This window comes from Desulfosporosinus fructosivorans (assembly GCF_004766045.1).
In the GTDB taxonomy this organism is placed as follows: Bacteria; Bacillota; Desulfitobacteriia; order Desulfitobacteriales; family Desulfitobacteriaceae; genus Desulfosporosinus; species Desulfosporosinus fructosivorans.
The window spans coordinates 576,714-807,399 of record NZ_SPQQ01000002.1 but is presented as its reverse complement, the minus strand read 5'-3'; the positions used below and the strand labels follow the sequence as shown (position 1 = coordinate 807,399).

Annotated in this window: 213 protein-coding genes and 9 pseudogenes (2 of these 222 only partly in view); 189 read left to right on the top strand and 33 right to left on the bottom strand. The window is 42.9% G+C overall.

The annotated features are described in order from the left end of the window. Positions 1 to 145: the 5' portion of a hypothetical protein gene (locus E4K67_RS30575; protein WP_243454366.1), read on the bottom strand. 65 nt of this gene lie to the left of the window's left edge; 145 of the gene's 210 nt are visible here — the first part of the coding sequence; it begins with the start codon at positions 143 to 145; its stop codon lies beyond the left edge, outside the window. A 411-nt stretch (positions 146 to 556) separates the two neighbouring features. Here E4K67_RS30575 and E4K67_RS07945 point away from each other — a divergent pair, with 411 nt between their 5' ends. From E4K67_RS07945 to trxB, 3 genes are all read left to right on the top strand, one after another. Then, positions 557 to 2,440 carry an aryl-sulfate sulfotransferase gene (locus tag E4K67_RS07945; RefSeq protein WP_135545849.1) on the top strand — a complete coding sequence of 628 codons (1,884 nt, stop codon included), beginning with the start codon at positions 557 to 559 and terminating at the stop codon, positions 2,438 to 2,440. A gap of 205 nt (positions 2,441 to 2,645) precedes the next feature. Further along, a complete protein-coding gene (locus E4K67_RS07940; RefSeq protein ID WP_135545848.1) occupies positions 2,646 to 2,972 on the top strand; it encodes a thioredoxin family protein in 327 nt (108 codons plus the stop codon). Positions 2,973 to 2,992: 20 nt separating this feature from the next. Further along, complete coding sequence (trxB, locus tag E4K67_RS07935) at positions 2,993 to 4,216, top strand: thioredoxin-disulfide reductase (RefSeq protein ID WP_135545847.1); 1,224 nt, start codon at positions 2,993 to 2,995, stop codon at positions 4,214 to 4,216. Between the two features lie 910 nt (positions 4,217 to 5,126). On the opposite strand, the gene E4K67_RS07930 is transcribed toward trxB, so the two are convergent. Beyond that, entirely contained in the window at positions 5,127 to 5,486 is a 360-nt protein-coding gene (locus tag E4K67_RS07930; RefSeq protein WP_135545846.1) for a putative quinol monooxygenase, read from the bottom strand. A 55-nt stretch (positions 5,487 to 5,541) separates the two neighbouring features. After that, entirely contained in the window at positions 5,542 to 7,467 is a 1,926-nt protein-coding gene (locus tag E4K67_RS07925) for an oxidoreductase (protein WP_135545845.1), read from the bottom strand. Positions 7,468 to 7,822: 355 nt separating this feature from the next. Between E4K67_RS07925 and E4K67_RS07920 the strand changes: the two genes are divergently transcribed. Next, positions 7,823 to 8,410 (top strand): TetR/AcrR family transcriptional regulator, encoded by a 588-nt coding sequence (locus tag E4K67_RS07920; protein WP_135545844.1) that lies wholly within the window; start codon positions 7,823 to 7,825, stop codon positions 8,408 to 8,410. A gap of 560 nt (positions 8,411 to 8,970) precedes the next feature. On the opposite strand, the gene E4K67_RS07915 is transcribed toward E4K67_RS07920, so the two are convergent. Both E4K67_RS07915 and E4K67_RS07910 read right to left on the bottom strand, forming a co-directional pair. Beyond that, complete coding sequence (locus E4K67_RS07915) at positions 8,971 to 9,090, bottom strand: winged helix-turn-helix transcriptional regulator (RefSeq protein ID WP_338031847.1); 120 nt, start codon at positions 9,088 to 9,090, stop codon at positions 8,971 to 8,973. Positions 9,091 to 9,247: 157 nt separating this feature from the next. Next, entirely contained in the window at positions 9,248 to 9,964 is a 717-nt protein-coding gene (locus E4K67_RS07910; RefSeq protein ID WP_158408437.1) for a FadR/GntR family transcriptional regulator, read from the bottom strand. A 352-nt stretch (positions 9,965 to 10,316) separates the two neighbouring features. On the opposite strand from E4K67_RS07910, the gene E4K67_RS07905 reads away from it, so the two are divergent. Together E4K67_RS07905 and E4K67_RS07900 are read left to right on the top strand one after the other, a co-directional pair. Continuing rightward, complete coding sequence (locus tag E4K67_RS07905) at positions 10,317 to 11,519, top strand: mandelate racemase/muconate lactonizing enzyme family protein (protein WP_135545842.1); 1,203 nt, start codon at positions 10,317 to 10,319, stop codon at positions 11,517 to 11,519. Positions 11,520 to 11,597: 78 nt separating this feature from the next. Next, entirely contained in the window at positions 11,598 to 12,899 is a 1,302-nt protein-coding gene (locus tag E4K67_RS07900; RefSeq protein ID WP_135545841.1) for an MFS transporter, read from the top strand. A 369-nt stretch (positions 12,900 to 13,268) separates the two neighbouring features. On the opposite strand, the gene E4K67_RS07895 is transcribed toward E4K67_RS07900, so the two are convergent. Further along, entirely contained in the window at positions 13,269 to 13,595 is a 327-nt protein-coding gene (locus tag E4K67_RS07895) for a winged helix-turn-helix transcriptional regulator (RefSeq protein ID WP_135545840.1), read from the bottom strand. A 96-nt stretch (positions 13,596 to 13,691) separates the two neighbouring features. On the opposite strand from E4K67_RS07895, the gene E4K67_RS07890 reads away from it, so the two are divergent. From E4K67_RS07890 to E4K67_RS07865, 6 genes are all read left to right on the top strand, one after another. After that, on the top strand, positions 13,692 to 14,627 hold the full coding sequence (locus tag E4K67_RS07890) for a PucR family transcriptional regulator (protein WP_135545839.1): 936 nt from the start codon (positions 13,692 to 13,694) through the stop codon (positions 14,625 to 14,627). Positions 14,628 to 14,851: 224 nt separating this feature from the next. Next, a complete protein-coding gene (locus tag E4K67_RS07885) occupies positions 14,852 to 15,127 on the top strand; it encodes a hypothetical protein (RefSeq protein WP_135545838.1) in 276 nt (91 codons plus the stop codon). 280 nt (positions 15,128 to 15,407) lie between these two features. Continuing rightward, positions 15,408 to 16,166, top strand: coding sequence for a TorD/DmsD family molecular chaperone (locus E4K67_RS07880; RefSeq protein WP_135545837.1), 759 nt, complete (start codon positions 15,408 to 15,410; stop codon positions 16,164 to 16,166). A gap of 24 nt (positions 16,167 to 16,190) precedes the next feature. Next, positions 16,191 to 18,734: a molybdopterin-dependent oxidoreductase gene (locus tag E4K67_RS07875; protein WP_135545836.1), complete on the top strand. Its 2,544-nt coding sequence runs from the start codon at positions 16,191 to 16,193 to the stop codon at positions 18,732 to 18,734. A gap of 15 nt (positions 18,735 to 18,749) precedes the next feature. Further along, on the top strand, positions 18,750 to 19,301 hold the full coding sequence (locus E4K67_RS07870) for a DMSO/selenate family reductase complex B subunit (protein ID WP_135545835.1): 552 nt from the start codon (positions 18,750 to 18,752) through the stop codon (positions 19,299 to 19,301). Between the two features lie 34 nt (positions 19,302 to 19,335). After that, positions 19,336 to 20,214 (top strand): dimethyl sulfoxide reductase anchor subunit family protein, encoded by an 879-nt coding sequence (locus E4K67_RS07865; protein ID WP_135545834.1) that lies wholly within the window; start codon positions 19,336 to 19,338, stop codon positions 20,212 to 20,214. A gap of 172 nt (positions 20,215 to 20,386) precedes the next feature. Here E4K67_RS07865 and E4K67_RS07860 read toward each other — a convergent pair whose 3' ends face one another. After that, on the bottom strand, positions 20,387 to 20,803 hold the full coding sequence (locus E4K67_RS07860; protein ID WP_243454365.1) for a hypothetical protein: 417 nt from the start codon (positions 20,801 to 20,803) through the stop codon (positions 20,387 to 20,389). Positions 20,804 to 20,832: 29 nt separating this feature from the next. Between E4K67_RS07860 and E4K67_RS30570 the strand changes: the two genes are divergently transcribed. From E4K67_RS30570 to E4K67_RS07850, 3 genes and pseudogenes are all read left to right on the top strand, one after another. After that, entirely contained in the window at positions 20,833 to 21,018 is a 186-nt protein-coding gene (locus tag E4K67_RS30570; protein WP_243454364.1) for a hypothetical protein, read from the top strand. Positions 21,019 to 21,161: 143 nt separating this feature from the next. Continuing rightward, positions 21,162 to 21,305 (top strand): annotated as a pseudogene (locus E4K67_RS31480) (nucleotidyltransferase substrate binding protein); the annotation flags it as partial. Further along, the gene (locus E4K67_RS07850) at positions 21,302 to 21,616 is read left to right on the top strand and encodes a nucleotidyltransferase family protein (RefSeq protein WP_135545832.1); all 315 of its coding nucleotides are present in this window, start codon (positions 21,302 to 21,304) and stop codon (positions 21,614 to 21,616) included. The pseudogene E4K67_RS31480 and the gene E4K67_RS07850, both read left to right, overlap by 4 nt. 402 nt (positions 21,617 to 22,018) lie before the next feature. Here the strand turns inward: E4K67_RS07850 and E4K67_RS07845 are convergent, their stop codons facing one another. After that, the gene (locus E4K67_RS07845; protein WP_135545831.1) at positions 22,019 to 23,215 is read right to left on the bottom strand and encodes a PucR family transcriptional regulator; all 1,197 of its coding nucleotides are present in this window, start codon (positions 23,213 to 23,215) and stop codon (positions 22,019 to 22,021) included. Between the two features lie 340 nt (positions 23,216 to 23,555). On the opposite strand from E4K67_RS07845, the gene E4K67_RS07840 reads away from it, so the two are divergent. From E4K67_RS07840 to E4K67_RS07810, 7 genes are all read left to right on the top strand, one after another. Then, positions 23,556 to 25,529, top strand: a complete 1,974-nt coding sequence (locus tag E4K67_RS07840; RefSeq protein ID WP_135545830.1) for a sigma-54-dependent Fis family transcriptional regulator — start codon at positions 23,556 to 23,558, stop codon at positions 25,527 to 25,529. Between the two features lie 204 nt (positions 25,530 to 25,733). Further along, positions 25,734 to 26,492, top strand: coding sequence for an SDR family NAD(P)-dependent oxidoreductase (locus E4K67_RS07835; protein ID WP_135545829.1), 759 nt, complete (start codon positions 25,734 to 25,736; stop codon positions 26,490 to 26,492). A gap of 25 nt (positions 26,493 to 26,517) precedes the next feature. Then, the gene (locus E4K67_RS07830; RefSeq protein ID WP_135545828.1) at positions 26,518 to 27,249 is read left to right on the top strand and encodes an electron transfer flavoprotein subunit beta/FixA family protein; all 732 of its coding nucleotides are present in this window, start codon (positions 26,518 to 26,520) and stop codon (positions 27,247 to 27,249) included. A gap of 52 nt (positions 27,250 to 27,301) precedes the next feature. Next, the gene (locus E4K67_RS07825; protein WP_135545827.1) at positions 27,302 to 28,234 is read left to right on the top strand and encodes an electron transfer flavoprotein subunit alpha/FixB family protein; all 933 of its coding nucleotides are present in this window, start codon (positions 27,302 to 27,304) and stop codon (positions 28,232 to 28,234) included. 47 nt (positions 28,235 to 28,281) lie between these two features. Beyond that, positions 28,282 to 29,760, top strand: coding sequence for an FAD-dependent oxidoreductase (locus tag E4K67_RS07820; protein ID WP_135545826.1), 1,479 nt, complete (start codon positions 28,282 to 28,284; stop codon positions 29,758 to 29,760). A gap of 118 nt (positions 29,761 to 29,878) precedes the next feature. Further along, positions 29,879 to 31,186: an FAD-dependent oxidoreductase gene (locus E4K67_RS07815; RefSeq protein WP_135545825.1), complete on the top strand. Its 1,308-nt coding sequence runs from the start codon at positions 29,879 to 29,881 to the stop codon at positions 31,184 to 31,186. Beyond that, positions 31,183 to 31,485 carry a ferredoxin family protein gene (locus tag E4K67_RS07810; protein ID WP_243454363.1) on the top strand — a complete coding sequence of 101 codons (303 nt, stop codon included), beginning with the start codon at positions 31,183 to 31,185 and terminating at the stop codon, positions 31,483 to 31,485. Before E4K67_RS07815 ends, E4K67_RS07810 begins: the two co-directional genes overlap by 4 nt. Positions 31,486 to 31,828: 343 nt before the next feature. Here E4K67_RS07810 and panB (E4K67_RS07805) read toward each other — a convergent pair whose 3' ends face one another. Together panB (E4K67_RS07805) and E4K67_RS07800 are read right to left on the bottom strand one after the other, a co-directional pair. Next, entirely contained in the window at positions 31,829 to 32,665 is an 837-nt protein-coding gene (gene panB, locus E4K67_RS07805) for a 3-methyl-2-oxobutanoate hydroxymethyltransferase (RefSeq protein WP_135545824.1), read from the bottom strand. Between the two features lie 393 nt (positions 32,666 to 33,058). Then, positions 33,059 to 34,960 carry a XylR N-terminal domain-containing protein gene (locus E4K67_RS07800; protein WP_135545823.1) on the bottom strand — a complete coding sequence of 634 codons (1,902 nt, stop codon included), beginning with the start codon at positions 34,958 to 34,960 and terminating at the stop codon, positions 33,059 to 33,061. A 526-nt stretch (positions 34,961 to 35,486) separates the two neighbouring features. On the opposite strand from E4K67_RS07800, the gene E4K67_RS07795 reads away from it, so the two are divergent. From E4K67_RS07795 to E4K67_RS30565, 13 genes and pseudogenes are all read left to right on the top strand, one after another. Then, positions 35,487 to 36,089, top strand: coding sequence for an acetate uptake transporter family protein (locus tag E4K67_RS07795; protein ID WP_135545822.1), 603 nt, complete (start codon positions 35,487 to 35,489; stop codon positions 36,087 to 36,089). 157 nt (positions 36,090 to 36,246) lie between these two features. Next, a complete protein-coding gene (locus E4K67_RS07790; RefSeq protein WP_135545821.1) occupies positions 36,247 to 37,338 on the top strand; it encodes an NAD(P)-dependent alcohol dehydrogenase in 1,092 nt (363 codons plus the stop codon). Positions 37,339 to 37,439: 101 nt separating this feature from the next. Further along, positions 37,440 to 40,265, top strand: coding sequence for a molybdopterin-dependent oxidoreductase (locus E4K67_RS07785; RefSeq protein WP_135545820.1), 2,826 nt, complete (start codon positions 37,440 to 37,442; stop codon positions 40,263 to 40,265). Positions 40,266 to 40,346: 81 nt separating this feature from the next. Next, a complete protein-coding gene (locus E4K67_RS07780; protein ID WP_206752183.1) occupies positions 40,347 to 42,593 on the top strand; it encodes a pyridine nucleotide-disulfide oxidoreductase/dicluster-binding protein in 2,247 nt (748 codons plus the stop codon). Positions 42,594 to 42,595: 2 nt separating this feature from the next. Next, complete coding sequence (locus E4K67_RS07775) at positions 42,596 to 42,787, top strand: DVU_1557 family redox protein (protein WP_135545818.1); 192 nt, start codon at positions 42,596 to 42,598, stop codon at positions 42,785 to 42,787. 36 nt (positions 42,788 to 42,823) lie between these two features. Then, positions 42,824 to 43,270 (top strand): DVU_1555 family C-GCAxxG-C-C protein, encoded by a 447-nt coding sequence (locus E4K67_RS07770; RefSeq protein ID WP_135545817.1) that lies wholly within the window; start codon positions 42,824 to 42,826, stop codon positions 43,268 to 43,270. A 6-nt stretch (positions 43,271 to 43,276) separates the two neighbouring features. After that, complete coding sequence (trsM, locus tag E4K67_RS07765; protein WP_135545816.1) at positions 43,277 to 44,002, top strand: DVU_1556 family methyltransferase; 726 nt, start codon at positions 43,277 to 43,279, stop codon at positions 44,000 to 44,002. A 78-nt stretch (positions 44,003 to 44,080) separates the two neighbouring features. Next, entirely contained in the window at positions 44,081 to 45,403 is a 1,323-nt protein-coding gene (gene trsS / locus E4K67_RS07760; RefSeq protein ID WP_135545815.1) for a radical SAM (seleno)protein TrsS, read from the top strand. Between the two features lie 48 nt (positions 45,404 to 45,451). Continuing rightward, positions 45,452 to 46,609: a DVU_1551 family NTP transferase gene (locus tag E4K67_RS07755; RefSeq protein WP_135545814.1), complete on the top strand. Its 1,158-nt coding sequence runs from the start codon at positions 45,452 to 45,454 to the stop codon at positions 46,607 to 46,609. Continuing rightward, on the top strand, positions 46,602 to 47,732 hold the full coding sequence (locus E4K67_RS07750) for an XdhC family protein (protein ID WP_135545813.1): 1,131 nt from the start codon (positions 46,602 to 46,604) through the stop codon (positions 47,730 to 47,732). Before E4K67_RS07755 ends, E4K67_RS07750 begins: the two co-directional genes overlap by 8 nt. After that, entirely contained in the window at positions 47,729 to 48,355 is a 627-nt protein-coding gene (gene cobC / locus E4K67_RS07745; RefSeq protein ID WP_135545812.1) for an alpha-ribazole phosphatase, read from the top strand. The genes E4K67_RS07750 and cobC overlap by 4 nt, the downstream gene beginning before the upstream one ends. Position 48,356: 1 nt before the next feature. Beyond that, positions 48,357 to 49,379 carry a molybdopterin-binding protein gene (locus E4K67_RS07740; protein ID WP_135545811.1) on the top strand — a complete coding sequence of 341 codons (1,023 nt, stop codon included), beginning with the start codon at positions 48,357 to 48,359 and terminating at the stop codon, positions 49,377 to 49,379. Positions 49,380 to 49,384: 5 nt separating this feature from the next. Further along, a pseudogene (locus E4K67_RS30565) lies at positions 49,385 to 49,534 on the top strand (DVU_1553 family AMP-dependent CoA ligase); the annotation flags it as partial. Here the strand turns inward: E4K67_RS30565 and E4K67_RS07730 are convergent. After that, the gene (locus E4K67_RS07730) at positions 49,478 to 49,906 is read right to left on the bottom strand and encodes a Druantia anti-phage system protein DruA (protein WP_243454386.1); all 429 of its coding nucleotides are present in this window, start codon (positions 49,904 to 49,906) and stop codon (positions 49,478 to 49,480) included. The pseudogene E4K67_RS30565 and the gene E4K67_RS07730 sit on opposite strands and share 57 nt — an antisense overlap. Positions 49,907 to 50,282: 376 nt before the next feature. Between E4K67_RS07730 and E4K67_RS07725 the strand changes: the two genes are divergently transcribed. The 4 genes from E4K67_RS07725 (at position 50,283) to dpsA (ending at position 55,106) form a co-directional block, all read left to right on the top strand. Continuing rightward, positions 50,283 to 52,334, top strand: coding sequence for a methyl-accepting chemotaxis protein (locus E4K67_RS07725; RefSeq protein ID WP_135545809.1), 2,052 nt, complete (start codon positions 50,283 to 50,285; stop codon positions 52,332 to 52,334). Positions 52,335 to 52,422: 88 nt separating this feature from the next. After that, positions 52,423 to 52,821, top strand: coding sequence for a NifB/NifX family molybdenum-iron cluster-binding protein (locus tag E4K67_RS07720; protein ID WP_135545808.1), 399 nt, complete (start codon positions 52,423 to 52,425; stop codon positions 52,819 to 52,821). Between the two features lie 21 nt (positions 52,822 to 52,842). Then, positions 52,843 to 54,174 (top strand): DVU_1553 family AMP-dependent CoA ligase, encoded by a 1,332-nt coding sequence (locus tag E4K67_RS07715; RefSeq protein ID WP_135545807.1) that lies wholly within the window; start codon positions 52,843 to 52,845, stop codon positions 54,172 to 54,174. Between the two features lie 26 nt (positions 54,175 to 54,200). Next, positions 54,201 to 55,106 (top strand): dipicolinate synthase subunit DpsA, encoded by a 906-nt coding sequence (dpsA, locus tag E4K67_RS07710; protein ID WP_135545806.1) that lies wholly within the window; start codon positions 54,201 to 54,203, stop codon positions 55,104 to 55,106. 230 nt (positions 55,107 to 55,336) lie between these two features. Here the strand turns inward: dpsA and E4K67_RS07705 are convergent. Continuing rightward, a pseudogene (locus E4K67_RS07705) lies at positions 55,337 to 55,591 on the bottom strand (3-methyl-2-oxobutanoate hydroxymethyltransferase); the annotation flags it as partial. Positions 55,592 to 55,669: 78 nt separating this feature from the next. On the opposite strand from E4K67_RS07705, the gene E4K67_RS29680 reads away from it, so the two are divergent. The 26 genes and pseudogenes from E4K67_RS29680 (at position 55,670) to E4K67_RS07570 (ending at position 87,244) form a co-directional block, all read left to right on the top strand. After that, a complete protein-coding gene (locus E4K67_RS29680; RefSeq protein WP_158408434.1) occupies positions 55,670 to 55,819 on the top strand; it encodes a hypothetical protein in 150 nt (49 codons plus the stop codon). A gap of 516 nt (positions 55,820 to 56,335) precedes the next feature. Continuing rightward, positions 56,336 to 58,315, top strand: a complete 1,980-nt coding sequence (locus E4K67_RS07700) for a sigma-54-dependent Fis family transcriptional regulator (protein ID WP_206752182.1) — start codon at positions 56,336 to 56,338, stop codon at positions 58,313 to 58,315. A 132-nt stretch (positions 58,316 to 58,447) separates the two neighbouring features. Then, positions 58,448 to 59,482 carry an electron transfer flavoprotein subunit alpha/FixB family protein gene (locus E4K67_RS07695; RefSeq protein ID WP_135545804.1) on the top strand — a complete coding sequence of 345 codons (1,035 nt, stop codon included), beginning with the start codon at positions 58,448 to 58,450 and terminating at the stop codon, positions 59,480 to 59,482. After that, the gene (locus E4K67_RS07690; protein ID WP_135545803.1) at positions 59,466 to 61,427 is read left to right on the top strand and encodes a heterodisulfide reductase-related iron-sulfur binding cluster; all 1,962 of its coding nucleotides are present in this window, start codon (positions 59,466 to 59,468) and stop codon (positions 61,425 to 61,427) included. Before E4K67_RS07695 ends, E4K67_RS07690 begins: the two co-directional genes overlap by 17 nt. Positions 61,428 to 61,441: 14 nt before the next feature. Continuing rightward, the gene (locus E4K67_RS07685) at positions 61,442 to 62,311 is read left to right on the top strand and encodes an electron transfer flavoprotein subunit beta/FixA family protein (protein WP_158408433.1); all 870 of its coding nucleotides are present in this window, start codon (positions 61,442 to 61,444) and stop codon (positions 62,309 to 62,311) included. A gap of 375 nt (positions 62,312 to 62,686) precedes the next feature. Continuing rightward, a complete protein-coding gene (locus E4K67_RS07680) occupies positions 62,687 to 63,832 on the top strand; it encodes a hypothetical protein (RefSeq protein ID WP_243454362.1) in 1,146 nt (381 codons plus the stop codon). Between the two features lie 240 nt (positions 63,833 to 64,072). After that, positions 64,073 to 66,028, top strand: coding sequence for an oxidoreductase (locus tag E4K67_RS07675; RefSeq protein ID WP_135545801.1), 1,956 nt, complete (start codon positions 64,073 to 64,075; stop codon positions 66,026 to 66,028). Between the two features lie 241 nt (positions 66,029 to 66,269). Continuing rightward, positions 66,270 to 67,307, top strand: coding sequence for a zinc-dependent alcohol dehydrogenase (locus tag E4K67_RS07670; RefSeq protein ID WP_158408432.1), 1,038 nt, complete (start codon positions 66,270 to 66,272; stop codon positions 67,305 to 67,307). Between the two features lie 339 nt (positions 67,308 to 67,646). Next, positions 67,647 to 68,429, top strand: coding sequence for a glucose 1-dehydrogenase (locus tag E4K67_RS07665; protein WP_135545799.1), 783 nt, complete (start codon positions 67,647 to 67,649; stop codon positions 68,427 to 68,429). A gap of 102 nt (positions 68,430 to 68,531) precedes the next feature. Further along, entirely contained in the window at positions 68,532 to 69,587 is a 1,056-nt protein-coding gene (locus E4K67_RS07660; RefSeq protein ID WP_135545798.1) for a 2,3-butanediol dehydrogenase, read from the top strand. Between the two features lie 135 nt (positions 69,588 to 69,722). Further along, entirely contained in the window at positions 69,723 to 70,166 is a 444-nt protein-coding gene (locus tag E4K67_RS07655) for a VOC family protein (RefSeq protein ID WP_135545797.1), read from the top strand. 706 nt (positions 70,167 to 70,872) lie between these two features. Continuing rightward, entirely contained in the window at positions 70,873 to 72,558 is a 1,686-nt protein-coding gene (locus tag E4K67_RS07645) for a thiamine pyrophosphate-binding protein (RefSeq protein WP_135545795.1), read from the top strand. Between the two features lie 358 nt (positions 72,559 to 72,916). Continuing rightward, positions 72,917 to 74,104 carry a CaiB/BaiF CoA transferase family protein gene (locus E4K67_RS07640; protein ID WP_135545794.1) on the top strand — a complete coding sequence of 396 codons (1,188 nt, stop codon included), beginning with the start codon at positions 72,917 to 72,919 and terminating at the stop codon, positions 74,102 to 74,104. 30 nt (positions 74,105 to 74,134) lie between these two features. After that, positions 74,135 to 75,289 carry an acyl-CoA dehydrogenase family protein gene (locus E4K67_RS07635; protein ID WP_135545793.1) on the top strand — a complete coding sequence of 385 codons (1,155 nt, stop codon included), beginning with the start codon at positions 74,135 to 74,137 and terminating at the stop codon, positions 75,287 to 75,289. 35 nt (positions 75,290 to 75,324) lie between these two features. Then, complete coding sequence (locus E4K67_RS07630; protein WP_199242495.1) at positions 75,325 to 76,176, top strand: 3-hydroxyacyl-CoA dehydrogenase; 852 nt, start codon at positions 75,325 to 75,327, stop codon at positions 76,174 to 76,176. 12 nt (positions 76,177 to 76,188) lie between these two features. Beyond that, positions 76,189 to 76,965 carry an enoyl-CoA hydratase/isomerase family protein gene (locus tag E4K67_RS07625; RefSeq protein WP_135545791.1) on the top strand — a complete coding sequence of 259 codons (777 nt, stop codon included), beginning with the start codon at positions 76,189 to 76,191 and terminating at the stop codon, positions 76,963 to 76,965. Between the two features lie 69 nt (positions 76,966 to 77,034). After that, a complete protein-coding gene (locus tag E4K67_RS07620; RefSeq protein WP_135545790.1) occupies positions 77,035 to 78,225 on the top strand; it encodes a thiolase family protein in 1,191 nt (396 codons plus the stop codon). A 242-nt stretch (positions 78,226 to 78,467) separates the two neighbouring features. Then, a complete protein-coding gene (locus E4K67_RS31475; protein WP_135545789.1) occupies positions 78,468 to 78,764 on the top strand; it encodes an IclR family transcriptional regulator domain-containing protein in 297 nt (98 codons plus the stop codon). A gap of 58 nt (positions 78,765 to 78,822) precedes the next feature. After that, positions 78,823 to 79,236, top strand: a complete 414-nt coding sequence (locus E4K67_RS07610) for a nuclear transport factor 2 family protein (RefSeq protein WP_135545788.1) — start codon at positions 78,823 to 78,825, stop codon at positions 79,234 to 79,236. A gap of 3 nt (positions 79,237 to 79,239) precedes the next feature. Continuing rightward, a pseudogene (locus E4K67_RS07605) lies at positions 79,240 to 79,389 on the top strand (carboxyl transferase domain-containing protein); the annotation flags it as partial. 11 nt (positions 79,390 to 79,400) lie between these two features. Continuing rightward, positions 79,401 to 79,631: pseudogene (locus E4K67_RS07600) on the top strand (fumarate hydratase C-terminal domain-containing protein); the annotation flags it as partial. Positions 79,632 to 79,799: 168 nt separating this feature from the next. Beyond that, a complete protein-coding gene (locus tag E4K67_RS07590; RefSeq protein ID WP_135545787.1) occupies positions 79,800 to 82,634 on the top strand; it encodes a molybdopterin-dependent aldehyde oxidoreductase in 2,835 nt (944 codons plus the stop codon). 20 nt (positions 82,635 to 82,654) lie between these two features. Then, complete coding sequence (locus E4K67_RS07585) at positions 82,655 to 84,958, top strand: pyridine nucleotide-disulfide oxidoreductase/dicluster-binding protein (protein ID WP_206752181.1); 2,304 nt, start codon at positions 82,655 to 82,657, stop codon at positions 84,956 to 84,958. 2 nt (positions 84,959 to 84,960) lie between these two features. Further along, positions 84,961 to 85,161: a DVU_1557 family redox protein gene (locus tag E4K67_RS07580; RefSeq protein ID WP_135545785.1), complete on the top strand. Its 201-nt coding sequence runs from the start codon at positions 84,961 to 84,963 to the stop codon at positions 85,159 to 85,161. A gap of 170 nt (positions 85,162 to 85,331) precedes the next feature. Then, positions 85,332 to 85,925, top strand: a complete 594-nt coding sequence (locus E4K67_RS07575) for a hypothetical protein (protein ID WP_135545784.1) — start codon at positions 85,332 to 85,334, stop codon at positions 85,923 to 85,925. Next, positions 85,922 to 87,244: a DVU_1553 family AMP-dependent CoA ligase gene (locus tag E4K67_RS07570; RefSeq protein ID WP_135545783.1), complete on the top strand. Its 1,323-nt coding sequence runs from the start codon at positions 85,922 to 85,924 to the stop codon at positions 87,242 to 87,244. Before E4K67_RS07575 ends, E4K67_RS07570 begins: the two co-directional genes overlap by 4 nt. A gap of 766 nt (positions 87,245 to 88,010) precedes the next feature. Here E4K67_RS07570 and E4K67_RS07565 read toward each other — a convergent pair. Continuing rightward, a complete protein-coding gene (locus E4K67_RS07565) occupies positions 88,011 to 88,760 on the bottom strand; it encodes a GntR family transcriptional regulator (protein ID WP_158408429.1) in 750 nt (249 codons plus the stop codon). A gap of 345 nt (positions 88,761 to 89,105) precedes the next feature. On the opposite strand from E4K67_RS07565, the gene E4K67_RS07560 reads away from it, so the two are divergent. The 22 genes from E4K67_RS07560 (at position 89,106) to E4K67_RS07455 (ending at position 115,032) form a co-directional block, all read left to right on the top strand. After that, entirely contained in the window at positions 89,106 to 90,848 is a 1,743-nt protein-coding gene (locus E4K67_RS07560) for a sigma-54 interaction domain-containing protein (RefSeq protein WP_158408428.1), read from the top strand. Positions 90,849 to 91,337: 489 nt separating this feature from the next. After that, on the top strand, positions 91,338 to 92,144 hold the full coding sequence (locus tag E4K67_RS07555; protein WP_158408427.1) for an SDR family NAD(P)-dependent oxidoreductase: 807 nt from the start codon (positions 91,338 to 91,340) through the stop codon (positions 92,142 to 92,144). Positions 92,145 to 92,284: 140 nt separating this feature from the next. Continuing rightward, positions 92,285 to 93,367, top strand: coding sequence for a zinc-dependent alcohol dehydrogenase (locus E4K67_RS07550; RefSeq protein ID WP_135545779.1), 1,083 nt, complete (start codon positions 92,285 to 92,287; stop codon positions 93,365 to 93,367). Between the two features lie 166 nt (positions 93,368 to 93,533). Continuing rightward, the gene (locus E4K67_RS07545) at positions 93,534 to 94,325 is read left to right on the top strand and encodes an acyl-CoA dehydratase activase (protein ID WP_135545778.1); all 792 of its coding nucleotides are present in this window, start codon (positions 93,534 to 93,536) and stop codon (positions 94,323 to 94,325) included. 59 nt (positions 94,326 to 94,384) lie between these two features. Continuing rightward, positions 94,385 to 95,629, top strand: a complete 1,245-nt coding sequence (locus E4K67_RS07540) for a 2-hydroxyacyl-CoA dehydratase subunit D (RefSeq protein WP_158408426.1) — start codon at positions 94,385 to 94,387, stop codon at positions 95,627 to 95,629. Next, complete coding sequence (locus tag E4K67_RS07535; protein WP_135545776.1) at positions 95,616 to 96,743, top strand: 2-hydroxyacyl-CoA dehydratase subunit D; 1,128 nt, start codon at positions 95,616 to 95,618, stop codon at positions 96,741 to 96,743. The genes E4K67_RS07540 and E4K67_RS07535 overlap by 14 nt, the downstream gene beginning before the upstream one ends. Positions 96,744 to 96,857: 114 nt before the next feature. Further along, positions 96,858 to 97,856: a ketol-acid reductoisomerase gene (gene ilvC / locus E4K67_RS07530; protein ID WP_135545775.1), complete on the top strand. Its 999-nt coding sequence runs from the start codon at positions 96,858 to 96,860 to the stop codon at positions 97,854 to 97,856. 112 nt (positions 97,857 to 97,968) lie between these two features. Further along, complete coding sequence (locus E4K67_RS07525; RefSeq protein WP_135545774.1) at positions 97,969 to 98,592, top strand: flavodoxin family protein; 624 nt, start codon at positions 97,969 to 97,971, stop codon at positions 98,590 to 98,592. 43 nt (positions 98,593 to 98,635) lie between these two features. Beyond that, positions 98,636 to 99,598, top strand: coding sequence for an AEC family transporter (locus tag E4K67_RS07520; RefSeq protein WP_135545773.1), 963 nt, complete (start codon positions 98,636 to 98,638; stop codon positions 99,596 to 99,598). Positions 99,599 to 99,652: 54 nt separating this feature from the next. Beyond that, positions 99,653 to 99,997, top strand: a complete 345-nt coding sequence (locus tag E4K67_RS07515; protein WP_135545772.1) for a cupin domain-containing protein — start codon at positions 99,653 to 99,655, stop codon at positions 99,995 to 99,997. A 386-nt stretch (positions 99,998 to 100,383) separates the two neighbouring features. Beyond that, the gene (locus E4K67_RS07510; protein ID WP_135545771.1) at positions 100,384 to 101,520 is read left to right on the top strand and encodes an acyl-CoA dehydrogenase family protein; all 1,137 of its coding nucleotides are present in this window, start codon (positions 100,384 to 100,386) and stop codon (positions 101,518 to 101,520) included. 71 nt (positions 101,521 to 101,591) lie between these two features. Continuing rightward, complete coding sequence (locus E4K67_RS07505; RefSeq protein WP_135545770.1) at positions 101,592 to 102,875, top strand: FAD-dependent oxidoreductase; 1,284 nt, start codon at positions 101,592 to 101,594, stop codon at positions 102,873 to 102,875. Further along, entirely contained in the window at positions 102,872 to 103,174 is a 303-nt protein-coding gene (locus tag E4K67_RS07500) for a ferredoxin family protein (RefSeq protein ID WP_135545769.1), read from the top strand. Before E4K67_RS07505 ends, E4K67_RS07500 begins: the two co-directional genes overlap by 4 nt. Positions 103,175 to 103,303: 129 nt before the next feature. Continuing rightward, positions 103,304 to 104,860, top strand: a complete 1,557-nt coding sequence (locus E4K67_RS07495) for an acyl CoA:acetate/3-ketoacid CoA transferase (protein WP_135545768.1) — start codon at positions 103,304 to 103,306, stop codon at positions 104,858 to 104,860. A 249-nt stretch (positions 104,861 to 105,109) separates the two neighbouring features. Next, positions 105,110 to 107,149: an NAD(P)/FAD-dependent oxidoreductase gene (locus E4K67_RS07490; RefSeq protein WP_135545767.1), complete on the top strand. Its 2,040-nt coding sequence runs from the start codon at positions 105,110 to 105,112 to the stop codon at positions 107,147 to 107,149. A 24-nt stretch (positions 107,150 to 107,173) separates the two neighbouring features. Next, on the top strand, positions 107,174 to 108,304 hold the full coding sequence (locus tag E4K67_RS07485) for an acyl-CoA dehydrogenase family protein (protein ID WP_135545766.1): 1,131 nt from the start codon (positions 107,174 to 107,176) through the stop codon (positions 108,302 to 108,304). A 30-nt stretch (positions 108,305 to 108,334) separates the two neighbouring features. Beyond that, positions 108,335 to 109,123 (top strand): electron transfer flavoprotein subunit beta/FixA family protein, encoded by a 789-nt coding sequence (locus E4K67_RS07480; RefSeq protein WP_135545765.1) that lies wholly within the window; start codon positions 108,335 to 108,337, stop codon positions 109,121 to 109,123. 22 nt (positions 109,124 to 109,145) lie between these two features. Beyond that, the gene (locus E4K67_RS07475) at positions 109,146 to 110,144 is read left to right on the top strand and encodes an electron transfer flavoprotein subunit alpha/FixB family protein (RefSeq protein WP_135545764.1); all 999 of its coding nucleotides are present in this window, start codon (positions 109,146 to 109,148) and stop codon (positions 110,142 to 110,144) included. 91 nt (positions 110,145 to 110,235) lie between these two features. After that, positions 110,236 to 110,463: an enoyl-CoA hydratase/isomerase family protein gene (locus E4K67_RS07470; protein WP_338031846.1), complete on the top strand. Its 228-nt coding sequence runs from the start codon at positions 110,236 to 110,238 to the stop codon at positions 110,461 to 110,463. A gap of 138 nt (positions 110,464 to 110,601) precedes the next feature. Beyond that, the gene (fadK, locus tag E4K67_RS07465; RefSeq protein ID WP_135545763.1) at positions 110,602 to 112,245 is read left to right on the top strand and encodes a medium-chain fatty-acid--CoA ligase; all 1,644 of its coding nucleotides are present in this window, start codon (positions 110,602 to 110,604) and stop codon (positions 112,243 to 112,245) included. Between the two features lie 413 nt (positions 112,246 to 112,658). Continuing rightward, positions 112,659 to 113,435 carry an enoyl-CoA hydratase/isomerase family protein gene (locus tag E4K67_RS07460; protein WP_158408425.1) on the top strand — a complete coding sequence of 259 codons (777 nt, stop codon included), beginning with the start codon at positions 112,659 to 112,661 and terminating at the stop codon, positions 113,433 to 113,435. A 280-nt stretch (positions 113,436 to 113,715) separates the two neighbouring features. Beyond that, the gene (locus E4K67_RS07455; RefSeq protein WP_135545761.1) at positions 113,716 to 115,032 is read left to right on the top strand and encodes an MFS transporter; all 1,317 of its coding nucleotides are present in this window, start codon (positions 113,716 to 113,718) and stop codon (positions 115,030 to 115,032) included. Between the two features lie 143 nt (positions 115,033 to 115,175). On the opposite strand, the pseudogene E4K67_RS07450 reads toward E4K67_RS07455, so the two are convergent. Continuing rightward, positions 115,176 to 115,349, bottom strand: a pseudogene (locus E4K67_RS07450) (IS4 family transposase); the annotation flags it as partial. Positions 115,350 to 115,490: 141 nt separating this feature from the next. Here E4K67_RS07450 and E4K67_RS30560 point away from each other — a divergent pair. Beyond that, positions 115,491 to 115,676 (top strand): annotated as a pseudogene (locus tag E4K67_RS30560) (IS66 family transposase); the annotation flags it as partial. Positions 115,677 to 115,776: 100 nt separating this feature from the next. On the opposite strand, the gene E4K67_RS07440 reads toward E4K67_RS30560, so the two are convergent. From E4K67_RS07440 to istA, 3 genes are read right to left on the bottom strand one after another with little or no spacing between them, the layout of a single operon-like run. After that, the gene (locus tag E4K67_RS07440; protein WP_135545759.1) at positions 115,777 to 116,223 is read right to left on the bottom strand and encodes a site-specific integrase; all 447 of its coding nucleotides are present in this window, start codon (positions 116,221 to 116,223) and stop codon (positions 115,777 to 115,779) included. After that, positions 116,123 to 116,773, bottom strand: a complete 651-nt coding sequence (locus tag E4K67_RS31470; RefSeq protein ID WP_420841528.1) for a Mu transposase domain-containing protein — start codon at positions 116,771 to 116,773, stop codon at positions 116,123 to 116,125. Before E4K67_RS31470 ends, E4K67_RS07440 begins: the two co-directional genes overlap by 101 nt. A gap of 15 nt (positions 116,774 to 116,788) precedes the next feature. Continuing rightward, entirely contained in the window at positions 116,789 to 117,742 is a 954-nt protein-coding gene (gene istA / locus E4K67_RS07435; protein ID WP_158408422.1) for an IS21 family transposase, read from the bottom strand. Positions 117,743 to 117,835: 93 nt separating this feature from the next. Between istA and E4K67_RS07430 the strand changes: the two genes are divergently transcribed. Beyond that, the gene (locus tag E4K67_RS07430; protein WP_135545757.1) at positions 117,836 to 118,621 is read left to right on the top strand and encodes a transposase; all 786 of its coding nucleotides are present in this window, start codon (positions 117,836 to 117,838) and stop codon (positions 118,619 to 118,621) included. A 178-nt stretch (positions 118,622 to 118,799) separates the two neighbouring features. Here the strand turns inward: E4K67_RS07430 and E4K67_RS29665 are convergent, their stop codons facing one another. Then, positions 118,800 to 118,967, bottom strand: coding sequence for a hypothetical protein (locus tag E4K67_RS29665; protein WP_158408421.1), 168 nt, complete (start codon positions 118,965 to 118,967; stop codon positions 118,800 to 118,802). A gap of 123 nt (positions 118,968 to 119,090) precedes the next feature. Here E4K67_RS29665 and E4K67_RS07425 point away from each other — a divergent pair, with 123 nt between their 5' ends. The 25 genes and pseudogenes from E4K67_RS07425 (at position 119,091) to E4K67_RS07305 (ending at position 136,322) form a co-directional block, all read left to right on the top strand. Then, the gene (locus tag E4K67_RS07425; protein ID WP_199242485.1) at positions 119,091 to 119,339 is read left to right on the top strand and encodes a site-specific integrase; all 249 of its coding nucleotides are present in this window, start codon (positions 119,091 to 119,093) and stop codon (positions 119,337 to 119,339) included. A gap of 1,192 nt (positions 119,340 to 120,531) precedes the next feature. Continuing rightward, complete coding sequence (locus E4K67_RS07420; protein WP_158408420.1) at positions 120,532 to 121,563, top strand: TRAP transporter substrate-binding protein; 1,032 nt, start codon at positions 120,532 to 120,534, stop codon at positions 121,561 to 121,563. Between the two features lie 109 nt (positions 121,564 to 121,672). Then, on the top strand, positions 121,673 to 122,158 hold the full coding sequence (locus tag E4K67_RS07415) for a TRAP transporter small permease (protein ID WP_135545755.1): 486 nt from the start codon (positions 121,673 to 121,675) through the stop codon (positions 122,156 to 122,158). Next, complete coding sequence (locus tag E4K67_RS07410) at positions 122,155 to 123,426, top strand: TRAP transporter large permease (protein ID WP_135545754.1); 1,272 nt, start codon at positions 122,155 to 122,157, stop codon at positions 123,424 to 123,426. Before E4K67_RS07415 ends, E4K67_RS07410 begins: the two co-directional genes overlap by 4 nt. A 269-nt stretch (positions 123,427 to 123,695) precedes the next feature. Beyond that, a pseudogene (locus E4K67_RS30555) lies at positions 123,696 to 124,478 on the top strand (SDR family NAD(P)-dependent oxidoreductase). 74 nt (positions 124,479 to 124,552) lie between these two features. Then, complete coding sequence (locus E4K67_RS31055) at positions 124,553 to 125,695, top strand: methyl-accepting chemotaxis protein (RefSeq protein WP_135545753.1); 1,143 nt, start codon at positions 124,553 to 124,555, stop codon at positions 125,693 to 125,695. Positions 125,696 to 125,935: 240 nt separating this feature from the next. Beyond that, positions 125,936 to 126,508 (top strand): class I SAM-dependent methyltransferase, encoded by a 573-nt coding sequence (locus E4K67_RS07390; RefSeq protein WP_135545752.1) that lies wholly within the window; start codon positions 125,936 to 125,938, stop codon positions 126,506 to 126,508. A gap of 178 nt (positions 126,509 to 126,686) precedes the next feature. Then, on the top strand, positions 126,687 to 126,974 hold the full coding sequence (locus E4K67_RS07385) for a putative quinol monooxygenase (protein ID WP_135545751.1): 288 nt from the start codon (positions 126,687 to 126,689) through the stop codon (positions 126,972 to 126,974). Between the two features lie 222 nt (positions 126,975 to 127,196). Continuing rightward, entirely contained in the window at positions 127,197 to 127,319 is a 123-nt protein-coding gene (locus E4K67_RS31465) for a nitroreductase family protein (protein WP_135545931.1), read from the top strand. Between the two features lie 282 nt (positions 127,320 to 127,601). Further along, positions 127,602 to 128,282 (top strand): annotated as a pseudogene (locus E4K67_RS07375) (DUF3102 domain-containing protein); the annotation flags it as partial. Between the two features lie 266 nt (positions 128,283 to 128,548). After that, positions 128,549 to 128,803, top strand: coding sequence for a nucleotidyltransferase domain-containing protein (locus E4K67_RS31460; protein WP_135545930.1), 255 nt, complete (start codon positions 128,549 to 128,551; stop codon positions 128,801 to 128,803). Then, positions 128,800 to 128,964: a hypothetical protein gene (locus E4K67_RS29660; protein WP_158408418.1), complete on the top strand. Its 165-nt coding sequence runs from the start codon at positions 128,800 to 128,802 to the stop codon at positions 128,962 to 128,964. Before E4K67_RS31460 ends, E4K67_RS29660 begins: the two co-directional genes overlap by 4 nt. Before the next feature lie 169 nt (positions 128,965 to 129,133). Continuing rightward, entirely contained in the window at positions 129,134 to 129,367 is a 234-nt protein-coding gene (locus E4K67_RS07365) for a hypothetical protein (protein WP_243454360.1), read from the top strand. Between the two features lie 12 nt (positions 129,368 to 129,379). Next, positions 129,380 to 129,538 (top strand): hypothetical protein, encoded by a 159-nt coding sequence (locus E4K67_RS31300; RefSeq protein ID WP_338031844.1) that lies wholly within the window; start codon positions 129,380 to 129,382, stop codon positions 129,536 to 129,538. 53 nt (positions 129,539 to 129,591) lie between these two features. After that, positions 129,592 to 130,002 carry a hypothetical protein gene (locus E4K67_RS07360; RefSeq protein WP_135545750.1) on the top strand — a complete coding sequence of 137 codons (411 nt, stop codon included), beginning with the start codon at positions 129,592 to 129,594 and terminating at the stop codon, positions 130,000 to 130,002. Between the two features lie 198 nt (positions 130,003 to 130,200). Further along, positions 130,201 to 130,467, top strand: a complete 267-nt coding sequence (locus E4K67_RS07350; RefSeq protein ID WP_243454383.1) for a hypothetical protein — start codon at positions 130,201 to 130,203, stop codon at positions 130,465 to 130,467. A 28-nt stretch (positions 130,468 to 130,495) separates the two neighbouring features. Further along, the gene (locus E4K67_RS07345) at positions 130,496 to 130,885 is read left to right on the top strand and encodes a nuclear transport factor 2 family protein (RefSeq protein WP_135545928.1); all 390 of its coding nucleotides are present in this window, start codon (positions 130,496 to 130,498) and stop codon (positions 130,883 to 130,885) included. 6 nt (positions 130,886 to 130,891) lie between these two features. Continuing rightward, a complete protein-coding gene (locus E4K67_RS07340) occupies positions 130,892 to 131,584 on the top strand; it encodes a DNA alkylation repair protein (protein WP_135545748.1) in 693 nt (230 codons plus the stop codon). A gap of 96 nt (positions 131,585 to 131,680) precedes the next feature. Further along, positions 131,681 to 133,186 carry a hypothetical protein gene (locus tag E4K67_RS07335; RefSeq protein WP_135545927.1) on the top strand — a complete coding sequence of 502 codons (1,506 nt, stop codon included), beginning with the start codon at positions 131,681 to 131,683 and terminating at the stop codon, positions 133,184 to 133,186. Positions 133,187 to 133,428: 242 nt separating this feature from the next. After that, positions 133,429 to 133,626 (top strand): hypothetical protein, encoded by a 198-nt coding sequence (locus tag E4K67_RS30540; protein WP_243454359.1) that lies wholly within the window; start codon positions 133,429 to 133,431, stop codon positions 133,624 to 133,626. Then, complete coding sequence (locus E4K67_RS30535) at positions 133,580 to 133,687, top strand: hypothetical protein (protein WP_338031850.1); 108 nt, start codon at positions 133,580 to 133,582, stop codon at positions 133,685 to 133,687. Before E4K67_RS30540 ends, E4K67_RS30535 begins: the two co-directional genes overlap by 47 nt. Positions 133,688 to 133,830: 143 nt before the next feature. After that, positions 133,831 to 134,361, top strand: coding sequence for a MarR family winged helix-turn-helix transcriptional regulator (locus E4K67_RS07320; RefSeq protein WP_135545747.1), 531 nt, complete (start codon positions 133,831 to 133,833; stop codon positions 134,359 to 134,361). Between the two features lie 3 nt (positions 134,362 to 134,364). After that, positions 134,365 to 135,003, top strand: coding sequence for a nitroreductase family protein (locus E4K67_RS07315; protein WP_135545746.1), 639 nt, complete (start codon positions 134,365 to 134,367; stop codon positions 135,001 to 135,003). Between the two features lie 497 nt (positions 135,004 to 135,500). After that, positions 135,501 to 135,752 (top strand): adenylate cyclase, encoded by a 252-nt coding sequence (locus E4K67_RS07310; protein WP_135545745.1) that lies wholly within the window; start codon positions 135,501 to 135,503, stop codon positions 135,750 to 135,752. Positions 135,753 to 135,773: 21 nt separating this feature from the next. After that, positions 135,774 to 136,322: a hydrolase gene (locus tag E4K67_RS07305; protein ID WP_135545744.1), complete on the top strand. Its 549-nt coding sequence runs from the start codon at positions 135,774 to 135,776 to the stop codon at positions 136,320 to 136,322. Positions 136,323 to 136,545: 223 nt separating this feature from the next. Here the strand turns inward: E4K67_RS07305 and E4K67_RS07300 are convergent, their stop codons facing one another. After that, the gene (locus E4K67_RS07300) at positions 136,546 to 137,718 is read right to left on the bottom strand and encodes a TraB/GumN family protein (protein WP_135545743.1); all 1,173 of its coding nucleotides are present in this window, start codon (positions 137,716 to 137,718) and stop codon (positions 136,546 to 136,548) included. Positions 137,719 to 138,095: 377 nt separating this feature from the next. On the opposite strand from E4K67_RS07300, the gene E4K67_RS07295 reads away from it, so the two are divergent. From E4K67_RS07295 to E4K67_RS07220, 14 genes are all read left to right on the top strand, one after another. Further along, complete coding sequence (locus tag E4K67_RS07295) at positions 138,096 to 139,202, top strand: iron-containing alcohol dehydrogenase family protein (protein ID WP_135545742.1); 1,107 nt, start codon at positions 138,096 to 138,098, stop codon at positions 139,200 to 139,202. After that, complete coding sequence (gene hisC / locus E4K67_RS07290; protein ID WP_135545741.1) at positions 139,199 to 140,311, top strand: histidinol-phosphate transaminase; 1,113 nt, start codon at positions 139,199 to 139,201, stop codon at positions 140,309 to 140,311. Before E4K67_RS07295 ends, hisC begins: the two co-directional genes overlap by 4 nt. 61 nt (positions 140,312 to 140,372) lie before the next feature. Beyond that, on the top strand, positions 140,373 to 141,383 hold the full coding sequence (locus tag E4K67_RS07285) for an ABC transporter substrate-binding protein (protein ID WP_135545740.1): 1,011 nt from the start codon (positions 140,373 to 140,375) through the stop codon (positions 141,381 to 141,383). Between the two features lie 115 nt (positions 141,384 to 141,498). Then, a complete protein-coding gene (locus tag E4K67_RS07280) occupies positions 141,499 to 142,296 on the top strand; it encodes an ABC transporter permease (RefSeq protein WP_135545739.1) in 798 nt (265 codons plus the stop codon). Beyond that, a complete protein-coding gene (locus E4K67_RS07275; protein WP_135545738.1) occupies positions 142,297 to 143,073 on the top strand; it encodes an ABC transporter ATP-binding protein in 777 nt (258 codons plus the stop codon). It begins immediately after the preceding gene. 524 nt (positions 143,074 to 143,597) lie between these two features. Next, the gene (locus E4K67_RS07270) at positions 143,598 to 144,617 is read left to right on the top strand and encodes a LacI family DNA-binding transcriptional regulator (protein ID WP_135545737.1); all 1,020 of its coding nucleotides are present in this window, start codon (positions 143,598 to 143,600) and stop codon (positions 144,615 to 144,617) included. A 19-nt stretch (positions 144,618 to 144,636) separates the two neighbouring features. Continuing rightward, positions 144,637 to 145,035, top strand: a complete 399-nt coding sequence (rbsD, locus tag E4K67_RS07265) for a D-ribose pyranase (RefSeq protein ID WP_135545736.1) — start codon at positions 144,637 to 144,639, stop codon at positions 145,033 to 145,035. A 26-nt stretch (positions 145,036 to 145,061) separates the two neighbouring features. After that, positions 145,062 to 146,561: a sugar ABC transporter ATP-binding protein gene (locus E4K67_RS07260; RefSeq protein ID WP_135545735.1), complete on the top strand. Its 1,500-nt coding sequence runs from the start codon at positions 145,062 to 145,064 to the stop codon at positions 146,559 to 146,561. A gap of 80 nt (positions 146,562 to 146,641) precedes the next feature. Then, complete coding sequence (locus E4K67_RS07255; RefSeq protein ID WP_135545926.1) at positions 146,642 to 147,532, top strand: ABC transporter permease; 891 nt, start codon at positions 146,642 to 146,644, stop codon at positions 147,530 to 147,532. A 13-nt stretch (positions 147,533 to 147,545) separates the two neighbouring features. Next, entirely contained in the window at positions 147,546 to 148,496 is a 951-nt protein-coding gene (locus tag E4K67_RS07250; protein ID WP_135545734.1) for a substrate-binding domain-containing protein, read from the top strand. Positions 148,497 to 148,508: 12 nt separating this feature from the next. Then, positions 148,509 to 149,441 carry a ribokinase gene (gene rbsK / locus E4K67_RS07245; RefSeq protein ID WP_135545733.1) on the top strand — a complete coding sequence of 311 codons (933 nt, stop codon included), beginning with the start codon at positions 148,509 to 148,511 and terminating at the stop codon, positions 149,439 to 149,441. 35 nt (positions 149,442 to 149,476) lie between these two features. Further along, a complete protein-coding gene (deoC, locus tag E4K67_RS07240) occupies positions 149,477 to 150,145 on the top strand; it encodes a deoxyribose-phosphate aldolase (RefSeq protein WP_199242482.1) in 669 nt (222 codons plus the stop codon). 751 nt (positions 150,146 to 150,896) lie between these two features. Continuing rightward, entirely contained in the window at positions 150,897 to 151,802 is a 906-nt protein-coding gene (locus tag E4K67_RS07225; protein ID WP_135545731.1) for a helix-turn-helix domain-containing protein, read from the top strand. Between the two features lie 682 nt (positions 151,803 to 152,484). Beyond that, on the top strand, positions 152,485 to 153,357 hold the full coding sequence (locus E4K67_RS07220) for a radical SAM protein (protein WP_135545730.1): 873 nt from the start codon (positions 152,485 to 152,487) through the stop codon (positions 153,355 to 153,357). A 136-nt stretch (positions 153,358 to 153,493) separates the two neighbouring features. Here the strand turns inward: E4K67_RS07220 and E4K67_RS07215 are convergent, their stop codons facing one another. Further along, positions 153,494 to 154,057, bottom strand: coding sequence for a DoxX family protein (locus E4K67_RS07215; protein WP_135545729.1), 564 nt, complete (start codon positions 154,055 to 154,057; stop codon positions 153,494 to 153,496). An 880-nt stretch (positions 154,058 to 154,937) separates the two neighbouring features. Here E4K67_RS07215 and E4K67_RS07205 point away from each other — a divergent pair. From E4K67_RS07205 to E4K67_RS07160, 10 genes are all read left to right on the top strand, one after another. Continuing rightward, positions 154,938 to 156,323, top strand: a complete 1,386-nt coding sequence (locus tag E4K67_RS07205; RefSeq protein WP_135545728.1) for an amidohydrolase family protein — start codon at positions 154,938 to 154,940, stop codon at positions 156,321 to 156,323. Positions 156,324 to 156,455: 132 nt separating this feature from the next. Further along, complete coding sequence (locus E4K67_RS07200) at positions 156,456 to 157,358, top strand: BMP family protein (RefSeq protein ID WP_243454358.1); 903 nt, start codon at positions 156,456 to 156,458, stop codon at positions 157,356 to 157,358. A 129-nt stretch (positions 157,359 to 157,487) separates the two neighbouring features. After that, positions 157,488 to 159,017 (top strand): ABC transporter ATP-binding protein, encoded by a 1,530-nt coding sequence (locus tag E4K67_RS07195; RefSeq protein WP_135545726.1) that lies wholly within the window; start codon positions 157,488 to 157,490, stop codon positions 159,015 to 159,017. Next, the gene (locus E4K67_RS07190; protein WP_135545725.1) at positions 159,014 to 160,036 is read left to right on the top strand and encodes an ABC transporter permease; all 1,023 of its coding nucleotides are present in this window, start codon (positions 159,014 to 159,016) and stop codon (positions 160,034 to 160,036) included. The genes E4K67_RS07195 and E4K67_RS07190 overlap by 4 nt, the downstream gene beginning before the upstream one ends. Positions 160,037 to 160,048: 12 nt before the next feature. Next, a complete protein-coding gene (locus E4K67_RS07185; RefSeq protein ID WP_135545724.1) occupies positions 160,049 to 160,987 on the top strand; it encodes an ABC transporter permease in 939 nt (312 codons plus the stop codon). A 187-nt stretch (positions 160,988 to 161,174) separates the two neighbouring features. Beyond that, on the top strand, positions 161,175 to 162,011 hold the full coding sequence (locus E4K67_RS07180) for a MerR family transcriptional regulator (protein WP_243454357.1): 837 nt from the start codon (positions 161,175 to 161,177) through the stop codon (positions 162,009 to 162,011). Positions 162,012 to 162,287: 276 nt separating this feature from the next. Continuing rightward, positions 162,288 to 163,202, top strand: a complete 915-nt coding sequence (locus tag E4K67_RS07175) for an Rpn family recombination-promoting nuclease/putative transposase (RefSeq protein ID WP_199242481.1) — start codon at positions 162,288 to 162,290, stop codon at positions 163,200 to 163,202. A gap of 270 nt (positions 163,203 to 163,472) precedes the next feature. After that, positions 163,473 to 166,055 carry a RyR domain-containing protein gene (locus E4K67_RS07170; RefSeq protein WP_135545722.1) on the top strand — a complete coding sequence of 861 codons (2,583 nt, stop codon included), beginning with the start codon at positions 163,473 to 163,475 and terminating at the stop codon, positions 166,053 to 166,055. 235 nt (positions 166,056 to 166,290) lie between these two features. Then, entirely contained in the window at positions 166,291 to 167,820 is a 1,530-nt protein-coding gene (locus E4K67_RS07165; RefSeq protein WP_135545721.1) for a polysaccharide deacetylase family protein, read from the top strand. Positions 167,821 to 167,899: 79 nt separating this feature from the next. Then, complete coding sequence (locus tag E4K67_RS07160) at positions 167,900 to 168,358, top strand: GNAT family N-acetyltransferase (protein ID WP_135545720.1); 459 nt, start codon at positions 167,900 to 167,902, stop codon at positions 168,356 to 168,358. Positions 168,359 to 168,580: 222 nt separating this feature from the next. Here E4K67_RS07160 and E4K67_RS07155 read toward each other — a convergent pair whose 3' ends face one another. Continuing rightward, positions 168,581 to 168,991, bottom strand: a complete 411-nt coding sequence (locus E4K67_RS07155) for a peptide deformylase (RefSeq protein ID WP_135545719.1) — start codon at positions 168,989 to 168,991, stop codon at positions 168,581 to 168,583. 591 nt (positions 168,992 to 169,582) lie between these two features. Between E4K67_RS07155 and E4K67_RS30530 the strand changes: the two genes are divergently transcribed. The 6 genes from E4K67_RS30530 (at position 169,583) to E4K67_RS07120 (ending at position 173,954) form a co-directional block, all read left to right on the top strand. Next, complete coding sequence (locus tag E4K67_RS30530) at positions 169,583 to 169,678, top strand: hypothetical protein (RefSeq protein ID WP_243454356.1); 96 nt, start codon at positions 169,583 to 169,585, stop codon at positions 169,676 to 169,678. Positions 169,679 to 169,981: 303 nt separating this feature from the next. Beyond that, complete coding sequence (locus E4K67_RS07145; protein WP_135545718.1) at positions 169,982 to 170,494, top strand: flavodoxin; 513 nt, start codon at positions 169,982 to 169,984, stop codon at positions 170,492 to 170,494. A 50-nt stretch (positions 170,495 to 170,544) separates the two neighbouring features. Next, positions 170,545 to 171,534, top strand: a complete 990-nt coding sequence (locus E4K67_RS07140; protein ID WP_135545717.1) for an aldo/keto reductase — start codon at positions 170,545 to 170,547, stop codon at positions 171,532 to 171,534. A gap of 24 nt (positions 171,535 to 171,558) precedes the next feature. Further along, the gene (locus tag E4K67_RS07135; protein WP_135545716.1) at positions 171,559 to 172,194 is read left to right on the top strand and encodes a flavodoxin family protein; all 636 of its coding nucleotides are present in this window, start codon (positions 171,559 to 171,561) and stop codon (positions 172,192 to 172,194) included. Between the two features lie 68 nt (positions 172,195 to 172,262). Beyond that, positions 172,263 to 172,667: a cupin domain-containing protein gene (locus E4K67_RS07130; RefSeq protein ID WP_135545715.1), complete on the top strand. Its 405-nt coding sequence runs from the start codon at positions 172,263 to 172,265 to the stop codon at positions 172,665 to 172,667. 402 nt (positions 172,668 to 173,069) lie between these two features. After that, positions 173,070 to 173,954: a DUF362 domain-containing protein gene (locus E4K67_RS07120; RefSeq protein WP_338031843.1), complete on the top strand. Its 885-nt coding sequence runs from the start codon at positions 173,070 to 173,072 to the stop codon at positions 173,952 to 173,954. A 160-nt stretch (positions 173,955 to 174,114) separates the two neighbouring features. Here E4K67_RS07120 and E4K67_RS07115 read toward each other — a convergent pair whose 3' ends face one another. Further along, entirely contained in the window at positions 174,115 to 175,797 is a 1,683-nt protein-coding gene (locus E4K67_RS07115; protein ID WP_135545714.1) for a sensor histidine kinase, read from the bottom strand. A gap of 113 nt (positions 175,798 to 175,910) precedes the next feature. Here E4K67_RS07115 and E4K67_RS07110 point away from each other — a divergent pair, with 113 nt between their 5' ends. The 20 genes from E4K67_RS07110 to E4K67_RS07020 all read left to right on the top strand — a co-directional run bounded on the left by E4K67_RS07110 (position 175,911) and on the right by E4K67_RS07020 (position 196,905). Continuing rightward, positions 175,911 to 176,993 (top strand): helix-turn-helix domain-containing protein, encoded by a 1,083-nt coding sequence (locus E4K67_RS07110; protein ID WP_135545713.1) that lies wholly within the window; start codon positions 175,911 to 175,913, stop codon positions 176,991 to 176,993. A 730-nt stretch (positions 176,994 to 177,723) separates the two neighbouring features. Then, complete coding sequence (locus tag E4K67_RS07105) at positions 177,724 to 178,572, top strand: DUF362 domain-containing protein (protein WP_338031849.1); 849 nt, start codon at positions 177,724 to 177,726, stop codon at positions 178,570 to 178,572. Beyond that, positions 178,572 to 179,486 (top strand): permease, encoded by a 915-nt coding sequence (locus E4K67_RS07100; RefSeq protein WP_338031848.1) that lies wholly within the window; start codon positions 178,572 to 178,574, stop codon positions 179,484 to 179,486. Before E4K67_RS07105 ends, E4K67_RS07100 begins: the two co-directional genes overlap by 1 nt. Further along, on the top strand, positions 179,473 to 179,601 hold the full coding sequence (locus E4K67_RS31050) for a hypothetical protein (protein ID WP_274594837.1): 129 nt from the start codon (positions 179,473 to 179,475) through the stop codon (positions 179,599 to 179,601). Before E4K67_RS07100 ends, E4K67_RS31050 begins: the two co-directional genes overlap by 14 nt. A gap of 154 nt (positions 179,602 to 179,755) precedes the next feature. Next, entirely contained in the window at positions 179,756 to 180,424 is a 669-nt protein-coding gene (locus tag E4K67_RS07095) for a flavodoxin (RefSeq protein WP_135545712.1), read from the top strand. Next, complete coding sequence (locus E4K67_RS07090) at positions 180,424 to 181,113, top strand: DUF4405 domain-containing protein (RefSeq protein WP_135545711.1); 690 nt, start codon at positions 180,424 to 180,426, stop codon at positions 181,111 to 181,113. Before E4K67_RS07095 ends, E4K67_RS07090 begins: the two co-directional genes overlap by 1 nt. 502 nt (positions 181,114 to 181,615) lie before the next feature. Next, positions 181,616 to 183,061, top strand: a complete 1,446-nt coding sequence (locus tag E4K67_RS07085; RefSeq protein ID WP_135545710.1) for a sigma-54 interaction domain-containing protein — start codon at positions 181,616 to 181,618, stop codon at positions 183,059 to 183,061. A gap of 519 nt (positions 183,062 to 183,580) precedes the next feature. Continuing rightward, positions 183,581 to 184,444, top strand: a complete 864-nt coding sequence (gene panB / locus E4K67_RS07080; protein ID WP_199242480.1) for a 3-methyl-2-oxobutanoate hydroxymethyltransferase — start codon at positions 183,581 to 183,583, stop codon at positions 184,442 to 184,444. Between the two features lie 96 nt (positions 184,445 to 184,540). Further along, complete coding sequence (locus tag E4K67_RS07075) at positions 184,541 to 185,767, top strand: NAD/NADP octopine/nopaline dehydrogenase family protein (RefSeq protein WP_135545709.1); 1,227 nt, start codon at positions 184,541 to 184,543, stop codon at positions 185,765 to 185,767. Positions 185,768 to 185,864: 97 nt separating this feature from the next. After that, complete coding sequence (locus E4K67_RS07070; RefSeq protein WP_158408414.1) at positions 185,865 to 186,767, top strand: branched-chain amino acid ABC transporter permease; 903 nt, start codon at positions 185,865 to 185,867, stop codon at positions 186,765 to 186,767. Between the two features lie 29 nt (positions 186,768 to 186,796). Further along, positions 186,797 to 187,822, top strand: coding sequence for a branched-chain amino acid ABC transporter permease (locus E4K67_RS07065; protein ID WP_158408413.1), 1,026 nt, complete (start codon positions 186,797 to 186,799; stop codon positions 187,820 to 187,822). Positions 187,823 to 187,878: 56 nt separating this feature from the next. Beyond that, the gene (locus E4K67_RS31045) at positions 187,879 to 188,475 is read left to right on the top strand and encodes an ABC transporter substrate-binding protein (protein WP_135545706.1); all 597 of its coding nucleotides are present in this window, start codon (positions 187,879 to 187,881) and stop codon (positions 188,473 to 188,475) included. Then, complete coding sequence (locus tag E4K67_RS31040; RefSeq protein ID WP_135545705.1) at positions 188,471 to 189,199, top strand: ABC transporter substrate-binding protein; 729 nt, start codon at positions 188,471 to 188,473, stop codon at positions 189,197 to 189,199. Before E4K67_RS31045 ends, E4K67_RS31040 begins: the two co-directional genes overlap by 5 nt. 99 nt (positions 189,200 to 189,298) lie before the next feature. Beyond that, complete coding sequence (locus tag E4K67_RS07050; RefSeq protein WP_135545704.1) at positions 189,299 to 190,021, top strand: ABC transporter ATP-binding protein; 723 nt, start codon at positions 189,299 to 189,301, stop codon at positions 190,019 to 190,021. A gap of 45 nt (positions 190,022 to 190,066) precedes the next feature. Next, positions 190,067 to 190,774, top strand: a complete 708-nt coding sequence (locus E4K67_RS07045; protein ID WP_135545703.1) for an ABC transporter ATP-binding protein — start codon at positions 190,067 to 190,069, stop codon at positions 190,772 to 190,774. Between the two features lie 82 nt (positions 190,775 to 190,856). Beyond that, a complete protein-coding gene (locus tag E4K67_RS07040; RefSeq protein WP_135545702.1) occupies positions 190,857 to 191,648 on the top strand; it encodes an aspartate/glutamate racemase family protein in 792 nt (263 codons plus the stop codon). Positions 191,649 to 191,697: 49 nt separating this feature from the next. Then, positions 191,698 to 193,140, top strand: coding sequence for a trimethylamine methyltransferase family protein (locus E4K67_RS07035; protein WP_135545701.1), 1,443 nt, complete (start codon positions 191,698 to 191,700; stop codon positions 193,138 to 193,140). Positions 193,141 to 193,177: 37 nt separating this feature from the next. Beyond that, entirely contained in the window at positions 193,178 to 193,813 is a 636-nt protein-coding gene (locus E4K67_RS07030; RefSeq protein WP_135545700.1) for a cobalamin B12-binding domain-containing protein, read from the top strand. A gap of 98 nt (positions 193,814 to 193,911) precedes the next feature. Further along, positions 193,912 to 195,330 carry a trimethylamine methyltransferase family protein gene (locus E4K67_RS07025; protein ID WP_135545699.1) on the top strand — a complete coding sequence of 473 codons (1,419 nt, stop codon included), beginning with the start codon at positions 193,912 to 193,914 and terminating at the stop codon, positions 195,328 to 195,330. A gap of 90 nt (positions 195,331 to 195,420) precedes the next feature. After that, on the top strand, positions 195,421 to 196,905 hold the full coding sequence (locus tag E4K67_RS07020; protein ID WP_135545698.1) for a trimethylamine methyltransferase family protein: 1,485 nt from the start codon (positions 195,421 to 195,423) through the stop codon (positions 196,903 to 196,905). A gap of 109 nt (positions 196,906 to 197,014) precedes the next feature. Here E4K67_RS07020 and E4K67_RS07015 read toward each other — a convergent pair whose 3' ends face one another. After that, positions 197,015 to 197,470 carry an AraC family transcriptional regulator gene (locus tag E4K67_RS07015; protein ID WP_135545697.1) on the bottom strand — a complete coding sequence of 152 codons (456 nt, stop codon included), beginning with the start codon at positions 197,468 to 197,470 and terminating at the stop codon, positions 197,015 to 197,017. A 139-nt stretch (positions 197,471 to 197,609) separates the two neighbouring features. Between E4K67_RS07015 and E4K67_RS29650 the strand changes: the two genes are divergently transcribed. After that, a complete protein-coding gene (locus E4K67_RS29650) occupies positions 197,610 to 197,765 on the top strand; it encodes a hypothetical protein (RefSeq protein WP_158408412.1) in 156 nt (51 codons plus the stop codon). Here E4K67_RS29650 and E4K67_RS07010 read toward each other — a convergent pair. Then, the gene (locus E4K67_RS07010) at positions 197,762 to 199,186 is read right to left on the bottom strand and encodes a sensor histidine kinase (protein ID WP_135545696.1); all 1,425 of its coding nucleotides are present in this window, start codon (positions 199,184 to 199,186) and stop codon (positions 197,762 to 197,764) included. The two genes, E4K67_RS29650 and E4K67_RS07010, sit on opposite strands and share 4 nt — an antisense overlap. Positions 199,187 to 199,189: 3 nt before the next feature. Then, the gene (locus tag E4K67_RS07005) at positions 199,190 to 199,882 is read right to left on the bottom strand and encodes a response regulator transcription factor (protein ID WP_135545695.1); all 693 of its coding nucleotides are present in this window, start codon (positions 199,880 to 199,882) and stop codon (positions 199,190 to 199,192) included. 128 nt (positions 199,883 to 200,010) lie between these two features. On the opposite strand from E4K67_RS07005, the gene E4K67_RS07000 reads away from it, so the two are divergent. The 5 genes from E4K67_RS07000 (at position 200,011) to E4K67_RS06980 (ending at position 205,580) form a co-directional block, all read left to right on the top strand. After that, positions 200,011 to 200,319, top strand: a complete 309-nt coding sequence (locus E4K67_RS07000) for a hypothetical protein (protein ID WP_135545694.1) — start codon at positions 200,011 to 200,013, stop codon at positions 200,317 to 200,319. Between the two features lie 21 nt (positions 200,320 to 200,340). Further along, positions 200,341 to 200,931, top strand: coding sequence for a hypothetical protein (locus E4K67_RS06995; protein WP_135545693.1), 591 nt, complete (start codon positions 200,341 to 200,343; stop codon positions 200,929 to 200,931). Positions 200,932 to 201,334: 403 nt separating this feature from the next. Further along, positions 201,335 to 201,535, top strand: a complete 201-nt coding sequence (locus E4K67_RS06990) for a hypothetical protein (RefSeq protein ID WP_135545692.1) — start codon at positions 201,335 to 201,337, stop codon at positions 201,533 to 201,535. A gap of 283 nt (positions 201,536 to 201,818) precedes the next feature. Continuing rightward, on the top strand, positions 201,819 to 204,260 hold the full coding sequence (gene ligD, locus E4K67_RS06985; protein WP_135545691.1) for a DNA ligase D: 2,442 nt from the start codon (positions 201,819 to 201,821) through the stop codon (positions 204,258 to 204,260). Between the two features lie 468 nt (positions 204,261 to 204,728). After that, the gene (locus E4K67_RS06980; RefSeq protein WP_135545690.1) at positions 204,729 to 205,580 is read left to right on the top strand and encodes an AraC family transcriptional regulator; all 852 of its coding nucleotides are present in this window, start codon (positions 204,729 to 204,731) and stop codon (positions 205,578 to 205,580) included. A 277-nt stretch (positions 205,581 to 205,857) separates the two neighbouring features. Here E4K67_RS06980 and E4K67_RS06975 read toward each other — a convergent pair whose 3' ends face one another. After that, positions 205,858 to 206,250 (bottom strand): pyridoxamine 5'-phosphate oxidase family protein, encoded by a 393-nt coding sequence (locus E4K67_RS06975; RefSeq protein WP_135545689.1) that lies wholly within the window; start codon positions 206,248 to 206,250, stop codon positions 205,858 to 205,860. A gap of 113 nt (positions 206,251 to 206,363) precedes the next feature. On the opposite strand from E4K67_RS06975, the gene E4K67_RS06970 reads away from it, so the two are divergent. Beyond that, complete coding sequence (locus tag E4K67_RS06970; protein WP_135545688.1) at positions 206,364 to 206,705, top strand: winged helix-turn-helix transcriptional regulator; 342 nt, start codon at positions 206,364 to 206,366, stop codon at positions 206,703 to 206,705. A 52-nt stretch (positions 206,706 to 206,757) separates the two neighbouring features. Here E4K67_RS06970 and E4K67_RS06965 read toward each other — a convergent pair whose 3' ends face one another. From E4K67_RS06965 to E4K67_RS06945, 5 genes are all read right to left on the bottom strand, one after another. Continuing rightward, a complete protein-coding gene (locus E4K67_RS06965) occupies positions 206,758 to 207,234 on the bottom strand; it encodes a hypothetical protein (RefSeq protein ID WP_135545687.1) in 477 nt (158 codons plus the stop codon). Between the two features lie 414 nt (positions 207,235 to 207,648). Next, positions 207,649 to 208,590: a hypothetical protein gene (locus E4K67_RS06960; protein ID WP_135545686.1), complete on the bottom strand. Its 942-nt coding sequence runs from the start codon at positions 208,588 to 208,590 to the stop codon at positions 207,649 to 207,651. Between the two features lie 144 nt (positions 208,591 to 208,734). Then, on the bottom strand, positions 208,735 to 209,157 hold the full coding sequence (locus tag E4K67_RS06955; RefSeq protein ID WP_135545685.1) for a hypothetical protein: 423 nt from the start codon (positions 209,155 to 209,157) through the stop codon (positions 208,735 to 208,737). A gap of 11 nt (positions 209,158 to 209,168) precedes the next feature. After that, positions 209,169 to 210,083, bottom strand: a complete 915-nt coding sequence (locus tag E4K67_RS06950; protein ID WP_135545684.1) for a M56 family metallopeptidase — start codon at positions 210,081 to 210,083, stop codon at positions 209,169 to 209,171. A gap of 3 nt (positions 210,084 to 210,086) precedes the next feature. Next, positions 210,087 to 210,443 carry a BlaI/MecI/CopY family transcriptional regulator gene (locus E4K67_RS06945; RefSeq protein ID WP_135545683.1) on the bottom strand — a complete coding sequence of 119 codons (357 nt, stop codon included), beginning with the start codon at positions 210,441 to 210,443 and terminating at the stop codon, positions 210,087 to 210,089. Positions 210,444 to 210,644: 201 nt separating this feature from the next. On the opposite strand from E4K67_RS06945, the gene E4K67_RS06940 reads away from it, so the two are divergent. The 3 genes from E4K67_RS06940 to E4K67_RS06930 all read left to right on the top strand — a co-directional run bounded on the left by E4K67_RS06940 (position 210,645) and on the right by E4K67_RS06930 (position 212,991). After that, complete coding sequence (locus tag E4K67_RS06940; protein WP_135545682.1) at positions 210,645 to 211,235, top strand: Uma2 family endonuclease; 591 nt, start codon at positions 210,645 to 210,647, stop codon at positions 211,233 to 211,235. A gap of 225 nt (positions 211,236 to 211,460) precedes the next feature. Continuing rightward, the gene (locus tag E4K67_RS06935; RefSeq protein WP_135545681.1) at positions 211,461 to 212,366 is read left to right on the top strand and encodes a DMT family transporter; all 906 of its coding nucleotides are present in this window, start codon (positions 211,461 to 211,463) and stop codon (positions 212,364 to 212,366) included. Positions 212,367 to 212,505: 139 nt separating this feature from the next. Next, the gene (locus E4K67_RS06930) at positions 212,506 to 212,991 is read left to right on the top strand and encodes a GNAT family N-acetyltransferase (RefSeq protein WP_158408411.1); all 486 of its coding nucleotides are present in this window, start codon (positions 212,506 to 212,508) and stop codon (positions 212,989 to 212,991) included. A gap of 184 nt (positions 212,992 to 213,175) precedes the next feature. On the opposite strand, the gene ltaE is transcribed toward E4K67_RS06930, so the two are convergent. Then, the gene (gene ltaE / locus E4K67_RS06925; protein ID WP_135545679.1) at positions 213,176 to 214,216 is read right to left on the bottom strand and encodes a low-specificity L-threonine aldolase; all 1,041 of its coding nucleotides are present in this window, start codon (positions 214,214 to 214,216) and stop codon (positions 213,176 to 213,178) included. A 202-nt stretch (positions 214,217 to 214,418) separates the two neighbouring features. Between ltaE and E4K67_RS06920 the strand changes: the two genes are divergently transcribed. From E4K67_RS06920 to E4K67_RS06865, 12 genes are all read left to right on the top strand, one after another. Next, entirely contained in the window at positions 214,419 to 214,670 is a 252-nt protein-coding gene (locus E4K67_RS06920) for a TIGR03905 family TSCPD domain-containing protein (protein ID WP_135545678.1), read from the top strand. Between the two features lie 169 nt (positions 214,671 to 214,839). Next, positions 214,840 to 215,367 (top strand): YehS family protein, encoded by a 528-nt coding sequence (locus E4K67_RS06915; RefSeq protein ID WP_135545677.1) that lies wholly within the window; start codon positions 214,840 to 214,842, stop codon positions 215,365 to 215,367. A 461-nt stretch (positions 215,368 to 215,828) separates the two neighbouring features. Beyond that, positions 215,829 to 216,548, top strand: a complete 720-nt coding sequence (locus E4K67_RS06910) for a GntR family transcriptional regulator (RefSeq protein ID WP_135545676.1) — start codon at positions 215,829 to 215,831, stop codon at positions 216,546 to 216,548. A gap of 280 nt (positions 216,549 to 216,828) precedes the next feature. Further along, positions 216,829 to 218,565, top strand: a complete 1,737-nt coding sequence (xsc, locus tag E4K67_RS06905) for a sulfoacetaldehyde acetyltransferase (RefSeq protein ID WP_135545675.1) — start codon at positions 216,829 to 216,831, stop codon at positions 218,563 to 218,565. A gap of 239 nt (positions 218,566 to 218,804) precedes the next feature. Then, complete coding sequence (gene sauS / locus E4K67_RS06900) at positions 218,805 to 220,229, top strand: acylating sulfoacetaldehyde dehydrogenase (protein ID WP_135545674.1); 1,425 nt, start codon at positions 218,805 to 218,807, stop codon at positions 220,227 to 220,229. Positions 220,230 to 220,247: 18 nt separating this feature from the next. Continuing rightward, positions 220,248 to 221,366, top strand: coding sequence for a succinate--CoA ligase subunit beta (locus tag E4K67_RS06895; protein ID WP_135545673.1), 1,119 nt, complete (start codon positions 220,248 to 220,250; stop codon positions 221,364 to 221,366). After that, positions 221,363 to 222,247: a succinate--CoA ligase subunit alpha gene (sucD, locus tag E4K67_RS06890; RefSeq protein ID WP_135545672.1), complete on the top strand. Its 885-nt coding sequence runs from the start codon at positions 221,363 to 221,365 to the stop codon at positions 222,245 to 222,247. Before E4K67_RS06895 ends, sucD begins: the two co-directional genes overlap by 4 nt. 73 nt (positions 222,248 to 222,320) lie before the next feature. After that, complete coding sequence (locus E4K67_RS06885; RefSeq protein ID WP_135545671.1) at positions 222,321 to 222,830, top strand: type 1 glutamine amidotransferase domain-containing protein; 510 nt, start codon at positions 222,321 to 222,323, stop codon at positions 222,828 to 222,830. A gap of 161 nt (positions 222,831 to 222,991) precedes the next feature. Then, on the top strand, positions 222,992 to 224,011 hold the full coding sequence (locus E4K67_RS06880; protein ID WP_135545670.1) for a tripartite tricarboxylate transporter substrate binding protein: 1,020 nt from the start codon (positions 222,992 to 222,994) through the stop codon (positions 224,009 to 224,011). Positions 224,012 to 224,118: 107 nt separating this feature from the next. Beyond that, entirely contained in the window at positions 224,119 to 224,667 is a 549-nt protein-coding gene (locus tag E4K67_RS06875) for a tripartite tricarboxylate transporter TctB family protein (protein WP_158408410.1), read from the top strand. Between the two features lie 82 nt (positions 224,668 to 224,749). Continuing rightward, entirely contained in the window at positions 224,750 to 226,291 is a 1,542-nt protein-coding gene (locus tag E4K67_RS06870; protein WP_243454354.1) for a tripartite tricarboxylate transporter permease, read from the top strand. Positions 226,292 to 226,601: 310 nt separating this feature from the next. Continuing rightward, positions 226,602 to 227,210 (top strand): 3'-5' exonuclease, encoded by a 609-nt coding sequence (locus E4K67_RS06865; protein WP_135545667.1) that lies wholly within the window; start codon positions 226,602 to 226,604, stop codon positions 227,208 to 227,210. Positions 227,211 to 227,266: 56 nt separating this feature from the next. Here E4K67_RS06865 and E4K67_RS06860 read toward each other — a convergent pair whose 3' ends face one another. Next, positions 227,267 to 227,584 carry an MGMT family protein gene (locus tag E4K67_RS06860; protein ID WP_135545666.1) on the bottom strand — a complete coding sequence of 106 codons (318 nt, stop codon included), beginning with the start codon at positions 227,582 to 227,584 and terminating at the stop codon, positions 227,267 to 227,269. Between the two features lie 473 nt (positions 227,585 to 228,057). On the opposite strand from E4K67_RS06860, the gene E4K67_RS06855 reads away from it, so the two are divergent. The 3 genes from E4K67_RS06855 to E4K67_RS06845 form a co-directional block, all read left to right on the top strand. Then, entirely contained in the window at positions 228,058 to 228,978 is a 921-nt protein-coding gene (locus E4K67_RS06855) for a decaprenyl-phosphate phosphoribosyltransferase (RefSeq protein WP_135545665.1), read from the top strand. Between the two features lie 240 nt (positions 228,979 to 229,218). Next, a complete protein-coding gene (locus E4K67_RS06850) occupies positions 229,219 to 229,935 on the top strand; it encodes a response regulator transcription factor (protein WP_135545664.1) in 717 nt (238 codons plus the stop codon). Positions 229,936 to 229,957: 22 nt separating this feature from the next. Next, positions 229,958 to 230,686: the 5' portion of a sensor histidine kinase gene (locus tag E4K67_RS06845; RefSeq protein WP_243454353.1), read on the top strand. Its footprint extends 648 nt past the window's final position; 729 of the gene's 1,377 nt are visible here — the first part of the coding sequence; it begins with the start codon at positions 229,958 to 229,960; its stop codon lies off the right edge, out of view.

Sequence of the window (230,686 nt, the reverse complement as noted above, 5' to 3'; positions counted from 1 at the left end):
GGCCAAGCAGCTCTAACTCAGTCTTTAAATCATTATACTTTTCACTAATCCCCTTTGCTGTGAGAACGGTCTTTTGGCCAGCCTCAGTTAGGGTCGTTCCCTGTCGACTCCGATGAAATAAAATAACATCAAGCTCTTGCTCCAATCCGTAATCATTTGGCTCAGACCTTGTTGGGAAATATGCATTTTCTCAGCCGTTAGTGTAATCGACTTTGAATGAGACAATTCTATTAAAAATTTTAAGTCGCTGACACGCATATTTATTTCACTCCCTATTAAATTCTGACTTATGTAGTAAGATCCAACTTTTTACTAGTCTTTGCAATTAAAAAGACAGCACTTAAACCTGTCGCTGCCTAAAGATTACTGTTTTTGTTAGTATACCTCTAGAGGGTCTGTATACAACAGATTCTTTTCGACTATGCGTTCTAGTTCACAACAAAGCGTTGTGAACTAGAACAATGAAGTTGTGTTTTATGTCGTATTTTGTGAAATGTATAATGTACTTAAATGAACAAGGACAAACGGCTTAATATATGATAAGGAGTGAACCTTTTTGAGCAATTATTTAGAAACAGAACAACATTTGATTACACTACAATCCGAGTCCGAAGAAAAGTTTTTGGCTGAGCTTAGGTCAGGAAATTATACTCTAGAAAACCTACTTGTTGTCGAAAATCCATATTTGATTAATCCACTTGCTGCAGTCATTTGTTTTATCACAGACGAAGAAACTACAGCACAAATAACTGTAAAAGGTAAAGCAGTAGAAGGTGATCTAACACATACCTTTGCTAGTGCAAAAGAGCATGTATTACCGATTTATGGATTATATGATAATTATGAAAACATTGTGCTTATAACCCTTGGCAATGGTAAAACGTCACAAGTTATAATTAAAATTGAAGAATTAGATGTCAATAAAGCTCTATATTGCCATACCACATCAGAGTATTTTGGGAAAGACCTAATGATGATCTCAACGACTACTCCTTTAATTGAATCTAGCAAAACGGTCGGATTTGATTATGCTGGTGATTTGCGATGGGTTATCACAAATAAGCAAAGCTGGGATATTAAACGATTAGAAAACGGAAGGCTTTTGGTAACGTCTTACCGGACAATCCAAAAACCCTACTACACGGTTGGACTAATGGAAATGGACTTAAGCGGCAAAATCTATACAGAATATCGGTTGCCGGGTGGGTTTCACCATGATGCAATAGAGCTAGAAAATGGCAACATTTTAGCAGCTTCGGATAATGACTTCAATGAATCTGTTGAGGACTATGTTGTTGAAATTGATAGAAAAACCGGGGAAGTCGTTAAATCATGGGATCTTCTTAATATGTTACTAAGAGAAAGCGGGGACGCGGGAGATTGGAACCACCATGATTGGTTCCACAACAACTCGGTTTGGTATGACAAACCGACTAATTCTATTACAATGTCCGGCAGACACAAAGATGCGATTATTAACATCGATTATGATACTGCAAAATTAAACTGGATTATTGGAGACCCAGAAGGTTGGGGAGAAGATTGGCAAAAATATTTCTTTAAAAACGTAACTAAAGGTGATTTTGACTGGCAGTACGAGCAACATGCCGCAAGAATTCTACCCAATGGAGATGTATTCGTCTTTGACAACGGAACCTATCGGTCTAAAAACGAAGCTACAAGAGTTTCACCCGACGACAACTTCTCCAGAGGGGTTATCTATAGAATTGACACCGCCAAAATGGAAATCGAACAAGTTTGGCAGTATGGTAAAGAAAGAGGAGCAGAATTTTATTCCCCTTATATTTGTAACGTCGATTACTATAGTGAAGGACACTATTTGATTCACTCTGGTGGTATTGCCACCTATAGAGGGAAACATACCGATGGTTTAGGCGCAATGCTCCTGAATAAATATAAAGACGAGCATATCCATTTAACGTTAAAATCCATCACTGTTGAAGTACAAAATGATGAAGTCAAATACGAATTGAAAGTTCAAGGCGGTAATTATTATCGAGCAAGAAGACTTCCGTTATATGACGAAACGACTAACTTTGCGCTTGGTAAAGGTAAATTCTTAGGTGGATTTAGAGTAACTCCAGAGATTGGATTCAAAGTTAAATTTAAAGACGTTGAGGGAGAAGTTCCGGCAAAACACAACTTTTCGTTAATACTAGAAGAAGATAGATTGGCTCTTCGAGCAACATTTAAGGAAGGATCCGAAGTCTTTCTTGAATTAAAAGGTGAAAACGGTTCGAAGTTCTACTTAGTGCCGACAGTAGTTCATGATGTTACCGCAGCGTGTGTTTCTTTTGAGGAGCAAAACGATAATGATTTCCAATTCTATGTTAGTAGGGAACGATTAGCGGGTGACTATAATATTTATTTAAATATAGATAATAAACGATACGATACTCAATTCTCAGCAAAACTTTAAGAGCGTATGCATACTTAGTTCCTTCGAACACTATATATGCAATTCGACGTGGTGATTAGTCTCTCAGATATTTGTATGCTCCCTTAAAAGTAGACAGATAATAGATAATAACAAATCTGTTACTGTAGGGGAGTATTTCTCCTGTCCAAAGATGTTAAAATCCAATCGGTTAGAAAAATCACGATTTTAAAGGAGTGAAGAAAAAATGTCGTTAGAAAAATTGAATTCGGGCCGCTTTGAAGAAGTGATTTACGATAAAGGAGAACCCTGTTTAGTTATCTTTTCAAGAAAAAGCTGTCATGTCTGCCAGGGTGTTGTGCCCGTTTTAGAAGATTTACAGCCGCAATTCGAAGGTAAGTTTAGCTTTTATTATGTCGATGTTGAGGAAGACAAGGCCTTATACCAAAGATTCTCCTTAAAAGGCGTTCCTCAAATTCTTTTTTTTAAAGATGGCGAATACCAAGGAAAATTAGCAAGTAAGGTTGAGGAAGAAGACGTCAAGGAAAAAATTACAGACGTGCTGAATTCATAATCATGAGGTGAAATGAGAAAATGGCTAATACGTATGATTTAATAATTATTGGCGGGGGACCCGCTGGATTATCCGCTGCTATCTATGGGGGTAGGGCTAAGCTTAAAACTCTGATCATCAACAAAGGAACCGTCGGCGGATTAGTGAATACGACACGTGAAATTGTTAATTACCCTGGTTACGGACAAATTAGTGGCTCTGATCTCATGCTTGACTTTAAGAAACATGCTGAGAGCTTTGGCGTGGAGTTTTTAAGAGATGTAGTCGTGAGTACCGATTTTTCCCAAGAAGATAAAGTGATCAAAACCAAAAAGGTGAAGGAATTTACAGCTAAGGCTGTGATCATTGCCTGCGGCAGTGAGCCAAGGCTCCTGAATATCCCTGGTGAGAAACGGCTCCAAGGTAGTGGAGTAGCGTATTGCGCCACCTGTGATGCTGAATTCTTCAAAGGAGAAGACGTCGTTGTCATTGGAAGCGGCGACCAAGCCATCGAGGAAGGTATGTATATTACCAAGTTTGCGAAAAAAGTTACAGTTATTGTACTCCACGATAAAGGAATCCTGGATTGCAATAAAGTCAGTGCTGAACGCGCGTTTAGTAAAGAAAAGATGGAGTTTATCTGGAACTCCACGGTGGAAGAAGTATTGGGCGAAGAAAGTGTTAAAGGGGTTAAAATAAAGAACTTAAAAACAGGCGGTTCTTCAGAATTAGAATGCCAGGGTGTATTTTTCTTTGTTGGAATGGTTCCCTCTACGCAATATCTTAAAGAGAGTGGCGTCGAGATGGACAAGAGGGGATATATCCCTGTCAATGACCTGATGGAAACGAATCTGAATGGCGTTTATGCGGTTGGGGATAATCGAGTTAAATATTTAAGACAAGTTGTTTCGGCGGCGGGAGATGGGGCTACGGCAGCTGTAGCTGCTGAGCGCTACATTGAAGAACTCAATGCCTTCAAGACCGATATCGCTAATAGCTATAAAAAGGTTTTACTGGTGTTCTTCAATGCCTCGAACACAGAAAGTCTGGAGTTTTCATCCCTAATGGAGGAGCTTCAGCGAGAGCATAATGAAGACTATAAAATTGTTAAAGTGGACTTAGCTACCAAGAAAAACCTTGCGGAAAAGTATGAGATAAAAGCTGTCCCTGCCGTCATTGTTTTAGATAAAGGGAAGAAGGTTAAAGAACTAGGATGTACTATGGATAAAGCTAAACTCAAGGCACAAATCATACAATTATTATAAAATTCTTTAATACTTAACTGTAGACAATTAAAAATCTATGATGTTAGAAGCCATCCCTTTAATTTAGGAGACGGGCCATTCCTATCCATCAACATCGATTCAAAGCCGCCGGCTGTTTGGAGACGGGTTTATTGCTGGCGTTTGCACTGGTCTACAAACGCAGTGCCATAGTAGGGTGTCTTAGGTGAGGTGAGGATACGAAGATAGGCTCAGCAGGTTTTTTCTGCTGAGCCTATCTTTTTGTATGCGCGTCTAGCTGTGTCTGGATCACTGTATTGTTTTTTCCCATTCCTGCCGGCCACGTTCTAACATTTGGTCCATTGCAAATTTTTCCATAGTATGTCTTAAGTCATCGATTTACCTCCTTACCGTACCTCGCCGACAGCTCGGTGGGGGCCTCTATACGTGCTCAAGTGGTATCTGGTTAAGATACAGAGAGTTAATCTATATGTTGAGGTGAGGGAGATATGAATGGCTACGGTATGTGGAGTGACCTAATCAAACCAACAATAATCGTATACGTTATTGCGTGTGGAATTCCAGGAGGAGTCGCTGGTTTATTCAATTTAGTCAGTAGTTATTTATAAATCAGGAGTATCAATCAGTCTCGCGAGCGCCTGCTTCATGCCATTCTTGACGGCGGGATTGATAATCTGTCCGTTAATCGAACCAATAAGGTAAAATGATCAAAGTAAATAACACAGCTAGTGGGATGGCAATGATTGTATACTTTACATAATCATTCCACTAGGATACCTTTACTTTGTGCCGTCTCAGGATACCCATCTAAATTAAAGAAGCCAGAGTCCCCCTCGGCAAGGTAAAGTTAATAAAGTGATTGATAAGAACCATATGATTTAGAAGGTAGTTGAAGTAATCAAACTACCTTCTAATCGATGATCGTTCAGGTTTAGCGCGTAAACCCTCCAATCGGTGACATATACGTACCGCCAAAAGCTTCCAGTGCGGCCTTAAGTTCATTGGATGGATTGCCATATACGACAAATCCTGTCGCGTCGCCGATAGCCATCAATCTTTCTGCAAAATTTTCATTAAATGGAGTCAAGTGCATTAACGCAGAATTAGAATCTGAATATCTTTCATGAATGTGACAGATATTATTATCTTCATTTAGGGCCCATTCATATGCCAAAGTACCGGGTTCATTATTTTTTGTTGATTCGACTAGTTCAACCATCAATTTTTTCAGATCATTAGGATTGCCTTTAGTTAAAGTTAATTCGAAGATCCAAGATACATTTTTGTTCATTTTTTAAACTCCTTTAATACATTTTTTGTGATTTTTGTAAAATTTGAAAGCAAAGCTAAACAGTTTTTCCAGCAAGATATCCTTCTGTTGTTGCGGCAAGAACATTACGTACTTGCTTGGCATCACCGATAACTTGAACATTAACGTTAGCCGCAGCAAGTTCTTCTGCTAATGGATTAAAAGCACGGTAACCTGCGGCTACGATGATGGTATCGGCAGGGAGTTCTGTTTCAATACCATGACTATCTTTGACAATAACAGCATTTTCATTAACGCGTACAACGCTTGTGCCTGTTAACATTATAACATTACGTTCTTTAAGAGCTCTCGTCAAATGCCACTGAATTGCAAGCGGTGCATCACTAGCAATCGTATCTTTCATCTCAACCACTGTAACGCCTTTTAACATCTGTGATAGGAAATGAGCTGTTTCTGCACCGACTTGCCCACCACCGATGATTACGCAGTGTGATCCCGGTTTTACCTTTCCGTCAAGAATATCCTTAGCAAAGGTGGTCTTGGAATTTTCTTTAAGACCAGAGATAGGCGGAAGTATTGGCTCCGAACCAGAGGCAAGAATAATAGAATCCGGATTTGTTTTCTTAATTAATTCCAATGTAGCTTCGGTATTATATTTTATGTCGACGCCTAGTTTTTTACACTGTGCCAGTTGCCATACAATAAAGTCGGTGATTTCGCCTTTTGTTGGTGGGATTGCGGCAATATAGAATTGACCGCCAGCGTGTTCGCCCTTCTCATAAACTGTAACTTGATGACCGGCCTTAGCAGCGGTTATTGCAGCGTATAGACCTGCAGGTCCGGAACCGACTACGGTAATATTTTTCTTTACTTCAGCGAGTTGAATACCACCTTCGTACTCAAGGCCAAGCTCCGGATTCAAAACACATCGAATTGGTTCATCGTTAAATAATGTGCCAATACAGCCATCGTTACAGCCAATACAACGACGAATATCTTCAAAACGGCCTTCTTGAGCTTTAATGGGCATTTCAGGGTCTGCGAGCGAAGCTCTACCCATGGCAATGAAGTCTGCTTTATTGGATGCTAAGATACTATCCGCTAAAAAGGGATCATTAATTCTCGACACAGTAATCACTGGAATACTGACAACGTCTTTTATTGCTTTTGCCCAGTCAGTAAACCAACCATGGCTTGAGTGTGAACTTGCTACATTTAGATCAACAGAAAGGTAGTTTCCAACAGAAACGTGAATGATATCAAGACCTTCTGCTTCCATCATTCGCGCGATTGCCTTATTATCTTCAATCGTAAGCCCACCTTCAACAAATTCATCAGCCGAAATACGCATTCCAATGATGAAATCTTCACCGCACTTTTCGCGAATATCTTTGATGATTTCTCGTGCAAATCTTGTACGGTTCCAGAAGTTGCCGCCGTATTCATCAATTCGTTTGTTAGAATATAGCGAAAGGAATTGCGTAATCAAGTAACCATGAGCACCGTGGATTTCAACACCATCAAAACCACATTTTTTAGCCCTAAGTGCGGTATCGCCATACTTGCAAACCATTTCTTTAACTTCTTCAGTTGTTAAGGGGACTGGTATTTCATCGCCGAATGGACACATAATCGCAGATGAAGATCGTGGAAGACCATCAATGGCGCCTGAATTTGTTTGGCGACCACAGTGATAAATCTGTGCCAGTATCGTCGCACCATATTTATGAACACGTTTTGGTAATTCGCTGTGACTTTCGATCTGGTCATCATTCCAAAGACCAGCAGTTGCTTTAAAGCCGTGACCGAGAGGGTCCACGTTATAGTCTTCGGTTATAATTAGCCCCCAGCCACCTTTTGCTTTTTCTTCATGATATGCGATGTAACGCTCAGTTGCAGTACCGTCTTCGTTGCAGAAATCTGTTACCATCGCCGGGACTGTACAGCGGTTCTTGATGGTTTTGCCTCGAATGCTAAATGGACTAAAAAGTTGATCAAACATTATGCATTTCCTCCTTGACCCTTAATAATTTGATTATAAATTGACAATACCACACATTAACCGTATGGTCAATGACCGTAAGGTTAATGTGTGGTAAGCTTGACAAATGACAGAGATGCATGCTAGAATGCTCCAAAATGTAACGGGACTATAAATGGGACTAACTATAAATGTATCCTTGTTCCATATAAAACGTCATGCGTAATCTAACTAATTAACAAACTGCTGTGAGAGCTTCACAACGAAATAGTTTAAGCTATAGGTGAAAAAACTAATCCTCAGCGTCTGTGTGTATTATCATAGAAGTGTTAAGAAAGGTAAAATATAATGCAATTGCATTATATAAGGTGAATCAATGTCTATAAGTGAAAAGAAAAAAATAGAACTTGAAAAACAGCGTCGTCAGCAAATTTCATCTGTTGCACTTGGTCTATTTTATAAGAACGGTTACAAGAACACTTCTATGGTCGATATAGCAAAAGCTGCGAATATCAGTAAGGGACTAATCTATCATTACTTTAAGAATAAAGCTGAATTGTTATTCTCTTATCAAGATAAATTAGATGAATGTCTTAATGAAATCAATGAATTCGGAAGTGCAAAAGAAGCGATTTATGAGTTTGGAAGACGCTTCCTATTGAGGGAAGTAGACGAAACCGGTTATATACCGCCACTTCAAGTTTATGTTATTGTGTTTGTTAAGGGTGAAATGGACGATCCTGATTATATGGATAGGAATCCGTTGTATCAAGATTTTGGACAAAACTATTTCGGACCATTGTTTGAAAAGGGGATAGAGGCTGGTGAGTTTAAACAAGGTGATCCAAAACTGTACGGTGATATTTATTGGCATTATTTGCTTGGCAATGTTTTAGAAACGCTAGATGCTCGTAGATCCTCCAAAAAAACACAGGATCTCAAAAAAGTCATATCAATGTTTTGAAGAATAATGATAACCATTGTGGCTTTCTTGTAGAAACATACGAAAAAAAGTACTATTTAATGCGTTGGTTGATAAGAAATTTCTCACACCAACGCATTTTGTTTTTGAATTGAAGAGCGAGATGAGGGTGGAGCAAATCAAGGGCTAAAGCACCCTTTTGACACGGGGAAAAAGGAGCCCAAACAGGTAATGCTGAGGGGTTACTTACCTATCGGATTAAAAGGGTGACTACCCTCCACCGAACCGGAAAGCTGGAGTATGGAGGATGCACCGTACCTTTTTGAAGTGACAGTGTGTTCGGGGAACTATATTTGTATTGCTAGGGTGTATTTTAAAAGCTCTTGCATTTTTGACTATCTTTTGAGGAATTCTGAGGATAGGTGAATAATGAAATAAGCATAAAATAATCCCAACTTTGAGCACAAGGTTGGGATTATTTTATGCTTATTTTTTAGATCAAATTGTTTACCAATTTAGTCTCTTCAAATATAAAACTCGTTCCAGGTTTCACATCTGAAACAGTAGGCAGTGACTTCTCGAAAATGGTTTGATGATTTCAACTAGTCAGCTTCCATTGATCGAAGATTGTCAGTCAAAACGTTCTGACTGATATAGTGAATGGTCTTGCGAAGCTCTCCAAGAAGGTTGGGTCCGGCCAGAAGGTTTCTTAAAATAAGCAATTTCCATTTGCTCCGATCAAGCCAACCGTTGTCGTAACGGGGCAAGCCAGTAATTTATCTCTTCACTTAGGTTTATGCGCAACTCTAAAAATTTAATAGCTACTCCAATCTGTTAAGTAACGCATGATTGAATATCTAAACCGTTCGAATAGTCTCCTTAATAGTTTAAGTTTACCTTTTTGTAATCTTGGCCGAATTCTAAATGGTTTTTTACAGCAGTTTCCGCACAGTCTGGGTCTCTTGATTTAATTGCTTCGATAATTTCGTTATGGCTTTTGTACCAATCCGGAGTATCTCCAATAAAATCTATGGAAGAATAATACTTCTCCATATAAGCCTCTAGAATAATGAACATTATTCTGTCTAAAACATCATTTTTGGCCGAAGCGCAAATTGACATATGAAATGCAATCTCATTGTCTACATATCTTATAGAAGCTTCCTTTCTAGTAAGTTTCCCTTCCATATAATCATTTGCAATAAATTTAAATTTATTAAAAGATTTCTCAATTTCAGCAATATCTTCATCGTTCGCACATTTAGCAGCTAGCTTTGCAATCTGAGGCTCCATTATAAATCTAACTTGATAAATCTTTTCTGGTAAGTCCTCATTTCGTAAATAGTCTAAACCAAGAGGATCATTAGAGAGACCAGGATTATTGCAAACGAATGTCCCTATTCCTCGTCGAATTTCCAGTGCACCCTCTGAGCAAAGATGCTTTACAGCTTCACGGATGGTAATCCGGCTAACTTCTAAAGTTTCAGACAGTTCGGTCTCTGTTGGAAGTTTGTCGCCTTCATTAAGCTGCCTTGATATAATTAAACCCCTTAAATTATTAGCAATTTGGACTGATAGTAATTTATTATTTCTCACTATAGCACCTATTTTCTGATTTTGATTGTCCAGTATCAATTATACATCATATTAATGATTGGCTGCAACAGTTGTTATGGTTGATTATACAGTGGCTCCAATAATGCTTTGAGATTAGGATTAGTGCGCTGATTAAAATCTATTTAGAAGAATAGCAAATCTATAAAGAGCTAATCTTCAAGCTCAGAGGTAATATTGAGACAAGTCTTAGATAAGAGATTATCCAAGTTGTCAATTAATAAAAAAATATTTTTTTGAATTGCAGGAATTTCAAAAAGTATATAGAATACTCCACTATGGACATATGATGTATAACGTCATATGTCAAATAAAAATTTGGAGGGTACTAAAAATGAAGATTTCAAGTGTTGATGTAATTCAATGTAACTGCCTTGAGAATCCAGCTTTCAGACCAATTATCTGTAGAATTAATACTGATGAGGGTATTTATGGATATGGCGAAGCGGCAGTTGCCTATGGCACAGGTGCACCTGCTGCTTTTGGAATGATTAAAGATTTTGCTACTTTAATTATAGGCAAAGATCCAATGAATATTGAGGCAATTTGGGATACTTTGATGAAGACAACATTTTGGGGGCAAGGTGGAGGAACTATCATTTTTGCAGGGATTAGTGCAATTGATATGGCACTTTGGGATATTAAAGGCAAAGTATTTGGTGTTCCAATTTACAAATTACTTGGTGGTAAAACAAATTCCAAGTTAAGAACATATGCTAGTCAACTGCAGCTTGGTTGGGATAAGAATTTAAAAATTGGTTGGGGGCAAGCTTGTGAGCCGGGAAGTGCTCCGGAAAGATATGCTGAAACAGCTAAAATTGCAATTAGCCAAGGCTATGATTGTATAAAAATCGACTTCTTGAATTACAACAGACAAGGTTTTGCTCATACACATAAACAATTAACTAAGCCTTTGACCTATGAAGTTATGCATCTTGCAGAGGAAAGATTGACTGCTGTTAGAGAGGCAGTGGGTAACGAAGTAGATATTATCATTGAGAATCATTGTGGTACTGATGCAGTTTCAGCAGTTCAGTTTGGCAGATTAGCAGAAAAATTTAATATTTTCTACTATGAAGAGCCAGTAACTCCATTGAATCCTGAAATGACAAAATATGTTGCAGAAAGAGTAAAAATTCCGATTGCACAGGGTGAACGTATTTATGGACGTTGGGCTTATATTCCATTCCTAAAAGATCATTCGGTCCAAGTAATTCAGCCTGACATTGGAAACTGTGGCGGTATCACTGAAGCAAAGAAAATATGTGATATGGCTCATGCATACGATGTAAGTGTGCAAACACATGTTTGTGGAAGCCCAATTGCAAAGGCAGCCGCATTACAGCTAGAGACAACTTTGCCAAATTTCTTAATTCACGAGCATCATGTTATCAATATGGCTCCTTATATTACTGAATTAGGAGTTTATGATTATCAGCCAGTTAATGGTTATTACACAGTTCCTGAGGTGCCAGGAATTGGTCAGGAATTATCGCAAAAAGCTCTTGATAATGCAGATATTGTTACTGTTAAATGATATTAGTTGCAGAGTAAATTTAGAGCATAGATTTACAATCAATAGGTTGTTTTTTCAAATATAAGGAGGGTCCGAGATATGGAATCTAGTATTGATCGAAATCGTTTATATGCCAAAGTTAAGTGGGCCATCATTCCCTATGTCTTTGCACTTTACTTTTTTAATGGTATGGATCGAACAAATATTAGTTTTGCAGCACTTACCATGAACAAGGAATTGAGTATTTCAGCCCTTGCTTTCGGGACTATTACATCTACCTTTTTTATCTCGTATCTTATCTTTCAGATACCAAGCAGCATGCTTCTGAAAAAATTTGGTGCAAGTAAACTCATTCCGAGCATTGCATGCTTGTGGGGACTTGCAACGGCTGGTACGTTCTTTGCACAAGATGCAGCGCAAGTTACAGCTTTTAGATTCGTGCTTGGTATTTTTGAAGCAGGATTCTTCCCAGGAGTAATGTATTGGTTCACTCTATGGTTCCCCAGTAGGGAACGCGCAAGTGTTACGGCAATATTTATGTTATCAGGTACTTGTGCAAATATAATTGGAGCCCCATTGGCTGGTTACATGGTACAGTACGCAAATTGGTTTGGTTTTTCCGGATGGAGATGGCTATTTTTAATTGAAGGTATTCTCCCGGCTATCATCGCATTATTTGGCTTTTATATTATGAAAGATGGGCCAGAAAAAGCTAAATGGTTGAATGAAAAAGAAAAGGCTCTTATACGTTCAGATCTGGATGCAGAAAAGGCAGTCACCACGGTTCATACGAAGAAAATAGGTTTTGCAAAAATCATTACAAATGGCACACTGTGGAAATTGGCGATGATCTACATGTTTATCCAAATTGCACAGCAGGTGGGCGCAATGTGGATGCCTGTGCTTATTAAGGGCATGACGGTAGGCCTTTCAGCATCCGCTATTGGCTACATCATGATGATTCCTGCAATCGCTGGTGCTATTGCTATGGTACTTGTAGGCAATCATTCAGATAAGACTGGAGAAAGAAAATGGCATGCAATTACTCCAATGTTGATTCTGTCAGCTTCATTTCTGCTAATACTTCTTCCTGTCGGCGGCTTGCTATTTAAAATCGCTATGCTTTCAATTTATGGAGCGACAGTTGTAAGCTGGTACGGCCCATATTGGACTATGCCTCCGGCTTTCCTATCCCCCGAGATAATTGCTGTTTCCCTTGCATTTATCAATTCGTGGTCGGCAGCAGGTGGATTTATAGGAAATAAGTTCAGTGGTATTATTGCAACTAATTTTGGAAATACAGGGGTGTTTGTATTCCTTGCGGCTGTTGCCCTAGTTTCAGTGGTTCTGGTTCTTACTTTGGATTTTAAGAAGATGGCGATTGATCATATACATGGATGAACAAGCTAAATCAGTATCCTACAGAATGGTAAAATGTTAAACAATAAAAAGCGTAATTATAAAATTTATGGAAAGAGTTTATGGGACATCCAGTGGGTGAAGAGCCGTATCTAGTATTATATTTTAATGGCGGTCTTGATCTCTTTGCACGAGATAAAAAATACGTGATCGTGTCTAAAAAATGGCGCTAGGTGATGTAAACCTACCGCCATTTTTATCTCAACATGTAGGTATCCCTTGTCTGTATTGTTTTATTTGAAAAGCATTTTCGATAATTGTTATGTAATTCGGGAGTTTTTTTAACTAACTCCAGATACCCTAACCCAATGTTTCATAGCAGTAATGATAGGGCACATGGTCTCGTCCAATTTACTTAACCTGCATTCGACTCGTGGTGGACTGAATAAACTCATCAAAAGTATTTTGAACAAATTCTTTGTAATTATTTCCCCAGTCAGTTAAAACGTCAAAGATAGGTTTCAAAGTTTCACCAAGCTTGCTCAAGCTGTATTCGACTTTGACAGGGATTTCTTCAGCATAAGTTTTTCTACTTACAATGTCGTCCTCCTCTAGAGATCGAAGATTTTCGGTTAGTACTTTTTTACTGATCCCGTCTACATCATTTAATAAATCAGTAAATCTCTGTGGGCCTGTCAGAAGGTTCCTTAATATCAATAACTTACACTTATTGCCAATAAGAACAACCGCAGAATAATATTATGACTATTGATCGAATGATATGGTTAGACAATAAAATGGACGATAGTTGGCCAGCGTGGTCTAATAAGGTGTATGGGCCCCAAAAAAGGCTCCTGGGCTGTTTGTTCATACTTGGAAGCCGAGGTTGATATAAGAATTCAAACAATAATGAAGCATGCTGCGTGTCTTTGCGCCTTGGAATTTACGAAGAACAACCAAGTTCTCAATGCACAACGCGAATATAAAGACGCCTTCATTTACGACCTGCTTTATAGTAATATCGATGAGGTAAAAGATATTGTCAACAGGGGGGAAATATGGGGTTGGAATCTTAATCGCCCACATTGTGTGCTGGTATTTGAGCTTGAAGAGTACGAAGTCTATACAACAGATCAACATTTGTTAGATACGTTACTTGATTTGGTAGAATCAGTTATGCAGCAAGACGCCGATCATCCAATTATAATGCAGAAAAAAGGCCAAATCATCGCCATTTTACCAATCGACATACAACCGAACAATAGTAAGGTTTGTATCATGCGCTTGGGTGAACAGGTACTTTCTAGGGCAAAACTTCGCTTGGCAAGACGACGATTAAACGTCGGGGTAGGGCGAGTTTATGCTAGCCCAGATGATATATTTAAAAGCTATCAAGAAGCTAAAGTAGCTCTCGAGTTAGGTAAACTGATGGGTATCGACTCGACGATTCCGTTCTTCAGTGATTTAGGGCTAGATCGAATTCTCTATCACCATGACCTACAGGAATTAAAAGAATTTTACAAGGAAACGCTAGGGGTACTTGAAAGCTACGATGAAGAGCAAGGCAATAAATTGATGGGTAGTCTAGAACAGTATTTACTTAATCAGTGTAACTTAAAAGCAACCGCAATTAGTCTCTATCTTCACCCTAACACCCTCCGTTATCGGCTAAAAAAAATTGAGGAAATTCTTCAGACTCATTTAGACGACTTTGATACCAAACTTAATTTGATGACGGCTTTTAAAATAAAGTATCTTAAGAGGGTCTAACACCAAAAAAGGGGGGGATTAAGTGAGTTCAGAGGCTCAGATCTTTCGCAGTATTTGCCCCGAAATTGTTATGGTACTTGCGGTATGCTTTCTACGGTGTACGATGGAAGACTATAAAAGTAAGTGGCGACTTTCGGCACGGCTATACGAAAGGCAAACTCTGTGCCAAGGGATATTGCCTATCCCGACTATGTGTATCATCCTCAGAGGCTTCGATATCCATTATGGCAAAATCCGAGGGGTTCGGGACACTGGCAGAGAATAAGTTGGACAAGGCGTATGAATTAATCACGGGGAAACTACTGGAACTCAATCAGCGCTATAGCTCGAACCTGTCCCGTGGACACGGTGCAAAGCTAGTTGTGATTGATCCGCTATTTACCCCAACTGCTAGGATCTCGGATCGCAACTTACAAATTCGCCCTAGCACCGACGGTCTACTTGCCTTAGCCATCATTCAAGCCCGTCCATCCATTCGCTTTTATCCAGAAAAGGTTTAAAAAGCGTTACTGGTTAAAGAATTAGGAAACTATGAAAGTTGGAAATTAGCATTAATATACTGCCGACTAGGATATCAGTTATTAGTGTAGATAGTGGCTTTCTGAAAGTGACTATCTACACTGAATTTTTCACAAATGTAAATAGAAGTGCTTAAAAAGCAATTTAAGAGAGACTATGTTCCTCATACAAAAAAAGCGACCAATTGTTGTACCCTTGTACAAAGGTAAATGTGAACATAATCACGAATAAAGGGTTATCAACTTAATCAGGAGGAGTGTCATGTTAACAAATGATCGAATAGAGACCGTTGAGCATCCCAATCTAAGTCATGAGACTCAATTAAGAGGCTTGGCAAAGATTAGGCCTCTGCTCGAAGCGAGGATTTTTGCGTACGATATACTCAGACGGTCGTTTCTGGAAGAACCTAGCCACGAGTTCCTTAAGCTTTTGTCTAAGGACAATCTTATCGGTTCCTTTCCTTTTTCTGAGGAAGAAGGGGAGATTCAGGAGGGGATTCGTCAGGTTCATAGCGATTTAATGCAATATGAATCAGTCGGAGAAACAATCTATAATCGCTTGCACTGGGACTATACTCGACTGTTTATTGGACCCTACGAATTACAGGCTCCTGCTTGGGAGTCAGCCTATCTCAATAAGGAACGCTTGCTTTTTCAGGAGGAGACCCTGAAAGTCAGACTTGCTTATCTGAAGTATGCATTCTTGCCTAAGCATTTTCAACATGAAGCCGATGATCACTTAGGTCTTGAACTGGACTTTATGTATAAACTGTCCGTGATGGTTTTAGAGAAATACGAGAAGAATGAACACGAGCTACTAGACATCTTGGAAAATCAGAAAAGGTTTCTGCAGGAACATCTACTGCGTTGGGTACCCGAGTTTCAGCAAAATGTCTGCCAGCATTCAGACACTGAATTCTATCGCGGAATGTCAAGGATCCTGCATGGATTCTTAAGGTTAGATCTCGAAGCCCTTGCTGAGCTTTTAGATATAGAAGGCATAGGATTAAAGACAAATTAAAAATTATTGGGAGGTGTACCGTTAATGGCCAATCTCATCGAGAAAGCCAAAAACTACGCTGTCAGTCGTCGCTCCTTTCTGGGCATGACGGCTACGCTAGCCGCCGCGGCAACTTTGCCCGGTTGTGGACTTGTTTCAGTGGATGCTAAAAAGGCAAGTGAGTTAGCGAATAAGGAAGGGGAATGGATCACTGCCGCGTGTTGGCACAATTGCGGGGGTCGTTGCCTAAATAAGGCCTATGTGGTAGAAGGGGTTGTCATTCGCCAGAAAACGGACGATACCCACCCGGATAGCCCAGACTTTCCACAGCAAAGAGGATGTGCTCGGGGACGTTCCCACCGGAAAATGGTTCTAGGAGCCGATCGACTCAAATACCCGATGAAGCGGAAAAACTGGGAGCCTGGGGGCGGCAAAAAGGAACTCCGAGGTAAGGACGAGTGGGTTCGTATTTCGTGGGATGAAGCGCTGGATATCATGGCGAGTGAGCTTAAGCGAATCAAGGAAAAGTATGGAAATGCGAGTTTCTTTGCACCTGCTGGTGGTTCTGGCGGCGGAATGGAGCCTCAACGCGTCCTAAATGCCTATGGTGGATGTACAGAGCGTTGGGGGAATGTCTCCTGGGGATCATGGCCTGATGTTTATAGTACCGTCACAGGACTTCCAAATAGCGGAGCATCCTCGGGAAATGACAGGTTTAGACTACGTGATTCAAAGCTCATTATCCTCTGGGGGGCAAACCCTGCTCAGTCTAGCCAAGGCCTTCCAACCTATAACTATTTACAAGCGAAAAAGGCTGGAGTGAAGTTTATTGTTATAGACCCACTATATACTGAGTCCGCCAGAACCTTGGGAGACGAATGGATTCCGATTCGTCCGGCAACCGACACAACTTTGATCTTAGGAATGGCTCATCATATCCTCACAAACAATTTACTCGATCAGAAATTCTTAAATAATTGCACAATCGGATTTGACGCTGACCATATGCCAGAGGGTGCAGATCCTAAAGAGAACTTTAAGGATTATGTTCTTGGAACGTATGACGGGACACCGAAAACTCCAGAATGGGCTTCAAAAATCTGTGGTGTTAGCGCCGAAATTATTCGTAAGTTTGCACAAGAATATGCGACGACTAAACCAGCCGCCATCATTTCAGGGGGGGCGCCGGCACGCATCAATAATGGGGAACACTTGCCTCATGCCATGATGACGCTTGCTTATATGACAGGAAATATCGGAATACCAGGCGCTGGAGTGAGTCCCAATATGCATAACTCGGCCACCAATGCAGGGCCAGCATTGGTACAGCCAGGAGGTGACGGCATCCCTAAAGTGATCAACCCTATTGCGAAAAGTCGCATTAATAGCGGTGAGATGTGGGATGCGGTTCTTAAGGGACAATATACAGAAAGCAAAGGGAAGAAGGTAAATGTCGATATTCAGATGATATGGAACTGGTTTGGTCATACTCTGAATCAAAGAGCTGGCACAACCCAAGGGATAAAAGCCCATAGAAAAGTCGAGTTTGCAGTGGCTCAGAATCTGTTTCTAACCACAGATGCCAGGTATTCGGATCTAGTCTTGCCAGTTACATCCCAGTGGGAGAGGCTTGGAGGGCTACTCACGGGAAATCGTGAAATTCTCATTTATCATACGCAAGTGATTAAGCCACTTTTTGAGGCGAAAAGTGATATGTGGATTGTCACGGAAATTGCTAAACGCTTAGGCGTTGATACCAAAATAGTTAACCCGGTTTCAGAGGAACAACAATTGTATAATCTGCTTGCAGGTGCATCGGTCATGAAAGCCGACGGATCTGGTTATGAAAAATTGGTAACCTTGACTGGTGAAGATATTCAAGGGCTTGGGGCCAAGGGAACACCACAGACCGGTCGCATCTCCTATCAAGAATTTAAGGAAAAGGGAATTTATCAAGTCCCGAGATCTCGTGGTGATAAATTGGAATTTACGAGTTTTGAGGATTTCTTGGCAGATCCAGTTGGAAAGAAATTAGCAACTCCCAGCGGTAAATTCGAAATTTACTGCGATACGCTTGCGAAGAAGATCGAAAAAATTGGCTTCACTACAAAATCCCCGATCCCTAAGTACGACCCCCCGTTGGAAGGGTATGAGGATGGATTAAAGGATGGCTTTAATTACCAAATTATTACCATCCATTATAATAGACGTTCCCATTCGACATTAGACAATGTGCCTTGGCTAAGGGAAGCTTTCCCACAAGAATTTTGGATGAATGCCAGCGATGCTGCGAAATTAGGAATTAAAACCAATGATATCGTCAAAGTAACCAGCCGACATGGATCCGTGATCCGTCCCACCTATGTCACGGAGCGCATTATGCCAGGCGTTGTGGCGTTGGGAGAAGGGGCCTGGGTTGAAATGGACGAGCAAGCGGGGGTAGATAAGGCTGGAAACACCGGGATTCTTAATGGACCTATCGCAACTGGGCAAGGGCATAGTGGTTATAATTCATGCAATGTCAAGGTAGAGAAGTATGATAAGCCCCTTGATCCAGATGTTAAATGGCCGCAACGAATCATTTTCTAAGAGAGGTGAAGAAAAATGGCACAACTAGGATTTTATTATGACATGACAGTTTGTACGAGCTGCAAAGTCTGTCAAATTGCCTGTAATGATAAGAATAATTTGGAGGTGGGGACTCTTTTTCGAAAGGTCTATAATTTCGAAGGAGGAACGTTTCCGAAACCTTGGGCGTACAATCTCTCCATAGCCTGTAATCATTGTGCAGAACCTAAATGTACGAAGAACTGTCCGACAGGTGCACTGTATAAAAGGGAGAAAGACGGGATCGTCATGTTTGACGAGGAGAAGTGCATCGGCTGTAAGTTGTGTACTTGGTCTTGCCCTTATGGAGCACCCAAATATATTGAATCTAAAGGAAAGTCCGGAAAGTGTAATTTCTGCGTGGATATTATTGATGCAGGGGGACAACCTGCTTGTGTAGAAGCTTGCCAAATGAGAGCTCTTGAATTCGGAGAGATAGAAGAACTGCGTAAAAAACATGGCAATATTGCCGATATCAAGGGCTTACCTGATTCGGGAATGACCCACCCATCTCTGACAATGAAACCCAACAAGGAAGCCCTGAAGTAGATTCTACTCAAGTGATAAAAAGGAGGCCTGATGGATGTTTGCTGAAGAATGGCCATTAATGATGTTTACTTTAATTTGTCAGCTAGCAGTCGGAAGTTATATTCTTCTCGTGCTCGTTCGCTCCATATTAGCCCAAAAGGATGCTCCATCAGCTAAACGTCTGACAAGCTTCGGTTTTCTAGCCGTAGGGCCACTCATGGCGCTAGCCCTTATATTCTCGCTCTTTCACCTGGGAACCCCGACGGGTGCCTATCGATCCATCCTGAACCTTGGTTCATCATGGCTAAGTCGTGAAATTCTGACAGCTGGGGGATTCTTCGTGCTGTGGTTTGTAAGCTATAAGGCTTATCAGAAAGAGACTGTAGGTAACGGCTTAGGATGGCTAACCTCTCTGGTCGGACTACTCGTCATTTTTAGCATGGTGAATATCTATGGTACCTCTGTCCGTCCAGCTTGGGATAACGCAAATACGTACATCGCTTTCTTTGGGACGACATTTGCTCTAGGTAGTCTGGGGGCGGCAAGCTTCATCGCTTATGGAGCAAAGGGAAGTGCACTCTCACCGGAAATCCTCACGATTCTTAAAAAAGTCAGTCTAATTGGTATAGTCGCAGTAATCATTCAACTTATCTATCTTCCAGTCTTCATCTCAGGACTCGGAAGCGGAGTGGCCGCATCTATAGCGTCAGCGCAACTACTATCTGGAAGCTACTTGTTTCCCCTGGTAGTATACGGGGTTCTCTCTCTTGTCGGTGTAGGTCTTCTCTACTATGGATTAGGGAAAGCGACTAATACAAAGTCCATACCTGTTAATGTGGTTTACCTCGCTCTCATCATGGTTGTCGTAGGTGAGTTCATAGGTCGGTATGTCTTCTATGCTTCTGCAGTTTCGGTAATGATTGGGCAGTCTTAGTCTAAGAAACCCATACAGAATAACTGTGCATGCAACGTATAACGACAAAAAGTCCTTTCCTCTTGCTGGGGAAAGGACTTTTTGTGTTGAAGGTTTATATATCTGACTCCAAGTCGAACTCCTTCGGCGTGGTCACATCAAGCCTTAATTCTCGCAGGTAACTCCCGTCATCTCATTTTTCCATCACATTATACGAGATCCCTACTTCAATATCCAACTTGATGAGTGCTTTAACCTTTTTAACGTGGAATTCGAGAAATTGGTAGTCGTCATTGACTAAATAGTTTGTGTAACGCTGCTTTTTAAAGACACCCAGCGCTTTAGGAATGTCCGCGCCGAACACTTTAGCTGATTTATAGAAATAGTCTTTCGGTGAAAAGTACTGTGTCTTAGCCACTTGTTTACCGTAATTTTGTTGGTAGATTTGAGCAGTATGCTTGTTTTCTAAGGAACAATATTGGACGCCTAGCTTGAGCTTATGATCGATAATAAATTCAAGCAGTTGAAGACAGTCAAGTTCGCTATGTGAGACGGGAAGCCCTCCGGCATACCAGTAGTCATAGAGAACCTGGTAGGGGGAAATGTACAAGCGAGTATAAACGTGTGGAAATTTAGCCCGTGCATGGCGGAAAAAATCGACGGTTTCAGGTTTGTGGAGTTAAAGGCTCACCGCCCGTGAGTGCTGAATATATTGTTGTGCTTGGTACATTGTCCGAGCCGGTTACCGTAAAAGAACTCGTATCGTTGGTGCGGAATTCTGAGATTGAAGTAGGAGATTTGTCGATATTCAAAAAGCAACCATGAAATGCTAGCGATTCCAATTGATTAAGCACTAAGATGATCAAAACGCTGCCTCAAATTTGCATAAGGTACACAAGGAAACCAGCTGTGGTAGAATAATCTAACGCAGCTGGTTTTATCTCTCCAGAGGGACCTCAGATGGGCATGTATGGATTGATGCACTTGAAAAAAGAAATCTTATGGCCCATACTTATGATGAAAATTTAACAAATGAAGCTGAAAAGCTTATTCGTACAACTTATTATGGAATGTTGCAAGAACTATTTTCTGCTTTGGAGGGCATGGCATGAATTTCGGACTTCGAGACGGGGATTTGGACAATATTATCACAACTATGCAGCAATTTTCTGAGATCGAAAAGGCGGCAATTTTTGGATCTCGTGCTAAGGGGAACTATAAGCCCGGCTCCGATTTGGATATAGCAATTTGGGGAGATGATATTTCCTTTTCAACTTTATCAAGGCTTCATGCCATTTTAGAGGAAGAAAGCCCTATGCCATATTTCTTTGATATTGTGGATTATTCACATTTGAACCATGAAGAATTGAAAAGTCATATAGATAGAGCGGGAATAGTATTTTTCACTAGAGAGTTAGCGTAGTCATCATTGTTTTCCAAGGCATCGGTTTAACAAGCTGGTGCCTTTATGTAGTGCGCCCGGCATGGGCGCATTCTAACGGGTGCAACTCCCAAGTGCGGGGATAGTGCCAAGCACATAGCCAAGGGTAAGGGTGTCCATCGCGAGGTGGAATCTGAATTTTTGTATTAAAGAAGGGTCTTTGAAGTGCCAGAGATACTTGAATAAACATTAAAATAGTACAATCTTTAGAGGAACAAATGGAGATGCCTTCCGTTTTTGTTGTATCAAGTTCACTTAGAATTCCGAAAATTGGTCTCGCCTAATTTACTTAACCTGCATTCGACTCGTGATGGCCTGAATAAACTCCTTTTCTTCAAATAGAGTCATTCGAGCTGCGTGGTCAGAAACACCATTTGCGCCTTCCTACTTCTTAAGTGAATTCTGTCGCAATCCTGGAGACCAATCCCAAAGCCCGCTCATGTGAAGCAAAGCCCAGGACTTGAATACTGTAAAAAGATTGACGCGCGTACTCATTAGAGACAGATCCACCCTGAGAAGCTGCTCAATCCTATTGATGCGATAATAGAGCGTATTGACGTGTATGAACAAATTCTTAGCCGTTTCTTTCAGGTTGAAATTTGAATTTACCAGTTCTGTGAGCGTCGGTAGCAAGCTGCTTTCATTCTTCGTATCATAGCTGAGGAGTGGTTCCAGCGTATTCCGGCAGAACATTTTTACGATCTCCAGTTCCTGAGAGAAAAGAGGGGTAAAAATCCCGAGATCTGAGAAATATTGGCTTTCGGCCTTGGTTCCCATAACATGGGGATAGTTGAGGGCGATGCGTGCTTCATCGCAGCTTCTTCGCAGGTTGTAAAGCGGATGAGGCTGGCCTCGGCCGAAGGATGCGGCGACTTGGTAATTTTTTTCTAAAGCGTTTTTGTAAGGCTCAATTCCCACCGCTTTCGGCCCGGCCGGCAAGATATACACCGCGAGCCGCGGCCCGCTGACCATGAAAGCTTCTGGAGCAACCCGCTTTAGAAATTCACGGGAATAGGACACGATCGCGGTCCACTGCTCACTGCTTTTCACATCACGTACCGCCATGACATCGACGTAATAAACGCGATCCGAAGCTAAACGGTAGTTGCCAAGCGTTAGGATATCGGCTACGTTGGCTATGCTTTGGCCAAAGAGATATTCGTACATTTCCCGTTCGAAGATGACCGTATCTTTCTTCGTTTGATCCATTTGGGAAAAATAACATTTAACAGCTAGTTTAGCTTGTTTCAGAGTTGTGAGGGTCAGTGGGACCTGGGAGGCGGGAAGGTCCCTGACAAGGATATACGCGCTGGAATCGCTACATAGGATACGATAATACAAGCATTTCTCCGTTTCAGAATAAAGATAGTCGTTCTTAGTAAGGCTGGGGAGCGTGACAAAGGAATCGTCGATATGTTTTTTGATACTGAGCGAAATGTACGGATAGTGAATGAACCCACTACAATCAGTGACTATGATCTGCCGGCCAATTATCTTTTCCAGGTGAGAGCCCACATAAGGTAATCCTCTATCGAGCGTACCGTCGACTAATTGATAGATATCCTCATAAGCAACCGACATGGCGCCATCCCCTTTCTGCCAACACACATCAATCTTTATTTCACTTAATACTTGATTCTTTTATTTAGTTGCAAAAGTCATGCCAATTTATAAAAAGGCTCTAAATGGCATTAAAACAGGCTAGCTTTAGAATATTTTTTATTCTAGTCTCGATCTTCTCAAAGCAATCTCAAATTCTGCCGGAAAACAAATACCATTCTCATATTAAGTAGTATTTCTTATTTTGTTTGATACAATTTGTATTGAAGGATCCCCTTTTCATGCTATATAATAACTTTAACACTGTCTCATTCCACGAGGAAACGTTTCACGTATAACAAGGCTCACCAGGAGGAGTTGTATGAATAACACGGATTTAATGCTCAGTTCGATCATCCGCAACAGCGAAAAATCTGTCTTCGACCAGACCATTCGAACCGAAGATAAGATCTACATCGAACGGGTCAAACAATTAAAACTGGAGATACTCAAAGGGGTTGCCAACCCGTCAGAAGTCGACCTTGTCCAGCCGGAAATTATAGACTCCTGGATTCGTTCCCGCAATTATGGACTCGAGGTCAATCAATCCCCGCGAACGAGCCCGGTCATTCCCAAAGCGGATATGGAAAATCTGCTCGTCGAAAACCGTAGTCTTATTAACGCCACTCTTTCCAGTTTGCGCCAATTTGAGCCTTTGTTGCATGTCAACTACGACGTTCTTCTTTCCGACCCCAACGGCGTCTTTCTGCTCACTATGCTTGGGGAGAACAACAAAATTGCCTACGAGAGTTTCAATTTAGTGCCGGGCACGGTTTGGAACGAGCAAACGATTGGCACTTCCGCCATGTCCCTAGTCCCAGTACTGAAACGGCCTATTCAAGTCTGCGGACCGGAAATTTACCTTGACGATTTTCACACCGTCGCCAGTTCTTCCGCCCCTATTTTCGATATCAAAGACAACTTAGCCGGAATTCTGAGCATCGCTACTGTCAATTATCAATGTGTGAATTCTTTGAATTTAAGCCTCGCCGCTTCGATCGCCGCGCTTATTCAGAAAGAATTTCAGCTTACCATGTATAAGGAAATGGATAAAGCCACTAATGAGGTTTCGGATGAAGCGCTGATCACAATCGACGGCCAGGGATTCATAATCTATGTGAACCAAGCTGCGGTCTCTTTGTTCCGGCATATGGGCAGCAGCTTGATTGGCCGGCCACTCGACAGCCTCTTTGGCGACCAGTCCAAGATAAAGAAAGCGCTGAAATCCGGCCAGCCCTTGTCCAATACTGAGATAGTCATACCCAAGCTTGGTACACGCCAATGCTCGGTCCGTCCTATCAAAGATCAACAAGGCAGCCGATTCGGCTGCCTCATCGTCATGAAACGCGCCAAGACGACCCATGCCACCACAAACGGCGATGCCTTCGCGGCTATCATTGGCTCTTCCGCACCGATCCGAGAAACCGTCTCCTTGACCAGACGTTTTGCTGGGTGCGAATCCAATATCTTGCTTCAAGGGGAAAGTGGAACCGGCAAAGAGCTTTTCGCGCGGGCTATCCATAGTATTAGCCGCCCTAACTGCCCGTTCGTCGCCGTAAACTGCGGAGCCATCCCTAAAACCTTAGCCGAAAGCGAATTGTTCGGTTATGAGGGCGGTTCGTTCACCGGGGCGGAACGTCAAGGACGCCAAGGTAAAATCGAGTACGCAGGTAACGGCACCTTGTTTCTGGATGAAATTGGCGACCTACCCTTGGAACTCCAGCCGATCCTGTTGCGCGTCTTGGAAGAGAAACAAATTGTACGGGTCGGCGGCACACGCTCCATCCAGGCGGACTTTCAGCTTATCGCCGCATCCAACAGAAATTTGTTTGACCTCATGAAAAAGGGCCTGTTTCGGGAAGATTTGTATTATCGGCTGGCCATTTTCAAAATCGTCATTCCACCCTTACGGGAACGCGGGCAAGATATTCTACTTCTGAGCGACCATTTCCTGTCCGCTCTCGCTCAAAAGCGCGAAATCCCTTCCCCAACCTTGAACCGAGCAGCCAAAACCATCCTGCTGCAGTATTCCTGGCCCGGAAATGTACGGCAATTACTAAATTGTCTGACTTATGCCGCCAGCCTCGCCTGCGACGGCGTCATCCGGCTAGAAAACCTGCCCGAAGAAATCCGGCTCACCCCAGCACCGAGCGAAAAAGAACCAGCTCCTCATCCGGAGATGGAAAGTATCCGGCAAGCTTTGCAGAAGTCCGGCCATAATGTTTCCGATGCCGCTCGGTCTCTAGGCTTAAGCCGGGCGACCCTTTATCGCAAAATCAGACACTATGGCCTTTAATATTACCTCAATCAATTCAGTAATATGGATATAGCACCCTCTAAAGAGGCAGACCATTTTTGGTCTCTTCCGCTGGAGGGTGTTTTCTTATTGTATACAGCATCTAAAAAAGTTTGGAGGTTTCTCCAATGACAAACCAATTCTCACTCAATATAATTTAACTTGTCCATGTGAATAAAATAACTTAACTTAGGAGGGAAATACATGAAACAATTATTCGACTTTACTGGGAAAGTGGTTCTCATCACCGGTGCTCGATCGGGTATCGGACAAGCGGCGGCCGTGGCTTTTGCGGAGCAGGGCGCTAAGGTGGTCTTAGCCGGACGCAGCAACTGTGATGAAACTCTGGCCCGCATTAAGGATGCCGGCGGCGAAGGCATCTTCATACAAGGAGATGTCAGCGTTGCCGCCGATGTACAGAACATCGTCAATACAACCGTGAAAACCTACGGACGCCTCGACGTGGCCTTTAACAACTCCGGACTTTTGCCGGTGACGGCCAATATTGTGGATCAGACCGAAGAAGATTTTGACAAAATCATAGATGTCGACCTCAAGGGAGTATTCCTGTGCATGAAATATGAAATTCCCGAAATGCTGAAGCAGGGCGGTGGCTCGATCATCAACAATGGTTCGGTGGTTAGCCTTGTGGCAGACCCTGGAATGGCCCCCTATGTGGCGGCCAAGCATGGCGCGGCAGGACTTTCCAAGGCTGCGGCCCTTGAATATGCCAAGGATAACGTTCGCATTAATGTAATCGCCCCTGGTTTTACGGCAACCGAAATGACTGCCCCTTGGATGGTTGATCCTGCCGTGGAAGAAGTGATCAAGTCGTTCAACGCGGCCAACCGCATCGCTACTCCGGAAGAGATTGTGGGCATCGTCCTCTTCCTGGCCTCTCCAATGGCCTCCTTCATGACGGGCGCTGTCTATTCAGTGGATGCGGGACAAACTGCTCATTGATCATTAAGGTAAAAGGAGGAGCCCCATGAAAATCATCGTTGTATTTAAATGGTCAAGAAACCCACAGGACGCTCGAGTGGGAGTGGACGGAACCGTTAACTGGCAGGGCGTGAAAATGGCGGCAAACGATGATGACCCTACAGCTATGGAAATTGCTTGTTCTATAGCTGATGGGGGAGAGGTTATCGGTCTGACCGTGAACGACGGTGACGCTGCGTGGGCTGCGGCCAGAGGTGCAGCGCGCACCGTGATGATCTCTGACGCCCAGACGGATGTGAACAGCTCAGTAACGGGCTCGGTTCTTGCCGCTGCAATTCGGCGAGTTGAGGGCGTTGATGCGGTGCTCATAGGTGATTCAGCTTGGGACTACGGCGTGGTTTCCGCATTAGCGGGGCAGCTTGGTTGGCCGGCCGTGGCCGGTGTTGTTTCGGCAATGAAGGGGCAGGACTGTCTGCGCGTGACGCGCAAGATGGGCAGCGCATCACAGGTGCTTGAAGTTAAGGGACCTGTGGTGCTTGCGGTGTCGGCAAGTCGGGCCGAGCAAAACGTGCCAGGCATGAAGGAAGTTCTCGCGGCGCGAAAAAAACCTGTGGAAAAGCTTATATTGGCTGACCTGGGTCTTACGCCCGAGACCACTGTCAATTCCAAGGGAACCAGGTTCCCCGATACGCCTCCTGCGCGAATCATAGACGGGAGCGACCCCATGACCGCGTGCGAACAGCTAGTGGCTGCTCTGCGTGCGGATGGCGTGCTGTGAATATGTTCAGTCTCGTAGTCCTGTAAATTAAAGGAGAATCAGGAGAATTGATATGAATATGAATATGAATAGCTGGATCATTATTATAGACGAACGTCGTGCGGGCGGCATGCTTGACGCCGCCCAAAAGCTTGGCGGCGAAGTTGTGGCGGCTGTGGTGGGTCCGCGCGCTCTGGCGGATACCATAGCTGGATTGGGCTTTGATCGGGTACTCTGCTTTGAGACGGCGGAAGGCGTTCCTGCGGAAGCGTATGCTGCTCAAGTAGCCGAAGCGGCAGAAGCCGCGGCGCCCAGATTGGTGCTGGCGTCTGACGCACCGGTCGGCCGCATGCTAATCGGCGCTGTCGCCGCGAAACTGAATGCCGCCCTAATCGGCGCCGTTCGTGCTCTTGCCGCTGACGGCGAGCGCATTGTCGTAAGCCGGTCCACGGCAGAAGGCAAGGTCTTGGAAGATGTTGAGGTTCAGAGCGCTCTGGCCGTGATTTATGATGGGGAGGACATGGAAGTATCCTCCACACAACCTACCCCAGTGGAACTAATACCTGTTGTGGATCCCGGCTTAACGCTGAGGTTGATAGAAACCATCGAGGCCGGAGAAGACAGCGCTGGATTGCTGACTGCCGCCAGAGTTGTGGGTGTGGGTTTGGGAATTGGGTCAAAAGACAATCTGAAGCTTATTGAAGAACTGGCAGAAGCTATGCACGCCGAAACAGCTTGTACGTTACCTGTTTGCGACGATATGCGCTGGTTCACCTCGCACAGCGTCGTAGGTTCGTCGCACAACCAGATCGCACCTGATCTCTATATTGCCTTGGGCATTTCCGGGCAACCGCAGCATATGTCCGGCATTCGCGATGCCAAGGTCGTAGTTGCCGTCAACAATGACCCGGAAGCAAGAATATTCAAAAACTGCGACTATGGTATCCTTGGCGATCTGAACAAAATCGTCCCCGCGTTGGCCAGGGCATTCAAAACTATTGGCTGACCCGAGGCCTAGAAGCAACAACAAAAATTAAAGGGAGGAAAATTAACATGGCTGATCAAAACATCTCATTTGACGTGGAATATGATCTTGTCGTCATCGGCGGAGGCGGTTCCGGCAAGTCGGCGGCCCTTACCGCCGCTCAGGGAGGATTGCATGTTGGGTTGCTGGAAAAGATGGCAGAGACAGGCGGAACGTCAATTTATGCCGAAGGCACGGCGGCCTTTGAATCCAGTGAACAAAAAGCGCGCAAAGTGCCTGAGCATGAGGGAAAACATTTTCCTACAAAAGAGGAAGGCTTCCGCCGCTATACGGATTACAGCCATCACCGCGCCAATCCGGATGTTGTCCGGATGCAGGTGGAAAATACCGCGGAGACCATTGATATTATGAAGTCGATGGGCATCGTTTATACCGATGTGACCATTTACGCTTACGACCAGCCCCTTGAACTTTACACCTTCCACCGGCCAGATGGTTTAGGCGCGCACGTCCAGGAAGTGTTGCTGCGTAACTGCATCAATGCAGGGGTAGATATTTTCACGTCAACACCGGCTAAGAAGATATTGATGAGTGATGGGGCCATTGTGGGTGTTCAAGCGCTGGATTCGGATGGAAACACCATGAACATCGGCTGTAAGGCGGTTATTCTGGCCTCCGGTGGCTTTGGTAACAACCCCGACATGGTTGAGAAGTATTCGTGGCTTCATCGGTCCGCTCACTACACTTATCAAAGTGTGCCCACTGCGAATACGGGCGACGGACTTAACATGGCGCTTGAAGTCGGCGCCGACACGGAAAGTTTGGGCGCGATAATGATCATTCCCTGCGCGCGCTCCAAAACGCTTACCTCTCATGCAAGTGGAGCCGGTTCCCAACCCGTGCTGTGGGTCAACAAGACCGGTCGCCGTTTCGCCAGCGAGGAAGTGGCTATGAGCTTCGCCGATGCGGGCAGCACTATTGCCAAGCAGCCCGAGGGAGTGGTATACGCCATCATTGACACCGACACCGTGAACCATCTCATGGAGAATGGTTCGGACATCGGCCTTGGCGACTTCATTGAGTTTCATCAGAAGCTTACCCTTCTTCAGGCGGAACTGGATCAGGACGTGGCCGAAGGCATTGCCTGGAAGGGCGACACCATTGAGGCTCTGGGCAAGGACCTCGGATTTGATCCCACCATGTTTGCTACGATGGTGGCTGAGTACAACGATGCCTGCGATAAGGGCCATGATCCGCTATTCTACAAGCCCGCCAAGTTTCTCCGTTCTGTGCGCAAGGGACCGTTCTATGCCATCAACATGGCGCCAAGCGTGCTTGTGTCTGACGGTGGCATCCGCGTGAACGGCGATCTGCAAGTCACAAACAAGGACTACCAGCCCATTCCTGGTCTTTATGCCGTGGGCAACGAAGCCAGTGGACTTTACGGTGATACCTACAACCTGGATGTTCCCGGCACGGCCAACGGGTTTGCCCATGCCTCGGGACGTGTGGCCGCGCGCCATGTGATCAAGACTCTCAAGGGCTAATAAATGAATGTCGGGCGGCATGAAGTTCTCTCATGCCGCCCGCTTATGAGGATATGCCCCTCAACATTGTCGCTTCCCTAACGGTAGGGGACGGCAGAAAAGGAGGTTACGGAAAAAGGTGGATGATGTTGTAACTACGGATGTTGACTTTGACGTCATCGTTGTCGGAGCTGGCGTAGCAGGTTGCGTCACAGCGCACCAACTGGCGACCAAGGGGCATTCTGTGCTGTTGGTGGAACGCGGGCAGAACGCTGGCAGTAAAAACCTGTCGGGTGGAGTGTTTTATTGCCGAATTATGGAAGAAATTATGCCCGGGTTTCTTGACGAAGCTCCTGTAGAACGGCGTATTACCCGCAATTGCCTGAGTTTTCTTTCGGAAACATCCTTTGTGAACGTGGATTACGGCGACGCGCGGTTGGGACAATCCGTAACTGCTGTGTCTGTGCTGCGAGCCAAACTGGACGAATGGCTGGCCACCAAATGCGAAGAGGCAGGCGTTATGCTCATGTCGGGCGTCAAGGTGGAAACGCTGGTTATGGAAAATGAACGCATCGTGGGCATTCGCGCCGGAGACGACGAATTGCGGGCTCATGTGGTGGTTGCCGCTGACGGGGTGAATTCGTTTATCTGCCGTGATGCGGGGATCCGAGCAAAGGAACCGACGAAGCATTTGGCTGTGGGCGTAAAGTCAGTCATTGGCCTGCCCCGCAAGGTCATTGAGGAGCGCTTCAACTTGACGGGCGACGAAGGCGCTGCCTATGCCGTCGTTGGCGACTGTACCAACGGCATCGGTGGAGGCGGATTTCTATATACGAATCTTGAATCTCTGTCCGTCGGCGTGGTGCTCAGGCTTGATGACCTGGTCAGTAGAGGCGACACGTCGTCGGAACTGCACGACAGATTTTTGTCCCATCCCGCCATTGAACCATTTCTCAGGGGAGGAGAATTGTTGGAGTACGGGTGCCATATGGTTGCCGAAGGCGGTCAGGCCATGGTCCATGATCTGACAAGGCCCGGCCTGGTTGTGGTCGGCGAAGCCGCCGGTTTTGCGCTGAACACCGGATTCACCGTGCGTGGCATGGATTTGGCTGCAGGTTCCGGCCTGGCCGCCGCTAGGGCTATAGACGCCGCGCTGTTGAAGGGCGATTTTTCGAAGTCCTCTCTGGATGCGTACAGTGTGGAGCTAGACAATATTTTTGTGGGCAAGGATATGCGCACTTATGCGAGAGCGCCACAGTTTCTTGAAAATCCACGCATGTATGGAGCTTACGGACAGTTATTGAGCGACGTTATGTATAGCGTGTACAACCTTGACACTACTCCGCGACAGCACCTGCTTCCTGGCGCCATGGCGGCGTTCAAAAAAAGCCCCATGAATCTTATTCAATTGGTCAAGGACATGTATGCAGGGGTGAGGGCGTTATGAGTATGAAAAAGATTCAATTTGGAACGGTTCCCGAGCGTCTCGACAGGAATCGTTATGAAACGGATGTGGAACAGTCCCATATTCAGATTGATCAGCAGGCCGCAGCGGCCACAGGTGCGGGACTTCTGCTAGTGCGGGTTTGTCCCGCGCATGTTTACTCGCAACAGTCGGATGGGACTATTGGCGTCTTGTATGCGGCCTGCCTTGAATGTGGCAGCTGTTTGGCGGTCGCGCCCCCCGGAGTGCTCTCCTGGCACTATCCGCGTGGCGGCAGGGGAGTGATCTTCCGCGAAGGGTAACAGTACGACTCCGAGGTCATTTTGGCTCTATTAATAACCAAACTCTTCGCTAACCCTAAATTTTGCTTTCCTTGGCGAGGAGGGTACAGCTCAGCTGGGAAGCACCCGGAGCGCCTCGCATTTTTCAGGCGCCCAATTAACATTACGTTAACCTGAAGTTATCCATATGATGTGACGCATTGGTAGAAAATACGTAGCAAATCAGAACGGCTGATTCCCCATTCTTGTTAAGGGGAATCAGCCGTTTACCTCTTTGTCAAACAATATCTAAGTAATTGTTTTTAGCTACATACTTGTATTATTATATTAGCTCTATTTTGTCCTTGGTATTAGAATGATATGGTCATTCCCTACTTCCGTAAAGAGTCATTAATTCCTCTTCTTTCATTGTGAAACTGTGCTGGTCATCAGGAAAAAGCCCGCTTCTTACTTCGTCTACATATGCCAATAAGCCCTCAGTAATTTGTTTATTTACATTTGCATAGGGTTTAACAAATTTCGAGACACGTTCTACTCCGTAAGTGAGAATATCATGGTATACAAGCACTTGTCCATCTGTATGAACACCAGCTCCAATCCCTATTGTAGGAATCGAAACTAACGATGTAATTTCTTCGGCAAGCTGTTTTGGAACACATTCAAGGGTAATTGCAAAGGCCCCCACTTCCTGACACCGTTTTGCATCCTCGACTATTTTCCTGGCAGCTTGGGCATCCTTACCCTGAACTTTATATCCGCCAAGGACTCCCACTGATTGTGGAGTAAGCCCTAGATGAGATACAACCGGGATACCTGCTTTTACAAGTGCTTCGATATGTGAGAGCACTCCATCAGCCCCTTCCACTTTTACAGCATGAGCACCTGTTTCCTGAATAATCCTTGCTCCGTTTAAAAGTGTATCCCTGATCGAAAGATGACAACTCATAAATGGCATATCCACTACTATAAACGTGTTGCAAGCCCCACGTTTAACAGCCTTAGCGTGATGAATCATATCTTCCATCGTTACATAGATGGTTGAATCATAGCCAAGTACAACATTACCAAGAGAATCACCAACAAGAATCATGTCTACATCAGCTTGCTCTGCTTGTTTAGCTGATGGATAATCGTAGGCCGTAAGCATAACAATCTTTTTTCGTTGATTTTTCATTTCCAAGAAGTCTTTTGTTGATTTCATAATTTTTCCTCCTTTTTCAGGAGAGGTGATAAAACAATATAAAAAAGTTCCATCTGCCAGAAGGAAGGTTTTTAACAACTGTCTTATCCCTCTGTCCCGGTCCATAATGGATACAGGCAGTATAAATAACTGGATTCCACAATAAGGTGCAGTTCTAATGATACTGCCCAAGTTGAGTATATCAGATAAAATCTTACTCGGCTACAAAATTGGAATTTAGGACTTTTCAGCCTTTTAATTGAAGACGAATAATTCTATCAGCAACCTTTTTTATACCAGTCAGAAAGTATAAGTTTCGGGTGGCATAAGTGCAACTAAGGCGGCCGCCGGCGCCTGACGGCTTGGCGCCAGCCAAGTTCTTTTTACGTTACAAAAATGGATTTGGTTCTCAATTTACTTGACGATGTTATAGATCCTAACAGCCAATTGTAACTCAAAAAGTTCATCCGGAGAATTTAAATTATAACCAAAATCTTTTAGTTTGTTTAATCTATATTTTAAGCCACTTAAGGATAAGTTTGTCACGGATGCAGCTTTATGAATGTTTTCCGTCGATAAATACTGTTCAAAAGTTGTTAATAAATCGGAGTTATTTTTAGTATCATAATCTAAAATGGGTTTTAGTTTTTGGTTCATAAATTCGACAAGGCTTGTTGTAACTTCTACATCGAGCAATAATGACATCGATCCTAAATCATCATAAAACAAGATTCGATCTTTCTTGTTAAACGATTTTATGACTTTTAAGGCTTTACACGCTTGGACATAAGATTGATAGTAATCTTCTACTTTGGTGACCATACTACCAATACCAAAGGAAATGTTGCATCTCAAATAAGAAAGCCTCTCGCTCATTTTCTGAGCAATATTTCTGATATAATCCTTTGAAGTTAAGGCAGGAATTAATATTACAATTTTCTCTTTAACCTCAACACATATGACTGATGAATACTGTTCAGATAACCATTTATTTGTGACTTCAATAATTTCTTTTCTTTTTAGTAGTTTTCTTTCGGAACTGACTATATTAGTCTGATCGAAATCGATTTCCATTGCTATAACATAATGGGGAGCCAATATATTATGTCCTAAACGTTCTCCCCAAGCGACCACGGATTCGATATTAGAATATTTCTGACTGAAAAGTGAATCTATAAAATCAGCTCTAAATCGATGCTCGATATCAAACCTTTGGTTTTGTCGCATCATCTCCACTGCATAGATATCAGCAGCCCGTTGAAGTAAAATACGTGATTCTTGCAGGATTTCAGAGCTTCCTTTATAGAGAGCGGAAACAAACCCTAGAATATGATCGCCGGCTATAATCGGCAAGACAAAACAGTTGAACTTTAACTCATTGACATAAACAGGAATTTCAAGGGGCAGAAGGTGATTGACGGATTTAATATCTGGCTTAATATGTGGGGATAAAATATGAGCAAAATGTTGTTTAAGAACATATTTTACTTCTTCTGTAGCTGTGATATTAAGACCAGAGGTATGTGCTAATAACTTAAGATTGGTATCAAAAAGTAAGATATCTCCATTTGAGATTCGAGAAATGGTTTCGGTAATACCGGATAAACATTCTCCACGCAAAACCAATTGATAAAGCTCCTCGTGAATGGTAAGTGACCTCTCCAACCTTTTGTTTTGTTCCTGGATTCGTTTGTAGGCATCATCTAACTCCTCTTTGATGCTCGAATCTTCGTAAAAAGGAAGTTCTGGAACAATCCTCTCTCCCCAATCGGACAAGGTTCTTCCTTCAAATTCACAGACAGAATCACCTTTGCCTTCGCATTTCGTTTCAAGAAAATAAACTTTTTCCCCTAAAAACGCTGACCCATAACCACTGGCATAACCGCTGAGCATCCAACACACGGGATGATCGCTCACTCCAAAAATTCGGAGGTGTTGCTCAGCCTCAAAAGAGTTAACAAATCTTCCTTTTTTAAGGAAGATTTTCTTATCTCGGTCTACAGTCACAACATCATTTTCAGCCTTAGCAAACCCCTTATAAGTAAATAAAACAGACCCTGCAATAAGGGATTCTTCTTCACTGTCCCAGTTGAAATTATCTTTGAGGCTTTCTCCATCATTATAACCCAACTGCCATCCATAACGTAATAAAAACCCTTTGGCTCGTTCGTAGCCCAGGTTGTGTATAAGATCTTTACGCAAGGTTCCTATAGCATCCGCATTGAAAATCAGAGAGCGAGCTCCTTTAAGAAAGAATTTTCCTTCCTGTGGTCTAAATTCCAGCAACTCATCGATCTTAAGATCTATTGCTTTCATGAAGTTTTAACCCCCTCAGTTTACTAATATTTTAGCGTGAATAAATTTTGACTATCCCAAATGGTTAGATTGAGTATGCTAAAACAAGCTATATTTGACTGTTCAAAAAGATCACATTAGTGATACTATTATGAACTCTTTCAATCATTTAAGGTTTGTTTAAATATTGTTATAATTCATTATAGCAAATTTTCAAAAAATATATAGAGGAAATGTGAGTATTTAAATGAGGCGGTTTATGAAAGGAGGTAAGCTACGGTAATTCATGATAAGGGGGGTTATTGGTTAAGCAAAAGTTACAGTAATCAATAAAAAAGGAGTGGGGTAAAACGTAAAGCTACGGTGATCTAAAATCTATGAGAAACGTATGTAATCGAAAAGGTTGTTTCTGGCATGTTAACGTTATTATTCAAATACGCATAATCCACGATGTTATAAGAAGAAGTAAAGAAAGATAATTTAAGATGGTTCTCGAAGGATTAAGAGTCGCTATGACTATTAATATTGATGAAAGGGCGGTTTTTTGATGAATAAGTATGCAGATGCTTCTCCGTGTGGGAATATGGTACTTGCGTTTTTTTTAATAGTCTTTTTTGCTGTTCTTACAGGTCTTGTTCCTCCGGCGATGGGAACGTTCTTAATTCCTTTAGGGTTTGCTTCTTCTATCGGTCTTACGATTTCGGGCATTATACAGTTAAAAAACGGCGATCCGCTCGGTGGTAATCTGAATATAGCATTTAGTGTTTTTACATGGGTAGCTTGCGTTGAAACTTTGTTGAAGGTTCTAAAATTAATGCCAGCAGATTCTTCAGGAGCACTTGCTTGGCTTACTCTTGCTATGGCATTAGTAGTACTTGGGGTTACACCATTTTTACTCAAAGCAAATTTAGCAGCAGGGATGTTTATAATCGGTGCAGATATATTTTTCGCGCTCACTTCTTATGCAAGTTTCGTAGGTTCGCCAACGGTTGCCTATATTGCAGCTTGGGGTCTTCCTTTGTGTGTCTTTTCATGTTTATGGCAAGGAATATCGGTTCCCTTAAATGCTATAAATGGACGTACGGTATTTGGTCATGGACCAGCCTTGATTAGAAGCAAGCCGACAATAAAGGGGTCTACTAATAGTTAGTTTGTTTTTTAATTGTTAACATGCCTTTCTAATTCCTTAATAAAATCGATTGTAAAAGAATCAGGTTCATGATGTAAAGCCCTTACCTTTGTCAAAAAACAAAATATTTTAAATAGTATTTTGTTTTTTAGTAAACAATAATTAAGGAGTGGTAAAAATGTTGAGTAAAGCTGCGGTGATCTATAATCCGGGAGAAAAGTATGTAATCGAAAACATTGAAGTTGCGTCTCCTAAAGCTAATGAGGTTATGGTGAAAATTGTAGGATGCGGGTTGTGCCACACGGATGAGCTTGCCCAGACTGGAATAATTCCAATTACAATGCCAGTAGTTCTCGGACATGAAGGAGCAGGAGTAGTCGTTGAAATCGGTCCGGGCGTAGAAGGGATCAACGTGGGAGATCATGTTGTACTGTCCTACAGTTCCTGTGGCCATTGTGAAATGTGTCTGACTGGAAATGCAAATATCTGTGTCAACAATATGAGATTAAATTTTGGCGGAGCAATGAGCGACGGCACTAGCAGACTGAGCTTAAACGGCAAAGATGTCTCTAACTTCTTTGGACATTCTTCGTTTGGTAATTATGCTGTTGCTAATCAAAGGAACGTCGTAGTCGTGGATAAGGATGTTGATTTGACCATTTTGGGACCTTTAGGTTGTGGCATACAAACTGGAGCCGGTACTGTTTTAAACGGCTTGAGATGTAAGTTCGGCACATCCATAGTTGTTTTTGGAGCTGGAGCAGTTGGCTGCGCTGCTATTATGGCGGCCAAAATAGCTAATTGCCAAAATATTATTGCTATTGATATAGTTCCTGAAAAACTGCAATTAGCTAAAGAACTTGGTGCCACTCATGTTATAAACGGTAAAGAAGTAGAGGATGTTGTTAAGGAAATTCAGGAAATTACTAAGGGCGGCGCTCATTATTCGGTTGAGACAACGGGTGTACCGGCTTTAGTCAATCAATCTCTGTATTCTTTAAGAACTGGGGGACATTGTGCGGTTGTTGGAGTATCTGGCGATGTTACAATCAACGTATTTGGTGCGATTATGTTGGAAGGAAGAACCATGCAAGGGTTTATCCAAGGAAATGCAATACCGCAACTCTTCATTCCTAAATTGGTAGAATACTTCAAAGCAGGGCTGTTCCCCTTAGATAAGTTGATCAAAGTTTATGATTTAGAGCAGATTAATGAAGCTTATGATGATGTTCATAAAGGGAAGGCATTAAAAGCTGTTGTTAAAATGTAGGGCCGAGGTTCATCTGTCTAATGAAGACAAAACCATTCATTTTTAAATCATTGATTTAGAAATAACATTTTTTATAGGGCAGAGAGAGAGGAATATTGTAGATGAGCTTACGAAAAACCACGGTTTTCCTGAACGGTGTAAAGCGAAATATTATCTGTGATCCCGAAAAAGATACTCTGGCAACTGCGATCAGGAGAATGGGACTTACGGGAACAAAAGTAGGATGTGGGGTAGGACAGTGTGGTTCTTGCTCGATTATCCTCAATGGAGAGATTGTACGGTCGTGCACCCGCAGAATGAAAAATATTGCCGAGAACAGCCAAATCGAAACGATCGAAGGAATTGGTACAGCTAGTAATCTACATCCGCTTCAACAAGCTTTTATGACATATGGTAGTGTTCAATGCGGATTCTGTTCTCCCGGGTTTATCATGTCGGCAAAAGCCTTGTTGGATCAAAACGTAAATCCCACGAGAGAAGAAGTTCGCGCATGGTTCCAAAAACACCGCAATGTATGTCGCTGTACGGGCTATAAGCCTATTGTTGATGCTGTTATGGCAGCGGCAAAAGTTCTTCGCGGCGAAGCCATAATGGAGGACATTGCCTTTAAAATGGAAGGCAACCAAGTCTATGGAACAGCGCTTCCCAGACCCACCGCCCTTGCTAAAGTTACTGGACTTTGTGATTATGGAGATGATCTCAAATACAAAATGCCGGAAGATACCCTGCATTTAGCCATAGTTCAGCCTAGAGTATCGTCACATGCTAAGATTCTTAATATCGATACCGCTCAGGCTGAGGCGATGACGGGCGTTGTCAAGGTGGTAACTGCCAAAGATATTAAAGGACTTAATAGAGTCATCGTACCGCTGGATCACCCCCGTTCAATCATGAAAGGGCTGGAACGGCCACTTCTTGCTGATAAAAAAATCTTCAGATATGGTGATGTCGTAGCAGTAGTTGTTGCCGAGACTGAGGAACAAGCTCGAGAAGCCGCTAAAATGGTCAAGGTTGAGATTGAGCCGCTTCCAGAATACATGAACGTATTGGATGCGGTTGCCCCGGATGCCATCCGCATTCACGAGGAGACCCCAAATACTTACCTCAAGCAGCCGGTTCTCAAGGGAGCATTGGCAAGCGATGTTATTGATGAATCCTTCTGTGCTGTGGAGGGGAGCTTTTACTCCTCCAGAGAAGCTCATCTATCCGTAGAAGGCGATACGATGCAGGGCTATTGGGATGAAGATGGCAATTTAGTCATCCAATGCAAATCCCAGGCAATTGGCTTTAACAGGTTAGGAATTGCTTATGGAATCGGTATAGATCCCGAAAAATTAAGAATTATTGAAAATCCAACCGGCGCCAGTTTCGGATGGGCAGCATCTCCGGGAAGCTTTGCCCTGATGGGTGCCTGCTTGATGGAAATTAAAGACAGGCCTCTCACCCTGACGATGTCCTATGAAGAACACATGCACTTCAGCGGAAAACGGGCACCTGCCTATAGTAATGCAAGATTGGCCTGCGATGAAAAGGGAAAACTAACTGCGTTGGAATTTGATGTAGCTATGGATCGCGGTCCATATACGGAGTATTCCGGTCACATTATGGAGAAGGTTATGCGATTCATGGGTTGGCCCTACAATATTCCAAATGTAACGGGATTGGGAAGAATTGCATTCACAAATCATTGCTTTGCAACTGCTTATAGGGGTTTTGGATGTCTGCAAGCGTATACAACCTCTGAGGCAATAATGGATATGCTGGCAGAAAAAATGGGAATGGATCCTTTTGAATTCAGATATCAAAATATCGCCCGTGATGGTCAGACCAATATTAACGGATATCCTTTTAAAGAATACCCTATGGAAGAAATCATGGATACCCTGCGTCCCATCTATCAAGGTGCACTTGCCAAAGCAAAAGCCGAAAGCACTGACACAGTTAAGCGTGGTGTGGGAATTGCCATGGGTGGTTTTAACGTAACCCTGGGGCCTGGCGACCATGCAGAAGTTGCCTTGGAACTTAATCCTGACGGCACGATAACTCACTATAATACCTGGGAAGATCAAGGACAAGGCGGAGATATCGGGACATTGTCCGTTACTCATGAAGCTCTCAAACCATTGGGTCTCACTGCTGACCAAATTCGACTGTGTATGAATGACAGCCATCGTTGTCCTGACACAGGGATTGCAGCGGGTAGCCGTTCCCACTTTATGGCTGGATATGCAACCATTGATGCGGCTAATAAACTGATGAATGCTATGCGTAAACCGGAAGGAACCTTTAGGACCTATTCTGAAATGGCGGCTGAAGATATTCCCACTAAATACTTGGGGGTGTATGACACAACCGGGACAGGTACTCCTTTAGATCCAAATACCGGTGTGGGTGATCCTACCCAGGCCTATATGTATGGTGCTTTTTTAGCTGAAGTAGAAGTGAATGTAGAGACTGGCAAAGCAATGTGTGTAGGAATGACCTCAGTCGGTGATGTAGGAAAGATCGGAAATATTTTAGCGGTTGAAGGGCAGGCTTACGGTGGACTTTCCCACAGTATTTCCTTTGCACTAAAGACCAATTACGACGATTTGAAAAAAGGTTCCACAATGGCAGGTGCAGGTATTCCTTATTGTCAGGAGATTCCGGATAAATTTGATAATATATTCTTAGAAAATCCCAGAAAAGTTGGGCCTTTTGGATCCTCCGGATGTTCAGAACTCTATCAGTCCAGCGGACATGTGGCCGTAATCAATGCGATCTATAATGCAGTTGGGGTAAGAATTTATGAGTTGCCCGCAACTCCTGAGAAGATCAAGGCTGGCCTGGAAGCTAAGGCAAGAGGAGAAGATCTGAAACCTAAAAAATATTTCTTAGGTTCTGATCTTTATGATGAAATCGAAGAGATTAATACCAATCCTGTCTAAGAAGCTTAATAATACGAATTATAGACGCATTGAAAAATGCGTCTGTATCAACTATTGTGGGAAATAATCGAGGTGCATTTAATGGGAATTGAAGATTTTCAAAACTATACCGATCATTGTTTTAATGGTACTGAGGCACCTTGTATGTCGGCCTGTCCCCTCAAGGTTGACGTGCGGGCTGTTATCGAAAAAGTTCAAAAGGGTAATTTCACTGCAGCCTATCGATTATATCGAAATCAAGTCCTATTTCCACGGATTGTAAGTACAATATGCGAGCAACCCTGTAACGATGTGTGTCTTCAAGAAACAGTTGATACAGCGATTAACCTACGATACATTGAACAAGCTTGTGTAGGATTAACCAAGACTAGAGAACCAATTGGTTATAACGTTCCTCCGAAAAAATTTCATATTGCCATTATTGGAGCAGGGCTTAGCGGTATGGCGTGTGCTCTGAAACTTGCCAGCAGAAATTATTCTGTAACTGTTTATGAAAAGAACGATATTCCTGGAGGAAAACTCGCTGAAATATTGCCGAGGGATCTCTATCTGTCTGAATTTCAAAATGAATTTCAAAATGTTTCTTATAATTTAGTGACATCGAAAGAAATTACCAAACTCGAAGAAATTGAGGCAGATGCTGTTTATGTAGCCACCGGTACAGGTGGACGGACCTTCGGTTTGCAGGAAGAAATGGATTATAATTCTCTTGGAACAAAAAAGCCGGGTTTCTTTCTTGGCGGAAGAGTGATCGGCTCAAATTCAATCGAAGCGATTGAACATGGGATCCGTACATCACAATCGATCGAAAAGTATCTAAAAGTTGGACTTATGGATGGAGTTCCTGAGACCTACGCAAAACGGTCAATTATTCAAAATTACTATAAACTCCCAGTTGCCGCCGGAGTTTATACCCAAAATTTACAGGAAATAATCGCCGAACAAGCCATTACTGAAGCAAAACGGTGCTCGAAGTGCGATTGCAGCTTATGTGTAGATTCATGCGATTTAATGCAGAAGTTCAATAAAGGTCCTAAGCGAATTGGATCGGATGTCACGACCACTCTTCGCCCTATTGAAAAGTTCTCCAAAAGAATAGCAAGTAGACTTATTAACTCCTGTAATATGTGCGGTCTTTGTGAAACAGTATGCCCTGAAAAGATTGATATGGAGGATTATTTGCTGCAGGCAAGACATTTCTTGTTTAAGGATGGAGCGATCCCCTCGGCATACCATGATTTCTGGTTGCGGGATATGGAGTTCGCCCATTCCGATCAAGCTTATGTCCTTATTTCTCCGGAAAGCGGTGAGAAAAGCCGGTATATGTTTTTCCCTGGCTGTCAACTCGGGGCCTCAGAGGAAAATTATGTTTTGAGAGCTTACGGATTCCTTAAAGAACTTTATAATGATACATCGCTTTTGGTGGGGTGTTGCGGTGTGCCAGCCGATTGGGCAGGGGATGAAGGGATACGGGATACAGTTCAAAACAATATCCTTCAGGAATGGAGCAAAATGGGTGAACCAACGGTCATTCTAGCCTGTCCGACCTGCATGAAAACATTTACCCGTTATTTACCCCAAATTAAAATTGTATCTTTCTATAAGATCATGGTTGAACACCCACGATTTGAATGGAAAGCAAAGGGAAAGGGAAAAACCATATCGGTATTTGATCCTTGCGCCAGCCGCTATGATCGTGCCATGCAGGCGGATATCCGTAAACTGATCACTGAAGCCGGTTTTCAGATTGAAGAATTGAGCCATAACGGGACAGAGGCACGATGCTGCAGTTTTGGGGGGCATATTCACGCTGCAAATCCTGAACTGGTCAAGAAGATCACGACAGACCGAATTGGGGAAAATAATAACCCCTATGTCACCTACTGCTCAAACTGCCGAGACACCTTTGCTTCAGAGGGAAAAGCATGCAGTCACATCTTAGATATTCTTTTTGATATAGGTTCCCCGGAGCGTTTAGCTCCGAATTTGTCTCAACGAAGACGGAACAGAGTTGCTTTTGCTAATAAACTGAAAGGTAATGGAATAGTAGAGGGAGGAACGGATCATAAATTGGAGCGTGCTAACTTAGAAATACCCTCTGAGCTGATGAAAACGATGAATGATTATCTAATTTTAGAAGAGGATGTCCTTGCAGTCATTGAGCATTGTGAAGCAACAGGAAATGTACTCCAAAACAAATCCACAGGGGAATTTACGGGACATTTATCCCAGGGAGTCATCACGTATTGGGTCACCTATGAAAAAACAGACTCGGGCTATAAACTAAAAAAAGTATACTCCCATCGTATGAAAATTGAGGAGAACTAACGATGAACGAAGACGAAGTCTATTGTGTGAAATGCAATGTGCGATTAGTAGCTTTAAAAACTACATTCACCTATTTGAAACATGAATTTTATGTTGATTTGCCCAGATGCCCGAGCTGCGGTCAGGTGTATGTATCCGAAGAACTTGCCAAAGGCAAAATGACTGAAGTTGAAATGTCCTTAGAAGACAAATAAATAGAGGATTACTGGGATAGGAAAGGGGGGAGCAATATGACGGTTGATTCTTTTCGTATGTTTCAGATGGCCTCTCAGGGATTTTGTTGCAGTCAAATACTTTTAACTCTGGCCTTAGAGACACAAGGGAAAGAAAATCCGGAATTAATAAGGGCGATGCATGGCCTATGCGGTGGCATGGGTAGGTCAGGGAGTACCTGTGGGGTATTGACCGGAGGAGCGTGTTTAATTGGGCTAACTGCTGGAAAAGGAGCCACGGATGAACAATCTCATCCACACATTCACAGGATGGTGCAGGAATTGCTGGAATGGTTTGAGGAGACCTATAATTCTATTGAATGTGAAGGAATTCTTCATTATAAGCTTGAGGAAGGTTCAGCGTACCCCATTCAATGTGGAAATATCATATCTGATACCTATGACAAAGTTCAGGAGATCCTTGCTGCTCATACGGAGCCTACATTGCAGGAAGAGGAAGATTAAGCCAGTATGGAAACAGGTAACAGCTATGAAAATGGAGTGCTGCGGCAGACGACCGGCGATACATTAAGACCCGGAGGCTTCTTTTTAACCGATCTAGCCATTGAGAAATGTGTTTTTCTTCCTGGGGACCACGTTCTTGATGTCGGTTGCGGTTATGGGGCTACAGTAGATAGATTGGTATCACTATACCAATTAAAGGCTTTTGGTATCGATCCTTCAGAAACTTTACTGAATATTGGCCTAAATAAATATCCGGATTTGTCTCTGAGTAAGGGAAAAGGAGAGGATCTGCCTTTTTCAAATAACTCGATGGACGGAATTTCATGCGAATGCAGTTTGTCATTAATGACAGATGTGAACCAAGCCTTTCAAGAAATTAATCGAGTACTCAAACCTACCGGTCGATTGATTGTCCATGATGTTTATGCCCGCAATTCAGTCGGCTTGAATGAGCTTCATGAGCTTAATCTTAATTCCTGCCTGAGAAACACAATAACTGAGGAACAGATCCGTAAGGGACTTAGCAGTAACGGTTTACAAATTGTACATTGGCAGGATCATTCACAGCTTTTGGTTCAACTCATGGTGGATCTAATCATGACTCATGGTTCGGTAAACGAATTTTGGATAAAATCAGGAGGGTGTACATCCGATCCTTCAGCCGTTCAGGTAGTACTAAAGAAGGCAAAGGTCGGTTACTTTCAATTGATTGCGGAAAAAATCTCGCGTTAACAAGTCAATAGAAAAAAGATAAATGCTTAGGTTTACGGAGTTTTGTATTAGGTTAGTTAGAGAGAAAGGAGCAAGGCCTTGAACGAAAGGTTTATTTCGGAAACCCGTAGTGTATGTCCTGAGTGCCTTCAGCGGATTCCTGCGCAAAGAGTTGCTCTTGGAAATAAGGTATATATGATAAAGCAATGTCCCGAACACGGAGAATTCCGCACCGTATTGTGGCGCGGGAGCCCTACTTGGGAATCCTGGATTAGACCGACCACCCCCAGTAAGCCTAGAGTTGTTTTCACAGAGGTTGAAAGGGGATGCCCCTATGATTGTGGTTTGTGTGCCGACCATTGGAAGCCGACTTGCACTGCTCTCTTGGAAGTAACCCAACGTTGCAATCTGAATTGCCGTTTTTGCTTTGCCGATGCGGGAGTTAGCATTCCTGACCCCTCCCTGGACGTTATCGCTGAATGGTACGATAAAGTGATGCAAGCCAGTGGTCCGGCCACTATTCAGTTATCTGGCGGTGAACCAACGATAAGGGATGATTTGCCCAAAATAGTGGCTTTAGGAAAATCGATCGGTTTCAATTTCATTCAGATCAATACCAATGGTTTGAGGTTGGCAACCGATATGTCATTTTTGCAGCAGTTACAGGAGGCAGGACTTAACTCCGTGTTTTTACAGTTCGACGGTACGGAAGAGCATGTATATGAAGTGTTAAGAGGTCGCAAATTGCTTAAAGAAAAAATTAAGGCCATCGAAAATTGCTCAAAGCATGGGATTGGAGTTGTTCTGGTTCCCACCTTAGTGCCTGGAATCAATACTCAACAAATCGGAGCCATTATTCAGTTTGCACTGGAGTACCATCCTGGTGTAAGAGGCGTCCATTTTCAGCCGGTCAGTTATTTCGGAAGAATTCCTCAGGAACCCCGGGAACAGGACAGGATAACCCTGCCTGAAGTTGTTCAGGCGATTGAAGATCAAACCCACGGATTAATTAAGGCCTCAGAAATACAGCCAAACAATGGACGCTGCTCTTTCAGCAGCAATTTCATGCGACAACCTAACGGTTCATTGAAGGTATTAGAGAGTAAGAGTTGCTGTGGACCAGAACTTGCCGAGGACTTGGTCCAAAAAACCCGAACGTATGTCGCCAGGCAATGGGATGGTATCGGTCAAACGGGCGACTCGTGTTGTTGTGGTGATCCCTGGGAGGACGTGCTCAGACAGATCAAAAGAGACGGTTTTTCAATTACCGGGATGGCATTTCAAGATGCTTGGAATTTGGACTTAGAACGTTTACAAAACTGTTGCATTCATGTCGTGAGTCCAGAAGGTAAACTGATTCCGTTCTGTGCGTATAATCTTACGGACCGCAACGGGAACTCAATCTACAGGAAGGGGAGGTAGTGCAAGTTCTGTTGATACCGATCCGACTTCTGGAGGTGTTATATAACAATGGCAGATAGAGAGAAGGATTTGGAGAGACCTTATGTAGCAGCTGTCATTTTGGCCGCAGGCTATTCGTTTCGGATGAAAAGTTTCAAACCCCTATTGCCGCTTGGTTCAGTTCGCGTTGTAGAAAAAGCGGTTCACGCCTTCCAAGAAGCCGCTATCCAAGATATACGAGTTGTGCTTGGGCATAGGGCAAACGAACTGCTTCCGGTACTGGAGGGACTAAAGGTTCAGAGTGTAATTAATGACAATTACGCGGAAGGAATGTTTTCTTCGGTGAAGGCAGGTGTCAAGAGTTTAAGCCAAGATATCGATGGGTTCTTTCTTTTGCCAGTCGATAATCCGATTATTCAGCAAAATACGCTATCTGAACTCTATCAGACCTTTAGCACTGGCAAATTCGGGATTGTCTATCCAGCTTTTCACGGGAAAAGAGGGCATCCCCCACTTATTTCTTGCCGTTATGCAAATGAAATTTTAGATTGGAACGGAAAGGGCGGGCTTAAAAATCTACTGGAATATTACGAGGTTGACGCTGTAAATGTCGAGTTAGAGGACCGGGGTGTTTTGATGGATATGGATACCCCGGAGGATTACCGAAAGATGCTGACATATATGGCTAGCGTTCCGCTTCCGACAGAAGAAGAATGTTATAAATTGTTAAAAATGAATAATACCCCTGTCAAGGTTATCGAGCACTGTAAACAGGTTGCAGGGTTAAGTTGCTGGTTGGGCAAGCAATTATGCGAAGCCGGTTACGTTCTGAACCTGGAATTGTTAAACACCTCGGCCATATTGCATGATATCGCAAAAGGAAAAGAAGATCATGCTCGTGCAGGCGCTGAAATTATGGCCAATTATCCGGAGATAGCAGAGATCATTGCCTCTCATATGGATATATTTTTAGACGCTACCCAAGCCATCACTGAGAAAGAAATTGTGTATTTGGCAGATAAACTGGTAAAAAACAATCGGATTATCTTGCTTCAAGACCGGTTTAAGGCGGTTCTGAAGCGATTTGAGGGTGAATCACAAGCTCAGGAGAATATTCGGCAACGCTTTAAGAACGCACAAATGATTCAGACTCAAATTGAATATATGTTACAAAAATCACTACAAAATCTTAGTAACCTCGAACTTAGGAGAGATGCCAATGGATAAGGACATCAAAGAAGGTCTGCGAATTGTCTTGGAAGAAAAATGTGAGGCAGCATTAGTCACCATCACGAAAGTATTAGGCTCAGTTCCTCGTAAACCGGGAGCACAAATGTTAATTTTTGCCGATGGAAGGACAGTCGGGTCTATCGGTGGTGGATGCGGTGAGGCGGAAGCCAAGCGGAAAGCTCTTATGGTAATGAACACTCATACAGTGGATAAATATCATTTAAACATGACAGCGGATATTGCCGAAGATGAAGGTATGGTTTGCGGGGGCATCATGGAATTATTTATAGAATATATAGGTCTTGAAAGTACCCCGGAACAGTTAGTTCAATTGGAGAATTACCTGGATTCATTGGATCGCGGCGATTGTCCTATAATGGTTACGGTGACGGAGTCACTCCAGAATCACATTGGCAGAAAGATGATCATTCAAAAAGACGGAAAATTCTTTGGTGATCTGGGTTCTTCGGATTTAAACCGGGCTGCCCATAATTATATTCAAGCGAATGGTAACAACGGTCGTTTTGCGATGATTAATCTGGACGCTTCGTTTATTCCTTGCGAAAAAGCCGAAGAAAAGATCGCTTTTCAACTGTTAGTGGAACCTCAAATTTCTGAAATTCAACTATTGATTTTGGGTGGAGGACATATTGCGCTGCCTTTAGTCAGTATAGCTAAAATTCTTGGTTATGATGTAATCGTTGTGGATGACCGGCCATCTTTTGCCAATCACGGACGGTTCGGAACTGCTGACAGAGTTATTTGTAATAATTTTGAACAAGCTCTCGATGAGATTGAAATAGGACCGCAGACCTACGTTGTAATCGTTACAAGAGGGCATCGTTATGATAAAGAATGCCTGAAAAAAGTAATCTATCGCCCTGCAGGGTATATCGGGATGATTGGCAGTCGTCGCCGAGTGAAAGCACTCTTGGCTGAATTGCTTGAGGAAGGATTTCCCTCTGAGCGATTGCAAAGCATCTATTCACCCATCGGCCTAAAAATCGGAGCTGAAACACCAGAAGAAATTGCTCTTTGCATTTTGGGAGAGATTATTCAAGTTCAAAAAGATTTAAATAAATTACCTAAAAATAGATGTTCCTCAATGAAAATGAAATGAAACAGATCTATCTTGTTAGGCATGGCGATATTGGGCTGGGACACGAAAAGCGATATATTGGAGTAACGGATCTTGCACTAAGTGAAGCGGGCCGGGAGCAAGCTCATTTTCTCAAGGAATATTTGAGCTCGATCTCTTTCGAGCGTAGCTATTGTAGTCCTCTAATGAGATCGCGTGAAACGGCTGATATTATTACTACAGTCCAGCCTATTAGTCCGATCGTTCAGTCTTATTTAAAGGAAGTCAACATGGGAGACTGGGAGGGAAAGCTGTTCACCGATATCCGAAATGAGTATCCCCTAGAATACAAACAGCGTGGTGAAGATATCGCGAATTATCGTCCGCCTTGTGGAGAAAGCTTTTCCGATTGCTATCAGCGAGTCATTCCGCCATTTGAGAGTATGATTCTGTCCAACACAAAGAATATTCTCGTGGTTGGTCATGCGGGGATTAACCGAGTCATCTTGTGTTATGCTCTCGGCTTACCATTGAACCATCTTTTCAAGTTAAAGCAAAGTTACGGTTGTCTTAACATATTGCTATATGACAAGAAGAGATTCCAGTTAAAAACCTACTTTGAGAATCCGGTACATGATCAGGACAAGAAAGTGGAGGAGTTATAGGATGCAGAAAATTCGTGTTGAAGACGCTCTGGATTCAGTATTGATACATGATATGACCCAAATTATTCCGGGTAAAGTAAAAGATGCTCGTTTTCGTAAAGGGCATATTATCAAGAAAGAAGATATACCGGTTCTACTCAGTATGGGGAAAGAACATCTTTTTGTTTGGGATCAGGTTTCGGGGCTGATTCATGAAGATGAGGCAGCTATACGATTGGGCAAGTCTGTAGCCGGCCCAGGGATTAGCCTAAGCGAACCTAAAGAAGGCAAAGTCAATCTTATCACTGTAGAAGACGGCCTGCTTTATGCTTCAGAAGACGGAATCCTCGCTTTGAATTCACTAGAACATATTGTCCTTGCAACCCTGCACAACCATACCCCTGTAAAAAAGGGACAAAAAATTGCAGGCGCACGCGTCGTTCCGCTTATGATAAATGAACTGATTATTTTAAGTGCGGAGGACGTAGCGAGTGATTTTACGGAACCTATTTTACAAGTTCGTCCCCTGCAACCCAAAAAGGTTGGAATCGTGATTACCGGAAGTGAGGTCTATAACGGTCGAATCCAAGATAAATTTGGACCGGTTCTGCATTCGAAGGTTACGGAATGGGGTTCCGTCGTCATCGGTCAGAGTTATGCTAATGATAATATAGAAATGATCAAAGCCCAGATCAACGAACATATTGCTAACGGTGCGGAGATGATTCTCGTTACCGGTGGGATGTCTGTTGACCCCGACGATGTTACTCCTACAGCCATTAAAGAAAGTGGGGCGGAAATCGTTACGTATGGAGCGCCGGTATTGCCGGGGGCAATGTTCTTGCTCGCGTACCTGGGGGACATACCGATCATGGGTTTGCCAGGATGTGTTATGTATGCGCGAACAACGGTATTTGACCTTGTTGTAACACGAATACTTGCCGGGGAACGTTTAATGCGGAAGGATATTGTGAAATATGGGCATGGCGGACTATGCCTGGAATGTAAAACGTGTGTCTATCCAAACTGTTCTTTCGGGAAGTAATTTGATTTATTACCAAAGAGGATCAGGAATTAACCATTGATTATTTTGACTATGGGATGCGCAATCTTGTTGGGTCCATGGACAGAGTTTTAATCCTTTTACCCTGGGAGATTCCGGGAAGTGTCGGGGATCTGCTTCGCATGAGTCTGGAAAGGATGCAGGTGATCCTGACGCATTTTAGAGTCCCAACCAATCTCATGATCACGACCAGCCACCTTCCAAGCGGCTGAACCAAAGAGTAAACAGGCCAGTGGGCGACGGTCGCAATCGTAGACAATATATTTTATATTTTCACCGACCGTACTACAGAATCCGAGGTAATGGTACTTTGCCAGTAAATGATTGAATAACCTCAACGTTTCTGAACTCTGAACGACCTCAATGGTAAGTGGAGTTAGATCCTGCAGTACACATTCAATGATAGTGGTGGAATGCCCGATGGGTATGTGGCCAATAAATGCATTGTTTCGTCCGGCAGTTCTGCGTTCTGGAAGTTGCAGGTAACCACGACGTTCTAGCTTGAGCATCATCGTGCGACAAGCCATATCCTTGAATTGGCCATTAGCAACTACCCAGTTCCAGACGATACAAATTTCCTGAGATAATCGGGTCCGATGCCAATCTGGGTTACTATCCATCAGTTCTCGGATTCATTCGATATGTTTTTCAGTGAGTAGTCGCCCCTGAATCATTACTTCCATCATAATTCCATTCTAAATGAAAAGCCGCCCAGATTACAGTTTTAAATTACTGAGCTCTTAGGCGACCTGCATAGTTACTAATTATTTAAAATAGTGCCTCATATTTAAAAATTATGGTTGGTTTTAAGGCATGCAATTGCAAAAATTGTAAAGGAGACAAAGTTTTTCACCACGGAAAACTAAGAGGAGGCATGGAATTATAATGTCTAAATTTAAAGGTATTACTAACAGCCTATTTGGGAAAATTTTGCTGGTATCCTTGTTATGTATGGCAGTACCAATGATTGCGGTTGTGGCTTACTCAAGCTACTATTCAACAATCACTCTGGAAAATGAAGTAAGGAATTCGATGAACTCCATAACTCAGGAAAAAATTAACCAGGTTGAATCTTCCTTTGACCAACTGACGCGGACAGCAAAAGCAGAAGCGGATCAACCATGGGTTATCGATTATTTTAACGAACTGGCAATGGGTAATCAAAACAACGCCACTTACGAACTATTAACCAAGTTTACAGATGACAAGTTCAAGGAATCAAACGGTCTCTATGAGAATTATTTCTTCGTTTATAATGGGACAGTCGTTATTGATGGGTCAAGTAAAGCGTCTATAGGCTATGTATTAGACGAGCATAATAGGCGCTGGTACGATGAGGTGATGAAGAATAAAATTGTTGTGGGAAATCCTGAAATATCACCTGTAAACAAAAAACCTATTGTAATGCTTTCAGTGCCTGTAGTAAACCGGGACGGAAAAGTCCTTGCAGCCTTTTGTTCCCCGATATTACTGGATAAATTGACTGAACTTGTCGTTTACGGAAATGGGCAACAAAATTTGTCAACAATAGTGATTGATTCAAAAGGTCTTGTTATTGCTGCAAAAGACAAAGATTTAGTTTTAAAACTTAATCTATCTGCTGAAACAGGCGATGTGAGTGATTTTTACAATCAAATGAAGAGCAAAGATGCAGGTACGGGATATTTCACTATTTCAGGAATCAAAAATATTGCATCCTATGCCAAATGTAAAAATCAGGATATGTACGTCATAACCACTATGCCTGAAAATGAATACCTATCAAAAATCAATAATCTTAGAACTGGTATCATATTCGTTACTGTAATCGGTTTAATAATAGCTGCTTTTGTTCTTCTATTCTTGGCCAAAAGGATTTCAAAGCCGGTAAAAATCGCAGCAGAGCAGTTGAACATAATTGCCGGAGGAGATCTTTCAAAGGATATTTCCCACAAATTTTTGAATCTTAAAGACGAGACCGGCGATTTGATGAGGTCTGTAAGTGAACTGCAAAAATCCTTCCGAGGCATAGTCCAAACAATCACAAATGAAGCAAATAATCTGGAGGATTCCGTTTATACTGTAAATGCAAGCATGAAAGATCTGAATATAGAAATAGAAGATGTCTCGGCAACCACTCAAGAAATTTCAGCCGCTATGGAAGAATCAGCAGCTTCCGCACAAGAAATGAGTGCACAAGCTTCTGAATTGGAAAAGTCAGTAGATGCCATTGCTAAGCAGGCACAAAAGGGCGCTTTAGCTTCAAATGAAATCAATAAACGGGCGCAGAACCTGAAGGAAAGTGCTGTATATTCGCAAAAGGTGGCAAGTGATGTCAGTCATAATGTGAATATCAACATGAAAGCGGCGATTGAGCAAGCAAAAGCAGTAGAACAAATCAACATGTTGACAGACTCCATTTTACAGATTACATCGCAAACTAATCTTCTGGCACTAAATGCGGCAATTGAGGCAGCGAGAGCCGGAGAAGCAGGAAGAGGCTTTGCTGTAGTAGCGGATGAGATAAGGAAACTTGCCGAGGACTCAAAAAATGCTGTCAATGAAATTCAAAATGTGACTAAACTTGTTGTGGCATCCGTAGAGAACCTAACAGAGAACTCGGAAAAAGTTCTGGAGTTTCTTGATACAACGGTGATAAAGGATTACAATTTTATGGTTGAAACGGGTGAGCAGTATCATAAGGATGCTGATTATGTGGAGGGTTTGGTAACCGATTTTAGCACCACAGCGAATCAGTTGGATTTATCAATACAAGAATTGGTGCAAGCAATAAATGAAATAACAATGGCAACCAGCGAATCGGCGCAAGGGACTGATAATATTGCCATGAAAGTGTCTTCTGTTACGCAAAAGTCTACTGAAGTGGTAAACATTGGAATTGGAACAAATGAAATATCAGAAAGGCTGAAAAATATCGTCTTGAAATTTACAGTGTAAAAAGTTTTTTGATATTTGGGAGAGATAATTCAAGTCCAAAGGATTTAAATAATCTACATAAAATAGATGTTAGGGAGGGTGCAGTATCATGAAAATAGCTATTGCTACAAATGGGGATTCTTTAAAAAGTCTGGTCGCTGAAGAATATGAGAACAGCTCATTTTTATTGGTTGTAGAAACGGATGACTTGAGTTTTGAGGTTTACAAGAATGCGGGTTGTAGAGAAGGTTCGGAGCTTAAGATAACCCGGAAAATCATCGAAAGGGGTTGTGAGGCACTTATCTGCGGCAGCATTGAGCAAGCTGATTTTGAACCAATAACTCAAGCACAGGTTACACGATATTATGGAGCTCATTATAGTGTAAAGGATGCTCTCAACCTCATGGAAAATTATCAGCTGGATATAATTCGCGAATACAAAGGAGGAGAAGGGCTGGCACACCAACATGATCATCTCACTTGCAACTGTGATGATCATGAGGAGTAACCGTATTACGGAGGGAATTTCGTGATCAAGACACCTTTAGATGACTGGATAAGCAGAAAAACCGGCGTGCAATCGGGAACCTTAAGAAGAGATGCCATTGAGCATTATCAGTTAATTCAACTACGAAATACCATAACTTTGGCTAAAGAAAAAAGTAATTATTACCTAAAAAGCTTAGCAGCGGTTGATCCTAATAAAATTGTTAGTTTTGATGAGTTTTCCAAATTGCCTTATACATTTCCGCAAGACATTAAAGAAAATCCTCTTAATTTTGTTTGTATATCGCCAAATCACATTGAACGAATTGTCAGCCTGCAATCCTCAGGAACAACGGGTGTGCCTAAACGGATTTTTTTTACAAAAGAGGATCAAGAATTAACCATCGATTTTTTTGACTATGGTATGCGCAATCTGGTGGGCCCGACGGACCGAGTGTTAATTCTTTTACCTTGGGAATCACCAGGAAGTGTAGGGGATTTGCTTCGAATTGCTCTGGAAAGAATGAATGCTTATCCGATTCCGTATGGCCCTGTTTCCAATACAAATGAAGCGATACAAGCTGCAGTCACGTATCAAGCCAATTCTATCGTTGGTATTCCGACCCAGGTATTAAGTATGGCTCGTCATAAAAATGGTGACTTACTACAAGGGAAAATAAAAAGCGTGTTACTATCAACAGATCACGTACCAAATTCAATTTCCCGAGCGATAGAAGAAAAATGGGACTGTAAGGTCTTTAATCATTATGGTATGACGGAAATGGGGCTTGGCGGCGGTGTGCAATGCAGTGCTCGCTTAGGCTATCATTTAAGGGAAGTGGATTTGTACTTCGAAATTATTAATCCAGAAACAGGGGAGGTACTTCCGGAGGGTGAGCTGGGAGAGGTTGTATTTACGACACTTACCCGGAGCGGAATGCCGCTAATACGATACCGTACCGGAGATGTAAGTCGTTTTATTTCCGGAACTTGCCCATGTGGGTCAGTATTACGGAGTATGGAGGTTGTAAAAGGAAGAGTATCGGGAAAGAAGAGATTAGGAAAATTCGATATTTCAGTTGCTGAATTAGATGAAGTCCTATTTTCTATAGAGAATGTCTTGAATTATCAATGTGAAATCGATGAAAGAAACGGAAAAGATTATCTATACGTAAACATAATGAAAGCAGACTTCAATAATATAGATGAGGATGTTGTTCACCACGCATTGCAAAAAATACTGGCCGTGAGGAATGAAGTAGTAAAAGATAGATTGAAAGTCGTTGTAAATATAGACAATCAACAATTCGAGGGTTCCAATGGAACAGCCAAACGACAGATCATCGATAACCGAAAGGTTAAGGTTCACATATAAAATTTGCAAGGAGGGGAAAAAGATACATGACTACAGTTCTAAATGGCATTCGGCTCGGTGTAGTAGGTGGGGATGACCGGGAACTTTATCTTATTTCTGAGCTACAAAAACAAGGAGCATCCATAGTCGGAGTTGGCTTCGAAAAAGCACCTCCAATCCCCGGAATGGTACGTAAATCAAACATTCAGGATATTGTCGCTGAAGTGGATGCCTTGCTTTTTCCGATGTTTGGCACCGACGATAGAGGGGGGGTGAAGGCCAAGTATTCAGATTCGTCCATCACCTTAAATAAGGAGGTACTTCAGGTCATTCCTCAGCATGTACCCATATTTATCGGTTGGGCACGACCGGCCTTGAAGTCTGCGGCGAAAAAAATGGGTATCCGCCTTATCGAAACAGCGAAACTGGATGAGATAGCCATTCTAAACTCAATCCCTTCAGCGGAAGGTGCCATTCATATGGCAATAAAGGAAACTCCTATTACAATCCATCAAAGTGAAAGCTTTGTACTGGGGTTAGGTCGAACGGGTTGGAGTATTGCCCGAATGCTGAAGGGCATGGGAGCATCTGTCACTGGGGTAGCACGAAGACCCGATGTTTTGGCTCGTGCAGTGGAAATGGGTCTTAGGGCAGTTCATTTTGAGGATTTAGAGGAGGAAATTAGACGAGCCGAAATTATTTTCAATACGGTTCCGACGCTAATCCTGGATCGGCCGATTCTTGATCGAGTTTCACGAGATGCGGTGATTATTGATTTGGCATCGATCCCAGGAGGAACAGACTTTGAATATGCGGATATGCTTGGGATTAAAGCTTTGCTTGCTCCTGGACTTCCAGGTCTTGTCGCTCCCAAAACCGCGGGTAAAATTTTGGCTGAAGTCTATAAGAAACTTATTCTTCTTAATTTAATGAGCTATGAACACCGCATTTAAAATTTTTTCTATTTGAGACTGACTAATAGCTTATCGCAATCTTCTTATACTTCATCACCTTGGTAATATCATGGAATGAAAATAAAAAAGCCGATTTCATCATAGAGAATCAGCCTTTTACCTTTGTTGGACAATATTGGATTTTGGCCCTATTTTGCTCGTATATTCTACTAGCTTTTTTTCATGTTGGTTATATGAAGTGTGGGTTATTCCCTACCTCCGTAAAGAGTTTTTAATCTAAACGCAAATGCTCCAGCCTCTTGACAACGTTTGGCATCCTCGACTAACTTCTTAGCCTCTTCAGCATCTTTTCCCTGAACTTTATATCCGCCAAGGACTCCCACTGATTGCGGAGTCAGCCCTAGATGGGATACAACAGGGATACCGGCTTTTACAAGTGCCACGATGTGGAAGAGCACTTCATCAGCCCCATCCACTTTTACAGCATGAGCACCAGTTTCCTGAATAAGCATGCCTGCATTTAAACACTACCGGCTTGTTTGTCCTGTGCATCAATGCCGCAGAAAGAATAATAGACTTGCGGGACAAAAAGGAGGAGCACCATGGCGCTGTTTAACCGCGTGGAGTCGAGTTCGGTTAAGGAAATTGAAAACGGCCTCTTCGAGGCCAGGGATACGTTTATCGACAGAAAGGCACAACAAACTAAGGCCAGGGTGTTTGGCCTTAGGAAATTAAGGAGTTCAAAAGCTTAACACTAGGCTTAAAAAGAATACCCCCTACGCCGGGTTTAAAAAATGACTTGGAATACCGGCTTTTTTCCTATTGCTTTTTTGGGGAAAGGGAAGCTTCTCCTTTTGCTTATCTTAGCTATGTGAAGTTGTCAAAGAACATTAAATGGATGGTTCCACCATAATACCCAGGTGCAATAACAACCTATTCTATGGTACCGAAATGATCTAGGCGCAAACCAATATGTCAAAATGTGGATAAGGACTACCCCTTATGTGGTGGTCAGGTTTCACAAGCCGGAGAAAGCTTATTGGATGTATACACAAAATGAGGAACCATGAACCATAGGATAAACATATAGCCAAGACCTCTCGACAGGGGCGAATTAATTTAATGCAAGGATATGTTACTAAGCCACAAAAAGGGTACATAGCAAAAGAAAAGCATATATTGTCAAACTATTGATTATTGTGAATTTTAAGAATAAAATGATAATTAAAAATTATGCAATACTTTCTGACGGAGGTGCTAGATTTTTAATGCAATATTTTAGTCTGAGTTCGGCCAACGAATATCAAGAATTATTTAAAGCTTGGCAGGAGTACTTCGAACAAGGCATTACACCCAAGAGTATCCGGCCAGTGATACTCGAATCATGGAAAAAGGCAAGGGAGCTAAATGCCGACCCTTTTTCCAGCATTACAGAGGGCTCCGTTTTAGAAGGAGATGAGCTTAGACTCAAGCTAGAGGAAAAGAAGGAACTGATAGCTTGTGCAAGACCGTTTATGCAGATCCTTTTTGATGTGGTAAAAGGGTCGGGATTTGTAGTGTTGTTGACTGATGAGAATGCCACAATGCTACATGTCATCGGTGATGCGGAAATTATGGATCAAGGGAAGTTTATTAATGTCGTCCCAGGGGGGGACTGGAGCAATCGCGCCTATGGTAACAGCGCACTCACTATCTGCTTGGAATCAGGAGAGCCCATTCAGGTGGTAGCTGCTGAACATGTTAAAAAGGACCTTCATGACTGGACTTGTTCCACTGCCCCTATCCATAATTCAGAAGGGATGCCTATTGGTGCCCTGAGTATGTCCGGTAATTTCCGTTATACCAACCGCCATACATTAGGGATGGTAGTTGCAGCTACCTTGGCTATTGAGAAGAATCTAGCTGAAAGATTGACTTCCAACAAGCTGGCCTCCAGTAATAAGTATTTAAACACGATCCTTGACTCCATGTCAGAGGGTCTGATATGCATTGATACCGTTGGAAACGTAACCATGGCCAATGAAATCGCCAAGGAGTTGTTAGGTTTCAAAGGAGATAGAACCGCTGACAACATAGTGCCGCAGAATTGCCTTGAAATCTTGACAAAGGTCATTATAACTGGCAAGGCGGTAGAAGATGAAGAAGTTTATTACGAAGCTAATCACGGGAGGTTTTATTACACGCTAACAGCCAAACCGATTTATGGGCCAGACTCAATGGTAATCGGAGTTGTCGGGATATTAAGGGCGATAAAAAGCGTGAAAAAGTTAGTAAACAGGATGGCTGGAGCCACGGCATCTTTTATATTTAGTGATTTGATAGGAAGTTCCTTAGAATTTAACAATGCAATTTCGTTAGCTAAAACAGCAGCCAGGACTTCGTCGAGTGTGGTATTACAGGGGGAGAGCGGGGTAGGGAAAGAACTTTTTGCCCAATCAATTCACAATGCCAGTATGAGAAAAGAAGGTCCATTTGTTGCTATAAACTGCGCGGCTATTCCACGCGAACTAATGGCTAGTGAATTGTTTGGCTATTCTAAGGGAGCTTTTACGGGTGCTAGAAGCGATGGTAAACCCGGAAAGTTTGAAATGGCGGATGAGGGAACTTTATTTTTAGACGAAATTGGTGATATGCCAATAGATTTGCAAGTTAGCTTGTTAAGGATTTTGGAAAACAAACAGTTAACCCGTTTAGGTGATAACAAGGTAATTTCGGTGGATGTTCGGATTATTGCAGCAACTAATAAGAATCTAAAACTAGAAATAACCAAGAATAATTTCAGGGCAGATCTCTATTACAGATTAAAAGTTTTCCAAATACAAATTCCAGCATTACGTGAAAGAAAAGATGATCTGGATCTCTTAGTCAAACACTTTATAGATAAGATTAATTGTACGGCAGGAACAAAAATAATGGGAATAGACGAAAAAGCCCTCAGGGTAATTTCCGACTACCACTGGCCTGGAAACATTCGTGAACTGCAAAACATTCTGGAACAAGCTATTTATATGGCAAAGGCAGGTATATTACAACCCAAGCATCTGCCTGAAGATATCAAAAAGTTCCCGGCAAATATCTCTATAAATAAGAACCTAAGCCTTAAGACTAACGAGGTTGTAACGATTTGTAATGCGCTGCAGGAGGCAGGTGGAGAAATATCAAGAGCAGCAAAAATCTTGGGTATTGGACGGAATACTCTGTATCGAAAACTGGATAAATACCAAATTCGTTCTTTAACGAGTTCTTAAGTAAAAGCTGGGTGATAACATTCACCCCCTTTTTTTTGGGGCTCTGCTATTAAGAGAGATTTGGCATCGTAATTGCATAGAATTAGAAGTTTAGGGAAGATCCCTAATTGACAATAAGGAGTTGAACAAGCCATGGCTGAAGTATGGGTTTATGTTGAAACAACAAATTTGGGTGAGATTGAGTTTGTTTCGATGGAACTTTTAGAGGAAGGTGTGAAAATTGCCAATACCTTAGGTTCAAAGATGTATGCAGTAGTATTCGGACACAAAATCAACGATAACGTTGTTGGGAAAATCAGTCAGTATGGCGCGGACGGAGCGCTTTTGCTTGACTTGCCTGAGCTTGAACAATATACTACTGACGCCTATGGCCAGGCTATGGTGGAACTGGTTCAAAGTCGGCAGCCCTCGATTATTTTGCTTGGTGCAACACCAGATGGAAGCGATTTGGCCGCAAGAGTAGCTGCATTTTTAAGAGTGGGGCTGGTTTGTGACTGTACAGATTTTAAGTTGGACGCACAGGGTAGGCTGAAGATGATCAAACAAATTTATGGTGGACGTGCTCAGGCAACTTTTGTTACCAAGGGTAACCCCCAAATTATTACAGTAAGGGAGAATTCAATTGGACTGGGCAGACCCGGTCAGATCAAACAAATAAGTGTTGAACACCCAAAAGTGATGATTAATCTGTCCCAGGTGCGAACCAAGGTTGTTCGATACCTAAAAGGGGATCCGCGGACCATAGACCTGGAAGAAGCAGAAATAATCTTAGCCGGAGGTCATGGAGTCAGTGGCTCGGACCAGTGGCAGCAGATGCAGAAGTTAGCAGATGCTTTAGGCGCAACCTTGGGGGGGAGCCGTATGGCCATGGATGCCGGCAACATACCCCGTGAACGTCTTGTGGGGCAAACGGGAAAGACTGTACGGCCTAAATTGTATATGTCCATAGGAATATCCGGAGCCAGTCAACATGTCGGCGGGATGAAAGAATCGGGAAAAATCATTGCTGTTAATAAGGACCCTTTCGCTCCTATGATGAAATTGGCAGACTTACAAATAGAGGCTGATAGTGCTGATTTATTGCCTGTTTTGGCTGCCGAGTTGGAGCTGAGAAAAAGAAAAAAGGAGATCAGTGAAGGGAGTGTTCTCAGTGCAAGTGGCATATGAAGAATTTTGGCACATACCTCTATGGGCACACCAGATTTTTTACCTAGGGGCTGCAGTTTCCATTATATCTCTCGTTATAGGAATATTTCGCCAAATTCTAAAGTGGCAAAGGTGTAGGGGGAGCTCAGTTTGGCAGTGGTCTCGATTATTCGCAAAGTTCTTGGTCTACATCATGGGTCACCAAAAGATAAGACGCAAAAAGCCGGAGGGAATTATCCATTTCTTAATTTTTCTTGGGTTTAGTGGGTTGTTGATAGCAACCACCATTGCTGCGGCTGACATCTATATAACGCATAAGCTGTTGGATAATTGGAGGTATCTGATATTCGCGTTTTACGCAGATGTTGTTGGTATCATATTTTTGGCAGGTACTTGCATGGCTTTATATAGACGGGTGAGGTACGGTTCGGAAGAGGATGAGACTAAACTTGAATCTGTTAGGGTACTGTCTTTATTGATTGGTGTAGGCTTGACAGGTTTTCTAGCGGAAGGTCTCCGCATTGCCGCAATGGGATTACCGTGGCAGGAAAGCTGGTCTGTTATGGGGTACTTAATTGCCGTGGCAATACGGGCTGCGCATGTTGGTCCCGGGCAATTGCTAGATGCACACTTAGTTATTTGGGGCATCCATGTGATTCTTGCTTTAGGCATGATCGCAATTATCCCCTATACCAAACTGTTTCATATGTTGGCTTCGCCAGCCAATATATTGCTAAGCCCTGAAACGGAACAAACATTAGCTCCCTTCCCACCCGTGAGAAATTTGGAAAATCGGCAAGATATAGGCGCGTATCACCCAAAAGATCTCGGCTGGAGAGACGCGTTGGAAGCCAATGCCTGTACCAACTGCCGCAGATGTGAAGAAAATTGCCCAGCATTTCTTACGGGGAAGGCCCTGTCTCCGAGAACTATACTGCAGGGACTGAAAACCGCAGTTAAATCAGGAAATAATTTGCTTGAGGATGGAAATGGAGTGATTGCCAGTGAGGCTGTTTGGAGTTGTACTGCCTGCGGCAGTTGTGTTGAGCATTGTCCGGTCAGCAACAGTCCGCTTAACCAGATCATAAACTTGCGTATTGCCTTGACAAGCAGGGGATTTGTTCCAGCGCTAGCCGCCAAGGCATTAGAGGGCATTCAGTCTCTGGGGAATCCTTGGGAATATGAACCCGCGAAACGTTATGAATGGCTGGATAAATTCAAACTTTCAGACGTTGACGATGAACAAACTGAGGTAATTTATTGGTTGGGCTGTGGTGTAGGTTATGACAATAGAATTCAGGAAATTGCAGAAGCAACAATGAGAATCCTAACCAAAGCTGGAGTAAAATACAAAACCTTGGCCGACTCAGAAATCTGCTGTGGTGATCCCGTACGGCGAATGGGGGAAGAAGCTTTATTTCAAGATTTGGCCATACAGAACCATCAAACTTTAGCCAAGTTCTCGAACAAGACTATCCTTACGCATTGCCCTCATTGCTATCACGTCTTCAAGAACGAATATGCGCAATTGGGTCTGGAAATCAATGTGGTTCATCACAGTCAATTCATCATGAAATTAATCGAGGATAAGAGGCTGAGTTTGAAAGAACCCTGGGAACAATCAGTAATCTATCACGATCCGTGTTATCTGGGAAGGCACAACAAGGAATTCTCTAATCCTCGGCAACTAATTGAGTCCGCTCCCAACCTTAAACTTACCCTAATGGAATTTGAGGAAAACCGTGACCAGGCTTTTTGTTGTGGCGGCGGGGGTGGCCAATTGTGGCTGGAGTCTGAAATGGGTGAAAGGATTAACTATCGCCGATTTGCTCAGGCCGAAGAGAAGCAGCCGGACGTTATCGCAACCGCTTGTCCCTATTGCAAAATTATGTTGGACACTGCCTGCTCATTTCGTGGCAGCAAAATTAAGGTTAAGGATATCAGTGAATTGTTGGAAATAAGCTGAAAGTAGGGTTTATAGTGAGAATATTTGTCTGTGTTAAATGTGTTAAACTACTGGAAGCGAAGGCGGTTCCAGGAATAACAAATATTGCAGTCGTCAAGGGCGGAGGCGGGCAGTTAAAGACCATAAACCGCCCTGACCGGTGCGCGCTGGAACAGGCGCTAGTGCTAAAACGACAGTTAGACAATGTTGAGGTAATCGTCATATCTTTTGGGCCTTCCTATGTTCGGGAGATCTTGGAGATCTGTCTAAAAATGGGGGCGGATAAGGCCTTTCACCTCGAAAGTGAAGATATCCAGTTAGATGCATATGCAGTTGCGAACGAACTCAGTAAAAAGATAAAAAGAGAAACTTTTGATTTAGTGTTATGCGGTAATACTAGTGTTGATTGGAACGGTTTTCAAATGGCTGCAATCCTTGCTCATTTACTAGACGTGCCTCAAATCACAGGCGTAATTGAACTGGAGGTGCTTCAGTCAAACAATATCGTACAGGCAAGCAGGAAGCTAAAAAGAGGGGCTAGGCAGGTGGTGGAATGTAACCTGCCGGCAGTGCTGGCGGTAGAGAGAGAGATCCACACACCCCGGTATATTTCCGTTCACACGCGAGTCAAACGGTTTTTGGACGAATCGCTGCTTGAGAAAGTGGGTGTAGATTGTCAAGCAATCAGCTCGGAAAGCCTAGTTGAATTAGTCGATGTTGGTCCTAAACGGCCGCGGACAAAGAAGACTATAGTTCCCGAACAGAACTTGTCCTTTCAGGACAAGATGAAATTTATGAAGTCAGGGGGAGTGAGTTCGAAAAAGAATAATGTACTAAAAGGGAATGTAAAAGAGATTTCTCGTAGTGTATTAGACTTCTTAGAACGAGAAAATCTCTTGAAGTAGAATATACCGGTAGGAATCCTGGCGTGCTCTTAAATGGAACGTGTTCCACTTTAGAACACGCCAGATTTTTTCTTTCTGAATGGTCAGAATATTCAGCTAAACGGCCAAAAAATCCTGTTTATTTGTAGTGGGGAAAAAGCGCTGTTCCGGTTTGGAACATTGTTGGGATGAGACAAGTTGTGGTGAAAGCAAAGTTGGGAACTGGAAACAAGGGGAAAAGCCAAATAATGATATTGGCACGAAAATTGCAATTCATTAAATACAGCCTGTTCTGTTAACGGAATGGTTGAATCCAGCCGGAATGGAGACGAGTGTAGAGATATGTTTGGCTAACCATTAATGTGAACTGGGAGAGACAGGTAATTTGTACCGGAGGTGTTGGATTTGGACGCTTCAACCAGTAAGACTAGGGGCAAGGAGGTTATTAACAACAATAAACCATTTGGCTTATCCCTCAGGTCGGTCTCCTTTGCACTCGCACATTTGGCAATTATTTTTTTAGTAAGCTTCATTGTTTGGAATTTGTTTGCGGATCCAAAGCAAGGGGTATGGAAACTATACCCACAACCCTTTGGTGCCGTCCTGTTCTGGTTTATTATGGAGGTTGTGTTCTTAGTATTCATGTTGGAGTTTTGGCCTTTTAACCGGTTTAGACAACCTCTGATGGGGCTAGTTACATTTTTAGTCAGTACAGTTTTGGCTTTTTTAACAGTGGGTATACTCGTGTTGGGTGTCGGGGCATTTGAGCCTGCCTTTAATCCGAGCGGAGCAGGTTGGACTGCTACAGGCATGATTGTTCTCTTAGGTTTCTACTGTTTCGGAATCTTACCCACAAGCATGGGCCACTGGCCTTGGGTAGATTTGGGCCTCAAGCAACCGATGGTCGGGATCATTGAGTTTTTCGTGGGATTTTTCCTGACGTTTATCGGTTATCTGGTGTTAATATATCCGAACGTAGCCAGTTGGTCCGCGAGTGGAAAAGTTATTTTACCGCTAGTTACAGCGGTTGGTTGGTTCTATTCCGTTATTCTCTCATGGCTCACGATAGCCAATGCTTTGGATAACTGGCCGTGGAACCAGATGGGTTCAAGAGGAAAAACCGCGCTTGTGTCCTTGTTTGGAAACTTTATTATCGGCACGGGCATATATTTCCTGTTCTTAGCCTTGCTGAAAGGTTTTCTGATTCCTGTTGAGGCTCAGAAAACAATTGGAGCCGGGATTACCATGTGGCCTGCGCAATTAGGAGTTTGTATCGTTTTTTGGATACTAATCTGGTCAATAGTGTTTGACAATCAACCCATAGACACCATTGGTCGCAAGGTATCCAGAATAGTGATTACCTATGGCTTAGGACTGGTTTCGTTTTACGTCTATACCCGGTGGTTTGCGGTTAACGTGCTGCACGAAGCCGAAATTATTAAAGGCTTCGGAGGGGATCCGTTGACTTGGGTTGATTTGATGGTTTTAGTCATGTTAATATATGCAGTTTACTTCGGTTCTTACGGCTTAACCAAAAGATAAAATAGCCGATGGGAAATAGAATTAGTTCAAGGGAGTTGATTGATGACAAAATGAGGAAACAAGCACAATCTTAAAATTCAGAAAATATTGAAAAATTTGATTACAAACTTCCTTGGCATTTTTCATATGCCCGGGGGGACGGACATTTGGGATGGTCTTATCGTGCCGCCAGCTACTGGTTTTTAGTTCCTGCGCTGGTAAACAGAATTTGAAAAAGAAAAAGAAGGAGATGGCTGATCAATGTCTGATTATCAATATTTATTTTCACCAATCAAATTGGGTAAAGTCGAATTGCGTAACAGGGTTGTATTTTTACCCCATCTTACCATGTATGGCACTAGAGCGGGTCTTGAATCGGAATATTCGCACAATTATTATGCCGAAAGGGCCAAGGGCGGCGCTGGTTTGATAATTCATGGATGCAATTGTTCCCATCCGATGGGACATTTGATAAATGTAGAAGTCAGTGCCTATGACGAGGAAAACATTCCTCTTTATCGCAAGACTGTGGACATGGTGCATGAACACGGCGCTAAGATATTCGGACAGTTAACCTTTGGAGGAGCACAAGTCGTACAATGGCACCCTTTACTGTTGTGGGCTCCATCAAATATTCCCGATCATATTACTAAGGTGGGAATGGTTCCGAAGGCAATGGAAATCGAAGATATTCGTTCCGTCCAAAAAGGGTTCGTTCAATCGGCGCTAAATATGCTGAAGGCTGGTTTTGACGGAGTAGAGCTAAAAATGGCCCATGACGGTTTGATCCGCCAATTCTTGTCGGGCTACTATAATAAGAGAACAGATGAATATGGCGGCAGTTTTGAAAACAGGACTCGATTTGCCCTTGAGACTATAGAGGCTGTTCGCGCAGCCATTGGAAATGATATACCGTTGGGTATCCGTTTGGTTTTAGACGAGTTTTTAGCTGATGGTTTTGGCTTGGATTATTTTATCGATGTTGCAAAAGTCTTAGCTGCAACTGGCAAGATTGATTATATTAGCCCAAGTAATGCCAGCTATTTGAGTTATAACCTTTGTGCTCCTACTATGTTTCATCCTCAGGGTTTTGCTGTAGGGATGATTGCTCAAATGAAGGCTGCAGTGGACATACCGGTATTTGCCTTTGGACGCATAAATGACCCGGTGATGGCTGAGAAAATCCTGGCAGATGGTCAGGCGGATCTAATCGCTATGGCGCGCCCAATGCTTTGTGAGCCTGAATGGGTTAATAAAGCTAAGGCCGGTAAAGAAGATGAAATTCGCAAATGTGTAGCCTGTAATCAGGGGTGTATAACTAGGTGCTTCGAGGGGCTGCCCATAAGATGCATCCAGAATCCAGCCGGCGGCAGAGAAGGAAAGTTAGGAATAGGCACGGTTACCGTCCCTGATAAGAAAAAACGCGTTATGGTGGTTGGTGGTGGTCCCGCCGGACTGAAAGTGGCTGAGGTTGCTGCAAAAAGGGGACATAAAGTTACTCTCTATGAAAAAGGAACTCAGCTTGGCGGACAGGTTAACCTTGCTATGATACCCCCCAGCAGAAACGAATTCGGGGAAATTGTACGCCATTTGTCGATTGTTAGCCAAAAGTATGGTGTGGACGTTAAGCTGCAGACGGAAGTTACTGCTGACATGGTCCTTGCAGAAAAACCCGATGCTGTTGTAATTGCTACGGGTTCCACACCGACCGCTGCACCCTTTGCCTTTGATAATCAAACAAAAGTATATAATGTCCAAGAGCTTCTGTCCCAAAAACCCAATCTAGGGTCTAAGGTAGTAATTTTCGATGATGATCTCCATTGGCAGTCGGCCGGCGCAGCCTTATATGTTCTGGAGCAGGGATGCGAGCTTGAGGTCATCACCACAGGATTCTTCTTTGGCAAAGATTTGGACTTTGTGGACTTATTGAATGCGTACCCGGTCTTTGGTGAAAACAAGGTCAAAATCACTCCGGCATCAGGAATTAAAGAAGTGTCTGGTCGTAGGGTTACTGTGGCAGGTGGTTTTACGCCACATGAAACTATTATTGAAAATGTAGACACCGTTATTTATGCTACCCGGAATATGCCTAATGAGGATCTGTACTTCGCCCTGAAAGGTAAAGTTGCTGAACTTCATAGAATCGGTGACTGTGTAGCAACACGCAAAGTAGAACATGCCATTAGGGAAGGCGAGCTTTTAGGCAGAGAACTGTAAGAGCAAGGTTGGGCGGAGGACTCTGTTGGAAGATCATACTCACTGGGTCCTCCGTTGACTCTTACTTAACTGTTCAAAAGTAAGGTAGACATACCCCATTTTAGCGGAACGATGTTGTCCTGCTTCCAACTTGTAGTTGTTTGTTCACGCTTGTTCGAACGCTCAATGGATGAGCGGCGTTTGTAATTCAAGTTCCATTGGTCTGAACCACGCAGAGTACAACTATAAAGGAGGATCAAAAATGAAAGCTGCTATTTATCATGGTATTGAAAATGTGACCGTAGAAGATATTCCAATGCCGGAATATGGTCCAAAAGATGTAATTCTAAAAACAGTAAGAGCCGGAATTTGCGGCACTGATATTGGGGCATTTTTTCATGGTGGTGAAGAAGCTGGCATTTTCCCCGAAAACCAGTTTGGACATGAAATGGCAAGCATTGTATATAAAGTCGGCGAAGAAGTACCATCAAACGTTAAAGAAGGCATGCGGGTCTTTTTGAATCCAATCCTTTCAAAACGCCTGGATTGCGGCTTGTCTCTTTTTGAAATCTGCGATGAATGCGGAGCGTTTTCGCAATATGTGCAAGTGCAAGATGCACAGATCGATTACAATATCTTTCCGCTTCCTGAAAATGTGTCGTTTGACACTGCGGCACTTATTGAGCCTTTTTCGGTAGGCATGCACGCCGCAAATGCAGGTAGCGCGAAGCCCGGCGATAAAGTTGTGATATTCGGCGCCGGAACGATAGGGCTGTCTACCATGTGCGCTTGCATAGGTAAAGGGGTAAAAGATATCGTCGTTGTAGATATTGACGATTGGCGTTTGGAAAAAGTCAAAAAAATGGGTGCGGTTCCTTTTAATTCTGCAAAGGGCGATTTATTGACATTCCTGCAAGGGTTATACGGTAGCCTGATTAATGCAGCAAATGCGCCAGCGGCAAATATCGATCTTTATTTCGATACTGCGGGAGTTAATAGCATTATACCTAGCGTATTAGGAATGGCCAAGCAGTCGGCACGGTTAGTAATTATCGCGCTCTACCATAACAATGTTGAAATCAATCCATTTCAGCTTCTTGCAAGTGAAATGAATGTTATAGGTTCATTCGCTTATCAGAATCCGGATATTAGAGAGGTTATATCTGTTTTGGAAGCTGAGAGCACTCCGATTGATCAGATCGTCACACATCATTTCCCGCTGGACAAAATCAACGAAGCCTTTGGAGTGGCTAAGGCAGGAAAAAATGTAATTAAAATTCTTATTGACCATGAAGCATAAAAAGATCTGATGCGCAGGAAAATTTTTCTGCTATGCTGATTGTCCTTTAATTATATAAAGATCATTAATGATTCCGGTGCTGAAAGCACCGATAATTCCTCGTATACTCATCCCACTTGGTAAATCCCGGGATTTGAGACTTACTGGTCGTTATTAGCGTTCAATCACTAAATTTATGCCTTCGTTGTATGATTTCATAATGCTTCCCTCGTCACACGATCACCACTCCTACAAAGTTTTAATCTTATTATAGCAAGTGGTGGTCTTGTTGGTCAGCATTATATAAATTTCAATGCTGAGTAGTAACAAAATAATATGGTTAAAAAAGGAGAGATTTAAATGAAGTTACAAGGTAAAGTAGTATTGATAACTGGAGCGGGTCGTGGAATTGGCAGGGGAATCGCATTGCGGTTAGCCGCAGATGGTGCCGATGTAGTCATAAATGATGTTAATATGGAAAACGCAAATAAAGTGGCGAAAGAAATCCAAGCTTTAGGGCGGAAGTCTTTTGCGGTTGTGGCTGATGTCACTAACAGTTCTCAAGTGAATGCTATGTTTGATAAGGTTGCAGCAGAATTTGGGAAACTCGATGTTATGATCAATAATGCAGGGATAGCTCATGTCAAAGCTGTTGTTGAGATGGCTGAGGAAGATTGGGATAGAGTTATGACAGTTAATACCAAAGGAATGTTTCTTTGCGCTCAAGCGGCTGCCAAGCAAATGATTAAGCAAATGAGTGGGAAGATAATCAACTGTGCTAGTATAGCCGGACATATTGGCTTTGGCTTGCTAGCGCATTATACTGCATCGAAATATGCCGTAGTTGGTTTCACTCAGGCTCTGGCCAAAGAACTGGGGTCTTTCGGAATAACGGTTAATGCTTATTGTCCGGGCATCGTAGGAACGGACATGTGGGAGTTAGTCGATGTGGAAATGGGTAAGTATCTAGGCTTACCTAAGGGTGAGACTGTGAAAAAGTTCTGCAACGATCTGATAGTACTTGGAGGTAAGATCGAAACTCCTGAAGATGTGGCGTGTCTGGTATCCTACCTTGCATCAAGTGATGCTGACTATATGACTGGTCAGTCCATCAATATTTGTGGCGGAATCGTCATGTCCTAATAAAATTAAGAACTAAGGTGGGAATACCTTAATCAGAGCAGGCGTGAAGGGAAGTTTCCCTTAATTTCTATTTATTATTAAAAGGAATGGAGATGTCAATATATGAAAGCTGCTGTGTGGTTCGGTAGAAAAGACGTTAGGGTAATGGATGTGCCGGAGCCTTCAGCTCCTAGAGCCGGTGAGGTAAAGATTAAAGTTCAATGGTGCGGAATATGTGGCACTGACCTGCATGAATATCTGGCAGGACCCATATTTATAAACACTGAACCCCATCCTTTGACCGGACACAAAGCTCCAGTCATTTTAGGACACGAATTCGCCGGAGACATTGTAGAGGTTGGACCAGGTGTTGACAGTTTAAAAGTTGGAGACAGGGTTACTGCCGATGCCTGTCAGCACTGTGGGAAGTGTTATTTTTGCCAGCGTAACATGACTCAGCTGTGTCAACAGGTAGCCTTTACCGGTTTAAACGCGAATGGGGCATTCGCGGAATATGTTAATGTTCCAGTCAACACTTTGTACAAGCTTTCTGACAATATTTCTTACGAGGCTGGAGCATTGATTGAGCCTCTTGCAGTAGGATTTCATGCGGTTCGCCAGGCTCCGTTACTTGCTGGAGAAAGCGTTGTAATTTTGGGTGCAGGTACTATTGGACTTTCAACGCTTCAGGCTGCTCGGGCTGCCGGTGCCAGCAAAATCTTTGTAATTGAGGTGGCCCGCGCCAGAAAAGAGTATGCACTAAAACTCGGCGCTACCGCAGTATTTGATCCAACTGAAGTGGATGTGGTTCAGAAGGTACGGGAAGCAACTGGTGGTCTGGGTGCAGATGTATCGCTAGAATGTATCGGGCATGAAAAGACCGTTCCTTTAGCTATCGATTTAGCTAGATCGGCCGGAAAGGTGGTCTTGGTAGGAATACCTGAAAGGGAAAGCAGTATGAACTTCTTCGGTGTTGTTGCAACCGAAAAGAAGATTACTGGTTGTTTGTGCTACAATGGGGAGTTTGCTCCAGTTATTGACTTGTTAGGCGACGGTAGACTTCAGGCGGAACCTTTAATTACCGGTAAAATTAAAATTGACGACATTGTGAACAAAGGATTTGAAGAGCTGGTAAACAACAAGGAGCAAAACATTAAGATTATTGTGACACCATGGTAAGATATTCCTCTTTTGGTGTTCGACCCCGAACAGGTATCCCGAAATAGGACCCTCCTTCCCACATATTGGACGGAGCCTGGTTGAGATTTTTATGGCAATTGATTGAAAATTTTAAGGTGAAGGAGGTTCATTAATATGGCAGGACTGAATGAAGCACTAGGTGGGGGCGGTATTCATCATGTCGGGCTTCGTGTAATGAATTTTGAGACCAGCATAAAGTTTTACACAGAGGTGTTAGGGTTGAAAATTTTGATAGATTGTCCGCATCCCTGGGAACCCGATATTGTAGATCACATATGCTTCCTTGATACGGGTGATGGAAACTGTATTGAAATTTTTACCGGAGGAAAACAGGATTCGGTGGAGTTTGACCAGTACCGTGCCGGCACATATTTTCATTTAGCCCTAAGGTCAAACAAGGTCGATGCTGTAGTTGAACGTGCTCGAAAAGCCGGTACTACTATATTAGTAGAGCCTTTGGACGTAAGACTCGTGGCTTACAATGGTGATGTCAAATTGGCAAGAGTAGCTTTTATACTCGGTCCAGATGGTGAACAAGTTGAGCTTTTTCAGGAGTAGTAATACTTTAATCGGAGCGGAAATAAAGGGAAGTCGCCCTGAATTTTCCGAATGTTATCAAAAGGAATGGACTCGTGGGGAAGAACTCAAATTTATAAGATAGGGGAACATCTTTATGACAAAAAACAACAGGAAACTGTTGGAGCCCTTTAAGCTTGGTCATACCACATTAAAGAACAGAATGGTAAAGGCCCCTATGGAAACACGGTTATTGACCTTATCGTAACTAAAATGGGCTGCATCACCAAGTAATTAGTGGTTAGTAGAACAGTGTTGGAGCGTGCTCCAACATGGAACACGCTCCATATCAGAACACGGAGTGGTGTTATTGACTTAAAATGCGGTATTTCCAGGTAAGTGGTCGAAAAGCCCTGTTGAGTTGCGAGTGAAAATATGCATTGTTCCATATTGGACCATGTGTCCTCTGATTAGAATGGCCATGATTAGAAGTAAGGCCTTGGAAACAGGCTATAGGCAAATTGGCATGAAACTTGCTATTGCTATATACCATATAGGACGTTATTAATACATGTTAAAACTTAACCCCCAAAAAGGAGGTGGGCATTAAGGGGCTTATATAACCACAATTGTTGATTGGGAGGAAAGTGATTTTTTAGCCGATGGGAAATTAGTTAAGGTGAGTTAATTGATGATACCAGTATAAGAAACTAATTATTTATTATGAAAAAGGAGATGTCGGTTGTTTATGAGTGAAAAAATGACGGGTGGCCAAGCAGTTGTAAAAACTCTGGAGGCTGCTGGAACTGAACTTGCAATAGGTTATATTGGGCACACTGATCATGAAATTGCGGATGCCTTGTTGGAGTCTACTAGTATCCGGTCTATTCTTTGCCGGACAGAGTTAACCGGTTCCTTTATGATTGACGGTTACAATAGGATAAAACGTGCACCTAAAGCTGTTGGTATTTTTCATGGTCCTGGAACACCTCAGATACTAGGGGGACTTGCGGGAACCATGGGTGATTCAATACCTAATCCTATGATTATCGGATCAGTTCATCAAAACCACCGTGACAAGGGAGCGCTGCAAGATACCCCTGTTGCAGATTTGTGTAAGCCCTTTGCCAAGTCATCGGTCCGGGTCGACGATGGAACACGGATTCCCGAGGCAATTCAAAAGGCGTTCAAACTTTCTACTACCGGACGTCCTGGTCCTACTGTGGTGGAAATCCCTTATAATTTAGCCGTTGATTCGCATGAGGTAGTAATTCCTAATGCCGGGAGCTTTTATGAACCTGTAGGAAGGATAGCTGGCGATCCTGATCAGGTACAAAGAGCAGTAAACATGTTAATAAATGCAAAAAGACCTGCTTTGCTAGCCGGAGGTGGCGTTATTATCTCGGATGCATGCGCTGAGTTAAAGCAATTGGCAGAGTATTTGCAAATCCCGGTGGCAGTGTCCGGTATGGGTAAAGGTGCATTTTCATCCAGACATGAACTTTCGGTTGGCAATGTCGGTGTAGTTGGATGGAAATGTGCTCAGGAAGTCTGTGATGAAGCTGATGTATTAGTGACTATTGGGTTCAGATTTGCCGAGTTTGGCTATGCTCAGATGTATACGCTTAAAGCGGATTGGAAACTTATTCATATTGATATTGATCCAGCTGAGATCGGTAGGGCATATCCGGCTGAAATAGGAATTGTCGGAGATGCGAAATTAGTCTTAGGGCAAATTATTGAAGGCGTAAAGGCTGAAAACGCCAAGGATAAGTTTGCGGGTACAGCTTGGTTGCAGCGTTGCAGCGAGTTAAAGCAACAATGGCTGAAAGAACTTGATGAGAAATGTCAAAACAATAGCCCTCTAATTAACCCTTATCGCCTAGTACGCGAACTACGCAATGGATTGACGGATGATTCCTTGATGTTTGTAGACGTTGGTAATAACGAATGTTGGGGGGTTCACGTATTCGATACCCACTTGCCAAACACTTTCCATATGGGCGGGGGGTACGGACATTTAGGATGGTCCTTTCCTGCCGCCATGGGGGCCAAGCTTGCGGCGCCAGATAAGACAGTTGTCTCTATCATCGGGGACGGTGGGTTCCATTTCGCGTTCCATGAGCTTGGTACCGCTGTCAAAGAGGATATTCCGGTAATTGTGGTTGTGTTTAATGATGGGTGGTTGAACTGCAATAGACAAATTCAGGATTTCTGCTATGAGTCACGCTATAGCTTTACTCAAATTAACAACCCGGATTTTGTCAAACTTGCCGATAGTTTTGGCGTAGCTGGTTTACACGTAAATAAGCCGGAAGAAATTCAACCCGCCTTACAACAGGCGCTAGCAGCTAAGGCGCCTTTTGTGCTGGATGTAAAAATTGATGATAAAATATTTTTCCCGGCTACTGGTTTTTGGAAACCGCGCTGGTAAGCTGAAATTGAAAAAGCATAACAAGCCCTTATGGAAGGCGAGCTTTTAGTCAGAAAACTGTAAGAACAGGGCTGGGAGGGAGGACCCTGCAGGGATAATTATACCTACTAGGTCCTCCCCTTGACTTTTAACAAGGAATGTTACCATTAAAATACTACTCTGGTCATAAGTTTAATTATTATTCTAACCTGAAGCGTGATCATCAAAGAATAACCCTCGGCATATGGGGTGTTGAATTAATATCCCGCCTGCGTTCAGGAATACTTTTTGTCCATAGTGTACCAACTGTGGTACAAGGTTACTCAGGTGAGTTGACTTAGATATAGCTGTCTCTAAGTACTTGAAAGGAGGAAAGGGTATGGAAGGTCCGTTAGCGGGAATTAAGGTATTAGAGTTAGCTAGAACATTAGCAGGTCCGTATTGCAGTATGCTCTTGGCAGATATGGGGGCAGACGTACTAAAGGTAGAGCAACCAGGGATAGGGGATGAGACTCGGGGCTATACACCACCGGCAATGGCTGGGGAAAGTTGTTACTACTTAAGTCTTAACAAAAACAAACAAGGCATGACTTTAAACCTCAAAACCGAAGAGGGTAAGAAAATAGTAAAAGAACTGGTTAAAGACGCAGATGTGCTAATAGAGAACTTCCGTACCGGCACCATGGAAAAAATGGGCTTAGGATACGATGTGCTTAAAGAGATTAACCCCCGGTTAGTTTATTGTGCGGTTAGTGGATTTGGCAGGACCGGTCCTATGAAAGATGAACCGGCCTATGACCTGGTAATGCAGGCTTTTGGTGGCCTTATGAGTGTTACAGGGGAAGCGGACCGGCCTCCGGTAAAAGTCGGCTTTTCTATAGTCGATCTTACCACAGGCATGTATGCATGCATTGGAACCCTACTTGCACTTTGGTCCAGAGAAAAAATCGGCAGAGGGCAGGTTGTAGAGGCATCTCTTTTAGAATCCATTGTTTCTTTGCAAACCTACCTGGCCCAGGGTGTTATGGCTACCGGTAAGATTCCCGGGCGCTTGGGTTCCGGACACCCCAACCTCGTTCCCTATCAAGTGTTTGAAACAAAAGACAGTTACGTCATAATAGCTGTTCCCAATGAGTGGTTGTGGCGCAAAATGTGTGATGCTTTGGGTCTGGATGATTTGAAAGACCATCCCAAGTTTGCAGTTAATGCCAATAGGGTAAAGTACAGAACCGAGTTCATTGAATTGATGACTGAATTTACCCGGAGCAAAACAACCGAGGAAATCACAGAGAAACTCAAAGAGGCCGGCGTTCCGGGAGGAGCAATTAACAACATTGCTGAAGTTTTGGCTGATCCGCAGGTTATACATAGGGGAATGATTCAAGAAGTCGAGCACCCGACCATCGGCAACCTAAAACTGCTTGGAATTCCGGTTAAATTATCTGAAACTCCAGGGTCGGTAAGAATGGCCCCGCCGACTTTGGGTCAAAACAACATTGAAGTGCTTAGCCGCCTGGGATATTCCCCGGAAGATATAACTGTTCTTAAGGATAAAGGTGTTATTTAGCCTGATATCCAGGAAGGAGAGAATACACACATGGACTTTAATATTGATGACGATCTTAAGTTAATTGTTAAAACCATCAAAGATTTCGTCGACAACGAAGTAGACCTCCAGGGGCAAGCCATCGATGAAGAAGATAAAATTCCCGAAGAGATAATCGAGACAGCCAAGGAAATGGGTTTGTTTGGTTTAAGCATTCCCGAAGAGTATGGGGGAACCGGGTTAGACATGTTGGGCAAGTGCCTTATTTTCGAGCAGTTAGGCCGGACTGCCAATGGGTTTACGACTTTTATCGGGGCCCACAATGGAATAGGTACAGTGGGAATCGTTGAATTGGGCAATGATCAACAAAAGAAGAAATACCTTCCGGATTTGGCAGCGGGAAACCGCTTCGGAGCTTTTGCCTTGACCGAACCGGGCGCCGGCTCCGATGCATCAAATCTAAAAACCGTTGCGGTCCGCAAGGGAGACAAATATATAATTAACGGTACCAAACACTTCATCACTAATGCCACTGAAGCCAGTGTTTTTACGGTAATGGCAGTAACGGACAAGTCAAAGGGCGGCAAAGGGATTACCTCTTTCATAGTCGAGAAGGACTTTCCAGGGTTCTCGATTGGTACTGTAGAAAGAAAAATGGGATTACGCGGTTCCCATACCGCAGAAGTAATATTTGAAGATTGTGAGGTCCCTGCTGAAAATGTCTTGGGACAGGAGGGCCAGGGCTATGTAAATGCATTAAAGATCTTGGCAAACGGACGAGCGGGTCTGGCAGCCCGGAACCTTGGTTCGATGCAAAAATTGCTCGAGCTTTCTGTCCAGTACGCTCAGCAAAGGGTCCAGTTCAATAAACCCATTTCCTCTTTTCAAGCTGTTCAGCATATGCTGGCAGACATGGAAACTGACATTCAAGCAACCAGGGCCTTTACCTACCGCGTTGCCTGGATGGTGGATCAAGGAATGAAAGTAATCAAAGACGCCTCGGCGGTTAAATATTTTGCTTCGGAAGCTTATTGCAGGGTTGCAGATAAAGCTTTACAGATTTTCGCCGGAATGGGATACATGAAGGATTTTCCAATCGAACGCTACTATCGTGATGCGAGAATTACCAGGATTTACGAAGGCACGTCGGAAATCCAGAAAAACATTGTTGCTGCTCAGTTGTTGAAGGAATACGAGTTAGTTTAATACTCTTAAAAAAAGGAGAGGAAATAACCTTGGGTATTCAAAAAGTTGCCGTAATTGGTGCAGGTACCATGGGACGGGGGATAGTTCATGTGTGTGCCCTGAGTGGGTTTGAAGTCAACATGCAGGATGTAAGCTCTGAACTTCTGGAAAAATCCGTAAATATCCTAGGTGCCAACTTGCAGAAAGGCGTGGAGCGGGGGAAAGTAACATCCGAAGCTAAAGATGCCGCATTGGCTCGGATCAGCTGTATTACCGATTTAGAGGAAGCAGTCAAGGACGTAGATTTGGTAATTGAGGCGGTTCCTGAAATTATGGAACTTAAGCTTGAGATATTCTCTAAGTTGGATCGGTACTGTCTGCCAGATGCGATTTTGGCCAGCAATACCTCCACTATGAGTATCACCGAGATTGCTTCGGCAACCAATCGGCCTAATAAAGTGATTGGGCTTCACTTCTTTAATCCTGTACACATGATGAAGTTGGTCGAGATCATCAATGCATTGGAAACCTCGGAGGAGACTTATGATGTCTCAGCAGCCTTTTGTAAAAAAATTGGCAAGGAAACGGTAAAAATCAACGAGTTTCCGGGCTTTGTTACATCCCGCATCAATTGCTTGATTGGGAACGAGGCCTTCGTGATGCTGCAAGAGGGTGTAGGAACGCCCGAGGACATCGACAAGGCCCTCAAATTTGGGTTGAACCACCCTATGGGTCCATTTGAACTCGTAGATTTAGTTGGTCTGGACGTAAGGTTAAGAAACCAACAGTATTTGCACGAAACTTTAGGGGAGAAATACAAACCGGCTCCTCTTCTGGTAAAATACGTAAAAGCAGGCAGATTGGGACGTAAGGTTGGCAAGGGCGTTTACGATTATACCGATAAATAAGGAGGTTGGCACATGGGTTATAAGAACCTACTGTTAGAATTTGATGGTGAAATATGTGTCGTTTCCATCAATCGTCCAGAAGTCAGAAATGCTTTGAACCGGGAAACCTGGTCCGAAATTGCCCAGGCAACAGACCAATTGGAAAAGGATGATAACGTCAAGGTAATCATCATTACGGGTACTGGGGACAAAGCATTTGCAGCTGGGGCCGATGTAGCGGCATTGAAGGAAAGAACTCTAATTGAGACTTTCTTTAATGAAAACCAGGCTACTTTAAGTCGGCTGGCAGCTGTGGATAAGGTAACGATTGCTGCTATTAACGGTTTCGCTTTAGGTGGCGGCTGCGAACTGGCTATGGCTTGCGATCTCAGAGTAGCCTCTGAGAATGCCAAGCTGGGTCAGCCCGAGTTAAACTTGGGAATTTTGCCTGGAGCAGGCGGTACGCAACGTTTAACAAGGTTAGTTGGTATCGGCAAGGCTAAGGAACTCATTCTTACCGGCGAAATTATTGATGCTGCCGAGGCTCGCCAGATCGGGCTTGTTAACAAAGTAGTTCCGGTAGGAGAGGCTGTTCAAGCGGCAAAGGAAATGGCCAAAAAAATCCTCGCCAAAGGGCCTTTCGCGGTACGGGTTGCCAAGTCCGTGTTGGATTGGGGAAGCAATACAAGTCTTGACCAGGGATTGATAATGGAGAGGCTTGCTCAGACAATCTTATTTGCAACAGAGGACCGTACAGAAGGGCTGACTGCATTCTTGGAAAAAAGGGTGCCTGTTTTTAACGGTAGGTAAATTGTAAGTTAAGGCTTTCGGGATTTTTGGGCGGTGTTTTCCAGATCCAGGACAAAGGAGGAAAAATTAATGCAAGAAGCAGTAATTTTGGCCGGTGTACGTACAGCCATCGGTAGGGTTGGGGGTAGTTTGCGTGATGTAGAGGTTGATTTCCTTGCAGCACGGGTAATCCGGGAAGTGCTTGAGCGCAGCGGAGTTCCAGATCAAGCTGTGGATGAAGTCATTCTTGGCCAGACAAAACAAAGCAGCGACAGTCCCAACCTGGCACGCTTGGCGCTGCTGCGGGCCAACATGCCTGAGGTCGTTCCAGCTTATACTGTACACCGGCAGTGCGGTTCCGCCCTAACTGCAGTCAATAACGCTGTTCAAGCTATCTGGTCGGGTTATTCCCAAGTGGTGATTGCCGGCGGAGCAGAGAGTATGAGTACTGCTCCCTACTACTTGAGAAGTGCGCGTTACGGCTACCGGATGGGTAATGCTGAGATTCTCGATCCCAATACAGAGAGCCAGCCGCGCTGTCAGCCTGAGGACCGTTACGGACGATTAACAATGGGACTTACAGCGGAAAACTTAGCGGAAAAGTACAACATTAGCCGCTTGGAACAGGATGACTTTGCTTACCTGAGCCAGGAGCGGGCTATTCGGGCCATTCGGGAAGGAGTATTCAAAGATGAAATAGTTCCTTACGAAGTAAGGCAGAAAAAAGGTGCACTCATTTTTGACACGGATGAACACCCGAGGGAAACGAGTATGGCCCAATTGGCCAAATTGAATCCGGTGTTCAAAGATGGTGGAACGGTTACAGCAGGGAACTCCAGCGGTCGAAACGATGCGGCAGCCGTTTTAATCATTGCTACCCCCGAAAAGGCAAAGGAATTTGGAATGAAACCTATCGCGCGTGTAATCGGCATGGGGGCGAAAGGTGTGCCGCCACAGATAATGGGGATAGGGCCGGTGCCTGCTTCGCAGGCTGCTTTGAAAATGGCTGGTCTCAGCCTCGAGCAGATTGACCTAATAGAGCTTAATGAGGCCTTTGCAGCCCAGTCTCTGGCCGTGGTAAAAGAGTTGGGCCTGGACCTCGCAAAAACCAATGTTAACGGTGGGGCCATTGCCCTTGGACATCCTCTAGGGGCCACAGGGGCAATTATTTTGATCAAATTGCTTAATGAATTACGGCGTACAGGGAAGAAATACGGCTTGGCTACCATGTGTATTGGCGGCGGGCAGGGTATTTCGACTATCGTAGAAAACCTTTTGTAGAGAGAATAACTACCATGGCTTATGTTTCCGTAGGCGATGTGCAAATACATTATTAAGACGCTGGCAGGGCCGCCATTATCCAAGGAAAGGCATATCCTATCCGCAAGACGAAGTTAAGCCGCGGCTTTTTCTTTGTTGGCAGAGCAATAGAGAATAGGTATTTGGTAGGCGAGAAGACCAAGTGGGGTGCGAATGGGTAAAACTACAAGCACTCGTCGGTATAGGGTAGCGGTCACTGTTGTATGCTGGGGTTTTTAAAAGTTCTTTTGTGTGCACGGGAGATGCAAGGTGAAAATAATAAATTATTGAGAAGACAGGGCTTGCCGCAATTACTAATGGTACCATTACAAGATCATAACAAATTGATAGAGGAGCTCGCAAAGATTCGGACACAAGTTTATGCTGGTAGGTTTGGTGAACGGCTCAAAGGAGTTGTTTCTGTCAGTATGCCCGTGCGAACCTACTACGGTGAAGTTTTGGGCAGTCTCTCAATATTATGGTATAAACAATCTAACGTAAAAAAGAAGTATGTAATATAGAATGACTGTTGCCTTATCGAAGACTGTTAAAAAAGCAGTAAAGAAAGGGTGTGGAGAAATGAGTGAAGACCGTTGGCTAATAATGGAGACCTTAAGCAAGTATGCTTGGGGATACGATGAGAATGATATAAAAATGATGGGTGCCAGTTTTACTGAAGATGGAATTCTGAATATGAAAATTACTAGCGGAACAGTTTACGATCCGATGGTCGGACGGGACGCGATTGTAAAAATCATGGGCGATATCAGGAATACCCAAACTGATCAAAGACGGCACATCATTTCAAATCCCATTTTCATAAAACTCGAGAAAAATTCGGCAGAAGTTATTACATTCCTGGCGCTTACTACTGCCGAAAATAATACAGTAAAACTGGTCACTACAGGCACCTACCGTGATCTAATGGTAAAAGGAAGCGATGGAGTTTGGCGCAGCAAGCAAAAGGATCTTGTAATGGATTGCCCATTCTAAAGCTTTGGTAAGACCTTGGCATCCGGGATCATTCGTCAAATCTCGGTGATCATGGGACCCTGTGCGGGCGGAGCTGTATATTTACCTGCTATCAACGATTTTACCTTTATGGTAGAAAAGACCAGTCAGATGATTATCACTGGCCCGCAAGTACACCCTCATTGAAACATGGTACCGTCTATTTAGGAGCGATCGGTGGAGCTGGTGCCCTTATTGCCAAACAAATTGTTTCGGCCGAAGTGATTGCTTATCCTAAACTGGGACCGGAAGCGGTACGTCGCCTGGTCGTAAAGGATTTCCCAGTGATTGTGATTATAGACCATGAAGGAAATAATCTCGATGAAATTGGGAAAGCGCAGTACAGCAGGGTAGAAAAACCAGGTGTAAGACGTTGAAACAGGTAAGAATATTAGGCTTTTTGTAGCTAATCGTGGTGATGCCGAAGCCGCTTCTGGAATGTTGCTGGCAGTATGTTGGCGGGGATTGCTTTTCTTGGGCTAGGTTAGGAGATTGTCATGTTCATTTTTGTGCCTTGAGCGCAGCGAAAGGAATGGATACTTATTATGACAATTAGTAAAATGTTTCTTAACATCAACGGGGCAGTTCGAATGGTAGTGTACGAGCCAGATGATAATCTGGCGAACGTCTTGCGACAAATGGGATTAACAGGAACAAAAGTCGGTTGTGATGCTGGGCAGTGCGGGGCTTGCTCGATTTTGCTGGACGGTAAGGTAACTAGGGTTTGCACTCGAAAAATGAAATCCATAAAAGAATTTTCTAAAATTATTACGATAGAGGGAATCGGAACTCCTACTAACTTGCACCCGATTCAAATGGCCTGGATCGCATATGGCGGAGTACAATGCGGATTCTGCTCACCCGGATTTATCGTATCAACCAAGGGTCTATTAGATACAAATAGTAATCCTACGCGCCAGGAAGTTCGCAGATGGTTTCAAAGACATAGAAATATTTGTCGCTGCACAGGTTATAAGCCGCTTGTAGATGCAGTAATGGCGGCTGCACAAGTGATGCGTGGCGAAATGATAATAGATGAACTTGTCTTCAAAATTCCGGAGAGTGGCAGGATTTATAACACTTACTATCCTAGACCAGCGGCAGTTGCTAAAGTAACCGGCACCAGTGATTTTGGGGCTGACATGAATCTGAAAATGCCTGCCGGTGCGCTTCAACTGGCCTTGGTTCATCCTAAAGTATCCCATGCTAAAATTTTATCAATTGATACTTCAGAAGCAGAGAAGATGCCCGGTGTATTTAAAATTATCACTCATAAGGATGTTAAAGGCAAAAATCGTATTTTCAGTCCGGTAACTGGACCGTATAATAAATGCAATTCTTGGGACCGTCCTATTCTCAATGATGTAAAAGTGCATATGTATGGCGATACTTTGGCTATAGTTGCCGCTGACACGCGTAAGAACGCCTTGGCTGCTGCGGAAAAAGTCAAAGCGGAATTGGAGCTGCTGCCAGAATATATGGATGCATTGGATGTACTTGCCGACGATGCGGTTGAAATCCATCCAGGAACGCCGAACATCTATGTAGAAGCACCTTGTATCAAAGGGGAAGAAACAGAAAGTATATTTGCGTCTGCGCCTTATATAGTAGAAGGAAGTTTCTACACGCAGCGTCAGCCCCATGGTGTCCTTGAACCTGAATGCGGCATGGCGTATATGGATGAAGAAGGTCGTGTAACAGTACATTGTAAAACTCTGGCACTCCAGGCGGTAATTTTTTGGGCAGCTGCTGGTGTCGGACTTCCGCCGGAAAAGATAAGGGTCGTTGAAAACCCAACAGGAGCGAGCTTTGGTTCTGCATTGACCCCGCAAGCAGCTGCGTTAATGATTGTAGCGGCAATGGCTACTGGGAAACCAGTATGTTTAGAATTGCAATATGACGAACATACGCATTTTACCGGAAAACGTGCGCCAAGTTACAGCAATGTAAAACTGGCCGCAGATAAAGACGGAAAGCTAATAGGTCTGGAATTCGACGCAGTATTAGACCATGGCGCCTATTCGGAAAAAGCCGAACTTGTGGCTACTAAAACCAGCCGCTATATGGGTGCGGGCTATCATATTCCCAACATTCTTGGCTTGACAAAAGTCGTATTTACCAACCATTCTTTTGGGACAGCTTTCCGGGCCTTTGGTTCACCTCAGGCGTATGCGGCTTCAGAGCAAGTAATGGATATGTTAGCTGAAAAAATTGGTATGGATCCTCTGGAATTTCGCTACATTAATGTTTACCGCCCAGGTTCGACGACTCCAAATGGCACCGAGCTTTCAGTACATCCTTTGCCGCAGTTGTTGGATATGCTGCGTCCAAAGTATAAACAAACATTAGAACGGACAAAACAGGAGTCTACTCCTGAAAAACCCAGAGGTGTCGGGATTGCCGTTGGTGTTTACAATGTATGCGGTGGTGAAAATGATACTAGCAATATTGATCTTGAATTAAATGCAGATGGTAGTGTGACAAGCTGGAATGGCTGGGAGGATCAGGGGCAAGGAGCAGATGTCGGCGCATTAGTTTTAACTCATGAAGCATTAAAGCCGTTAGGACTCGATCCGAAGCAGATTATTCTCAATATGAATGATACTGCCCTGGCGCCAACCGCGGGTCCGGCAGCTGGCAGCCGCTCACATTTTATGAATGGTAATGCCACGATTGATGCTGCTAATAAATTGATGAACGCCATGCGTAAACCTGACGGGACTTACCGTACTCATGCTGAGATGGTCGCCGAGGGTATCCCTACCCGGTATACCGGCACATATACCACCATTGGTTTAACGTCGGCACTAAATCCTTTTACCGGTCAAGGAGATCCTAATCTTGAATACATGTATGGGGTCTTCATGGCGGAAGTAGAGGTTGATACTAAGACTGGCAAAACGAAGGTCCTAAAATCCACCATGCATGCCGATGTGGGTGTCATTGGCAATAAGCTGGCGGTTGATGGACAGATGTACGGTGGTTTGGCTCAAGGAGTTGGATTGGCTCTTTCTGAAGATTACCAAGATCTTAAAAAGAGTAATATCATCGGATTAGGGATTCCGGCTATTGAAGATATCCCCGACGAACTGGATGTTGAATATTTAGAAACATATAGAGCCCCCGGACCATTTGGATCTATCGGTTGCGGTGAATTACCGCTTACTTCGCCCCACGCCGCAATATTAAATGCCATTTATAATGCTTGCGGTGTTAGGATTCATGAATTGCCGGCTTACCCGGAAAAAGTAATTGCAGGACTAAAAGCTATCGAATCTGGTAAAGTCACTGAGCAGGCTAAGTACGATTTAGGACCGGATTTCCGCGAAAGACTTGCGGAAATGAAGCTGAAGTATATTGCTTCTACCCAAAAGACATGAATGCTTACGAAATAGGAGAAATGGAAGCACAGTGCATTCAGGAAGAAACGGCATATTGTACAGCCGAATGTCCTGTACATGTAAATGTTCGTGCGCTGATGTCTTATGTTAATAAAGGTAGTTTTGAGAAGGCATTCAAAAGTTATGCTAAACAAGTCAAGTTTCCCATGATTATCAGCCGCATTTGTGATGAACCTTGTAGAGCAGTCTGCATCCGTAAAACGTTAGATGATCCCCTTGCAGTCAGGCTTATAGAAAAGGCATGTGTTGACTATACAGTCGTAAAGCGGCGCAATTGGTCGGGAAAGGTGAAAAAGAGTGAACGAATCGCCGTGATCGGTGGCGGTTTGAGTGGTTTGAGTTGTTCTGTAGAATTAGTGAGCAAGGGATACGACGTGACTCTGTATGAAAAAGCCGAACGTCTTGGTGGCAGGCTATGGAATTTTGACCGGCTACTGCTGCCAGCCGAAATCATTACTGAGGAGCTTTCTGGGCTGGAAAGTGCGGGAGTTAGAGTTTGTCTGAATTCCTCTGTTGTCAGTTTGTCTGAACTGGATTTTGAGGCGGTATATGTTGGTACAGGTATAAATGGAAATGGTTTTGCCCTTACGCAGGCGGCAGGAAAATCAAAAGGCGTGGATCCGGTGGATCCGGTTTCTTTGGCTACTTCAAGAGAAGGAACTTTTATGGGTGGCAGTATGCTGGGCTCGGAACAGCATTATTCGCCAATTCACTCTGTATCTCAGGGGGTACGCGCAGGTAAATCTATTGACAGATATCTTAGAAATCTTTCTTTGAGCGGCGAACGGGAAAAAGAAGGAAGCTATCAGACTAGGCTTTATACTGATATTAGCGATAAAGAAATAAAGTTTATGGTTCCTCTTAATGACTCTGCTCAGGGTTATAGCGAAGCAGGAGCAAGAGAAGAAGCGGCTCGATGTCTTCAATGTGATTGCAAAATATGCGTAAAAACATGTTGCTTTCTTGAATCATATTCTGAATATCCTAAAAGTTATGTAAAGAATATTAGTAAGAGTTTAACAGTAATTCCTACTATGGGCACGCGTTTTGCTTCCCGGTTAGTTAACTCCTGTAGTGTTTGTGGGCTCTGCAAAGAGGTTTGTGTAACAAAATTTGATATGGGTGTAGCATGCTTAGAGGCCAGAAAGATTATGGTAGATCAGGGAGATATGCCGGCTGCTTTTCATGATTTCTTCCTGCGGGATATGATGTTTGCCAACAGTGAGCCAAGTTTTTTGGTTAGGCAGCAGCCAGGTGCACAAGCCAGCTCTTATCTCTTTTTTCCTGGATGCCAGTTAAGCGCGTCTTCTCCCGGTAATGTAGAAAAGGCTTACAAGTATCTTATGAGATTACTTCCAGGCGGGGTAGGACTGATGCTTGGCTGTTGTGGCGCACCAGCCCAATGGTCAGGGAGAACCGAGGTTTACAAGGAACAATTACAGCAATTTCAAGGTCATTGGGATAGCTTGGGTAGACCCAAGGTTATTTTGTCTTGTCCGACATGTATAAAAATGTTTAAGGAATACTTGCCTGGAGTTCCTGTGCGGTCGTTATGGGGGTTAATAGCGCATGTGGGGTTCTCATGTAAAGACAATAGTGCCAAAGGTCTGTCAATTGCAGTTTATGATCCCTGTTCAAGCAGGTATGATCCTGAAAGTCAAGGAAGTGTGCGGACAATACTAAAGGAGCTGGGTTGTAACATTACTGAATTGCCATTACATGGGAAATATGCGCAATGCTGTAGTTATGGCGGGCTGATACAAGCTGTTAATCCTGATCTCGCCAATCAAATTACAAACCAAAGAATTTCCGCAAGTCATCTTCCTTACGTAACTTACTGCATTAACTGTCGGAATGATTTTGCTGCAAAAGGAAAACCTGTCTGGCACTTGCTGGATCTACTATTTGGGGAAGCCAGTGAAGCTGAAGCAAACCAGCAAGTACCTGGTTATTCCGAACGCAGGAACAACCGGATCAGTTTAACGACGCACCTTTTAGAAAGTATATGGGGTGAAACAGTGGAAATAGCCCAGCAAACGCATGAAAAAATAAAGTTGATCTATTCAGCTTCAATCCAAGATAAAATGGAAAGAGAGCTTATCTTGCTTAACGAGGTTAAAGAAGTCATTTATTATGCTGAGCAGACTGGTAATAAGATAATTGATACTGCCAGCAATCACTTTGTTGCGCATTTGCAGTTGGGGATTATTACTTATTGGGCAGAGTATCTGCCCAATGGTAATGCTTATGAAGTCTTCAACGTGTATAGTCACAGAATGCAGATTGAGGAGAAAGGATTATAGCCATGCAGGACGGAGATCAGAAACTGGTTGTTTGTTATAAATGCAATGTCGCTTTAGAGCTTAGGAAATCAGAAGTGAGCTACCAGGGATATAAATTTGTCGCCGATCTGCATCGATGTCCAAGCTGTGGGCAGGCATATATATCCGAGGAATTAGTAAAAGGTAAGATGAAACAGGTAGAGAAGGAGCTTGAAGAAAAATAAAAGTAGCACTATATGTATAAAAAAGGAGACGTAATGAACACGTTCGGGACACCCGTTTATCCATCTTACAGGTGGTGAGCCTACGTTGAGGGATGATTTACCTGACATTATACGGGTACCAACTCTTGTACCTGGGATCAATACCAATAATATAGGAGATATAATACGTTTTGGTTTGTCTCACAGTTAGAGGGGTACATTTTCAACCTGTTAGTTATTTCGGCGCATATCCCAAAACTCCCACCGACTGCCAACGTATTACCTTGCCTGAAGTAATTCGGGAGATACAAGAGCAAACAGGCAGGCTTTTAACAATTGACCAATTTGCACCTTCTGGCTGCGACCATGCTCGTTGTGGCTTTCATGGCGATTTTGTAGTTATGCCTGATGCTAAATTACAGTCCTTGCCCCCAAAGAATACAGCATGCTGCAGCAACAAACAAGAATCAAACGGTATTGCCATGCAAAAGAACCGTAATTTTGAGGCAAGACGCTGGGAAATAAGACCGAAACAAACGATACAACACCAAACGGTTGCCGGAGAAGGAATGGGCGAATGGGAAAATTTCATTGATCGGGTCAGAACACATGGATTCAGCGTTACCGGGATGGCCTTCCAGGATTGTTGGACAATTGATTTAGAACGGCTGCGCGAATGCAGTTTGCATGTGCTAAGTCCGGCAGGAAAAGTAATCCCGTTTTGTGCCTATTATTTAAGCGACATAACGGGTAATTCTATCTATAAACAGAGGGGGCATGTATGATCAAAAGGAGTCCGTTGGAAGCATGGATACATCAGAAGATCTCTGGGGTTGCTAGAGGATCGTTGACCACTGCCCAACTAGAGCGGTATCAAGTGAGGCAGTTAAATGCAGTGATTGCCAAGGTCAGAGAACAGAGCCGATTCTATAGAGAACACCTGAAGGACGTAGGGGCCGGGGGGATTTCTCGTATTGAAGATATAGGGCGATTGCCTTTCACTACTTCAAAAGACTTATTTCGGGATCCAACCGCTTTTTCTTGTGTTTCCCAGCAACAGATATCTCGCGTTATGACAATATCGACTTCTGGAACGACAGGCGAACCCAAAAGGATATTTTATACTGCAGAGGATCAGGAAGCTACTATTGATTACTTTCAACACGGAATGGCTAATCTGGCATGCGCAGGTGACAGAGTACTAATTCTTCTTCCTAGTGAATTGCCGGGAAGTGTGGGAGACCTATTACAGAAGGCTTTGGATAGATTGGGAGCTACTGGTATCAAGCATGGTGTTGTGGTCGACCCCGAAAAGGTTTTAATGGTTATGGAGAAAGAACAAGCGAATGTACTAGTAGGCATTCCTGTACAAATTCTTATCTTAGCAAGATATCAGAATAGCCTAAAAACCTTTTCTACACAACTGAAAAGCATTCTTCTGTCCACAGATTATGTTCCTGGGGCTATTGTGAGTGTACTGGAAGAAACATGGAATTGTCGGGTATTTAATCATTATGGAGCCTCAGAAATGGGTTTGGGCGGTGCTGTTCAATGTGAAGCTTTGGGTGGATATCATTTACGGGAAAGTGATCTTTTTTTTGAAATAGTGGATAGTAATACTGGCCAATCAGTCCCTGATGGTGAGTATGGAGAAATTATTTTCACTAGTCTTACGGCGCAGGGAATGCCGTTAATTCGTTATCGTACCGGAGATATTAGTCGGTTTATCCCCCAACCTTGCCAATGCGGTACCGTTTTGAAGACGATGGACCTGGTAATCGGCAGACTGGCGGATGAGATAAGCTTAAAAAGCGGTATCATTCTACGGCAAGGAGATTTTGATGAGGCATTGTTTCCTCTAGCGGGGGTATTGGACTTTCGAGTGAGCGTAACTAGCGAGAGAAGAAAAGACTTAATTGATATTGAGGTTAATCTGGCAAAGACCGCAAACGTTGTTTCCTTGCAAGACATCTACAATGTACTGGAAAATTTACCTGGTATTAAATCTGCAATAGACAGGAATGAACTGACTATCCAGATCAAGGTTGAAACTGAACGGTTTAACCGTGGTGCAGCAAAGCGGGTTATGCAGCACGTTACTTAAAAAGAAAATGTCCTTAAAACAATATTGATATCATAAGGAGGGGCTGCTGGTATGGGTCAGCCAAATAAGCTAGTAGTTGTTGGACTAATGGGGATAGGGAAGTTGCTATCCGTATAGCATTCATGTAGGGGGCAGAAGATCTGCGGGGATCTCTTATCATGGCCCTTGAAAGCCGAAGGACAACTTGTAACGGAATATGTTGAGCTAAGTCTTCTGTCTCCAAGCAGCGAGTGATTCAGTGAAACTGGAATGGAGCATTTTTGGTAACTATTCTTAAATATTTTGTAAAGTATCGGTTTCGCCAACTTGATATATTATAAAATAGGAACTTTTGGAGCGAAGTTTAACGAAAAAGGAAGGTAAGATATCGTTCATCGGCCTCTTCCTCATCTGCTTCCAGTAAGTCCAAGGCAGTTTGGATCTCTGCTAGATAATATTCAAAAGGTTTAAAGGCCAGGAGTGTTAATGCATAAGACGCCGCTAGCTACAGCGTCTTTTAAGCAACATATAAGTAGTGATCCATCTAAGCCTTGGACAAAAGGAGTGAAGGAGCCCATGTTGACGTATCGACATGATTTTTTACATTTCCTGCATTTCCTGCATTCTTTCCTGGTCATTCATTGAATATCCATCTCTTTTAACATCACTCATATTTAGTGAATCATCTTTCATTACAATATTCTTTAGCTTTTTAACTGTCAAACTCCAGCTTAACCCTGATGTCTCAGAACAAGCAAAAATGTTCTGAGACATCAGGGTTAAAAGTTTAATCCAAATTGATTTCAATTGTATACTTAACTTTATCACCTCTATATTTGAGAATTTCATACCAGATTGGTTCGTTTTTCGCTGTAAACCCTATATTTGCACAAAGGTTAACAAGTCCACCCTTATCCATATTCATTAATTTAACTTCACTTGGATTTGCATAACAGGTTTCTATAGTTCTTTCTATCCTTTTAATTTTTGTTGAATCATTTTGGCCAAGCACTTGATACAAAGGGCAGGTATTCAATTTTTCTTCAGTGACAAAATCACATAGCGGAGATTTTAAATAACTTTGAATATGGGCCATTATTTGAGTATCGGCATATTGGTATCTTAGAATGCTCAATACTCTGGCCGTTTCCGTGTTTTCAATTTGTAATTTCTGTGCTATATTGCGATCAGGAGATATAAACTCCATATTAATAACTTTTAAGGCTGGGGTCATATTCAAGCCTTGAATTTCAATGTTATAACCGCTATATAAATCGATCAGGTCTGATTTAATTTTAGGACGGGCGACAAAAGTTCCTTTGCTTTTAATCCTATAAAGATATCCTTCATTTACAAGTTCTAAAATAGCCTGGCGAACGGTGGAGCGGCTGATGCCAAACATATTGCAAAAGACTTCTTCAGGGGGAAGCGCATCATCCGGTTGTGAACTGTTTAATTCTTTCAAAATAATATTCTTAAACTGATAGTATAAAGGTACAGGAGTATTTTTGTTTACTTGGTAGTTTTGATAATTCAAGGATTTATCTCTCCTTATACATCTGATCATTATAATGATTAACATTATTATATACTATTAATTAAGCAATTTAAAAATCCACAAAAGAAAAGCTTTATGTTATAATGTCATTACATTATAACATAGAACTTGGAAGGATATGCAATCTGCCAGAGAAAAAGAGCGGCAGTAATTAGATGAATTGGAGGTGGAGGTGACAGAGCCGATATACAGTAGTAGAACGGTGAGAGTTCATTTTTCATACTATTTGTGCTTAGCGGAAAATTATAAAAATGTTTTTAATAATACGATCAAGGACTTCCATGTAGATACAAAAATCCTTTTCCAGAACAAGGAGGTATGTTCATGAGAAACCAGTATTTACGAGAGATAAAAGAACAAAATTCTTGGGCTTATATCGCAGTAGATCATAACAATAAAATTATTGATTATAATAACAAAGCAGCAAGTTACTTTCCTAATATTAAATATGAGGAACTTTTATTCGATATTCTTCCTCAGTTTCAATTAAAATGGTTAAGCGATAAAGTTAATAAGCGGATCATCAGGACTCATAGCGAAGACCGGTTAATGCTTGAGTTTATTTCCAAAGATACCCAATGTAAAAAAATGTTGTTTAATGATATATTCGAATTTAAAAATGTAAGCAATCTCTGGTGTGAAATAGGCCAGACGCCAATTAACCTTCAACCATTTATTGAGTGCTATGATGATGCGGTTTTAATTACCAACGGTAAAGGTATAATCAGAGCATTTAATAATAAATTTATTCAACTATCAGGATTGAATGAAGATATTATTAATAAATCCATATATTCTTTGGAGGAAGAAGGGGCTATTCCGCATTGTGCAATTGTGGATGTTATTGAATCCAGAGAATCTCATAATTCATTGATAAAGTTTTCCAATGGCATTGAAGCTATTATTACCTCTACCCCTCTGTATGATAAAAATAAAAACTTGATCAGAATCACATCAACAATCAGAAATGTAACAAAAATAAATGGACTGTATCAGCGGCTTTCTTCCGAGAAATGTCAAAATAAGAGAGAATTCTTCAGCAAAGTTAAATTACGTGAAGCTATTGATAAACTCAATCTTGGGACCTATAAAAGTGAAAGAATGCGCGAAGTTTTCAATGTAATTGAGAATATCTTGGGATACAATTTGCCTCTATTAATAACGGGTGAATCAGGAACCGGAAAAACTACAATGGCCAAATGCATCTATTTCGGCAGGCTTAAAAGTGAAGGTGAATTTATTCACGTGAATTGCAGTGCAATTCCCGAATCATTGATGGAATCCGAGCTTTTTGGCTATGAGAAAGGATCATTTACAGGTGCAGAAAAGCTTAAAAAAGGCTTATTTGAGGCGGCCGAGAATGGTGTCATCTTACTGGATGAGATCGGGGAAATGCAGCTAGGATTGCAAGCCAAAATCTTAAATGTAATTCAGGAAAAGAAATTCTACCGGGTAGGGGGGACTAAACCGGTTGAAATAAATGCCCAGGTTATTGCAGCGACTAATCAAGATTTAAAGAAACTTGTTGAAAAGGGCCTTTTCAGAAAGGATTTGTATTTTAGACTCAACGTCATTCCTTTAAATATCCCTCCGCTCAGAGACAGAAAAGAAGATATTCCCCTCTTGATAGAACAGGTGCTTAAAGAAATGAATGCAAAATATAACACCCGAAAGTCCATAGATACTAAAGCAATGGGAATTTTAGTGGCTTATGATTGGCCAGGGAATATCCGAGAAGTAAGAAATTTAGTCGAGAGAATGATACTTTTATCGAAATATGATTTGATTACTGTCAATGATTTGCAAGCTGATATAACCCACCATGTTAAAATCAATAGCATCGATGAGATTAAACAAGAATATGCGGGTGATGAAAATAGTATTCTCCAATTGGAAGATGGTAAAACCCTAAAGAATATGATTACAGAGCTGGAAAATAAAATAATAGATCGGGCCATTGAAAAGTACGGATCGGTTAAAAAGGCCTCAATGGCCTTGGGGATAGATGAATCTACAATTACGCGAAAAAGGAGAAAAAATGAAATTTTAAAAAGGGAATATAGCTGACCTACCATAAGCTGAATTATAAAATACACCTGCATAATCGCAATGCAAAACTGCAATAACATGCAAATATGGAGTATGAATTTATCGCTGTAAAATGGTGCCCTTGCCGAATAAACCCGCATTTTTTTAAAAAAATGCGGGTTTATTCGGTGTTTTATGGCAACTCCAGTTTATTTTATTTTTTTTATAAACTTTGGCACGAAAAATGCAAATATAGTTTGTCAGGTCCGTATTTGAATAAGAAAGTGATTAGGCGGAAGGTGGGAAAAGCGATGTACAAGTTCGAACGGTTCAAGACAAAACTCTTGGAATAGCAAGCCGGATTTCCTCAAATACACGATCTCAATGCGATTTTTAAGAATCAATGCAACTAATTGTGAAACTTATTATTTTCACTTATAAATTTACCGCGGTTAAACGTACCGTTCCCAAATTTGAACTTGAAATATGAGGCGGAATGTCCTCGCAAGGCGGGGACACTTTTGGACAATGAAGAAAAGGTTAGCGAATTGCAGGACAAATTTAAGGGTTGGGGGTAATAAAATGTTTTCATTGAAAGATAAAGTAGCCATCATTACTGGGGCCGGTCAGGGCATAGGGCGAGCGATTGCATTGGCCCTCGCTTCTCAGGGGGCACATATTGTTATAGCAGACATCAATGCCAAGAGTGCTGGCTCGGTCATCGACGAGATTCGCGCCCTCGGTAATCAGGCAATAGTGGTTGAGGGCAACGTGACCAATGAAGCCGATGTCCAGAAGATGGTTGCCGATACTATCGCACAATTCGGAAAGATTGACATTCTAGTCAACAACGCCGGCACCGTCCTCACCGGGCCTCTGACTGAGATCGCCCTAGGGGATTGGGACAAAGTAATGGCGATAAATGTCAAGGGAGTCTTCTTAACTTGCAAATCTGTAATCCCATATATGATAGAGCGCCGTTATGGCAAGATCGTCAATATAGCGTCTGTGGCCGGAAAGATCGGCGGCGGCCTTATGGGCAACTCATGCTACGCTACATCTAAAGGTTCGGTTATCGCTTTAACTAAAGCTATCGCCAAGGAAATGGGGCCTTATAACATAAACTGTAACGCCATTTGCCCAGCGTTTACAGACACTCCTATGACCGTTAATTTCCCCAAGGATAAGCGGGAGGCTATTATCCGCGCCATCCCGCTTGGTCGTGCTGGCAAACCGGATGACATTGCTTCTGCAGCTTGTTTCTTGGCTTCGGATGGTGCGGCCTTCATCACTGGCGAGATCATGGATGTCAATGGTGGTCTGGTACTAGATTGATTACTGTAGAATCTAAATATGCTAAGTTTATGACTGGTGGCAGGTATGCGATGCGCTAATTTAGACCATTGACGATAGGTCCTTATCAAACTAATCACCTGTTAGGCGGGTGAAAATAATAGTTTAGGAGCGTGAGTTTTATGACAAAAACTAAATCTTGGGTACTGACTGAGCCGGCTAAAATGGCACTTCAGGAATTCGACATTCCTGAAGTGGGTTCAACGGATATTTTGGTGAAAGTCAAGGTGACATGTATCTGTGGCAGTGATCCTCATTGGTACCATAACGATGATAATTGTGCAAAATATCCTCTTATCCTGGGACATGAGTTCGCCGGTATTGTTGAAAAGATTGGTGACGAAGCGGCTTCTCGTTATGGTGTGAAAGTGGGAGACAAAATTACTGTAGAGCCTTATCTTGCGTGCGGTCATTGTGAATATTGCGCGACAGGCCATTACCAGCTTTGTACTGCTAAGATGTGCTACGGTATTAGTATCACTTGCGATAGCGCGCCTTATATTAATGGCGCTTATGGAGAATATATTCTTGTTCGTTCTGGATCAAAAGTCTTCAAAGTTGATGATGATGTGTCATTTGAAGAGGCCGCTATGTCCTCGGTTATAGGAAATGGTTATCGTCTAGTTGTTGATAAAGCGCAGTTAAAGCCGAATCAATCGGCTTTGGTTCTCGGCCCTGGAGCACTCGGCCTATGTACGGTCATCGCTGCAAAGGAAGCTGGAGTCTACCCGCTTATTGTCGTCGGTGTGGGTGACGCAGATGACAATCGATTGGCACTTGCCAAGGAGTTTGGCGCTGATTACACCATTCGTCTCGACAAGGAAGACATTGTTGCCCGTGTCAGTGAAATTACAAAGGGTAAGATGTGCGATGCGGTTCTAGAGTGTTCGGGAGCTGTACCGGCTTATAAAACAGCCTTCTCCTGCATCAAGACGCTTGGCACTATCGTGTTGCTTGGTATTACCGGCGGCAGGGATGTTCCGATTCTTATCGACCAAATCGTCAAGAAGGAGCTTCAGATTAAGGGGAGTATTGGTCAGCCTAATGATGTTGATTATGCCATGAAGACGATTAATAAGAAAAAATATCCAATTGCTAAGATGATTACAACTAAGTTCCCCATGAGCAAAGCGGATGAAGCGATTGAGTTCTTTATGAGCAAGAAAGATCCAAGTTGTATACGAGTTGCTCTTTATAACGACTGAGCATAGTAAATGAGTAAAGGGTAAGCGTCAAATACAAGCCGTATTAAATGAAGAAAAAATTACGTCATCAGGCGCTGGACAATAATAGGGGCTTTTGCCTCAGATCATACCACCCGATAAGCGGGTGGTGTGATTTAGCGCATTCAATTTGTGGAGGCAGAAGCATATGTACACACTGGGAATTGATATCGGTTCCACGGCTACTAAAGGGGTAATACTCCGAGATGGAAACGAAATTATTACAATGGCAAAAGTGAATGTAGGGGCGGGCACCAGCGGATCACAGCGTGTGCTAGATGGGGTCTTGAGTCAGAGCGGTCTCGGTGTAAGCGACATTAAATATATAGTTGCTACAGGCTACGGTCGTAATCGGTTTGAGTTGGCTTATCAGCAGATCAGCGAGTTGAGCTGCCACACCAAGGGAGTAAGTTATCTTGTCCCTGGTGTGAGTACGATCATCGATATCGGAGGCCAAGATGCTAAGACGATCAAAGTGAACAATAAGGGCAAGATGGAGAGCTTCGCGATGAACGAAAAATGCGCGGCGGGAACCGGGCGGTTCCTGGATGTAATGGCAGGAGTTTTAGAGACCACCGTGGATCAACTAGGAGCATTATCAGCCCAAGCCAATCTGGATATGGATATCAGCTCCACTTGTACAGTTTTTGCGGAATCCGAAGTCATTTCTCTGTTGAGCAACGGTGTTGGTATTCCAAATATCGTGTTAGCTATTCATAAATCGGTGGCTAAACGTGTCTGCGGTCTGGCGCGGCGAGCGGGTGTTTCGCCTCTTGTGGTCATGACTGGGGGCGTAGCCCAAAACAGCGGTGTAGTTCGAGCTATAGAAAAAGAATTGGACTTACCTGTAACCATTCCCTCTAATCCCCAAATGACTGGTGCGTTGGGAGCAGCGTTGCTCGCATATGAAGCTCTTTTGGAAAATAAATCCACGGTTTGAAACTGGTGTCCGAGTATAACTATTGGCATAATAAAAAATTATGGTGAGGAGTGATGATTGTGAGCGAAACCGAAATAAAGTTGCCAGCTAAAAAAATGTGTAAGGAAGCCCTTTCCACCCACTATGAAGATATCCGGGAGGCCAAAAGGAGAGGCGAACCTATCGGTTACTGCACAGCCCAATTTGCCAAGGAACTCTTTGAGTCGATGGATCTAAAGGTTATGTATCCTGAGAACCACTCAGCAGCCATTGCCGCCAAGGACAGACCTCTTGCTAATGGATATCTGGAGTACGCTGAGAATATGGGTTACTCTACTGATCTGTGCTCCTATTCTAGAATCAATATAGGATACTGTATCTCTGGTAAGGAGTGCGGTATGGATCTGGACGTGCCGATGCCAGACTACGTTATCGTCGGTACTAACATCTGTAACATGTCAGTTCGCTGGTATGAGAACCTGGCTTGGTACTATAAGATTCCGTATATTATGATCGACATGCCGTTTAACTGCGCAGCAACTGTTCCCGAGCATAAGACAGAGTATATGGTGCAGCAATTCGAGTATGCGATTAAGCAGTTAGAGGAGATCAGCGGTAAAAAGTTTGATTACGATAAATTCCGTGAGACCCAAGAGATTGCTAACCATAATGGTGATCTGTATCAACAAGGGCTGGACTTGATCGGGCATGATCCCTCACCTGCCAACGGTCATGACTCCCTTAATTATATGGCGTTAATGGTTACGATGAAAGGTAGCCTCAAGACGACGGCGGTCTTGGAACAGTGGATTGCGGAACTGAAAGAAAGCGTTGCAGAGGGTAAAACCACCTTCAAGGGTGAAGCAAAGCATCGAATTATGTTCGAAGGTATTGCCTGCTGGCCACATCTGAAATACTGCAGCGATTGTATGTCGAGCATGGGGTGTAACTGGACCGGTAGTCCTTATACCAATCTGTTCCACCAGGTGTATACAGATATGCGGGAGATGGTCAACTGCTACGCCACTATTGTGAGTAATTCCAGTCAGGTTATGTGGCAGGAGAGAAGAGATCGCATCGTCAAAGAGTATAAAATTGACGGCATTTTGTGTGATATCACCCGTAGTTGCAAACCTATGATCGGTAAGCTCATGGAGAGCAACCGTATGCTAGAAAAAAAATACGGTATTCCGGCCGCATTATTCGACGGCGATCAGTCGGATCCGCGTGCTTTGTCCAAGGCCCAGTTTGAGACTCGCCTTCAGGGTCTTGTAGAGATTATGGAGGAAAATAAGAAGGGGGGGAATAAAAATGAAATTGCATGAGTTGTTGAAGCGTTGCGAGGACGTTGCCAATAATCCTAATAAGTATGTGATCGAATGGAAAGCGAAGACTGGCCGAAAAGCCATCGGCGGCGTAGCACCGTTTCCACCTGATGAGATCATTTATGCAGCTGGAGCATTGCCGGTAACCATGTTTGGTGGAGCTGTAGCTCCCACAGATGCCTATAAATATTTTCCGCAGTTCTATTGTTCCGTTGTTACGACGAGCCTGCAATTGGGGATTCAGGGATCGTATCGCGAACTCTCCGCTGTAGTGGCGGGTTGCTGCTGTGACGGACTGAAGGACTTTGTGGAAAACTGGAAGTCCGCTGTTGAGATTCCAATCATCGATTGCATTTACCCTGCAAACCGTAAGCTAGAGGCCGCGCGAGTCTATTTCACCAAGGAGTTGCGTCAGGCATCGGAAAGGATTCAGGCAATCACTGGACACAAGACCACTGATTTGGATCTCCAGCACGCCATTACTCTTCACAACGAGCATAGAGCTGTCATGCGGGAATTCGCGGAAGTGGCGGTCGACCATCTGGACATATTTACACCGACAGTTCGCCATAATGTGTTTAAGAGTGCCCTCTTTATGGATAAAGCGGAGCACCTGGAACTGGTTCGTTCGCTTATTGATGAGCTGAAAGCTCGCCCAGTTTATGATTTCAAGGGTGTCCGGGTCATTTCCACCGGAATTATCATCGATGTTCCCGATATCTTGAAAATGTTGGAGGAGAATAATATCGCCATCGTGGGTGACGATGTGGTTCAGGAGTCCAAACGATATGAGACGGATACTCCAAACGGCATCGACCTGTACTATCAGATAGCGACGCGTTGGTCTAATATGGAGGGAAGTAGTCTCTTATTTGATGTTGAGAAGAAGCGCGGTACCATGTTGTTAGATATGCTCAAAAATCGCAAAGCAGACGGAATCTTGTATGTATTGCTGAAGTTCTGTGAGATTGATGAATTTGACTATCCAATCATGAAGCAAATCTTTCGCGAAGCCCAAGTACCGGAGCTTTTCCTGGAGACGGAGAACGTATACTCCAATGACCAGCAGGCTGCAACTCGTATTCAGGCATTCAAAGAGATGGTTGGTAAGTAAGCCGTTCATTTGTAAAAAGATTTTTGTTTTGCCCCGTCATGTACTGAATTTACGTGACGTGGCCAGTGAATTCTGACCAGATAGATAAAAATAAAAGACAAAGGGAGAACGATTATTATGAAAATGTACTATGACTCCGACGCAGATTTAGAGTTGCTTCAAGGAAAAGTAATTGCTGTGCTGGGGTATGGCAGCCAAGGTCATGCCCAAGCTCAAAACTTAAAAGATTCCGGGTTAGAAGTTATCGTAGGGCTTCGTGAAGGCTCCCAACGTTGGCAACAAGCAGAAACTGCTGGATTGGAGGTTATGACCGTCGCCAAGGCTGCAGAGAAGGCCGATATCATCCAAATTCTTTTACCCGATGAGCGACAAGCAGAAGTCTACGAAAACGAAATTAAATCCTATCTGACAGAAGGTAAAGCAATTGTCTTCTCTCATGGCTTCAATATTCATTTCGGTCAAATTGTCCCCCCGGCTAACGTCGATGTCTTTATGGTTGCACCGAAAAGTCCCGGGCATTTAGTTCGGAGAACGTATCAAGAAGGGGCTGGAGTTCCTGGACTTATCGCGGTACATCAAGATGCAAGTGGTCATGCACATGATTTAGGATTAGCTTATGCTAAGGGAATTGGTTGCACCCGCGCGGGAGTGCTCGAAACAACCTTTAGAGAAGAGACAGAGACTGACCTTTTTGGAGAACAAGCGGTTCTTTGCGGCGGCGTCACTGAACTGATTAAAGCAGGTTTTGACACCTTAGTTGAAGCAGGTTACGAAGCTGAAAGCGCTTATTTCGAATGTTTACATGAAATGAAATTAATCGTTGACCTGATTTATGAAGGCGGCTTAAGCTGGATGCGTTATTCCATTTCGGATACAGCCCAATTTGGCGACATGATGGTTGGTAAGCGGATTATTACTCAAGAGACTCGCCGAGAAATGAAAAAAGTTCTGACCGAAATTCAAGATGGAACGTTTGCGAAACAATGGCTTTTGGAAAATCGCGTGAATCGTCCAACATTTAATGCAATTGCCCGTAAAGAAGAAGCGCATCCGATTGAAATAGTGGGCGAACAAGTTCGTGGGATGATGCCTTGGTTGAAGAAGCACGAGTAATCCTGTGACGCGTCGTTTGGTTTTCTTGGCCCCGTCATGCAATAAATTGGCATAACGGGGCCAGTGAATACAGAATCAATTGTGTTCCAATAAAATAGGAGTGGTTATAACTATGAAAATACTTGCGATCAACGGAAGTCACCGCAAGGGGAGGAATACAACAACTCTTCTTAGAATGGTGTTGGATGAAGCTGCTGTGCAGGGCGCTGCTACTGAGCTATTGGAACTGTCTGACTTAAATATCAAGTTTTGCACTTCCTGTAACAAATGTCTCAATAGATCCCAATGTTCTATTCCTGATGATGATATGGCTATTGTGGAAAAGAAATTATTGGCAGCGGATGGAATTCTGTTGGGGTCTCCGGTATATTGGGTAAACGTTACTACTTTGATGAAAAACTTTATGGATCGCAGCCGTTATTTGCATATATATAAGAATTTGCTGGACGGTAAGGTAGGAGCAGCTGTAACCACTGCCGGATTGCTTTATGGCGGACAAGAAGCGACGTTGAAAGTTATGGAATATTATTTGCAGCTTCAGGGACTGCATGTCGTCGATTCCCGCGATCCCAATGAAGTGATTAAGACCGTTATCGCAGCAGGTTCACTTATGGAAGGCGTCAAGGATGACAAAATGATCTTTCGCCGTACTGCCATTGAGGATGAATTGCTTGTTGCGTCCAGTAAACAATTGGCCCGAAATATGGTAAAGCTGATCCGCCAACTGAAAAAATAACAATCCTTCTTTGCTTTGCCAATTGAAATCAAGGAGAAGCAGCATGGCTATTTTTCTGTATATCCTGAGCAATAATATTGTACCTGTTTTTATCATTATCGGATTAGGTTTCATCCTTGGCAAAAAGTTGGACTTAAATTTGTCAACACTTAGTAAATTGAATTTTTACTTATTCGTCCCAGGGTTTGTATTTTTTTATCTTTACTCCACATCCTTGTCCTGGGCTACTCTGAAGATTCTGGGATTTGCGTTGGTGTATATGGTAATCAACGATCTTTTGGCAAGAATTATGGCAAAAATTCGCCACTATGACTTGGGCATGACAAATGCTTTTAAAAATTCAATTATGTTTAATAATTCCGGGAATATAGGCGTATCGCTGATTACCCTTGTGTTCAGCAGTGCAACATATGCTGTGGGCGGCCAAACCCCATATTTGAATCAGGCGATTGCGGTTCAGGTCATCATTTTTATGTGTATCAGTATCACGATGAATACGATTGGTTTCTATAATGCTGGAAGAGCTAGAAAAAATATCAGGGATTCCCTTAGTTTAATTTTTACTATGCCATCGATTTACGTGGTCTTAATTGCATTGTTGCTTAAATATTTTACCCTTGATATTACGGACACCCCTTTATGGCCGGCGGTTGGCTATATAAAAGACGGTCTTGTTCCCGTTGCATTATTGTCCTTAGGGGTTCAGCTCTCCAAAACAGAATTTGATTTTAAAAACGTTGATGTAAATATCGCAGTAATAACAAGGCTTATCGTTGGTCCGGCCCTTGCTTATATAGGCATATACCTATTTGGCTTTACCGGCGTTGTCGCTCAAACCATATTCATTGCGTATTCGACGCCGACAGCTGTAAACGCAGCCCTGATTGCCGTTGAATACGACAACTACCAGAACTTTGCAGCCCAGGAAGTTATGATGTCCACGATTTACAGCGCTATTACGCTTACCTTGGTCATCTACTTAGCCAGGATTTTGTTTCCTATTTAGATAGTTAGAATAGGGAAAGGTCTTTCAAAATTAAAGATCTCATGGAGGTGCACAATGGTTAATGATAAAGTGCGGGAAATAATAAGCAAAGATCATGTCCACGGAGGCAACGGATCCGTCCTGCTGGAAAATTTAATGGCTCCTGAATTATTAGGGGAGCATTGCAAGTTATTTGCCAAAGTCCGCCTGAAACCAGGTTGTGAAATTGGATATCACGAACATCATGGCGAAAGCGAAGCGTATTATTTGTTATCCGGAGCTGGTATCTATCAGGACAATAAAAATATGATTCCCGTTAAGGCAGGCGATATTACCTATTGTGAAGCAGGAACTGGTCATGGTATCAAAAATACAGGGACCAATGATCTGGAATTAATCGCCCTGATCCTGAGTAAATAACCTCCTGAGCTGGACAACGGGTTGTGAATCATAAACCGCACCTGCAATATCGCAATGCAAAACTGCACTGATATGCAAATATGGACTGGAAAAATGTTTGGAATGATTGGTGCCGCTGCTAAATGCCCCGATATTTTCACGAAAATACGGATTTATTCAATATTTTACATTGTTTTGCTTTTAAATTAAACTTGGCATGAAAAATGCATTATAGCTTGTTAAGCCCTATATGGCAAAGAAAGCGATCAGGCGGAGGTGGGCAGAGCAATGGATAAGTATGAACTGATCGACATAAAACTTCTGGAATAACCAGAAGTTATCGGGTGACCACAGATCAGGTTGTTTTTTGCTTAACAAATACAAAATATAAACATTGGAGGATATTTATGGCTATTATTCTTACATCGGACCAGCAGGCTCTTACGGAATTAGTGAAAAATTTTATGGAAAATGAGGTGAAGCCTCATATCAAGGAGTATGACAGAACGGGTGAGTTTCCACTTGAACTTTACAAGAAAGGATTCGAGCTCGGATTTCATTTGCTCAATATTCCGGAAGAACATGGCGGCTTAGGTTTAGATCTTAGAACGATGAGTATTGTTTTGGAAGAAATGGCCAAAGTTGAACCAGCGTTTGCAATTACAAATTTTACGAGCATCGAAACCTTTGAGTGTATTTTATTATCAGGGACCAAAGAACAGATTGCGAGATATTCTGCAAAGCTTCTTCCGGGAGCCTTGGGGGCATTTAGTTTAACAGAGCCTAATGCTGGATCGGATTCAGCGTCTCTCAGAATGACAGCGGTTAGGGACGGCGATGATTACATTCTAAATGGAAGAAAAACATTTATTACCAATGGAGGATATTCTGATATTTATATTATCTTCGCCACGGTAGACAGAAGTTTAGGGGCAAAGGGAATCACTGCTTTCATCGTTGAAAAGGGCATTCCAGGTTTTACTGTGGGTAAACATGAAGATAAAATGGGAATGAGACTATCTAACACCACTGACCTGGTCTTTGATAATGTCAGAGTTTCTGCAGCAGATCGTTTAGGAGAAGAAGGGGAAGGCTTTAAGATTGCTATGATGGGCTTAGATGCAGGGAAAATATGCCATGCCGCCGTTGCTGTGGGTATTGCCCAGGGAGCAATCGATGAAGCCGTTAAATATGCCAAAGAAAGAGTACAGTTTGGCAAGCCTATCATCAAAAATCAGGCGATTCAGTTTATGCTGGCTGACATGGATATGCAGACGGAAGCAGCGCGCCAATTGACGTATAATGGAGGTTTACTGCTGGATTCGAAAGAGAAGGCTATAAAAGAAGCTGCTATGGCAAAATGCTTCGCTAGTGATACTGCAGTCAAGGTAACGCAAGATGCTGTTCAGATTTTTGGCGGTTATGGTTATAGTAGAGAATACCCTGTTGAGAAAATGTACAGGGATGCAAAGATTACCCAAATCTGGGAAGGTACGAATCAGATTCAAAGAATCGTTATTTCACGTGAGCTAATAGGGAAATAAAAATATACCAAACGCTATAGAGTTTAAATCTGATCTGGAAAAAGGTATTAACGAAAGGAGTGGGATTGTTTTTGGCTGAAGAGAAGTTCCAGGTAATCATAATCGGTGCAGGATTAGCAGGATTAGCAGCCGCTTATCGCCTGGCCAAGGCAGGGCGGGAGGTACTGGTTGTCGAAAAAGCTCTAACTCCTGGAACCAAAAACATGACCGGGGGCCGTATTTATACCTATGCTCTCGAAGCGTTAATGCCTGGAGAATGGGCTGATGCTCCGCTCGAAAGAGAAGTAACCCGTGAGATTCTCATGATGATGACGGCAGATGATTGTTTTGCGATCGATTCATCGTTTGGTTCCATCAAGCAGCAATCCTATTCGGTGTTAAGAGCAAAATTGGATGCTTGGTTAGCTGAAAAGGCTGAAGCGGAGGGGGCTATGATCATATACGGCAGTACGGTTACCGATCTTTTGGTCAAAGACGGTAAAGTAGCCGGGGTGATAATCGGTGATGAGGAAATGGAAGCCGACGTGGTTATAAGTGCTGAAGGCGTCAATGCTCTTGCCTCAGAACGAGCCGGGCTGATTAAAACAAAGGCCCCAAAAGACATGGCGGTAGGGCTTAAGTATGTTTATAAACTCTCTGAGGAGATAATCAACCAAAGGTTCAATTCAGCAAGTGGTAAAGGGGTAGCCTTGCTTTGTGCAGGAGAATGCAACAGAGGCATCAGTGGAGGAGCATTTATCTATACCAATAAAGACAGCATTTCTATCGGGCTTGTAGTTGACACAGAGGGCTGGAAAGCTTCCGGATTGCCTTTAGCCCAGGTGGCAGAAGAGTTCAAGCAACATCCCGCTTTACTCCGCTACATTGAAGGCGGTGAGTTGATTGAATACTCGGCTCACCTAATTCCTGAAGGCGGATTTAAATCCTTACCTCAGCTTTATGCTGACGGATTCCTGGTTACTGGCGATGCTGCGGGATTGGTGATCAATAGAGGCATCACGGTCCGGGGGATGGATTATGCAATTATGTCAGGAATTGCTGCAGCGGAAACGGTTAACGAAGCCATTGAAGCTGGGGATTATTCGAAAAACCGCCTGAAAAGCTATGCAGACAGACTGAGGCCTTTCGTTTTGAAAGATCTGGAGACACTGAAGGATAGTCATGATTATATAGCTCACACCAAGCATATGTTCACCACCTATCCGGCCCTAATAACCGGGATGATGAAAAATCTCTACAGTGTGGACGGCACGCCCACCAAGGGAGCTGTCGGCTTGGTGAAACAGGCAATCAAAGGCAAAGTACCCTACTTCGATGTATTCAAAGACGCTCTCAAGGGGGGCAGATCCCTATGAAAATTTTATCCATGGATGATCGCTTAGCCAAGAACCGGTTTGATAGTGATGATCATAATCCCCATATTATTATTGACAAAGAAGCTTGCAAAACATGTGATCACAAAGCCTGCACCTTTTGCTGTCCCGCTGAAAGATATAAGTGGGATGCCCAAAAAGACAAGTTCAGCTTTGATCATGTAGGGTGTCTGGAATGCGGGAATTGCCGCTATGTTTGTGAGCGGCTGTATCGAAGTATGACCGGTTATTCCTGGAATTATCCTAGTCAAGGGAAAGGGATAATTTTCAGGGAAGGTTAACCTGGTAATAGACTTCTAACTTCTGTCATGATCATATTTTCTCTTATGTGGAAAGTGAAAGTGTTCTCAAAGTCTATTGGCTTTAAAGCTTTATTTTAAAGAGTTTAATAAAAAGGAGGAATTAATATTATGGAAGTAGTTTCTGCTGAGTATGCCGCATCGTTAATTCAAGATGGCATGTCTCTTGGCCTTGGAGGTTTTGTTGGGAATGTAGTGCCAGAGGAAATTTATCTTGCGATACAGGAGAGATATCTGAAGACGCAGAGCCCAAAAGACCTGACATGTTTCTTGACCTCGTGTCCTGGAGATGGTGTTTCCGCTGGTTTTGACCATTTCGCCGAAGAAGGATTGCTCAAACGAATTGTAGGTATTCATTATGGCACTTGTCCCAGGATTCTTAAACTGATCGAGGATAATAAAGTCATTGCCTATATGCTGCCTCAGGGTGCAGCGGCTCAAATGTTAGCGGCAGCCGGCGGAAAGAAACCCGGAGTTATTACCCAGATCGGTATAGGAACCTATATTGATCCCAGACAAGAGGGCGGCAAAGCTAATCAACTGACGGTAGATTCAGAAGAAGAACTAGTTTCGCTGATCAAGATTGAGGAAAAAGAGTACTTGTTTTATAAAGCTGTACCTTTGGATATCAGTTTTATTAAAGGCACATATGCCGATGAAGCGGGAAATATCTCCTTTGACGAGGAATGCATAATTACTGATCCGCGGGCCCTGGCTATAGCGGCCCATAATAACGGCGGGAAGGTAGTCGTGCAGGTTAAGCAAATCGTAAAAAAGGGCTCCATTAACCCTATCAATGTTGTTCTTCCTGGTTTTATCGTTGATTATGTCGTAGTCGCCAAACCGGAAAATCACTATCAAACGAATGAGCGTGGGCCTTGGAAAGCTGAATATACAGGTGCGATAAATATTCCTTTGGAAAATATAGAACCTTTGCCATTGAATGAAAGAAAGATTTGCGCCAGAAGAGGCACTATGGAAATCAAAAAGGGGAATCTGGTTAACCTTGGTTTCGGAGTTTCTGAAGGAGTAGGTGTGGTAGCAGGCGAAGAAGGCATTTCAGATAAATTTACATTCTCAGTGGAATCAGGGCCTTTAGGCGGAATTATTATGGGCGGTAAGGCCTGGGGTGCCGCAACGAATATGGAAGCCCGATTCAACCAAGCTGAAACATTTGATCTTTATGACGGAGGAGGACTGGACATAACCTGCCTGGGTGCTGCGGAAATCGATGAAGAGGGTAATGTCAATGTATCTAAATTTAAAGGCAGAGCGGTAGGTCCGGGAGGATTTATTGATATTTCCCAAGGCGCTAAGAAAGTCATCTATATGGGAACATTTACCGCCGGAGGACTGAAAGAAGCAATTGTCGACGGAAAATTGAAAATTGTCAAAGAAGGAAAAGTCATGAAATTTGTTAAGAAGGTAGAGCAGATTACTTTCTCGGGTAAGCGTGCCATCAAGGACGGGCAACAAGTGCTTTACATTACCGAACGATGCGTTTTTGAACTTACTCCCGAGGGTCTTACTTTAACAGAAATCGCTTCAGGGATTGATCTGGAGAAAGATATTCTTGCTCATATGGAGTTCAAGCCTGTTATTGCCAAAGATCTTAAATTGATGGATGAGAGATTGTTCAAAGAAGAAAAAATGGGACTTACCCTTTAGAGAAGGCTTGAACTTCCGAGGACTTAATCTGTGAACTCGAACAGCTGACTCGAAGTAGGCTGGCCGTTGACCCAGAATTTTAAGGGAATGATTATGAACTGGAAACAATCGCCTGGTAAAATAATACCGGTATTATTAGATTCATTGAAACCCACGGACGCGCTATTAATCTGTTTACAGACTGAGAGTTTGTGCGGTAAATGGATTGGGCCCAATGGATCTAATCGTATTATTAAGGAGTTAATGGTAATGTCAAACACGATGAAGCTTTTTGAGCCGATTAAAATCGGAAATGTGGAGATTAAGAACCGGACTGCCTTACTACCTATGTCTACAGAGCTTACGAATGATCACTATGTAACTGACCGGATGGTGGATTTCTATGCCCAAAGGGCTAAAGGGGACGTTGGCCTGTTAACTGTTGGTACGGTATATGTAAGCGATTTCCGGGGAACTCATCCGTTATATCCACCCCATAGGGGTGCGGCGGGGATATGGAGCGATGAATTCATACCCGGGTGGAAGAAATTGACCTCAGCAGTTAGGGAAAATGGCGGAAAGTCTTGTGCACAATTGAATTTGTACTACGAATGGCGTCGAAGTAACACTTTACCGCTGGAGCCGGTAGGTCCATCAGAAGGACCAAGCGGACCGTTTGTATCCAATGTGAGGGAGGCGACGGTTGAAGAGATCCAGATTATGATCAGCGAGTTCGGTGATGGAGCGAGGCGAGCACGAGAAGCAGGCTTTGATGTCATTGAATTGCACGCGGGAATCGGCTATGGGATCAATCGTTGGCTTTCTCCTTACTCTAATAAGCGAACCGATGCATGGGGGGGAAGTCTGGAGAACAGGATGCGCTTCCTGCTCGAAATCATCAAGGATTGTCAGGCGAAGGCAGGAACAGACATCCCACTTATGGTGCGGTTATCGGCTGATGAATATATGCCGGGAGGCCATACGATAGAAGATACGAAGAAGATTATACCTATCCTTGAAAAAGCCGGTATTGTGGCGTTTAGTATTCAGGCTGGTTTCCATGAATCTGAACGCCCGTTGGTAAACCAATTTGTACCGGATGGATGTATAGTCGACCTGGCGACGGAGTGCAAGAAAGTTACCAAGCTACCGGTAATGGCCGGCTATAGGATCGATTCACCGGAAATGGCGAATGAGATTGTAACGCAAGGGCGAGCTGATATGGTAGGGTTTGCCAGAGCGCTCGTTGCAGATCCTGATTTAGTCAAAAAATACAGAGAGGGGCGACCGGAGACCATCCGGCGGTGCATCGTCTGTAGTCGCTGTCTAGATAACATTTTTGTCGGAAAACACTTAGACTGTTCAGTGAACGCGGAAGTCGCTTCACCTTTGGGAAAACCCACTCCTAGCAGTAAGCGCAAGAAAGTAGCTGTTATCGGGGCTGGTCCCGCTGGGATGGAGGCAGCCAGGATCGCTGCAATGAGGGGTCATACGGTAACGCTTTTTGAAAAAGGAAGCCGGCTGGGTGGAAGTTGGAACTTGGCAAGTATACTCAACTACAGACTGGAAAGACCACTTGCCTGGTACAAGCAGGAATTGGCAAAACTCCCGATCGATATCCGACTGAATACCGAAGTGACAGAAACAATCTTGGATCAGTTGAAACCCGATGAGATTATTGTAGCTCCTGGAGGCGACCCAATTATACCCGATGTGCCGGGGGTAAATGGAAAAAATGTACTTGGGGGTCACGATATAAAGAAACTAATGGATGGAATCCCTCCTAAGAAAGGTCTGTTGTGGCGTTTTGCTGCTATAGGAGCTAAGACGTTTAGCGGATACCATAAATTGATGAGGTTTGCGTTGGGCATTCACTGGCCTCTAAAGAGGCGTTTGGTGGTCATCGGCGGTGGGTTTGCAGGGTGTGAAGTAGCTTTTGAGTTAAATAAGGGCAGAGAAGTTACCATCATCGAGGAATCAAAAAAGATTGGCTACGACATTGGTCCTATCGACAGAAAAACGGAACTGAATATCTTAAAACAAAATGGGGTTAGAATGGAAGCCCTTACCAAGGTAAAAGAGTTTACTCGTAATGGAGTAAAGATAATCAAACAAGACGGGACAGAAGGTTTGATAGAGGCTGATTCGGTAATGTTATCTCTGGGTATTAAAGAAAACAAGAAACTGTATGATAGGCTGTCGAAAAAGTTTAAAAATGTTTATCTGATCGGGGATGGCGTTGGGAATGGCGAAATAAGGAGAACAAGAGAAGCCATTCGAGATGGTTACGATATCGGGATGCGTATCTGAGAGAGCAAAGGAGAAAACACTTATATGGCAATTATCCTTACATCTGAACAACAAGATCTTAAAGAATTAGTGAAAAATTTCATGGAAAATGAGATCAAACCACATGTTAAAAAATATGACGAATCGGGCGAATTTCCTCTCGAACTTTATCAAAAAGGCTTTGAACTTGGCTTTCACCTTTTGGAAATACCTGAAGAATTCGGAGGGTCAGGCTTAGATCATCAAACCATGTGTGTTGTTCTGGAAGAAATGGCCAAAGTTGAGCCTGCTTATGGGATTACCATGCTTTGTAATTCTTTGGCACTGGAATGTGTCTTAATATCGGGTACTAAAGACCAAATTAAACGTTTCTCAGATAAGATTATTCCGGGAGGATTTGGTTCTTTCTGTTTAACGGAACCGAATGCGGGGTCAGATGCGGCCTCTCTCAGAACAACAGCAGTAAAAGATGGTAACGATTACATTTTAAATGGCAGAAAATGCTTTGTTACAAATGGTCAATTTTCCGATTTTTTTGTCGTCTTTGCCACAGTCGACAAAAGTTTAAGGGCTAAAGGGGTAACTGGTTTTATTGTTGAAAAAGGTACTCCTGGATTAACAATCGGCAAACATGAAGACAAAATGGGGCTTAGATTATCAAATACCACGGATCTTGCTCTGGATAATGTTAGGGTGCCGGCTGAAAATCTTTTGGGGCAAATTGGTGATGGGTTTAAAATTGCAATGCGGGGATTAGATCAAGGCCGAATTAACAATGCTGCATTATCTACGGGTCTTAGTCAGGGTGCGATCAATGAAGCGGTAAAGTATGCTAAGGAAAGAGTTCAATTTGGTAAACCTATTATAAAGAATCAAGCGATTCAGTTCATGTTGGCTGACATGGATATGCAGACAGAAGCTGGGCGTCAATTGACCTATAATGCAGCAAAGCTGCTTGATTCAGGGATTAAAGCCAGCCGAGAGGCTTCCATGGCCAAATGCTTCTGTGGAGATAATTCAGTGAAAGTAACATGCGATACTGTACAGATTTTTGGCGGTTATGGCTATAGCAGAGAATATCCAGTAGAAAAGATGTACAGAGACTCTAAGATATTCCAAATATTTGAAGGAACAAGCCAAATTCAAAGAATGGTTATAGCTAATCAATTATTATAACAAATGATGCAACAGAAGGGAGAGTCCTTAATGGAAATATTAGTTTGTGTAAAACAAGTACCAGATACTGCAGAAATAAAAGTGGATTCCGAGGTAAATAAAGTAGATATAAGCGGGGCACCTAAAATTCTAAACCCCTTCGATGCCAATGCTGTCGAGGCAGCCATTCAGTTGAAAGAAGTCCATGGCGGCACAGTGACGGCTCTGACCATGGGAACAGAACAAGCTAAAGCAGTATTAAAGGAAGCGATCTCAGTGGGAGCAGACAGGGCAGTATTGCTTGATGATCCATTGTTTCAAGACTCGGATACTTTTGCAACCAGTAGTATCTTAGCCTCAGCAATCAAGAAATTAGGAAATTTTGATCTGATTATTTGCGGCAAACAGGCTATTGATGGTGATTCCGGTCAAGTAGGCTCTCAAATCGCTGAACATCTGGGGATTGCCCAAATTACTCTCGTTTCCAAAATTGAAGTCAAAGATAAGGTGATTGTCGTGAACCGTCAGCATGATGACGGGCATGAAGTTATTCAAGCGGACCTGCCGGTAGTCTGCACTGTAGTTAATACCATCAATACGCCCAGATATGCAACGGTCAGAAGCAAATTAGCAGCAAACAGAGCGCCTATTGAAGTCTTAAAGGCAGCAGATCTGCCGGATTTAAATCTGGGTATAATCGGTTCTGAGGGTTCGCCGCTCAAGACCATTGAAATATATGCACCGCCTAAGAAAGCACCAGGGGTCCGAATTAAAGAAGAAACTGCGGCTGAATCCGGAGTTAAACTGGCAAAAATGCTCATAGCCAATAAAGTGATATAGAAGTAAGGAGGTTAGTTCAGATATGAATGAATATAAGAATGTTTGGGTATTTGTGGAGTATGCCAATGGCAAAATGAAAAATTTCAGCTTGGAAGTTCTTAACAAAGGCAATAGCTTAGCCAAGGAGATGAATGGAAAATCAGTTGCGATTATTATCGGCAATGGTGTTGAGAATATTGCTCAACAAGCTGCAGCTTGTGGTGCGGATGAAGTTATCTTAGTGGAAGGGGAAGAATATCAAGTATACAATACGGACGGCTATACGAATGCCATGGCAACGTTAATTGGTAAATATAATCCTTCAGTCATCTTGTTTGGATCCACTAATGATGCCAAAGATTTGGCTGCCAGAGTAGCATGCAGAGTAAAAACCGGTTTGGTTGCAGATTGTTCTGCTATAGAATTAAATACCGCTGATAAACAACTGATTTGGACCAGACCAGTATTAAGTGGACGGGCCCTAAGTAAAGTTGTATGCAGAACAAAACCGGAAATGGCAACCGTAAGACAGGGCGTATATGACAGAGCTCAAGCAGACAATAGTAAATCTGCCGATATAGTCCGTGAAGAAATCAAAACTTCTGCGGATCAGATCAGAACCAAGCTGGTCGATTTTGTGGATGCCGGAGTTACCGGGATCAAACTGGAAGACGCTGACGTTGTGGTTTCCGGAGGCGGCGGCTTGGGAAAAGCTGAAAATGTGAAACTTATCCAGGACCTGGCAGATTTATTGGGCGGCGCTGTAGGCGGGTCGCGAGCCAGTGTCGATTCAGAGTGGCTGCCGCCGAGTGCTCAGATTGGTCAATCCGGGAAGACCGTTTCTGCCAAATTATACTTTGGCTGTGGAATTGCAGGAGCAATCCAACACTTGGCCGGAATGTCATCATCGAAATGCATTGTTGGAATCAATAGAGACCCGGATGCCCCGTTCTTTGATATAGCAGATTATTGTGTCGTAGGAGATCTGGTTGAAGTTTTACCGGCATTCATTGAACAAGTCAGACAGCACAAAGCTAACTAATTTAATCAATGGCATGAAGAAGATAATTGTATGAGTTAATGTCTTGACAGCATAGCTATTTGCCAGAACCGGTACTATGATTTTGGAAAAAATGGAGAGATTTTCAGTACCGGTTATCGCAGCCATTAATGGATATTGTCTGGGGGGAGGCGGGGAGTTTGCTCTGGCTTGTGACATTAGGATAGCAGCGGAAAACGCAGTGTTCGGTTTTCGGGAAGTTAATCTTGGTGTATATCCTGGTTGGGGAGGAACTCAGAGACTGCCGAGAGTTGTAGGGATGTCCAAAGCGAAAGAGATCACTTTCACAGCTGATAAATAGGGTGCGGAAGAGTGTCTAAGAATAGGTCTTGTTGATAAGGTAGTCAAGGCAGAGGAGTTGATGGCTGAAGCTGTGAAACTGGCTGCCGCAGGAATTCAAGGGGCAATAAGTAATCCAGACTAAAAGAGGTAATAAAAAGTGCAAGCACACAAAACAAGAATTAATGAGCAAAGAAAAAAAGAATACCGGGAAAAGGGCTATTGGGGAGATGCCACATTATTAGATTATTGGAAAATGTCCGTATTAAGTGCTCCTGCTAAAATAGCAGTCATTGATTTTCAAGGGAAAAGTTATACGTATGCTGAACTTGATCTTGCGGCAGGAAAAGTTGCTTCTTACCTAAAAGAAGCCGGAGTTGTTCCAGGTGATTTTGTCTCGCTGCAATTGCCTGGGTGGTCTGAATTCACAGTGGTTTATATTGCTTGTTTGAAAGTGGGAGCTGTTGTTAATCCCCTAATGCCGAGTTTTCGTAGGGGAGAATTGACCCATAAATTAAACAAATGCCGCTCTAAAGTATTGTTTATTCCGGGAACATTCAGGAATTTTAATCACATTGCTTTAGCTCAGGAACTCCTTGATAAAATTGCAACTTTGCAAAGGGTCGTTGTTGTAGCCAAAGAGAATAAAGACATCCAGTCGGAGTTTGATACGTTGGAGAACATTATCGCGAGCTATCCGCCGTTGGAAAAGTGTGCCACTGTATCTGCTGACGACGTGGCTGTGGTGTTATTTACATCAGGTACGGAGAGTTATGCCAAAGGAGTTATGCTAACTCACAATAATTTGGCAGCAAACAAAAAAGGATTCATAAACAGGTTAAAATTTAGCAGTATAGATGTAATGATGATGCCTGTTCCGCTGGCCCATGCGACCGGGTTAATGTACGGCGTTACCATACCGCTTTTGCTGGGTGCGAAAAGTGTATTACTGGACAAATTCAGTGCAGAAAACTGTTTAACGTTGATTGAACGTGAAAAATGTACATGTGGGATGGGGCCTACTACTATTGTGCATGATATCTTGTCCCTATTGAAAAAACAAAGTTATGATATCTCTTCCTTACGGTATTTATTGTGTGGCGGTGCTCCAATACCGCGTAAGATCAGCGAAGATGCCATGCATTTAGGAATTAAACTGCTAAGCGTTTATGGAGCCACGGAAAGTGCACCGCACTGTATCGTACCTGAAGATGCTCCCCTGGAAAAAGTGATTACTACAGATGGAACGCCTATTCCAGGTGTTGAAATACGGGTTGTTGATAAATTACACCGGCCTGTTCCTCTTGGAGTTGAGGGGGAGGAATCGTCCAGGGGTCCCAATGTGTTTGTAGGATATCTGGGCGAGCCGGAATTAACTGAATCCGCCCTTGATGAGGATGGTTGGTATTACAGCGGTGATTTAGGTGTAATGGACAATGATGGCTATCTAAGAATTACCGGAAGAAAAAAAGACATCATTATTCGCGGCGGCGAAAACATCAGTAGTGTGGAAGTCGAAAATATCCTTGCGCGCTATCCCAATATCAGAGAAGCAGGGGTGGTGGGTATGTCAGATGAGCGTTTGGGAGAAAGAATATGCGCCTATGTCGTGCCCGAAAACTTTGCAGAAAAAATAGGTTTACAAGATATTCAAGGTCTTTTTGTTCAGATGGGAGTATCCAAGTGCAAATGTCCGGAGCGCATCGAAATACTAGATAAACTGCCCAAAACTGAATCGGGAAAAATTAAAAAATATTTATTACGCAAAGAGATTGAAGAAAAATTGAAGGTGTTTTCCTGTTGAACAAAGTCCCTATAAGATAATTGTATCAATATATTGGGATTTTCTACGGCAATGCTGGAAATTGTTCAGAGCATGTTGAATGGGTTATTTTTATCGCGTTGTATTTAGAGGTGGCTGTCCCAGGAACTGATCGTTGCCAAAGCTTAAAATATTAAGTTCCTGTGCGCATAACAGATAGGGTAACCGTTGTGATAGAAAATATAGAATTAATCCCGGGAAAATCGATTTTCTTGGGTAAGGCAACGGTCACTTATGAAAGGGGGATTGTGAATCGCAACAGAAGAGCCGGATCATGGAGTTATATTTGGCGGTGTTTATATTTAAATTAGGAAGGAACTAGAATCATAACAGATGGTTCTTGGATTAAAGTCGGTTTGAAGTAAATGAACGAATATACAGGAAGGGGATATTTTATGGATTTCGGAAAAGTGAAGTGTCTGATCGGAGAGGGGATTGCGTCGGTTATTTTGGACTTTCCCAGCAATCTGAATGCCTTCGATGAAACCCTGACAGCCGATTTAATTGCAGCTTTGGATTATGCCGAAAAGAATGAAGCAGTTAATGCGATTGTCTTAACCAGTTCGGGCAGGGCATTCAGTGCCGGCGGCGATATAGGTTTCATGTACGATGGAATCAAAAATAATAAAATTAATATTAGGAGACTTGTTCGCTTAGTAAGTGATCTTTCAATTAAGATTAAAAAGCTGCCGAAACCGGTCATCGCTTCCATAAGAGGCGCTGCTGCAGGAGCAGGTTTCAATACGGCATTGCTTTGCGATTTTATTATTGCCGCTGACAACGCCAAGTTTATCCAAGCATTTGTCAATATCGGATTGGTACCGGATACAGCTGGTGCTTATCTTCTGGCTAAATCGGTCGGTGTGCATAAAGCGACTGATCTGATCATGACAGGACGGGTTGTAACCGCGAAGGAAGCAAAAGATTTGGGTATTGTATACCAAGTTACAACTGAAGAAGAATTGGAGCAGGAAACAATGAAGTTTGCCAGAAAAATGGCAAATGGTCCAACTGTTGCTTATGGCTTAATGAAGGATTTGTTGTATAAAACTGATTTTAAAGACTTTGAAGACTATCTGAATTGGGAAGTCGAATATCAGGTTGCATGCAGTCATACGGACCATCATATCAAATGCGTTTTGGATTTTATGGAGAAACGAAAAACCAATTGATTAGATAGAAATTATTGAGCTAGCCTTACTAAAGTCACCATTGATGGCAGAATACTACAGTAACGTGAAAAATCTCCTGGATAAAATGCATAGACAATCAAGTTGCAAATTTGTAGGTGTTAGCTCTGTAGTTGCTCGAATCACGGGCGGCTAACAAGTGCGAAGTTTACAAAGAGGTAATATAGAGATTAAGAGATAGGCGGTAAATGCATTCAGGGTTCTAATTATTTAATCAGGTAAAGTAACTGAATTGTTGAAAGACAAATGGGAGGATTTTTTCATGAGTGCAAATCTTAAAACTCAAGCACCACAAAAAAAGGTCGTTGGTGTCGATCTTGTTCAAAAGCCAACACGACAAAGAGTGCTCCTCGGATTCGTTCTGCTGGTTACACTTCTAGTTGCTTATGTTGATAGGGTAAACGTATCAGTATTGTTAGCGGATCCTATATTTTTGGAAGAAATGGGCATTACTGGAAAAACCGTTAAAATGGGGCTAATAATGACTGTATTTCTATTAACCTATGGTCTGAGCAATTTTATGTTCGGCCCTGTATGCGACGCCATTGGGCCTCGTAAAGCGATGATGATTGCCATTATGCTATGGGCAATTTCAATGCTTATAGGGGGATTAGTTGGGACTTTCACTTTAATGCTGGCTGCACGATTAATCCTTGGACTTGGGGAAGGCCTGCACTATCCGAATCAGGGAATATTTGTTAAGAATTGGTTTCCCCCAAAGGAACGAGGTAAAGCCAATGCTGCTTGGCAATCGGGAGTATTGATCGGACCCATCTTCGCTATGCCTCTTTTCGCTTGGATTATTACGATCTGGGGCTGGCGTGAGACCTTTTATATACTAGCTGTCCTTGGCCTCATCCCACTTTTATTGCTTTGGCGGTTAGTCACGGATACTCCTCGCGAAAATAAGAGGATAAATAAAGCTGAACTTGATTATATCGAAAATGCCCTCAAAATTGAGTCCGAAGGGCAAGTATATGTGAAAGCTGAGAGCTTAGGTCAACGACTCAAATCTTTCGTTAAGAATTATCGATACTGGGTGGTTGTCTGTCATTATACGTGTTTTTGCTGCATTTGGTGGGGCATGATGACTTGGTTGCCTTCATATCTTAAGCTGGCGCGAGGTTTTAGTTGGAGTGATATGGGAATGTTATCTGCGCTTCCTTATATTCTCTCCCTAATCACTCTCTGGGGTTGCGGTCAATTATCTGACAAGATTGGGCGTCGCGCACCATTTATGGCTGTAGGATTTTTGATAGCGGGAGTTAGTATTTATTTTGGCGCTTATGTCAACGATAATATGACATCTGCAATACTCATTTCAGTAGGTATAGCTGGAATCGCAATTACACTTTCTGGAGCACATTCTATTTTGCAATCTATTGTCTCTGGAAATACAATAGGAACTGCAACAGGCGTGATGAACGGAATATCTAACTTTATTTCTGCTCTTTCACCACTAGTGATGGGTTATATCATTGCACTTACCGGAGGCTATGCGGGTGGATTGATGTTCCTAGTCGTAGCGGCAGTTATCGGAAGTATCTGTATGATAATTCTTACCGTACAAAAGTACTAAAGAGTAAACCCTAAGTACCGGAGATTAAAAAAGTACAGTCAAGTTAACAGTTCAATATATCGGTAAAGGCGTGTGCTTTTACCGATATTTATTAGGCTGTAGCAAGTTCCTTTATAAAGGTCACGAATACAAATGTTTCTAACTCAACTTTCGCACCGCAGTTGTGCGAATAAAGCCTTGATATAACTGGGCAATTCACTGATCCAGTTGTGTAGTTGACTAATCGATTCTTTGTTCTTGGGTTTATTCGGTAGTAGATCGAGTACAAATGCCATCAATTGGCGCAAGGCTGTTTTTAAGTCTAAATCCATTACTTTTAACCTTAGCCGAACTCATCAACGTGAAATCTATGGGTGCGAAGCTGTAGCCATCAGACCAACCCAACGTGAGTAAGCTATAGCCACGGATAAAACGACCAGAACCACTCATAACTCTACATAATATATCGCTCGACATAAGATGAGACTGTGATCCAGGTGCTTAAAAAGGAGGGAAAGAAACCGTCCTCGGAGTCGCGGATGCAGGTTTACTGTTCAGGTAATACTGGAATTGCACTGGTGGTGTTATTTGAATATCAACCCACGCGGTTGGGAGAGCATGCGAGACGGTTTCTGGGAGGTTTTCACGGTTGGCTGCAAACCGATTATGCCGATAAATTAATTATTCCGATGTTTACGGCTAGTATTAGAATGGTTAAAAATTCTACCATTCTAATACTAGCCATATTAAAATCCCTGCATTTTATTAGAATAATCCATAAAGCTTTTTAATAGTTTCCTCGTCATCCTGATAATTAAATATCTCGTTTGTAAATACTATGTTCTTCGAATTATTACTTTGTTTACGGCCCGCACGTTTCATTTCTGTATCTGCATAAGCAAAGATTAAAGTTGTTTCCAGTGTGGCAAGATACTCATCCACAGCATGAACGCCCACATGTCCCAGTGCCGCAGCGATTGTCATTACAGGATGGCCAGTTGCCAGAAGATTTGAAGCAAATGTTTTTCTGGTCACCTGGAAACCATGGATCGCTTCACACTCACACTGAGCTGTTACCGCCGCGTTCAGTAATCTTCCAAAGGTAGCATTTTCAAATGCAATAGGGAGCTCTGTGATGAACAAAGACATGGTAGGAATTGATTTGGGGTCTACCAACACATAGGTAACGGTACAGGCTGTTGCCCACATCAACGGGTACTAGTAATTTAAATGCACACCTGTTTTCTGCTGAATAAGAAAAATTGAACTCTCTTTCCATGAGAGTGATTATGGTCGTGTAGGAGCAGGAGTTCATGGCGATGGCTTTAGCACAAGCAACTTCCAGTCGTTCATTACCATACCTCTTAGAGCTTTGTAATATCCCCATGCAAGAGCGGTAAGCCTGTTCTTCGGCGATTTGAGCAGAAAGGAGAAGGTCAATAGCGACATAAGTTTGTACACCAATGTTTTTAGCCCACATACGGTATTTGGCACCATCAAACTGATTAGACTCATGTTGATGGCGATGATTGGACGGCATGTGGCTAAGATTGGTGATATATCTTGAGCCTATCTGACGTCTTTGATGGAGTGCCACACGCTCTCTATTGTCATTTAGAATCTCGATCGTTGTTGCAGTGGCTCTAATGGTCACCAACTGTTTGTACAAACCATGAGGCACCGAATAATGGAATCCATCATATTCGACATGGTAATTTGCTGGCGTTCTGCGCACAACGTAATCTGCGTACTCAAACTGAATGTAGGGTAATGGTCGTCAAGCAGGCTTATCTAATGTCTCAAAAACACTTTTTCGGCTACCTTTGCGTTTTTGAAAAGGTCGTTTAACCAGTTCTTTAACACGGTCTTGTATTTCAATATTTAGGGCCTCAAACCCAAAGAAACGTTTGCCGCGTAGCCACTCTAAAAGCCAGGTTTCCAACCAACCTACGCTGCTTTCGACCGGTGCTTTGTCTTGTGGCTCCCGAACTCGTGCCGGCAATATTGCCACTTCGTAGTGTTTAGCAAATTCCCAGTAAGATCGATTGATGACCGGATCATAGTAACTGGGTTTGGTAGTGGCAGTTTTGCAATTATCCGGTACAATGACTCGCGGTATACCACCCAGATATCTGAGTTCATTAACATGGGCTAGAAGCCATTTGTCTAATTTCTCATCCGGAAAGGCCTCAACGTAAGGGTAGGAACTGTCTCCAAGGGTTGCCACGAAGAAATGGGCGGTATGGGTGTCCCCACTGGAACTGTCAAAAACACAATTCAAGGTATCGCCTATCCAATCGACAAATAATTCTCTGCCTGGTTCACGATTTTGAACCATAATAACATTTTTACCAGACTCATTCTTCCAGCCAAGGTAGCGGTGACAAAAGCGACTATAGCTTAAGCCACTGGTGTTTCCTTCTTTGTATTCTTCCCAGAGATATTGCAAATTGAGACGCTTATTCGCTCGCAATCGTTCATGAATACTGGGCCAATCAGGATCCTCTTTAGTTGAATGCCCATAACTATCTGGATAGAGTAAGATTTTGAGTTCATCATTGGTCATTTCTTCTGCCACATCGTAGTGGAGTTTACAATTTCGACAGCGCTTCTGGATTTCCCCCACCGTGGATTTACCACATTTGACACTTTGAGCAATTTCTCTTTGAGAATAGCCCTGTTCTGTCAGTCTTAAGATTTCTAGGACTTTCACTGGCTCTTCACACCTCATTCTCTTCCTCCCGTACACGTATTGACTACATTGTACAGGATTCATTTTTGAGGTACCGGCTTATTGGCCGGATACTGCAAGAACAGTGGCCGAATGTCACAGGATTGCTGGCCGGATGCCGCAAGAATACTCAATAAATCACCTGGTAATATCAAAAAAGGATACAAGGACCATATTATTGTAGATGAAGACAGTGAGATTATCCTCTCTTCTATTCAGACTCCTTTTAATGTTGGAGATGAAAAAGTGTTGTGTGGGCTAGTGGATAAGGTAAATGTGAATTTAGGGTTAAAGCCTGAAGAAATATCTGCTGATAAGGTTTATGGAACCATCGATAATAGAGTGTTCTTAAAGGACAACGATATGACAGCAAACATTCCATTTTACAATGAGTCTAATAGAAAACTAGCTGTTTTTGGAATAAAAGACTTTAATATATCTGAAGATTTAAAGACTGTAACTTGTCCAAACAGAATTACTACAAATAAATATTCAGTATTAAAAAACAAATCCAATGACAAAGAGGATTACCATTTTAGATTTGATAAAAAAGTTTGCTTGAAGTGTCCGCATGTTGAACAATGCCTTAGAAAAAATAAAAATGGTAAATATCTTGTAAGAAAAGTAGAAATATCCAGTAGATACGATGTTGTACTAGACGGTTTAAAAAGGAACCAGACAGTGGCATTTCGAGAAGCTTCAAATAAAAGATACAAGGTAGAGCGACGTTTTGCGACCATGGTAAGAAATCATGGTTTAAGAAGATGTAGATTCCTAAAACTTGCTGGCGCAAAAATTCATATTACCTTAGCAAATATGGCATGCAATAATGTCAGGATGGTAAACTTGCTCACACCATCTAGCTTCGCTATGTCATAAATTTGAAGAGAGCTCCAATAACATGAGCTCAATTAGATGATTCAGTACTAATATAGTACTGAAATTATTGAATACTAATCTAAAATCGAATAAATTCTTGAAAAACTCGTTCTGTTTAATGAATATTTATACAGATGATGATGAGGTCGTCATTTTTATGCTACTTTTTCGGAGGTTTCTATTCCAGATAGACATCTCTGTAGCATGACCACTCCTTTGAATCCACAGTTGACAGGATTTTTTCAATCTCTCTTCTGATCCTGTCAACGTATATTTTTGAGTAACCGCTGGTTTTCATGTGGGAAATAAGCTTAGGATAATTATCCCCGAGGTTTTGTACATTCATTTGTATACCCTCCGGTTTATTTGATAAGAGGAGCATATGGCAAAAGAATAAAATCCAAACCTTTTTTCATCAAAGCCCTTAAATATTAGGCATCTTAAAAGAAGGTTTGGATTTTATTCAGGTTTGGATAACGAATCCAAACGTTTGGATTTACTTCGGCACACCTATGTGGTGACTAAAATGAAAGACTGGTTGAACGAAGGCAAGGGGTTCGAAGCCATGATGCCGTATTTGAGCCGGTATCTTAGACATACTTCAATCGATGGAACACATTATTATTATCATCAGGTTGTATCCGCATTTGAGATCGTCAGAAAGCACGACCGTGTGACTGACAGGGTTATCCCTGAGGTGGTCCCCTATGAAGAATAGCAACAGCAATCTGTTTTACTGCAGAAATACTATTCATTGACATAGTATGACTCCAACACCACCCCGGTACAATGCAAAAGTTGTACCGGGGCTTATCAATGCGCCTGTTCATTAAGCGCTTACTCTTGTTCAACCTCCGAGTCCTCATTACCAATTTATCATATTTTTTTAAATCACGCTGTAGTGATAAAGTCTTTTTGAATTTCTTTAGTGATTAAATCGTGAACACTACTACCACAGTAAATCATGAAGGATGAAAGTATAGCAAGGCCTTTTCCACAAATATTCTGTGGTAGATTTGTTATTAGTTAGGTGTGATCCCGCTGGCTATAATTATACGTGCATAATTGCAATGCAAAACTGCAATAACATGCAAATGTGAATAAAACCTCATTGTAGCCATTGGTTTATGAAAGGCTAATTTCCCAGGGATTATGTCATTAATCTACTATAGATAGACTTGGCATACAAAATGCAATGAGTGTTTTAAGAGTACTAATGGTACCATTTAAGACGAAAACAATGCAATGGTATTTATGCCATGCAACATAAGGGGGTGCAAAAGTTAGTTGCATTGTTCACAATGAGTGTCGAGAATTCATGCGGATTAGTTGAGTTGAAGGTATTTCCAGAATATTGAATGAAAGGAGATTTATAAGATTTAATCTAATGCAAAGAGAAAGAATTCACTATCACAAGAATCTTGTCGATGATCGTAGTTCAGAGGATAGACTTTGAAGACTATCTGAATTGGGAAGTCGAATATCACCATGCAGTCATACTGACCATCATATCAAAAGCGTTTTGGATTTTATGGAAAAACGAAAAGCTTAAGATGAACTGAACAACAAGTCTATTCCGATGGATATTTCATTCTTTGATGGTGATGCCCGTTAGAAGCAGAGGGGTCTAGTTTCATGTTTAGGAGGTGATGAAAAGGAATTAGAGCGTCGGCTCAACCTGAAAAAAGTCGTTGAATTTAGAAATGAATGGGAGGAGTACAAATCATTCGTGTTGCACAAAACTTATTCAAAAGTACAAATAAGCAGTTCTGTATTGGATTAATCGTGGTAGGCAAATGAATCCCCTTATCAAAAGATAAAGCAAAAAAGAATGGAACAAGCAAAGCCTTGTGCCGTTCGCCTCGGCGAATGCCGAGAGCAAAGATAGAATGTTAAGGAGGAATAGAACTATGAAAAAGTGTAGATTCATTTCCCTTCTTCTCGCCGTAGCCCTCATGCTCTCAGTGACTGCATGCGGCAATCCCTCCGGAACAACACCCGCCAGCACTGATAAATCGGACGAAAAAACCTACGTGATCAAAGTTGCCAATCAGTGGGCCGACACCAGCGTCCATACCAAGTTCATTACCGAAAAGTTTATTCCCAGGGTGGAAGAACTAACAAACAAGCGCGTAAAAGTAGAGTTCTATGGAAACAATTCCCTCGGTAACGAATTCAACCAGGTCGAGCAGACCCAGATGGGGAAGTTGAACATGTGCGTTATCAGCGAACAATCCGCGTCTCTCAACCCGGCAATGTTAAACGCCATGATGCTGCCGTACCTCTTCGAAGATGAAGCGCACTGGGATAAAGTAGTGAATGGCGAAATCGGCAAGAAATTCGGCGCCAGTCTGCCTGCAAAAGGACTTCGTGTTCTCGGATTTACGGAAAATGGTTTGCGTGTCATCACGAATAGCAAACGCCCTATCAATTCTGTCGCTGATCTGAAGGGACTGAAAATTCGCGTCTCCAGTTCCGAAATGTCGATTGCGCTGTTTGAAGCACTGGAAACCAATACTGTGGCCACGACGATCGGCGAAGTGTTCTCCGCCCTGCAGACCAACACGTTTGACGGTCAGGAGAATCCCTACAATACCATCCGGTCTTTCAGGTTCAACGAGGTTCAGAAGTATTTAGCAGAAACCAACCACGTGTTGAACACCATGTATTTTGTTGCCAGCGAACAATGGCTGACTTCTCTGCCGGAGGACATCCGCGGGGCGGTTGAGCAGGCGGCGAAAGAGGCCTGCCAGTACCAAGTCAAGATGCTCCGCGAGGCGGCTGCTGCTGACAAGAAGTTCCTGCTTGAAAATGGTATGACAGCCACGACTCCGGATGTTGCGGAGTTCAAAAAAGCAGCCGAGGCAGTCTATGAAAAATATTATCAAAAATATCCGGACGGCAAGGACCTTGTAGAGGAAATCAAGGCGGCCGCGAAGTAAGACACAATCGTTAATCGCATTAGTCTGTGAAGTTGAGAGAAAGTGGCCAACCTTCACAACAGTTACAGGCTGGCTGCTTTCTGCACTATATTAAGAAAGGGGCATATTAATGAAGCTATTAAGTTCGCTGGAAAAATGGTTCAATAAAACGCTGTCGGCACTCATGGCAATTATGTTTCTTGTTATGATCTTGCTGGTCACCGCTCAGGTGTTCAGTAGGTTCTTTCTGGATACCTCTATGGCCTGGAGCGAAGAAATCTCCAGATACCTGCTGGTTTGGACGGTCTTTTTTGGCACGACAATGGTCTACCAAGAACATGGCCACGTATGGGTCGCCAACGTGGTTGACGCAGTGCCGCCAACCGCCCGCAAAATCATTCTGTTCATTTCATATCTTATCCAATTCGTTTTCTTTGCCGCCGTGCTTTGGGGCACCTATATATACTACCCTACGGCGGCGATGCGGACGTCTCCTGTGAATTTGCTCCCTTTACCCCTGGTTTATCTGTGTGTTCCAATCGCAGCATTTTGCATGGAAATGTTTTGCATCAGAGATATTGTCAAACTGTTCACGGGGAGGCATGAGGAACTATGAGTAGCTTATTGATTTTCATCGGATTGCTTTTGGTTTTACTTGTTCTGAGGGTTCCCATTTTTATCTCCCTGGCCATGAGCGCCATGGGCCTGGGGGTTATAAAGTTTGACGATCCTTATTTAGCGTTTGTTGTGCAAAAGATGTTTTCCGGCGCGGACAACCTTACCCTGATGGCGATTCCGCTCTTTATGCTGACCGGGGATTTAATGAATAACGGAGGCATGTCCAAGCGCCTGATCGATTTTTCCAACTGTTGCGTAGGCTGGATTCGCGGCGGGCTTGGTTTCGTTACTGTTATGACCTGCTGCTTCCTAGCTGCGATTTTGGGTTCTTCCTCCGCCTGTGCCGCGATTGTTGCTGCCATTCTCATCCCGGCCATGGTGAAACGGGGGTACGATTTAGAATTTGCCGGCGCGCTGACGGCTGCTTCCGGCGGAATCGGTCCGATCATTCCGCCCAGCGCCACTGCGCTGATTTACGCTGTTGCGGCGTCCCAATCCGTTAAGGAGTTGTTTATCGCCGGTTATGTACCCGGCGTTATGATTGCGGCCGGATTTATGTTGTATACGTATTACGTTGCCCGGAAAAAAGGATATCCGGCGGAGCCGAAACCGACGGTAAAATCTTTCTTTACCGCCCTGAAGTCGGCCATCATCCCGCTTATGCTGCCTATCATTATTATGGGAGGGATTGTCAGCGGCATATTTACGGCCACGGAATCCGCTGTGGTTGCCGTGCTGTATTGCGTATTTGTAAGCGTTTTTCTCTATAAAGAGATCAAAGTGAAAGACCTTCCGAAATCACTGATGAACTCGGCAAAAATGTCCTGCATTGTGCTTGCCGTTATGACGACAGCCAATTTCCTCGGTTATATCATGACCCTGTCCCAGATCCCGCAGGCTACTACTGCTGCGATTACGTCGTTCACGGAAAGCCCGATCGTCTTCCTGCTCATGATCAATGTCATTCTTATCTTTGCCGGCATGTTCCTGGATGCTGCCTGCGCCATCGTTATTCTGGTTCCCGTGCTGCTGCCGGCCGCACTTGCTTTGGGCGTTGATCCCGTATTCTTTGGCGTGATGATGACGGTTAACCTGATGATTGGCGTGCTCACCCCGCCGGTCGGTCTGAATCTTTACGTTGTGTCAAGTATCTCCGACATAAACATCCTGCGGTTGAGCAAGGCGGTACTGCCGTTTATCTTTATCATGATTGTCGTCCTCCTCATTATGGTCTTCTTCCCACAAACTGTAACTTTCCTGTTATAGGGCGTAGGTCCATTCTTCAAAGTCCTTTTATAATCGAGAGGGGACTGCTCATTAATTGAGCAGCCAACGACTTCACTCGCTATTGTTCGTAACGTTTGGTAAGAGCGATTCTTTAGTTACATTGCCATCTTTGCGATGAAATTTATGGACAAAGGCATTATATGGACTTTTTTATTGGACTATTATCATTATAGTTTTCAAACTTATTTGCTCTTCCGAAGTTCAGCTTCTTCCTATGCCGTTTAAGTAACGGTATAGGAAGAAGTAAAATGCGCTTAGACGGCGTTCATATGCTCGTTACCGGAGTCGGAAAGGGTATCGGTAAGGCAATCGGTAAGGCAATCGGTAAGGCAATCGGTAAGGCAATCGCGATAATGGCGGCCTCTTATCGTGCGGATATTTCTATCGCAGGCCGGACATCTGGACTATTATTGGAAACCGCTGAAAAAATCAAGAGACTTGGGCGTAAATGCGAAATCATTATTGCTGATGTTTCTGATTATCAAGCTGTAGTACAAATGGTTGAACAAGCCGAGAAAACGTTAGGGCCGATAAACGTTTTGGTTAATAATGTAGGCTGGGATAATGCGGAGCCATTCTGGAAGAATTCACCGGAACATTGGGACAAAGTCATTGATACGAATTATAAATCTGTAATCTACTGCTCAAGAGCTGTCTGAGACAGCATGATGAAAAACAATTGCGGAAAAATTATCAATATAGCGAGTGATTCCGGCAGAGTCGGTAGCAGCGGGGAAACGGTGTATGCCGGTTCTAAAGGAGCGGTCATTGTTTTTACCAAATCACTCGCCCGGGAAGTTGCCGGATTTAATATCAACGTTAACTGTGTTTCCTCGGGACCTACGGATACGCCTTTATATCAGGACCAACCGGAAAAGATCAGAATGGCTTTAGAAAAAATAATTCCGCTCAAAAGGGTCGCTTTGCCTGAGGATATTGCCGGCGCGGTTGTCTTTTTTGCTTCAAGTCTGTCTGATTATATCATAGGGCAGACCTTGAGTGTAAGCGGCGGTTTGACAATGCAAGGTTAAATAGGTGAAGTTAAAAACATTTGGCATAAACAAGTTAATTTTTCAAGGGAAAAATTTGAAGGGAGGAATGTACCATAATTTCTTTAAGTGGAGTAGATCATATTAAAAGCATGTGCGAAACTCAGGCTGATATGATCCCTGGTGGGGTTATATATTTAATAACTGATAGAGAGACTATTATTTGGAGAAAGGCATCATCTGAAGTTGGTTTAGATATCTATCAAGTGGGCGAAAAGTTGAATGACCAAAGCGCTGCAGATAGGGCTATGAGGGAAGGGAAAACCCTTACGCTCAAATCACGTACTTCAACTGGAATAAGAGTTAAGACTATCGCAGAACCGATCGTCGATCATGAGAGACAAGTTGTGGGGGCTTTCTCTACTGTTTTTCCGTTATATCACCCAGTAGTCAAAGCATTTAAAGATTTTGCACCTATTTTATCAGAAATGTTTTCAGATGGTGCGGTAATGTTTATAACAACCTTAGAAAAATTTTATTATATTCAGCATTCAGAAAGATTTAAGTTACCTCAATTAAAGATTGATGATCATTTTAAGGAAGATACGACACCTGCAATCGTTATCAAAACAAAAAAACCGTTTTCAATGGAATATGATGAATTAGTGTATGGGAAGCCGTGTTTTGCAGTTTGCTACCCTTTATTCAGTGAAGAAGGAGAATTGACAGCTAGTTTTGGCATGGTCATTCCCAAGGTTGTCGCAAAGAATTTGCGGGAAATGGCTCAAACTCTTGATGATGGGCTCTCTCAAATCAGTGCTGCAATTGAGGAATTATCGGCATCAGCAAATAATATTCATGCTAATGAGCAGGAGCTTAACAAAACAATCAGTGAGATCACAACTTTATCGCTCGAAATCGATAAAGTTTCTTCGTTTATCAAAGAGATTGCCGCTGAAACAAACATGCTTGGCTTGAACGCTGCAATCGAAGCAGCAAGAGCAGGTGAGGCGGGAAGAGGCTTTGGCGTTGTAGCTGAAGAGATTAGAAAGCTATCCGAACAATCTAAGAGTACTGTTCCCAGAATTCAAAAGTTGACGAATGAAATTATCGGCAAAGTAAGTGAATCCAATCAGAAAAGCAAAAATTCTCTTTTATCAAGTCAGGAACAAGCTGCTGCTACACAGGAGATAACTGCAAGCATAGAAGAAATTACTTCAATGGCACAAATACTTAATGAAATTGCTCTTAAATTATAGTCATACGATAAAAGCCCTATGCCATATTTCTTTGATGTTGTGGATTATTCACATTTGAACCATGAAGAATTGAAAAGTCATATAGATAGAATGTTCTTTCTTTTGGGCCAAAGCCTCCGCCTAACATTTTGTCGTTGCCTTTGCATTAAAAATCAATATGCGATCTGGATTGGCTTGCACAATGAAGGCGAGCGATTTAAGATATAGGAGAATTCCCGATAGGGTATGGAGGTGGCTTCTGTGTCAGTACATAAATTTGATCCCGAAAAACGTAAAATACTTAATAGCAAACAAAGACAGGAAATTTTGCCCCCGGCTCAGGTTTTAAGTGATATTGGGCTTGGAGCTCATACTGTATGGGCTGATATTGGTTGTGGCACAGGCTTTTTTACGATACCGCTAGCTAAGGAAGTTAAGGAAGTATTCGCGCTCGATATACGTGCTGAGATGCTTAGTGATCTCAGCGAAAGTCTTACTCAACTACAAATCCACAATGTAAAGGTGCTTCAATCCGAAGAAAGTCGTCTTCCCTTACCAGATCGACGGGTGGATAGAATACTAACGTCGCTTGTTCTACATGAAGTAGAACAACCCATTGAATTTTTTCGTGAATTGAATAGGGTTCTTCAAACGGGTGGCAGATTGGTGGTAATCGAGTGGGCCAAAGCTTCTACGGAAATGGGACCACCGCTTGAACACCGATTGTCCATCCAACAGTTGGATGAGTGGGCATTAAGCACGGGTTTCGTAAAAGTGAAAGCCTGGCAATGGTCTGATAATTATATCGGAATTGAGTATTGCAAAAAGCTCTAAGCAGGGGTTAGCTTGCCAGAAAAAGAGCCAGAAGTGTAATAATCTTCCGCTTCAATCGCTTGAAGGATAAATTGCCTGTGCGTTGAATATTTATTAAAGATTTAACCATAATAAAGGCTTTGACCGAAGGAGAACACACAGCGTTCACGAGTTGGAAAAACAAAGGAGTTGTTTGGAATTGTTTACTTTACTGGCAACCTTAAAAGTAAAACCTGGCAAAGAGGTCGAAGTGACCGAAATTTGTACTCAATTGGCCAAGGAAGTTCTTGCTAAGGAAAAGGATTGTTTGATGTATATACCCCATGTGGTAAAGAATGACCCAACTGAAATAGTCTTCTTTGAAAAGTACAAGGATAAGGAGGCCTTCAAAGCCCATGGGAGTTCAGCCTATTTTCAGGAAGCAGCTCAAAAGTTTGAAGACCTACTAGAGGGTAAGATCCAGGTCAAATTTCTTGAAGAAGTTTAATAGGCTGTAGCGAGTGATTGACGCCAGAAATAAAAGTATGAGTAATAGGAGGCTTTCGCGTGTTGATGCGAAAGCCTCCATTACTTTACGGTTGGCCTTCTCCGGTCAGTCTAACATTCATGTCAAAGGCCTTCTGACTATCAATTGGGTAAATATAATCAGTCAAAGAAAAAACTTTGGACAGGGTAAGTTGATCTGATCTATATCGAGGTCGATTAATTAATAAATGATGTATTAAAAACGATAGAAAGCCGAAGAGGTGTTCGGAGTTTCAGTGATAGTCAGATTAAGGACAACGAACTACAGGCGGTTATGGAAGCCGCGCAGTACGCGCCGAAGAGGTGATTTATTCCCGCAATCCAGACTTCCAGCCATCTAAAAATGGGGGAACAGCTTGAAGCAATTATTTCTTTTGTGAAGTAATATTTGTCACGTGTGCCCATCTGTGACCAGATAGCAATGGGCAGCAACATAACGGTTCTTGTTCCTAATTCTTTGGTTACTGCCTCAAGTCCATGATCGCGGTGAAACTGCATAGTTGCAAAAAACTACCTATTTTGGGAGGGGGGAAGTCATAGTTAAGCATGGTGTCAATAGCTTCTTTGGCGTCAGCGACAATGGGTATATGTCTTTAGAGAGTACGGGAGCAAACTGCTTGATGCCTCCGACAGCAACTCAGATTACGCACCAGTGCGCAATCTGACATACTCCCAGGCAGTGATCCTCTTAGGAGTCCCGGAAGAAGGACGAGAACAATTCATCGTCGATATGGATGTCGAAGGCATGACTAATCAGGAACTCAGGAAAGCGGTCAATGAACGGACGCAGGCCCGGCAAGAAAAAGACCAGGCCTTACAGGAAAAAGACCTAGCCCTGCAGGAGAACGCGGATCTCCAGAAAACAGTAGAAGACCGAAGCGGTATCATCACCGGGTTGACTGCGGAGCTCGCCAATCTGAAGACTCAATTGGAGAACGTCAAGACATCCAAAGCGGAACTTGATAAAACGGCCAGGCAGCTGAAGGATTCGCTGGAGTCGCTCCAACAAAGTTCATCCGCCAAGGGCTATGAGAGGATGAAAACGAACTTCATTAATACCTCGCTCAAGGTCAGGGCCAACCATATCGCCTTCCTCTGTGAAAACCTGGATAAAACCATTAAGGAAGTAAAGCATGAGCTGCTCCAAATCGCCCCCAATGACAAGGAGACGTATATCACTTATAAGAATAAAGTTTACGATCTTTTGAATGTGTGGCTTAAGGATGAGACCTGGAGCAGGCAAGCTCGTCCTGGCGAAGATACGCCGTAAGGAAGCGAGAGGTGGCCCATGCCCTTTCTGCCATGCTCCGTCTCGTTTTGAATGTGGATATAACAAAAAAGACCCCGTGAAGGAGGTCTATCAATCATTATATATTCGTTCGATTTCACTCACTAAATAATTGAAGTCTAGTTCGGACATGCGCCCAATGAAATCATCTTCGTTAATTAAATCGCGCAACTGGGTTCGTGTTAGATGAATCAATTTTATGCTTTGGACCCAAGAAGGTTTCAATAACCCAACTTCAATGCTTATAGCTGAATGAAGTTCGGCTATTTGGTTCGAGGGCGCGAGGGGAAGCTAGCACTGATTCAGACCTTGATCTATATCTGGAAACCGGGCCAATATCACGAGAGCAAAGGCGTATAATCAGCGATTTGGTCTGGGAAATTGGTTTCGGGAATGACATAGTAATTTCACCTTTGGTTATTCCACAGAGTGAGGCAAAAAATGGTGCATTTTCCGTTTCTATGCTTTGTAAAGCAATTAAAACTGAGGGGATTTCAATATGACGGAAAACCCGATATTGTTTACTTTGATCCAATACAGGCTGGACTTGTCAAAGGAAGCTCTTGTGGATGCGAAAAAACTCTTGAAAGCTCAAGGTAGTCCTAGGAGTATTGTTAACTGTTCTTACTATGCGATGTTCTACGCGGTATTGGCTGTTTTATAGGCGCCCTTAGGAGCAATATATCGTAAACTTATGAGCACACTTCGGACAAGTCACCTGGAGTGTTCTTTTTTTGTTTCTTTTCTATAGGAACAGTAGTTACTAACACAGAAAAAGTATTTTTCGATTTGATGAAGCAAGTAGGGACACCTCTGTACAATGCCCGTGAACAATGCAAAAACAGTCCTTGGTAACCATCCCGCTCAAGGTCGGCGATCCAATCTTTAACTGGTTGCCTGTGGAGACTTTAATCCGCGAACGCCAACAGGAGTATTACACCATATTGGCTGTTGCCGACAAAGCGGCGGAATCGACAGCTTTCGTTGAATTTATGCTCCGCGTGATCCAAGATGCTTTAAATGATCTTATTCAAACCAAACAAGTTCGCGAACAAGTTACCGATTAAGTCGAGCGCCTGATGTCCGCCTTAGGCAGCGAAACGCTGTCCACAAAAGAGCTTTTGGAGCGGCTTGGACTTAAGCACCGTCCGACGTTCAGCAGCAAGCAGCAGTATCGGGCTGTAAAACGAAATAGTCAAGTTATGTCTATTATTTTAATAAGAAATATGAAAGAATAGGGCATCTGTTTCATGACAGGTTTAAAAGCCAAGCTGTTGAAACAGATGCCTATTTGCTTGAAGCCATAAGATATATACACAATAACCCAGTTAAAGCTGAAATTGCTAGGGTGCCAAATGATTATAAATGGAGGAGTCACCCTCATTACATAAAAGACCTGAACAATACTATTCTGAATATTGATAAAGTCGCAATTCTAAAACTATTTTCGCATGACCTCATTCTAGCACAAAAGTGCTTTGTTGAGTTTTCAAAGGAAGCAAAGGTTATTGAATTTATGGATATTGAGGAATTTGAAACGAAAAAAGAGAGCCTAATAAGAGGCGAAATTGCAGCTAAACAGTATACTGAAGAAATTCTGAATCATAACGGCATAAAGCAGTTTACTGGAAGAAGCTACAGCAAGTTGCTCCCGTTACGATTGTGCTTGCAGATCGGGCTAAGAACATTGTGCAACGGATAGAGTTTTTTGATCAATATTCAAATCCATTAGCGAAAATGGAACTTGCGGAGTCAGAAAAAACACATTATTTGCGTGAGATTAGCTTGGATCTTAAGTATTTTGGCCGTTTCTACTCTAAAGCAAATTATCGCATAAAGGTAGCTGGACAGGCGTTGATGAGGTTGTACGAGATATTAGGATGACCTTAAAGCTTTGAGTATGGCGCGAAGAAAGGAACACTGCATGGCTAGTAATCTAAAAAAGGACGCCGAGTGGGCTGAAGCAAAAAAGAAATGCAGACTGAACGACGAAACCCTGAAAATGGCTAGAGAGATGGGATTAAACCCCAGAAGTCTGATCAAAAATATCCCCAGCCCAAGCCAACAATGGAAGGCACCTGTGAGTATTTGGATTCGAGAGATGTATCAAGAACGCCTGGAAAAGGCACGACGTAAAAAGGAGCGGAAAGAGATTTCGGCGGAGTGATATTCTTGATGGAGGTGAATATTTGAAAATGGTATCATCACTCTATGAACAAATATATGATCTAGAAGATAGACTGTTACAACCTGAGATTCGTGGCTCAAGAGAGGAAATTTCAATGCTTCTAGCTGATGATTTTGTTGAATCTGGAGTTTCCGGGCGCACATTCGATAAATTACAAGTTGTCGAGGAATTACCTCATTCTCCTGCAGTGCCAGTGATTATTAAGGATTTTCAAGTGAAAGTCTTATCGCCAGATGTGGTACTAGCTACCTATCGGGCAGTTAAGACCAATGAATTCAGAGAAGAAATGAGGAATTCATTGCGCAGTTCAATTTGGAAGTTCCTCGATGGAAGGTGGCAAATGGTCTTTCATCAAGGAACCAGAACAATTAACAACATTCGGGTAGATGAGAGCTAAAACGATATGAGCGATATAGAAAAAGAGATCCGGCGCCGGCTATTCGAGCTGCAGGATCTGAAATACAAAGAGTTTTCGTGCAAACTCATGCCGACGGTGAATCCGGAAACCGTGATCGGCGTTCGCACGCCGGAGCTGCGGAAGCTCGCCCGGGAGTTTTTCAAAAGACCGGAGGGTTCGGAGTTCCTTAAAATCCTGCCCCACGGGTATTATGAAGAAAACAACCTGCACGGCTTCCTGATTGAAACGCTCAGGGATTATGATGCCGCCGTTGCCTCTATTGACGAGTTTCTGCCGTACATAGACAACTGGGCAACCTGTGACCTGATTTCACCGAAGATATTTAAAAAGCATCTGCCCGAACTCTACGAAAAAATCAAAGTCTGGCTGATATCCGGCCAGACTTATACGGTGCGCTTCGGGATCGGAATGCTGATGAGCTTCTATCTCGATGACGCTTTCCGGCCTGAGATGCTTGAGCTTGTAGCGGGTATCCGGTCGGAGGAATACTATGTCAACATGATGATCGCCTGGTATTTCGCAACAGCCTTGGCTAAGCAGTACGAAACGGCTGTGCCGTATATTCAGGAACAGCGTTTGGAGAAGTGGATGCACAACAAAGCTATCCAGAAAGCGGTTGAGAGTTATAGGATCGGCGACGAAGCAAAGGCGTATCTGCGGACTCTGAAAGTAAAATAAAGCACTGAAATACAGATATTTAGTAATCTAATCCATATAATCCAACATTGCGATAAATCCCGACTAGTCAGCGAATACATAGAATGCGAGGTCATGATGGCAACCACTTATGAAAGATATCTAAAACTGAATCTTGACGGCTCCCGCGTTGGATTGGAGCGTGGCGAGAGCGAAAGCAACTACTTCTGCACGCCCAAGGGTGCAAAGGTGATCGGCTGGGCCCGTGTGGATGGTATTCACTATTGCTTCGTGCGTGGCTTTGGCGAGATGGTGTTTGCCGTCAGCCCGATGAATACACCGGGAAACTATGTGCATCCGGTGGCAAGAGATTTTAGGGACTTCCTGCGGCTCCTGCTGGCTTGCGGCGATGCTGCGGCACTGGAGCAGGTATACTGTTGGGATCAGGCGCAGTTTGACGCCTTCCTGCAGGACAATCCTCTCACCGATGAACAGCAGGCTGTGCTGGATGCCATTCGGGAGAAGCTGTTGCTCGCGCCTATGGAGCAGCCCTTTGCTTATATCAAAGAGCTGCAGGCCGAGTTTGATTACAGTCGCCTTAAATATACGGAAGATTACTATGAGTGGGTTCCTGTCGAGCCGAAGGTACCTGAATGGAAGGTTTACTTTGACGGCAATTTTTGGGGGCATCATGGACGTGAAAGAGCCGGCAAGGAAATTTCTCTCGATAAGCAGTTTGTCTGGGACGATGAAGTCTGGCATATCCCAGCGATTTACACCTGCAGTAAAGGCTTGGTCGTGGACTTTTGCCTACAGGTTCCAGTTGAGCGCATCCGTTCCTTTATGGACAAGTGGAATCTCTCTATTGAGAACGTTAGAACCGACTTTACCGATGAGCAGCGGATGCAGATCGACGCAGAAAATCCGCTAGCCATCAATATAAATCCGAAAGTTGTGTTGAACGGAACTGTTCTTTCAGGCTCTCATGGCTGCGGCTTGTCATGGAATCCCTGCTTCCCAGAGGGCAACGGCCTTGAGGCCAAGAGAGTGACCCAGCATTATGCCCTTGATCCTGCCTATGGCTGGGCAATTTGGCGCTCTGCTTTTCCTTGGCCGAAGAAACGCAAACCGCAGATCACGACGCTCAGCGTAACACTGATGCAGGAGCCTGTCGCTATGTCGGGACCGCACTTCCATGTACCAGCGCCCGGTGAGCGCATCGAGTTTATACACCCGACCACCGGCGCACAGCATACGCTGACCGTGCAGGAATATGAGCAGCACGAAATGTCCCGTGAGCATTTTGACAGCCAAAATCAGGAGTTCCCGACGCACTATACTGTGATAAGCTATACGCTCTCGCCGGATCTGCCTGATGGTGCATTTACCGTCACTGATTGCATTCGTTCCGACCAACCTCGGCAGAAGCGCACCAATCCCAATGAGCCACAGGCATTCAACAGCATTTGCTTTGGCTTCATTGGTGGCGCAGATGGTCCGACTGCCATCATTTTCGGCGGCAGCGACCAAGGCAAGCTCCATGTAGCCTGCTCCGCACTGCACTTTGAGCCGGTGGACGATGTGGAGTGGCGCATGGAGTTTCATGAAAAAAGACGCGAAGATGTTACGGTGGAGCTGATGTGAACCTGATCTAAGAGATTACGCCTTAGAAGATGCCATTGACTGTGGCAATGTTCTATTATCAGCCTTATCTGCCGGGGGAAGTGACCACAATAAAAGAGCTCGCGGCTCTTGTGGGAATGAGGCTTGGTAAATTATACACAGGAGGATATAACCCGTGCAGTATTGTGAAGCGAACATGTAAAAAGGCTTAGAATCTCGTCTAATAGATATATGATTAAGTTCTTAGACTTAGGAGGGGAAAAATGCAAATATGCTGTACAAAAAAACTAAATGACGAGATGGGGATAGTGCCTGGGAAAGGAACTGAAGAAAACGATTTATTTTGTTGGAGCGTGCAAGGCGGAATTATTAATAAGTGCCGGATATGGCCTCGGCGAAACGGTTGTCAGCGGTCTGATAACGCCGGATACCTATATTCTGACCAAGGAAGGGCGGCTTAAGGAAAAGGTCCTCGGTTCAAAAGACCATAAACTAATCTTACCCAGGACGAGGCTAACCTAAGAAAGAAGATTCTAACAAAATGCCAAGCGATAATTTAACGCTAAACATCGCCATTTGCTTTCCTCAGAAAGCTATAAAGTTGTTATAAATAGATCTTGACAAAACAAGTAAGGAGCCTTACTATATAAATTAGGAGGTTAACTATGGAAGGCTTTAAATTTAGTCTTAGAGATTTACCACAACGTGAAATTCTGAATAAATATTCTAAGCAATTTTCTGGTCTAAATATCAATGCTGTTGAAAGTTGCATAGCGCTACTTAGAACAGCCTCTGAGATATCAGAAGTATATGACAAGCATTTTGCTACTTACGGTATTTCTGAAGGAAAATTTACGATTTTAATGCTTTTATATAGACAGAGCGACTATCAATTGTCACCAGTATCACTGAGCATTAAAGCGGAAGTAACAAAAGCAACTATGACAGGATTAATAAGCGGCCTTGAAAATCAAGGTTTTATCGAAAAAGCCCCCAACCCTAATGACCGGAGAGGATATTTAGTTCGGTTAAGTCCGAAAGGATTAGACCTATTGGAAAGGATTTTGCCTGTTCACTATTCAATGACCGCTAAGCTAATGTCCAGCCTTGATGAAACTCAATTGAAAGAATTAACCTCTTTACTAAATATTTTGACAAAAAATTTTCCTATAACAAATGAACCCAAGGAGGAATAGTAAATGCCTATCAATCAAAATTTGGATGAAGTCTTCAAATCCCGTCGCTCAATTCGTATGTTTACTGCTGAAACACCTGCCAAAGAGGATATCGAAGCAATTATTCAAGCTGGTGTATTAGCACCTTTTGCTGCTTTAGCTAACACAGGAAAGGATGGACGCAAATTTGTTGTAATTTCTCGTAATAATCCGCTCCTTACTCAACTAGCGTACGTTGTTAGAAAGAAGGCTGCTGCCTTTGCAGAACAATTTAAGTCGCAGATGAATACCAATCCATTTCTACAAACTCAAGGTCAAGGATTTTTAAAACGTTTAGAAATGACTGCGCAACAAGGCCCTTTAGGTATCGGTAGCGCACCATATTATATTGTTGTTGCTGAAAAGAAAGGTATTCCGGATGTACAGCACCAGTCCATCTCTTACTGTATGGAAAATATGTGGTTAAAGGCTACATCGCTCGGACTTGGCTTCCATCTGGTATCAATAACGAGTCAAATGGAGCAGGACAGCGAGTTTTGCAGTTTGTTAAATCTCCCTATGGGTGAGTGTAGATTGGATGGTTGTGCAATAGGATATCCTGCTCAAAATCCACCTCAACCAGCAATTGCTTCAGTTGATGAAGTAACTACTTGGTTTATTTGAATATAATTAATTATAAAAGGGTCATTTACATAGAAAATTGTAAGTGGCCTTACGTTTTATTTTGACAAAAGTAATCGATATAAAGGGTTCTACCAGCCCAAAATAAAATTAGCCACAATTTGGCAACGCCAAATCTGTGGCTAATTTTTTGCTGAAAACTTGCGATTTTGTATGCTAATAAAGTGCTGAAAATCTGCGATTTTACGTGTTAAATTTATTTTTCAACTCCAAAATGGAACCCCTTATTACTTTACGGTTGCCTTCCTCGGCCAGCATGTGGAATGGCGAATATTTTAAGATCTTAAGAAGTCAATCCTAATGATCTCTTGTTTTGAGATTAGCAAAGAATTGAAGATCGTTGCTAGTCAGGGATTTAGTCGTCGCAAAAGTTTTTTTTGTGTCGTTAAATATGGCTAAAAAATTATGTCCTGTCATGAAACTGCAGTAGAATAAGGGTATAATAGTTTGATTTAATACTTGAAGTGGAGGTTTCTTGAATGTCTTTTACAATTAGAACTCAGGGTGATGTATTAAAATTTGCACTTCCTCTGTATGATTATCTCAGCCAGAATGGGCATGCCGAAGAGGCTAATGCTCTAGTCAAAGTGGTGGACTCCTGTTACCCCCAGGACACCCAAGCTTTGGATGCGCATCGAAGGGCCTTTAAACAAATCCGGGAAACGGTTCATGACTTGCCATCACGATACCTGCTCGCGCTCGATGATGCTTTAAGAATTTTGTCCGAATAATATTGGAAAGGAGTGTTAACCTTGAACAAATATGATCTAGTAGAGGCCGAAGTAGTGCTATTGGTAATCGATATCCAAGACAGATTAGTTCCTGCGATGAAATACGGAGAACAAGTTATTCAAAACACCAATACACTCATTTCCGTTGCCAAGAAATTAGGTGTTCCTATCATCGTCACAGAACAATACCCCAAAGGTCTAGGGAAGACTGTTTCAGAGGTAAGTAACAATCTCGAAGGAGCGTTAACCTATGAAAAGACTTCCTTTTCAGGGTGTACAAGTGAGGTAACTTCGGCACTAAAGGGGCTAGGACGAAAGAAGATCATTATTACCGGAATGGAAACCCATGTTTGTGTTTTTCAAACGGTAAGGGATTTACTTGCCAATGGTTACCAGGTTTTCGTAGTGGGTGATGCGGTGTGTTCAAGAACCAAGGGGAATTACCTAAATGGGTTATCCCTTATGTCATCTATGGGAGCAGTAGTTACTAACACAGAAACAGTATTTTTCGATTTGATGAAGCAAGCAGGTACACCTCTGTTCAGGGAACTCTCCAAACTGATAAAATAGAGTACAACACAGGGTGGCTATTTCTAATATTGATGAAATGTGGGTTCGATTGCATGAATCAATGCAGACACATCTTAAATATGAACCCTTGACCCAAGGAACGGGTCGCCGGAATAGCCCCAATAAGCTAGAATAGCCCCAATAGCCCCGCTTTAAGGACGCCATTGACGGCTATTAAAGGCTATTAAAGGCTATTAAAGGCTATTAAAGGCTATTAAAGGCTCTATAAATTTTCCAGGAATAAACGGACGACATCGGCTCCACCAATGATAGTTCCTATTGAGCCACCTAAGTTGGATAAAGTAACTATCAGGAGAATCCGAGTCACCTTATTATTCCAGAAACCTTTAAGGCTAAAGACGTCCTCAGAAAGATTTTCAAAGTCGCCTACACTGGGTCGACGGAGATAGGCTTGTACAATGCCCGTGAACAATCCAACGGCAATAAGGGGATGTAAGGTGGTTATTGGGGCTGCAACAAAAGCAGTAATAATGGTAAGCGGATGTCCAAAAGCAAGGGCAGTTCCGAGCGCTGCAAAAGATCCGGTCCATAGCACCCAGCTTATGGTTTGCTGGACTCCCGCTGTAGGATTGGCAATGAAGGTATAGACAATAACCGCAAGAATAAGGAGCGGGATTGACCAACCGATGATACTGAGAGCCTTAGATTTAGCAGGAATTTCAGATAAACGAGCTAAATCATGCTCTTTTTTTATTTCTTCTTTAATACCCGGAATGTGTGCAGCTCCTAAGACCGCAACAACCTTAGGCCCTGGAGCCTGTTTGATTTTTTCGGATAAATACTGATCTCGCTCATCAATTAGAGGAATCTTTAATTTAGGAAAGTTGATCGTGAAGTCATTAAGTATGGAATTTAGCATATCTTGAGATTTCATTTTTTCCAGTTCCTCTTCTGAAATGTCCTCATCATCGAAAATACTAATGAAAATCGCCGTAATAAGCTTGGCTTTTCCCCATAACCCAACCCCATTCCAAATGCGAGAAAAGGTTATTTGGATATTTCGATCAGCTAGTACTAAGGCTGCACCGATCTCATTAGCTGATTCAGCCCCCTGAATCATTTCTTGTCCAGCATTAATACCAAATTGTTTGGCCATACGTTTTTGAAAGGAGGAGATGACAAGGTTGATTAAAAGTAAAGTGGCTTTCTTTTCTTTGATAATCTTAAAAATATCTGTCTCTTTCCACTTATTGCCGTCAATAATCGTTTGATATCTTGGTTCATCTAATTCTATACAAACAGAGTCTGGTTTCTCGGATTCAATGACTTTCTTCACTAGTTCTGCGCTGTGTTTTGATACATGCGCAGTTCCAATAAGGATAAATTCCTTACCATCTAAATTTATTCTAGTAATGTGTTCATTCTCTTCAAACATAAATTACCTTCCTTAATATTAGTCTTAATTTTAATTCGCGTACTCATTTTTCCCTCACAAAGTTTATTGTACCCTAACTTATCATTGATACCAAATCGGTTGTGGCGGAAGGGTTATAGTCAGTTTGCTCTTTAACCAACCAATATCCGCTCTGGTGAATGTTTTCATCAATGGGTCTTTTAAACACAAAAACTACTACAGGTAATAACGGCTGGATATAGCCAGCCTGTCTGTTTGTTTTGGGCAGCTGAGGATTGGATTCTGACTGATTGGAGAAAAAAATGGTTGACATATAACAGGAATATTCGTAGAATAAAAAATGGTTGTATAAAGTTACATGTAAATGTATAAATTTACTCACCAGTTGGGGGCGCGCTATGAAAACAGTTTCAGGACATGGCAACTATATTCGAGGTATTGGGTTGATCGGTCAAATCGGAGAATATGTTGCTGCTTATGGCAAGAGAGCCTGCCTTTTTGGTGGAAAGACAGCACTAAGTCTTGTATCAGATCCAATCATCAAATCCCTTCAACAACACGGTATTGAGGTACTTCCCCCCATTTGGTATGGGGGAGAATGTAGTGAGAGTAATATATACACCTTAAAAGATCGCGTCGTGGAGTTTCATCCCGATGTTCTTTTGGTCGCTGGCGGCGGAAAAGCAATCGATACTGTTAAAGCGTTGGGATTCTTACTGAACCTCCCAGTGATCGCGATTCCCACGATTGCCTCAACTTGTGCGGCAGCGACTTGCATATCCATTCTTTACGACGATCAGGGAGAGTATCTTGAGATCAGTCGTAAATCCAAAAGCCCAGATCTTATCGTTGTCGACACGCAGGTTATTCTCGAAGCGCCCGTTCGCTATTTGACGTCTGGGATCGGTGATACGATAGCAAAATGGTTTGAATCCAAGGCTGCAAATCAAAAAGCAGCACCGAATGCTTTTAACTGCGGCGCCGTTGCCTTAGCTCGATTTGTTTATGAACTCTTATTGAAAGAAGGAAAAAGTGCCGCGGAGTCGATCGATAAGAGGGTCATTTCAAGTGAACTCGAAGACGTTATCGACGCTATTATCGTAGTAAGTGGTAGTATCAGCAACTACGGTGGAGATGATTGCCGGACCGCCGCAGCGCATGCCGTCTATTCAGGACTCACTATTTTTCCAGAAGTTCATGAGGTATACCACGGAGAAATTGTTGCGTTTGGAATATTGACCCAATTGGCGCTCGAAGGTCGTCCAGATGAAGAAATTCTCGAAGTGATTTCTTATTATAAACAAGTTAATTTACCCAGTACCTTAGGCGAGATGGGGATTGATACCTCTCTTATTACGGAAGAGCAATGGAAAACACTTGGCAGTGTTACCGTTGAAATTGAGGATATGGCTAATATGCCCTTTGCAGTGACTCCTCAAATGGTAACCGATGGAATACATCGTGCGGATCAATTGGGGCGCTCGGAGAAGGAGAGAAGCCTATGAACGTAAACAACATCGTCCGCAAAGTTTATCCTAAGTTAACCCCTTATAAGTGCGGGCTAGCGGATTTACCAGTTGAAGAAATTAAAGCGGTACTAGGGAAGGAAACCGTTTACAAGTTATCCTTCAATGAAAGTCCCTTAGGTCCATCACCTAAAGTAATCCAAGCGATGACGGATTCACTCTACAATCTGAACCTTTATCCCAGCTCAGCAGGGGATTCGATTATGAAGAAAATCGCTGAGGTCGAGGGAGTCAGCCCAGAGCAGGTTATTCTTTCCAATGGTGCCGATGAGATGATCATTCTTATCGCCCAAACCTTTTTGGAGCCAGAGGATGAGGTCATCATCCCAAAACTGAGTTTCATTCAATACCTTGCAGCGGCGAATCTAATGGGAGCTACACCGATCTTTTCGGTAATGAAAGACGACCTCTCCTATAACTTAGATGATATCCTCAGTAAAATAACCTCCAAAACCAAGGCCATCTTTTTGTGTAATCCCAACAATCCAACAGGTACAATAATTCCGAAAACCGAGCTTATGAACTTTTTAAGTCAAATACCGGATCCTATTCTGGTCATAATTGACGAGGCCTACCAAGAATATGCGGTTTCACCCAAATTTGAATCCGGTGTTCGTTATTTGAACGAGCATAAATTCCTGTTCGTGGTCCGTACTTTTTCAAAGGCTCATTCTTTGGCTGGCGCACGACTTGGATACGGTATTGGGACGATGGAAGTGATCGAGGCTATCAATCATGTTCGCCCACCGTTTAATGTCAATGCAGTCGTACAGGCGGGAGCCTTAGCCAGCTTAGATGATGTTGAACATCTTCAGAAAGCGAAGGCGCTCAATCATCAGGGTAAAGAAATGATGTATGAAGTCTTCGAATTGCTGGGATTACCCTATTTGAAAAGCAATGCCAATTTTGTTTACTTCGATACCAAACTTGATAGTGACTTGATATTCCAAAAGTTAGCCGAGCACGGCGTGATCGTGAGAACTTTGAAGGGTTACGGGTTGGATACAGCCATTCGGGTATCTGTAGGGAAGCACGAGGAAGTACTGGCCTTTGTTAACTCCTTAAAAGATATAATGACCCAAGTGTAAAAGTTCACTTTCAAATTTATTAAGCATTCAATGAGTCCCCAAAAGGAAAGGAGAAAAGACCATGAAAAAAATTGCAGCCCTCATTTTATCACTGGTTCTGATTCTAAGTTTAGCAGGTTGTGGTGCAACAAATGCTGCCAAAGAGCAATCCAAAGATACGCAAGGAACCGCTCAAAAAACCCCATTGAAAGTTACTTTACCAACCTGGACTGGTTATGGCCCATTATTCCTGGCCCAAGAGAAAGGGTTATTTAAAAAACATGGGGTTGATGTCGAGTTAACGATCGTTGAAGGGTTAGCAGAGCGTAAGCAAGCTTTAGCTGGCGGTAAAATTGATGGTATGGCGACAGCCCAAGACGTTCAGGTTACCCTAGCAGCCTCGGGAGTTCCTGTTCAAGTTGTCTGGCTTTTAGATGATTCCTACGGTGGGGACGGAATCCTGGTCAAGAAAGAAATTCAATCTGCTGCTGACTTAAAAGGGAAGAAGGTAGCCTTTGAGGTTGGTTCTACAAGTCATTTGTTGATGCTAACAGTCTTAAAGCAAGCTGGTTTAACAGAGAAGGATGTTGAAGTGGTACCCATGTCAGCTGGGGATGCCGGAGCCGCTTTTGTTGCTGGGAAAATTGATGCAGCGGTCACTTGGGAGCCTTGGCTGTCCAAAGGGGCAAGTGCCAATGGTAAAGTGTTAGTTTCCACGAAGGATCTTCCAGGGATTATCCTAGATAGCATTAGCTTTAGAACAGAAGTGATTGAAAAACGTCCGGATGATGTCAAAGCCTTTGTAGCTGCAATGGCAGAAGCCATGGACTATTGGAAAGCTAATAAGGACGAATCAGATCAGATTATGGCTAAAGGCTTAAAAATCGACTTAAAAGAGTTCACAGCTACGGTTCCAGGTCTTAAGTTCCTTAATAAAGAGGACAATCAAAAAATGTTTGGAACAAGTGCCAAGCAAGGTTCTATCTATCAAGCAACAAAGAGTGACATTGACTTCTACTTAGAGCAAAAACTAATCGATAAAGCCATTACTCCGGAAAGTGTTATCAATTCCAAGTTTGTTGAAGGACTTTAGGAATGAAATAAGGAGTGCCCGGAAGGGCCTCCTTATTTAACGTCTATGGTCATAGCGGCGTCTTGGAAACCGGGTACTTAAAACACCTTAAAACACCTGGAAAGGGGGAGTAGCGATGTGGAAAAATATTTTTGCTCCGAAAAAGGAAATTTCAAAAGGTTTATATACTTCCGCAGGCCTCTTGGCCTTCCTATTATTTATTCTGGTGTGGTCAATTCTTAGTTATACTGGAATAGTGAATCCGCTATTTCTTCCGAGTCCCGGTAAGGTCATTGACACGGCTATCAATCTATTTTCTCAAGGGGATATCTTAACGGATATTAGGATTAGTTTTACAAGGGTGAGCTTAGGCTTTTTGCTTGCTGCCCTGATCGGTGTCCCCTTAGGGACTCTGATGGGGACACTCCGAATCATGGAAGGGTTTTTTGAGCCTTTACTGGGTTTTATTCGCTATATGCCTGCTACAGCATTTATTCCCCTGTTTATTTTGTGGATTGGTCTAGGTGAAGGGGAAAAAATGAGCGTAATTTTCTTTGGGACGTTTTTTCAGTTAACCCTGATGGTTATGGATGTGACCAAGAATGTCCAAAATGAGTTAGTCGAGGTATCGTATACTTTGGGAGCAAGTAAAGCGCAGATCTTTAGCAAAGTGATCCTGCCTGCATCTCTTCCGGGTATTGTGGATACTTTGAGAATCACATTTGGCTGGGCTTGGACGTATTTGGTTGTAGCCGAAATCGTCGGAGCGTCGAGTGGCTTAGGTTATATGATTATGCAGTCCTCTAGATTCTTAAGGCCGGATAAGATTTTTGTGGGAATCATAATTATTGGCTTGATGGGTCTGATTACTGACATTCTCTTCAAGGTCATCTATCGTACTTCATTCTCTTGGCTGAGAAAGGAGGGAGTGTAAATGGAGCATAAACTTGTCATTGACCAGGTGGGCAAAGTCTTTAATTCCAAGGGTGGCGAAATGGTCGCCCTCGATCGCACGTCTTTTAAGGTAAAAGAAGGAGAGTTTATCACGATCCTCGGACCTTCAGGGTGTGGAAAGTCCACCATATTAAGAATCGTGGCAGGACTTGAGGAACCAAGCTCAGGAACTGTGTATCTTGATGGACATGAGGTGAAAGGCCCTGGCCCGGATCGAGGTATGGTATTTCAATCTTATACTCTTTATCCTTGGCTAAACGTGGAAGATAATATTGCTTTTGGATTGAAACTAAAGGGAATCTCTCAAAAACAATGTACAGAGGTGGCCCAACATTATCTTGAACTTATCGGCTTAAACGGTTTTGAGAAACACTATCCGATCCAATTATCTGGGGGAATGAAACAGCGGGTGGCGATTGCCCGTGCGTTGGCCAATGACCCTGAAATACTCTTAATGGATGAACCGTTTGGCGCCTTAGATGCTCAAACTCGGAGTATTATGCAGGAAATCCTGCTCAAGGCGTGGGATGAATCAAAGAAGACGATTCTCTTTATCACGCATGATGTGGAGGAGTCCATCTTTTTGGCAGATTCGGTCTATGTCATGACAGCTAGACCCGGACGTTTAAAAGAAAACATCCCAGTGAATTTGCCTAGACCTCGCGATTATTGCATTAAGACCAGCTCAGAATTCTTAAGTCTTAAGACACGGTTGCTTGAGCTTATCCGTGAAGAGACTTTGAAAGCCATTAAGTAATAGATTAAATTGAACACCTAAAAACACCAAGATCATCATGATTTTGGTGTTTTTTTAAGGTGCAGATGTTCCTCTCAACGGGTCATAGTGATTGCTTAGTGGAGCAGTGGATACCTTCGTTGGCTAGAAGTTTGTTTTTGATCTGCCCATCCGGGAGTTAAACGACCTTGGCTGCTCACAAGCCGATCCAGGGCGGATGAGGAGATCTGAGGCCTGAGGCAGTGCTTGCCCAACCATGGGCTATTTTTGCTATGTCTTAATATGTCTTAAATTGAATCCAAAAAGTAAACGTTTTCATAATATAGGTTATACTGTAGTAAGTTTTTGAATCAATTTGGAAATCAGAGGTTCGTACAAGACTTATTTCTGAGTTATCATCTGCTTTAGAGGCATAAATTAAAAATTACCCTTAAGAATACTGTAGAAACTTGGCTATAAACTAACTATTGCAAAAATGTAAGCGAAGGAGTAGAATGAAAAATGTAAACGTTTAGATTTTTAAACAAGTCAGGTGGGATCATGAAATGCGCAAACCGACCATTAAAGATGTAGCAATTCTCGCTAATGTGTCTACCGCCACAGTATCTCGGGTTGTCAATAGACAAGGCGGTATTAAATCGAAAACCGAAGAACGCGTTCAGAAGGCCATAGAGCAGTTAAGCTACATACCTAACGCATTGGCCCGGAGTATGGTCAGGAAGCAGACGAATACGATCGGGGTAATTATTCCGGACATCAATAACCCCTTTTTTCCGTTGTTAGTATCGGGCATCGAACAACAGGCCAGGAAAAAAGGTTACTTTACAATCCTGTGTAATTCCAATGAATCCCCGGAGATTGAATCAGAACTAATTCAGGTTCTCTTGGAGCGCAGTGTCGATGGATTGATTATTACTACCGCAGATGAAGGCGGTTATCAGCTTCAACCTGTTATTGAGCGCATGATTCCTGTTGTTGCAGTCGACCGGCAAATCAAGAATTTCGAGGTAGACACGGTACTAGTTGGCAATGTGGACGGTGCTTATCAAGCGACTAGGCATCTGATTCTCCAAGGGCATACCAAAATAGCGATCATACGCGGTCCCCAAAAGACCACACCAGGGTATGAAAGATTTGTCGGCTTTCAACGTGCCTTAGCAGAATATAACCTTGAGCTGGATGAGAGATATGTCATGGAGGGCGACTTTAGAGAACAAAGTGGGTATGAGTGCACTAAAAAACTTTTCAAGCTAAATGAACCCCCAACGGCCATTTTTACCTCTAACAATTTAATGACTCTGGGATGTCTAAAAGCGCTTACGGAAATCGGCTGGATTTTAGGGGAACAAGTAGGGTTAATAGGATTTGACGATTTAGATTTCGCCGAATTTGTTAATCCCCCGTTAACCGTAGTTTCTCGGCCTATGCGCCAATTAGGAGAAGCGGCTTTTGACTTATTGTATGCCCAAATGACGAGTCAAGAGGATCGGCCCAAACGTCATTATGTTTTATCTCCAGAAATTAAAATTCGTCAATCTTGCTCTCTTAAATCACCAAAGCAATAAAAATAGAGGAGGAGACACTGTGAAAAAAGGTGGTATTCTAAATCCCGCACTCGCCAAATTGTTAGCGGAAACCGGGCATACCGATTATCTTGTGGTGACCGACGCTGGTCTGCCGCTCCCGGAAAACGTCAACACTAGGATTGATTTTGCCCTGAAACCTAATGTGCCTCGTTTTCTAGAGCTACTGGATACTGTTTTAGAGGAACTAGTTGTAGAAGAAATCATTTTGGCAGAAGAGATTAAAGCAGTTAGCCCAGAAATGCATGCTGAAATTCTAAAACGTTTTCCCAAGATTTCTATTAAATATATGTCGCATGTCCAATTCAAAGAGACGACAAAGCAGGCTCGTGGCTTCATTAGGAGCGGCGAATTTACGCCCTTTGCCAATATAATACTCGTGGCTGGTTGTGCCTATTAATGAATCGTTGCAAGGGGGAATAACCCATGAGCACTGCTAGGTTGAAGATGGTCGGCATTGGCAAGTCTTTTCCTGGAGTTAAGGCTTTGGCCGGGGTGGATATTGAAGTTGGTCAGGGCGAAATTCTCGCTTTGCTTGGTGAAAATGGCGCAGGTAAGTCTACACTTATGAAGGTTTTGGTGGGGGTTCACCAACCAGACTGTGGTGAAATCTATATCGACGGACAGCTTGTAATTATTCAAAATCCCCGCCAAGCCCAGGAATTGGGGATCAGCATTATCTATCAAGAGTTTAACTTGATTCCGTTTTTGAGCGTGGCAGAGAATATTTTCTTGGGCAGGGAGCCTCGAGTTATTAAAGGGGTTGTAAACTGGAAAAAACTCTACGCCCAGACCAAGGAATTGTTGGAGCGAGTGGGGCTCAGACATATATCACCTAAGAGTTTGGTCAATGAACTATCAATTGCGGAACAACAACTGGTTGAGGTTGCCAAGGCCCTATCCTACGCCTCGAAGATCATTGTTATGGATGAACCCACGGCGGCCCTGAATGAAGAAGATACGCGTCGTTTAATTAACATCATGGTCGGTCTCAAGGAACAAGGGATGGCGATTATTTTCATTACCCACCGACTAGAGGAAGTGGGTAGGGTTGCCGATCGAGTCACGGTGCTCCGAGATGGACGCTTCATCGGAAGTTCTGCCGCCCAGGAATTGTCCAAAGACGATATTGTACGGATGATGGTTGGTCGTGATATCAACGACTTATACCCAGAGCGTAACGATAAATTAGGAGAGACAGTTCTGGAGGCCGCAGGTTTAAACTTCTACGATCACTTGAAGGATGTTAGTTTCTCCTTAGCTAAGGGAGAAGTTTTAGGTATCGGTGGACTGATGGGTTCGGGCAGCGAGCATTTGGCGAAGGCACTTTTTGGAGTTTATCCCAAGATCCAAGGCACAGTCATTGTGGAAGGCGGCAAACCTATCAGTTCAATCAGGGAAGCTATCGATGCCGGGGTGGCTTTGGTAACGGATGACCGCAAAGGCTTAGGCTTGGTTTTAAATATGTCGGTAGGGAAAAATATCTTGATGCCTACTTATCGCCACCTAGCAAAACTTGGCGTATTGGTGAACCGGACCAAACACACAGATATTATTCAGAAGTGGATTGAAAAATTAAAGATCAAGGTTCATAGTCCCTCCGTTGAGGTCGTCACTTTAAGCGGCGGGAATCAGCAAAAAGTGGTTTTGGCAAAATGGCTGGAGATGAACCCCAAGGTGCTAATTTTGCAAGAACCCACGCGCGGAATTGACGTTGGTGCCAAAGGCGAGATCTATCAAATGATGAAAAATCTTACGGACGAAGGCAAGAGCATTATTTTAATTTCCTCGGAAATGCCCGAGTTGTTGGGCATGAGCCATCGGATTCTCGTGATGCATGCTGGACGTATTACTGGCGAACTTCTTAATGAAGAGGCAACCCAAGAGAAAATATTCATGTATGCGACAGGAGGGGAGGTTGGTTGAGCGTGGTAAAACAAGACGGCAACAAATTTTCAAGTATCGGTCTGATTAACAAGTATCGAGTATTTCTAATCTTTATTGTGATGTGTATCCTTGCTAGCTTCCTGTCCGATGCCTTTTTCACGGTTTCTAACCTCTTTAATGTTGCACGGCAGGTTTCAATCACGGCAATTATCGCAGCTGGAATGACTTTGGTCATTCTTATCGCCGGGATTGATTTGTCGGTTGGTTCAATATTAGCCTTTTCTGGGGCAACGGTAGCAGGGCTGTTATCTTCCAATGTACCCTTGCCCTTCGCCATAGTGCTGGCCTTGCTGGTCGGGACTCTTTTTGGCCTGACTAATGGATTTCTTGTCACGAAATTCGGAGTACCATCGTTTATCGTAACGCTGGCACTTATGACTATTGGCCGAGGAATGACTCTAGTTTATACCAAAGGATATCCCTTAGTCGTTTCTAACAGTTCCTTCCGTACTATTGGCGGGGGAAAAATTTTAGGTGTACCTTTGCCAATCGTTATCATGCTTGTGGTTTATGCGGTTATGTACTGGGTGCTTCATTACACAAGTTTTGGCCGCTACGTTTACGCCGTTGGAGGAAACGAAGAGGCGTCTCGCTTGTCCGGTATTCGAGTCAACTACGTTAAAATTGCGGTTTATGGTATTTCAGGTTTCCTTGCCTCGTTGTCCGCTCTGATTTATACCTCGCGCCTCATGTCGGCACAACCGACAGCCGGCATGGGTGTGGAACTGGATGCGATAGCCGCTGTAATCATAGGAGGCACAAGTTTATCAGGTGGAAAGGGAGGGATCATAGGCACATTAATAGGGGCCTTAATCATGGGTGTACTTGATAACGTGTTGAACTTAACGAACGTTTCGCCATTCTATCAAAGTATAGCTAAAGGCTTGGTTATCTTGGTTGCCGTTATTATTGATGGCAAGTTCTCACAACTTAGAAACTATAAAAAGTAGGGGGAAAATAAGAATGAAACGAAAATTAGCAGCTCTTCTTGTTACTGTACTTACCTTGAGTTTGGTCCTAGTTGGTTGTGGTGCCAAAACAGATAATGCTACCCCGCCCACGAAAAAGATCAAAATAGGTCTTTCCATGAATACGTTGAATAACCCGTTTTTTGTTGCTGTTAAAGAGGGTGCTGAAGCAGAGGCTAAAGCTGCAGGGATCGAGCTTATCGTCACAGACGCGCAGAATAATCCTGCCCAACAAATAGCGGATGTGGAAAACCTCATTCAACAAAAACCTGATATCTTAATTATTGATCCTGCCGATAGTGATGCTATTGCCGAAGGTGTGAAAAAAATTAACACCGCCAAAATACCTGTATTCACGATTGACCGTCAAACGAACGGGGGAGAAGTTCTCACCCACATTGGCTTTGACGCCATCAAATCCGGAACAATCGCAGGGGAAGCCCTGGCTAAAGCCCTGAACGGCAAAGGGAACGTTGTTGAAATTCAAGGAATTATGGGTACTAACGTTGCTCGGGATCGCAGTAAAGGTTTCAACCTAGCTATGGCCAAATATCCAGATATCAAAATTATTGCTAAGCAGACTGCTAACTTTGACCGCGGTCAAGCGCTCAACGTTATGGAAAATATCCTCCAAGCCAATCCGGTCATCGACGGCGTCTATGCTGCTAACGATGAAATGGCAATGGGTGCTCTTGCTGCCATGGATGCGTCTGGACGGACTGCTAAGATCAAATTAATCGGGTGCGACGCTATTGATCCGGCTCTCGCTGCTATTAAAGCGGGCAAAATGGCTGCTACCATTGCTGAGCCTCCCTTTTTCTTAGGGAAAGAAGCCATCAAAACTGCAATGAAAATTTCTAAAGGCGAAGCAATTGAGAAGTCCGTTATTCTTGGTTCCACGTTAGTTACTAAAGACAACGTTGAGACGGTCAAAACACGCGATTAGGAAGTGCTAATTATGAGTCAAGGAATAGTTACCGTCGTCGGCAGCTATGTGACTGATTTAATGAGCAGGACCCCCCATATGCCTAAAGTTGGTGAAACTGTCCTCGGTGGCCCATTCAAAATGGGTCCCGGGGGCAAAGGCGGGAACCAGGCAGTGGCGGCGGCCCGGCAAGGATCAGCGGTTTATATGGTCACAAAAGTTGGAGACGATGAATTTGGGGCTTATGCCCGAGCAAACTTTACTAAAGAAACTATCAACACGCAATACGTCTTTGTGGACCCGGTCGAAGCAACTGGAGCAGCGCTCATAGCGGTGGATGACAACGGAGATAACTTGATTGTGGTGGCCCTTGGTGCTTGCGGCACACTTACTACAGAAGAAGTGACTCAAGCAAGTCAGGTCATCGCAAAATCCGATATAGTACTGGTGCAGTTGGAGACGAGTAATGAAGCAGTCATCGCAACCGTTGCTCTGGCCAAAGGCCATGGAGTGCCGGTGATTCTGAATCCAGCACCTTACCATGAGTTCCCTCGGGAAATTCTCCAAGATATTACCTACATTACCCCTAATGAGACTGAAGCTTGTAGTCTAACTGGGTTAAAGGTGGATACTGAAGCGGACGCGCTTCAAGCTGCCAAAGCAATCTATGTCATGGGCGTGCCTAATGTCTTAATAACTTTGGGTAAAAAGGGTTGCTATTACTATCACGGTGGAGAGTCCGGCAAGCTCTACCCCGGCTTTGAGGTGCAAGCCCTGGACACAACGGGCGCCGGGGATGCCTTCAATGGCGGTTTGGCCTATGCCTTAGCTTCCGGACAAGCGCTTGGTGAGGCCATTATCCACGCCAATGCTGTTGCAGCGTTGTCTGTCACTAAGGTGGGGACCTCACCAGCGATGCCAACCATTGACGAAGTACTGGCTTTTAAAGCAGTCGATAAACTATAATTTAGTTTAAATATCTAACAGAGAAGAGTTGTCGAATGAAGAAAGTGAATTTCGCCAAACTGATTGATCATACTATCCTCAAACCTAATGTTCTAGATCAAGAGGTGGAGGCTTTATGCTCGGAGGCCAAAAAATTTGGGTTTGCCTCTGTTTGCCTTAACCCGTCCTATGTTGCTCTAGCAAAAAGTCGCTTAGCGGGTTCCGATGTAAAAGTTTGTACGGTGATTGGATTCCCGTTGGGACAAAATACGACTAGAACTAAGATTTTCGAGGCCGAAGATGCGATAGAATTAGGTGCGGTTGAACTGGACTATGTTGTCAATGTCAGCGATGTGCTTAACGAGCGCTACGCTGTGGTTAAAGCTGAAATGGAACAGTTTGCTGGACTTAAGCAAAAACATAGCGGCATCCTGATAAAAATCATTCTCGAAACTTGCTACCTGAGCTTGGCACAAATTTCTAAGCTTTGTCAACTCGCGAAAGAAGCTAACTTGGATTTCGTAAAGACTTCCACTGGCTTCGGCAGTGGTGGCGCTACTGTTGAACAGGTTGAGTTGATGCGCAAGACGGTTGGGCCAACAATGGGTGTGAAAGCTTCAGGTGGAATTCGTTCCTACGAAGACGCCTTTAAAATGGTTGAAGCTGGGGCATCTCGGATTGGAGCAAGTGCGGGCGTTAGGATTGTTTCAGAAGCAATTTCTTAGTTATAGAGCCTATGACAGATGTATCTTGGAGATTATTGGGCGGCCTGCTTGCGGGCTGTCTGTTTGTTTGTAATGATTTTAAGCTTGAAATTGCCATGTTGCATTCGCCTACCTTTGGTTGCTTACCGCTAGCCTGGTTTAGTTTCAGAAAACAATCCAATAATATAATCGAGGTGGAAGAAAGCCATGATATAATGGCTTGATAAGCTCCGTCGACCGACTGGCTTTGCCAGGATCGATTTGAAAACTGGAGAGATCACGAACTGGTCGTTTCAGTAGCGCTGGATTTATCACTTCTCCAGCGGCACCTGTAAGGCTGAGGATTTTAACGTCCTAATGGATCAGCTTAGGTGAAATGAGGGTATCAGCAAACTTACTCAAAAAATTATGAGTATAATTTTAAGCTGCGAGATTTATATGGTTCAATTCATAGTCTCCGATCTCCTGCATGCGCCTGCTTGTCGTTTCATGCCCAATGATCTTGGTGCCCTCAAAGCGCAATTGCCCCAGATGTGATCCCAATCAGAATGAGAATTAAAGACCAAGAGTTCTTTCGGGACTATTTGAGTCAAGAGATATACCTTTATGACATCCATGGAGAGTGGACCTAAGTGCGTATCACATAAAACATTGTGATGATTTCCTTTGATACACTGAAAACAAAGCTTTGAGGCTCTGTGATTGAACTCAGCAATCCAGGTCAAGAATTATTGCTTCTTTTGACTTATGCTGTACACGAGGAGGTGAGAAAATGAATCAGGTTGAAACAGTAATGGCAGTGCAAAAAATGCAGGATTATATTGATGCCCATATATATGAAGAGATCACACTTAAGCAACTCTCAAATGTAGCTGGATATTCTTCATGGTACTCGGCGAGAATTTTTAAAGATATAACTGGAAGAACACCCTTTGATTATATTCGTGCCTTAAGATTAACCAGAGCAGCACTTGTTCTTCGTGATGAGGAACGAAAAATAATAGATGTTGCCTTGGATTTTGTATTTGACTCTCACGAAGGCTTCACTCGTGCTTTTTCAAAAGAGTTTGGCTTACCCCCAAAAAGATACAGTCAAAACACTCCGCCTATACAACTTTTTATGCCTGCAAGAGTTTTCGATACCTACCGAGCATTTCATAAAGGAGCAATAAATATGAGTGAGAAAAAAGCAACCAAAACAGTATTCGTGCAAATTATTGAACGTCCTGCCCGAAAGGTACTTCTAAAGCGAGGAATCAAAGCAACAGACTATTTTGCATACTGCGAAGAAGTCGGCTGTGATGTGTGGTCTATGCTTTCTAGTGTTAAAGAAGCAATTTATGAACCAATTGGAATGTGGCTACCAAAACACCTAATTAAAGTTGGTACTTCCCAATATGTGCAGGGTGTGGAGCTACCGCTTGACTACAACAATTCGGTTCCTGATGGATATGATCTGATTGATTTGCCACCCTGCAAGATGATGGTTTTTCAAGGAGAACCTTTTAACGACGATGATTTCATGGATGCTATCGGCGAAATTTGGAAGCACATCGAAAAATTCAACCCCAATATTTACGGATATAACTGGGCACCTGAAGCAGCACCGAGATTTCAACTTGCCCCGATGGGTTATAGAGGGTATATTGAGGCGCGACCAGTTGTTACAGTGAATTAACGTCAAAAGCTGAGCATTTAATTTTATATGCAAGCAAACTATTCCGACCATCGGCTCTATAAGGGGAAGCGCTTAATAGACCAGTGAATTGACAAATAAAACCCCAGCTTTAGCCGGGGTTTTACTTCAAAGACAGGGTCTGCATAGAACCTTATCGCAATTAGAGGAAGAGGCTAGCACCTGCTAACTCTTTCCTCTAGTTCAAATTGAGTTTCCCTTGGGAAGAGTGCCAAAGGGATCATTTGTCTACATTCTTAGAGGTCTGAGCTTGCTCCTAAATATTATCAGCGACTTCCCCCCCGGCGGATGAGGTGGCAAGCTTCTAATTTCTGAACAAAAGGGCATGTAAAGGAAAAGGATTTAAGATTGTGTAAATTTGGCTCGTAGTATAGGATATAGTATTGCTGAAAGACCAGAAATTGGTAGAAGTATCGCTGTTCTTCTTGAAAAGGGGACTAAAATTATAAACTAAAAAGCAACTAATCTCGCACGAAGATAAGTTGCTTTTTAGTTTCTCTATGTTTAATCCTAGAACAATGCTATAATTAATGTGGTAAAATTTAACTATCATATTGCAACTAAATATAACGCGATGGTAGATGTCACGCCAGGCCTAACCCCGTCCCTGCGACAACTCCATCGACAACTGTTAGCAAATAGACTTTGCGAGGGGAGTGATTTCATGCGTTACGAAGGAACCGTCTATCGTCCACCCAGTGAAGCTGAAAGTTTGCTGATTCAAGCGACTATCGGCTGTCCCCATAATAATTGTACATTTTGTGGTATGTATCGGAACACCAAGTTTCGGATCCGATCGGTGGCAGATATAAAAGAGGACCTACTGATGGCCCGAGATTATCATGGCGACAAAGTAAGAACGATCTTTTTCCCCGACGGGAACACGATTTTAATGAAAACAGACCAGCTTATAGACATTCTTTACTATGCCCGGGAAATGTTTCCCGATTTGAAACGTATGACTGTCTATGGCTCTGCGAAATTCCTTAAGTTAAAAAAACTCAATGAGTTCCGCCTTCTGAGAGAGGCAGGTTTAACCCGTATACATTCGGGAATGGAGAGTGGGGATGACGAAGTTCTTCGTAGCATTAATAAAGGCTTCACAGCCTCTGAAATGATTGAAGAAGGTCTCAAGGTGAGAGAGGCCGGTATTGAACTGAGCGAATATATCCTCATTGGGATTGGTGGACGTGAACGTACCCAAGAACATGCCTTAGAAAGTGCCCGGGTACTCAATGCCTTTACCCCAGATTTCGTACGGTTACGTACTTATGTTCCTTGGAAAGGGACGCCCCTTTACGAAGACCACCAACAAGGACGCTTTCTCCTGCTTAGTCCCTACGAAGCATTAAGGGAAACCCGTCTTCTGATTGCTAACTTAGAAGGGCCTTTCGAGCTACTCAGTGATCATGTCTCGAATTTTGCTCCGATTAATGGGAACCTGCCTAACGATAAGCTAGAGATGATTGAAACCATAGATAGACTCTTAGCGGTACCAGAAAACAACTTTAGACAAGTGGATTCTCGTTACCTTTAGGTGGGTTGAACGAGAAGTTGAGATGCTCTTAGCATGGTAATAAAACCTCGGGGACAATAAAGAACAAGGTGCTTCGCATTTAACGCGGAGCACCTTGTTTTAGGCAGCTGGGGAGTGTGAGACCTATAATTTCTAATTACTTTCCTGTAGCAGCTGATAGTTCCCGCTTACCTTTTCCTAATAATTCCTTATTTCGTTTATATTTCAGGAATCCATCGACTCCAAGAAGCTCAGCATATTGAGCAAATTTGAGAAAGGCTAAGTTAGTCCAAATATAGCCGAAGTTATTAAATGATCCACCAGCTAGGAACTGAACATTCATGAACATTGCAATAAGAGCGAACCAGAATATTCGAAATCCTAGTAGCATAGATAAGCCCACTAAAAGTTCAAAAGTTACTACTAAGGTATCAGTCACTCCTGGCATACCTAAAAAGATATTTTGAGCAACCCAAGCAAAGGCTTTGTTAATGTAAAGCGGATCGAAACTAGTAACTTTTGGGCCTGCTATGTTGGTAATGAGACTTTCAATTTTCCCAGCCGAATTAAGTTTACCATCTGAAAACCATACTAATTTGTGTGATGCAGATTGAACCCATGCCCAGCCATAGATTAGTCTTACAACTGTGAAAATAATGACTAGAAAAGCCACTTTTCGGTTCGTAAATTGTGTTTTTACTTCATTAAGATATGATGTCATAAAGAAATCCTCCTTTAATATTTTTTCTTAACCATGGCAAGGTGAAACATTGAGATAGATAATAGCAAGTTTATATGTATACAGTGTTAACTAATTAACACTGTTAAACTTTCTTGATAACTCTGTTAACACATAAATTTACTCGGGATTCGACAGTGAAATGCTCAGGCTCGGCATTTACGTGAGTGAAGTGAAGTGAAAATGGAAAAATTATACGTTTGTAATAATTATTATAAACTAGAATATTTTATAAGTAAAGAGGTAATTTAAATAATATATTTATTGTTTTTGCTTAATTCATAGCAATAGCAATAGCCTGTTCTGATGAAAATTGCGGACAGATGGAACAAATTTATTGCTTTGAAAAACGAGATGGATAACTGGGGAACAGGAGGGAAAGTACTTAGCAAAGTATTGGCAGGAAGATAGAAGTTACACTGGTCCACAGAGGAAAGTAGCTAAATAAACTATACAAATCTTATCCGGTAAAAATGTAATAAAGCTGCCGAGGAGTTTCCACAGACGCAATGTTATGTTAATAGCTTTGGTTGCTACCTTGCATGCAGGTAGGGTATCATTCGCATATCTTTGTGAAATAAGTAGAAAATGTGCACTTAACGGGAGGTTACAATCAGTGAAGAGGTAGGGGACAGGTAGTTGTTTTAATCAGAAACAACGCACCCTGTCCCCTTGTTTTTCATGGACTCGTCCAAGAGGTCTTTGCAGAGCAACCGTAACAGCTACAATGTGAAACAAGTTACTTGACCCTATAGTTACTATAGGGTGTAGGATAAGTAATATGAAGCAATTATTAAAAGCAAACGGCTGCCAGAAACATTGGAAGAATTAAAACGATCAATAGAAAGGCTATGAGATAACGATGGGAAAAAGAATTCTAATTAAAAATGCGCGGGCCATTGTGACATGTGATGTTGCAGACCAAGTGTTTTATGATACCGATATGCTTATCGAGGGACCACAGATTATACAGATGGGCAAGAATTTACCGTCGCAGGACGCTGAAGTAATCGACGGGCGTGATAAATTCATTTATCCCGGCCTAATCAACACGCATCACCACTTTTTTCAAACCTTTGTCCGTAACCTGATGACGATCGATTATCCCAATATGCTGGTGGTCGAATGGTTGGACAAAATCTATCGTATTTTTCAAAAGATTGATTCCGATGTCATCTATTATTCTTCACTGACCGCCATGGGAGACTTGCTCAAGCATGGATGCACCTGCGCTTTCGACCACCAGTATTGTTATACACGCACGTCGGGCAAGTTGTTGGTCGACCGGCAGATGGAAGCGGCTGTACAACTTGGCATCAGGTATCACGCAGGTAGAGGCACCAATACACTCCCTCGTAGCAAAGGAAGCACAATCCCCGACAATATGCTGGAAACGACTGACGAATTCATTTCTGACTGCGAGCGTCTGATTGATTTGTATCATGATCCGGCACCGTTTTCAATGCATCAAATCGTAGTGGCGCCTTGCCAACCGATTAACAGCTACATTGAGACATTCAAGGAATCGGTCGCTTTGGCCAGAACCAAGGGTGTTCGCCTGCATACCCATCTTGGTGAGGGCGAAAACAACATTATGCAGGAGCGCTGGGGTAAGCGAACGCTTGAATGGTGCGAGGAAATCGGCTTTATCGGCCCGGACGTCTGGATTGCTCATGGCTGGGAGCTGCAACCCGACGAATACAAGGTGATGGGACAAAACGGCACTGGCGTTTCCCATTGTCCGGCGCCAGCGGTGCTGGGCGGTTTTCCGATACTTGATATGAAGGCCTTACAGAAAGAGAATGTGATCATTAGCCTGGGATGCGACGGTTCCGCAACCAATGACAGTTCTAGTCTGCTCGATTCGCTCAGGATGGCTTATCTGATGCAGGCCTACCATAGTAAAGCGCGCGGAGGGTGCCTTTCACCCTACGAATTGCTGAAAGTTGCCACGGTTAACGGCGCAAAAACGCTGGGACGCGAGAAATTGGGGTCGCTGGAGGTTGGAAATGCTGCTGACCTGTTTATGATCAACACTGGGGTGCTGGAACTGACGGGTACCCTGCATGACCCGAAAAATATTCTGGCGCGGGCCGGTGTCACGGGCCCAGTTTGGCTGACGATGGTTAATGGCAAGGTTGTGTTCAGGGACGGTCAACTGTTGGGTGTTGACGAACAAGCACTGTCCGAACAGGGCGAAAAGGTTTGCACGCGGGTGCTTCGTAATGAATGTGAAGCGTTCCGCTAAAAATAAGAACTATAAAGAAATGAGGGGGAATTTCACATGAAAATTTTTAAAGGTTTTGCACTTCTTATGTGTATGTTGATCCTGTTAACGGGTTGCAGCAGCGCGCAGCCAGCATCAAGTGAGCAGAAAAAAATGAAAGTTGCGCTACTCCTTTCCGGTCCGGCGAACGATCAGGGCTGGAATGCCACAGCTTTAGAGGGACTTAAGGCCGCTGAATCTAAATTCGGGTTGGAGACTACCTATACGGAAAATGTAGGGGTCGCTGACGCTGAATCAGCGTATAATGATTATGCGTCACGGGGATATGATTTGATCATCGGGCACGGCTTCCAGTTTGGAGATCCAGCAGTCAGTGTGGCTAAAAAATTCCCTAATCTCCATTTCATGGCAACTGAGGCCAATTCACAGGCTTCAAATATGGCTTCCTATGTGATGAGCTGTGAGCAGGGGGGATATCTGATGGGTATTCTGTCCAGTTCGATGTCCAAAACCGGCAAAATCGGTGTCATCGGCGGTATGGAGCAACCGTCCATTGTCAAGGAGCTTGAGGCGTTTAAGCTGGGAGCGAAAAAGGTAAACCCCAATATAGTGGTCTATGAAATCTACTTAAATTCGTTCACCGATGTTTCCGCTGGCAAAGATGCGGCCCTGTCCATGATCGGTAAGGATGCGGATGTCCTGTACCATGTCGCAAACCAGGCGGGCACCGGTGCCATCAAGGCGGCGGAGGAAAAAGGTATATTGGCTTGTGGTAATTCATACGACCAGAATTCAATTGCGAGTAACACTGTCATGTGTTCGACGGTGTATAATATGCCGACCGTCATTCTAACCGCAGTTGAAGCAGTAAAAAACGGTACGTATAAAGGTGGCGTGACTCACTTGGGCATGAAGGAGAAAGTCGTCGATATTTCCTCGTATCATTCGTTCGAGAGCAAAATTCCTGAAGCTACTAAAAAACTGATCGAAGATACCAAGAAACAGATAATCGATGGGAGTCTTATCATCCCAGTTATCGAGAAATCCACAAAATAGGAAACTATATAATGGGGAAGATGTCTCGGTGGACTAGGGTTGCGAACTGAAAGAAACGGCACGGATTTTGCCGGTATCAGGCGCAAACTGTCCAGTGAAACATCTTCTTCTTATTTAGGAGGTGAATCTATGGCTTTGCTTTCCATGAAGAACATCACCAAATCTTTTTTCGGGAAAATGGCCAATAATCAGGTATGTTTCGATCTGGAGCCTGGAGAGATCCATGCGCTCTTAGGGGAAAACGGTGCCGGGAAAACCACTCTGATGAACATTTTGTACGGTATCTACACAAGGGATTCCGGCGATATTCTATGGAAAGGGCAACCGGTCTCCTTTGCGTCACCCAGGGATGCTATTGCTTGCCATATAGGTATGGTGCATCAGCATTTCATGCTGGTACCTACCCTAACCGTGTCGCAGAACATCACGCTTGGGCTCAGGAGAAAAGGGCATCCGTTTCCTGACCGTAAGGCGCTTAATGCGGCCATTACGGAGGTTTCGAAAAAATACGGATTGCAGATTGATGTCGACGCATACATCTCCACGCTGTCCGTGGGCGAACAGCAAAGAGTTGAAATTATTAAACTTCTCTACCGTGATGCAAAACTGCTTATCTTGGACGAGCCCACGGCAATGCTTACCCCGCAAGAGACAGAATACTTTTTTGCGGTACTGCGTAAACTGCGCGCGGACGGCCGTTCGGTGATCATCATTACCCACCGCATCCCCGAGATCATGAGCATCACGGACCGCGTCACGGTTCTACGCGATGGGAACAATATAGTGACGGCGAAAACCCGCGATTTTACCGAGCGGGAGCTGTCGCAGTATATGATCGGCCGTCAGCTTCACAGTATCCAGCGGGAGCCCATCGTGCCCGACGCTGGCAGCGAGGGGCTGGTGCTCGAGGACGTATCCTTGACAGAAAACGGTAGGGAGCGACTCGATTCGCTGTCCTTGCGGATTGCACCAGGGGAGATCGTCGGCGTCGCTGGGGTTGATGGCAATGGGCAAAAGGAGCTTGTCGAGGTGATTCTGGGCATCCGTAAACATAGCAGTGGCAAGATCAGACTGGGCGGCGTGGATATAAGTTCGATGAGCGTACTTGAACACAAGAAGCTGGGAATGGGCTATATTTCAGACGACCGTCAGCAGGACGGCCTGGTGATGGACATGAACCTCACGGACAATATACTCTTAAAAACACACACTGACCCCCGCTTCATTGAGCACGGACTGATCAATGCCCGCCTAGTGCGGGAAGACACCCAAAAGGTAGTGGAAGACTATGCAATCAAAACGCCGGGCTTGAATACTCCTCTGCGATACCTGTCTGGCGGAAACCAGCAAAAGCTGATCCTAGCGCGTGAAATGGCAGGTGACCCGAAAGCGATCGTGGCCCTTCAGCCGACACGCGGGCTGGATATTGGTGCGACGGAGTTCGTCCAACAGCAACTTCTCGAGCGGCGGGCGAAAGGGTGCAGTATTCTCCTCATCTCAGCTGACTTGGAGGAAGTCCTCTTGCTGAGTGACAGGATCGTCGTGATTTACAAAGGGCGCTTTATGGGGATCTTCCCTAACACGAAAGAACTGGATCTCTCCCATATCGGTCTTATGATGGCCGGGAGAACGTCTGAAGCAGGGGAGGAATCACTATGAAACGGTTTGGAACACTTCTGTCGTTTCTCGGCATTGCTGTCCTGACGTTGTTAATCACCATGTTGCTAATCCTTATGGTTGGCAGCAACGTGGACCAGGCGTTCTCCGGCTTTTTATCCGGAATTTTCGGCTCGTTTTATTCGGCTTCCGAGGTGTTGGTGAAAGCGACGCCATTGATCTTGACAGGATTAGGCGTGGCAGTCGGTTCCCGTAGCGGGTTCATCAACATCGGCGCGGAAGGGCAACTTTACATGGGTGCCATTGCCGTTACCGGCATTGCTTTCTGGATGCATGATCTGCCGGCCATTGTTATGATTCCGCTGGTGATCCTGGGCGGGTTTGTTTTTGGCGGCGTTTGGTCAGTTATTCCGGGATTTTTAAAGGCGAGGTTCGGGATCTCGGAAGTGATCACCACGCTGATGTTTAATTATATTGCCCTAGGTATTGTCGGCATTTTGGTGCGTACTTGGCTCAAGGACCCATCAAGTGCTTTACCGATGTCGGCTTTTCTGCCTGACGCTGCGACGTTACCGATCATTTTGAGCTCTACACGGCTGCACGCAGGCTTATTGGTCGCTCTGATCAGCGTAGTCATCATCTGGCTACTGGTTTGGAAGACTCCCGCAGGTTACGAAATGCGGGCGGTGGGTCTCAATCCCAGGGCCTGTATGTGCTCCGGCATTTCGGTCTATAAAAACATCCTCCGTTCCTCGTTGATAAGCGGTGGCCTTGCAGGAATTGCCGGTGTGTGCGAGGTGACCGGACTGCATCATAAGCTGATTGAAGGTATCTCACCAGGCTATGGGTATATCGCTATCATCGTCGCGCTGCTGGGGAAGAACCATCCGATAGGCGTGGTCATCTCCGCTCTGGGCATTGCGGCGCTTCAGGTTGGTTCACTGGGAATGCAACGCATGGCTGGTGTGCCAACCTCCATTTCATCCATCATCATGGGAGTCGTCGTCTTATTAATTCTGGCACGTAAACGTATATTCCGCCGTCTTTTAACAGACGAATAGGAGGATCAAACAATGGATTCTGAAGTTATTGCGCTTGTTTCGGTATATCTAATCGCCTCTGTTCGGATGGCAACCCCCCTTATCTTAGCGGGACTGGGAGAGGCTATTTCTGAGAAAGCCGGGATCATTAATATTGGCGTTGAGGGAATTATGCTTTCTGGAGCATTTTTTAGCTTTATCGTCTCGTTTTTTACAGGAAATCTGTTATTAGGTCTGTTAGCGGGTATCGTGGGCGGCATCATGGTCAGCATGATCCATGCCGTATTAAGCATCCATTGTCAAGCCAACCAGACCATTGTGGGTCTGGCGCTCAACTTTATGGTACTGGGCCTTACCAGCTTCCTATTTTTGATGGTATTTGGCCAAGCGACAACCATCCCTTCTTGCGCGGTGCTTAGTGAGGTGAAAATCCCCCTGCTGTGGCGCATCCCGATAATCGGCGAGGCCCTGTTCAATCAGAATTTGTTTGTCTATATTGCACTGATCAGCCTTGTCCTGACGGCCATTTTCTTTTATAAGACGGAGTGGGGCGTTAATCTGGTGGCAGTTGGGGAACATCCGCAGGCAGCGAACTCCGCGGGCCTTAACGTGGTTGTAGTCCGCTATTTCGCTTGTTTTGTCAACGGTGTGCTGGGCGGATTGGGGGGAGCAAGTATAACGCTGGGACAGCTCGGTTTCTTCATGGAGAACGTTACCTCCGGTAGAGGCTACATTGCTTTGGTGGTGGTAATCCTGGGACGGCGCAATCCGTTCGGAATTTTTGCGGCAGCCATGGTGATTGGATTTTCCCAGGCGCTACAGTTCAATCTCCAAACCTTGGGCATTCCGATTCCCTCGCAGGTATTCAGCATGTTCCCCTATGTCGTTGCCGTAATCGTACTGTGTTTATCGATTGGTAAAAGCCGAGACCCGGCTGCACTGGGTGTCCCCTACGAACGCAATAAACGGTAAAGCGACTCAGCATAGCTCGGGTTTTTGCTACCCGAATAATGTCAGAACCCGACAGGATTGCCTGTCCGGTTATTGATAGATATAATGATCTCATCGGCAACCTTTGCATGACGAAACTGATTAACCGTCACTACGATGGTTCAAAATATGACGTCGGAGGAACGCAGATCTTCCGGCGTCATATTTTGTGTCTTGGCGCAGCGAAAGGAAGGATTATGATATGAAAGAGACTCTTAGCATTGGTGAAATCAGTGCATTATTTCATTTAAATGTGCAAACGCTCATCTATTATGATTCAATCGGTCTGTTGGTCCCGGCCGAACGGAATCCAATGAACGGCTATCGCCGATATCGGTTCGACCAGATATATAAGTTGGCGGCCATACGTTACCTGCATCGCCTGGGCTATTCCCTCAAGGAGATCCACTCCTCCTATTTAGAGTCCTGCGATATTAATTTTACGCTAGAGCAGCTTAAAAAGCAGTCGTGTATTTTAAGGGAAAAAGCAGAGAACTTGCTTAATACTGACAGGGCGATTCAGCAGAAAATCCATTTCATCGAGCAAGAATTGCCGAATGTTGACATGGAGCGCGTCTCAATCAAGGAATTCCCCGAGCGGCACTATTTTGCTATCGGCGGAGAGGAGCTGCTATATGGAGATGATTCGTTCTACCTCAATCCGACCGTTGTGTTTTATAAAGATGATTCTAAATATTTCGGTGCATATCTGTTCGACGATGGAGAAAACTTTAACCTGCAGAAAGAAAGAGCCGATTTTCTGCGATTTCCCGTTATACCCGCTGGAAGTTTTCTCTGCGGTTATCATCAGGGGGCTTATGAGCACATCCGTGAAAGTGCCTGCCGCATTCGTGATGCGCGTAAGGATCTAGATCTATCGGATATTACGATCAATTTTAATATCATTGACCAATTTGTAGAGCGGGACAGTAAGAGCTATATTACTGAAGTGCAAATTCCTATTATCGAAAACGAGGAACATCGCGCGCGGTTATTGTGCCTTTAGTAGCGGAGAGTTTTTTCTGCGCGCTCGTAGGTCTTGGATTCTTTTGGACCTCAGATGGACCCTTTTAGATGGGATTCGGGGGCCAAATTTTTGTTCTATGTGACAGGAGAGATCAAATCATGCAGGCCTATCTTCGGAATCATGAGACAGAAGGCACAAAAAAATCAGTTAAGGGTTCCACAGGTATTTTTGTACCCAAGCCGCCCTCTGACAATATACTGATTCCCCATATTATGGTATGATTAAGGTATATCAAAGTTTGGGGAGAATATCGTTATGAGACAGTTAATCGATCTGAAGGTAGATTATGCGTTTAAGCTTATTTTTGGCAAACTGGGTAACGAGAGGATTCTTATAGCGTTCTTAAATGCTACGCTCAAACTTCCTAAGGAAGATCAAATTACAACAGTTGTTTTATTGAATACTGAACTTAACAAAGAATATAAAGAAGATAAAAAATCTTTGCTAGATATCCGGGCAGTGACAGCCGAGGGAGTTCAAGTTAATATTGAAATCCAATTGGCAAACCAATATGATATGGAAAAACGAACACTTTTTTACTGGGCAAAAATGTACACTCATCAAATGCACGAAGGAATGGCATACCAAGAGTTAGCAAAGACAATTACGATAAATATTTTAGATTTTAATTACATTAAACAGACAAGGAATTACCATAGTGTATTTAGACTTTTCGAGATTGAAGAGTGTTTTGAACTGACAGAGGCACTGGAAATACATTTTATGGAATTGCCTAAACTCCTGGTAAAGTGGCGAGAAAGGTTGGTTAGTCCTTGGGAGGACGCCTTAGTACGTTGGTTATTCCTTTTGGAGGGCTCAGACGATGAAGAAATATTTAAGACCTTGGAGGAGATCGCAATGCAAGATCCTGTGTTAAATCAAGCGATGGAAGAATGGGAAAAATCGAGTGCAGATCCTGAAGTGCGAGAAGTTTATTTCGCAAGACGTAAAGCGGTTTTAGATGAGAAGGCAGCTATAAGAGAAGCAGAGTTGAGGCTACTGAAAGCGATAAAAGAAGGTAAAGAGGAAGGTATAAAAGAAGGTATAAAAGAAGGCATAAGAGAGAATAAGTTGGAAGTGGCCAAAAATTTATTAAATAGGGGAATGGATATTCGTGTAATCTCTGAAATTGTAGGAATATCAGAGAAAGAGGTTAGGGAAATAAAATGATTCCCTTACCAAACAACGCACCAGTCCCCTTTGCTGAAATATAAACAGGAAATGTACTCTTTAACCCTTCTGTACAGCGGGTGAAAGAGTACATTTTTCTCGTTGATGATTAGACCGCAAAGGTTGTCCGTGTACAACTGCATAAATTCAGCTGCAAAAGTTTGGTAAAAGAAATAGCTTATTGACAAAAGCGCAGTATGAATGAGTTCAAACTTATTATATAATTATGATATAAAATAGAATTATTCTAATGTTAAAGGGGTTTGGACTATGGGAAATATATGTTTTAAAATTGTTGTGTCAGGAGACATATGTGTAAATTTATTACAGTGGAGAACTGATCAACAGTGTACTCAGGGTTTGAATTGGCAGTCTTATCCACATGTCCACAATAGTTTTAAAAATGGAGAGGCACTACTTTTGTCAAAGTTTGTAACTCTAGCAACTCAGGCTTCAATAAGTTCACCGCAAATTCAAGACATCGAAGCTGCGTTGCCCAAAGAACTTCTTCGTTCTACTGTTGAGTTAGAGCTTTTTCCTGAAACTCTCAATAAAAATGATAATCACAAAGTCTACCGCATCAGTCGCTATCTTGGATTTACAGGACTGACTTCTGGTATGCCTATGTTACTACCGATCATAGATGATGACCAAAGTGCAGATATGGTCATATTGGATGATGAGAATAACGGTTTTAATGCTAACGAAGAATTCTGGCCTTTAGCAATAAAAACACCTGGAAAATCACCTATTGTAATATATAAGGTGAATCATCCCACCAGTTCTAGTAAGCTTTGGCATAATATAAGAGATTTCCATATTCAAAATACCATTGTCGTTATCAATAGTGATGATTTACGAGCAAAAGGAGTAAATATTAGTAAAAGTCTTTCTTGGGAAAAAACGGCGCAGGATTTTGTGTGGCAAATCAGTCATAACCCAGACCTGGCCTTCCTTGCCCACTGTCATCATCTTATAGTACCTTTTGGCCTTGAAGGTGCTATATATTATCAAAATAAAGGAGTAGCGGAATCTCAATTGTATTTCTTAACGTATGAATTTGAAGGAGGTTTTATCAAAGACAATCAAGGCAAAATGTTTGGACTAACCTCTTGCTTTGTTGCTGCGCTGTCCCGTAAGATAGCTACAGGAATTTGTAATAATGAAGAACTTAGTAAATCAATAGGGGAAGGTATACGCGAAGGCATTGTTGCTGCGCAAAAGTATTTCGTTTATGGTTTTGGTGAAAATATTGAGGAAAGCGCTTTTCCTAATCCATTAATATTTAAGGAAGTCGAAAACGATTTTGTCTGCAAAGAGCATATTCAAGATGTACTAATACGTGATACAAATACTACTTCAGACTATGAGACTGACTGGTATATTATTAAAGACAAGAGTTCTAGTAGTTTAGCAGACATAGCTTATAATATCGTCAAAAGTGGTGAAAAAAGTGCCCTCAAGTTTATACCCATAGCACAATTTGGCAAATTAAAAACGGTTGACAGGGCAGAAATTGAGGGTTATCGAAGCATCAAAAACCTAATGACGGAGTATATTTCTACGAAAAATACGGTTCGTCCGCTGTGTATTGCTGTATTTGGAACACCAGGGTCCGGAAAATCCTTTGGGGTAGCAGAAGTAGCTTCCAGTATTGCCCCTGATTTTACGGATAAATTGAATTTTAATTTATCTCAATTTCAATCAGTGAAGGACTTATTTGCGGCCTTCCATAAAGTCCGAGACCTTTGCCTGAAGGGAAGGGTTCCACTAATATTTTTTGACGAATTTGATTCGGCTTTTGAAGGGAATCTGGGCTGGCTAAAGTATTTCTTAGCACCTATGCAGGATGGGGAATTTAAAGAAGGCGATTCTATACATCCTATTGGAAAAGCTATTTTTGTATTTGCCGGTGGCACCAGTAGTACATTTAAAGAATTTGGCGGAGAAGATATTACGGATGAATTGGAACATAAACAATTTCTAATAGACTTTCAAAGTGCTAAAGGTCCAGACTTTGTAAGTCGTCTAAGAGGGTACGTAAATATTCTCGGACCTAATCAAACAGATGAACAGAAGGATCAATTATTCATTGTTCGTAGAGCAATGCTATTACGATCACTACTAGAACGCAAAGTACCTCATCTATTAAATGAGCGAGGTGAAGCTCAAATAGATAATGGTATTTTACGAGCAATGCTCAAAGTTACACGATATAAGCATGAATCAAGATCAATGGAAGCCATCTTAGAGATGAGTATGCTAACCGACAGTAAAAAATGGGAGCAATCACACTTGCCTTCTAAAGAACAGTTAAAATTACATGTTGATGAAGAACAATTTTTACGTCGTTTAATGCATGATGCTTTCTATAGTGAGAAATTTGAAAGTCTGGCAATGGATCTTCATAGGCATACTTTGCTGATCAAAGATAAGAACGAATCAAAATCAAATTGTATAGAATCATGGGAAACTCTTTGTAATGAACACAAAGAGTCTATATACGAACAAATAAAGCATATTCCTGATGCTTTGCATAGGATCGATTACGATATTATCTCTGTTAAGGAAAAGCTCGAAGCTGTAACATTTACTGAACGTGAATTAATGACTTTAGCTGAATACGAGCATGAACGTTGGTTACTTCAAAAAAAGGAAGCTGGATGGAAACTAGATACTATTATAGATGAAGAGAGAAAATTGCACCCTTTACTAGTACCTTGGAAAAAATTATCCGACAATAACAGGAATGAGTTAATTGTAACGATTAAATTTTGGCCAGAAATCTTGGCAAATTCAAACTTTAAGATAGAGCGACTCAAGTTTCTATCTTATTGTGAGACTGCACTTTAATTTTCCCCAAAAAGAGCAAGCTCACAATACATCGAACGCGAATTAAAGCCTCTCCAGCCAATAGCGGAGAGGTTTTAATTCGCGCTTCAAATTGCTGGGGTTTGGAGGACAAGTCCTATGGCTAAATATTCAACCCCTTTTGTTCGAGGTAACAGGAGATGACGATTTTATGGCGAATTTTATACTAAAATAGAGAAATATCGCAGATCAATTTTGAGCCAAAGGAATGATCATCTTGCAAACAAAACTGAACCTTGCCGCACATAAGACAATTATCATAGCTCTCCTGGCATTTGTTGTATTGACAGGTATTACCGTGCCAATCGTGTATAACCAATACGTATTACAGAATCAAAGCCCTTCGCAGACAGAACCGGATGCGCTGCAGGAACAGGAGCAAAAGTCCCAGCAAGCCATAAAGGATAAGCAAATTGAAGATGAAGCTCGGGCGATTCAGTCTGAGGCTGACCGGGACAGTCTCGATAAGGGGAATACAGCCTATGCCGCTAAGGAGTATTTAAAGGCTATAGAATGGTACAAGAAAATTACCTCAAAAAATGCTGCAGATTATCAGACTGCCCAAGAGCAGATTAAGAAGTTGACAACGGAGATGTACTCTTATTATTTAGCTCAAGCAGAGGTCGTAAGCAAAGAGGGTGATTATCAGGAAGCGATCAGACTCCTAAACGGTATGTCAGCATATTACCCGGATGATGCACAAATAAAAAGCGACCTTCATAAGTATCAGGTAGCTCAGGAAGCACCGGCAACTGAGAAAGCAGAGCTTGGGTTGGTTCCTTATAATGGACCGATAGAGCATATTTTTTTCCATCCGCTGCTGGCTTATCCGGCCCTGACCTTTGATGGAGATGCGGATTCCAATGGATTTAATCAGTATTTTGTGACTGTGAGTGAATTCAAGAAGATTTTCGACCAAATCTATGCCAACAATTATATTCTGATTGATTTCAAGGCTTTGTATGATGAGAAAGTAGAGAACGGGAAAACGGTCTTGGTGCATAAAGAGCTAAAGCTTCCTCCCAACAAGAAACCGCTCATCATGTCAGTCGATGATGTTAATTACCCGGATTATAAATCAACGAATGGGACGATTAGTAAACTCATTCTGGATTCTGAGGGTAAGGTGGCGACTTATTCCGTATCCCCGAGCGGAGAGAAAGTCACATCTCATGATAATGAAGTTATCCCGATTATCGATGCCTTTGTCGCTAAGCATCCCGACTTTTCCTTCCAGGGAGCCAAGGGGATTCTGGCGTTTACCGGTTATTACGGGATTTTAGGTTATAACACCCAGGACTTGGATTCCCCTTCTTATCAGGAAGAACGGCAGTCTGCTTTAGCGATTATCGAACGACTAAGAGCAACCGGCTGGACGTTTGCCTCCCACGGCTACAGCCATCTGGATGCCCGGACGGAGTCTTATCAAAGTCTGGAGAAAGACACACTGCGTTGGAAAAAAGAAGTGGGATCGCTGATCGGCCCAACCAATATCTATGTTTATCCGTTTGGCAGCTCGGTGTTGCCTGGGAATCCCAAATTTCAGTTCCTGCTCGATCAAGGGTTCAATATTCTCTGTTCGGTGGGCCCCACACCCTATCTGAAAGATTCTACAGATTATATGATGATGGACAGGAGGCATATTGACGGGATCGCACTTTATAACCAGGAAGCAATTCTAAAGAATCTTTTTGATGCCAAGTCTGTCATAGACTCAGTTCGCCCTCCGTTAAAGGCGGGGTCTTAAATTGAACGTATTTATCCTTATGATACTTTAAGAAACTATTTAGTAGCATTATACGAAGTAAGGATAGGGGGAGTAGGATTTGGCTATAGAAATAAGAGCTGCGACATATGCCGATGTTTTTAAAATTGTAGATTGCAGAATGGAATTTCTCTTTGAGATTTATGGAAGTGAGATGACCTGTGAATTTAGAGTAGCAACTATTGAATATCTTGAAAAACACATCAATAGTGATTCGATGGTGTGTTATCTTGCAATAGAAGACGGTGAGATAATTTCAATAGTAATATTATGCGTATATTACTTAATTCCAAAATTGCATAACCATATGGGTAAAGTAGGCTATATTTTTAGTGTATACACGCTTAAAGAATATCGAGGTCAAGGATTGGCTAAAGAACTAATGAGTAGAACAATTGAGACAGCTAAGAGAATCGGAGTTAAAGAGATTTATTTAAACGGAGAAGAAAAAGCAATTCCTATGTACAAAAAACTGGGATTTGAATGCGTTGAAAAGGAAATGGTTTTAAAGCTTGAGTAACAAAATGAGCATTCCAATAAATTATTATTGATTAAAAATATATTATTTATTGTAATATGATAATATTGTTTAATATTCGTGGTTTTGCTTGTTGTTCCCAAGAAATAAAACCAAGTCTCAGACTTGGCTTAAGATAGATAATGTGCTGCTCAAATTGAAATATGAGTAGCACATTATGCTTATGGTCGCGTTCTAATAAACGTGAATAACATCTTACTACGCTCAGATTAGGATTCCGTCGCAGTGATCGATCTCATGCTGAATGATCTGCGCAGCAAGGCCGGTAAAGTTCTGCTTCTGTTGCTTGAAGTTCCGGTCGAAGAACTCTACCTCAATGGACTGATAACGGGTAGTTTTTCGTACGCCGTCCAGTGACAGGCAGCCTTCCTCAGTTTCATACGGGCGGGCACGCTTTGTGATGACCGGATTGATCATGGGTATGTTCATTGGCCCGACGCTGAATGCGATGATGCGCTTATTGACACCGATCATGTCAGCCGCCATGCCGACACACCGATCTGCATTTGCTCGTAACGTATCCAGGAGGTCATCTAACACTGGCATATCCGCCTTGGTTGCCGGAACGGATTTCTGGCTTAAGATAATTATATCTTTACAAATTGGTCTAATCATACTACTCTCCTTGAGTGCTTTATTTATATATGGATAATGGACAGCAAGGCATATTGTTGGCTGACCGTCGTTCTTAGGATAATCCCGCTAATAAAAGTCAACCATAAATTTCAGGAAATATCAATATAATTATGAGTATAGCGAAGCGATTAAAGTAGCCTATGGTCGAAATGGACATTTCAATAAAAATGTACTAATAGGAACACCCCACTTGAATTCCTCAGTTAGCTGACAGTCAAGAATGATCATTCTCAATTTCTCTAATTCTTCCTGCCACCTTTTTGATTTACTTAAATATTCCTTTATGCCTTAAAAGAGGAACTTCTGAGAACGGGCCGAGCGGGATATCAAGAAGGGATTCTTTATGAGCTGTGGAGAGATGGCGTTCTAGACTGTTCACACCTTTACAGAAATCATTTGGAGAACCGGGCGGCACGATCACGTTGAAGCAGATCTCCGGTAAGGACAGTGTCACCGTATCCGTTACCGGGCGCGGGATGAGTAAAGACGCAATGGAGCACATCTTCGACAAGTTCTATCAGGAAGGAAGATACGACCCACTCCAATGAGGGTAACGGGTTAGGACTTGCTTTGGTCAGGCAGGCGATCAAGCTTTTAGACGGTAGGATAACGGTCACTAGCGAACCGGGAAAAGGATCGGTCTTCACAGTGAAACTGAAAATATGATAGAGACCAGCAACGATAGACAGCTTTCCAAATGGAGAGCTGTTTTTTTACAAATTAATATTTCTCAAACATTTCTCAAGCAATTTGTAAATATTTCGGCGGTAAGCTAAGTACATCAAATGGAAAAAAATCCAATTCAGAGAAAAGAGGTTTCTATAATGGATGAAATGATGAAGAAAGGTTCTTTTAAAAGGTTAAATCACGTAAAAACCTCTTGACTTGGAGTCGACTCCAGGTGATACCCTATTATGGATAAGTCTAAAGAATACTTAAAGCTAAGCAATACTAAAAGGAGCAATTTTTATGAGCAGTAAAATTCTAATTGCCTATTTTTCCAGGGAAGGGAAAAACTATAGCGGTGGCAAGATTGTGGATCTGCCTGTTGGCAATACGGAAGTTGCAGCGAAGATGATTGAAAAGCTGACTAACGGCGAACTGTTCAAGATCGACCCGATAAAAAAATACTCGCCTGATTATAATACCTGCACCGACGAGGCCAAAGACGAACTGGACAAAAACTTAAGGCCAGAGCTTACAGCATACCCGGACAATCTCAACGGTTATGACACGATCATCCTCGGCTATCCAAACTGGTGGGGCACAATGCCAATGCCAGTCTGGACATTCCTCGAAAAGTACGACTTTTCCGGCAAGACCATCCTTCCTCTCTGTACTCATGAGGGCAGCGGCATGGGGCACAGCGAGAGCGATATCCAAAAGCTTTGTCCCGGTGCCAAGGTGGAAAAAGGTCTAGCGATTCGCGGCGGCAGTGTAAAAAACGCGGAAAATGATCTTGCCGCATGGCTAAAAAACTGAATAAATAGTGATTACGAAATGAGCTAAATAAACCGAAGGGGGACAATCCCATGAAAAAACGAGGATTAGGAAACAGCGGTCTTGAGGTTTCCGCCATTGGCTTGGGCTGCATGGGTATGAGCCATGGCTATGGCCCGGCATCCGATAAAAAAGAAATGATTTCGCTGATCCATAGAGCGTTCGACTGTGGCGTTACTTTCTTTGATACAGCAGAAGTCTATGGGCCATATGCCAATGAGGAATTGGTAGGCGAGGCTCTTGCCCCGTTCAAGGGAAAGGTCGTTATTGCCACCAAATTCGGTATTCAGGAGGTGGGCGGCAAGCAGATACTTGACAGTCAGCCGGAGCATATCCGGCAATCGGTCGAAGGCTCGCTCAAACGTCTGAGAGTGGATACCATTGATCTGTATTATCAGCATCGTGTCGACCCCAATGTGCCGACTGAGGAAGTGGCGGTCGTAGTACAGGATCTGATCCGGGAAGGCAAGGTCAGGTATTGGGGGCTTTCCGAAGCAGGTGTTGAGACTATCCGCCGCGCCCACGCCATTCAACCCCTCACCGCAGTTCAAAGCGAATATTCGATGATGTGGAGGCAGCCTGAAGAAGAACTGCTGCCTGCGCTGGAGGAACTTGGGATAGGCTTTGTCCCGTTCAGTCCGCTGGGCAAGGGATTTCTGACCGGAACCATTGAAAAAAATGCCACCTTCGGCAGTTCCGACTTCCGCAGCATCGTTCCCCGATTTAACCCGGAGAATCTTGAGGCCAATCAAGCCCTGATCAACCTGATCAAGGAGGTTGCAGCCGGTAAAAACGCCACGTCGGCCCAGATAGCCCTAGCCTGGGTGCTTGCTCAGAAACCGTGGATCGTTCCCATCCCCGGCACGCGGAAGCTGGAGCGTCTGCAAGAAAACCTGGACGCAGCGGACGTTGAGCTGACAGCCGGAGAACTGCGCGCTTTAAACGTCGCGCTCTCGGAAATCAAGATCTCAGGAGATCGCTATCCGGCGGGTTCTGATTATGCAAAAAGAGCGGGCAAGTAACAGAAGAAAAGGAGACAAATAAGTATGAACGTATTATTGGTAAATGGTAGTCCCCATGAGAAGGGCTGTACCTATACAGCCCTTTCGGAAGTAGCGCAGACGTTGAACGAAGAAGGTATCGGCACAGAAATCTTCTGGATTGGGACAAAACCCCTTGCCGGATGTATTTCCTGCAAGACCTGCGCTAAAATCGGGCGTTGTGCATTTCCTGACCGGGTCAATGAATTCCTCGATATCGCCAAGGACGCTGACGGGTTTGTATTCGGTTCGCCTGTCCATTATGGATCGGCGGGAGGCGCCGTAACTTCTTTTATGGACCGTGTTTTCTATACGGATCGCTGCTCAGGCCGTCAAAGCTTTTACTTAAAGCCGGCAGCCGGTGTTATATCCGCCAGAAGAGCGGGCACAACCGCCACATTTGACCAGCTGAATAAATATTTCACCTTATCGGAAATGCCCGTTATTTCTTCCCGTTATTGGAACATGGTGCATGGAGCAACGCCGGAAGATGTGGAAAAAGATCTGGAAGGCTTGCAGACCATGCGTATTCTTGCCCGCAATATGGCCTGGTTTTTAAAATGTAAAGAGGCCGGCATCAAGGCTGGCGTCCCCTTCCCCGCGCGTGAGGAGACAATCTATACGAACTTTATACGGGAATAGACGCTGCCCTCAGATGCCTTAAATGAGACGTGTGTCAATGACGCTTGCAAGTAAAGGAGAACTAGATAATGAACAATGAAAGAAACGAACTTTTTAAGACGGGTGCTCCGCTGCCTGAAATGTATGCCAAATACTTTATGGGGCAGGCTTATTTGCAGCCGCTGACCGACAAGGGCGGCCCCATTGCTAATGTGACCTTTGAGCCGGGCTGCCGTAATAACTGGCATATCCACCACAAAGGCGGACAGATTTTGCTCTGCACCGAGGGGCGTGGCTGGTATCAAGCATGGGGAGAGGAACCACAAGAACTGCACCCCGGTGATGTGGTCAACATCCCGCCTGAGATCAAGCACTGGCATGGCGCGGCAAAAGACAGCTGGTTTGCCCATCTCGCAGTGGAGATTCCTGCCGAAGGTGCTTCCAACGAATGGCTGGAACCGATGAATGATGAAGCTTACGACAAGCTGAAATGAACAGGAGGTGTGCCATGGACAGACCGTATATCATATGCCACATGGTGACATCGTTGGACGGAAAGGTCACCGGGGACTTTTTAGGAAGAGATGCTCACTATGGTATTAAAGGGATTAAGCCCCTGACGCCAGAGGACGTAGAGAACATCGTCAGGATGTGCCGGTAAGGAGGCATAACGCCGACGAGCTTGCCAAGCTGAATGATATTATCTCGACCATACCTGTGTCAGGGAACGGTATTCTTGCCGCTTCCACTGATTTTCCGGTAGGAGAATAGCTTACCGGCTACCAAAGAATAAAAAAGAGGTTACGATCATGTCAATATTCTCTGCTGTTAAAACGTTTTTTGGGTAAAAGCGCCTTGAAGTTACTACGTATTTAAAATGATGAAAGGAGTAGATAATGATGGAAAAATCCAAAGTATACTACACTAAGGAGATTACGCCTGAAAGTCTGATCAGGATTTACAATGCTATGGGCATTACTTTAAATGGCAGGGTGGCAGTCAAGATTTCCACAGGAGAACCGGGCGGTCATAATTTTTTGAATCCAAATCTGATCAAGGATCTGGTAACCGAGCTGAAGGGTACCATTGTGGAGTGTAATACAGCCTATCCCGGCAGGAGAAATACGACAGAGGAACATTGGAAAGCCATTGAAGAACATGGGTACAAGGCTATAGCTCCCTGCGACATTATGGATGAGAGTGGTGAAATACCGATTCCTGTCGCAAATGGAAAGCATCTGAAAGAAAACTATGTCGGAGCACATTTGAAAAATTACGATTCCATGCTGATACTGTCCCATTTTAAAGGGCACGCCATGGGCGGCTTTGGCGGTGCGCTGAAAAACATGTCCATCGGGGTGGCCTCGTCTCGTGGAAAGATATGGATACACACCTCTGCGACGAGTGAAGCATTCGAAGATGCGTTTACGGCCGACCATGATTCGTTTTTGGAGTCTATGGCTGACGCAGATCAATCGGTCATGAATTATATGGGCAGCAAAAACATCGTGTATATCAACGTGGCTAACAAATTGTCGGTGGATTGCGACTGCGATGCCAACCCCCACGACCCTGAAATGGCTGACATCGGAATATTCTCCTCTACAGACCCTGTGGCGCTTGATCAAGCCTGCGTAGATGCGGTTTATCATTCCCCGGATGAAGGAAAAGCAGCGCTGATTGAGAGAATGGAATCCCTCAATGGCATCCACACCGTGGAAACCGCTACGGAACTGGGACTTGGCTTCCGGGAATATAAACTCGTTTCGATTGAAGAGTAATGAAAAAGACCTGGACATTACGCCTTCTCCATGGTGGAAGTTTTGATCCAAGGGATAATTGAATTGGAACTTTCTGCCTAAAGGTAGGAGAACAGGATAAAACAACTTGACTTGGAGTTAACTCAAAGTGATATCCTTGGTAAATTACTTAACAGGAAGCTTATAACGTAATCACGACCTTCGCCCCGCTTCCGGGGATATTTTCCACTTGCATTGTTGCTGCGTCCCCATAAATCAGTCCCAGCACCGCGCTGATATTTTGCAGGCCGAAGCCCAATGCCGATTGATCGGTCCGGGGGTCGTTTAGGGCAGAGATAACCGTCGCGGGAAAACCGCCGCCGTTATCCTCCACGCTGATCTGGATACCGATTTTGTCATCCTTCTGCGTTTCAAGGCACTGTACAAAAATGCTGATACCCGTTTCTTCATTCATTCCATGTTTGACGCTGTTTTCCACCAGCGTCTGAATGAGCATAGAAGGTATCTGAAAATCACGCACGTTATTATCTATATCCGACACGAAAAAAACCTGATCAGGAAACCTGAATTCCTGCATGGAAATGTAATACTTCACCTGCTCAAGCTCATCGTACAGACTCACCAGCGTAAAATCGGTGCGGAACATATACCGCGCAAAGCTGGAGAAATCGGAGATAAAGCGATTCAGATCTTCTGTTTTTCCCTGCTTGGCAAGGTTCTGGATGGTGGTCAGGCAGTTCAGAATAAAATGAGGCTTGATCTGTGTCTGATAGAAGCGCAGTTCGGCCTGCTGCTTGTGGATGAGCTGTTCATAATTTTCGATCTTGAGGTTTTCGATCTGGTCGGTCATACGGTTGAAGGTATCATAGATATCTACAAACTCCTGGGCCTCGTTTTGCGGTATGAGATGTTGATCGAACTTTGCCTGGCGAACCTTTTCAATGGCGCTGCCTACTTTTTCAAGGGGCTGGAGTACATCCTTGCGAAAACCGACGATAATGCCGATTAGCGTAAAAACAGATACCCCCAGCAGGGCAAGGGATACCGACTTAGCCCAGCTGATGCCGCTTTGGATCTCCGCGTCGCAGGCGATCATCATCAGACGGAATGGACCAACCTTGGATTCGGCTCCGCTAACGATGATATTTCCATTAACGCCCGTCATGTAATAGCTGGAAAGATCACCGGTCAAGTCAATTCCCTCGCCGTATTCATTTGGCAGGGTGGTCATCACCACGTAACCGCTGTGCTTGGCCAGGACAAATTTCTTTTCCGTATCCAAAGCGAAGGGCATGGAGGAAAGGAGGGTCTGCGGCTTGACCACGGCACCCAGCACAATGTCGTCCAGCATGATAACGCTGCCAAGGACGCATTCACTGTCCGTAATTGGCAGGGCAATCCATTCCGTAGCGAAAGGCTTGCGGTATTGAGCGATGTTTTTGGCTAATTGGACGAATGCTTGGTATTCCTCGAAGGTTACATTCTCACTGGATGTTATGGCGGAGTATGGGTACTTAGTTGAAATGATGAATGCTATATCCAAAGTGGGGTGAAGCGCCACCGCTTCCTGTAAAAGTTCGGAGTAATACTGTTGTTCCCGCTCTCGCTCTGAGGCGTCGTCGCTGGATAGCTTGGCGAGATGTTGTGTATCTTTCGACAGGTTGACGAGCCAGCGACGCAGGTCGAAGAGCGTGGCGTCGATCTCCCGCATATAGACGGCGGAAAATTCGCTGCCTGAGGAAGCCGCCTGATCCCGCAGCACATCAGTAATTTTGAAATTGTATAGGTTGATAAAAATCACCAGCGGCAACAGGATGAGCAGTAGCTTTGGTATAAATTTTTTCCGCAGAGTTTGCTTCTTCATAATAAAACCTCCGATATACCGATGAGCTTTGTATTCTTTGTATGATAAATATTAAATTTTTTCGTCTCGTAAAATCATATCGGATATAAAAAACGACAAAGGGGGTGACCGTTTTGCAGGTTCTTATTCTAGAGGACGACCGTACCATGATGCAATCCCTGCTGGAGGATATTCCCTGGAGCAGCTTCGGTATCGACCGGCAAGTGACCGCCCGCAGCGTGCTGGAGGGCTGCCGTCTGCTGGAAGAAACTAAGGTGGATCTGATGCTCTGCGACATTGAGGTCATCAAAGGCACCGGCATCGACCTTCTGCGTTGGGCACGGGAGCACGGCTATACGGCGGAATGCATTTTTCTGACAAACTATGCGAACTTTGAATATGCCAAGGAGGCTGTCCGGTTAGGCAGCACCGATTATATTATGAAAACGGAGCCGGCTGCAGCGTTGGAAGCAGCTATCCGCCGCTCTGTGAGACGCATCGATCCGCAGCTTCTTTACGAGATACAGGAGCCGGAGCGGGCTGCTCTTTATCGCGAGAAAGACATCCCGGCGGCACTTTTCTCCTGTCTGGAAGAATGGGAGCAGTTTTTGCAGAACGGCGAGAAAATCAAGCTGGTCAACAGCATCAAGGACTACCTTGATAAAACAAAAGCCGCCGGTACAGTAAATGGCGGACTCCTGTTTGCCTTGCACCATGACCTGGTGCAGATGACCTATAAGGTACTTAAAAGCTGGGATATACAGGCCAGCGCTCTGTTTGTGAGCGAAAATGCCCGCCAGCTCTACCGAAACGCTTCGAATTCTATATTTGACCTGCTTAAATGGATTAATCAGTTTAGTGGGCAAGCCATTGAGCTTATCCGGGAAAGAAGCCGCGGCGAAACCCTGGCTGACAAGGTAAAAGCTTACATCACCGATCATTACAGCGAGAATATCAGCCGTCAAGAATTGGCCAATCTGCTGTTCGTTAACTCTGATTACCTTTCCCGCATCTTTAATAAGGAAGCTGGGATGCCAATTCCCGATTACATAACGCAGGCGCGGATGGAGGAAGCTAAACGCTTGCTGCACACTGATGCCACAGTCAGCGATATTGCTGCTCGTGTCGGCATCGATAACTTTTCCTATTTCTCAACCGTGTTTAAAAAATATACCGGAATGACTCCGATGGAATACCGCAGGGAAAACGGCAGCTGACTCGAAGCTACCGTTATTTTATCATTCAGCACGGGTAACAGCTTTCAATTTAACGGAGGGTTTTTTTGAAATACTGACATTTACCAAGAACAACATAACACATAGAGTTAACTCCAGGTCAACCTCTTCTTTGCTGAATTTTCCTTTGCCTACAGAATTGTATAGCGTATTGGCGTAGTATACTGTCGAGTTAATATGCTTTATTGAGTTGCCCTATAACGGGCATTTTTTTTGTATTAATCTGTAAGTGTAACTTTTCGTTGCATACTTTCAGAAGCTTAAGTGCAATTATGGCGACCGCCTGCGCTGGAGGCTGCAAGAAGGCTACGTGCGAAGACAGTGTCTTCAGGCGCAGCCAAGCTTATTTAGCAGAAAGTCAGAAAATCAAAAGACTTAATCAGCATTTTGAAAGCGCCATCCCAGCGCAATGCCTATACTAAAAAAGGGAGGCAACTCAAAGTGGTGCTCTATTCACTCTAAGATCGAGGAAAACAAGGTGTGTAGGCAGAGCATCTTGCTGAAAAATTAATAATTAAAGAAAAAAGGAGTGTTTGAAGTGAAGTTCAACCTGAATGTCCGCACAAGTGTCATCCTCATGGTTTCGGTACTGTTGCTTTTTCTTATGGCTGGATGTGGAATAATCGGCACCGGCGGAACGGAAAACAACTTACCGGCGACGGCTACTACTCCCGAAGCGTCAGGAACTGCCGGCGGAAAATCATCGGTCTATATGACTACAAGTATCAGCCCGGAGGGGTTGATGGCTGTCTACGAAGCCTTGAATTGGACGCCTACTGGGAAAGTGGCAGTTAAACTTAGCACGGGTGAGCCACCTAACAGCAACTACCTTGATCCAAATCTCATCAAAGACTTGGTGCAGTCGGTGGATGGCACGATTGTAGAATGTAATACAGCCTATGGTGGTTCCCGTGCTGAGACGGCGATGCATAGGCAAGTGGCTGAAGATCATGGATTTACAGCTATCGCAGATGTAGACATCATGGATGCGGAGGGTTCTTTGAGTTTACCAGTCGGAGGAGGCACTCATTTAACCGAGAATTTCGTTGGTTCGCATTTTGCAAACTATAACTCATTTCTCGTTTTGTCCCATTTTAAAGGTCATGCCATGGCCGGATTTGGAGGGGCGATCAAGAACATTTCCATTGGCATTGGATCTGCAGAAGGAAAATCTTGGATACACACAGCGGGCAATAGCAAAACTAGTCCCTGGGGCGGTGATCAGGATGCTTTCCTGGAGTCCATGGGTGATGCAGGTAAAGCAGTTTCCGACAGTTTGGGTCATGGAGATAACATCGTATACATCAATGTCATGAACAGACTGAGTGTAGACTGTGATTGTAATGGAAATCCAGCTGAACCGGATATGCATGATATAGGGATACTTGCCTCCACTGATCCTGTTGCCTTGGATCAAGCATGCATCGATTTTGTTTATAAAGCCGAGGAGGGGGGATCACTTATTGAACGCATTGAATCCCGCAACGGCCTACATACCTTGGAAAACGCGGAGCAGATTGGCCTTGGCAGCCGGACCTATAATCTGGTAAGTCTTGATTGATGATGATTGATACACTGGTCCATGTGTTCAGGCGTGAATTCATCTACCTATGGTATTACTCTACAGTAATGCTGGAGCAGATAGCCCCCTATTGGGCGGTCGGGATTATGCTAGGCTCTGTAATCTCTGTATTCGGTAAGGATAAGATCCACCAGCTGTTTTCTGCCATACAGAACAAAAGACTCGGTATATTTGGAGTGATCCCGGCAAGTTTGCTTGGGATCCTTTCTCCCCTTTGTATGTACGGAACCATTCCTATCGCCGCTTCGTTTTCTCAAAAGGGCATGAGAGATGACTGGCTGGCCGCGTTTATGATGAGCTCCATCCTGCTGAACCCTCAGCTTATTCTTTACAGCGCGGCTCTGGGCCGGACAGCGTTGATCATCCGCATTGTTTCTTGCCTTATCTGCGGCGTTGTGGCAGGACTTCTGGTAAGGTTCTTTTATCAAGGCAAGCAGTTTTTTGATTTTACCGGCTTCCAGGAGCCGACAAGCCGGGATACCCATCCGGATAGACTGATACGGCTTCTTAAAAATATCGGGCGGAATATTAAAGCCACCGGCGGCTATTTTCTGTTCGGCATCATGCTTTCCGCCTTGTTTCAGCGGTATGTGCCGGCCGAGGCTTTCGTGGGTCTTTTCGGAAGCCAGCAGGGATTCGGCGTGCTGATGGCGGCAACGATCGGCGTCCCTTTGTATGTCTGCGGCGGAGGAACCATTCCCTTGCTGATGGACTGGCTGTACCGCGGGATGAGCATGGGCGCGGCCGCGTCGTTCATGATAACCGGACCCGCAACCAAAATTACCAACCTTGGGGCCGTCAAAATCGTTCTTGGTGTCAGACGCTTTATCCTCTACCTGTTATTTATCATGCTGTTTGCCTTGGCAGCAGGGGTTATGATTGATTGCTTTTAATAGTGTCGACGGAGTGCTGGAACGTTCGTTGTGTGTATCATGCCCTAGGGCAGCTGAACTGATATTGCTGGATGAAAAGCCAATGCAGTTTGACAGCAGTGAAACCGTTGTCTGATTCTTAATGAATTTGGATTGCCTCAGAATGAGTGAACGGTGGCGTATTTTCCGACAAGCGCCTATTCTTACCCAAGACAGATATTGGTACAGTTTCATGGCTGGAATGATTGATTGACGAATAAAAGATGATGTTAAGAATATAGGAGGTAATCATGAAAAGAAGAAAGTTCATCGTAGGTGCCGGAGCCGGACTTGCGGCTCTAATGCTGGGCGGTTGCGGCTTTTTGCCCAAAGACAATGCTCAACAAAATGTTGCGCCGGCAGAAAAGGACAGTAACAAACTAACGGCAGAAGACAGTAATATACAAACGTCAGAAGAGAATAATACCCAAACTAGCGAAAAAGAGAAGAAAATCCTAATTGCCTATTTTTCTCACACAGGCCATACAAATACCTTTGCGGAAATCATCCAAAAAGAAGTTGGTAGTGATCTCTTTGCCATCGAACCACAAGATGCCTATCCTATCGACCACGATACAGTTGTACAACAGGCCAGAGGCGAAGTTGATTCTCAATATAAGCCAAAACTTAGCAATCAAATCCCGGATATACGTTCCTACGATATAATCTTTATCGGTACGCCTATTTGGTGGTATTCAGTGGCACCACCTGTAAGAACTTTTCTCACAGACTATGATTTGGCAGACAAAACCATCATTCCCTTCAGCACCCATAAAGGAAGTGGTCTCTCCGGTATCGACAAAACGATGCAAGAACTCCAACCAAAAACAAAGGTTTTAGAAGGATTGGCCATCTGGGATGATCAGGCAAAGGATAAACAGGCCGACATCGTCAGCTGGCTGCAGAGGCTAAACGTATAATGAGAAATATCATGAATCTCATGATGATACTATGTATCCTGGTTGTTTTGGATTATCCCTTTACCGCTAATGCCATCCATGAAATACTCGGCTTGTTCGTTGTGCTGTTATTCATTATCCACAACGCCCTGAGTCGCCATTGGTATACAGCAATCGGTAAAGGAAAAATGAACCTACTTCGTATACTAAGTACCATCACGAATGTGCTGCTTTTGGTCATGATGTTGCTGGTCACTGTAACCGGAGTTCTTATTTCACAAACAGTTTTTTCTGCCTTTCCATTGAGTCAAAAACTTTGGGTTCACCAGCTGCATGCGTTATCCGCTTACTTGGGCTTTATCCTTAGTGCAATACATCTAGGTTTCCGTTGGAATGCACTTTGGGGGGGAATAAGCCGCCGGCTTAGAATCGACTGCATGAACTTTCGCTATATCATTCTAAGCCGCATAGCCTTACTGCTTATTATCGGATATGGTATTTATGCTTCGTTTACACGTCATATTGGTTCCAAATTGCTTTTCCAGCATGGTTTTAACGATTGGAACACCACGCCTTCGCTGGTGGGCTTCGTATTCGATCATATGGCAATTATGGGCTGCTATGCTGCAATAACATATTTACTGACACAGATGCTGCAAAAACAGAATCACAGGCATCTTCCATGCTTATCCCATCCATGTCAAAAGTAAACGGTTTTGCCTAACGGCGCTGGGCGTGATGGGGGAATCTACCGCTGTATGTCAAGGTGGCAAAGCTGAAAAGTATAGTATAACCCCTCAGTCGTTGCGCCTGGGTCTTTTCCGGCGCCGATTGAGGGGTTTTCTTTGGTTGACATTTCGTAAATTTCAGCTCGTCCTCGATGGAGAATGATCATTGTTAATTTCTCTAATTCTTCCTGCCACTTTTTTGATTTGCTTAAATATTCCTTTATGCCTTAAAGGAGGAACTTCTGACAACGGGCCGAGCGGGATATCAAGAAGGGTTCTTTATGAGCTGTGGAGAGATGGCGTTCAAGGCTACTCACAAAGAAGTCTTTTCTCATGAAGAAAGGTGTGCTATTATCGAAGAAAGTAGAGAAGATTCTGTCTTCCCGCAACTTCCAGCATAGTCGAACACTTATGGGCTAGATTGGCATTAATTCTACTTGAGAAGTCTTAATGAATATCTATATCAAAAGGTGGTATTGTCTTTATGGGGGAGTATGAAAATAATTTAATTGAATTACCACTTAGAATAATTGAAATATTGGAAGATATTTGTATTCAGGTTGTGGATATAAGAGGCTGCACTATTTATTACTCAAAGGGGTGTGAAAAAATAGAGCAATATAAGAGGGAAGATATATTAGGCAAGAATATATGTGAAACTTATAGGATCGATGAAAATACTGAACTAAATGCTGATAACAGTGTTATACTCGGAGTATTACAAACAGGAAAGCCAGTTATAAATAAAGTAATGAGATTTATTACCCTAAAAGGCAAACTCGTAAATGTTGTTACTAGTGCCTACCCAATATTTTCAAACAATAAACTATTGGGTGCTATTGCCGTATTTAAAGATTTATCTCAAATAATTGAAATGTCATCTGCTATAACACAATTACAGGATGATCTGCTCTCGCTGAGGAAGATACAATCCAAAAACGGAACTCAATTTCATTTTGACGATATCATTGGATCAAGCACTGGTATTAAATCGACCATTGCCTTGGCTAAAAAGATTTCAGTTTGTTCTTCTTCAATACTTATTGTTGGTGCCACCGGAACTGGTAAAGAATTATTTGCTCAAAGCATACACAACTATGGTCCTGTATCTAATGGACCCTTCGTGGCTATTAACTGTAGTTCCATTCCCGAGACATTGCTTGAAAGCATACTCTTTGGCATAACTAAAGGTGCTTTCACCGGTGCTAACGATACCATTGGTCTTTTTGAACAAGCTAAAGATGGGACGTTATTCTTGGATGAACTGAATTCTACTAGTTTAGCATTCCAAGCATCGCTTCTTAGAGTATTGGAAACAAATAAGATCCGTAAAGTTGGGGGTAATAAAGAGATCGCAGTCAATGGTCGAATAATAAGTGCAACGAATATTAATCCTGTTGAAGCAATTAGAAAAAACCAATTAAGGTTAGATCTTTACTATAGACTTTCGGCTGTGACATTAGAAATCCCCACTTTGAGCATGCGACTTGATGATTTAGATGAGTTGGTAACTAGTTTTATTAAAACGAGTAATAAAATCATGAGGAAAAATATCCATGGGATTTCAGATGAAGTAATTATTATCCTAAAAAATTTTAACTGGCCCGGAAATATACGCCAGTTAAAGCATTGTATTGATTATGCAATGAATATGACTGAAAGAGACGATCTCCTAATAACCCCTAAACATCTGCCAAAATACATAGTAAATGATTCTAATACTAAAGGGACTCATAGAGTTCTCAAATACAATAGTTTAAAAGAAACATTAAAAGAGGTTGAGCGAGAACTAATAATGGAAGAAATTAAAAATAATAATGGTAATTTTAGCAGAGCAGCCAAAGAATTAAGAATCTCAAGACAAAATCTTCAGTATCGCTTAAAAGTCTTAAATATTTTAGACTATAATTACAACACTGCCGATGCGTGACAGTCCAACTGTCTGTTGAAGCTAACAACCCGAAATAAGTTAATTGAGAATGGGGACAACATGATAAAAGTTGTTCCCATTCTTTTTTTAGATAGGGCTTCCCATAAATCGGAGTGACTAGTGTTCTGAAATTATTAACTATACCGCTTAACGCTATTGCTCTTAAATAGTAGGACCTGTTAAACGATTAGTAATTTCTCAAAACGTAAAGGATTTTTGCATGCAAAAATCCTTTACGTTTTAGATTTGTATTGAATATTTCAAGGGTTTTTATAGAGTTGTAAAAAAAATTTTACTATTAAATCATGAATATTCCAACTAATATATATTTTTAAATTTATATTAGTTATAAGTCTATTTTTTCTGGCTTCATAGAAGAATACTTCATAATTAAAATGGCTCAATAACAGCATTTATAGACTCACTAAATAAGGGCGAAAAGATTAATTTGAAAATTATGAAGAATGGCACAAGGATTGCAAATATAAGGAATTGCAATAAATAAAGGAGGTTTTCAAGTTGGTTCGTAAAAAAGGTATTCTTGATTTTATGAAAATGAAGAAAGATGGTGAACAAGCCGCATGGATAACTGCATATGACTATCCTACGGCTTCCTTTGCGGAGCAGGCGGGTATGGATTTAATACTTGTGGGAGATTCCTTAGGGATGGTAGTTCTCGGTTATGAGAGCACGATTCCAGTAACAATGGCGGATTGTATTTCGCACTGTCAGGCTGTTCGCAGGGGGGCTCCGAATACTTGGATTGTCGGGGATATGCCATTTTTATCCTACCAAATATCGGATCAAGATGCAGTGGGAAATGCAGGCCGCTTCCATAAAGAGGCAAGTGTTGATTGTATTAAGCTTGAAGGCGGAAGACGAGTTTGCAGCAAAATTAAGGCGATTACAGATGCAGGCATGTTGGTCATGGGCCATATTGGTCTGACTCCTCAGAGTTCAGGACAATTAGGTGGATTTAAGGCCCAGGGTAGAGACGTTAAAAGTGCTAAGGATCTCATTATCGATGCAATTGCAATTCAAGAGGCTGGAGCATATGCCCTTTTGTTAGAAGCAGTACCACCCGAACTTACTGGATTTATTGCACAGAAACTAAAGATTCCTGTTTATTCGATCGGTGCAGGACAACCATGTGATGGGCAGCTGTTAATATGTGGAGATATGCTGGGCATGTTTGAGACCTTTACTCCAAAGTTTGTTAAGAAATATGCAAATATTGCTGAAATTGAAGTTAATGCATTTAAGCAGTATATCAATGATGTAAAAAGTGGACAATTTCCGACTGATGAGCATGTTTATCATATTTTGGATGGCAAGGAGGAATTCGAAAACCTTTTTAAGGAGTTTGACTTTTCCTCTCGTTAAATAACTGAAAACATCTCATAGATAAGTGCATCAATAACCAAAAATTGCTACTAGGCTGATTACAAATCAAATTTAAATATTGGAGGACGATAAATAATGAGTAACATGGAGTATTTAAAAAACAAACCAATAGCTATCCTCGGAGCTGGAGCCTGCGGTAAGGCCCAAGCTGGAGACTGTGCCTTAGGTGGCGCAACGACTCGCATTTGTGACTTGCCACCGTTTGCAGAGAAGACCTTGTTTGGCATTAAAGAACAGGGCTTGAAATTTTTCGGGGAGCAACTGAACCTCTACGGGTTTGAACGCTCAGGGGTTGCTCAGTTTGATAAAGTTACAACTGACGTTGCTGAGGCTGTAAAAGGTGCAGGAATTGTCATCGTTACAACTCCGTCCATCGGACACAGACCTTTTTTTGAACAGTTGGTTCCTGCCTTAGAAGATGGCATGGTAATTCATATCTTCCCGGATAACTACGGTTCTTTATTGTTAAGAAAAATGATGCGCGAAGCAGGCTGTACCAAGAAGGTAATTATTGGTGGATGGTCCAGTGCACCCTATGGCTCTAGAGTTGAAATTAAAGGTGGAGTCGTCTTACCGAAGGTTCGAGCCTACTACCGAGCAATCACTCTAAGGGGAGCAGCTCTTCCAACAATCGATCAGGCTGATTTCTTGGAAAGCACTAAATATATTCCGAGCATGGATGGAATTACAAAGGGTGATGGCGTTGTTGGAGGAGAAACCGTCATGGACACCGGATTTAGTAATGTAAATCCAGTTCTGCATTGCCCAGGTACCATCTTAGGAGTCGGAGTCATGGAAAACTGGGGTGTAATTTATGGAGAGAACAAATACGACTTCTCCATCTACTCCCATGCCTATTGTCCATCCATATCTCAAGTTCAATACACCTTGTACCAAGAACAATGTAAATTGGCAGCAGCAATGGGCGTCGGCATTCAGGCATTTGACAAGAGACAATTCTTCTCCAGAGAAAATATCTTAGGGCCTGAATATATGGGGCCTGATTATGAGATTCCCTTTGACCAGCAGGATTATATCCAGTTTGGAACAGGCCCGCATACCATTAACAATCGCTATATCACTGAGGATATCCCGGTAGGATGCCATGTCTATCATGAACTTGGCAAGAAATTCGGAGTGAAAACTCCGGTTGTAGATTCGATGATCAACCTGGCCAATGCCATGCTCGAAACGGATTTCTACGAATCGGGTTATAGTTTGGAGTATCTGGGCATCGGCCATCTGGATAAGGATGAAATGTTACGGTATCTCCATGAAGGGGTATATAAAGAAAAGGTATAAGCATTAAAATTTCTTACCATTCTCTTCACTTAAGTAGTTGAGAGAATGGTAAGGCCTAATATGATCTATGTCGATAGATCGAGGAGGTGCACTAATAATGGATATGGATTCAATGCAATTATTCAACATTGTATTGACCGGAGTCATAAGAGGGGGATTATACGCGCTAATGGCAGTGGGGCTTTCCTTAGTTTTTGGGGTCATGAATATCCCAAACTTTGCCCATGGAGAGTTCTACATGTTAGGTGCTTATTTTTCCTATTTTACCTACACATATTTTCACTTCGGCCCGATCTCCAGTATTCTATTGGCTGCTGTAGGAACCTTTATTTTGGGAGCCATCGCAGAAAAGACGTTATTCTATCCGTTACGTAAAAGGTCCAAGAAAAACTGGATAATGAATACCTTTCTGTTGACCTTAGGTATCTCAATTGTCCTGCAAAACGGTGCCAAAATGCTTTGGGGAAACACTTATCGAGGGATTACTCAGTATTGGCCCGGAAAAGTAAGTATCGCCAGTTTTAATATTTCAAATGATCGTATTGCAGGGTTTTGTATAGCTATGGTCACTATTGCTATCTTCTGGCTTTTCCTAAATAAAACTACAATGGGACGGGCCATCCGCGCCGTTTCTCAGGATGAAACTGGAGCGAGTATAGTTGGTGTTAATTTAAACGTTATACATACCCTGACCTTTGCCTTAAGTTGCCTGCTTGCTGGATTGGCAGGAGCAATATTGCTTTCTATTTCACCCGCTTATCCGTTTATGGGCGTGCAACCCCTCTACAAGTCTTGGTTTGTACTGATACTAGTTGGAATGGGGAACATAGGGGCGAGTATCTATGGCGGATTGCTAGTTGGGTTGCTTGAAACCTTCGCTTACATGAGATTCGGTTCCGGCTGGCAGGATGTGGTCAGTCTAGTCATCATAATCATGATTCTAATATTTAAGCCACGGGGATTATTCGCCAAAAAAGGAGTCAAGAGCGTTTCAGAATAATGCATATTATCAAGATTGGAGGGATGAGCGTGGAAAAGGCAGAGAGTAGCTTTACAAAAGGTGGCCGATTCATAGGGAAGTTTGGATTTACCCCTTTAAGCATAGCTATGCTTTTTGTTCTTGCTATTTTCCCACTAGTTCTACAGGATGAAGTGATTACCCGTCTCCTAATTTCAGCACTTATGCTGGGAGCACTGGCTATGGCTTTTGACTTCACCGCGGGCTTTATAAATATTAACAATTTTGGGTACGCGGCTTTTTGGGGTGTAGGTGCATATACTTCGGCACTTCTAGCGGTTAAATTAGGGGTCTCACCATGGCTTGGAATGTTAGCCGGAGGAATTTTAGCAGGATTGTTGGGTCTTGGTTTAGGTTTCCTTACTCTGAGGTTGGCCGGGATCTTTGCATCTTGTATGACGTGGTTTGTTGCCTTAGCAATGTTTGCGGTGACGGCTAACTGGGTTGAGTTAACACGAGGCACATCGGGGCTCAGTGTTCCACCGCTTTTTAACACTACCGGAAATATCGAGTATTTTTACACAATACTAATAATGACAGTTTTAACCTATGTGGGATTAAAAGTTATTATCAAATCCCATATAGGAACAGCATTTCGGGCTATTGGACAAGATCTTCAGGCTGCCCAAGCCTCGGGGATCAATGTAACTAAATACAAAATCATGAATTTCACGATCTCATGTGCCATTGCCGGGGTACTCGGAGGGTTTTACGCTCATTTCGTCGGCATTATTACTCCAACTGTTATGAACACCAGTCATACAGTTGAAGTAATGGTACTTTCTTTTGTCGGCGGCAGAGGAACAATTTGGGGCGGATTGATTGCAGGATTAGTCATGATTCCAGGTATGGAATATTTAAAAGGCCTTATGGAATTGCGATTATTAATCTATGGTCTGCTAATGATTGTCGTTATGATATTTTTCCCTAGTGGCTTGGCCGGTCTTTATTACAAAGTCGTCCAATTTATTAGGAAAAATGCAACTCTGACAAAGGTCAAAAAGGAAGAAAAGGATGTAAGGAGGGCAGGCCTGTAGCAAATGAGTTAGGATTGTGAACCAATCTGAATTAAAAACAAGGGGAGGCTTTAAAATTGAATTCATTTTTGTTCAAAAAATCACGTAAATTTGTGGTTGCCTTGACGACAGCATTACTCCTTAGTCTTACTCTGACAGGATGCGGTGGTGCAAAGCCGGCGAGTGAGACTACACCAGCGGCATCAGCCGCGCCAAACAGTGTTATTAAAATTGGTATAATTGCACCTTTAACTGGACCTGCGGCTCGGACAGGGCAAGAATTCAAAGATTCGATAAATATGGCCTTCGGTGAAATTAATAATAAAGTAGGAGAACATCCCATTGAATTCAAATGGATTGACAGTGAATCAGATGCGGAAAAGGGAGCCCGGGCTTACGAAAGTGCCATTGTTAATGACAAGATTACTGTAGGATTTATGGACTGGCACAGTTGGGTTTCAGTTTCCTGTATGGAGGTAGCAGCTAAGTATAAAATGCCTCACTTTTTCTCTTATGGAGCAACAGATGTGGTTAACCAAAAGTACAAATCTGATCCGGAAAAATATGCCTATTGGATGGGGAAGGCTTGGCCTACACCAGAAAAGTTAAGTATTGGCTATGTTAGTGCCGTTGAGGAAGCCATAAAGAAAGGTCTCTGGAAACCAGAAAATTAAGAAAGTCGCATTATTTGGAGTTGACAATGACTGGGGTAGAGGTTTTTGCGCAGCATTAGGTGAGCAGTATAAAGCGGCTGGCTGGGAGGTTGTTACTACCGAATGGGTGGGCCTCGGAGAAACGGAATTTTATCCTTTGTTAAACAAATTAAAAGGCTTAAATGTTTCCTTGGTAGCTGGTACGATGTCTGATCCTTCCTCGGTTTCCTCACTCATTAAACAATCAAGAGAAGTTGGTTTAAAAAGTTTGATAGCAAGTGACGGATTAGGTTGGGTAGGAGAATGGTATAAGTTAACTGGTGACGCATCAGATTACGTTATCGATCAAATACCACAATGGACGACACCCGAAGCTAAAAAATTCCAAGCTGCTTTTGTGGCTAAGTATAATTATGAACCAGGTGCCGCTGTAGCGGGTATGTCATATGATTACACTAAATTCTTGATTAAAGTACTGGAAGCAACTGAAAAAGACTATGGAGCGATCACTACAGAAAATCTATTTAAAACGGGCAAAGAAAAAGTTATGACAGGCCAATTAAGTTACAAGGATGGAATTCTAATGAAAGAATATAAGTATACTCCGGAGACCTTCCCCGATCCAGTGATTGATGGAGAACATTACATGTTTCCTGTGGTTCAATATTTTGGAGGAAAGCCCAATGTAATTTGGCCTGAAGCTTTTAAAGATGCAGACTTGAAAATTCCCGCTAATCTAAAATAATTACTATTTAGAATGGGCGGAGCGTAACATGCTACTTACCGAACGCTCCTCCATTCTCACTCAAAAGTATGGAAAATTATAAAGAAGCTGGTGGTAGCTATGATATTGGAAACGAAGGACGTTTGCAAAAGATTTGGTGGATTAAAGGCAGTTAATAACGTTAGCCTACAGGTTGAAGAGGGGCAAATCTACGGATTAATTGGTCCTAATGGGGCTGGAAAGACAACCTTGCTAAATACCATCGCGGGAGTGCATCCGCCGGAAGCCGGAAAGGTTTTTTTCAGGGGTCAAGATATTACAGGGTTTAGAGCAGATAAAATTTGTCATACCGGGATGGCTAGAACATTTCAAATTGTTCATTCGTTCCAGAACATGAGCGTCTTGGAAAATGTAATGGTAGGTTCTGTGTTTGGAAATCGACGGCCCTATTCTAAGCCTGCAGAAATGGCCGCAGAGATGCTGAACTTTGTCGAGTTTCCTCTGTCTCACGATACATTAGCTGGGAATTTAAACACTATACAACTCAAGAGGTTAGAGTTAGCGCGGGCTTTAGCAACAAACTGTAAACTTCTCTTGTTAGACGAAGTAGCAGCAGGTTTAACTCCTGGAGAATTGATAGATCTGACCATATTGATTAGAAAAATACGGGAGGACGGAACCACCATTATCATGGTTGAGCACTTAATGAAGCTAATTATGGATGTATGTGACAGGATTGCTGTTCTTTGTTTTGGTGAGAAGATTGCGGAAGGTACGCCCAAGGAAATTATGGAGAACGAAAAAGTTTTAGAGGCTTACTTGGGGGCAAAATATGTTCTCTAAAATATTATGTCCTTTCCTTGATTAAGCTTGATTGGAGGTAAGGCAATGTTGGAAATTAGTGGGATTGATACTTCGTATGGCAACCTTCAAGTATTGTGGGATGTCTCGCTGAATATTGGAGAAGGAGAAATTGTCGCAGTGTTAGGTCCTAATGGATCAGGGAAAACGACAATGCTGAAAAGCATTATGAACCTAGTCTCAGTTAAAAGAGGAAAGATTATGTTTCTGGGACAAGACATAACAGGCAAGCCCATACATGAATTGACCAAACTGGGATTAGCCTTCGTTCCTGAGGAACGACATTTATTTCCTGCAATGACAGTGATGGAAAATCTCTTATTAGGGGCGTATACAATCCGAAATAAAAAAATCATTAAGGAAACATTTAATCGCGTCTTTGAACTATTTCCACGTTTAGCTGAAAGAAAGAAACAATATGCCGGTACCATGAGTGGCGGCGAAAGACAAATGCTTGCCATCGCTCGGGGGATTATGTCAAACCCTAAAATGTTGATTCTGGATGAACCTTCTATGGGGTTAGCTCCTCAGAATGTACTCGCGGTCTTTGAGACGATCAAGAAATTGAGTGCAGAGAAGGTTACGGTCTTAATCGTAGAGCAGAATGTAAACACAACTTTGACAGTTGCAGATCGTGCCTATGTCATGGAACAGGGGCGAATCGTCATGGAGGGTTCAAGTAGTCAGCTCCAAGGGGAGGACCACATAAGAAAGATGTACATGGGTATAGCCTAAGCCCCTTTGTTACTAATTTCACTAAAATATGAATCGTATTGACAATTTTGTAGTGTTTAAATCAACTGTGGAGGTATCAAAAATGATTCTCGGACAAAATCGGGATATGGGTATTAACCATATTAAAACACGGAAAAGTCATGTTTGTTATGGTATGGGGCTTGGAATGATTCTATTAAATGATGCATATCCAGGATTTCCAGGGGACAATCGCAATGCCAGTGCTTTTCCTTACCCTATACAGTATCAAATTGCAGAAGGTGTGACCAACAAGACACTCGTTTATGATAAGGATCCAGGTAAATGTCAAGCAGCTGTTATAGATGCTGCAAAAAAGTTAGAACGAATGGGCTGCAGGGCAATTGCGGCTGAATGTGGATACTTTGCCTTTTTCCAGAAGGATGTGGCAGCAGCAATTGACATTCCGGTGTTTATGTCAAGCTTGCTGCAAGTTCCGTTTGCGCAATTGGTTATTGGACCCAAAAAACAAGTCGGCATAATATGCGCCCAGAAGAAGTTCCTAGATGTGGAACATTTAGAGAATGTCGGGATTAGAAGTGACAGCAATTATGTTATTGGAGGGGCTCAGGATGAGTATGGTTGTACTGAGTTCGACAATTTATGGAACCCTGACAAACGGCCTGCATGTCCCAACGCCTATTACGATAAGGCAGAGCAGCAAATGATTGAGGCTGCCAAAAAGTTTAAGGACAAACATGTGGATATAGGGGCAATCGTCTTAGAGTGTACAGGTATGCAGCCTTTTGCCCGAGCAATTCAAAGAGAGGTAGAACTACCGGTTTTTAGTTGGGGAACATTATTGGACTATGCTTACTCTGTGACTGTACATCGTGACTACTATGGACATGTCTAAATAGTACTCATAATACAACTTGTAATAAATCTTATGGGGGGGCAAATAAATGAGCACATCAACGAAACGCAACTTGTCGCTTATCATCCTCGACCAAGAGAAGTTTGAGCAAATTCATGAGGCAAGTTTGCATCTGATGGAAAATGTGGGCATGAAAATTGGAGGCACACGGGCGCTTAAGTTGTTACACGACAACGGCGCTGTAACGACCGGTGATGGCCTTACTATAATTCCCAGGGGTCTTGTAGAGAGAGCGTTGAAAAGTGTACCAAAGGAGCTGGTACTTTATACACGCGATGGTGAACCTTCTATGAAGATTAACAATGATAATCCTGTATATTTTGGCACACATGCTGATCAATTGGAACTAGTTGATCCATTGTCTGGAATTGTTCGGAAATTCCTTAGAAAAGATACTGCCATGATGTGCAAGTTGGCCGACTACTTGCCGAACATCCACTTTATTTTGTCTGTGGGTATGTCGTCGGATGTAAGACCTGTAGTGCAGTCTCAAATCACGTTTTTGGAGACAGTTAAGCATTTCAGTAAAACTATTAACTTTTCTACCAATGATATTGAAGGCCTAAAGGATATTATTGAGATCGCAGCTATTGTGGCTGGGGGATTAAAAAACCTTCAAGAAAAACCCTTTATTTTTAATTATTGTGAGCCAATTTCACCTCTTGCTCATCCCAATGAGAGTACGGAAAAGCTTTATATTAGCGCAGAAAATCGTATTCCAGTGGTCTATATGCCCTATTGTATGATGGGCGGGACCTCTCCTATGAGCTTTGCCGGGACCCTAGCTCAGTGTAACGCTGATATGTTAACTGGGTTAGTTATTACGCAGTTGGTTTCTGAAGGTGCTCCATTCATCTATGGTTCTATGCCTTCAGTTTTTGATATGCGGACAACAATCGGAAGTTATGGGGCACCTGAGTTTCACTTGTTAGTTGCGGCGTCCTCCGATTTGGCAGCGTATTATGGTATACCCTTCTTTGGAACTGCCGGATGCACAGATGCTAAAGTGCTTGATGAACAGGCAGTAGTAGAAACGACTATGGAACTTTTCTCCACAATGCTCAGTAAAGCCAATATCGTCCATGATGTTGGAGTAATGGATCATTGTAACAGTGTCTCTCCAGAATTAGTTGTTTTGGCTGATGAGATTATCGAGGGCTTAAAACACTACACCCAAGGTGTTCAGGTGAATACAGAGGAACTTGCCTTAGATGTGATAAAGGAAGTAGGACCTGGAGGTCATTTTCTGACGAATATACATACTCTGAATAATTTCAAAAAAGTTTGGTATCCAAGTTTATTTAGCCGGGATATGCAGAACAGTAACGAATCTCAAGTTAAGGGAAAAGTGAGAGAAAAGATCAGAAGTATTATGGAGAGCCATCTGGTCCCTCAACTAGATGCAACTATTCTCATGGAACTCGAAAAATGGAATGTAAAATTGGAAACGTATCAACCAACTGCCCAATGAAATTAGAATAACGGATTAATAATTTAGGAGGTACTCTATGTCAAGTTTTGCGGATCTCGCTCAATATGTAATTGAAGGCGCGGAGATTCAAGTTCGGGAGCAAGTCAAGTCTTTAACTGCTCAGGGTGTAAACCCGTTAGAAATCATTAACCAGGGCTTAATTGCAGGCATGAGTGTTGTTGGAACTCGTTTCAAAGCTGGGGATATGTTTGTTCCTGAAGTGCTGATGTCAGCGCGGGCCATGAGCGCAGGAATCGAAATCGTCAGACCTTTGATTGCTGAAACTGATATGCCTAGCTTTGGAAAAGTAGTATTAGGTACTGTGAAAGGTGACCTTCATGATATCGGCAAAAATTTAGTAGGAATGCTGTTAGAAAGTTCCGGCTTCACGGTCATTAATCTCGGTGTGGATATTTCACCTGAACAATTTGTTCAGGCCGTAAAAGAGCATAACCCAGACATTGTAGCTTTATCTGCGTTGCTTACAACGACGATGACTGCGATGAAAGAGACGATTGAGCTCCTCCAGGAAGAAGGCCTAAAAGATAAACTGAAAATTATTGTTGGCGGCGCACCCGTCTCCATGGACTTTGCTGACCAAATTGGTGCTGATGGGTATGCACCTGACGCTGGATCTGCTGCTGATCTGTGTAAAAAAATACTCTGTTTATAAACCTGTTTTACTAATGTCGTGGGTGGGTGTGGTTGTCGAATTGACTCATACTCCTTGATCGGCAGTCGATCGGCAACCACCTAAAGGGAGGAAATTAAATGAGTAGATCGACACGGAACTTGTCTCTAACCATCCTCGATCAAGAGAAGTCGGAGCAAATTCATGAGGCAAGTCTATATCTGATGGAAAACGTGGGTATGAAAATTGAAGGGACAAGGGCATTTAAGCTGTTGCATGACAACGGCGCTGTAACGACCAACGAAGGATTTACATTGATCCCCAGAGAACTTGTGGAAAGAGCCCTTAAGAGTGTTCCAAAGGAACTGGTACTTTATAAACGCGATGGCGAACCTTCTATTAAAATTAATAATGTTAATGCAGTTTACTTTGGAACCCATGCTGACCAATTGGAATTAGTTGATCCGTTATCGGGAAGGGTTCGGAAATTCCTCAGGAAAGACACTGCAATGATGTGCAAATTGGCCGACTACCTGACGAACATCCACTTTATTTTGTCAGTAGGAATGTCAGCGGATTTGAGGCCTGAAGTGCAGTCTCAAATCACTTTTTTGGAGACAGTGAAGCATTTCAGCAAAACCATTAACTTTTCCACCAATGATATTGGTGCCTTAAAAGATATCATCGAGATCGCTGCCATTGTGGCTGGTGGATTAAACAACCTTCAAGAAAGACCCTTTATTTTTTACCTTTGTGATCCAATTCCACCTCTTGCTCATCCTAAGGAGAGTACGGAGAAGCTCTATATTAGTGCAGAAAATCGTATTCCGGTGGTATATATGCCTTATTGTATGATGGGCGGAACCTCTCCCATGAGCCTTGCCGGTACGTTAGCTCAGTGTAATGCCGATATATTAACTGGTTTGGTTATTACCCAGTTGGTTTCTGAAGGGAGTCCATTTATCTATGGTTCTATGCCTTCAGTTTTTGACATGCGCTCAACAATTGGCAGTTATGGAGCCCCTGAGTTTCATTTGTTAGTCGCAGCGTCTTCCGATTTAGCAGCGTATTATGGTATACCCTTCTTTGGAACTGCCGGATGCACAGATGCTAAGGTGCTTGATGAACAGGCGGTAGCAGAAACAACCATGGAACTTTTCTCCACAATGCTTAGTAAAGCCAATATCGTCCATGATGTTGGGGTAATGGATCATTGTAACAGTGTCTCTCCAGAATTAGTTGTTTTGGCTGATGAGATTATTGAGGGCTTAAAACACTATACCCAAGGTGTTCAGGTAAATGCCGAGGAACTGGCCTTAGATGTGATAAAGGAAGTAGGGCCTGGAGGGGACTATCTGACGAACCTGCATACCCTGCTTAATATAAAGAAGGTTTGGTATCCAAGTTTATTTAGCCGGGATATGCAGAACATTAACGAATCTCAAATTAAGGAAAAAGTGAAAGAAAAGATAAGTAATATTATGGAGAGCCATCAGGTTCCTCAACTAAATAAATCGATTCTCATGGAACTTGAAAAATGGTCAGCAAAATTAGAGTAACACTGGCGCATTGTTAGGAGGTTCCTATCTTGCGCTATAGAATATAACGTTAGTGAGTTGTACCAAATAAATGGACTGGAGGGTTCTCACATGATTGAATTGGACGAAATGGACGATGATCTGAGGAAAATCCATGAAGCCTCAATGGCTGTTTTGGAACAAACAGGCATGAGGTTTCATCATCCTAAAGTATTAGAAATTATGCGACAAAATAGGATCCGTATTGAAGGACAGACTGCTTTCTTTACTCGGGAACAGGTTATTGATTGGGTCAGTAAGGCCCCGACTCATTTTAAGATGCATGCCAGAAATCCGAACTATGATTTTGTTGTTGGGGGTGACCACGTTGAAGTTTGCCCAGGGTCAGGCTCCTCCTTCGTATGCGAAGTTGATGGAACAAAACATGCCGCTTTAATGAGTGATTACATAAATTTTCTAAAACTTTACCATCAGTCAAGCTATTACAAGGTAAATGGCGGGATCGTCGTTCAGCCTACAGATATCGGTCGCTCAACGATTGCTTTGATGCTTTATGCAACAATGGTCTTTTCCGATAAGGTTATCATCACAGGTACAGGTACCGCTAAAGAAGTCGAACAATTGATGGACATGTTGGGAATAGTGTTTGGTGGTAAGACCTCTCTGGCGGATAAGCCAAGATGTCTGACGATTGTTAATACAAATACACCGCTTCAGTTTGATACAAACATGTTGGAAACAATGATGGTGTTTAATAAATACAAGCAGCCTGTAGTCATTGCCGCCGCTTCAATGGCCGGGACAACAGCGCCAATGACTCTTGCAGGTACAATTGCCTTGGCCAATGCGGAGGTACTGGCAGGTATTGCTGTCGCTCAAATGATAAATAAAGGTACGCCTGTAATTTACGGTTCCCAGTCAACCACCTCCGACATGAGGACGGGAAGTATTGCCATAGGTGCACCTGAAGGAGCCTTAGCCTATCAATATGCAGCTCGTTTGGCGAAGTCCTATGGGCTTCCCTGCCGGGGTGGAGGTACCCTGACTGATGCAAAGACCTTGTCTGTGCAAGCGGGGTATGAAAGCATGTTAACCTTACTAGCTAGCTACTCGGCCAAAACAAATCTTATTTTCCAAAGTTCGGGTATCATGGATAGCTATAACTCGATGTGCTATGAGAAGTTTATAGCTGATTTAGAAATCATCGGAATGGTCAAACGTTATATTGATGGGGTAAAAGTCGATGCCGAAACACTCGCAGTCGATGAGATTACTGAGGTAGGTATAGCGGGGCAGTTTTTAACCTCGGACCATACTATGAAGCATTTCAGGAAAGAACCATTTCTACCTGATATCAGCTTAAGAGGAGCAGTAGGCGGCGATCCTTCCGCTAAGCTAATGGATAATATTAAGGCTAAGCAAGACAAGCTGCTAGCGAGTTATTGTCAGCCTGAAATGTCCACAGAAGTACAGGGAAAGTTAGTCGAGTATCTGATTGAATGTGGTTATGATAGTAAATTGATTGAAAGCTTGAACGGACGAATTCAATCCGCTCCGTACAGTTTCGTCCGGTTCAGACCTTGCACGGAGCAGTAACGATGCAGAGCAGCATTTTAAACCTCCAATAATCTTGGTTTTTCGATTAAAGTAAAATTCCCCTTTTTTACTGATAAAATTATCTCGTGTTATAATCAATAATCAATAATCAACCAATAGGGACACAGATTTCGCAAAGGTGCTGCTCAACCTTTTCAGCCGCATAACGCTCTAAAATCGGTCGTGTAGTGTCAGGAAGATAGCCGCTTTCGGACAATACAGGGAAAATTTCTGCCCAAGCCTGCTCTACAGCTTCGGCTGTGTGTTTCACTGTAAAAATCGCATATTTTCCTCCGGTGATTTCACCATACTGTACATTGCCGCTTGCCGGAAAGTGTTTATCAGCAAGGAGAAGGCAAGCATCATAGCGACAATTCTCAGGTGGTGTTGTTTGTGGATTATCATGTGCAATGCCAAAAATCACCGCTTTACTGTTCATTAGGTTATTTGCTTTCGCCCAGTGTTTCAATTGTCCCATAGTCCGGATATTTTCCGCACCATAAGCTCCTACTTGTCGTATATACGCAATAGAGAATGATGGGATAGTTTCAATATTCACGTGCATTATATGGTACTCTCTTTCATGAAATTATGACCGGTCCTTTTTACCATATAATGCTTTAAAATGAAAGGCAAATAAATTTTTAAATTTGGTCAATCGCACATTGAAAATAATTAGCTGATTCTAGTAGAGGTGAACTCAAGTGGAGATGGTTGAAAACTATGTTTATAAAAAAGAGGCAGACTGGTCATTGTTAAATGAAGGCCTTACTTACCTATTGATAATCAAGTCATACACATCGGAGGTTGTACTGAGTGCATCACAGGTGACTGGGCGAAGTGCTGGAATTGTTGTTTAAACAGCGCTGACTGGTTGGCCGGCGCTGCTTCTTAATGTTATTTCGAATAAGGCTCCTGTTTGACCGTTATCTGCCCGGATGCTCCCACCCATAAACTCTACAGCAGATTTAGCAATAGCTAACCCGAGACCGAAATTTCCTCCTTTACCCTTATAAAACCTTTCGAAAATATGGGGTAAATCCGCTTCCGGTATGCCGTCACCATCATCCGCTAATCGAATGACTGCGGAATTTCCATCTTCAAGTAAAGTTATGCTCACCGTAGATTTGGCGTAACGCAGGCAATTCGATACGATGTTAATTACTGCCTGTGATAAAAGCGTATCATCCGCCAGTACGTATACAGGCTTATTCGGCAGGACAAGTAATAGTTCACGTTGATGTTTTGCAGCAAGGCCGCCGAGACGCTGGACATATTCCTTGAGGATATTCCCCAAGTCAACTTGGGTGAGTTCCTTGCTGTACGTCTGGCTTTCAATACGTGACAGTGTCAGCAGTTCTTCTACTAATTTACCCAGCCGTTTGCTTTCGCTGTGAATGATTTGAGAGGCATGTTTTACATCTGGAAGCACCCCGTTAATAACACCTTCTGCATATCCCTGGATAGACATAAGAGGAGTTTTCAGTTCATGAGAAGCATTCTGCAGGAATGCTTTTTGCGATTTATCATAGGCTTCAAGCTTAGCGGACATCTCACCAATACTTTGTTTAAGCATATGCAGTTCAAGAATATCATTATTACTGGTCTGAAGCGGAGCGGAGAAGTCACCCGAACCGATGTCTCTGGTCAGTCTGCACAGCTCGCCGACGGGGCGTGTAATCCGGATTGATAAATGATGGGCCAGCCACACAGCCAGTAAGACTCCGATCAGCATAATGATTATTAATATAAGATTGATAAAACGGACTAAGGCGATCTCCTTATCCGCATGGGATACAAAAACAACAGCCGGACTCCCGGCATTTGTGACCGGGTATGACAGGACAAAGTATTTATCCTTCCCGATGCGGATGGTATATACTTGGTTATCCTCCATTGAAGGAAGCTTCTCACTGAGTCGTTTCATTAACTGATTGTTGATAAAACTACCAGAAATGTACGCATCCCTGAGCGGAGAGAAAAGCTCCAGATTCCGACTGTAGAAAAGCATCTCAGTGTTCGCTGCTAATTGAGAAGAGCGCAGAGCTCTGTAGAGGTTGGCAAAAGGAGCAGCTAAATTTGCCGCGGCAGTGTTCCGGATATCCGGCAGTTCTTTTTTCACCACGCCTTCCATGGTCTTCACAACACCGTGCAGTTCAGTCCTGGCATTTCGATCTAAATAATAATTAACCGAGAGATTGAATAAGAGCAGTGTTATGAGTGGAAACACCGTGATCATGATTACAAAGGGAGTAACAATAGCGTTTTTAATCGGCTTCACAAATTATTCTCCCCTTTCGCTTAGTTTGAATCCAAATCCCCAGACAGATTCAATTTTTGCACTGCACCTGACTGCGGCAAGCTTTTTGCGCAGACGTTTTACCACATCATCTGTGGCCCGGGAGTCAACCTCAAAATCAAACTTCCAAACATTTTTCAAGAGCTCATCCCGGGATACGGCACGTGTGCTGTTTTGCATTAGATATACCATTAAAGCCAACTCTGTTGGAGTCAGATCAAACTGACTTCCATCTACCTTTGCTTCTCTGGTGGCTGCATTGATATTCAAATTGCCGGCTGCCAAGATGTGCTTGGAAGTGCCGCCTGTATCCAATTCCAATCTGCGGAACAATGCTTTGACTCTGGCCACCAGTTCCATAGGAGAAAAAGGTTTTGTCATGTAATCATCCGAACCAAGTGTAATCCCTGTTATCCGGTCGATTTCATTGTCTCTTGCGGACACAATAATAATAAGGGTATTACTGCAATTTCGAATCTGTGTACATACAGAAAGTCCGTCTGTCCCCGGCATCATGATGTCAAGAATGACTAAATCGGCAGGTTTTTGCAAAAATGCAGCCAATAGGTCATCCCCATTCGCAAAAGATTTCACTTCAAATCCTTCATTAGACAAAAACATATTAATTAAGCCGCGGATATTTTCATCATCATCCGCCAGGTAGATTAATTTTCTCATTTTATCACTTCCTTGACACTATTGTAGCCTATTCTTTTCAAGATAAAAAGAATTGCCACAGCTTTGCCACAGTATAACCTTTGTTTTGCGCAAACGAAAAACGTTAAGATAAGCTAGGAGGTGACAAATTGAGGAAAACAGGAATAATCTTATTAGCACTACTTATGATTTTCTCGGTGACCGGCTGTTCCGGCCAAAAACCATCAAAAACTCAAACAGAACGATCGCCGTTTGCTCCCCAAACTATATCAACTTCCCAGAATGTTGGCCGGAGCAAGAGTACTTCAGATCAAAGCACTGTAAATAAGAATCCTGTAAGCCAAGCTGTAACTTCAAAGCAGCTGACAGAAACAGATTCCATGCTTCAAGGTTTAAATGATGTCTTAAAAAGCCTGGATGATGTATCAAGTGAGGAATTAATCATCCCAAACCCATAATAAAGAAAAGAGGTTTTAAAAATGAAAAAAATAATGGTAACCGTACTAGCTGTAATTCTTACCCTTGTTACGAGTACTTCAGTATTTGCCGCCACTCCGGGTGACGGGAGCAAATTAGACAAACGAATTGTAAAATTACAGGAAAGTCAGCAGAAGATTGAAGAAATCAAAGCCCGTAACCTGGAAAAACAGTCAAAGCTAGCAACAAAGAAAGAGGAATTCGAAGGGTTCAAACTGGATTTAACGGAGCACAGGCAGGATGTACTTAAAAATCGTGAAAACAACATCAGCGTTGTCGAGTTAAACAATCAACTGCGCTTAACCCTGGCTCAAAAGCTAGAAGAGTTAAAAGACAGTGGTTCAGTAATTCCAGAAGAAACAACCGCTCAGTTAAAAGCTCACAATGCACAAATCGCTGAACTGGCGAACTCTTTAAAAGATACAAAAGGCCAAATCAAAGATATTGTAGAGAAATACAAAGGCTTCATCAAGGAAAAGGATTATGCCGCTATGGATACGGCCTTTGCTGAAATAGCTTCCATCCAGACTTACCGCTTGGACATACTTAACCAGATCAACAGCATTCTGCAGGAAATGAATAATTTACTATAGTCTACTTTTCATTCCCCATCAGCTTAAGCCGTCTGGCCATATGATGCGCATAAACACCCTGGGGATGCCAAATCGCGCCGATTCTGCGGTCTCCGGCTTGCTTAACCCCGGAACCTAATAGAGGATCTTTCCGGCCACAATAATTGTAATCTTTTCGACTTTCTTATCTAGGATTACCATTCCGTTGTTTGCTTTGGTTGTTCTTAACTGAGGCTCACATTAAGTGAGGGGAGATTTTGAGTCTCCTCTCATTGCTTCTATTGCAACCCAGTTGTCATAATGATAGCGATTTGACATTTATGTGGTTATTCCTGATGAGAGTATGCGCCCTATCGAAGCCATGCAAAAAATTGGTGGGGCGATACTCAGTACGGCTGTTCAAGTCACAGGAAGGAGGATATAGATGAGAACGATACACATTATTCTGTCCTTTGCTTCTTTACTGCTGGTTGGATCCACACTGATTTGCGGGTTCTGGATTCACACAAGCAAGAATGTTACCGATATGGCAAGCTCTGTGAATTTTCACATGATGCTCGCAACCGAATATCTGTGCTACAACGACTTCCGATCCATCCCTAATGCGGAAGGATTATTGACCTAGGAGTTGAGGGCAGATATCGGGGCTTTGAAAATTCAATACCGGATACTTACAATTCAACTGGAAACAATAATCCCAGAAGTGCTTTCACCCAGTCAAAGCCATTCATTTCAACTATTTGCCTGAGGAAGACAATAACCGCATTCGAGACAAGCAGACCTGCGCTTACTACGAAAGGGGCTTGTCGCCTCGGAACCCGAGAGTTCCGGCAAAGTGATCGACTTCATGGAGGCCCTCAAAGCCAGCGTTGAGAAGGCCAAAAAAGAGAAGGAACCGGCGTGATTATATGACAGAAAAACTCAACGAGTACAACCAAAAAAGGAATTTTGCCAGAACCATGGAACCTGTTGGGATAACAGAAGTTGTCCAAGAGGGTCTAAAGTTTGTCGTCCAGCACCATCTGGCCCGCAGAGATCACTACGATTTCCGCCTGGAATGGGAGGGGGCTCTATTGAGCTGGGCAGTGCCCAAGGGCCCTTCCTATAATACCCGGGACAAGAGGCTCGCTATACGGGTGGAGGAGCATCCTTTGGAATACAGAAACTTTGAGGGGACGATTCCCCAAGGTGAATATGGCGGCGGTGTGGTCATGCTCTGGGATGAAGGGTACTGGGAACCCTCTGGGGATGTGGATGAGGGACTTCGTGCGGGGATGCTGAAGTTTGTTCTGCAAGGAGGTCGGCTTAAGGGAAAGTGGGCTCTGGTGCGCTTGAAAAGGAAAGCGGGGGAGACCCAGGATAACTGGCTGTTACTTAAAGAAAAAGATGAGTATGCTAAAACTGCCGAGGGGATTTCTGAATTAACCACGAGTATCAGAACCGGACGCACCATGATGGAAATTGAAGAAGGGGAAGAGGAAAAGATCACGAAGAACCCCTTCAGCAGTACCGACGTGCAGCTGGCCAAATTAGTCAATACTGTTCCTGAGGGTGAGAATTGGCTTTATGAGTTGAAATACGACGGCTACAGGATACTGGCCTATATTGAAGGCGACAGCGTCCGGCTGATCACCAGGAATGGCCATGATTATACAACGCGCTTCCAGGATGTCGCCTCTTCCCTCGCTGAATGGGCTGAGGGAAGGGCGATGATTTTGGACGGCGAAATGGCCATCACGGACCCAGCGGGCAAGACGGATTTTCAGGCTCTGCAGAACTATTTGAAAAATCCGCAGGCCGGAAACCTGACCTATATCCTCTTTGATCTCCTGGCCTTGGATGGAGCGGACCTCCGGGGACACCGCCTGATTGACAGGAAGGAAACGCTGGAAGCGTTGCTGAAGGATGCCCCCGAAAACCTCCACTATAGCCGGCATGTGAGAGGAAACGGCAAGGAAAGTTTCCGCGCGGCCTGTGAGGCAGGCCTGGAAGGGATCGTCGGAAAAAAGGCCGATTCCGTCTACAGCGGGGCAAGAAACGGTGACTGGATCAAACTTAAATGCGATCAAAGGCAGGAATTTGTGATCGGGGGATATACGCTTTCTGATAAAAAAACTAGTGGGGTAAGTTCCCTGCTCCTAGGCATCTATGCAGGCGGGGAATTAGTCTATGCCGGACGTGCCGGCACGGGCTTAAGCGAATCCGACATGGAAGAGCTGGAGGGAAAATTTGCGGGCCTAAAGAGAAGGGAGTCCCCTTTCCAACTCGCGCCCAAGCCTAGGTCGAAGGAAAAGATCACCTGGCTTGAACCTGAACTGGTGGCGGAAATTAAATTTGCCGAATGGACCGCAGATCATCGCTTAAGGCAAGCCAGCTTCAAAGGCCTGCGGACGGATAAGAATCCCAAAGATATTAAAAAGGAAAAAGCGGATGAGGATATACAGCCTCTATCAGCCGCTAAAGAAACGGAGGGAATTGTGGAAGCTAATACCAACGGTCTGATCATTGAAGGAATTAAGATCAGTAACCCGGACAAGGTGATCTTTGCCGACCCTGAAATCACCAAAGGGGATGTGATCCGGTATTATGCCCAGGTGGCAGAGCGCATGCTTCCCTATCTAAACCACAGGATTCTCAGCATTGTCCGCTGTCCCAAGGGCATCTCCCAGACCTGCTTCTATAAGAAGCATCCCGGTCCAGGCAGCAAGGGAATCGTGACCATTCCTATTTCCACCAGTGACGGAGAAATGGAAGACTACTTCTATATCGAGAACCCAGCCGGGCTGATAGCCGAAGCACAAATGGGCACACTGGAATTTCATACCTGGGGAAGCCGTGTCGATGAGCTGGAAAAGCCTGATCTGATGGTATTTGATCTGGATCCGGATGAGGGAATGGACCTGAGCAGGGTGCGCCAGGGTGCGCGGGATGTGAAAAATATTCTTGCCGAACTTTCCCTGAACTCCTATCTCAAGACCAGCGGCGGCAAAGGGTACCATGTGGTCGTCCCTTTAAAACCTGCCGCCCCATGGGATGGGTTTCACAATTTTGCCAGGCGCGTCGCCGAAGTAATGGAGCAGAAGTGGCCTGACCGCTACACAAGCAATGTGAGAAAGGCTAAGCGTACCAACAAGATCTTCATCGACTGGATTCGCAACGGCAGAGGAGCTACCAGCATTGCCCCCTATTCTATAAGAGCAAGGAACGGAGCCGGGGTGTCCATGCCTATCGCCTGGGAAGAACTGGACACGGTGGCTCCTAACGGTGTCAATATGGCGGAGGCGCTCCGGAGGATCGGCGGCAATGATCCTTGGAACGATTTTTTCCGGAATAATCAGCAGCTTAAATGAGGCGAAGTGTCTTGATAAAGAGGTGCAGTATACTTCCCATGCAGCTTGGCATAATCCATAGCATGGGGACATGAACAAATTTAAGCCAGAACAAAGTTCTGGCTTAAATTTGTTGAATTGGAGGAATGTACAGGCGAAATGTGGAATTTCATATACAAGGTGCTGCTTGTCGGGCTGAGGGAAGATAATTGCCCAATCCAGTAATGACAAACCTCTTCCAGATATGGAAAGCGGTGCTCTTGATATTCCTAGTAGGATCAGGCCTATTTCAGCGGGGAAATGCCCGCCTCATATTGAAGGCTGCTGGCAGACTATTAAGGATATTACCTATGAGAAGGCCCATGCGCTCTATGGAGACCCCTTGCCGGAAATATCTAACTAAGCTGGAAACCAGTTAAAGGGGAGCACGCAAAGACAGGATAAGTAAAGAGAATTCCTTTATTATTGAAATCAGAAAGGAGAGGTACGATGGAATGGCTTAGTGCAATGAATAGGGCAATTGACCATTTAGAAGCAAACATGACCCAAAAGCTGGATATCGAAGAGGTGGCAAAGCTTGCCTTTTCTTCCCCATTTCACTTTCAGCGGATGTATCATATGCTGACGGGTGTTACAGTGGCTGAATATGTGCGCAGACGGCGACTTACTTTAGCAGCCCAGGAAATAATGTCGGAAGTTAAAGTGATTGATGTTGCCTTAAAGTATGGGTATGAAACGCCCGAAGCATTTAGTAAAGCATTCCGGAAAATGCATGGTATGAGCCCCTCGACAGCTCGCGAGCCAGGGACAAACCTTAAAGCATTTCCTAAGCTTTCCTTTCATATTTCAATCAAAGGAGATAAGGATATGGATTATAAATTAATTGAAAAAGACTCGTTTAAAGTGATCGGCAAGACTAAAAGGATAACAACTCACGATGGAGAAAATTTAAAACTAATTCCACTTTTTTGGGACGAATGCATGGCAGACGGGTCCTATCAAAGGATTTGCTCAATGGCTGGTGCAATGGGCGTCTTTGGTATTTGTATGGATTTTGAACCAAACTATGAAGCATTTACCTATATGATTGGTGTGGAAGACAATGGGGAAACTCCAGGAGATTTTTCTCCTGCTGAGATACCTGCTGCACGGTGGGCAGTGTTTGAGTCGATTGGTCCCATGCCAGGTGCCATACAGAAGGTATGGGAACGGATTTATGCCGAGTGGATTCCTGCAACGGGTTATCAGCAAGAGGAAGGACCACAATTGGAGGTTTATCCGGTGGGTGATGTACCAGCTCCGGATTACAAGTGTGAGGTTTGGATTCCTATAAAAAAGTAATGTTATGACGGTACTCCCTACGTTGACATTTTTTACAAAGAGGAAAAACTCTAGGCATTAGAATTTAAAAACCCCTAGTTCACGATTTGCATATCAAAATCGTGCCTAGGGGTTTTTTAAAGTAAAAACAACGACGTCGATCTTAACCTAACCTCTGTTGATCAGGTATAAGCATGTCAAGCGAGAATTAGCAGAAGGCATATAAAGAAGTGAAAAAACAAGCCACCGTTCACTGACGGTGGCTTGTAATAGTTTAAGTGGCTAATAAAATGGCAAATTAGAACTTAATTATTTTAGGTTCACCTGTAAAGGTAGCTATCGTTGCTATAGCATCCTGCAAATACAATACCTGAGTGTTGTCATCTGTTGCCGAATACCGGGACTGAAGTGAAGGATAGCTTTCAAGCATACTCTGCTTTGCTTCAAGACGGTCATCCTCTACTGCAACGGCCTGGATACGAATCCATTCTTGGCCATTAAAAGCGCAAATTTCAATTTTAGGATTTGCTATCATTTGCTTTGAAACGTCCTTTATCTTTCCAGTCTGAATATAGAGCTTGCCCTCAAAAATGTTGACAGTTCCGAAGGGACGAACTCGTGGCTGATCTCCCTCAATGGTTGCTAAATAATAAGTCTGGCACTTTTTTACGAAATCAAAAACTTCTTGCATATATGTGATCTCCTTTCAAATTTATACAATAAATTTATAATAAAAGTCTTGAAATAACAAGTACGATTATTTATCATACATAGTATCTAGATAGATACTATCGGGAGGAGATTATGGAATTGGAGAAAGATTTATTTGGGATATGCCCTTATACAACAGCACAGAAGGTTCTTTCTGGTAAATGGTCAATAATTATTCTCTACCATCTCGGGAAAAAGACCATGCGCTTTGGAGAGTTGCAGCGGCAGTTGCCCGATTTAACACAGTCAACGCTGACCAAACAGTTACGCGCTTTGGAGGAGTACGGATTGATTGACAGAAAGATTTATCCGCAAGTCCCACCAAAAGTGGAATACTCTTTAAGTGATATAGGTATAAAGTTTAGAAAAGTGTTGGCTGAATTGGCAATTTGGGGCAATGAATACATCGAAACTTTGAAGGATAAGAATTTATAAATTGAACATCTGGATTCAGGCTGTATGCTTGTGTGGGGCAGGAAAGTAGTTGTTAGGTTTTATGAATACTTTTATGCCTTGCTTCAACATAAGCGTTTAATTTTAAGTAACCCCAGGTCGCAAAAGAGAACCATATTGTGAAATTAGCCAATCTAAGTAAGAAATTAGGTTCAATAAACATCCCTAAGTTGACTAATACTCTTGAATAGATCATGCTCATAACTATTCCTGCCACAGGAAATATATATTGTAATGGCTTATGCTTAGGTAAAAGATAGAAGTATATTATGTAGAATGAACACCAAGAGACTGGTGAGTCAAGTGGCAAATGACCATAGCCAAAGGGAGCAAAGTTGATCCACCTGAAAGCGTTTGTCAGATGACCAATCGTGAGTCCTATTACATCGTAGGTGCTGCCAAATATAATTCCATAGACAGTAAGACGGCGAATTTCAGTTCTTGGAACAAATATTACAAGTGCGAGAAGAAATATTGCTAATTTTATGAGATGTAGATAATAAATAGGCATCTGTCTTAAAACCTCCTTAGTGTTGAACGAACTGCATATATTCAGTGGCAGTTTCCAATCATTCTTGCAACCAAATTCTTAAATATTGATTTTTCCAATTATAGGTTATTATTCTCAGTATTTATGAAATTATGTAGAGGCTAAATTATTTGGAATTCTTAGGTGCGTAAAATGTACACGCCTAGAGAATCAATTATAAATCCCGACTGACTTATCCGTCAGTCGGGATTATAATTTAGTAGCAATTGACTCATAGTCAATTGCTACCGTTAAAGAGGTAAGCGTATGGGAAAATTTAAGAGCTTGTCGAAGCGTACATTTATCATCAGGTCAATAGGGAGTAATTACTGGCGGTGAATAACATGGCTCCGCCTTACTTGTGGATCATTTTTTGTTTGCAGAAATACATCTGAATTACTCTGTTTTGCCTAGGTCATCAAGACGTTGCATAACGATATATGTAATCACACCAGAAACCAGAATAATAACAAGGTCGGTTACGGAGAACGGAATTGCCTCTATCGGTTCAAAGAGGAACCCCTTGCCATAGTTAAAAAGCACCCCATCCATCAACTCCAGCTCACCGATATACATGATGAGTGTTGTCAATGAGGCAATTAACCCAGGCAGGATCTTCGCTAACAACTTGCTTTGCCCATAAAATATCGAGCCGCAATAAATACCCACCGTAATGCCAAACACTGTGAAGAATCCAGACATTAGCAGCGCGGATAATGGCGAAATATTGAGTGTGCCGTTTCTGTAAAAAGCGGTAAAACAGGCGAGTAGGCAAAGACCGATGAACAACGCAGCAGATACAGCTTGAGCAATCAACGGACGCTTATTAGAGAAGTCCTGTTCTCGGATCATTTTTGCAAAACCATAGATCACATTCAGGACAGCAAGGATGATGACAATAGCAATAAGGTAAAAGTGAAGTTTGAAGGCAGGATTATTCGCTGCATAGATGGGTTCGCCGATGGAGCGGAGAACTTCCGGAGTTGCCATGCACAAGCTTAATTGCCACGATTCAAGCGGCATTTCCACATATCCCTCAATCACTTTGATCTGTTCAAATCCGAGCTCAGAAGCAAAGAATACTACGGTTCCCAAAACTGAAACGACAGGTAAAGTGTAGCGTTTGAATAGCTTAAAGATTAGAGGCAGGAGTGCCACGGAAGCAATTAAGGCAATTGATATGGGTGTGTAGGGGATGATGTATTTATAATAATCAGCAACATCAATTGAACCATTTTGCAAATAACTGCCCAAGGTTACAACGCCCATGTATAGGGGATAAGCCGAGGCTAAAACAAGTGCAAGCAACGATAGTAAATAGAAATTTTTATAGTTCATAAATATTCACCTCTGTCACGTATAGTTTCAACGATCCCTTTGCCAAAATCCTGTTCTATCCTTTCCATTGCTGATAGTTGCTTGGTCATTTTATTGAATAACATAAATAACATAAACAACATAAACAACATAAACATTATTCTGTTAGCTTACAAAATATCGGGAATGCATTCCCACTGGGATCTTCTTACTGTCTTCATAGATTGCTTTTAAGTGCTGATAATCAAATGAACCGGAAGAAATTTTGTAGCCTTGTGTTTCACCGTCAAGCCAAAATACGGCGTTCTTATCAACCCAGAAGATCTTGACATAGTTCTCGCTATAGGAAAAATTCACATGAAAGGCACTTGCTAAATCCATTTTATCGGTGGTTTTTTCAAAGTTAAGAGAGCTGAACTGATTAAGCAAGTCATCAATGACCGCTTGATCTGCACCAAACATAGCATAACTGGAGACACCATAGAAAATTGTAAGATTATCGGCCTTTAGCAGGTTGTTACTTTCCGGCTTTACATATCCCGTCAGTAACAAGGCAACACAGAGCATTATTACAAAAACTCTTCTCAAAGCAGCACCTCCTAAACAGTCGCATTCGTGATAATGATTACGGCAATTGCCATTACCAAGGCAGCAAAGCAGAGTGACGATAAAAGCGTAAGCTTTTTATAGGACAATATAGTTTCAATTCGCACCTTTGTTTTTGCTCCCCCAAACGCCGATGCGAAAAAGGTTTTGCCTGAGGCGCAGGTGAGAATGGTGAGAGCATACTCCTTGGTTTGCCTTTCGTTCAGGCTTTTTAAAACCAAGGCATCACAGGCCAGCTCCATATCGGCAAAAAAGTATTTTAAGAATATCCACGACAGTGGATTGAACCAATGAACGCACGCCGTTAGCAGGGCCATTACCCGAAACAGATTGTCTCGGCGTGAAATATGCACTTGTTCGTGCAGGAGGATATATTCTATATCCCCATCAGCAGCTAGCGCAGTAGGAATAACGATTCTGGGACGAATAACACCATAGACAGCTGGGGCGGCAATTCTATCAGATTTGTAGATATTGCTTTTAATAAGCTCCATCGACTTCAGCTCCGATTTTGTCAAGAAGTATAAGAACACTGAGGTAAGAATGGCAGCACAGCAAACGATTATCCAAATGAGCGAGGCAACTTTAAACACATTTTCAAGCAGATCGGTTTTGTATTCAAGAGGAAAATAGCCTTTGGCCCCCATTATACTGTTGGTGGTCGTGAGCTGAGGCACTTCTTCCCAGATAACCACTGTTCTAGTGGTAAATTTTGAAATTAGGTTTAGCAGGCTGTATTCATTGGCAATTCCAAAAGGCAGCCAGAACCTGATTAGAGGAAGAATCCATAAGACATAGATCGCAAAACGTGGCAGAGCTTTGATTTTGCGCAGAGACAAAACCACTAAGCCGGTAACACTGCCGATGATATTGATATTAAGCACCCAGTAGAAGAGCTCAGATAGCATAGACTACCTCTTTTCTATCAGCCTTTTTAACACCTCAAGCTCATCATCAGAAATGTCATTTTCGATGAAAGAAGCGAAAAAGGCCTTTTTAGAGCCGTTATAGAGCTTGTCGATAAGGTTTTGGGTTTCAGCCTTTTGCACAGCTTCTTTTTTGACAAGGGAAGTGCAGATGAAGTTCGGTTCTGTCCGTTCAATGGCCTTTTTTTCGATAAGTTTTTTGATAATCGTATAAGATGTATTCTTATTCCATCCGATTGTTTCGGCGGCGACAAGGGTGATTTCCTTTGCCGATACAGGCTCCTTATCCCACACAATGTCCATAATTTTAAGTTCGCTGTCAAATAATTTTACTGTTTCCAAAAATGAAGCCTCCAGACTATTCAAGTAGTATGTGTATATACTACTTGAATAGTCTGCGTTTGTAAAGACTATTTTGATAAACTAATCCCAGAAACGAAGTATTTGACGCGTTACTGTTCGATTTTACGTCAATAGAATGTGTAGGTTGATCGTGTTATAATATGGTAAAACATGAATCTTTGTAGATGAGGGGTGTTTATAGTGAGCTTAAATGAACCTCAAGTCATTACAATTGCTGAATATAATAAACTCAGGGAAAATTCCGAGAGTAGAATAGAATACATCGATGGAATTGTGTACATGACTCCATCTCCATCGACGAAACATCAGAGGATTTCCAGTAGATTACATGCAAAGTTATTCAATTTCCTTGCAGGAAAGGAATGCGAAGTTTTTCCTGCGCCCTTTGACATTGAGCTTAGGGTAGCTGACGATGACCAAGGGGATCAGACTGAAAAAACCAAGGTGGTCATTCCAGATTTATCGGTTATCTGTGATAAGACTAAACTTGGCGAAAATAAATATGTTGGTTCACCTGAACTAATCATTGAAATTATATCTCCTTCAAATCAAGCTCATGATCTCGTTAAGAAACTTAATTTGTATATGCAATGTGGGGTTAAAGAATACTGGATTGTTAATCCACTTTTGAATACTGTACAAACCTATGTTTTAAATGAGGATGAGCAGTATCATCAGGTAGAGGTATTGAAGGAAACAGGGATAGCCCATTCAGAGGTTTTGCAGGGATTTAGTATGGATCTTGAAGAGTTATTTAAAATGAGTGTATAATGGAGTGTGCCTGTAAGACTCCCGAGAAATGACCTTAGGCTTTCTTGACGACCTTATTAACGACATATGGAGACGTTAAAGAGAGAGGGACAAATCTACCCCTCTTTTTTGTGTATCTTTCAATAAATATAAGCTTCTTAATTTTTCATTTTGCGGTTTGAAAGTTATAATAGCCAGAAGCAATAAACTACCAAACTAGAATCTATAGAGAAGATGGGAGATAAGATGAGTAAATATCGAGCTTGGCTGTTACTTGTTGTAACTACTTTATTTTGGGCGGGGAACTATGTGTTTGGCAAGTATGTAATCATGGAGATGACACCGCTTTGGATTACCTTCTCTCGTTGGCTGTTAGCCTTAATTTTATTAATTCCTATCGCTTACTTTCTTGAAAAACCGAAATGGCAGATGGTAAAAAAGGCATGGATTCCGTTAATCAGTATGGGAGTATTGGGGAGCATCGGTTACAACATGGTTCTTTATTCAGCCCTAGCATACACTTCGCCAACGAATGCCGCGTTGGTTAGCGCCTTAAACCCTGCTGTGATTGTCTTGTTTTCTGTCTTTTTACTCCGTGAAAAAATAACATGGGTTCAAGCTTCAGGGATTGTTCTTTCTCTGATAGGAGCTTTCGTGCTTATAACACACGGTAATTTTGGACAGATACTTCAACATGAGTATAACAAGGGAGATATACTCATGTTAGGGGCTGTTGTGATTTGGACCCTATACTCTATAGTTGGAAGACGCCTTACAACCGTTCCCCCTATCACTGCTACGGCAGGATCCGCTGTGTTTGCAACGTTAATCTTGGCCCCGTTTGCTATTGCCCAGGGGATTGATGTGACAAAAATCAGTCCCTTAACCATGACAGGGATTCTTTATATCGCAATTTTTCCGTCTGTATTTTCATTTATTTTCTGGAATATATCCATTCGAGCGATCGGAATCAGCCAAGCAGGGATATTTCTGAATCTAATCCCTGTTTTTACTGCTATTATTAGCTGGACTCTAGGAGAAAGAATTACGGGAACTCAAGTCCTTGGCGGATTACTCGTCTTCCTGGGAGTTTATTTAACATCAGGAATGTTAAATCATAGATTAGCTGTCTTATTCTCTAACCACAAGTGATTAGTTTCCCAAGCCTCTCCCAAGGGGAAGTTTCATCATTGTGACTTAGATATTTTCTTTGTAATTGTGAACATTCTTTAGGTTGTAATTTTTCATAAGACTAACAATGCATGGATTAGAAGCAGGAGGGGGGATTATCTTGAATTCTAAAAGAGCAAAAATGTATTATAAACTATCGTCACAGACTTTAACAAGTAAGTATGATTTTAAATTCATCGGCATAGATGATGTGATAGAATTAGCAACGGTTATGTTAGATTCCTTAAAAGATACATGTGAAGATAGAGGGGAAACTTTAGGGGATATAATAGAAGAGATAGAGAGTGTTATTGGAGGTTCTTTTGCACCCTTCATTTCTGAAGCCTCATACCGTATAATTCAGAATGAAGAAACTGCAGCTGCTATTATGATAAGTTATTATGAGGGATATCCTCTAATATCGGAAATCTTTACAAACAAAAAATATCAGAATTCTGGTATGGCAAGTTCCCTTATAAAGAAAAGTGTTAATTCGTTATTAGATATGGGCTATAAAGACCTTATATTGAATGTAGACATTGAAAATATTGCTGCCGTAAATTTATATAGGAAAATTGGGTTTGAAGTAAACGCCACTGTTTTATAAATATCGGGTGGGATTAGCTCCCTATAATAATGAAGAAGTTGATCGATTCTTGGAAGCCTTGAGGGGATTAACCTTACTTAAAGTCACAATCATGAAAACCCTGAAAACAGAGGGACAGGTAGGTTGTTTCATGGGAGAAACGACCTACCTGTCCCTTTGAATGTTGGCAAATTATAATACAACTTTATCGATCGTGAGAATAATTGACTATAATATTCTTCATAGTTTGGACAAGCTGGTCTATGTCCTCAATAGATACTCCGTAGTTAGTGACGAAGCGGTACTCACCATCCTCCTGACCGTTTACTCTAATTTTTTCGCTATTCAAACCAGTAATAAGAGCTGATTCGCTTATTACTGACTCAGAGAGTGTGAAAAATACCATATTAATATCCAAACGATCGCGATTAACATGACATGACTCGATTTCTTCAAGCCGATCTGCCAGATAGCGGGCATTTTTATGATCTTCTCCGAGTCTTGATGCCATTTCAGTTAAGGCAATGATCCCTGCAGCTGCCAGAATTCCTGCTTGACGAAGTCCTCCGCCCATCAGTTTTCGATTTTTACGTGCCTTAAGGATAAAGTCGTAACTGCCGACCAAGATTGATCCAACCGGTGCACAGAGTCCTTTGGAAAGACAGACATTTACTGAGTCTCCACAAGCTGCAATCTCTTTCACATCTACTTCAAGTGAAACTGCAGCATTAAATATGCGTGCTCCGTCAATATGAACAGGAATTTCCTTGGACTTAGCTAGATTATAAACTGCCTTCATATTTTCTACCGGAACAGCAGTTCCAGACGAATGTGCATTTTCCATGCAGATCAGCCCAGTATTCGGGAAATGGATATCCAGGCCACGAATCATCTTCTCCAATTTGTTTATGTCGACACGCCCCATATTTGTTGGAAAAGAACGTGTTTGAACTCCTGATAGAACTGCCGCACCCCCAACTTCGTGCATAAGAATATGGCATTCTTCGCCTAGCAGGATTTCATCGCCTCTTTGAGTATGAGTCATAATAGCCAATTGATTACCGAACGTCCCGGATGGCACAAAAAGTGCAGCTTCTTTTCCTAATATCTCACTTGCTAATAATTCCAATCGGTTTACAGTTGGGTCATCACCGTAAACATCATCACCCACTTCTGCACGGGCCATCGCCTGACGCATCACCTCTGTAGGCTGCGTCACAGTATCACTTCTAAGGTCAATCCACATTTTCGCAACTCTCTCCTTTAAGACATCACTTTTGTTCACCTTCTGAAAATAGTATACTATGACTTGATACAATGACAAAAGTGTTAGTGAAGAATTAAAGGATCGACATTCTGTGCATTTGTCTTAAAATAGCTCTGTATTATAGTAGGCAATCGCTGAAGGAACTTTTATTTCTTATTATTGAAAAGGGGTTTAGTTTTATATGAGTAGTATTATTAAATTTATTCCAGATGGAGTCTGTTCAAAGGAAATTAGCTTTTATATTTGCGATGGCAAACTTAAGAATGTAGAGTTTGTAAAAGGTTGTACTGGAAACGCCCAGGGAATTTCAAAACTCGTAGAAGGAATGGATGCTTTAGATGTTGCAAAAAGATTAAAAGGGATTAAGTGTCAGAATGGAACATCATGTCCAGACCAACTAGCAGCTGCAATAGAAAAGACTTTAAAAGAATAGGCTAACGTCAATACGTTTCCATTCTTTACGCTTAATCCGAGAGGAAAGCGAAAGCGAAAGCAAAAGCAATTGTTTCAAAGGATGCTGAGGCAGTGGCTCTGGCACACCTAAATATTATTCATGTTATAATGGAAGAATAGTTTTAAGAAAGAATTTAGGAGGATTATCGATGGATAATAATGATATTTTAATTAGATTAAGATATGCCCTAGATGTACGGGATATTGATATGGTAAAGATATTTGAACTTGGTGGCCTTGAACTAACACAAGAACAAGTGAGAAAGCTACTTATAAAATCAAAAGAAACTTACCGTTATAATAATGAAGTCGAAGATGATGACCAAGTAGAAGAAACGGAAGAGAATATAAAATGCAAGAACAGTACGCTAGAGTCGTTTTTAAATGGCTATATTATATTGAAAAGAGGGAAACAAGATCCAAAACCAGGGCAACCTGTAAGACCAGTACTAATGAAGAGCGAAAATCCTAATAATATGTTGCTTAAAAAATTGAAAATAGCCCTATCACTAACGAGTGATGATATGCTTGATATATTGGTAAAAGCAGGAGTCATTGTAACAAAAGGAGAATTAAGCGCTATATTAAGATCAGAAGGACATAAGAATTATAAAGAGTGTGGCGATAAATACGCTAGAAATTTCTTAAAAGGATTAGCTATAAAGATCAGGGGATAGCTTTAATAAAGTTGATCAAGAGCGTGTATTATAAGAGACTCAGCCGCTGGATTCGGCTGAGTCTTCGGAAATTATGGCGGATTATCTGACCAGAATTTTGATGGTTAGCTTGATTAAAAGAGTGAGAAAGGAATTGATTGATGAGGATCAAGAACACCCTTTCAATTACCCACTCATCCACATTCCGGCTACGTTGTTGACGTGAACGAAAACAAGGGGACGTACTGAAACTAAGTTTGAACTTAGTTTCGATACGTCCCCATTAAATTTTTGGCTGCAAACAATCTTATTAATCACGACATGAGATGTGACATGTTCTAGCAACAATAAGCTGCAATTTATAATTGTTATCTTGACAAAATCCGTGGGGAGTTGCTATGATAAAGCCCAAGAGGTAGTGACCACTTGACTAGCCATTACAAATTTTATAATACAAAATGGTAGAAGCGGAGCGATTCAACATGGAAATAAATACTAACAGTCAAATGCCATTACATGTTCAAATAAAGGATTGTCTCAATGACGAAATTCGGCAAGGGAATTTTGAGGGAAAGATACCAAGTGAAAGGGAGCTTATGGATATCTTTTCTGTGAGTAGAACGACCGTTCGAGAAGCAGTGTCGGCTTTAGTTAGAGAAGGTTTAGTGGAAAAAAGACACGGCAAAGGAACGTTTGTAACCTTGAGGCCGATTCAGGAACAATGGTTAGGAAATATTAGTACCTTCTCAGAAACAATTAAACGGGCAGGAATGAAACCAGGAGCCAAGTTGCTATCCAAGGGGATTAAGTCTTCTTCTCAATTTATTTCGAATAAGTTTATCGGGGATGAATTCTATGTAATTGAAAGGTCGAGGTCTGCCAATGAAAAGATAATAGCCATTGAGCGAAAGTGTTACGAAGTGGAAATTGGGCTGAAATTGGCGAGTTATGATTTAAACGATGCGAATATTTATAAGCTCTTGGAATTTAATATTGGGATTATTCCATGGACGGCCGAAGAAATCATTACCAGTAATAAACCTTCTAAGGAAGATGCTGCCTTGCTGGGTATTCCTAAAACGTCAAGTGTACTAATAATAGAGAGGACGACTCGAGATCCCAAAGGTGTACTAATTGAGTTTGCAAGTACAATATTTCGAGCGGATAAGTATTCCTTGAATATACGTATGTCGCGTGATTAAGGCTGTAAGTTCTATTGGTTGTTTAAATGTTGAAGTAGGAAATTCTGTAAAAAACCGGGTATTAATTCGTGCGAATTAGTACCCGGTTTTTTCATGAAAACCTGTTCAAAATCATAGAAATGAGCATTTGAATTATTAATTATGAGAAATTAAGTTATCGTTGACATATTATTCTATCTAGTTATATAGTGTAAATAAATCAACTGGTACGTACGTTATGACGAGTTGACATAACTAAATGTATTAGTTAGAAAGTAAAATATAGGAGGGCGAAAAGAAAATGGCAAAGGTTAAAATGACTCCCAGTGAAGCCATCGTTGAAACATTGTTAGCAGAAGGCGTAGACCATGTAACGGGTATTCTCGGTTCTGCATTCATGGACTTGCTTGACTTATTCCCGACGGCTGGAATTAAATTTATCCCGGTGCGTCATGAGCAATCAGCTGGTCATATGGAGGATGCATTCTGCCGCGTTACAGGCAAGTGTGGTGTCATTATCGGGCAGAATGGACCAGGAATCACCAACATGGTTACATCTGTTGCTGCCGCTAACTCTGCATATACTCCGATGGTTATTATTTGTCCGTCTGCTGGTACGCCGACGGTAGGCTGGGATGGCTTTCAAGAAGCGGACACTGTTGAAATTTTCAAAGCCATCACGAAAGCAACTATTAAAGTCCCACATCCGAAGCGTGCTGCTGATTGTTTAAGAACGGCCTTCCGAATTGCTTATGCGGAACGTGGACCCGTACTTTATGATATCCCTCGAGATTACTTTTATGGGGAAATTGAAGAACAAATCTTAGAGCCGCATCAATACCGCGTCGACAATCGTGGCTGTGGCTCCATGGAATCCCTTGATAGAGCTGCTGAAATTCTCTTGTCCGCTAAAAAGCCAGTCATTGTTTCCGGTCGTGGCGTTGTGGATACCAAGTCCACTGGTATTATAGCTAAAATTGCGGAACTATTAACAGCTCCAGTTGCTTGCACATACATGCATAACGATGCTTTTCCATGTGATCATCCTCTCTGGGTCGGACCAATTGGTTACATGGGATCAAAAGCAGCCATGAATTCACTGGCAGAAGCAGATGTAATCCTCGCAGTCGGAACGAGATTATCTGTTTTTGGCACCTTGCCACAATATGATGTCAACTACTTCCCAGAAAGTGCCAAGATTATTCAAGTTGATATTAACCCTAGGAATCTTGCTCGTACACATCCAGTGGAAGTGGGTATTATCGGTGACGCTAAGGAAGCTGCTGTGGAGATCCTTAAGCGATTGGAAGCAATAGTTCCAACTCCGAAAGTCGATCAAGCTCGTATGGAAACAATCGAAGCTCGGGTTAAGGTTTGGAGAGATGAGCTGGTAACCTTGGCCATGGTTGATGGTGTGCCGATTAATCCTCGTCGCGCTCTGTTAGAAATTCAAAAGGCCTTGCCTGCGAATGCAATTGTAGCCACGGATATTGGTAATGTTGCTTCCACTTCCAACAGTTATCTTGAATTTAAAGGAGAGGGCAAGCACATTGCAGCTCTTACCTTTGGGAATACTGGATTTTCTTACCCAGCAGCACTAGGTGCGCAAATGGCTAGTCCCGAGGCACCAGTCGTCTGTATCGTAGGGGATGGAGCATGGGGCATGAGCTTACATGAAGTTAGCACGGCTGTTGAACATAATCTACCCGTCGTCGCGATTGTCTTTAGAAATGGAGCATGGTGTGCTGAAAAGAAAAATCAGGTCGACTTCTATAATAACCGTTTCGTAGGTGCAGATATCCCTAATCCAGAAAGCTTTGTTCCGGTTGCGATTGCTATGGGTGCAGAAGGAATCCGTATAGAGAAACCCGAAGATGTTGGACCTGCATTAACGAGGGCATTAAGTTTACGTAAACCATTTGTTCTAGAAATAGTTTGTGACGGAACCCAACTCGCACCGCCGTTCAGAAAAGATGCCTTGCAGATGCCAACTCGTCTACTCTCCAAATATCGGCACCTTGATGTAAAAAACTGGTAATAGCCATAGGGCGTGCTTGAAAGACCGTGAGGTTGCCTTCACGCCCATAAAAAGAAATTCAAACTAATTTTTTTAGTATAACTAATTAAAAAAACTAAATAATTTATTCAATATTCTAAATTGTCAATAAAGATACTTTACGCCGAACCCGGAACTTACTGTTAAAACATAAAACGGGATTCATCATCGAAATTCTCAAATGAAAGAGAACAACTAGAAAAAAGAGAAGGAGTATACAGATGAGCACTGAACCAGTCGTTGAAACGAAGTTAATCGTTCAAAAGCTAATAACTAAGGGGCGAGCAGCCATGGAGGAAATCAAGGATTATTCCCAGGAACAAGCAAATAGGTTAGTTCAAGCTGTGGCCTGGGCCATTTACCAGAAGGAACACGCCGAAGAACTTGCCAGTATTTCTATTCGAGATACTGGATTAGGTAAATATGAAGACAAGGTCATTAAAAATCGGCGAAAAACATTTGGTACATTGCGTGATTTAATGGATCAGGAAGCCAAGTCAGTAGGCATCATTAGGATTGATCAGGCTAAAGGGATCACGGAGATTGCTAAACCTGTAGGCATCGTTGCGGCAGCGGTACCTTCCACTAACCCTGGGGCAACACCCGCAAATGTTGCCATGATGGCTTTGAAAGGGCGCAACGCAGTAATCATTGCTCCATCGCCTAAAGGGGCTTCTACGACAGATAAACTTCTTGAATATATTCATGCTGAATTAACAAAAATCGGTGCCCCTGTTGATCTAGTACAGGCTTTGCCTACGCCTGTTTCCAAAGAATCGACAGGGGAATTGATGAAACAAGCCGATCTAGTCACCGTTACTGGGTCTGGTAATAATGTTAAGCTTGGTCAAAGCTGTGGAACTCCTAATGTATGTGTAAGTGCGGGTAACGTTGTTTCTATAGTCGATTCATCTGCTGATTTGCAAGAGGCTGCACATAAAATTATGCTGAGTAAGACTTTTGATAACGCAACAAGCTGTTCAAGTGATAACGCGATAGTCATTGAAGCAGCAGTTTATGAAGCGATGATTATGGCATTAAAAAAAGAAGGCGGTTATTTCTGCAATGCAGAAGAAAAAGTTCAAATGTACAAGGCCATGTGGGATGAAAACGGTAAACGCCGGGGTATCACCACTGCCAAATTAGCAGGGGAAATGGTTGAAGCAGCCGGTTTAACAAACCAGGAAGCTGAAAATGCAACCTTCTTTATGGTTGAGGAAACAGGAGTAGGGAAAGCATTTCCATTCTCCGGTGAGAAACTTTCTTTGGTACTAGCAGTGTATAAAGTGGAGAATTTTGATCAAGCGTTAGCTATGACTAAGCGTATTCTAAATTATGTGGGCCGTGGGCACTCCTGTGGTTTGCATACTAATGATGAGTCCCATATCGAGCGGATTGGTTACGAAATGGAAGTTTGCCGTCTCTTAATCAACCAAGCCCAATGTTTTGGCAATGGAGGGAGCTTCAACAACGGTCTTAACTTTACACTCTCAATGGGCGGAGGCACTTGGGCTGGTAACAATATTAAGGAAAATCTTTCTTATAAGCACTTCATCAATATTACTAAAGTATCCAGATTGATTCCGGAAGTAATTCCTACTGAAGAAGAGTTATTTGAGTCATATTGGGCTAAATATGGTCGCTAAAATAAGGAGGATAGGGAAATGAAACTGTTTGAATATCAAGCAAAAGAACTGTTCGGAGAACATGGAATTCCTATTCCAGCCAGCACTCTTATCGGCGGTATTAGCGAACTGAACAAAGCAATAGAAGAGATTGGCCTACCTTGTGTACTCAAAGCGCAAGTTTTACAAGGCGGCCGTGGAAAAGCCGGACTGGTAAAACTGGTAAGCACGAAGGAAGAGGCAAATGTCGAAGCTGAGCGCATCTTAAAAGTTACTGGTAAAAAACTTTTGGTTGAAGGTGCGGTTTTATTCGAAAAGGAGATGTATTTGGCTATCACGGTTGATCCGATAAGTGGATCGGCACTTGTCATGGCCTGCCTCGAAGGTGGAATAGAGATTGAGGAGATAGCTCGTACAAAACCGGATAGAATTATTAAGGAAAAGGTCGATACTTCTTGGGGGCTGATGCCTTTCCAAGCTAGTAACGTCATGTATGCTCTGGGACTTGACAAGAATCAAGCTGCAGAAGGAAGCAAGATCCTCCTTAAACTTTATAACTTGTTCGTAAAAAATGACACTGAACTCGTGGAAATTAATCCGCTGATGATCCTTAAAGACGGAACCATGATTGCTGCAGACGGAAAGGTCAACATTGACGATAATGCCTTGTATAAACACAGTCGATATTCAATGACACGGGACCATTTCAAGAATGATATGGAGTATGAAGCAGCTCAGGATGGGATTCCCTATATTCAGTTCGACGGGGATATTGGCTTAATGGTGGCGGGAGCAGGTCTGGCCAACGTAGTTTATGATTTGGTCAGCTATTATGGTGGAACAGTTGCAAACTATCTCGAATTTGGGGGCCCGAACTATCATAAAGCTCATAAATGCATGAAGATGATGCTCGATAGTAAACCAAAGTGCATCCTGATTGCTACCTTTGGAACGATAGCACGTGCGGATGTTATGGCTCAAGGAATCGTCGATGCGGTCAGAGAGTTAAAACCGGATATTCCGATCGTGGCCGTTATTCGCGGTACTGGTGAGGAAGAAGCTCAAGAGTTATTAAAGAGTGTTGGCTTGAATCCACTCAATGATACAGAGGAGGCTGTTAAGAAAGCAGTGGAGTTAGCAGGAGGTGGTTCCCAATGAGTATTATTCTGGATTCTAGTACCAAAGTGCTTATCCAAGGCATTACAGGTAAAGAGGGTAGCTATTGGGCTAAGCACATGAAAGACTATGGGACGAATGTGGTAGTGGGTGTCACTCCAGGAAAAGAAGGACAGGAAGTTGACGGGGTACCAGTTTATCACACGGTTCGGCGGGCGGTTGAAAAACATCAAGCGGACGCATCCCTGCTTTTTGTTCCCCCGCGTTTTGCCAAAGGTGCCATATTCGAGGCACTGGACGCTGGCATTAAGATAATTGTTGTTACTGCTGAGGGGATTCCTCTCCATGAAATGATCCAAATTCGTAAAGCAGCCCTTTCTATGGGTGCCATGGTTATCGGGGGGAACACGACCGGTATAATTTCTACGGGTAAAGCAATGATGGGTTTTTTCCCCTATTGGTTGGAGCGGGTTTACAAACCGGGTCGCATCGGGGTGATGACCAGGAGTGGTTCCTTGACCAACGAGGTTACAGCAGAAATTGTCAAGGCAGGTTTTGGTTCAAGCTCTGTCATTGGTGTTGGAGGAGACCCTGTACCTTTTACACGCTTTGCTGAAATCTTACCATTCTTTGAAAAGGACCCTGATACGGATGCAGTTGTTATGATTGGGGAAATCGGCGGGACAATGGAAGAGGAAGTTGCGGAAACAATTGAAAATGGTATCTATACCAAGCCTTTAATCGGTTTTATGGGAGGAAGAACAGCTCCGAAAGGACAAAAGATGGGCCATGCTGGAGCAATTATTACTGCTGGCAAAGGGACAGTAGCAGATAAAGTTGAAGCATTAATCAATGCTGGCGCACTTGTGGCAGATCGACCAAGTATGATTGGTACATTACTTAAACAGACGCTCTGGAGCTAACATTATCCAATCCAAGCAATGGAGATAAGCTCTTAATTCTGACCTATCTTTCGAGAAAGGATGTTTTTGGAAAATGAAAAAAATTGGAATATTTGTGGAAGATAATTACAATGAAATTGAGTTTTGGTATCCGTATTACCGTATGCTTGAGGAAGGGTTCGAGGTTGTAGTCATAGGTTCCGGAAGAGCAGATGTTTATACAAGTAAACTTGGTACCCTTACTAGAGGGCTTAATCCTGCAACCATTAAATGTGCTGAACTAGATGGTGTGATAATTCCAGGCGGATATGCTCCCGATAAAATGAGAGTAAGTACGCAAATGCTGAAAATTGTGCGCGAACTATTTGATAACGACAAAGTAGTAGCAGCGATCTGCCATGCCGGATGGGTTTTGGTATCTGCTGGAATTTTGAAAGGTAAGAAGGTTACTGCGTGCCTTTCAATAAAAGACGATTTGCTTAATGCGGGTGCGGAATTTTTGGATCAGGCAGTCGTAGTCGATGGTAACCTTATTACTTCCCGTGTACCGGATGATGTTCCCGCATTCTCGAGAGAAATTATCAATTTCCTAAATTCTAAATAGGGGCTCCGTGATACGGCAGATTTTCTTCGACTTTGAAAGGGCGGTGATGGATGGCTTATTATTGGTCTTGATTTTCCTAGCAAATTTCAAAGTTGGGAATTCATTCGGGTGAAATGAAAGGGAATAATTTTATCACGAAATGATTATAGGAGGTAATAAGCATGAAACAAGCTTTGCGAAATACTAAGGGACTAAAAAGGATCGGAGCTTTAATATCAATCATAGCTTTAGTTCTGACTTTAGGAACAGGATGTGGAACAACAAATGTTAGTCAAAAGTCTGATAATACCCAGACAAAAGCGGTAAAATATCCGACTAGACCAATAAACATCATCGTACCATTTGGAGCTGGGGGAGGAGCAGATCAATTAGGTCGTTTGCTGAGTAAAGAATTGGGCCAATCACTGGGCGTTTCTTTACCGGTTGTAAATATGGCTGGTGCCTCTGGTACTGTAGGACTGACTAAACTAGTAACTGAGCCTGCCGATGGATATAACTTATATGTCTATGTAACGGATACCCATGCTACGTTGTCTGGTGCCAATCCTGCGTATAAATTAGAGGAAATCACACCCGTTGCCCGCCTGCTTAAAGCTCCGTCGTGTCTTTTTGTAGCTACGGACAGTCCTTTTAAGACCTGGGCTGACCTTGAAAAAAACATTAAAGCAAATCCGGGACAAGTAAAAGTGGCGGGCAATGGAGAAGGATCCGTTGATGATGTTGCACTTACCTATTTAGAAAAGAATCATGGACTTAAGGTAAATAAAATTCCCTATGCAAACCCAGGGGAGCGTTATACGTCGATTATAGGTGGACATGCCGATGTTTTATATGAACAACCTGGAGACGTGGCTCAATATATAGATCAAAAGCAAATGCGTCCGGTTCTAGTGTTTGACGAGAAGCGGTTGGCGGAATTCCCTGATGTTCCATGTACTGGGGAACTGGGTATGAAAATATTCCTGCCGTTTGATCGTACAATTATGGTCAAGGCCGGAACTTCTCCTGAGGTAATAACGATTTTAAGCGATGCTATGAAAAAGATATATGATACTTCACCTGATTTCCAAAAATTCTTAAAGGCTAATTATACCACTCAAGATAGTTATCTTGGACCTGAAGATGCCAAGAAAGCGTTGCAGGATAGTGTAGAGACGATGAAAAAAGCTCTAGGAAAATAAACTAGACGGACGATCAATGGGTAAAGGCATCACATTAGTTGATGCTTTTGCCCTAGGATTAAAGACATTGACTAGTCTACATTACTGACGGGATGGGGGGCGTAACAGTGAAGAAAGAAAAATTTCAGCAGCTAATAATCAGTGTTTTCCTTATACTGTTTGGCTGTATTTGCTACTATCTAGCAAGTCGATTTCTTGTTACCAAGGCACCAGGGCGGCTTGGACCAGATTTCTGGCCCAAGATGTTATCTCTATTAATCATTATCTTTTCAGTTGGTGATGTAGTAATCCTACTTTTGACTAAGAAAAAACAGGCTTTAGAAGATCAAATTAATTCACCTGAAGATACTGCTGTAGAGTTTGATATTTATAGCCAAAAGTATCCGCTTCTCTTATTGGGAGGTTTTGTAAGTACTGTTGTTTACATCTACTTACTCCCTATTTTAGGGTTTAGCCTTTGTACTGTTCTATATCTTGCCGGAATAATGTATTTAGGTCGCTATCGTAATATCAAGGTGATAATAATCAGCAGTTTTGTTGGCGCCTTTACTATCTTTGTCGTCTTTAGCAAGATTGTTTATATTTCCTTACCCACAGGAATTGGGATTCTTGGTGATTTTACTTTTCTAATGTATAGAGTACTTGGGGTTAGTTAGTTTTAACAATATTAATTTCCACCAGACAAACGGACCTTCCAATACCTTTAATCTAAATGTGTACTTACCATTAGAAAGGGGCGTGAACACCATTATTCAAATTATATCCAACATGGGTCAGGGAATAATTGCTGATTTGAATCTGTTCACTTTACTGATGATTCTGGTTGGGTCGATTGTTGGTATGGTATGCGCGGCAGTTCCTGGCTTGACACTTATTACGGGTGTTATATTAGCTTTGCCGTTTACCTATGCCATGGATAGTACCAATGCGATTATTTTGTTAACCAGTATATATCTAGCAGGTACGTATGGAGGCGCATTTCCGGCAATATTATTTAAGATTCCTGGTGATCCGATTCATGTACCATTGCTCTGGGATGGTTATCCGATGGCTCGCCAGGGATTGGCAGCAAAAGCTTTGGGTTGGACTCTAGTGGCTACCGTTGCGGGTGGATTATTTTCCATAATCCTTTTGGTTTTAGTTTCAGCGCCGCTGGCTCAGGTCGCTCTCAAGTTTTCTAGTCCCGAGTATTTTGCTATAGTTTTTTTAGGGTTAACAAGTGTCCTGTTTTTAGGTAATGTTTCATTACGTCATAGCATTGTATCCTTGGCCTTAGGACTTTTGATAGCTACCGTAGGAGTCGAGGGAATGTTTGGGGTGGATAGATTTACATTTGGTACTCCTTTGCTCCGTGGAGGTATCGATTATCTGAATGTTCTAATAGGGGTTTATGCCGTTGCGGAAATATTTGCCAGGCTGGAATTTGGCTTTTCGGCCCCAAGTTTAGATACAGCAAGTACAGCCACTACAACTCTGCCGTCGTTCAAGGAGCTCAGACCGAGATTAGGTACTTATTTAAGGAGCGGCATTATAGGGACCTTTATTGGTTTTGTGCCCGGAGCTGGAGCGACTATCGCTTCCTTTATCGGGTATGGTATAGAACAACAGGTTGGTCCGAACAAGAAAGAAATGGGTAAAGGAGCACCTGAAGGGATATTGGCGAGTCAAACGGCAGCTACAGCGTCTGTCGGAGGAGCTTTGATTCCTTTACTTACCATGGGAATACCAGGAAGCGGGGCAACGGCTATTATTCTGGGAGCATTTTTATTGCACGGCATTCAACCTGGGCCGGCAATCTTCCTAAATAATGGACCCCTTATCTATGCAATTTATGGATCATTATTTATTTGTGTAATCATGATGATTTTTCTAGGATTCTTGTCAGTAAGACCTCTTATGAAAATCTTACAGGCGCCGGAAGCAGTAACATCTTCATTTATTCTAGTACTCTGTATGTTAGGAGCCTATGCACTCCGGTCGAATTTACAGGACGTATGGATGTTATTAATTTTCGGAGTCGTGGGTTATTTCTTAAACCGGTTTGATTACCCGACCACCCCCTTAGTATTAGGCGTAATTCTGGGCCCGTTAGCGGAGAGTTCCTTTTTGACGACGATGATCAGCTTTAAGAATGATTGGACCGTCTTGTTTACGCGTCCAGTCAGTGCAGTATTTATGACAGTATCTATCCTCAGTCTAGTAGTGGCGATTCTATTGCCTATGTGGAATAAATACAAGGAGAGAAAATTAAATAAAGCACATTCTGATCAGCTTCCATAATAATTAGACCGTCCTTTTTACAGGGGACAGTTTCCTTATTGTTACTAGTATTCAAATTTTGACTTAGCTATCAATAACCTTACAGTCAGAATCAAAAACCAACAGGCTTTAAGGCGAAGCTCGATGTTTCAGGACATCGGGCTATTATTAATGTGCTCGAAAATGTGCCTGCTTTTAAAGCGGTATAACGAAATTGAAGGAGTTTGTAGAAGGGTTTAGCAGAATAATGCAGAATTAAATCATTGGTAAGACTATGCTACATAGATTTGATTGGCTTACTCAAAGAATGGAGAAAAATAGGGGGAGTTCAATGAGAGCCGTATGTATCGATTTCGAAACAGCGAACGGATTTATCGGAAGTGCATGTTCAGTGGGAATTGCAGTCATTGAAGAGGGGCAAATAATCGACACCAAGTATTGGCTTATAAAACCACATTCCGAGTATGCTCATTTTGATCCTTTCAATGTCATGATCCATGGAATTAAAGAAAAAGATGTCAAGGACGCCCCAGAATTTGATCTAATTTATGCGCAAATTGCACCGCTCTTTGAAAATGCCTATATTATTGCTCACAACGCCTCTTTCGACATGTCCGTATTGCGCCATGTTTTGGATTTATACGATATCCCATATCCTGAGGTAGAATATTTATGTACATATAAAACGGCCCTAAAGACGTGGAGTGGTTTAGATAACTATAAACTTGATACTGTTTGTAAATATATAAAGCATGATTTTGAGCATCATAACGCATTAGCAGATGCTACTGCTTGTGGCAATGTTTTAATGTCAGCTCTATCCGTAAATGGAGTGTCATCAATCAGCGAACTCGCTTCTCTTGTGGGGATGCGGCTTGGAAGATTATACGCTGGGGGATATAAACCCTGTAGCATTTCGAAGCAACGTAAAAGGGCCTAAAGGAAATGCGCCCGAAAAAATGAGAAGTACTTAGTCCAAACCTTTGAACAACATAATTAGAGTTCTCCTCTAAATGCAAAGTTCCACAGATACTTCTTCAAATCCACGCACCCGTTTTCCTTTAAATGGATACCTTCGTTGGAGAGGAGTTGTTTTTGATCTGCCCATCCGGGAGTTAAACGACCGTGGCAGTTTACAACTCGATGACAGGGGATGCAAAGGAAATCGGGGGCATGATGCAGTGCTTGTCCAACCATTCTTGAACGTCGTGGGTAACCTGATAAAAAGGCAATCATTCCGTATGTGGCGACACTACCGAGGGGAATATCCAAGACGATCGCATAAACTTTATCCGAGAATTCTTTTCTGTTCAAGACTATTCACCTAGCCGATCTTCTGTTATACCTGTATTATTGACGATACACATTATTAATTCAAGGACACAGGTGGCCGAAAGTTTGATCCTGAGTATTTTTATATTAATGCGGTGAATAGAGCATTCATGAAGATTAAGTGATTAGGCAAAGCGCATCATGATGAGTGCATGGGATCTAGGAAAAAGCAGTACGCTGATAGGTTATATCTTAGAAGAAAAAATTTTGACTTGAAGTCGTTTCCGCTGATATGAAACGGCTGTTTTTAATGACCCTTTTGGGCGTTTTTTTTATTCCCATTCAATATTTCAATGTGCAATTTTGATGGTATGGAGGATTATAGTGTGTACTATACCTTACCTTTGCTTGAATTAATAAAACCTTCATAAATTCTTCAGAAACTTCCTTAGTCATTCTTCATTAACCTTATATAAAATAAGACAAGTAAATCTGGCCGATAAGGGGAGAAAACATTGAAAAGTACAGTACAGGCCGTAGAATATGGTGAGGATTCTTTAGTCTCCAAAAGAAGTCTTCGAGCGCTATGGCATTTAGCACGTCCTGCACAGTGGACAAAGAACTTATTTGTTTTTGTGGGTATTATCTTTTCAAACCAATGGAACGATTCAGGATTAATTCTACGAACTATTGTAGCGGTAATGGCCTTCTCACTTGTTTCTAGCTCAGTTTATATCATGAATGATTTAATTGATCTAGTAAGAGATCGGTTACATCCGATTAAACGCTACCGTCCCCTTGCAGCAGGGCTAATCTCTCTTTATAGTGCGAGATTACTTCTTTTCACATGCTTAACTTTGGGTTTGTTACTCGGCTCCATAGTATCCCCCATAACGGTAGGATTGCTTGCTGTTTATTTCATTCAAAATATTGTTTATTCAAAAGTTCTGAAACACGTAGTTATCTTAGACGCTTTCTCAATTTCGTTTGGCTTTATGCTGCGTATTTTCGTGGGAACATGGGGTTTAGGGATAGAGCCTTCACGCTGGTTATTACTCTCAGGTTTAATGGTCACACTCTTTTTGGGGTTTGGGAAACGACTCGCTGAATCAAACAAGTTATCGGCACAATCATTTGCTCATCGACCCGTTTTAGGGAATTATAGTTTAGGGTTATTAACTCAGTTGATTGATATCACAGCAGGTGGTGTTATTATTTCCTACAGTTTATATACTTTAGATGCTAGCACTGATGCCCTTCATCAAACTACAGCTTTAATTTATACCGTACCTTTAGTCATTTATGGTATTTTTCGTTATCTGTTTTTGATTCACAAAGGTGAAAGTGCAGACCCCTCGAGGGTGCTTGTAAGTGATCCTCACATTATCATTACGGTCTGTTTATGGTTATTAAGTGTTATCTGGATTTTAAATTGAGCAATTAGGATAAGCATACCTTTTTACTATATTCAATACTTTGGCGTTTCTTTTTGGAGTTCTTTCGAGGCATTGGCGTATTTTTTATTCTGCTTGGAGTAATTATGTTGTTGCCAAGAGCTCCTAGTGCAACTGGCTTGTATTGAAGTGCCGCGCAGAGCGGGTTAGAATCATTAGAGAAGATAGAATAAGCACTTGTTCTATGTTGGCCTTTAGAGTTTTGAGAGGATGAATTTATGTATGAATAATAGTAGCATACTCATAGTGGATGACGAAGAGGATATACGGAAGTTGCTGGCAATCTATTTAAAAAGTGAGGGGGTTCACGTATTAACAGCGGCGAACGGACTAGAAGCTTTGGCAGTCTTAGAAAGGAGCAAAGTTGATCTAATCATTTTGGATATTATGATGCCGCGAATGGATGGTATCCAAGCTTGTATGAAAATCAGGCAGGAAAACAACATGCCCATCATCATGCTTTCGGCAAAAAACGAGGACATAGATAAGATCTTAGGTTTAAACGTTGGAGCAGATGATTACATCGCCAAGCCTTTTAATCCCCTTGAAGTCGTTGCACGGGTTAAGTCACAACTTAGACGGTTTAAAGACTTAAATGATTTTCGACCTACATCTGAAAACGAAATAAAGATCAACGGGCTTACTATAAACACCGCTACTCATGAAGTTAAGGTCGATGGTATGGAAGTAAAACTTACCCCCTTGGAATTTTCTATACTTGAAATTCTCACAAGGAATAGAGGAATAGTATTAAGCTCAGAAAAGATTTACACAGAGGCCTGGAATGAACCTTTTCGCAATTCGGATAATACGGTGGCTGTTCACATTAGAAATATTAGAGAAAAAATTGAAGTAAATCCCAAAGAACCAAAATACATAAAGGTTATTTGGGGGGTGGGTTATAAAGTTGAAAAATATAATAATAGTGTCAATACTTAAAAGAGTAAAGCGGGTTTCATTTATGATTAATTGCTTACAGAGAAGCCTAAATCGAGAACTTATCCTAGCAATAATTTTCTGTCTAATTGTCTCGGGAACTGTTTATTGGCAGGTGCAAGAAGTTAGCTTTGATGACAGCGGCGGGGTTGTGGGCGTTGTGAACAAGGCAAATAGCGCCTTTGTAGAAATTAACCAACTTTATGCTGGCCGCAGTGATCAAGAGGCCGGCGCTGATTATCTTAGTAGACTGGCGAACTATTACCAATTAAAGATAGCCATCGTTGAAGGGCAAGGGAATATCACTCTCAAATCAGACAATATTGACGAAAACAAGTTAGATTTGGAACAAATAAAGAAAATACGGGCGGGTAGTTATACTGGGAAGCCGATCGACTTTTATGGTGTATACCCTATAAAATTCAATTCGCTAGACTCTCAGGTTATCATAATGGGTATTCCTCAGATGAGAACAGTAGTGACTTACGGGAGAGATCCTTTGTTTGCTATAAGTGTCGCTATCACTGTATTCATTAGTTTATTAGTACTTCTCTTAAGAACGAAGGTCAAGTATATTAAGGAAATCAGCGATGGCATTCTGGAAATTTCTAAAGGAAGTTTGGACTTCCGGATAACCAAAAAAGGCCACGATGAATTGGGCTTACTTGCGGAAAACATAAATAGTATGTCTGAGCAACTAAAAACTCAGATTGAAGAAGAAAGAAAAGCAGAAAGAAGCAAGAATGAACTAATA

Excerpts from the sequence above, each read along its gene's own strand:
- E4K67_RS07315 (WP_135545746.1), top strand. The coding sequence starts at position 134,365 with ATGCCTATCAATCAAAATTTGGATGAAGTCTTCAAATCCCGTCGCTCA.
- E4K67_RS07095 (WP_135545712.1), top strand. The coding sequence starts at position 179,756 with ATGAAAAGAAGAAAGTTCATCGTAGGTGCCGGAGCCGGACTTGCGGCT.
- E4K67_RS06880 (WP_135545670.1), top strand. The coding sequence starts at position 222,992 with ATGAAACAAGCTTTGCGAAATACTAAGGGACTAAAAAGGATCGGAGCT.
- E4K67_RS29680 (WP_158408434.1), top strand. The coding sequence starts at position 55,670 with ATGGCGCTGTTTAACCGCGTGGAGTCGAGTTCGGTTAAGGAAATTGAA.
- E4K67_RS31475 (WP_135545789.1), top strand. The coding sequence starts at position 78,468 with ATGCTGGGGTTTTTAAAAGTTCTTTTGTGTGCACGGGAGATGCAAGGT.
- E4K67_RS07115 (WP_135545714.1), bottom strand. The coding sequence starts at position 175,797 with ATGAAGAAGCAAACTCTGCGGAAAAAATTTATACCAAAGCTACTGCTC.
- E4K67_RS07820 (WP_135545826.1), top strand. The coding sequence starts at position 28,282 with ATGGCTGATCAAAACATCTCATTTGACGTGGAATATGATCTTGTCGTC.
- E4K67_RS07300 (WP_135545743.1), bottom strand. The coding sequence starts at position 137,718 with ATGTTTGAAGAGAATGAACACATTACTAGAATAAATTTAGATGGTAAG.
- E4K67_RS07030 (WP_135545700.1), top strand. The coding sequence starts at position 193,178 with ATGTCAAGTTTTGCGGATCTCGCTCAATATGTAATTGAAGGCGCGGAG.
- E4K67_RS07145 (WP_135545718.1), top strand. The coding sequence starts at position 169,982 with ATGAGCAGTAAAATTCTAATTGCCTATTTTTCCAGGGAAGGGAAAAAC.
- E4K67_RS07495 (WP_135545768.1), top strand. The coding sequence starts at position 103,304 with ATGGAAGTAGTTTCTGCTGAGTATGCCGCATCGTTAATTCAAGATGGC.
- E4K67_RS07835 (WP_135545829.1), top strand. The coding sequence starts at position 25,734 with ATGAAACAATTATTCGACTTTACTGGGAAAGTGGTTCTCATCACCGGT.
- panB (WP_135545824.1), bottom strand. The coding sequence starts at position 32,665 with ATGAAATCAACAAAAGACTTCTTGGAAATGAAAAATCAACGAAAAAAG.
- E4K67_RS07175 (WP_199242481.1), top strand. The coding sequence starts at position 162,288 with ATGAGACAGTTAATCGATCTGAAGGTAGATTATGCGTTTAAGCTTATT.
- E4K67_RS07655 (WP_135545797.1), top strand. The coding sequence starts at position 69,723 with ATGGCAGGACTGAATGAAGCACTAGGTGGGGGCGGTATTCATCATGTC.
- E4K67_RS07770 (WP_135545817.1), top strand. The coding sequence starts at position 42,824 with ATGACGGTTGATTCTTTTCGTATGTTTCAGATGGCCTCTCAGGGATTT.
- E4K67_RS07920 (WP_135545844.1), top strand. The coding sequence starts at position 7,823 with ATGTCTATAAGTGAAAAGAAAAAAATAGAACTTGAAAAACAGCGTCGT.
- E4K67_RS06920 (WP_135545678.1), top strand. The coding sequence starts at position 214,419 with ATGAGTAGTATTATTAAATTTATTCCAGATGGAGTCTGTTCAAAGGAA.
- E4K67_RS07140 (WP_135545717.1), top strand. The coding sequence starts at position 170,545 with ATGAAAAAACGAGGATTAGGAAACAGCGGTCTTGAGGTTTCCGCCATT.
- E4K67_RS06995 (WP_135545693.1), top strand. The coding sequence starts at position 200,341 with ATGAAAAAAATAATGGTAACCGTACTAGCTGTAATTCTTACCCTTGTT.
- E4K67_RS07850 (WP_135545832.1), top strand. The coding sequence starts at position 21,302 with ATGAATTTCGGACTTCGAGACGGGGATTTGGACAATATTATCACAACT.
- E4K67_RS07215 (WP_135545729.1), bottom strand. The coding sequence starts at position 154,057 with ATGACATCATATCTTAATGAAGTAAAAACACAATTTACGAACCGAAAA.
- E4K67_RS07515 (WP_135545772.1), top strand. The coding sequence starts at position 99,653 with ATGGTTAATGATAAAGTGCGGGAAATAATAAGCAAAGATCATGTCCAC.
- E4K67_RS07925 (WP_135545845.1), bottom strand. The coding sequence starts at position 7,467 with ATGTTTGATCAACTTTTTAGTCCATTTAGCATTCGAGGCAAAACCATC.
- E4K67_RS07475 (WP_135545764.1), top strand. The coding sequence starts at position 109,146 with ATGAATGAATATAAGAATGTTTGGGTATTTGTGGAGTATGCCAATGGC.
- E4K67_RS07490 (WP_135545767.1), top strand. The coding sequence starts at position 105,110 with ATGTCAAACACGATGAAGCTTTTTGAGCCGATTAAAATCGGAAATGTG.
- E4K67_RS07905 (WP_135545842.1), top strand. The coding sequence starts at position 10,317 with ATGAAGATTTCAAGTGTTGATGTAATTCAATGTAACTGCCTTGAGAAT.
- E4K67_RS29665 (WP_158408421.1), bottom strand. The coding sequence starts at position 118,967 with ATGAATGTACAAAACCTCGGGGATAATTATCCTAAGCTTATTTCCCAC.
- E4K67_RS06970 (WP_135545688.1), top strand. The coding sequence starts at position 206,364 with ATGGAATTGGAGAAAGATTTATTTGGGATATGCCCTTATACAACAGCA.
- E4K67_RS06850 (WP_135545664.1), top strand. The coding sequence starts at position 229,219 with ATGAATAATAGTAGCATACTCATAGTGGATGACGAAGAGGATATACGG.
- E4K67_RS29660 (WP_158408418.1), top strand. The coding sequence starts at position 128,800 with ATGACGGAAAACCCGATATTGTTTACTTTGATCCAATACAGGCTGGAC.
- E4K67_RS06885 (WP_135545671.1), top strand. The coding sequence starts at position 222,321 with ATGAAAAAAATTGGAATATTTGTGGAAGATAATTACAATGAAATTGAG.
- E4K67_RS07870 (WP_135545835.1), top strand. The coding sequence starts at position 18,750 with ATGGCACAACTAGGATTTTATTATGACATGACAGTTTGTACGAGCTGC.
- E4K67_RS07785 (WP_135545820.1), top strand. The coding sequence starts at position 37,440 with ATGAGCTTACGAAAAACCACGGTTTTCCTGAACGGTGTAAAGCGAAAT.
- hisC (WP_135545741.1), top strand. The coding sequence starts at position 139,199 with ATGAACGTAAACAACATCGTCCGCAAAGTTTATCCTAAGTTAACCCCT.
- E4K67_RS07255 (WP_135545926.1), top strand. The coding sequence starts at position 146,642 with ATGTGTATCCTTGCTAGCTTCCTGTCCGATGCCTTTTTCACGGTTTCT.
- E4K67_RS07280 (WP_135545739.1), top strand. The coding sequence starts at position 141,499 with ATGTGGAAAAATATTTTTGCTCCGAAAAAGGAAATTTCAAAAGGTTTA.
- E4K67_RS06915 (WP_135545677.1), top strand. The coding sequence starts at position 214,840 with ATGGATAATAATGATATTTTAATTAGATTAAGATATGCCCTAGATGTA.
- E4K67_RS07410 (WP_135545754.1), top strand. The coding sequence starts at position 122,155 with ATGAGTAGCTTATTGATTTTCATCGGATTGCTTTTGGTTTTACTTGTT.
- E4K67_RS07830 (WP_135545828.1), top strand. The coding sequence starts at position 26,518 with ATGAAAATCATCGTTGTATTTAAATGGTCAAGAAACCCACAGGACGCT.
- E4K67_RS07900 (WP_135545841.1), top strand. The coding sequence starts at position 11,598 with ATGGAATCTAGTATTGATCGAAATCGTTTATATGCCAAAGTTAAGTGG.
- E4K67_RS07825 (WP_135545827.1), top strand. The coding sequence starts at position 27,302 with ATGAATATGAATATGAATAGCTGGATCATTATTATAGACGAACGTCGT.
- E4K67_RS07415 (WP_135545755.1), top strand. The coding sequence starts at position 121,673 with ATGAAGCTATTAAGTTCGCTGGAAAAATGGTTCAATAAAACGCTGTCG.
- E4K67_RS07350 (WP_243454383.1), top strand. The coding sequence starts at position 130,201 with ATGGCGCGAAGAAAGGAACACTGCATGGCTAGTAATCTAAAAAAGGAC.
- E4K67_RS07155 (WP_135545719.1), bottom strand. The coding sequence starts at position 168,991 with ATGATTAGACCAATTTGTAAAGATATAATTATCTTAAGCCAGAAATCC.
- E4K67_RS07260 (WP_135545735.1), top strand. The coding sequence starts at position 145,062 with ATGAGCACTGCTAGGTTGAAGATGGTCGGCATTGGCAAGTCTTTTCCT.
- E4K67_RS07790 (WP_135545821.1), top strand. The coding sequence starts at position 36,247 with ATGTTGAGTAAAGCTGCGGTGATCTATAATCCGGGAGAAAAGTATGTA.
- E4K67_RS07220 (WP_135545730.1), top strand. The coding sequence starts at position 152,485 with ATGCGTTACGAAGGAACCGTCTATCGTCCACCCAGTGAAGCTGAAAGT.
- ltaE (WP_135545679.1), bottom strand. The coding sequence starts at position 214,216 with ATGTGGATTGACCTTAGAAGTGATACTGTGACGCAGCCTACAGAGGTG.
- E4K67_RS07090 (WP_135545711.1), top strand. The coding sequence starts at position 180,424 with ATGAGAAATATCATGAATCTCATGATGATACTATGTATCCTGGTTGTT.
- E4K67_RS07570 (WP_135545783.1), top strand. The coding sequence starts at position 85,922 with ATGATCAAAAGGAGTCCGTTGGAAGCATGGATACATCAGAAGATCTCT.
- E4K67_RS07340 (WP_135545748.1), top strand. The coding sequence starts at position 130,892 with ATGAGCGATATAGAAAAAGAGATCCGGCGCCGGCTATTCGAGCTGCAG.
- E4K67_RS07700 (WP_206752182.1), top strand. The coding sequence starts at position 56,336 with ATGCAATATTTTAGTCTGAGTTCGGCCAACGAATATCAAGAATTATTT.
- E4K67_RS07270 (WP_135545737.1), top strand. The coding sequence starts at position 143,598 with ATGCGCAAACCGACCATTAAAGATGTAGCAATTCTCGCTAATGTGTCT.
- E4K67_RS07520 (WP_135545773.1), top strand. The coding sequence starts at position 98,636 with ATGGCTATTTTTCTGTATATCCTGAGCAATAATATTGTACCTGTTTTT.
- E4K67_RS07130 (WP_135545715.1), top strand. The coding sequence starts at position 172,263 with ATGAACAATGAAAGAAACGAACTTTTTAAGACGGGTGCTCCGCTGCCT.
- sucD (WP_135545672.1), top strand. The coding sequence starts at position 221,363 with ATGAGTATTATTCTGGATTCTAGTACCAAAGTGCTTATCCAAGGCATT.
- E4K67_RS07225 (WP_135545731.1), top strand. The coding sequence starts at position 150,897 with ATGAATCAGGTTGAAACAGTAATGGCAGTGCAAAAAATGCAGGATTAT.
- E4K67_RS07005 (WP_135545695.1), bottom strand. The coding sequence starts at position 199,882 with ATGAGAAAATTAATCTACCTGGCGGATGATGATGAAAATATCCGCGGC.
- E4K67_RS07740 (WP_135545811.1), top strand. The coding sequence starts at position 48,357 with ATGCAGAAAATTCGTGTTGAAGACGCTCTGGATTCAGTATTGATACAT.
- E4K67_RS07590 (WP_135545787.1), top strand. The coding sequence starts at position 79,800 with ATGACAATTAGTAAAATGTTTCTTAACATCAACGGGGCAGTTCGAATG.
- E4K67_RS07545 (WP_135545778.1), top strand. The coding sequence starts at position 93,534 with ATGTACACACTGGGAATTGATATCGGTTCCACGGCTACTAAAGGGGTA.
- E4K67_RS06980 (WP_135545690.1), top strand. The coding sequence starts at position 204,729 with ATGGAATGGCTTAGTGCAATGAATAGGGCAATTGACCATTTAGAAGCA.
- E4K67_RS07645 (WP_135545795.1), top strand. The coding sequence starts at position 70,873 with ATGAGTGAAAAAATGACGGGTGGCCAAGCAGTTGTAAAAACTCTGGAG.
- E4K67_RS07120 (WP_338031843.1), top strand. The coding sequence starts at position 173,070 with ATGATGGAAAAATCCAAAGTATACTACACTAAGGAGATTACGCCTGAA.
- E4K67_RS06935 (WP_135545681.1), top strand. The coding sequence starts at position 211,461 with ATGAGTAAATATCGAGCTTGGCTGTTACTTGTTGTAACTACTTTATTT.
- E4K67_RS07070 (WP_158408414.1), top strand. The coding sequence starts at position 185,865 with ATGGATATGGATTCAATGCAATTATTCAACATTGTATTGACCGGAGTC.
- E4K67_RS07100 (WP_338031848.1), top strand. The coding sequence starts at position 178,572 with ATGATGATTGATACACTGGTCCATGTGTTCAGGCGTGAATTCATCTAC.
- E4K67_RS06960 (WP_135545686.1), bottom strand. The coding sequence starts at position 208,590 with ATGAACTATAAAAATTTCTATTTACTATCGTTGCTTGCACTTGTTTTA.
- E4K67_RS07035 (WP_135545701.1), top strand. The coding sequence starts at position 191,698 with ATGAGCACATCAACGAAACGCAACTTGTCGCTTATCATCCTCGACCAA.
- E4K67_RS07200 (WP_243454358.1), top strand. The coding sequence starts at position 156,456 with ATGAAAGTTGCGCTACTCCTTTCCGGTCCGGCGAACGATCAGGGCTGG.
- E4K67_RS07640 (WP_135545794.1), top strand. The coding sequence starts at position 72,917 with ATGGAAGGTCCGTTAGCGGGAATTAAGGTATTAGAGTTAGCTAGAACA.
- E4K67_RS07185 (WP_135545724.1), top strand. The coding sequence starts at position 160,049 with ATGGATTCTGAAGTTATTGCGCTTGTTTCGGTATATCTAATCGCCTCT.
- E4K67_RS07810 (WP_243454363.1), top strand. The coding sequence starts at position 31,183 with ATGAGTATGAAAAAGATTCAATTTGGAACGGTTCCCGAGCGTCTCGAC.
- E4K67_RS07550 (WP_135545779.1), top strand. The coding sequence starts at position 92,285 with ATGACAAAAACTAAATCTTGGGTACTGACTGAGCCGGCTAAAATGGCA.
- E4K67_RS07890 (WP_135545839.1), top strand. The coding sequence starts at position 13,692 with ATGGGCCCCAAAAAAGGCTCCTGGGCTGTTTGTTCATACTTGGAAGCC.
- E4K67_RS07195 (WP_135545726.1), top strand. The coding sequence starts at position 157,488 with ATGGCTTTGCTTTCCATGAAGAACATCACCAAATCTTTTTTCGGGAAA.
- E4K67_RS07660 (WP_135545798.1), top strand. The coding sequence starts at position 68,532 with ATGAAAGCTGCTGTGTGGTTCGGTAGAAAAGACGTTAGGGTAATGGAT.
- E4K67_RS07580 (WP_135545785.1), top strand. The coding sequence starts at position 84,961 with ATGCAGGACGGAGATCAGAAACTGGTTGTTTGTTATAAATGCAATGTC.
- E4K67_RS07105 (WP_338031849.1), top strand. The coding sequence starts at position 177,724 with ATGACTACAAGTATCAGCCCGGAGGGGTTGATGGCTGTCTACGAAGCC.
- E4K67_RS07045 (WP_135545703.1), top strand. The coding sequence starts at position 190,067 with ATGTTGGAAATTAGTGGGATTGATACTTCGTATGGCAACCTTCAAGTA.
- istA (WP_158408422.1), bottom strand. The coding sequence starts at position 117,742 with ATGAGGTGTGAAGAGCCAGTGAAAGTCCTAGAAATCTTAAGACTGACA.
- E4K67_RS07460 (WP_158408425.1), top strand. The coding sequence starts at position 112,659 with ATGGATTTCGGAAAAGTGAAGTGTCTGATCGGAGAGGGGATTGCGTCG.
- E4K67_RS07750 (WP_135545813.1), top strand. The coding sequence starts at position 46,602 with ATGGATAAGGACATCAAAGAAGGTCTGCGAATTGTCTTGGAAGAAAAA.
- E4K67_RS07865 (WP_135545834.1), top strand. The coding sequence starts at position 19,336 with ATGTTTGCTGAAGAATGGCCATTAATGATGTTTACTTTAATTTGTCAG.
- E4K67_RS31300 (WP_338031844.1), top strand. The coding sequence starts at position 129,380 with ATGTCCGCCTTAGGCAGCGAAACGCTGTCCACAAAAGAGCTTTTGGAG.
- E4K67_RS07940 (WP_135545848.1), top strand. The coding sequence starts at position 2,646 with ATGTCGTTAGAAAAATTGAATTCGGGCCGCTTTGAAGAAGTGATTTAC.
- E4K67_RS07875 (WP_135545836.1), top strand. The coding sequence starts at position 16,191 with ATGGCCAATCTCATCGAGAAAGCCAAAAACTACGCTGTCAGTCGTCGC.
- rbsK (WP_135545733.1), top strand. The coding sequence starts at position 148,509 with ATGAGTCAAGGAATAGTTACCGTCGTCGGCAGCTATGTGACTGATTTA.
- E4K67_RS06990 (WP_135545692.1), top strand. The coding sequence starts at position 201,335 with ATGAGAACGATACACATTATTCTGTCCTTTGCTTCTTTACTGCTGGTT.
- E4K67_RS07755 (WP_135545814.1), top strand. The coding sequence starts at position 45,452 with ATGGCAGATAGAGAGAAGGATTTGGAGAGACCTTATGTAGCAGCTGTC.
- E4K67_RS07250 (WP_135545734.1), top strand. The coding sequence starts at position 147,546 with ATGAAACGAAAATTAGCAGCTCTTCTTGTTACTGTACTTACCTTGAGT.
- E4K67_RS07025 (WP_135545699.1), top strand. The coding sequence starts at position 193,912 with ATGAGTAGATCGACACGGAACTTGTCTCTAACCATCCTCGATCAAGAG.
- E4K67_RS07170 (WP_135545722.1), top strand. The coding sequence starts at position 163,473 with ATGGGAAATATATGTTTTAAAATTGTTGTGTCAGGAGACATATGTGTA.
- E4K67_RS07020 (WP_135545698.1), top strand. The coding sequence starts at position 195,421 with ATGATTGAATTGGACGAAATGGACGATGATCTGAGGAAAATCCATGAA.
- E4K67_RS07720 (WP_135545808.1), top strand. The coding sequence starts at position 52,423 with ATGAAAATAGCTATTGCTACAAATGGGGATTCTTTAAAAAGTCTGGTC.
- E4K67_RS07560 (WP_158408428.1), top strand. The coding sequence starts at position 89,106 with ATGAGAAACCAGTATTTACGAGAGATAAAAGAACAAAATTCTTGGGCT.
- E4K67_RS07930 (WP_135545846.1), bottom strand. The coding sequence starts at position 5,486 with ATGAACAAAAATGTATCTTGGATCTTCGAATTAACTTTAACTAAAGGC.
- sauS (WP_135545674.1), top strand. The coding sequence starts at position 218,805 with ATGAGCACTGAACCAGTCGTTGAAACGAAGTTAATCGTTCAAAAGCTA.
- dpsA (WP_135545806.1), top strand. The coding sequence starts at position 54,201 with ATGACTACAGTTCTAAATGGCATTCGGCTCGGTGTAGTAGGTGGGGAT.
- E4K67_RS07695 (WP_135545804.1), top strand. The coding sequence starts at position 58,448 with ATGGCTGAAGTATGGGTTTATGTTGAAACAACAAATTTGGGTGAGATT.
- E4K67_RS07295 (WP_135545742.1), top strand. The coding sequence starts at position 138,096 with ATGAAAACAGTTTCAGGACATGGCAACTATATTCGAGGTATTGGGTTG.
- trsM (WP_135545816.1), top strand. The coding sequence starts at position 43,277 with ATGGAAACAGGTAACAGCTATGAAAATGGAGTGCTGCGGCAGACGACC.
- cobC (WP_135545812.1), top strand. The coding sequence starts at position 47,729 with ATGAAACAGATCTATCTTGTTAGGCATGGCGATATTGGGCTGGGACAC.
- E4K67_RS07885 (WP_135545838.1), top strand. The coding sequence starts at position 14,852 with ATGGCAAAATCCGAGGGGTTCGGGACACTGGCAGAGAATAAGTTGGAC.
- E4K67_RS06910 (WP_135545676.1), top strand. The coding sequence starts at position 215,829 with ATGGAAATAAATACTAACAGTCAAATGCCATTACATGTTCAAATAAAG.
- E4K67_RS07190 (WP_135545725.1), top strand. The coding sequence starts at position 159,014 with ATGAAACGGTTTGGAACACTTCTGTCGTTTCTCGGCATTGCTGTCCTG.
- E4K67_RS07420 (WP_158408420.1), top strand. The coding sequence starts at position 120,532 with ATGAAAAAGTGTAGATTCATTTCCCTTCTTCTCGCCGTAGCCCTCATG.
- E4K67_RS07775 (WP_135545818.1), top strand. The coding sequence starts at position 42,596 with ATGAACGAAGACGAAGTCTATTGTGTGAAATGCAATGTGCGATTAGTA.
- E4K67_RS30540 (WP_243454359.1), top strand. The coding sequence starts at position 133,429 with ATGCAAATATGCTGTACAAAAAAACTAAATGACGAGATGGGGATAGTG.
- E4K67_RS07015 (WP_135545697.1), bottom strand. The coding sequence starts at position 197,470 with ATGCACGTGAATATTGAAACTATCCCATCATTCTCTATTGCGTATATA.
- E4K67_RS07730 (WP_243454386.1), bottom strand. The coding sequence starts at position 49,906 with ATGCTCAAGCTAGAACGTCGTGGTTACCTGCAACTTCCAGAACGCAGA.
- E4K67_RS07840 (WP_135545830.1), top strand. The coding sequence starts at position 23,556 with ATGAATAACACGGATTTAATGCTCAGTTCGATCATCCGCAACAGCGAA.
- E4K67_RS06975 (WP_135545689.1), bottom strand. The coding sequence starts at position 206,250 with ATGCAAGAAGTTTTTGATTTCGTAAAAAAGTGCCAGACTTATTATTTA.
- E4K67_RS07535 (WP_135545776.1), top strand. The coding sequence starts at position 95,616 with ATGAAATTGCATGAGTTGTTGAAGCGTTGCGAGGACGTTGCCAATAAT.
- E4K67_RS07345 (WP_135545928.1), top strand. The coding sequence starts at position 130,496 with ATGGTATCATCACTCTATGAACAAATATATGATCTAGAAGATAGACTG.
- E4K67_RS06865 (WP_135545667.1), top strand. The coding sequence starts at position 226,602 with ATGAGAGCCGTATGTATCGATTTCGAAACAGCGAACGGATTTATCGGA.
- E4K67_RS07610 (WP_135545788.1), top strand. The coding sequence starts at position 78,823 with ATGAGTGAAGACCGTTGGCTAATAATGGAGACCTTAAGCAAGTATGCT.
- E4K67_RS07635 (WP_135545793.1), top strand. The coding sequence starts at position 74,135 with ATGGACTTTAATATTGATGACGATCTTAAGTTAATTGTTAAAACCATC.
- E4K67_RS07800 (WP_135545823.1), bottom strand. The coding sequence starts at position 34,960 with ATGAAAGCAATAGATCTTAAGATCGATGAGTTGCTGGAATTTAGACCA.
- E4K67_RS07510 (WP_135545771.1), top strand. The coding sequence starts at position 100,384 with ATGGCTATTATTCTTACATCGGACCAGCAGGCTCTTACGGAATTAGTG.
- E4K67_RS07135 (WP_135545716.1), top strand. The coding sequence starts at position 171,559 with ATGAACGTATTATTGGTAAATGGTAGTCCCCATGAGAAGGGCTGTACC.
- E4K67_RS07585 (WP_206752181.1), top strand. The coding sequence starts at position 82,655 with ATGGAAGCACAGTGCATTCAGGAAGAAACGGCATATTGTACAGCCGAA.
- E4K67_RS06965 (WP_135545687.1), bottom strand. The coding sequence starts at position 207,234 with ATGCCTATTTATTATCTACATCTCATAAAATTAGCAATATTTCTTCTC.
- E4K67_RS07335 (WP_135545927.1), top strand. The coding sequence starts at position 131,681 with ATGGCAACCACTTATGAAAGATATCTAAAACTGAATCTTGACGGCTCC.
- E4K67_RS07620 (WP_135545790.1), top strand. The coding sequence starts at position 77,035 with ATGCAAGAAGCAGTAATTTTGGCCGGTGTACGTACAGCCATCGGTAGG.
- E4K67_RS07880 (WP_135545837.1), top strand. The coding sequence starts at position 15,408 with ATGTTAACAAATGATCGAATAGAGACCGTTGAGCATCCCAATCTAAGT.
- E4K67_RS07780 (WP_206752183.1), top strand. The coding sequence starts at position 40,347 with ATGGGAATTGAAGATTTTCAAAACTATACCGATCATTGTTTTAATGGT.
- ligD (WP_135545691.1), top strand. The coding sequence starts at position 201,819 with ATGACAGAAAAACTCAACGAGTACAACCAAAAAAGGAATTTTGCCAGA.
- xsc (WP_135545675.1), top strand. The coding sequence starts at position 216,829 with ATGGCAAAGGTTAAAATGACTCCCAGTGAAGCCATCGTTGAAACATTG.
- E4K67_RS07075 (WP_135545709.1), top strand. The coding sequence starts at position 184,541 with ATGAGTAACATGGAGTATTTAAAAAACAAACCAATAGCTATCCTCGGA.
- E4K67_RS07205 (WP_135545728.1), top strand. The coding sequence starts at position 154,938 with ATGGGAAAAAGAATTCTAATTAAAAATGCGCGGGCCATTGTGACATGT.
- E4K67_RS07430 (WP_135545757.1), top strand. The coding sequence starts at position 117,836 with ATGTCACAGGATTGCTGGCCGGATGCCGCAAGAATACTCAATAAATCA.
- trxB (WP_135545847.1), top strand. The coding sequence starts at position 2,993 with ATGGCTAATACGTATGATTTAATAATTATTGGCGGGGGACCCGCTGGA.
- E4K67_RS07040 (WP_135545702.1), top strand. The coding sequence starts at position 190,857 with ATGATTCTCGGACAAAATCGGGATATGGGTATTAACCATATTAAAACA.
- E4K67_RS07725 (WP_135545809.1), top strand. The coding sequence starts at position 50,283 with ATGTCTAAATTTAAAGGTATTACTAACAGCCTATTTGGGAAAATTTTG.
- E4K67_RS07310 (WP_135545745.1), top strand. The coding sequence starts at position 135,501 with ATGTCTTTTACAATTAGAACTCAGGGTGATGTATTAAAATTTGCACTT.
- E4K67_RS07845 (WP_135545831.1), bottom strand. The coding sequence starts at position 23,215 with ATGTCGGTTGCTTATGAGGATATCTATCAATTAGTCGACGGTACGCTC.
- E4K67_RS07455 (WP_135545761.1), top strand. The coding sequence starts at position 113,716 with ATGAGTGCAAATCTTAAAACTCAAGCACCACAAAAAAAGGTCGTTGGT.
- E4K67_RS07050 (WP_135545704.1), top strand. The coding sequence starts at position 189,299 with ATGATATTGGAAACGAAGGACGTTTGCAAAAGATTTGGTGGATTAAAG.
- E4K67_RS07275 (WP_135545738.1), top strand. The coding sequence starts at position 142,297 with ATGGAGCATAAACTTGTCATTGACCAGGTGGGCAAAGTCTTTAATTCC.
- E4K67_RS07485 (WP_135545766.1), top strand. The coding sequence starts at position 107,174 with ATGGCAATTATCCTTACATCTGAACAACAAGATCTTAAAGAATTAGTG.
- E4K67_RS07470 (WP_338031846.1), top strand. The coding sequence starts at position 110,236 with ATGGAGAGATTTTCAGTACCGGTTATCGCAGCCATTAATGGATATTGT.
- E4K67_RS07320 (WP_135545747.1), top strand. The coding sequence starts at position 133,831 with ATGGAAGGCTTTAAATTTAGTCTTAGAGATTTACCACAACGTGAAATT.
- E4K67_RS07665 (WP_135545799.1), top strand. The coding sequence starts at position 67,647 with ATGAAGTTACAAGGTAAAGTAGTATTGATAACTGGAGCGGGTCGTGGA.
- E4K67_RS06950 (WP_135545684.1), bottom strand. The coding sequence starts at position 210,083 with ATGCTATCTGAGCTCTTCTACTGGGTGCTTAATATCAATATCATCGGC.
- E4K67_RS06895 (WP_135545673.1), top strand. The coding sequence starts at position 220,248 with ATGAAACTGTTTGAATATCAAGCAAAAGAACTGTTCGGAGAACATGGA.
- E4K67_RS07525 (WP_135545774.1), top strand. The coding sequence starts at position 97,969 with ATGAAAATACTTGCGATCAACGGAAGTCACCGCAAGGGGAGGAATACA.
- E4K67_RS07500 (WP_135545769.1), top strand. The coding sequence starts at position 102,872 with ATGAAAATTTTATCCATGGATGATCGCTTAGCCAAGAACCGGTTTGAT.
- E4K67_RS07795 (WP_135545822.1), top strand. The coding sequence starts at position 35,487 with ATGAATAAGTATGCAGATGCTTCTCCGTGTGGGAATATGGTACTTGCG.
- E4K67_RS07555 (WP_158408427.1), top strand. The coding sequence starts at position 91,338 with ATGAAGAAAAGGTTAGCGAATTGCAGGACAAATTTAAGGGTTGGGGGT.
- E4K67_RS07625 (WP_135545791.1), top strand. The coding sequence starts at position 76,189 with ATGGGTTATAAGAACCTACTGTTAGAATTTGATGGTGAAATATGTGTC.
- E4K67_RS07365 (WP_243454360.1), top strand. The coding sequence starts at position 129,134 with ATGCAAAAACAGTCCTTGGTAACCATCCCGCTCAAGGTCGGCGATCCA.
- E4K67_RS07670 (WP_158408432.1), top strand. The coding sequence starts at position 66,270 with ATGAAAGCTGCTATTTATCATGGTATTGAAAATGTGACCGTAGAAGAT.
- E4K67_RS07285 (WP_135545740.1), top strand. The coding sequence starts at position 140,373 with ATGAAAAAAATTGCAGCCCTCATTTTATCACTGGTTCTGATTCTAAGT.
- E4K67_RS07085 (WP_135545710.1), top strand. The coding sequence starts at position 181,616 with ATGGGGGAGTATGAAAATAATTTAATTGAATTACCACTTAGAATAATT.
- E4K67_RS07480 (WP_135545765.1), top strand. The coding sequence starts at position 108,335 with ATGGAAATATTAGTTTGTGTAAAACAAGTACCAGATACTGCAGAAATA.
- E4K67_RS07675 (WP_135545801.1), top strand. The coding sequence starts at position 64,073 with ATGTCTGATTATCAATATTTATTTTCACCAATCAAATTGGGTAAAGTC.
- deoC (WP_199242482.1), top strand. The coding sequence starts at position 149,477 with ATGAAGAAAGTGAATTTCGCCAAACTGATTGATCATACTATCCTCAAA.